The sequence below is a fragment of the Maridesulfovibrio pacificus (SeqCode) genome (assembly GCF_048612815.1).
In the GTDB taxonomy this organism is placed as follows: Bacteria; Desulfobacterota; Desulfovibrionia; order Desulfovibrionales; family Desulfovibrionaceae; genus Maridesulfovibrio; species Maridesulfovibrio pacificus.
On sequence record NZ_JBLZNE010000001.1, the window covers coordinates 3397501 to 3628186 of the forward strand.

At 48.4% G+C, this 230686-nt stretch carries 218 protein-coding genes, 2 rRNA genes and 1 pseudogene (2 of these 221 running past the window's edge); 113 read left to right on the plus strand and 108 right to left on the minus strand.

The features are described 5' to 3' along the window. Together ACNI23_RS15710 and rrf are read left to right on the plus strand one after the other, a co-directional pair. A 23S ribosomal RNA gene (locus ACNI23_RS15710) occupies positions 1-1981 on the plus strand; it begins 955 nt to the left of the window's first position. 101 nt (positions 1982-2082) lie between these two features. Continuing rightward, positions 2083-2197 (plus strand): 5S ribosomal RNA (gene rrf / locus ACNI23_RS15715). A gap of 431 nt (positions 2198-2628) precedes the next feature. Here rrf and ACNI23_RS15720 read toward each other — a convergent pair. Together ACNI23_RS15720 and ACNI23_RS15725 are read right to left on the minus strand one after the other, a co-directional pair. Next, positions 2629-3111, minus strand: coding sequence for a YchJ family protein (locus tag ACNI23_RS15720; RefSeq protein WP_420250097.1), 483 nt, complete (start codon positions 3109-3111; stop codon positions 2629-2631). Positions 3112-3166: 55 nt separating this feature from the next. Further along, a complete protein-coding gene (locus tag ACNI23_RS15725; RefSeq protein WP_420250098.1) occupies positions 3167-3526 on the minus strand; it encodes a NifB/NifX family molybdenum-iron cluster-binding protein in 360 nt (119 codons plus the stop codon). Between the two features lie 112 nt (positions 3527-3638). Here ACNI23_RS15725 and arfB point away from each other — a divergent pair, with 112 nt between their 5' ends. The 5 genes from arfB (at position 3639) to ACNI23_RS15750 (ending at position 9512) form a co-directional block, all read left to right on the plus strand. Next, entirely contained in the window at positions 3639-4055 is a 417-nt protein-coding gene (gene arfB, locus ACNI23_RS15730) for an alternative ribosome rescue aminoacyl-tRNA hydrolase ArfB (protein WP_420250100.1), read from the plus strand. Between the two features lie 84 nt (positions 4056-4139). Beyond that, positions 4140-4658 carry an OmpA family protein gene (locus tag ACNI23_RS15735; protein WP_420250102.1) on the plus strand — a complete coding sequence of 173 codons (519 nt, stop codon included), beginning with the start codon at positions 4140-4142 and terminating at the stop codon, positions 4656-4658. Between the two features lie 67 nt (positions 4659-4725). Next, the gene (locus ACNI23_RS15740) at positions 4726-5307 is read left to right on the plus strand and encodes a TetR family transcriptional regulator (RefSeq protein WP_420250104.1); all 582 of its coding nucleotides are present in this window, start codon (positions 4726-4728) and stop codon (positions 5305-5307) included. A gap of 69 nt (positions 5308-5376) precedes the next feature. Next, positions 5377-6483 (plus strand): efflux RND transporter periplasmic adaptor subunit, encoded by a 1107-nt coding sequence (locus ACNI23_RS15745; RefSeq protein WP_420250106.1) that lies wholly within the window; start codon positions 5377-5379, stop codon positions 6481-6483. Continuing rightward, the gene (locus tag ACNI23_RS15750; protein ID WP_420250109.1) at positions 6480-9512 is read left to right on the plus strand and encodes an efflux RND transporter permease subunit; all 3033 of its coding nucleotides are present in this window, start codon (positions 6480-6482) and stop codon (positions 9510-9512) included. The genes ACNI23_RS15745 and ACNI23_RS15750 overlap by 4 nt, the downstream gene beginning before the upstream one ends. 59 nt (positions 9513-9571) lie before the next feature. On the opposite strand, the gene ACNI23_RS15755 is transcribed toward ACNI23_RS15750, so the two are convergent. The 7 genes and pseudogenes from ACNI23_RS15755 to ACNI23_RS15785 form a co-directional block, all read right to left on the minus strand. After that, positions 9572-10180: an FmdE family protein gene (locus ACNI23_RS15755; protein ID WP_420250111.1), complete on the minus strand. Its 609-nt coding sequence runs from the start codon at positions 10178-10180 to the stop codon at positions 9572-9574. 3 nt (positions 10181-10183) lie between these two features. Further along, the gene (locus tag ACNI23_RS15760; RefSeq protein WP_420250112.1) at positions 10184-11002 is read right to left on the minus strand and encodes an ABC transporter ATP-binding protein; all 819 of its coding nucleotides are present in this window, start codon (positions 11000-11002) and stop codon (positions 10184-10186) included. Further along, positions 10999-12067 (minus strand): annotated as a pseudogene (locus ACNI23_RS15765) (FecCD family ABC transporter permease). The gene ACNI23_RS15760 and the pseudogene ACNI23_RS15765 overlap by 4 nt, the downstream one beginning before the upstream one ends. A gap of 3 nt (positions 12068-12070) precedes the next feature. Further along, positions 12071-13180, minus strand: a complete 1110-nt coding sequence (locus ACNI23_RS15770) for an iron ABC transporter substrate-binding protein (protein ID WP_420250114.1) — start codon at positions 13178-13180, stop codon at positions 12071-12073. 437 nt (positions 13181-13617) lie between these two features. Further along, positions 13618-15210, minus strand: a complete 1593-nt coding sequence (locus ACNI23_RS15775) for an anti-phage dCTP deaminase (protein ID WP_420250116.1) — start codon at positions 15208-15210, stop codon at positions 13618-13620. A gap of 194 nt (positions 15211-15404) precedes the next feature. Further along, entirely contained in the window at positions 15405-15671 is a 267-nt protein-coding gene (locus ACNI23_RS15780; protein ID WP_420250118.1) for a ribbon-helix-helix domain-containing protein, read from the minus strand. 37 nt (positions 15672-15708) lie between these two features. Next, entirely contained in the window at positions 15709-16266 is a 558-nt protein-coding gene (locus tag ACNI23_RS15785) for a DJ-1/PfpI family protein (RefSeq protein ID WP_420250119.1), read from the minus strand. A 250-nt stretch (positions 16267-16516) separates the two neighbouring features. Here ACNI23_RS15785 and ACNI23_RS15790 point away from each other — a divergent pair, with 250 nt between their 5' ends. Next, entirely contained in the window at positions 16517-17296 is a 780-nt protein-coding gene (locus tag ACNI23_RS15790; RefSeq protein ID WP_420250121.1) for an EF-hand domain-containing protein, read from the plus strand. A gap of 83 nt (positions 17297-17379) precedes the next feature. On the opposite strand, the gene ACNI23_RS15795 is transcribed toward ACNI23_RS15790, so the two are convergent. The 10 genes from ACNI23_RS15795 to ACNI23_RS15840 all read right to left on the minus strand — a co-directional run bounded on the left by ACNI23_RS15795 (position 17380) and on the right by ACNI23_RS15840 (position 24415). Beyond that, positions 17380-17886, minus strand: a complete 507-nt coding sequence (locus ACNI23_RS15795) for a ferritin (protein ID WP_420250123.1) — start codon at positions 17884-17886, stop codon at positions 17380-17382. A gap of 32 nt (positions 17887-17918) precedes the next feature. Beyond that, positions 17919-18932, minus strand: coding sequence for a cytochrome d ubiquinol oxidase subunit II (cydB, locus tag ACNI23_RS15800; RefSeq protein WP_420250125.1), 1014 nt, complete (start codon positions 18930-18932; stop codon positions 17919-17921). Positions 18933-18958: 26 nt separating this feature from the next. Continuing rightward, positions 18959-20272: a cytochrome ubiquinol oxidase subunit I gene (locus tag ACNI23_RS15805; RefSeq protein ID WP_420250127.1), complete on the minus strand. Its 1314-nt coding sequence runs from the start codon at positions 20270-20272 to the stop codon at positions 18959-18961. Between the two features lie 28 nt (positions 20273-20300). Further along, on the minus strand, positions 20301-20999 hold the full coding sequence (locus ACNI23_RS15810; RefSeq protein WP_420250129.1) for a DVU0298 family protein: 699 nt from the start codon (positions 20997-20999) through the stop codon (positions 20301-20303). A gap of 172 nt (positions 21000-21171) precedes the next feature. Continuing rightward, positions 21172-22377: an FprA family A-type flavoprotein gene (locus ACNI23_RS15815; protein ID WP_420250131.1), complete on the minus strand. Its 1206-nt coding sequence runs from the start codon at positions 22375-22377 to the stop codon at positions 21172-21174. Positions 22378-22496: 119 nt separating this feature from the next. Next, positions 22497-22655 (minus strand): rubredoxin, encoded by a 159-nt coding sequence (rd, locus tag ACNI23_RS15820; RefSeq protein WP_319777514.1) that lies wholly within the window; start codon positions 22653-22655, stop codon positions 22497-22499. Positions 22656-22679: 24 nt separating this feature from the next. Beyond that, a complete protein-coding gene (locus ACNI23_RS15825; RefSeq protein ID WP_420250132.1) occupies positions 22680-22859 on the minus strand; it encodes a rubredoxin in 180 nt (59 codons plus the stop codon). 14 nt (positions 22860-22873) lie between these two features. Then, a complete protein-coding gene (locus ACNI23_RS15830; protein ID WP_420250134.1) occupies positions 22874-23257 on the minus strand; it encodes a desulfoferrodoxin in 384 nt (127 codons plus the stop codon). Between the two features lie 31 nt (positions 23258-23288). Further along, entirely contained in the window at positions 23289-23864 is a 576-nt protein-coding gene (gene rbr / locus ACNI23_RS15835; protein WP_420250137.1) for a rubrerythrin, read from the minus strand. Between the two features lie 161 nt (positions 23865-24025). Further along, positions 24026-24415: a Fur family transcriptional regulator gene (locus tag ACNI23_RS15840; RefSeq protein WP_420250140.1), complete on the minus strand. Its 390-nt coding sequence runs from the start codon at positions 24413-24415 to the stop codon at positions 24026-24028. A gap of 192 nt (positions 24416-24607) precedes the next feature. Here ACNI23_RS15840 and ACNI23_RS15845 point away from each other — a divergent pair, with 192 nt between their 5' ends. Both ACNI23_RS15845 and acs read left to right on the plus strand, forming a co-directional pair. Next, complete coding sequence (locus ACNI23_RS15845) at positions 24608-25474, plus strand: LytR/AlgR family response regulator transcription factor (RefSeq protein WP_420250142.1); 867 nt, start codon at positions 24608-24610, stop codon at positions 25472-25474. A 156-nt stretch (positions 25475-25630) separates the two neighbouring features. After that, positions 25631-27499 carry an acetate--CoA ligase gene (gene acs, locus ACNI23_RS15850; protein ID WP_420250143.1) on the plus strand — a complete coding sequence of 623 codons (1869 nt, stop codon included), beginning with the start codon at positions 25631-25633 and terminating at the stop codon, positions 27497-27499. A 99-nt stretch (positions 27500-27598) separates the two neighbouring features. Here the strand turns inward: acs and ACNI23_RS15855 are convergent, their stop codons facing one another. Genes ACNI23_RS15855 through ACNI23_RS15865 form a run of 3 tightly spaced genes read right to left on the minus strand, consistent with a single transcriptional unit; the run spans position 27599 to position 31351 of the window. Beyond that, positions 27599-28276, minus strand: a complete 678-nt coding sequence (locus ACNI23_RS15855; protein ID WP_420250145.1) for a DUF47 domain-containing protein — start codon at positions 28274-28276, stop codon at positions 27599-27601. 19 nt (positions 28277-28295) lie between these two features. Then, positions 28296-29531 (minus strand): inorganic phosphate transporter, encoded by a 1236-nt coding sequence (locus tag ACNI23_RS15860; protein WP_420250147.1) that lies wholly within the window; start codon positions 29529-29531, stop codon positions 28296-28298. Continuing rightward, positions 29531-31351, minus strand: coding sequence for a HAMP domain-containing sensor histidine kinase (locus ACNI23_RS15865; protein WP_420250148.1), 1821 nt, complete (start codon positions 31349-31351; stop codon positions 29531-29533). Before ACNI23_RS15865 ends, ACNI23_RS15860 begins: the two co-directional genes overlap by 1 nt. 342 nt (positions 31352-31693) lie before the next feature. Between ACNI23_RS15865 and ACNI23_RS15870 the strand changes: the two genes are divergently transcribed. After that, complete coding sequence (locus ACNI23_RS15870; protein ID WP_420250150.1) at positions 31694-31936, plus strand: phage regulatory CII family protein; 243 nt, start codon at positions 31694-31696, stop codon at positions 31934-31936. 13 nt (positions 31937-31949) lie between these two features. Here the strand turns inward: ACNI23_RS15870 and ACNI23_RS15875 are convergent, their stop codons facing one another. Next, entirely contained in the window at positions 31950-34631 is a 2682-nt protein-coding gene (locus ACNI23_RS15875) for a tetratricopeptide repeat protein (RefSeq protein ID WP_420250151.1), read from the minus strand. Between the two features lie 169 nt (positions 34632-34800). Here ACNI23_RS15875 and ACNI23_RS15880 point away from each other — a divergent pair, with 169 nt between their 5' ends. Both ACNI23_RS15880 and rlmN read left to right on the plus strand, forming a co-directional pair. Continuing rightward, positions 34801-36732: an ArnT family glycosyltransferase gene (locus tag ACNI23_RS15880; protein ID WP_420250153.1), complete on the plus strand. Its 1932-nt coding sequence runs from the start codon at positions 34801-34803 to the stop codon at positions 36730-36732. Between the two features lie 17 nt (positions 36733-36749). Beyond that, positions 36750-37784, plus strand: a complete 1035-nt coding sequence (rlmN, locus tag ACNI23_RS15885) for a dual-specificity RNA methyltransferase RlmN (RefSeq protein ID WP_420250575.1) — start codon at positions 36750-36752, stop codon at positions 37782-37784. Positions 37785-37819: 35 nt separating this feature from the next. Here rlmN and ACNI23_RS15890 read toward each other — a convergent pair whose 3' ends face one another. The 8 genes from ACNI23_RS15890 to ACNI23_RS15925 form a co-directional block, all read right to left on the minus strand. Next, a complete protein-coding gene (locus ACNI23_RS15890) occupies positions 37820-38533 on the minus strand; it encodes a ferrous iron transport protein A (RefSeq protein ID WP_420250155.1) in 714 nt (237 codons plus the stop codon). Further along, positions 38533-40653, minus strand: coding sequence for a heavy metal translocating P-type ATPase (locus ACNI23_RS15895; protein WP_420250157.1), 2121 nt, complete (start codon positions 40651-40653; stop codon positions 38533-38535). Before ACNI23_RS15895 ends, ACNI23_RS15890 begins: the two co-directional genes overlap by 1 nt. Then, positions 40650-40916 carry a hypothetical protein gene (locus ACNI23_RS15900; protein WP_420250159.1) on the minus strand — a complete coding sequence of 89 codons (267 nt, stop codon included), beginning with the start codon at positions 40914-40916 and terminating at the stop codon, positions 40650-40652. The genes ACNI23_RS15895 and ACNI23_RS15900 overlap by 4 nt, the downstream gene beginning before the upstream one ends. 139 nt (positions 40917-41055) lie before the next feature. Continuing rightward, on the minus strand, positions 41056-41373 hold the full coding sequence (locus tag ACNI23_RS15905; RefSeq protein WP_420250161.1) for a YtxH domain-containing protein: 318 nt from the start codon (positions 41371-41373) through the stop codon (positions 41056-41058). Positions 41374-41376: 3 nt separating this feature from the next. Then, a complete protein-coding gene (locus ACNI23_RS15910; RefSeq protein ID WP_420250163.1) occupies positions 41377-42072 on the minus strand; it encodes a hypothetical protein in 696 nt (231 codons plus the stop codon). 29 nt (positions 42073-42101) lie between these two features. Then, positions 42102-42416 carry an HMA2 domain-containing protein gene (locus ACNI23_RS15915; RefSeq protein ID WP_420250164.1) on the minus strand — a complete coding sequence of 105 codons (315 nt, stop codon included), beginning with the start codon at positions 42414-42416 and terminating at the stop codon, positions 42102-42104. Beyond that, positions 42394-44601 (minus strand): heavy metal translocating P-type ATPase, encoded by a 2208-nt coding sequence (locus ACNI23_RS15920; RefSeq protein ID WP_420250166.1) that lies wholly within the window; start codon positions 44599-44601, stop codon positions 42394-42396. Before ACNI23_RS15920 ends, ACNI23_RS15915 begins: the two co-directional genes overlap by 23 nt. Positions 44602-44796: 195 nt before the next feature. Then, positions 44797-45141: a magnetosome protein MamC family protein gene (locus ACNI23_RS15925; protein WP_420250168.1), complete on the minus strand. Its 345-nt coding sequence runs from the start codon at positions 45139-45141 to the stop codon at positions 44797-44799. Between the two features lie 211 nt (positions 45142-45352). On the opposite strand from ACNI23_RS15925, the gene ACNI23_RS15930 reads away from it, so the two are divergent. Beyond that, positions 45353-45784: a Fur family transcriptional regulator gene (locus tag ACNI23_RS15930; protein ID WP_420250169.1), complete on the plus strand. Its 432-nt coding sequence runs from the start codon at positions 45353-45355 to the stop codon at positions 45782-45784. Positions 45785-45889: 105 nt separating this feature from the next. After that, positions 45890-46111: a hypothetical protein gene (locus ACNI23_RS15935; protein WP_420250170.1), complete on the plus strand. Its 222-nt coding sequence runs from the start codon at positions 45890-45892 to the stop codon at positions 46109-46111. A 34-nt stretch (positions 46112-46145) separates the two neighbouring features. On the opposite strand, the gene ACNI23_RS15940 is transcribed toward ACNI23_RS15935, so the two are convergent. Continuing rightward, positions 46146-47045 (minus strand): GGDEF domain-containing protein, encoded by a 900-nt coding sequence (locus ACNI23_RS15940; protein WP_420250172.1) that lies wholly within the window; start codon positions 47043-47045, stop codon positions 46146-46148. 367 nt (positions 47046-47412) lie between these two features. On the opposite strand from ACNI23_RS15940, the gene ACNI23_RS15945 reads away from it, so the two are divergent. The 4 genes from ACNI23_RS15945 (at position 47413) to ACNI23_RS15960 (ending at position 51556) form a co-directional block, all read left to right on the plus strand. Then, positions 47413-47745: a FeoA family protein gene (locus tag ACNI23_RS15945; protein ID WP_420250174.1), complete on the plus strand. Its 333-nt coding sequence runs from the start codon at positions 47413-47415 to the stop codon at positions 47743-47745. Then, entirely contained in the window at positions 47735-50269 is a 2535-nt protein-coding gene (gene feoB / locus ACNI23_RS15950) for a ferrous iron transport protein B (RefSeq protein ID WP_420250176.1), read from the plus strand. Before ACNI23_RS15945 ends, feoB begins: the two co-directional genes overlap by 11 nt. A 20-nt stretch (positions 50270-50289) precedes the next feature. Beyond that, positions 50290-50613, plus strand: a complete 324-nt coding sequence (locus tag ACNI23_RS15955; RefSeq protein WP_012765710.1) for a hypothetical protein — start codon at positions 50290-50292, stop codon at positions 50611-50613. A 118-nt stretch (positions 50614-50731) separates the two neighbouring features. After that, a complete protein-coding gene (locus ACNI23_RS15960) occupies positions 50732-51556 on the plus strand; it encodes a DUF4198 domain-containing protein (protein WP_420250576.1) in 825 nt (274 codons plus the stop codon). Between the two features lie 64 nt (positions 51557-51620). Here ACNI23_RS15960 and serB read toward each other — a convergent pair whose 3' ends face one another. Continuing rightward, entirely contained in the window at positions 51621-52832 is a 1212-nt protein-coding gene (serB, locus tag ACNI23_RS15965) for a phosphoserine phosphatase SerB (RefSeq protein ID WP_420250178.1), read from the minus strand. A gap of 189 nt (positions 52833-53021) precedes the next feature. On the opposite strand from serB, the gene ACNI23_RS15970 reads away from it, so the two are divergent. The 5 genes from ACNI23_RS15970 to ACNI23_RS15990 all read left to right on the plus strand — a co-directional run bounded on the left by ACNI23_RS15970 (position 53022) and on the right by ACNI23_RS15990 (position 57807). Beyond that, positions 53022-54413 carry a sensor histidine kinase gene (locus tag ACNI23_RS15970; protein WP_420250180.1) on the plus strand — a complete coding sequence of 464 codons (1392 nt, stop codon included), beginning with the start codon at positions 53022-53024 and terminating at the stop codon, positions 54411-54413. A 365-nt stretch (positions 54414-54778) separates the two neighbouring features. Further along, complete coding sequence (locus ACNI23_RS15975; protein WP_420250181.1) at positions 54779-55465, plus strand: LexA family transcriptional regulator; 687 nt, start codon at positions 54779-54781, stop codon at positions 55463-55465. A 169-nt stretch (positions 55466-55634) separates the two neighbouring features. Further along, entirely contained in the window at positions 55635-56483 is an 849-nt protein-coding gene (gene panB, locus ACNI23_RS15980; protein WP_420250182.1) for a 3-methyl-2-oxobutanoate hydroxymethyltransferase, read from the plus strand. An 88-nt stretch (positions 56484-56571) separates the two neighbouring features. After that, positions 56572-56841 (plus strand): hypothetical protein, encoded by a 270-nt coding sequence (locus tag ACNI23_RS15985; protein ID WP_420250184.1) that lies wholly within the window; start codon positions 56572-56574, stop codon positions 56839-56841. A 6-nt stretch (positions 56842-56847) separates the two neighbouring features. Beyond that, the gene (locus ACNI23_RS15990; RefSeq protein WP_420250186.1) at positions 56848-57807 is read left to right on the plus strand and encodes a hypothetical protein; all 960 of its coding nucleotides are present in this window, start codon (positions 56848-56850) and stop codon (positions 57805-57807) included. A gap of 76 nt (positions 57808-57883) precedes the next feature. Here the strand turns inward: ACNI23_RS15990 and ACNI23_RS15995 are convergent, their stop codons facing one another. The 3 genes from ACNI23_RS15995 to ACNI23_RS16005 all read right to left on the minus strand — a co-directional run bounded on the left by ACNI23_RS15995 (position 57884) and on the right by ACNI23_RS16005 (position 61601). Next, on the minus strand, positions 57884-59044 hold the full coding sequence (locus ACNI23_RS15995; protein ID WP_420250187.1) for a hypothetical protein: 1161 nt from the start codon (positions 59042-59044) through the stop codon (positions 57884-57886). A gap of 42 nt (positions 59045-59086) precedes the next feature. After that, on the minus strand, positions 59087-59683 hold the full coding sequence (locus tag ACNI23_RS16000) for a 3'-5' exonuclease (RefSeq protein WP_420250188.1): 597 nt from the start codon (positions 59681-59683) through the stop codon (positions 59087-59089). A gap of 316 nt (positions 59684-59999) precedes the next feature. Next, positions 60000-61601, minus strand: coding sequence for a peptide chain release factor 3 (locus ACNI23_RS16005; RefSeq protein WP_420250190.1), 1602 nt, complete (start codon positions 61599-61601; stop codon positions 60000-60002). Positions 61602-61822: 221 nt separating this feature from the next. Here ACNI23_RS16005 and ACNI23_RS16010 point away from each other — a divergent pair, with 221 nt between their 5' ends. Further along, on the plus strand, positions 61823-62797 hold the full coding sequence (locus ACNI23_RS16010) for an SAM-dependent methyltransferase (RefSeq protein WP_420250192.1): 975 nt from the start codon (positions 61823-61825) through the stop codon (positions 62795-62797). 6 nt (positions 62798-62803) lie between these two features. Here the strand turns inward: ACNI23_RS16010 and ACNI23_RS16015 are convergent, their stop codons facing one another. The 4 genes from ACNI23_RS16015 to ACNI23_RS16030 form a co-directional block, all read right to left on the minus strand. Beyond that, positions 62804-69214, minus strand: a complete 6411-nt coding sequence (locus ACNI23_RS16015) for an AAA family ATPase (protein WP_420250194.1) — start codon at positions 69212-69214, stop codon at positions 62804-62806. Positions 69215-69403: 189 nt separating this feature from the next. Then, the gene (locus ACNI23_RS16020; RefSeq protein ID WP_420250195.1) at positions 69404-70420 is read right to left on the minus strand and encodes a nickel/cobalt transporter; all 1017 of its coding nucleotides are present in this window, start codon (positions 70418-70420) and stop codon (positions 69404-69406) included. 7 nt (positions 70421-70427) lie between these two features. Further along, complete coding sequence (locus tag ACNI23_RS16025) at positions 70428-71030, minus strand: DUF1007 family protein (RefSeq protein ID WP_420250197.1); 603 nt, start codon at positions 71028-71030, stop codon at positions 70428-70430. A 101-nt stretch (positions 71031-71131) separates the two neighbouring features. Then, on the minus strand, positions 71132-71716 hold the full coding sequence (locus ACNI23_RS16030) for a TetR/AcrR family transcriptional regulator (protein WP_420250199.1): 585 nt from the start codon (positions 71714-71716) through the stop codon (positions 71132-71134). A gap of 278 nt (positions 71717-71994) precedes the next feature. Between ACNI23_RS16030 and ACNI23_RS16035 the strand changes: the two genes are divergently transcribed. Continuing rightward, entirely contained in the window at positions 71995-73449 is a 1455-nt protein-coding gene (locus ACNI23_RS16035) for an RHS repeat domain-containing protein (protein ID WP_420250201.1), read from the plus strand. 119 nt (positions 73450-73568) lie between these two features. Continuing rightward, complete coding sequence (locus ACNI23_RS16040) at positions 73569-73868, plus strand: hypothetical protein (RefSeq protein WP_420250203.1); 300 nt, start codon at positions 73569-73571, stop codon at positions 73866-73868. A gap of 24 nt (positions 73869-73892) precedes the next feature. Here ACNI23_RS16040 and ACNI23_RS16045 read toward each other — a convergent pair whose 3' ends face one another. Next, the gene (locus ACNI23_RS16045) at positions 73893-74531 is read right to left on the minus strand and encodes a TetR/AcrR family transcriptional regulator (protein WP_420250204.1); all 639 of its coding nucleotides are present in this window, start codon (positions 74529-74531) and stop codon (positions 73893-73895) included. 180 nt (positions 74532-74711) lie between these two features. Between ACNI23_RS16045 and buk the strand changes: the two genes are divergently transcribed. The 5 genes from buk to ACNI23_RS16070 all read left to right on the plus strand — a co-directional run bounded on the left by buk (position 74712) and on the right by ACNI23_RS16070 (position 80026). Beyond that, positions 74712-75803, plus strand: coding sequence for a butyrate kinase (gene buk, locus ACNI23_RS16050; RefSeq protein WP_420250206.1), 1092 nt, complete (start codon positions 74712-74714; stop codon positions 75801-75803). Between the two features lie 266 nt (positions 75804-76069). Then, complete coding sequence (gene nifU / locus ACNI23_RS16055; protein ID WP_420250207.1) at positions 76070-76909, plus strand: Fe-S cluster assembly protein NifU; 840 nt, start codon at positions 76070-76072, stop codon at positions 76907-76909. A 2-nt stretch (positions 76910-76911) separates the two neighbouring features. After that, positions 76912-78102: a cysteine desulfurase NifS gene (gene nifS / locus ACNI23_RS16060; protein WP_420250208.1), complete on the plus strand. Its 1191-nt coding sequence runs from the start codon at positions 76912-76914 to the stop codon at positions 78100-78102. A 105-nt stretch (positions 78103-78207) separates the two neighbouring features. Continuing rightward, complete coding sequence (gene cysK, locus ACNI23_RS16065; protein WP_420250210.1) at positions 78208-79131, plus strand: cysteine synthase A; 924 nt, start codon at positions 78208-78210, stop codon at positions 79129-79131. Positions 79132-79141: 10 nt separating this feature from the next. Continuing rightward, positions 79142-80026, plus strand: coding sequence for a serine O-acetyltransferase (locus tag ACNI23_RS16070; RefSeq protein ID WP_420250212.1), 885 nt, complete (start codon positions 79142-79144; stop codon positions 80024-80026). Positions 80027-80067: 41 nt separating this feature from the next. On the opposite strand, the gene ACNI23_RS16075 is transcribed toward ACNI23_RS16070, so the two are convergent. After that, a complete protein-coding gene (locus ACNI23_RS16075) occupies positions 80068-80973 on the minus strand; it encodes a caspase family protein (protein ID WP_420250214.1) in 906 nt (301 codons plus the stop codon). Between the two features lie 35 nt (positions 80974-81008). Then, complete coding sequence (locus tag ACNI23_RS16080; protein WP_420250216.1) at positions 81009-81479, minus strand: DUF2628 domain-containing protein; 471 nt, start codon at positions 81477-81479, stop codon at positions 81009-81011. A gap of 280 nt (positions 81480-81759) precedes the next feature. Between ACNI23_RS16080 and hisS the strand changes: the two genes are divergently transcribed. From hisS to ACNI23_RS16110, 6 genes are all read left to right on the plus strand, one after another. Continuing rightward, positions 81760-82998, plus strand: a complete 1239-nt coding sequence (gene hisS / locus ACNI23_RS16085) for a histidine--tRNA ligase (RefSeq protein ID WP_420250217.1) — start codon at positions 81760-81762, stop codon at positions 82996-82998. 32 nt (positions 82999-83030) lie between these two features. After that, the gene (gene aspS / locus ACNI23_RS16090) at positions 83031-84854 is read left to right on the plus strand and encodes an aspartate--tRNA ligase (protein ID WP_420250219.1); all 1824 of its coding nucleotides are present in this window, start codon (positions 83031-83033) and stop codon (positions 84852-84854) included. 160 nt (positions 84855-85014) lie between these two features. Continuing rightward, on the plus strand, positions 85015-85527 hold the full coding sequence (def, locus tag ACNI23_RS16095) for a peptide deformylase (RefSeq protein ID WP_420250221.1): 513 nt from the start codon (positions 85015-85017) through the stop codon (positions 85525-85527). Beyond that, entirely contained in the window at positions 85503-86453 is a 951-nt protein-coding gene (gene fmt / locus ACNI23_RS16100; protein ID WP_420250223.1) for a methionyl-tRNA formyltransferase, read from the plus strand. The genes def and fmt overlap by 25 nt, the downstream gene beginning before the upstream one ends. Positions 86454-86468: 15 nt before the next feature. After that, positions 86469-87287, plus strand: coding sequence for a DUF116 domain-containing protein (locus ACNI23_RS16105; RefSeq protein ID WP_420250225.1), 819 nt, complete (start codon positions 86469-86471; stop codon positions 87285-87287). 15 nt (positions 87288-87302) lie between these two features. Beyond that, complete coding sequence (locus ACNI23_RS16110; RefSeq protein WP_420250227.1) at positions 87303-88583, plus strand: transcription antitermination factor NusB; 1281 nt, start codon at positions 87303-87305, stop codon at positions 88581-88583. Between the two features lie 62 nt (positions 88584-88645). On the opposite strand, the gene ACNI23_RS16115 is transcribed toward ACNI23_RS16110, so the two are convergent. Continuing rightward, positions 88646-89407, minus strand: a complete 762-nt coding sequence (locus tag ACNI23_RS16115; RefSeq protein ID WP_420250229.1) for a tetratricopeptide repeat protein — start codon at positions 89405-89407, stop codon at positions 88646-88648. 325 nt (positions 89408-89732) lie between these two features. Between ACNI23_RS16115 and ACNI23_RS16120 the strand changes: the two genes are divergently transcribed. The 4 genes from ACNI23_RS16120 (at position 89733) to ACNI23_RS16135 (ending at position 94515) form a co-directional block, all read left to right on the plus strand. Further along, positions 89733-90299, plus strand: a complete 567-nt coding sequence (locus ACNI23_RS16120) for a helix-turn-helix domain-containing protein (RefSeq protein WP_420250231.1) — start codon at positions 89733-89735, stop codon at positions 90297-90299. A 12-nt stretch (positions 90300-90311) separates the two neighbouring features. Further along, positions 90312-91958: an AMP-binding protein gene (locus tag ACNI23_RS16125; protein WP_420250232.1), complete on the plus strand. Its 1647-nt coding sequence runs from the start codon at positions 90312-90314 to the stop codon at positions 91956-91958. Between the two features lie 145 nt (positions 91959-92103). Continuing rightward, on the plus strand, positions 92104-92661 hold the full coding sequence (locus ACNI23_RS16130) for a helix-turn-helix domain-containing protein (RefSeq protein ID WP_420250234.1): 558 nt from the start codon (positions 92104-92106) through the stop codon (positions 92659-92661). Positions 92662-92868: 207 nt separating this feature from the next. Then, positions 92869-94515: an AMP-binding protein gene (locus ACNI23_RS16135; RefSeq protein ID WP_420250235.1), complete on the plus strand. Its 1647-nt coding sequence runs from the start codon at positions 92869-92871 to the stop codon at positions 94513-94515. Between the two features lie 176 nt (positions 94516-94691). Here the strand turns inward: ACNI23_RS16135 and ACNI23_RS16140 are convergent, their stop codons facing one another. Next, positions 94692-95219, minus strand: coding sequence for a DUF2059 domain-containing protein (locus tag ACNI23_RS16140; protein ID WP_420250236.1), 528 nt, complete (start codon positions 95217-95219; stop codon positions 94692-94694). 187 nt (positions 95220-95406) lie between these two features. Between ACNI23_RS16140 and ACNI23_RS16145 the strand changes: the two genes are divergently transcribed. From ACNI23_RS16145 to ACNI23_RS16185, 9 genes are all read left to right on the plus strand, one after another. Further along, positions 95407-96720: a MerR family transcriptional regulator gene (locus ACNI23_RS16145; protein WP_420250237.1), complete on the plus strand. Its 1314-nt coding sequence runs from the start codon at positions 95407-95409 to the stop codon at positions 96718-96720. Positions 96721-96795: 75 nt separating this feature from the next. Beyond that, entirely contained in the window at positions 96796-96969 is a 174-nt protein-coding gene (locus ACNI23_RS16150) for a MerR family transcriptional regulator (protein WP_420250239.1), read from the plus strand. Between the two features lie 177 nt (positions 96970-97146). Continuing rightward, entirely contained in the window at positions 97147-97602 is a 456-nt protein-coding gene (locus ACNI23_RS16155; RefSeq protein WP_420250240.1) for a YccF domain-containing protein, read from the plus strand. A gap of 100 nt (positions 97603-97702) precedes the next feature. Next, positions 97703-97936 (plus strand): hypothetical protein, encoded by a 234-nt coding sequence (locus ACNI23_RS16160; RefSeq protein ID WP_420250242.1) that lies wholly within the window; start codon positions 97703-97705, stop codon positions 97934-97936. Beyond that, a complete protein-coding gene (locus tag ACNI23_RS16165) occupies positions 97914-98501 on the plus strand; it encodes a Fic/DOC family protein (RefSeq protein ID WP_420250243.1) in 588 nt (195 codons plus the stop codon). Before ACNI23_RS16160 ends, ACNI23_RS16165 begins: the two co-directional genes overlap by 23 nt. 125 nt (positions 98502-98626) lie before the next feature. Continuing rightward, positions 98627-99394, plus strand: coding sequence for a Fic family protein (locus ACNI23_RS16170; protein ID WP_420250244.1), 768 nt, complete (start codon positions 98627-98629; stop codon positions 99392-99394). A gap of 28 nt (positions 99395-99422) precedes the next feature. Then, positions 99423-99863, plus strand: coding sequence for a hypothetical protein (locus tag ACNI23_RS16175; protein WP_420250246.1), 441 nt, complete (start codon positions 99423-99425; stop codon positions 99861-99863). A 168-nt stretch (positions 99864-100031) separates the two neighbouring features. Then, positions 100032-100253, plus strand: a complete 222-nt coding sequence (locus ACNI23_RS16180) for an addiction module protein (RefSeq protein WP_420250248.1) — start codon at positions 100032-100034, stop codon at positions 100251-100253. Next, on the plus strand, positions 100253-100540 hold the full coding sequence (locus ACNI23_RS16185) for a type II toxin-antitoxin system RelE/ParE family toxin (RefSeq protein ID WP_420250250.1): 288 nt from the start codon (positions 100253-100255) through the stop codon (positions 100538-100540). Before ACNI23_RS16180 ends, ACNI23_RS16185 begins: the two co-directional genes overlap by 1 nt. A 74-nt stretch (positions 100541-100614) precedes the next feature. Here ACNI23_RS16185 and ACNI23_RS16190 read toward each other — a convergent pair whose 3' ends face one another. Further along, complete coding sequence (locus ACNI23_RS16190; protein ID WP_420250252.1) at positions 100615-101550, minus strand: tRNA (adenine-N1)-methyltransferase; 936 nt, start codon at positions 101548-101550, stop codon at positions 100615-100617. 372 nt (positions 101551-101922) lie between these two features. Here ACNI23_RS16190 and ACNI23_RS16195 point away from each other — a divergent pair, with 372 nt between their 5' ends. The 5 genes from ACNI23_RS16195 to hemW all read left to right on the plus strand — a co-directional run bounded on the left by ACNI23_RS16195 (position 101923) and on the right by hemW (position 107197). Next, positions 101923-102909, plus strand: coding sequence for a radical SAM protein (locus tag ACNI23_RS16195; RefSeq protein WP_420250254.1), 987 nt, complete (start codon positions 101923-101925; stop codon positions 102907-102909). 52 nt (positions 102910-102961) lie between these two features. Next, entirely contained in the window at positions 102962-104434 is a 1473-nt protein-coding gene (locus ACNI23_RS16200; RefSeq protein WP_420250256.1) for an Rne/Rng family ribonuclease, read from the plus strand. Between the two features lie 54 nt (positions 104435-104488). Then, on the plus strand, positions 104489-105043 hold the full coding sequence (locus ACNI23_RS16205; protein ID WP_420250258.1) for an epoxyqueuosine reductase QueH: 555 nt from the start codon (positions 104489-104491) through the stop codon (positions 105041-105043). Positions 105044-105147: 104 nt separating this feature from the next. Beyond that, positions 105148-105981 carry a universal stress protein gene (locus ACNI23_RS16210; protein WP_420250260.1) on the plus strand — a complete coding sequence of 278 codons (834 nt, stop codon included), beginning with the start codon at positions 105148-105150 and terminating at the stop codon, positions 105979-105981. Between the two features lie 19 nt (positions 105982-106000). Further along, positions 106001-107197, plus strand: a complete 1197-nt coding sequence (gene hemW, locus ACNI23_RS16215) for a radical SAM family heme chaperone HemW (RefSeq protein WP_420250262.1) — start codon at positions 106001-106003, stop codon at positions 107195-107197. Between the two features lie 37 nt (positions 107198-107234). Here the strand turns inward: hemW and ACNI23_RS16220 are convergent, their stop codons facing one another. The 6 genes from ACNI23_RS16220 to ACNI23_RS16245 form a co-directional block, all read right to left on the minus strand. After that, a complete protein-coding gene (locus tag ACNI23_RS16220; RefSeq protein ID WP_420250264.1) occupies positions 107235-107603 on the minus strand; it encodes a hypothetical protein in 369 nt (122 codons plus the stop codon). A gap of 79 nt (positions 107604-107682) precedes the next feature. Continuing rightward, a complete protein-coding gene (gene lnt, locus ACNI23_RS16225) occupies positions 107683-109332 on the minus strand; it encodes an apolipoprotein N-acyltransferase (protein ID WP_420250265.1) in 1650 nt (549 codons plus the stop codon). Between the two features lie 20 nt (positions 109333-109352). Then, positions 109353-110480, minus strand: coding sequence for a UDP-galactopyranose mutase (glf, locus tag ACNI23_RS16230; RefSeq protein WP_420250267.1), 1128 nt, complete (start codon positions 110478-110480; stop codon positions 109353-109355). 136 nt (positions 110481-110616) lie between these two features. After that, positions 110617-111474 carry a protease modulator HflC gene (hflC, locus tag ACNI23_RS16235; protein ID WP_420250269.1) on the minus strand — a complete coding sequence of 286 codons (858 nt, stop codon included), beginning with the start codon at positions 111472-111474 and terminating at the stop codon, positions 110617-110619. 10 nt (positions 111475-111484) lie between these two features. Beyond that, positions 111485-112588 carry an FtsH protease activity modulator HflK gene (gene hflK, locus ACNI23_RS16240; RefSeq protein ID WP_420250271.1) on the minus strand — a complete coding sequence of 368 codons (1104 nt, stop codon included), beginning with the start codon at positions 112586-112588 and terminating at the stop codon, positions 111485-111487. 195 nt (positions 112589-112783) lie between these two features. Beyond that, entirely contained in the window at positions 112784-113809 is a 1026-nt protein-coding gene (locus ACNI23_RS16245) for a radical SAM protein (protein ID WP_420250272.1), read from the minus strand. 138 nt (positions 113810-113947) lie between these two features. On the opposite strand from ACNI23_RS16245, the gene ACNI23_RS16250 reads away from it, so the two are divergent. The 3 genes from ACNI23_RS16250 (at position 113948) to rnhA (ending at position 116456) form a co-directional block, all read left to right on the plus strand. Further along, positions 113948-115315, plus strand: a complete 1368-nt coding sequence (locus tag ACNI23_RS16250) for a phosphomannomutase/phosphoglucomutase (protein WP_420250274.1) — start codon at positions 113948-113950, stop codon at positions 115313-115315. Positions 115316-115413: 98 nt separating this feature from the next. Further along, entirely contained in the window at positions 115414-115983 is a 570-nt protein-coding gene (locus tag ACNI23_RS16255) for a TPM domain-containing protein (protein ID WP_420250276.1), read from the plus strand. Between the two features lie 8 nt (positions 115984-115991). Beyond that, positions 115992-116456 (plus strand): ribonuclease HI, encoded by a 465-nt coding sequence (gene rnhA, locus ACNI23_RS16260; RefSeq protein ID WP_012765771.1) that lies wholly within the window; start codon positions 115992-115994, stop codon positions 116454-116456. A 128-nt stretch (positions 116457-116584) separates the two neighbouring features. Here the strand turns inward: rnhA and ACNI23_RS16265 are convergent, their stop codons facing one another. From ACNI23_RS16265 to hisC, 4 genes are all read right to left on the minus strand, one after another. Beyond that, the gene (locus ACNI23_RS16265) at positions 116585-117628 is read right to left on the minus strand and encodes an alpha/beta hydrolase (protein ID WP_420250278.1); all 1044 of its coding nucleotides are present in this window, start codon (positions 117626-117628) and stop codon (positions 116585-116587) included. A 97-nt stretch (positions 117629-117725) separates the two neighbouring features. Beyond that, the gene (locus ACNI23_RS16270; RefSeq protein ID WP_420250280.1) at positions 117726-119171 is read right to left on the minus strand and encodes an HAD-IIB family hydrolase; all 1446 of its coding nucleotides are present in this window, start codon (positions 119169-119171) and stop codon (positions 117726-117728) included. A 228-nt stretch (positions 119172-119399) separates the two neighbouring features. After that, the gene (cmk, locus tag ACNI23_RS16275) at positions 119400-120071 is read right to left on the minus strand and encodes a (d)CMP kinase (RefSeq protein WP_420250282.1); all 672 of its coding nucleotides are present in this window, start codon (positions 120069-120071) and stop codon (positions 119400-119402) included. Next, positions 120071-121165: a histidinol-phosphate transaminase gene (hisC, locus tag ACNI23_RS16280; protein WP_420250284.1), complete on the minus strand. Its 1095-nt coding sequence runs from the start codon at positions 121163-121165 to the stop codon at positions 120071-120073. The genes cmk and hisC overlap by 1 nt, the downstream gene beginning before the upstream one ends. A gap of 656 nt (positions 121166-121821) precedes the next feature. Between hisC and rsgA the strand changes: the two genes are divergently transcribed. Continuing rightward, positions 121822-122934, plus strand: coding sequence for a ribosome small subunit-dependent GTPase A (gene rsgA / locus ACNI23_RS16285; protein ID WP_420250286.1), 1113 nt, complete (start codon positions 121822-121824; stop codon positions 122932-122934). A 104-nt stretch (positions 122935-123038) separates the two neighbouring features. On the opposite strand, the gene ACNI23_RS16290 is transcribed toward rsgA, so the two are convergent. Further along, entirely contained in the window at positions 123039-123479 is a 441-nt protein-coding gene (locus ACNI23_RS16290) for a universal stress protein (protein ID WP_012765776.1), read from the minus strand. 288 nt (positions 123480-123767) lie between these two features. Between ACNI23_RS16290 and ACNI23_RS16295 the strand changes: the two genes are divergently transcribed. Then, the gene (locus ACNI23_RS16295; protein ID WP_420250288.1) at positions 123768-124256 is read left to right on the plus strand and encodes a hypothetical protein; all 489 of its coding nucleotides are present in this window, start codon (positions 123768-123770) and stop codon (positions 124254-124256) included. A 261-nt stretch (positions 124257-124517) separates the two neighbouring features. On the opposite strand, the gene dsrP is transcribed toward ACNI23_RS16295, so the two are convergent. The 6 genes from dsrP to ACNI23_RS16325 are packed head-to-tail and all read right to left on the minus strand — an operon-like array spanning position 124518 to position 130104. Next, a complete protein-coding gene (dsrP, locus tag ACNI23_RS16300) occupies positions 124518-125690 on the minus strand; it encodes a sulfate reduction electron transfer complex DsrMKJOP subunit DsrP (protein WP_420250290.1) in 1173 nt (390 codons plus the stop codon). Between the two features lie 14 nt (positions 125691-125704). Further along, positions 125705-126484, minus strand: coding sequence for a sulfate reduction electron transfer complex DsrMKJOP subunit DsrO (gene dsrO, locus ACNI23_RS16305; RefSeq protein ID WP_420250292.1), 780 nt, complete (start codon positions 126482-126484; stop codon positions 125705-125707). After that, complete coding sequence (gene dsrJ, locus ACNI23_RS16310) at positions 126484-126861, minus strand: sulfate reduction electron transfer complex DsrMKJOP subunit DsrJ (protein WP_012765780.1); 378 nt, start codon at positions 126859-126861, stop codon at positions 126484-126486. Before dsrJ ends, dsrO begins: the two co-directional genes overlap by 1 nt. Before the next feature lie 3 nt (positions 126862-126864). Further along, positions 126865-128472: a sulfate reduction electron transfer complex DsrMKJOP subunit DsrK gene (dsrK, locus tag ACNI23_RS16315; protein ID WP_420250294.1), complete on the minus strand. Its 1608-nt coding sequence runs from the start codon at positions 128470-128472 to the stop codon at positions 126865-126867. A 58-nt stretch (positions 128473-128530) separates the two neighbouring features. Continuing rightward, positions 128531-129526: a sulfate reduction electron transfer complex DsrMKJOP subunit DsrM gene (gene dsrM / locus ACNI23_RS16320; RefSeq protein WP_420250295.1), complete on the minus strand. Its 996-nt coding sequence runs from the start codon at positions 129524-129526 to the stop codon at positions 128531-128533. A 47-nt stretch (positions 129527-129573) separates the two neighbouring features. Beyond that, on the minus strand, positions 129574-130104 hold the full coding sequence (locus tag ACNI23_RS16325; protein ID WP_420250297.1) for an RsbRD N-terminal domain-containing protein: 531 nt from the start codon (positions 130102-130104) through the stop codon (positions 129574-129576). 376 nt (positions 130105-130480) lie between these two features. On the opposite strand from ACNI23_RS16325, the gene sfsA reads away from it, so the two are divergent. Continuing rightward, positions 130481-131200 carry a DNA/RNA nuclease SfsA gene (sfsA, locus tag ACNI23_RS16330; RefSeq protein ID WP_420250299.1) on the plus strand — a complete coding sequence of 240 codons (720 nt, stop codon included), beginning with the start codon at positions 130481-130483 and terminating at the stop codon, positions 131198-131200. Between the two features lie 294 nt (positions 131201-131494). Here the strand turns inward: sfsA and ACNI23_RS16335 are convergent, their stop codons facing one another. From ACNI23_RS16335 to ACNI23_RS16355, 5 genes are all read right to left on the minus strand, one after another. After that, on the minus strand, positions 131495-131998 hold the full coding sequence (locus tag ACNI23_RS16335) for an acyl-CoA thioesterase (protein WP_012765785.1): 504 nt from the start codon (positions 131996-131998) through the stop codon (positions 131495-131497). An 82-nt stretch (positions 131999-132080) separates the two neighbouring features. Continuing rightward, positions 132081-132317 carry a hypothetical protein gene (locus ACNI23_RS16340; protein ID WP_012765786.1) on the minus strand — a complete coding sequence of 79 codons (237 nt, stop codon included), beginning with the start codon at positions 132315-132317 and terminating at the stop codon, positions 132081-132083. A gap of 265 nt (positions 132318-132582) precedes the next feature. Beyond that, complete coding sequence (locus ACNI23_RS16345) at positions 132583-133746, minus strand: hypothetical protein (protein WP_420250300.1); 1164 nt, start codon at positions 133744-133746, stop codon at positions 132583-132585. A 65-nt stretch (positions 133747-133811) separates the two neighbouring features. Beyond that, a complete protein-coding gene (locus ACNI23_RS16350) occupies positions 133812-134900 on the minus strand; it encodes a (Fe-S)-binding protein (protein WP_420250302.1) in 1089 nt (362 codons plus the stop codon). Between the two features lie 24 nt (positions 134901-134924). Continuing rightward, a complete protein-coding gene (locus ACNI23_RS16355; RefSeq protein WP_420250304.1) occupies positions 134925-135494 on the minus strand; it encodes an OB-fold protein in 570 nt (189 codons plus the stop codon). Between the two features lie 278 nt (positions 135495-135772). Between ACNI23_RS16355 and ffh the strand changes: the two genes are divergently transcribed. The 13 genes from ffh (at position 135773) to smpB (ending at position 145689) form a co-directional block, all read left to right on the plus strand. Further along, positions 135773-137290 carry a signal recognition particle protein gene (ffh, locus tag ACNI23_RS16360; RefSeq protein ID WP_420250306.1) on the plus strand — a complete coding sequence of 506 codons (1518 nt, stop codon included), beginning with the start codon at positions 135773-135775 and terminating at the stop codon, positions 137288-137290. A 72-nt stretch (positions 137291-137362) separates the two neighbouring features. Beyond that, positions 137363-137599, plus strand: a complete 237-nt coding sequence (rpsP, locus tag ACNI23_RS16365; RefSeq protein ID WP_012765791.1) for a 30S ribosomal protein S16 — start codon at positions 137363-137365, stop codon at positions 137597-137599. 78 nt (positions 137600-137677) lie between these two features. Further along, complete coding sequence (locus tag ACNI23_RS16370) at positions 137678-137911, plus strand: KH domain-containing protein (RefSeq protein ID WP_012765792.1); 234 nt, start codon at positions 137678-137680, stop codon at positions 137909-137911. 34 nt (positions 137912-137945) lie between these two features. Continuing rightward, entirely contained in the window at positions 137946-138503 is a 558-nt protein-coding gene (rimM, locus tag ACNI23_RS16375; RefSeq protein WP_420250307.1) for a ribosome maturation factor RimM, read from the plus strand. A gap of 41 nt (positions 138504-138544) precedes the next feature. Continuing rightward, entirely contained in the window at positions 138545-139855 is a 1311-nt protein-coding gene (gene trmD, locus ACNI23_RS16380; protein ID WP_420250308.1) for a tRNA (guanosine(37)-N1)-methyltransferase TrmD, read from the plus strand. A gap of 46 nt (positions 139856-139901) precedes the next feature. Continuing rightward, positions 139902-140252, plus strand: a complete 351-nt coding sequence (gene rplS / locus ACNI23_RS16385; protein WP_420250309.1) for a 50S ribosomal protein L19 — start codon at positions 139902-139904, stop codon at positions 140250-140252. Positions 140253-140399: 147 nt separating this feature from the next. After that, positions 140400-141056, plus strand: coding sequence for a ribonuclease HII (gene rnhB / locus ACNI23_RS16390; RefSeq protein ID WP_420250311.1), 657 nt, complete (start codon positions 140400-140402; stop codon positions 141054-141056). Further along, positions 141038-141442, plus strand: a complete 405-nt coding sequence (locus ACNI23_RS16395) for a YraN family protein (RefSeq protein ID WP_420250313.1) — start codon at positions 141038-141040, stop codon at positions 141440-141442. The genes rnhB and ACNI23_RS16395 overlap by 19 nt, the downstream gene beginning before the upstream one ends. Further along, on the plus strand, positions 141384-142226 hold the full coding sequence (gene rsmI / locus ACNI23_RS16400) for a 16S rRNA (cytidine(1402)-2'-O)-methyltransferase (protein WP_420250314.1): 843 nt from the start codon (positions 141384-141386) through the stop codon (positions 142224-142226). The genes ACNI23_RS16395 and rsmI overlap by 59 nt, the downstream gene beginning before the upstream one ends. Positions 142227-142321: 95 nt before the next feature. Then, positions 142322-143068 carry a PTS system mannose/fructose/sorbose family transporter subunit IID gene (locus tag ACNI23_RS16405; RefSeq protein ID WP_420250316.1) on the plus strand — a complete coding sequence of 249 codons (747 nt, stop codon included), beginning with the start codon at positions 142322-142324 and terminating at the stop codon, positions 143066-143068. Between the two features lie 41 nt (positions 143069-143109). Further along, entirely contained in the window at positions 143110-143427 is a 318-nt protein-coding gene (locus tag ACNI23_RS16410; RefSeq protein WP_420250318.1) for an HPr family phosphocarrier protein, read from the plus strand. Continuing rightward, entirely contained in the window at positions 143428-145212 is a 1785-nt protein-coding gene (gene ptsP / locus ACNI23_RS16415) for a phosphoenolpyruvate--protein phosphotransferase (RefSeq protein ID WP_420250319.1), read from the plus strand. 9 nt (positions 145213-145221) lie between these two features. Then, complete coding sequence (smpB, locus tag ACNI23_RS16420) at positions 145222-145689, plus strand: SsrA-binding protein SmpB (protein WP_420250321.1); 468 nt, start codon at positions 145222-145224, stop codon at positions 145687-145689. A 232-nt stretch (positions 145690-145921) separates the two neighbouring features. Here smpB and ACNI23_RS16425 read toward each other — a convergent pair whose 3' ends face one another. Then, positions 145922-146077 (minus strand): hypothetical protein, encoded by a 156-nt coding sequence (locus ACNI23_RS16425; RefSeq protein WP_420250323.1) that lies wholly within the window; start codon positions 146075-146077, stop codon positions 145922-145924. 164 nt (positions 146078-146241) lie between these two features. Here ACNI23_RS16425 and ACNI23_RS16430 point away from each other — a divergent pair, with 164 nt between their 5' ends. The 4 genes from ACNI23_RS16430 to secA all read left to right on the plus strand — a co-directional run bounded on the left by ACNI23_RS16430 (position 146242) and on the right by secA (position 152359). Next, positions 146242-147123 carry a LysR family transcriptional regulator gene (locus tag ACNI23_RS16430; RefSeq protein WP_420250324.1) on the plus strand — a complete coding sequence of 294 codons (882 nt, stop codon included), beginning with the start codon at positions 146242-146244 and terminating at the stop codon, positions 147121-147123. Between the two features lie 110 nt (positions 147124-147233). Further along, on the plus strand, positions 147234-148619 hold the full coding sequence (locus ACNI23_RS16435) for an FAD-binding oxidoreductase (RefSeq protein WP_420250326.1): 1386 nt from the start codon (positions 147234-147236) through the stop codon (positions 148617-148619). Further along, the gene (locus ACNI23_RS16440) at positions 148619-149767 is read left to right on the plus strand and encodes a (Fe-S)-binding protein (protein WP_420250327.1); all 1149 of its coding nucleotides are present in this window, start codon (positions 148619-148621) and stop codon (positions 149765-149767) included. Before ACNI23_RS16435 ends, ACNI23_RS16440 begins: the two co-directional genes overlap by 1 nt. 78 nt (positions 149768-149845) lie before the next feature. Next, entirely contained in the window at positions 149846-152359 is a 2514-nt protein-coding gene (secA, locus tag ACNI23_RS16445) for a preprotein translocase subunit SecA (protein ID WP_420250328.1), read from the plus strand. Positions 152360-152436: 77 nt separating this feature from the next. Here the strand turns inward: secA and ACNI23_RS16450 are convergent, their stop codons facing one another. Beyond that, on the minus strand, positions 152437-154458 hold the full coding sequence (locus ACNI23_RS16450; protein ID WP_420250329.1) for a HAMP domain-containing methyl-accepting chemotaxis protein: 2022 nt from the start codon (positions 154456-154458) through the stop codon (positions 152437-152439). A 267-nt stretch (positions 154459-154725) separates the two neighbouring features. On the opposite strand from ACNI23_RS16450, the gene ACNI23_RS16455 reads away from it, so the two are divergent. Together ACNI23_RS16455 and ACNI23_RS16460 are read left to right on the plus strand one after the other, a co-directional pair. Continuing rightward, positions 154726-155325 carry a MarC family protein gene (locus ACNI23_RS16455; protein WP_420250330.1) on the plus strand — a complete coding sequence of 200 codons (600 nt, stop codon included), beginning with the start codon at positions 154726-154728 and terminating at the stop codon, positions 155323-155325. Positions 155326-155350: 25 nt separating this feature from the next. Then, positions 155351-155572: a hypothetical protein gene (locus ACNI23_RS16460; RefSeq protein WP_420250331.1), complete on the plus strand. Its 222-nt coding sequence runs from the start codon at positions 155351-155353 to the stop codon at positions 155570-155572. A 62-nt stretch (positions 155573-155634) separates the two neighbouring features. On the opposite strand, the gene ACNI23_RS16465 is transcribed toward ACNI23_RS16460, so the two are convergent. The 13 genes from ACNI23_RS16465 to sat all read right to left on the minus strand — a co-directional run bounded on the left by ACNI23_RS16465 (position 155635) and on the right by sat (position 169445). Continuing rightward, the gene (locus ACNI23_RS16465; RefSeq protein WP_012765810.1) at positions 155635-156126 is read right to left on the minus strand and encodes a metallophosphoesterase family protein; all 492 of its coding nucleotides are present in this window, start codon (positions 156124-156126) and stop codon (positions 155635-155637) included. Positions 156127-156131: 5 nt separating this feature from the next. Next, positions 156132-157037: an MlaA family lipoprotein gene (locus ACNI23_RS16470; RefSeq protein WP_420250332.1), complete on the minus strand. Its 906-nt coding sequence runs from the start codon at positions 157035-157037 to the stop codon at positions 156132-156134. 12 nt (positions 157038-157049) lie between these two features. Continuing rightward, on the minus strand, positions 157050-157715 hold the full coding sequence (locus ACNI23_RS16475; protein ID WP_420250333.1) for a Tgt2/MlaC family protein: 666 nt from the start codon (positions 157713-157715) through the stop codon (positions 157050-157052). A gap of 34 nt (positions 157716-157749) precedes the next feature. Beyond that, on the minus strand, positions 157750-158196 hold the full coding sequence (mlaD, locus tag ACNI23_RS16480; protein WP_420250334.1) for an outer membrane lipid asymmetry maintenance protein MlaD: 447 nt from the start codon (positions 158194-158196) through the stop codon (positions 157750-157752). A gap of 18 nt (positions 158197-158214) precedes the next feature. Beyond that, positions 158215-159057 carry an ABC transporter ATP-binding protein gene (locus ACNI23_RS16485; protein ID WP_420250335.1) on the minus strand — a complete coding sequence of 281 codons (843 nt, stop codon included), beginning with the start codon at positions 159055-159057 and terminating at the stop codon, positions 158215-158217. A 6-nt stretch (positions 159058-159063) separates the two neighbouring features. Further along, positions 159064-159876: an MlaE family ABC transporter permease gene (locus ACNI23_RS16490; protein ID WP_420250336.1), complete on the minus strand. Its 813-nt coding sequence runs from the start codon at positions 159874-159876 to the stop codon at positions 159064-159066. Positions 159877-160059: 183 nt separating this feature from the next. Further along, positions 160060-160677: an HD domain-containing protein gene (locus ACNI23_RS16495; protein ID WP_420250337.1), complete on the minus strand. Its 618-nt coding sequence runs from the start codon at positions 160675-160677 to the stop codon at positions 160060-160062. 36 nt (positions 160678-160713) lie between these two features. Continuing rightward, positions 160714-161898: a bifunctional glutamate N-acetyltransferase/amino-acid acetyltransferase ArgJ gene (gene argJ, locus ACNI23_RS16500; RefSeq protein WP_420250338.1), complete on the minus strand. Its 1185-nt coding sequence runs from the start codon at positions 161896-161898 to the stop codon at positions 160714-160716. A 186-nt stretch (positions 161899-162084) separates the two neighbouring features. Next, on the minus strand, positions 162085-163986 hold the full coding sequence (locus ACNI23_RS16505) for a SurA N-terminal domain-containing protein (RefSeq protein ID WP_420250340.1): 1902 nt from the start codon (positions 163984-163986) through the stop codon (positions 162085-162087). Positions 163987-164086: 100 nt separating this feature from the next. Further along, positions 164087-166003 (minus strand): aconitate hydratase, encoded by a 1917-nt coding sequence (locus ACNI23_RS16510; RefSeq protein ID WP_420250341.1) that lies wholly within the window; start codon positions 166001-166003, stop codon positions 164087-164089. 122 nt (positions 166004-166125) lie between these two features. Continuing rightward, on the minus strand, positions 166126-166380 hold the full coding sequence (locus ACNI23_RS16515) for a hypothetical protein (protein ID WP_420250343.1): 255 nt from the start codon (positions 166378-166380) through the stop codon (positions 166126-166128). After that, positions 166343-167983, minus strand: a complete 1641-nt coding sequence (locus tag ACNI23_RS16520) for a carboxyvinyltransferase (protein ID WP_420250344.1) — start codon at positions 167981-167983, stop codon at positions 166343-166345. The genes ACNI23_RS16515 and ACNI23_RS16520 overlap by 38 nt, the downstream gene beginning before the upstream one ends. A gap of 181 nt (positions 167984-168164) precedes the next feature. Further along, the gene (gene sat, locus ACNI23_RS16525; protein ID WP_420250345.1) at positions 168165-169445 is read right to left on the minus strand and encodes a sulfate adenylyltransferase; all 1281 of its coding nucleotides are present in this window, start codon (positions 169443-169445) and stop codon (positions 168165-168167) included. A gap of 893 nt (positions 169446-170338) precedes the next feature. Between sat and aprB the strand changes: the two genes are divergently transcribed. The 20 genes from aprB to ACNI23_RS16625 all read left to right on the plus strand — a co-directional run bounded on the left by aprB (position 170339) and on the right by ACNI23_RS16625 (position 192822). Beyond that, a complete protein-coding gene (aprB, locus tag ACNI23_RS16530) occupies positions 170339-170824 on the plus strand; it encodes an adenylyl-sulfate reductase subunit beta (protein WP_419781321.1) in 486 nt (161 codons plus the stop codon). Positions 170825-170892: 68 nt separating this feature from the next. After that, positions 170893-172884, plus strand: coding sequence for an adenylyl-sulfate reductase subunit alpha (aprA, locus tag ACNI23_RS16535; RefSeq protein ID WP_420250347.1), 1992 nt, complete (start codon positions 170893-170895; stop codon positions 172882-172884). 157 nt (positions 172885-173041) lie between these two features. After that, positions 173042-174280, plus strand: a complete 1239-nt coding sequence (locus ACNI23_RS16540) for a CoB--CoM heterodisulfide reductase iron-sulfur subunit A family protein (protein ID WP_420250349.1) — start codon at positions 173042-173044, stop codon at positions 174278-174280. Positions 174281-174286: 6 nt separating this feature from the next. Continuing rightward, the gene (locus ACNI23_RS16545) at positions 174287-176575 is read left to right on the plus strand and encodes a hydrogenase iron-sulfur subunit (RefSeq protein WP_420250352.1); all 2289 of its coding nucleotides are present in this window, start codon (positions 174287-174289) and stop codon (positions 176573-176575) included. Between the two features lie 14 nt (positions 176576-176589). Then, positions 176590-177810, plus strand: a complete 1221-nt coding sequence (gene qmoC / locus ACNI23_RS16550) for a quinone-interacting membrane-bound oxidoreductase complex subunit QmoC (protein ID WP_420250354.1) — start codon at positions 176590-176592, stop codon at positions 177808-177810. Positions 177811-177831: 21 nt separating this feature from the next. Next, entirely contained in the window at positions 177832-178518 is a 687-nt protein-coding gene (locus tag ACNI23_RS16555) for a hypothetical protein (protein WP_420250355.1), read from the plus strand. 622 nt (positions 178519-179140) lie between these two features. Next, positions 179141-179896, plus strand: coding sequence for an ABC transporter ATP-binding protein (locus tag ACNI23_RS16560; RefSeq protein WP_420250357.1), 756 nt, complete (start codon positions 179141-179143; stop codon positions 179894-179896). A gap of 28 nt (positions 179897-179924) precedes the next feature. After that, positions 179925-181058 (plus strand): branched-chain amino acid ABC transporter substrate-binding protein, encoded by a 1134-nt coding sequence (locus ACNI23_RS16565; RefSeq protein WP_420250359.1) that lies wholly within the window; start codon positions 179925-179927, stop codon positions 181056-181058. A 65-nt stretch (positions 181059-181123) separates the two neighbouring features. After that, on the plus strand, positions 181124-182026 hold the full coding sequence (locus ACNI23_RS16570) for a branched-chain amino acid ABC transporter permease (RefSeq protein ID WP_012765830.1): 903 nt from the start codon (positions 181124-181126) through the stop codon (positions 182024-182026). 28 nt (positions 182027-182054) lie between these two features. Beyond that, positions 182055-183224, plus strand: coding sequence for an ABC transporter permease subunit (locus ACNI23_RS16575; protein ID WP_420250360.1), 1170 nt, complete (start codon positions 182055-182057; stop codon positions 183222-183224). 3 nt (positions 183225-183227) lie between these two features. Next, the gene (locus tag ACNI23_RS16580; protein WP_420250361.1) at positions 183228-183941 is read left to right on the plus strand and encodes an ABC transporter ATP-binding protein; all 714 of its coding nucleotides are present in this window, start codon (positions 183228-183230) and stop codon (positions 183939-183941) included. Between the two features lie 173 nt (positions 183942-184114). Beyond that, a complete protein-coding gene (locus ACNI23_RS16585; protein WP_420250363.1) occupies positions 184115-184861 on the plus strand; it encodes a substrate-binding periplasmic protein in 747 nt (248 codons plus the stop codon). Positions 184862-184970: 109 nt separating this feature from the next. Then, positions 184971-185162 carry a ferredoxin gene (locus tag ACNI23_RS16590; RefSeq protein ID WP_420250364.1) on the plus strand — a complete coding sequence of 64 codons (192 nt, stop codon included), beginning with the start codon at positions 184971-184973 and terminating at the stop codon, positions 185160-185162. A gap of 161 nt (positions 185163-185323) precedes the next feature. Continuing rightward, complete coding sequence (locus ACNI23_RS16595) at positions 185324-187417, plus strand: methyl-accepting chemotaxis protein (RefSeq protein WP_420250366.1); 2094 nt, start codon at positions 185324-185326, stop codon at positions 187415-187417. A 342-nt stretch (positions 187418-187759) separates the two neighbouring features. Beyond that, a complete protein-coding gene (locus tag ACNI23_RS16600; RefSeq protein ID WP_420250368.1) occupies positions 187760-188956 on the plus strand; it encodes a hypothetical protein in 1197 nt (398 codons plus the stop codon). Positions 188957-188969: 13 nt separating this feature from the next. Beyond that, a complete protein-coding gene (locus ACNI23_RS16605; protein ID WP_012765836.1) occupies positions 188970-189134 on the plus strand; it encodes a hypothetical protein in 165 nt (54 codons plus the stop codon). A gap of 24 nt (positions 189135-189158) precedes the next feature. Next, a complete protein-coding gene (gene fliJ, locus ACNI23_RS16610) occupies positions 189159-189596 on the plus strand; it encodes a flagellar export protein FliJ (protein WP_420250369.1) in 438 nt (145 codons plus the stop codon). Beyond that, entirely contained in the window at positions 189520-190200 is a 681-nt protein-coding gene (locus ACNI23_RS16615) for a MotE family protein (RefSeq protein ID WP_420250371.1), read from the plus strand. Before fliJ ends, ACNI23_RS16615 begins: the two co-directional genes overlap by 77 nt. Before the next feature lie 11 nt (positions 190201-190211). Beyond that, positions 190212-191027, plus strand: a complete 816-nt coding sequence (truA, locus tag ACNI23_RS16620) for a tRNA pseudouridine(38-40) synthase TruA (RefSeq protein WP_420250372.1) — start codon at positions 190212-190214, stop codon at positions 191025-191027. Further along, positions 190948-192822, plus strand: coding sequence for a hypothetical protein (locus tag ACNI23_RS16625; protein ID WP_420250374.1), 1875 nt, complete (start codon positions 190948-190950; stop codon positions 192820-192822). The genes truA and ACNI23_RS16625 overlap by 80 nt, the downstream gene beginning before the upstream one ends. Here the strand turns inward: ACNI23_RS16625 and ACNI23_RS16630 are convergent, their stop codons facing one another. Together ACNI23_RS16630 and ACNI23_RS16635 are read right to left on the minus strand one after the other, a co-directional pair. Then, positions 192823-194784, minus strand: coding sequence for a FapA family protein (locus ACNI23_RS16630; RefSeq protein ID WP_420250375.1), 1962 nt, complete (start codon positions 194782-194784; stop codon positions 192823-192825). A gap of 131 nt (positions 194785-194915) precedes the next feature. Continuing rightward, a complete protein-coding gene (locus tag ACNI23_RS16635) occupies positions 194916-196160 on the minus strand; it encodes a BPL-N domain-containing protein (protein WP_420250377.1) in 1245 nt (414 codons plus the stop codon). Positions 196161-196391: 231 nt separating this feature from the next. Between ACNI23_RS16635 and ACNI23_RS16640 the strand changes: the two genes are divergently transcribed. The 4 genes from ACNI23_RS16640 (at position 196392) to ACNI23_RS16655 (ending at position 202206) form a co-directional block, all read left to right on the plus strand. Continuing rightward, on the plus strand, positions 196392-199046 hold the full coding sequence (locus tag ACNI23_RS16640; RefSeq protein WP_420250378.1) for a valine--tRNA ligase: 2655 nt from the start codon (positions 196392-196394) through the stop codon (positions 199044-199046). A 155-nt stretch (positions 199047-199201) separates the two neighbouring features. Next, complete coding sequence (gene cobA / locus ACNI23_RS16645; protein WP_420250380.1) at positions 199202-200716, plus strand: uroporphyrinogen-III C-methyltransferase; 1515 nt, start codon at positions 199202-199204, stop codon at positions 200714-200716. A gap of 148 nt (positions 200717-200864) precedes the next feature. Beyond that, positions 200865-201539 carry a phosphoribosylglycinamide formyltransferase gene (purN, locus tag ACNI23_RS16650; RefSeq protein ID WP_420250382.1) on the plus strand — a complete coding sequence of 225 codons (675 nt, stop codon included), beginning with the start codon at positions 200865-200867 and terminating at the stop codon, positions 201537-201539. A gap of 160 nt (positions 201540-201699) precedes the next feature. Further along, on the plus strand, positions 201700-202206 hold the full coding sequence (locus ACNI23_RS16655) for a rhodanese-like domain-containing protein (RefSeq protein WP_420250384.1): 507 nt from the start codon (positions 201700-201702) through the stop codon (positions 202204-202206). 55 nt (positions 202207-202261) lie between these two features. On the opposite strand, the gene ACNI23_RS16660 is transcribed toward ACNI23_RS16655, so the two are convergent. The 5 genes from ACNI23_RS16660 to ACNI23_RS16680 form a co-directional block, all read right to left on the minus strand. Beyond that, positions 202262-203170 carry a phosphotransferase gene (locus tag ACNI23_RS16660; RefSeq protein WP_420250386.1) on the minus strand — a complete coding sequence of 303 codons (909 nt, stop codon included), beginning with the start codon at positions 203168-203170 and terminating at the stop codon, positions 202262-202264. Positions 203171-203296: 126 nt separating this feature from the next. Continuing rightward, positions 203297-203851 (minus strand): AmmeMemoRadiSam system protein A, encoded by a 555-nt coding sequence (amrA, locus tag ACNI23_RS16665; RefSeq protein WP_420250388.1) that lies wholly within the window; start codon positions 203849-203851, stop codon positions 203297-203299. A 26-nt stretch (positions 203852-203877) separates the two neighbouring features. Further along, positions 203878-204123 carry a cysteine-rich small domain-containing protein gene (locus tag ACNI23_RS16670; protein ID WP_420250390.1) on the minus strand — a complete coding sequence of 82 codons (246 nt, stop codon included), beginning with the start codon at positions 204121-204123 and terminating at the stop codon, positions 203878-203880. 9 nt (positions 204124-204132) lie between these two features. Then, positions 204133-206271, minus strand: a complete 2139-nt coding sequence (locus tag ACNI23_RS16675) for a SpoIIE family protein phosphatase (protein WP_420250391.1) — start codon at positions 206269-206271, stop codon at positions 204133-204135. A 6-nt stretch (positions 206272-206277) separates the two neighbouring features. Next, positions 206278-206583: a DUF4389 domain-containing protein gene (locus tag ACNI23_RS16680; protein WP_420250392.1), complete on the minus strand. Its 306-nt coding sequence runs from the start codon at positions 206581-206583 to the stop codon at positions 206278-206280. A 253-nt stretch (positions 206584-206836) separates the two neighbouring features. Here ACNI23_RS16680 and ACNI23_RS16685 point away from each other — a divergent pair, with 253 nt between their 5' ends. From ACNI23_RS16685 to ACNI23_RS16695, 3 genes are all read left to right on the plus strand, one after another. Beyond that, positions 206837-207097 carry a hypothetical protein gene (locus ACNI23_RS16685; protein WP_420250393.1) on the plus strand — a complete coding sequence of 87 codons (261 nt, stop codon included), beginning with the start codon at positions 206837-206839 and terminating at the stop codon, positions 207095-207097. 109 nt (positions 207098-207206) lie between these two features. Next, the gene (locus ACNI23_RS16690) at positions 207207-208124 is read left to right on the plus strand and encodes a mechanosensitive ion channel family protein (RefSeq protein WP_420250395.1); all 918 of its coding nucleotides are present in this window, start codon (positions 207207-207209) and stop codon (positions 208122-208124) included. Continuing rightward, positions 208117-208818, plus strand: a complete 702-nt coding sequence (locus tag ACNI23_RS16695) for a hypothetical protein (RefSeq protein WP_420250397.1) — start codon at positions 208117-208119, stop codon at positions 208816-208818. Before ACNI23_RS16690 ends, ACNI23_RS16695 begins: the two co-directional genes overlap by 8 nt. Here ACNI23_RS16695 and ACNI23_RS16700 read toward each other — a convergent pair. The 5 genes from ACNI23_RS16700 to cbiE all read right to left on the minus strand — a co-directional run bounded on the left by ACNI23_RS16700 (position 208815) and on the right by cbiE (position 213846). After that, positions 208815-209603, minus strand: coding sequence for a GGDEF domain-containing protein (locus ACNI23_RS16700; RefSeq protein WP_420250398.1), 789 nt, complete (start codon positions 209601-209603; stop codon positions 208815-208817). The two genes, ACNI23_RS16695 and ACNI23_RS16700, sit on opposite strands and share 4 nt — an antisense overlap. A 117-nt stretch (positions 209604-209720) precedes the next feature. Further along, positions 209721-210116 (minus strand): secondary thiamine-phosphate synthase enzyme YjbQ, encoded by a 396-nt coding sequence (locus ACNI23_RS16705; protein WP_420250400.1) that lies wholly within the window; start codon positions 210114-210116, stop codon positions 209721-209723. Continuing rightward, positions 210116-211783 carry a sensor domain-containing diguanylate cyclase gene (locus ACNI23_RS16710; RefSeq protein ID WP_420250402.1) on the minus strand — a complete coding sequence of 556 codons (1668 nt, stop codon included), beginning with the start codon at positions 211781-211783 and terminating at the stop codon, positions 210116-210118. Before ACNI23_RS16710 ends, ACNI23_RS16705 begins: the two co-directional genes overlap by 1 nt. A gap of 77 nt (positions 211784-211860) precedes the next feature. Further along, the gene (gene cobM, locus ACNI23_RS16715; protein ID WP_420250404.1) at positions 211861-212622 is read right to left on the minus strand and encodes a precorrin-4 C(11)-methyltransferase; all 762 of its coding nucleotides are present in this window, start codon (positions 212620-212622) and stop codon (positions 211861-211863) included. Beyond that, positions 212623-213846, minus strand: coding sequence for a precorrin-6y C5,15-methyltransferase (decarboxylating) subunit CbiE (gene cbiE, locus ACNI23_RS16720; protein ID WP_420250406.1), 1224 nt, complete (start codon positions 213844-213846; stop codon positions 212623-212625). A gap of 143 nt (positions 213847-213989) precedes the next feature. Between cbiE and ACNI23_RS16725 the strand changes: the two genes are divergently transcribed. Further along, entirely contained in the window at positions 213990-214262 is a 273-nt protein-coding gene (locus tag ACNI23_RS16725) for a hypothetical protein (protein ID WP_420250408.1), read from the plus strand. Here the strand turns inward: ACNI23_RS16725 and cbiD are convergent. The 5 genes from cbiD to ACNI23_RS16750 all read right to left on the minus strand — a co-directional run bounded on the left by cbiD (position 214259) and on the right by ACNI23_RS16750 (position 219517). Next, complete coding sequence (gene cbiD, locus ACNI23_RS16730; protein ID WP_420250410.1) at positions 214259-215350, minus strand: cobalt-precorrin-5B (C(1))-methyltransferase CbiD; 1092 nt, start codon at positions 215348-215350, stop codon at positions 214259-214261. The genes ACNI23_RS16725 and cbiD overlap by 4 nt on opposite strands. Then, positions 215343-216512 carry a DNA polymerase IV gene (gene dinB / locus ACNI23_RS16735; RefSeq protein ID WP_420250411.1) on the minus strand — a complete coding sequence of 390 codons (1170 nt, stop codon included), beginning with the start codon at positions 216510-216512 and terminating at the stop codon, positions 215343-215345. Before dinB ends, cbiD begins: the two co-directional genes overlap by 8 nt. A gap of 33 nt (positions 216513-216545) precedes the next feature. Beyond that, positions 216546-217922 (minus strand): cobyrinic acid a,c-diamide synthase CobB, encoded by a 1377-nt coding sequence (locus ACNI23_RS16740; protein ID WP_420250412.1) that lies wholly within the window; start codon positions 217920-217922, stop codon positions 216546-216548. 27 nt (positions 217923-217949) lie between these two features. Next, positions 217950-218693: a tetratricopeptide repeat protein gene (locus ACNI23_RS16745; protein ID WP_420250414.1), complete on the minus strand. Its 744-nt coding sequence runs from the start codon at positions 218691-218693 to the stop codon at positions 217950-217952. Between the two features lie 83 nt (positions 218694-218776). Further along, positions 218777-219517, minus strand: a complete 741-nt coding sequence (locus ACNI23_RS16750; RefSeq protein WP_420250416.1) for an RNA methyltransferase — start codon at positions 219515-219517, stop codon at positions 218777-218779. Positions 219518-219678: 161 nt separating this feature from the next. Between ACNI23_RS16750 and ACNI23_RS16755 the strand changes: the two genes are divergently transcribed. Next, positions 219679-219849, plus strand: a complete 171-nt coding sequence (locus ACNI23_RS16755) for a hypothetical protein (protein ID WP_420250418.1) — start codon at positions 219679-219681, stop codon at positions 219847-219849. A 107-nt stretch (positions 219850-219956) separates the two neighbouring features. Here ACNI23_RS16755 and ACNI23_RS16760 read toward each other — a convergent pair whose 3' ends face one another. The 6 genes from ACNI23_RS16760 to ACNI23_RS16785 all read right to left on the minus strand — a co-directional run bounded on the left by ACNI23_RS16760 (position 219957) and on the right by ACNI23_RS16785 (position 226958). Then, positions 219957-220133, minus strand: a complete 177-nt coding sequence (locus tag ACNI23_RS16760) for a hypothetical protein (protein WP_012765866.1) — start codon at positions 220131-220133, stop codon at positions 219957-219959. Positions 220134-220514: 381 nt separating this feature from the next. Then, positions 220515-220913 carry a hypothetical protein gene (locus tag ACNI23_RS16765; RefSeq protein ID WP_420250420.1) on the minus strand — a complete coding sequence of 133 codons (399 nt, stop codon included), beginning with the start codon at positions 220911-220913 and terminating at the stop codon, positions 220515-220517. Positions 220914-221106: 193 nt separating this feature from the next. After that, positions 221107-223260, minus strand: a complete 2154-nt coding sequence (locus ACNI23_RS16770) for a methyl-accepting chemotaxis protein (RefSeq protein WP_420250421.1) — start codon at positions 223258-223260, stop codon at positions 221107-221109. Between the two features lie 218 nt (positions 223261-223478). Further along, positions 223479-224246, minus strand: coding sequence for an exodeoxyribonuclease III (locus tag ACNI23_RS16775; RefSeq protein ID WP_420250423.1), 768 nt, complete (start codon positions 224244-224246; stop codon positions 223479-223481). Between the two features lie 9 nt (positions 224247-224255). Next, positions 224256-225725 (minus strand): FkbM family methyltransferase, encoded by a 1470-nt coding sequence (locus tag ACNI23_RS16780; protein ID WP_420250425.1) that lies wholly within the window; start codon positions 225723-225725, stop codon positions 224256-224258. A 405-nt stretch (positions 225726-226130) separates the two neighbouring features. Next, positions 226131-226958, minus strand: coding sequence for a hypothetical protein (locus tag ACNI23_RS16785; protein ID WP_420250427.1), 828 nt, complete (start codon positions 226956-226958; stop codon positions 226131-226133). A gap of 90 nt (positions 226959-227048) precedes the next feature. On the opposite strand from ACNI23_RS16785, the gene ACNI23_RS16790 reads away from it, so the two are divergent. Next, positions 227049-227996, plus strand: a complete 948-nt coding sequence (locus ACNI23_RS16790; RefSeq protein ID WP_420250429.1) for a hypothetical protein — start codon at positions 227049-227051, stop codon at positions 227994-227996. Between the two features lie 98 nt (positions 227997-228094). Here ACNI23_RS16790 and ACNI23_RS16795 read toward each other — a convergent pair whose 3' ends face one another. Continuing rightward, positions 228095-228388, minus strand: a complete 294-nt coding sequence (locus tag ACNI23_RS16795) for a hypothetical protein (RefSeq protein WP_012765873.1) — start codon at positions 228386-228388, stop codon at positions 228095-228097. A gap of 186 nt (positions 228389-228574) precedes the next feature. On the opposite strand from ACNI23_RS16795, the gene ACNI23_RS16800 reads away from it, so the two are divergent. Then, positions 228575-229069 (plus strand): hypothetical protein, encoded by a 495-nt coding sequence (locus tag ACNI23_RS16800; protein ID WP_420250431.1) that lies wholly within the window; start codon positions 228575-228577, stop codon positions 229067-229069. Between the two features lie 72 nt (positions 229070-229141). Beyond that, positions 229142-229672: a hypothetical protein gene (locus ACNI23_RS16805; protein WP_420250432.1), complete on the plus strand. Its 531-nt coding sequence runs from the start codon at positions 229142-229144 to the stop codon at positions 229670-229672. Between the two features lie 45 nt (positions 229673-229717). Here the strand turns inward: ACNI23_RS16805 and ACNI23_RS16810 are convergent, their stop codons facing one another. Further along, on the minus strand, positions 229718-230686 hold the 3' portion of the coding sequence (locus ACNI23_RS16810) for an ATP-grasp domain-containing protein (protein ID WP_420250433.1). The gene runs 201 nt beyond the window's last position; the window shows 969 of its 1170 coding nt (coding positions 202-1170); its start codon lies off the right edge, out of view — the gene reads right to left on this strand; its stop codon occupies positions 229718-229720.

The window sequence follows — 230686 nt, forward strand, 5'->3', positions numbered from 1 at the left end:
AATGCCGTAAGATATATCCTGGGAGTCAGACTGCGGGTGCGAAGGTCCGTAGTCGAAAGGGAAACAGCCCAGACCGTCAGCTAAGGTCCCCAAATCCATACTCAGTGGAAAAGGTGGTGGAGTTGTATAGACAGCCAGGAGGTTGGCTTAGAAGCAGCCATCCTTTAAAGAAAGCGTAATAGCTCACTGGTCTAACGATTCTGCGCCGAAAATGTAACGGGGCTAAGTATGGTACCGAAGCTACGGGATGCGTCTTTGACGCATCGGTAGGAGAGCGTTCTCAGATGGGATGAAGGTGAATCGGAAGGTTCGCTGGACTAATGAGAAGTGATTATGCTGGCATGAGTAACGATAAAACAAGTGAGAAACTTGTTCGCCGTAAGACTAAGGTTTCCTGGGTAAAGCTAATCTTCCCAGGGTTAGTCGGTCCCTAAGGCGAGGCCGAAAGGCGTAGTCGATGGAAAACGGGTTAATATTCCCGTACCAGCAAATGTGTGCGATGGAGGGACGCAGTAGGATAGCTCAGCCGGCTGTTGGATATGCCGGTGTAAGTGCGTAGGCTTGAGAAATAGGCAAATCCGTTTCTCTTTAAGGCCGAGACACGATGCCGTAACTTTACGTTTGAAGTGAGTAATTCCAGACTGCCTAGAAAATCTTCTAAGTTTAGCATTTGTTGACCGTACCGCAAACCAACACAGGTAGTCGGGTCGAGTAGACCAAGGCGCTTGAGAGAACTCTGGTTAAGGAACTCGGCAAAATGATCCCGTAAGTTAGCGAGAAGGGATGCTCCAGATGGTGACTTGATTCACTTAATGAGCTGTTTGGAGCCGCAGAGAATCGGGGGGGGCGACTGTTTACTAAAAACATAGGTCTATGCTAAGTCGTAAGACGATGTATATGGACTGACGCCTGCCCGGTGCTGGAAGGTTAAAAGGAGGTGTTAGACTTCGGTCGAAGCTCCGAATTGAAGCCCCAGTAAACGGCGGCCGTAACTATAACGGTCCTAAGGTAGCGAAATTCCTTGTCGGGTAAGTTCCGACCTGCACGAATGGCGTAACGATCTCCCCACTGTCTCAACCAGAGACTCAGTGAAATTGAATTACCGGTGAAAATGCCGGTTACCCGCGGTAAGACGGAAAGACCCTGTGCACCTTTACTATAGCTTGACATTGGGTTTAGGGCTATCATGTGTAGGATAGGTGGGAGGCTTTGAAGCCGGCACGCCAGTGTCGGTGGAGCCAACCTTGAAATACCACCCTTGATAGTCTTGAATTCTAATCCAACGCCGTTATCCGGCTTGGAGACAGTGTCTGGTGGGTAGTTTGACTGGGGCGGTCGCCTCCCAAAAAGTAACGGAGGCTTGCAAAGGTTCCCTCAGGCTGATTGGAAACCAGCCGTCGAGTGCAAAGGCATAAGGGAGCTTGACTGTAAGACAGACATGTCGAGCAGGAACGAAAGTTGGTCTTAGTGATCCGGTGGTTCCGCATGGAAGGGCCATCGCTCATAGGATAAAAGGTACGCCGGGGATAACAGGCTGATCGCGCCCAAGAGTTCACATCGACGGCGCGGTTTGGCACCTCGATGTCGGCTCATCACATCCTGGGGCTGAAGCAGGTCCCAAGGGTTCGGCTGTTCGCCGATTAAAGTGGTACGCGAGCTGGGTTTAAAACGTCGTGAGACAGTTTGGTCCCTATCTACCGTGGGCGTAGGATAATTGAAGAGGGTCTGCCCCTAGTACGAGAGGACCGGGGTGGACGAACCTATGGTGTTCCTGTTGTCACGCCAGTGGCATTGCAGGGTAGCTAAGTTCGGAAGGGATAACCGCTGAAAGCATCTAAGCGGGAAGCCTGCCTCAAGATTAGTTATCCCTATGCTTTAGCATCTAAAGATTCCAGGTAGACCACCTGGTTGATAGGCTGGAGGTGTAAGTGCAGTGATGCATTCAGCTGACCAGTACTAATAAATCGTGCGACTTATTTTTCTTCTCTTCCCTTAACTTTAATCCTAAACGATTGAAGCTAATGGAACTCTAATTCTTCTCTATTAAACCATATATTTTTGCTCAAAAAGCAAGCTAAATTTGCTTGCGGCCATTGAGGAGAGGTCACACCCGACCCCATTCCGAACTCGGAAGTTAAGCTCTCCTTCGCCGATGATACTGCTAGGTAGCTAGTGGGAAAGTAGGTCGCCGCAAGCTTTTTTATTTTCAAAGCCCCCTTGTTAACTCAAGGGGGCTTTACTTGTTTGCAGCGGATTTGTTTTTGATGCTCAGGGACGTCATTCGTAAGGGGGGCTTGGGGAGTCGTTTTTGGGTCTTGAACTCTTGGTGAGTATAGGGTTCATTAGGGTGGTTATGTCCCAAGGGAATTTGCCTTGTAAAAGATTTTAAGTGGAATAATATGCAGCTATACAGTTTTTATAATAAATGAGCGTACAGGTAGAGTTCTGGCATCCTCAGAGCGTCATAAGGATAATCGTATAAGTCTAGTTTGTGGTTCTCTGTGTTTATCGACTATCAACTCCTTGAGTGTATTCCTCGAAACAGACTCAACATCCCAATACAAATAGAAAAACCCCCGCTCCAAGGAACGGGGGTTTTATCATTTTCAGACTTGTGGAAGGTTGCGGTTAGCCGCAGCACTTCTTGTATTTCTTGCCGCTGCCGCAGGGACAGGGCTCGTTGCGTCCTACTTTTTTATCTTTTTTGATTGGCATGGGAGGAACGATGTCACCATCAAGGTAAAGCCAGTTGCCTTCTCTTTTTTCAAAGTGGCTGGCTTCGTGATGGGTGTGGATCGCTCCTGACTGCCTGAATTTTGCGATGAATTCGACTTCGCCGGTTTCATCGTCAGAAAGGCCCTTGGAGGTAGAAACAATTTCAAGGCCGAGCCATGTGGATGTTTCCGCCCAGGTTTTAACCTGATTCTCATCGTAATCGTGCTTGCTTTCCGGGGCGAGGGTATCGCCGAGGTAGTCGACATTCTTTACAACGAATGCACTGTAGCGGGAACGCATCAGTGCTTCAGCAGTGGGTGCAGGCTCTTTTCCTGTGATGTAGGGTTCGCAGCAGCTTTCGTAAGCGTTACCGGAACCGCAGGGACATTCATTCATGTTCTATCTCCAATTATTTATTTGCGGGCTGCGGATTAATGTTTAATCCTAAATTCTAGTGGTTGCCGCAGGAACCGTGGTCGTCGCAGACGGTTGCGGAGTCAGTCAGACTTCCTGCTGCCCACTGAGCAACCGCTTCTTTGAGTTCGCCACCACATCCGCGGATAACCTGAATGCCGCTGTTCTGCAAGAGGTTGACCGCTCCCTGTCCCATGTTGCCCGCCAGCATTACGGTTACACCTTTTTCAGCGAGAGTGGGCACGATGTTGGATTTACATCCGCAACCGGGGGGAGGGGTGAGTTTTTCTTCTTCGATGATATTTTTGGACTCATCCAGAGTATAGATGGTGAAAGCTTCACAATGTCCGAAGTGACCGTCGACCATTCCATCTCTGGAGGGAAGTGCAATTTTCATAATAAATTCTCCTTGAAAAAAAGTAAGAACGATGCAAGACCCGAAGCACCGTACTTAATAGACTGCGTACGCCACATACGCATACAAAAGACAGAATATCCAGCCGATAGCTATGATAAGTATCACTCACACATTGTCCATACCTGAGAATGAAATTACTTTTTTAACCAGCCGCAGCTCCGGCCCCGGCGGACAGCATGTAAATAAAACCTCTTCCAAGGTTACGCTGGTTTTTAATGTACAGGATTCGCCCAGTCTTAGTGATTACCAGAAGACGGTACTCATGACTCGCCTTTCTGGACGTATCAACACTAAAGGGGAATTGCAGCTGTCCTGCGAGGAACACCGCAGCCAGTTTCGCAACAAGGAGGAGGCCGTTTCACGTTTTGCCAAGATGTTAGCAGATGCCTTAAAGCCGGTGCGCCAAAGACATAAAACAAAGGTTCCGCACTCTGCAAAACGCAAGCGGCTTGATAGCAAGAAGAAAAGGTCAGAAGTAAAAAAGGGCCGTTCAAAGCCGAGTTACTGATTCTCACCGAAATAGAAATCCTTGCCCCAGAGCTGTGGAGAGGGTATTTTATTGCTATCCCTTAAAGTTTGCCCGGAGGTACTTATGAAAAAAATTGCTTTCCTGATCATATTTATTTTTGCCTGTGTACCATTTGTTTCGGCCAGGCAAGATGGCTTTGCCGCAAATTCTGATGATATTCTGCGTATGATCACCGATCCGGGTGGGCGGGCATTTCTAAAAATCGAATTTAGAGTTAATTCAGCCAAAATCAGTGAGAAAGCTAATCCGGTTGTTGATTCTCTCGGCACAGCACTGACTTCCGGTCCTGGAAAGTCCATGCAGGTCAGGTTGGTAGGGCATACTGATTCTGCCGGAAAGAGCGAATACAATCGTTCTTTGAGCTTAAAACGTGCAGAATCGGTTAGAAATTATCTTGCAGTTCATTTTAATATAGATCCAGCTCGTATTGAAGTTCAAGGTATGGGCGAGGATCAGCCTATAGCATCCAATGAAAATGCGCAGGGCAGAGCTCAGAATCGCCGAGTGGAAGTTATCAATATCAGCAGAAAATCTGATGCACCCAAGGCTTTGGAAGAGTTAGATACTAAAAATCTTTGGTAGAAAACTATTTTTGAGAATAGTTAATCATACGATTGACAAAGATTAATCGAATGATTAATTGGGTCGCATGACTAAGCGCGAAAAAATATTCCATGCCGGGGCCAAGCTTTTTGCTGAACGCTCCTTTAACTCAGTTGGAATCAGGGATATAGCCCGTGAAGCTGACGTAAACAGTGCTATGATATCTTACTACTTTGGAGGTAAGACAGGTCTGTTGCGTGAAATCTTTACCTCTTTTAGTGATCGAATGGTTTCCGTGATCAAAAAATCAATGTCAGAGGCCAGAAATCACGGCGAGTTGGTTGAACTCAATGTGGCTGCCTTTCGTGATGATGCAAGGAACAACAGGAACGTCTACCTAGTTGGGTTGCGCGAGCTAAACCATGATAGTGAAGAATTACAGGATCTGCGATTAACTCTTTATAACATAGGTTGGGAGCACTTTACGCAATTCTTGGCCAAGACTGGTGCTAAGACAGATCATCGGGAAGAAGTTAAAGATATCTGTTTCACAGCTGTATTGGGTACTGTCTTCTCAGACTACTTACTTGGTGGTGGTCACTATATTGATGATGACCAGAAAGTTGACGAGTACCGCAAGACAGTCACTCTTCTGTTGAAGGCGGGAAGCCCTGCCCTTTGGGAATAATTTTTTTAACCGAGAGTTAATCAACTGATTGATTAGAAGATAAAAATATAAAGCAGTGGGGGGAGATCCATGCGCAATAAATTGTTATTTTTGATTATGGCAATGATGCTTTTACCTGGATGTAAGGAAGAAATTAAAGTAGAACAGCCAGTTAGACCGGTAAGGGTAATGAAAATCACTGACGACAGTGCACCGGAGCTTAGAAAATTCCCGGGTAAAGTCAAAGCGACCCGCGAAGCTACTTTAGCTTTCCGTGTTCCCGGCCAAATTGAAGAGTTCAGTGTTAAGGAAGGGGATTACGTGAAAAAAGGGCAGGTCATAGCCACTTTGGATCAGCGTGATTTTGAAGCTGCTGTTGCTGACCTTGAGGCTAAGCTCATCGGTGCTCGTTCGGTAATGAAAGAAGCAAAGCTGAACTACGAACGAAATGCAAAGCTACTGGAGTCTGACACCGTAGCTCAATCAGCTTTCGATTCAGCTCAGAGTTCATTTGAAAGCAGCCGAGCCACGGTAAATTCCCTGATTCAGGAATTGCGCAGGGCCAAGCTTAACTTTCAGTACACCCGCCTTGAAGCTCCGTTCAGCGGAACAATTGCTGTAAAGTCCGTGGAAAACCACGAATTTGTGCAGGCTAAGGAGTCCATTGTTCAATTAGAGGATACTTCGGCTCTTGATGTCGTTGTGGATGTTCCAGAAAATATATGGGTCCGTGGATTCATAAATAAAGAGAGCCCTAATTTTAAAGGCATAGCAAAATTTGAGTCATATCCAAATCATGATTTCAAACTTGAAATCAAGGAATTCCAGACCAAAGCCAATGCTGAGACTCAGACCTATGAAGTGACTCTTAAAATGGAAAATCCCAACGGTCTTTCCATCCATCCGGGTATGACTGCGGAAGTCGTTGCCAGTATGCCGGAAAATAAAGATGCTGGTTCTGTTTCCGTACCTATCTCAGCTGTAGTTGGTTATCCCGATCAGGATAAATTTGTCTGGGTATATGAAAAAGGGGCAGTGAAGAAGCGTACCGTTGAGGTCGGCCGGATAGTTAACGACAGTTTTGAGATTCACGAAGGAATCAACCCCGGTGAACAGGTGGTTGTGTCCGGTGCGCATTACCTGCGTGACGGACAGGAAGTAAAAATTCTCAAGGGTAGAATCGGGGGCCGCGGATGAGTTTTGCACGGCTGACCATTGAAAAGAAAACAGTTTCATTGGTCCTGACAATTGTGTTTTTCCTTGGCGGGATTAATGCTTTTCTGGATATGCCCCGCCTTGAGGATCCTGAATTTACTATTAAGGAAGCGTTGGTTGTCACTAACTACCCCGGTGCTGCGCCTGCGGAAGTGGCTGACGAAGTTACGGACGTTATTGAAGGGGCAGCCCAGCAGCTTAAACAGCTTGATAAGGTAACCTCCATTTCTAACCGTGGGCAATCCATTGTCACAGTTGAAGTGCAGGATAAATATGATAAGGACACCCTGCCCCAAGTCTGGGATGAACTCCGCCGTAAGGTAAGTGATGCCCAGTCCTTCCTCCCCCCCGGGGCAGGGCCTTCTCTTGTTATCGATGATTTCAGTGATGTTTACGGCATCCTTCTCTCGGTAACCGGGGACGGTTATTCGCAGTTGGATTTGCAGGATTACGTGACTTTTCTGCGCAAGCAATTGCTGCTGGTTGAAAACGTTGCCAAGATTACCGTCTGGGGTGAACAGCAGGAGACTGTCTTTGTGGAAATCTCGCGGGCAAGAATGTCCCAGCTGGGAGTATCACTCGATTCTGTCTACAAGACCCTCTCCAACCGCAACCTTGTAGTTGAGTCCGGCAATGTAAAAGTCGGGCGGGAATACATTGAGATAGCACCTTCCGGCGGTGTGGAGTCGGTTGAGGATCTTGGTGATCTTTTCATCCGTGACGGTTCCGGTAAACTTGTTCCGCTGCGGGATGTGGCGGAAATTCATCGCGGTTACCAGAGTCCGCCTTCACAGATAATGGGCTTTAACGGGCATAATGCCATAGCCATCGGCATATCTATGAATCCTTCAGCCAACGTGGTTGAGCTGGGGCAGGCCATCAATGCCAAGTTAGATCAGTTACAGGCCCAGACTCCGGTCGGCATTAACGTTGAGGAAGTATACTTCCAGCCCAGCAGGGTCGATAATGCGGTTAACTCTTTTGTTATCAACCTCGCCGAGGCTGTGGCAATTGTAATCATAGTGCTTCTGCTTTTCATGGGTATGCAGTCCGGCCTGCTTATCGGGGCTATACTGCTGATCACAATTTGCGGATCATTCATCTTTATCCAGATGGCCGGGGTCGCACTGGAACGTATCTCACTCGGGGCATTGATTATTGCCCTTGGCATGCTTGTGGATAACGCCATTGTGGTTATCGAAGGGGTGCTGATCCGTTACCAGAAGGGAATGGACCGTATTCAGGCTGCAGTAGATGTTGTGGAGCAGAGCAAATGGCCGCTTCTGGGTGGTACCATTATTGCCATCATGGCTTTTGCCGGGATCGGTTTAAGTCAGGACAGTGTTGGCGAATTCTGCCGTTCCCTGTTCATCGTTCTCTTTATCTCTTTGATGATGAGCTGGATTACTGCTGTGACTGTAACCCCGTTGCTATGTGAAATGTTTTTGCGTCCAAAAATCAGCGAAGATGGCGATCCATACGGAGGATTCATCTTTCGTGCTTACCGCAGCATTCTTGAATTCTGTCTGCGTAAAAGGGTTCTGACCATGGTAACTCTGGCTGTTATGCTGGCCGGATCGATCTATGGTTTCGGGTTTGTTAAGCAGAGCTTCTTTCCTGATTCAACCCAGCCCCGTTTCTATATCCATTACTGGTTGCCGCAGGGAACTGACATCCGGGCCACAGCTGAAGATGTACAGGGACTGGCCGAAGTGATCCTTAAGGATGAGCAGGTCAAGAATGTCTCTACATTTACCGGACAGGGTGCACCCCGTTTTATCCTTACCTATTCACCTGAAAAAACGGCTAAGTCTTATGGGCTTCTGCTGGTGGAGGTGAAGGATTATGAAACGACCGGCGAAGTCATGGCCCGCTATAAAAAATATCTGTATGAGAATTATCCGCAGGCTGAAGCCAAAGTTAAAAAATTCAAGCTCGGTCCCGGACGCGCGGCCTCTATTGAAGTCCGTTTCAGCGGTCCTGATACCAAGGTTCTGCGTGAACTGTCCCAAGAAGCGCAGGAGATAATGCTCGCTACCGGACGTGCTGAATCCGTTCGTGACGACTGGCGTCAGGATGTCAAAGTCTTGAGTCCGGTAATTATGGAGGCTCAGGCAAAGAGAGTTGGTATTACCCGTCCTGATCTTGCCAAGGCCATGCAGATGTTCTTCACCGGAACCAATATCGGTGTTTACCGCGAGGGGGATAAGCTCCTGCCCATCGTTGCCCGTCCCCCGGATAAAGAAAGGCTGGACGTAAACCAGATCGGTGACGTGCAGATTTTCAGTCCGGTCGCCGGACGCATGATTCCGGTGGAAGAGGTGGTCTCCGGTTTTAAAACCAACATCGAACCTGGCAAGTTGCTTACCCGTAACCGTATGTTGACCATCACCGCTTCCTGCGAACCTGTTGAAGGGCTTCCTTCCGTGCTCTTTAATGAGTTGCAGCCGCAGATTGAAGGCATGAAAATACCTGCAGGCTACACAATGGAGTGGGGTGGTGAATTTGAAGATGCTTCCGACGCGCAGGGCAGTCTTGCTGCCAGTTTAGGTGGACCGTTCCTTATTATGATCCTTGCGACTGTCATGCTCTTTAACAATCTGCGAATCCCGACCATCATCTGGTTGACCGTACCTTTGTCGATCATCGGGGTTACCTGCGGGTTGCTTCTGACCGGGGAGCCATTCGGTTTCATGGCCCTGCTGGGATTCCTCTCGCTTTCCGGTATGTTGATTAAGAATGCCATCGTCCTGCTGGATCAGATCAATCTGGAGCTTGCAGAAGGTAAGGAGCCGTATAGAGCAGTAATGGACTCGGCCCTTAGCCGTATCCGTCCGGTAGCCATGGCTGCCGGAACCACCATCCTCGGTATGCTGCCGCTGGTGACTGATGCCTTTTTCTCAGCCATGGCGGTAACCATCATGGCAGGGCTGGCTTTTGCCACCGTGCTTACCCTGTTGGTTGTCCCGGTCCTTTACGCCATGTTCTACAAGGTTAAGAATCCTGCTTAAGGTTTAGAATTGCACTTAAAGTAAAGGGGTCTCTGTCTGTGTGACAGAGGCCCCTTTTTTCACATCTTCTGCTCAACCTTATCAAAGCAGGTCAGGCATAACGTGCGTCCTGCGAATCGCCGCGAGCGTGATTCCATGTGCATTTCCCCGCAATCCTCACAGACAAGTGATTGCAGTATGGATGCCGGACGAGGCATTTTTATTTGCGGTTCCTGTTTAATGAACATGTCCGCAAGGTCAGCTGTATAATATTGTTTTTCGCATTCAGCGCGGACTTGTGTGCATCGTTCTTCCTCTTCGGGAGTTGGGGTGCCTTCGTACACAACTTCCATCAGACGGCCCATTTCAGAGCGTAATCCACCGATAAAGTCGGGATTGAGCATGGCCCGAAATCCTTTGCCGTCGTCCCGGCGAAAGAAAGTAAAGGCCATTTTGCCGTGATCTTTGAGGATCAGGTTGCCTTTGCCTACGGAGCATCCGGTCAGGAACTGGATTGCATCCACTCCGCACATGTCGGTTTCACATATGGCAACGATGGATGAGTCGTCATGGTGGCCCAGTTCGCGCAGGCAAAGTTCTGCCGCGCGGACGCCGATGGCGAGCCCGGGGCACTGGTGGCCGTGAAATTCGATTGTTTGTTTAATCCGGTCTTCTGAAAAGTATGTCATGTTTTATTGCCTCATTTCATGCAAATGTTTGTGAGAGTGCTCATGTTCATAATCAAGGGCTTTGAGGTCTTCCACGGGATGGATTACGGGGCACCCCTTGCGCATTTCAATCTCAACTTCCACCCCGTAAACCTGCTCGATTATATCTGCGCTGACAGAGTCCTTGCCTCCGCAGCCGCAGACCGTTCCGTTCTTGAGGAAAATGAATTTATCCGCATAACGCAGTGCCGTGTTCAGGTCATGCATGGTCATAATCGCCGAGACCTTGTGCCCTTTAACCACCGCACGCACGGTGCGCAGGATTTCAAGCTGGTTCTTGAGATCAAGGGAGCTGGTCGGTTCATCAAGCAGAAGCACTTCCGGTTCCTGTACAAGGGCACGGGCAATGCTGACCTTCTGGAGTTCGCCGCCACTGAGCAGGTCGATGTAACGCAGTGAAAGATGGTTGAGTGAAAGTCGCTTCAAAGCAGCATCTACAATACAGATATCGTGGTCCCGGACCCGCCATTTGATGTGCGGCTTGCGGCCCATGAGTACGGCATCAAATACGGTCAGGCGGGCAGGTTCTACTCGTTGCGGCACGTAGCCGATCAAGCGAGCGATGTCGTCTGAAGCGAGCTTGAATACATCCTTTTCCTTAACTAGAACCGATCCTTTTCCCGGCCTGTGGATGGCGTTCATGCATTTGAGCAGGGTGGTTTTACCCGCGCCATTGGGACCGAGAATAGCCAGCAGCTCACCTTGTTCAACGGTGAAATCTACATCCTTTAGAATCGGGGTTCCGCTGTAGCTGAAATTTATGTTGTTGACCTTGATGTTCATTTGTTCCCCCTGATGATCAGCCAGATAAAGACCGGAGCTCCGAGGAATGCAGTCAGCACTGAAACAGGCAGTACATTGGGAGCCAGCATGAGTCTTGCCGCAGTATCCGCAGCGAGTAGCAGCACCGCACCCACAATGCAGGATGCCGGAAGCAGGAAGCGGTAATCATCACCGATCAAGCGCCGGACCATGTGCGGACAGACCAGCCCCACAAAGCCGATTATACCCAGAAATGAAACAATGACCGCCGTAACCAGCGAGGACAGCAGCATCCCTGTTAAGCGCACCCTTTCAACTTTTACACCCAGCCCTTTGGCAGTCTCATCACCGGCTTCGATGGCATTGAAGTTCCAGCGGTTTGCCGTGAACCAGATATAGGCAATGACGGTTACCGTGCTGATTATTCCCAGTTCCGTCCATGTAGCCCTTGCTACATCTCCAAAGGTCCAGAAAACCATGGCTGCCAGCTGCACGTCATCCGCAAAATATTGCAGGAACATGGTTCCGGCAGTGAAGAGTGCTCCGAGGGCGACCCCGGTCAGGACCATTACTTCCGGAGTGGCTCTGCGGGTGCGTGAAATCGCTATGATGGCGAAGGTGGCGATGAGGCTGAACCCGAAAGCTACCATGGTGGTCAGGTAAGGTGAGTTGATATTCACTGCACCCACATTGGAGCTGGTCATGGTTCCGAGGTCCAGCAGCATGACCGAGACTGCAGCACCGAAGGCTGCTGCATGGGAGATACCCAAGGTGAAGGGTGATCCCAGTGGGTTGCGCAGTATGGCCTGCATAACCGCCCCGGCCACGGAGAGTCCTGCACCGGCAGCCAAGGCGGTCAGGGCCTGCGGAAGTCTGATATTCCAGATGATCAGGTCAAAACGTTTGGAAACAGTATCTCCAAGCAATGTCAGCAAGGCTTCCGGGGCTGAGATGGAGACCTGGTCCCATGCCTATGGAAGTGATCAGCATGGCTCCGGCCAGCAGCAGTCCCGCTGCTATGAAGAATGTTTTCTGCCTGATGTGCCGCGAGTACTCCGCGGGTATCTGTCCGTCATCAAAGTGCATAAGCTAATTCAGCTCCAGTTTTTCAAAACCTTTTACACTGAACGCTTTGGTCATGGTCTCAAGGACAGGCGCACCGACCATGAAGCTGTATATTTTGTCTGCTTCGGCAGATGGGTCGATGTCTTTAAATCTTTCAGGGTAGAGAACCTTACCTACGTAATAGGCATCGGCAATGATTGAGCCGTAGTTCATAGAATACCAGTTGTAGGGAAGAACTGTATAAACTTCACCGGAAGTAACCGCATCAAGTGACTGGTAAGCGGGATCGGTTTTGATTTCGTAGATTGCCCCGGCATTTTCACCCAGTTGGGAGGTTGAAATATCAACAAAAAGGATTTCCGGGTTCCATGCCACAATCTGTTCCTTGGAAACATTGGCATGCTGCAAGGGTTTGCCTTGTCCTTTGGGCGGGCAGGCTACGTTTAAAGCATTTACAAAGCGGAAAGGCGGATAGGCTGGTTCAGTGGACTGGAAACCGTGCGGACCTTTCTTGGCAATACCTCCAACGTAGCAGGATTTGCGTTTCTCTTTGGGGATATCTGCGGTTCTTTTGGTCAGGTCGGCAATATGAGCTTCCATGAAGTCACACACAGCCTTGGCTCGTTCCTGTTTGCCGATAACTTCACCCATGAGTTGCAGTGACTTGTAGATCACATCGCGTTTGGCGGCTAAGCTGGCGTAGGAAAGGCAGACTACAGGAATTCCGGTTTTGGTCTGAAGTTCATCCGGGTCGTAGCCCATGTCTTTGTATGTCTTAAAGATTACCTGCGGCTGCGGTTCAAGGCCGAGGATCAGTTCAGGGTTGTCATGCCCCCGGAATTCACCGATGAGAGGCATTTTCTTGAATTGCGGATTGGCAATGGCGTACGGGCGCGCATCGAATCTTGTTTTGCGGTGCTCAATGGAGTCCACACCTACGATCATATCCTGCCCTTGCAGATAAGTGAGATAGCGCAGGCAGCCGGGGCCGGAACAGATTACGCGTTCTATTTTTTCCGGTATTTCCACCGTACGTCCGGCCATATCGGTGATAGTTCTGGTTCCGCCGAAGGCCGGTAAGGCGACGCATAGGGTGATGAGCAGAGACAGGATAGCGGAGAAGGACTTATTCATGGTCACCTCAGATTTCTGATTTTGGAAGCAGTTGTTAGGATGTTATTAAAAATCAATATGCATTTGATGTATACGTATTGCAAAAACGTGTCAACGAGAGCTAAAGAAAAAGCCCGCCTTAAAAGGCGGGCTTTCAGAATGTCGCGACATCTGGATTACCAGTTAATTTTATTTACGGCTTCTATCGCTTTTTTTGTTACTTGCGTAATTTTATGGGTGTCTTGGCTTGCCTTCTGTTTACGATAATCTTGAGTTAAGTATATAACTTTGGACTCTTTTTTTGGTGAGTAGTTGCAAGATGTTGGTTCTGATTTGTTAGGTAATGGCATGTTTTTGATCTCCCATTTATAAAAGGGATTGCTAGTCTAATAGTTAGCAAATTTCAACTAAAATCTAACAGATTTTTATTATCAGTGGAAGTGTATATGCAATTAAAATTAACTGTTAGGATCGGGGATCAATTTCTTTGAAACCATGTCCTCAAGTACAACTTGTTCATAGAATTCAACATTGTCTTTTAGGTGTGTGATTGCAGGTAAGGCTTTTTCTTTTTTTTGATTTGTATGTTCTGGGTTGTCTTTTCTTCCATTAGCCTCAAATAGTTCAAGGTATCTATTTGGGGAAACGCCTTCAAAGGGTATTATTTTTAGTTTGTCGCCTTTATTTGAGTAATCTGAATCGAACTCAATTGAATCATCATGCAGTTTTAATGCGAGGCTTTTCTCGTATGGTTCAATGTAATGAACACTTTTAATGCCGCTCGCAACAATATGGCGTGCGCAGTTGTGGCAGGGATAAGTCGTGCAGAAAAGACGAGCGTTTTTCAGGCCTCTTTTTCCTTTTCGTGCCGCAGCGGTTATTGCATCCATTTCTGCATGTATAGAACGTGAAAATTCAGTCAGGTTTTTTATTTTATCAATTGATGAAATATTATCTATAATTGTTTTTGCTGTTTGCTCAATTTGTTTTTGTGTCAGTTCTGAAAGTCCACTATTTTTACATAATTTATTTGTTTCCGTCTTGACAGATAAAGAAATTTCATTTTTGATTTTTTCTTTGTATTCTGAATTTTTGCATTCAGAGCTGTAGCGATGAAGGCATCTGTTGTCATTCCCGTGGTCATCTTCTGAATATAGCCCACCACGGTACTTGGGGACATCATTTCTCCCTGTTGATATTATTTCACCTTCTTCATCTATTATTACTGCTCCAACTTGCCGCGATAGGCAGCCTGACCGGAGTGAAGATCCTTGAGCAAGAAACATGGCGTATTCATCTACAGTTGGAGTGTTTGTTTTGTTAGACATCACTAATTTAATGAATCTTTTAAGTTTTTTTCTCGTTGAAGTAAGGTTGTTTTTTTCATTGTAAATGAAAAAATCTGATTTATAGAGTGACTCGAGAGTTTTTTGTCCAAAGTCATCTATTTCGTTTTTATCTTTTTCTATTAAAGCAGTCGCTTCTTGTGGCGAAACTTCTGAATTGTTCATAAGCCTTTGCTTGCGGTCTCCTTCCGGACACAATACACCTATTTGGAAAAATGATTTTCCATAAACCAGCTTTAGTAGCTCATGTTCACTGGGATGCTTTATGCTGTCAATAATAATAACAAAACGGTCGTCTTCTTCATCTCTATTGGTGCCGATGCCTTCTCTATAGTAATGTGCTTTTACAACTGCAAATTCTGTCAAAATACTTTCGCTATGATCTTGGCGTAATTTATTTCCTGCTTCTTGGAGTTTGGAAATACGTTCAGCTTTATTTTTATAGTTTTCGTTTGTCGCAATATTTTCTTCTATAATCTTACTCAATTTAATTTGGTACGGTGTATAGCGGTAGTCTGTAAATATCCTTTCTACTTCTTTGGCTACAGTTGAGGTCCCACTGCCCAACTGTCCGCAAACAGAGATAACCAGATCCTTTCTTTTTCTTGATTCTATTTTATTGTTTATACTTGGGAATTGCTTGTTAGATGAAGTTGTGCCTTTGCCTAGTTGTTTTATCTTTTTAGCCGAACTGTCTTTATTCATTGCTGTCTCCTTGTAATTAAATTTAAACTCAATTATCATTTTGTTTCGAATAAGTATAGGTGTTTATATTATTTTAATTAAATGAATAATATTCAGACAGGATGTAAATACCATAGTCTATATAGGTTTAAGGCTGTGAAATAAAAAACCCGCCTCTTAAGGCGGGCTTTCAGAATGCTTTATATTATTATGGATCAGGTCGCTTTGTTCACCAGATAGGCGGTGCACACAACACGCAGCAAAGAGGCGAAGTTGGATATCTCACCGTTGAGGCTATATGCCTCGTTATGAAGGGTCGAGATAAACTTGCCTGTACTGGTTTGTTCTTCTTCGACCAGCTCATCAAGGATATTCCAGAATCTTCGTTCAATGCGGATGCTGGTCACAGCACCGTTTATCCTGATGGAGCGGGTAATTTGTTCATATTCCGCGGGCGGGGTGGAAGCATAAATTTCACACATGGGATTCCCTCGCGTGCTTTTCCCGCCTTTGGGCTGATTAACCGATGCGGTCAACCAGCAGGCGCAGCCATTTAGGATGGGCAGGCCATGCGGGAGCGGTTACGAGATTGCCATCACAAATGGCATCATCAAGGTCGATTTCAACGTATTCTCCGCCGGCAAGCTTTACTTCAGGGGCGCAGGCCGGATAGGCGGATACTTTTTTGCCTTCAAGTACACCGGCAGCTACAAGAAGCTGGGGGCCGTGGCAGATTGCTGCAACAGGGCGGTCGGAAAAATCGCGAACCATATCGAGTAATTTTTCATTCAAACGCAGATACTCGGGAGCCCTGCCGCCGGGAACTACAAGTGCAGCATAATCCGCGGTATTAACACTGTCAAAGTCTGCATTCAGAGTAAAGTTGTGACCGGGACGTTCGAGGTAGGTCTGCTGGGATTCAAAATCATGAACCGCAGTTGCCACCTGTTCTCCGGCTTTCTTGTCCGGGCATACTGCATCCACTTCAAAGCCCATTGCCTGCAAAGCCTGAAAGGGAACCATTACTTCATAGTCTTCCACAAAATCACCGACGATCATCAGAATCTTTTTAGCCATTGTCTGTCTCCTTTTGGATAGCTTAGTTAAAGGCAGATTAGCAAAATCTGAAGAGGTAATGGTAATAGCTCAGTACTACAGAATTCTAATTCATCGAGATGAATTTTCAGATGATCGAATATGATAAGCACTGTATTAATTTATCTTTATGTCACTGAGTGCTGGAATGATAATTGCTTTATAGTTCTTAATGCTTTTTATCGGGCAATTATTACCCTCCGTTCAGCGCGGATAACTCAGGAGTATTGAGATGAGTATTTCAGGAATTGACGGCCCTGAAAATTCGCAGGTGAGTGCGAATTCTGCTCCCGATGAATCAAGAATCATAGAGCAAACTCAGCAGGCTGATTTTATTGATTCATTAATGATATCGAAGGATAAGGATGGCGATGGTATCCTTGACCTTGATGAATCAGGGCTGCGTAAAAAAGAGTTTTCCAAGTATGATGTAGATGGCAACGGCAGAATTTCCGTTGCAGAAGTTCAGGCAAAACTTGAGCAGATGCAGCAGCAGAAAGGTGCTATTGGCAAGCTTGATGTGGAGATGCAACAGGCGGAAGATTCTGCCGGCAGGCGTCCGAATGCAGCTTCACAGAAGCTGGTCACTTTTGAAGATAGTGGACTGGATGAAAAAACATTCAACATGCTTGATTCAGACGGAGACGGCAAAGTCTCACAAGCTGAAATAGATTCGTTGAAAGATGCCGAGGAGCGGGTTCAAGAGGGAAGTTTATTCTATGAAGCACTGTCGGAGTTCCAGAAGAACTTTTTCCGTAAGGAAGAAGATGAAGAGGACAAAGATTTAAATAAAGACGGTGTCATCTCCGTAGAAGAAGAGGAGTTAGCCGAGCAGCAGGCAGCTAAGGTTACCGGCGTCAATGCTAAAGAAAGTGAAGAATCGACTACCGACATTGAACCTCAGGGTAAAAGATTTTCCGCAAGACAGATGGCCGGAGTTAGAGCCTATCAGGATCAGGCCGCAAATGTTTTTGTCTCAGCCGCGCAGTCTTCCGTTAAATTTGAGTATTAAGCTGAAATTTCATAAGACGTAAAGAACAAAGCCCCCTGAAGCATTGCTTCAGGGGGCTTATTTAGTCTGTTTTGCAGTCGGAACTATTCAGCGGGTGCGTTGAATACGCGGGTGGAAAGTTCCTTATCGAGAATGAACATGCCGTTGCCTTCACCGTTGAGGAGGCGGAGCTTGTTCAGTACTGCGTTCACGTTGTCTTCTTCTTCAACCTGCTCGGTTACGAACCACTGCAGGAAGATGTTGGTCGCGTGATCTCTTTCATCGATTGCGAGGTTTACGAGATCGTTGACAAGGGAAGTAACATGCTTCTCGTGCTCAAGAACAGCCTCAATGCAGGCCAGCGGGGATTCCCACTCGGTCTTCGGTGCTTCGATTGCAGTGAGGAGTACTCTTCCGCCGCGTTCGTTGATGTAATCATAGAACTTCATGGCGTGGAACTGCTCTTCTTTAGCCTGTACACGCATCCAGTTGGCAAAGCCGTCCAGTCCGAGGTCGCTGAAGTAAGCAGACATGGAAAGGTAAAGGTAAGCAGAGTACATTTCAGCGTTGAGCTGTTCGTTAAGAGCTTTTTCAAGAACCTTGTTAGACATTGTTGATGTTCTCCGTAATTGGAATCAGTTTGTTAATATCCCAGATCTTCATCAGTGATCTTGGTTGCAAATACTTTATGCATCCAGAACTGGTAACCGATGACGATGGGGACCATGATCAGTGCAACCGTCAACATGATCTTCAGGGTCAGCTGGCTTGATGCAGCATTGTGGATGGTGATGGAGTATGCCGGATTGATGCTGGAGGGCAGCAGGGCCGGGAACAGTCCGATCACGCCGAACATGGTGGTGGAAACGATGAGCACAGCAGAGCTGATCCATGCTTTCCACCATTTGCGTGCTGCAATGAGAGTGCGAACCTTGACGATTGCTAAGATCGGAACCAAAAGGATCAGTAACAATGCCGGGTAGGCAATGAAGTTACTGAGCAGCTTGGTGTATACCCCGGTAAGGGCCAGAAAGGCAATATAAACCGCAGCCAGAACCGGCCAGATTGTTGCAGCGAGGTTACCGGCGCGTTCGTTGAGTTCGCCGTCTGTGCGTGCTGCAAGCCAGAGGCAGCCGTGCTGGGCAAAAAGAAGAACAAAAAGGATACCGCCGCCGAGACCGTAGGGGTTGAGCAGGGTAAACAGGTTGCCCTGAAATACGCCGTTTTCGTCAATGGGAATACCCATGAAGATGTTGGCAAAGGCAACTCCGAGCAGCAGTCCGGGAAGGAAGCTGCCTAAAACCATTGCTTTATCCCAGAGTTTGCGGGCCCATTCGCTTTCCACCAATCCTCTGAATTCATAAGCAACACCGCGAATGATCAGAGCGATGAGCAGGAGCATGAGTGCGGTGTAAAGGCCACTGAACATTACAGCGTATGCCTTGGGGAATGCGGCAAATGTTACACCACCGGCGGTAATGAGCCATACTTCGTTACCATCCCAGAAGGGTCCGATGGATTTATAGATTTTTTTTCTGTCTTTTTCGTCTTTGGCCAAAAAGGGCATCATAGACCCCAGACCCAGATCATACCCGTCGAGCATGAAATAGATGGCCCAGAGTAAGCCCCATAACAAGAACCATATGGATTCCAACATAATTATCTCCTTGTTTTACAGCTTTCTTAAGCCTTCTCAGGTTCAGGGCCTTTGCGGGCGAATTTTGCCAGCAGGTATATTTCACACGCTCCCAGCAGAGTGTAGAGAGTGGTCAGAGCGATAAATGAGAATGCAACCTGACTTGTGGCAATAGGTGAAACCGCATCGCTGGTTTTCATAATACCGTATACGATCCACGGCTGACGTCCTACTTCTGCAACAGCCCAGCCCGCCCATGTGGCGATGTAAGGCAGGGGGATAGCGAAAAGCATGATGCGCAGATAGAGTTTGTTTTCAATAAGTGTCTTTCTGTTTTTCCAGCCCCAGATGCACAGCAGCGGGAAGAGGGTTCCCAGCCCGACCATGATGCGGAATGCAAGGAATGTGATTGTCACCGGAGGACGGTCTTCTTTCGGCCATTCCTTCAGACCTTTGACCGGAGCGTCAAAATCGTTGAAAGCAAGGAAACTGAGTGCGCCGGGAATACCGAGAAATTCAATGGCGTTCTTTTCATTCTTTTCGTCGGGCACTGCCAGCAGATACATAGGAGCACCGTCTTCAGCGGTATCCCAAAGAGCTTCCATTGCGGCCAGTTTTTCAGGCTGCATTTTAGCAACAGTCTGGGCATGGTGATGTCCTTGCGCTGCAACGAGAATGGAAAAGATGAAAGCAACGATCAAGCCCATTTTGAAAGACTTGCTGAAGAATTCAACTTCATTCTTGCGAAGCAGGTGATAAGCACTGATACCCATGACGAAGAAGCTGGCAACCATGAATGCCGCAAAACCGTTATGGAGGAACTGTCCCCATGCAAAGGGGTTGCTGATTACTTCACTGAAGCTTTCCAGTTCCGCACGGCCGTTGCGCATTACGTAGCCAACCGGGTTTTGCATCCAGCCGTTAGCTAGGATGATCCAGACTGCAGAAATATTGGATGCGATAGCTACAATCCAGATACAGGCTGCGTGCATTTTGGGGGAAAGTTTTTTCCAGCCGAAAATCCATGCGGCAAGAAAAGTTGATTCCATGAAAAAGGCAACTGTGGCTTCAATAGCCAGCAGAGAGCCGAAGATGTCACCAACGTATTCGGAATAACGGGACCAGTTGGTACCAAACTGGAATTCAAGAGTGATTCCGGTTACGATTCCGAGAACAAAGTTAATGACGAACAGCTTTCCCCAGAATTTGGTCATGCGCAGGTAAATATCTTTTTTAGTGCGCACGTACATGGTTTCCATGATGGCAACCATGATGGAAAGCCCCAGTGTGAGCGGTACGAAAATGAAGTGGAACATTGTTGCCATGGCAAATTGAAGCCTTGACAGCATCAGAACATCCATCATCCCTCTCCTTGTTCAAAGTTGTTAATTAAATTCCGGAAATTTTATCCAGAGCTTCCTGAGCCAGCCTTCCCACTGTTACAGACTGCAATGAAGAGTCTTTATAAATATCTATAACAGTATCATTATCCACCAAAGCTTCAAGCTTTTTAACGGATTCCGTTGATTTCAAACCTCCCAGAGCCCAGCATGCAGTCCCCTGAATAACCGGGTCGGGGTAGGATAGAAAACGGATAAGGTCGTCAGTCGCTTGAACCGCTATTTTTTGACGAGTCTGTGCCATACGGGCAACTCCCCATACCGCCCCGCGGAGCAGGGTGGGAAATTCAAGGTAGTTCTCCGGGCCTTCTTCGTCTTCGTGGCTGTAGCTCAAGAGGATTTTTCCGTATTCAGCGGCCATCTGATCGTTTACGGCAGCTATTTCTCCCATGGCTTCAGGAACTCCCCATGCACACCCTCCGGATTCTTCATTGAGCATCCACATGATTCTGCGCATGACAATGCGTGCCTTTGGAGCGTCCTCCTCCACCATGCGGGATATAACCTTGCCGAAGCAGGTAATCCCATGCCAGCGGACTATAACCGTGGTCGCACACAGGGAAGCGAAAAGCGGGGAGACAAGATTCTGCATGGAGTATTTCTCCATTAACTCTTCGAAATTGCTTTCCCATTTTTCGTTAGCCAGTGCGGCCATGACTTCTGTCTTTATCTTACGTCCGGTAGCCATATGCGATCCTCCTTAAAAGAGTGACGCTAAAAAAAACTATTATTGATAGAGGTGTAACAAGTTTCTATTTTTACATTTTCAATTTTTGAATAACATAAAAATTAAGGCTTTGTGAATTAGTTTTTAAAAAACATAATCCGGGCGGAGCTGGCTCCGCCCGGGAATATTATCGTTATTTAGCAGTCTTTTCTTTAATTGCTGCTGCAATGGTAACGCCGAGCTGGAAGCACTCTTTGAGAGTGTCGTGGTCAGGGCGGTTTTTGGCTTTAATCTGAGGCTCGATGATGTCGCAGCTCATTTTTTCAAGCCATTCGTTGAGGATATTTACGCACTCACCGGACCAACCGAAGGAGCCTACAGCTGCACCGATTTTGTTTTGGGGACGCAGGCCTTTTACGTAAGTCAGTGCGTCAGCCATACCGGGGAGGATGCCGTTGTTATGGGTCGGAGAACCGAGAACAATGGCAGCAGAGTCGAAAACTTCGCTCATGATGTCGCTGTGGTGATTGGCCTTAACGGACATAACTTTAACGGAAATGCCTTCGGAAGCGAGACCGGAAGCAACAGCCTTAATCATGCGCTCGGTGGAGCTCCACATGGTGTCGTAGAACAGGGTTGCTTTCTGCTTGGGTTCCTGTTTAGCAAATTCCATGTATTTTTCGAGTGCTAAGGCGCAGTCATCACCACGGAACATGAGTCCGTGGTCGGGGCAGATCATATCCACATCAAGGTTCAAGCCCGCGAAGGTTTCGAGGGTTTTGATAACCTTGGAGGAGTACGGGGTAATGATGTTTGCGTAGTACTGTTGCATATGGTCTATGACCATTTCTTTGCTCATTTCATCTATCCAGCGTTCGCTGGCGGCGATGTTCTGACCGAATGCGTCACTGGTGAAAAGCAGCTTGTCTTCGGGAACAAAGGTAAACATGTTGTCAGGCCAGTGCAGCATGCGGGTTTCATAGAAACGCAGAGTGCGCTTACCGATAGAAACTTCTTCGCCGGGCTTTACTACATGTACGGGCCAGTCTTTGCTGTCAAAGAAAGTAGCGATGTTTTTGCCGCCCATGACAGAAACAAAGATTTTTTCAGGCTTGCAGAGCTCGATCATTTTTTCGAGGCAGCCTGCGTGGTCGGGTTCAAGGTGGTTGACCACGATGTAATCAATTTCTTCAGGTTTGGTCAGGTGTGACAGGGAGCAGAGGAACTCGCCCTCGGATCCTTTGGAAACTGTATCCACCAGAACTTTCTTTTCATCTTCAATGTAGAAAGCGTTGTAGGTGGTTCCGTTAGCAGAGCGGGCATATCCATGAAAGTTGCGGCAATTCCAGTCCACAACTCCAATCCAATGTACGCCTTCTTTGATTTCAACAGGTCTCACTTGAATATTCCTACTATAATTTTATGGTTTTATTTATGCGCAGAAAGCCGGGAATATCCCGGCTTTCTGTTCGTTCTTATATAAGCATCCGCATTCAGTTAGATGCTGTATGCAGTGTCTTAATCTTCAGGCTCGAAATCATCTTTGCCTGCGCCGCATACGGGGCATTCCCAATCATCAGGGATATCTTCGAATTTGGTGCCGGGAGCGATGCCGCCATCCGGATCACCTTCTGCAGGATCGTAAACCCATCCACAAATTGTACATACGTATTTCATTTGCAACCTCCGTAATAATTGTAGTTAGCCCAGGGGCTTGAAAGCTTTTTTACTTGCGCCGCATACTGGGCATTTCCAGTCTTCAGGCAGATCTGCGAAGGCAGTTCCTTTGGCAATTTTACCTTTGCGATCGCCTTTGTCAGGGTTGTAGATACAGCCGCAATTGCTAACCTGACATTGATACATATCTTTAGGCTCAGCCATACTTTGTTCCTGCCTTATGCCTTCCAAAGACCGTGCAGGTTACAGTATGCACGGGCAACAACAGGCTCGTCGCCGAACTTGCAGCCGCAGAAATCAGCTTCAGGAGCTTCACCGGGCTTAAGCTGCTTGAAATAGCGGTTGTTGCCGGAAACCAGCTCGATCCATTCGATCCAGTGCTTTTCTTCCATAGGATGGGCAACTTCGCCGACTTTAACTTTGTAGCCGCCTTCGATCTTTTCAATAACCGGAACGTGCTTTTCTTTAGCAGCATCAACGGTGTTTTCAGTCATAAGAATCATATCTGATCCACAGCAGGCAAGGTTACCGGGGCCGGCATGAAGAACCATAGTGATGTTACCACAAGCTTCGCATTTATAAACTTCGTACAATTCAGCCATTTTTAATACTCCACAGGGTTAGGGTTATCGACTACCAGTTCTCACAGACTACTTGGAAATGTGCCTGAGGATGGTCACATGCAGGACATTTGTGTGGTGCGCAGTCACCTTCGTGGGTGTATCCACAGTTCTGACACTGCCAGATAATTGCGCTGTCTTTTTTGAAAACCTTGTCGTCTTCAATGTTCTTGGCCAGAGCAAGATATCTTTTCTCGTGAAATTCTTCAGCTACTGCGATCGCACGGAAAATTGCGGCAATTGAGTTGAAGCCTTCTTCTTCTGCAATCTTGGCGAATTCGGGATACATTTCTTCCCATTCATGTCTTTCGCCACCGGCTGCTTCTTTGAGGTTTTCAATGGTGGAACCGATTACTCCTGCAGGGAAGGCTGCAGTCACTTCCACTTCGCCGCCTTCAAGAAGTTTGAACAGTCGTTTTGCGTGTTCTTTTTCCTGATTGGCAGTCTCTTCGAAGACTTTGGAAATCTGCACATAACCTTCTTTTTTAGCCTTTGAGGCAAAGTAGGTGTAACGGTTACGGGCCTGAGATTCTCCTGCAAATGCGGTCAGGATATTCTTTTCTGTTTTCGAACCTTTTAATTGGGACATGAGCTTCTCCTTATCACGCTGCCTTGTGCAGCAGATTTTATCGTCGAAATAGCTAGTGCAATATTTAACAGTTAATAGCGCCGCTGTCAGGTTTTTAGACAAAAAAATAACATCTCCATTCATAAGCATGGGGAATAAATGAAGATGTTATTTAAAAAAGATTATTGTATTTTGGGCTGGCATTCCGGACAAAAGCCGAAATACTCGATTGAGCATCCCTTTACTTCATACCCTCTGGCCTCAACTTCATTGATTTCAGGGGCAATGACTTCGTTCATGACATCATCTACCTTACCGCACTGAAGACATCTGATATGCGGATGCGGCTCAGCATTTCCATCAAACCTATTTTTTCCACTTGTCTCAATCTTGAGGATGACACCGTTGTCCGCCATAAGTTCTAAGTTGCGATATACGGTTCCTAAGCTGATGTTGGGGAGTCTTTTACGTACTCGTTCATACAGTTCATCCGCAGTAGGATGACAGGTAAGCCCTTTGAGCTCCTCAAGTATGAGTTCTCGCTGTTTTGATCGTCTTTGTCCTATTTTCATGTGCACCTCTCGCACACAAAGTAGTAATAGTTCTCGTTTGTGTCAACCCTTTTTAGTTAGCTAATTAATTAGATATCACACTTGTATAGTATGATAAAGTTGGCTTTTCTTGAAAAGAATAGATACTTGCAGTCTATCTGAATTCAAGCTATCCCTTGAATAATTGGATTAATTGTAATCACGGGAGATTTCTTGCCCAGCCTCAAAGCCCTCATTCTCCACCCGGACGCAGAGGTCCGCACTGCAATTCGCGAAGCCCTTCGCGGGGTTAAGTTGGTGCGTGTACTGGGGGAAACTGTCAGCGCAGATGAGGCCTTGGAGCTTCATAAGGCAGTGGGGTATGGGATAATATTTCTTGGGTTTGATTATGAAGAGGGCATAAGCGGTGCTGAATTGGCACAGGCGTTAGGGGCCAGTAAACATAAACCCGGACTGATCTTCATTGCCGGTGACGAGACCAAGGCTTATGAGGCTTTTGAGCTTGGAGCTGTAGATTATCTCATCTGGCCTCCTGACGAAGAGCGTATGCAGAAGACATTGGAGCGTATTGCCCGTTTCAAGAGTCATTTCCGGGAAATCCCTGAGCCTTCGGACTGGAAAGAATCCGGTACCGGCGTAGAGACCGGGGAAGAGACTTTGCAGCTTTCACTTGGCGAGGATGAGCAGGACAAATTTCTTTCCGCACTCAAAAATGCCTGGGACTTTTCCCAGACCCGTCAGCCGGAGATAGAAAAACTTCCGGTAAACCAGGACGGGCGCATGATGCTCATCCCTTATACCCAGATAATCTTTGTGGAAGCTTACGAAGATTACTCCTACGTGCACACCGCCAATCAGAAATTTCTCACCTCTCACAGATTGAAGAATCTTGAGGAGCGTCTCGGCCCGCACCGTTTTTTCAGGGTGCATCGCAAGTATCTGGTAAATTTGGAAATGGTTACAGAAATAGCCTCTCTGCCGGGTAGTAACTTTATGCTCCGCACAGCCGGTCGTACAAGGATCGAGCTGCCTATCAGTCGCAGGCGGATCAGCAAACTCAAGCAGATTCTGGGGATGTGATCATGCCGCTTACCGATACACTTATGCCGTTTGCCGAATATGGACTGCATTGTCCTCACCGGGTATGTACAAATACAATTGGACAAACCGTTCTTGGGGTAAAGCAAGTTTTAAATTTTGAGGTGTCTTTGGCTGGATTAACGAATGGAGGGCGTAGTGGATCATAAAGAAACACTGGACAGCCTGTTGCACGAAGAGAGAGTCTTCCGTCCCCTGCCCCAGATGCTTATTGAGGCCGGGGTCAATCCGCAGGATCTGCGCGCGGCGCGGGAACTTGCAGAGGTGGATCTCTGTTCCTATTGGGAAGAAGCAGCCGAAGAACTGGACTGGTTTAAAAAATGGGAACAGGTTTGTGATATTTCCGATGCTCCCAATTACCGTTGGTTCAGTGGAGCGCGTTGCAACATTGTCTACAACGCCCTTGATCGTCATATCGAGACTGTGAACAAGAATCGTCTGGCCTTGATCTGGGAAGGTGAACCCGGAGATTCCCGCCAATACACATATTATGAACTTTATCGGGCCGTGAACCGTTTTGCCAACGGCCTGAAGGCACTTGGTGTTGGTAAAGGGGACCGTGTGGTTCTTTACATGCCTCAACTTCCAGAAACAGTGATTGCCATGCTGGCCTGTGCCCGTATCGGGGCCGTGCATTCCATGGTCTTTTCCGGATTCTCAGCACGACTGCTGCGTGAGCGTGTCCGTGAAGTTGATCCCCGTGTGGTTGTTACTGTGGACGGTTTTTACCGTAACGGTCAGGTCATCCGTCTTAAGGAAGAAGTTGACCGTGCACTGCTGGACGATCCTGCACAGAATCTGGAATCTGTGGTTGTGGTCCATCGGGCCAACGTGGACGTGAACATGGATTCCGCACGTGACTGCTGGTACGAAGATCTTGTCCGCCATGAACGTCCGCACGCTCCTGCCGAGATTATGGCAGCTGATGATCCCCTGTTTATCATGCATACTTCCGGAACCACAGGGAAACCCAAAGGTTTAATCCATTCTCACGGCGGATATATGGTCGGTGTACACCGCACCTTTAAATGGGTATTCGATCTTAAGCCTACAGATATCTTCTGGTGTTCTGCTGATCCGGGTTGGATCACCGGACACAGCTACCTTGTCTACGGCCCCCTGCTGGCCGGGACTACCACCGTTATGTATGAGGGGCACTCCCTTTATCCGCAGGCAGACCGACTCTGGAATATTGTTTCCAAGTACGGGGTCACAATTTTTTATACTTCTCCTACTCAGATCAGGACCCTCATGCGTTTCGGGCACCGCTATCCCGAGCAGCACGACCTTTCTTCCCTGCGCATTCTCGGTGCAGTTGGTGAGCCGTTCAATACTGAAGCATGGCTCTGGATGTACGAGAATATCGGTAAGGGCCAGTGCCCGGTACTGGATACATGGTGGCAGACCGAGACCGGAATGATTATGATCAGTCCGTTACCTGTGTCTGTGCTGAAACCCGGTTCTGTAACCAGACCTCTGCCCGGGATTGACGCTGATGTTGTGGATGCTGAAGGTAATTCCGTACCCGCCGGCAAGGGCGGTTTGCTGGTAATCAAGAAGCCTTGGCCGGCCATGTTCAGCGATGTAATCGGTGATCGTGAAGAGGTCATGGCTCATTATTGGAAGCGGCTTCCGGGTATGTTCTATGCCGGAGACGTTGCCCGCAAGGATGAAGACGGCTACTTCTGGATTCAGGGTCGTGCCGATGACGTGCTTAATATTTCCGGCCACCGCATTGGAACCGCTGAGGTGGAATGTGCGCTGACCAAGCATCCGCAGGTTGCGGAAGCTGCTGTGGTTGGTGTTGTGGATAAGATTAAGGGGCAGGTTGCCAAGGCTTATGTGACCCTGAACCACGGTTTTGTGGAGTCCGATGACCTGCACCGTGAGTTGAAAGAGCAGGTCCGCCGTGAGCTTGGACCCATCGTCATCGTGCGTTCTATTGAATTCAGGGATGAGCTGCCTAAGACTTCCAGCGGTAAGATCAAGCGCGTTGAGTTGGGTTAATTTACCTCTTCAATCCTATTTCAGACCTAACAGCAAAGCCCCTCATGCAAACATGGTTCGCAAGAGGGGCTTTGTCCATTTATCTATTAAAATTGATTCTTATCTGGCAATCATAGCCCGCAGCATGTCTGCGCAGGTTTCAGCCTGATGCGCCATTTCGTTAAGGCAATCTACGAAATGTGTGAGCTGATAGATGTCTTTAAAATCCATATCAGAATTATAGATTTTTTTGGTCAGTTCCTTGCGCATTTCCATTGAGCGGGCGTAGTGCTTGCGGACTTTGCGGAACTTGTTCTTGGTACCTTCGCGGTCAATAGACTTTCCGTCATTGAGGGCGATGGTAGCTTTCAGGGCGGGGCCCAGGCTGGTTGTAGTGTCGTTGACCTCGGAGAGCAGCAGGATCAGGTCTTTCTGGTAATCAGAGGGGATTGATACTTTGCGCATAGCCAGCCAGTGCAGTGCTTCCTGAGCGTTGTCCAGAATGTTGTCCTGACTGCGGGTATAGTTGAAGAACAGGACTTTATCCACAGACATGAACATGGAGTGAGGCAGATGGTTGCGGATGGAGCGTTTGATTTTATCTGCCTGACCTTCAACAGTATCGATCTGTTCGATCAGTTCGCTGAATTCGCGGCAGGTGTCGTTTCCGGCAACATAGCATTCAACGGAATCGTTGATAATGTGAATGCACTCAGCAATTTTATTGTAGTGCTTTACCAGCCCGTCCATGGGGTTCTTGTTAACGATAAGGCCTAAGAAAGGAAGACGAAAGTGCATAATGTTCTCCTTGTGTTATCTAAATGAAAGCCCATTTAAGCAGGCTGAAAATTGTTATACTTGTGATCGCGGCAATGGGTACGGTGAGCACCCAATAGAGCACGATCCTTCCGAGTATTTTAAAGTTTACGGCTGAGAATCCCCTTGCGAGACCTACACCGACAACTGCACCAACTGCTGCGTGGGTGGATGATACCGGCAACCCGAGGTTGGATGCTGTCAGTACGGTTGAAGCTGCACCGAAGTCAACAGCGAATCCGCGGGTATTGGTCAACACTGTGATTTTTTCACCCACAGTCCCCATAACTTTGTGACCCATGAGGGAGATACCGATGGCGATACCCAGTCCGCCCATAACCAGCAGGCTCATGGGGACATCGGCTTTAGCAGTCAGCACATGTTCCTTTGATATAAGGTAAATTGCTGCTACCGGTCCGATGGCGTTGGCAACATCGTTTGCACCCTGAGAAAGGGCAACGTAACAGGATGTTCCCACCTGCAGCTTACGAAATGTTGCTTCTACAGCTTCAGCACCGTCTTCAGGGTCGCCGACCAGTTTATTGATAGCCAGTCTTCCGGCAAACCAGACCAAGGCTGCAATACCGAAGCCAATAGCAAGTGATCCCATAAACGGAAGCTTCAGGTTTTTACCCATGGGGGTCTTATATAGGAATGAAAGGGAAATCAGCAGAACTGTCAAGCCCATCCAGATAGGAGCCCATTTTTTTGCCTGATGGATGAAGTCCTTCTTGAAGAGAATTGTCTTCCTGATATGTGTGAAAATGGCGAAGGCTATGGTTGCGGCAAAGAATGGCGAAATGATCCAAGACATTACAATTCCGACCATTTTCAGCCAGTTAACCACATCAGGACCGCCGGCAACAAGACCGAAACCGAGGATAGCACCAACAATTGAGTGTGTTGAGGATACCGGCAAGGCCGTGAATGTTGATATGAGTACCCAGAGTCCTGCTGCGAGCAGAGCCGAAAACATACCGATCATTATGATTTTCGGATCGGCTATTGCCGCCGGGTTAATGATCCCTTTACTGACCGTTGCGGTCACATGGGAGCCGAGGAAAACCGCTCCCGCAAAGTTAAGGGTCCCTGCGATCAGTACTGCCTGCCGGATAGTGATGGCTTTTGCACCAACAGCTGAAGCCATGGAGTTGGCTACGTCGTTGGCGCCTAGGTTAAAGGCCATCATGAACCCTGCAAACAGGGACATGTAAAAAAACAGATCGTAAATATCCATTAGAGATAATCCCCTTGTTGTGAGTCCTTCGTTGACTCAGAAGCTTGTTCAGCTGCTACCGGGAGTTTCACACAGAATGAAGACCCGGTACCTGTTGCTGCGTCAACCGGGCTTTCCACCCAGATGTCGCCGTTGAAGTTACGTGCAAGACTGCGGCACAATGCCAGTCCCAATCCGGAACTGCCGTGTCCCACAGCGTTTTCATCCAATTTGAAAAATCTTTCGAAAATACGTTCCTTGTCAGCGGGCGCAATTCCCGGACCTTCATCAACAACCCTGATTATTGCAAACTCGTGGTTTGCTTCAGCCCGAACTTTAACATTGGTGTTTTCAGGGGCATATTTGATGGCGTTTTCGATAAGGTTGTCGAAAATCTGAACCAACCCTTCGCTTGTCCCGGTGATTTTGATTTGCGGTATTTCGTTTTTGCTGAGACGGATATTTTTATTTTCCGCCAGAGATTGCAGGTTGGCCATGCTCAACGCAATACATTTTTGCAGATTGGTAGGTTTGGTGCGCAGTTTTTTGCCGGAATATTCGCTGCGGGTCAGGGCGAACATGCTGGTAATGACCTTGGACATATGGTTGGCGTTATCGAGGATGGTTCCAAGGAAGCTGGTCAGAATTTTCTGATCCTGCGGCGGGTTGTCGATCAGGGTTTCGGAATATCCCTTGATGCTGGTAAGCGGGGTGCGCAATTGGTGTGAGGCATTGGAAACAAAATCGCGGAGGATTTTTTCCATTCGCCTCATCTCGCTGATGTCATGGAAGACAAGAATCAGTTTGCGGCGGTTTTTGTAATCTTCATAGGAACAAATGGTTACATTCATGGATCTGCCGTCCGCAAGATCAACAATCAGGGAGTCGGAATTGTTTTCGCTGCCATGCTTGAGGATTTTATCCACTGCATCCTGAATTTCATGGCGGGTCAGCACTTCAAGAGGGACCCTGCCCACAAATTCCTGTGTGTCAGGGACAAGCTCAGTCATAGACTTGTTGACTGATTCAATTTTACCTTGAGGGTCGAGGACCATGATGCCTTCAGTCATGTTTTCGAACATGGCATCAAGCTGGTTGCGCTGATCCTCAATGATGCGGATGTGCCCTTGAATTTTCTTGGCCATGGTGTTGATGGATGCTGCCATCAACTGATATTCTCCGCCGGGGATTATTCTGATGCGTTTGCTGTAGTCACCTTCACCGATGGCCTGTGCCGTTGCGGAGACTTCCTTTACCGCCGATGTGGTGCGTTTGCCGATAAATATTAGCAGGATTGCGGAGCCGACAGCCAGCATGGCAAGGAGTATTGAAAAGTGGATCATAACCCGGTCCAGCCGTTCTCCGATTATGGAGTAGGGCAGTGCCAGTCTGATAAATTCACCGTTGTCGCCTATTAATTTGGCAACGTAGAGCATGCGCGTTTGCAGTGTTTTGCTGTAGCGTATGTTTTTTCCGGTTCCACTGGTTTCCGCGGCGATAACTTCAGGGCGGTTGGAATGGTCGTCCAGTTCAGGAAGCCTGCTTGCTTCAACACCGGAGTCGGCAAGGACCTTGCCTTTCTTTATATATGTAATGCGGACGTCGAGTTGGGAGCCAAGTTCGGTTATTTCATTCTGGAATGCGGGAGTGCCGGGGCTGACAGGGCTGTGACTGATTTTCCAGCGGACATAATTCAGGAGTCTGGAGGTGTTCTGTCTGCTGGAAGCTGTGAGTTCTTCTGACACCGTTCCATAATAGAACCAGAAGGTCAGCAACAGGGCGCATAGCAGCACTGCCCAGCCCCAAAGCAGAATCTTCATATGTAATGATGTCTTAGGCAAAATATTTCTCCCTGAGGATTATCCAAAAACAGAAATGTAACTTCGCTGATTGTCACAGGGGAGTAACAAGCATGATAACATGGTTAGGTCAAGTTTTGTTACAAAAGTGCATTGCTTATATATCTTGTTGGAATATTGGGGAAAGGTGCTAAGCCTTTGGTTCTGTTGGTCGAATATGATTGTTACAATACAGTTACAATTGCTTTTTGTCAGCAGAATGGGCATATGATGGGGCGAATCAATACGGCATATATGACATGCGTGATGCCAAGTTGAACGTAGTTGAGTTTTAGTTTATGAGAGCTTTTAAAGGTTGGCTAACTGATAATAAGGCAGAAAATAATGTCGGAAAAAGTTGAAAAAGCAATTCAAGATTTGGTTATGAATGGTCCGGTGCCTTTGGAGCAACTGGCTGAAAGGCTGGGGAAGACCCCTAGAACTCTGGCTCGCGAAGTTGATCCTGATGATAGGAAAGCTAAGCTGGGCGCTGAAACCCTTGTGGAAATCATGCGTATTACCGGCGGTGTTGAGCCCTTACGCCTTATGGCTGAAGAGCTGGATCTTACGATTGAGTCGGTTGATTAATACTGAATTGTAGTTATGGATGCAATGTCGGCAATAGCCATGCATTGCTGTTATACCTGAAATTTATGGATAAACCGGAATAGTTGTCATATCCGGTGGTAATATCCCTCTTTTCGTTAAGATAAATTCCTTCCATTCCCACGGAAGAAGTTTCTTCCGGTCCGGTTGTGCTGTTTGAGGTGCCGTTTAATTTACGGGCGGCATCCTTAAGACGTGATGGAATTTTAGCAGTGGCAAATTCTTGCAGCGCAAATTCTCTTTCTTTCCCGGCCATCGAAGTTATTATTTTCCCCAACTCGACAATTTTATCTACTTCAGGGCTGTTGTCTAAAGCTTCGTCATAAAGATCATCTGCTTCTTCGCGCAGGCCCAAGGCCAGATTTATTCGTGCCAGATTATTGAGCAGCCTTCCTTGATCTCCTTCATTCAAATCAACGGCAAGTGTATACAGGGATGCTGCCCGCTTCATAGTAGACGTAGAATTGGTATACAAGCCGACGATAGCAAGGGCGTCCGCTTTCAAAGCCACACCTTCTTCTCTGCTTGGGGTGTCGGAAAAGCTGGATCTTGCAGCTTGTTCGAGAGCTTTGGAAAGAGATTCAGAGGGGGCGAGTGTCATTTCCCGGATTAACAGATTAAGTTGCAAAAATCTCGGTTTCAATCCTGATTTGACGGACATGGGACGGGAAATGAGTTCTCTGGCTTCAGCTCTATTGGTTGCATCTCTAGAGAAGTAAAGACTTGCTGCAAGGATTTCGGGCTGTCCCTCCATCTCATCGTTAAGCTGCATGGTCTGCATAAACATATTTTCAAAGGCTTCCGCATCGCTCATGGCGGGGTAAGCCAGCCATTCTCCAAGCACGTTGACTCCAGCCTTGATCAGTTTTGCCTGTGGCATGTTGAATTGTTCATATCCGGCAGCATACTCGAGTGTTTTTGGCAAAATGAATCTTGTGGCTGAGGCTTCTTCAGAATTGCGCCCGTCAATCCGGATGGTCGGCAGGGCTTCTGCTGTTATGCGTTTCATCTTGTAGGCCAGAGCAAGTTCATAATAATAACGGTCTTTGTTTTTCATCTGTTCTGCACGTTCAAGGTACGGTCTGACAGAGAGCAGGTTGTCTGTCCGCTGGAAGGCAAGACGGGCAAGCCCGGTAAAAGGTCGGGCATCATCAGGGTTAATACCGTTAAGCCTGTGGAAGAGCGGTTCAGCAAGGTCTGGTCTGTCCAGCAGGATGAGCGCATTCCCTTTTTCCAATTGCAGGTCGAAATTGTCCTGATCGTTTATGGAGAGAGCTGTTTCACAAAGATTTGCCCTTTGGGGCAGGATGCTTATCTGACGGCGTAGCTCATCGTTGAGGTCCGGGTTGGCCAGCAGAGGTTTGAGTTGTGTGGCTGCTGCTCCTCCAGCTTCAATGTCAAGATTGCTGTATTGCGCTTTGGCTGTTGTCAGCAGCATTTCAGGGGCAACAGGGAGTGATGAAATTGCAATGGCACCGCTCAGCAGGGGAGCTGCGCGGGTAATGTCTTCTGCTTTCAGGGCCTGTTCACCGAGTGAATATAAAATCCACGGGACAACCGGGGAGTGAATGCGGTCATGGAAAATGCGGGAAGAAAGTATAAGTTGGGCTTCCTGAGTTGTTTCATATGCCTGAGTCAGAAATTCTATGCGCTCCAGATTTTTTTCCAATGAGTGCGGTCCGTTATCGTCCTGATCAACACTTTGCTGCAGATTTTCGGAGATAGTGCGGATTGTGTGTAAATCCAGCATGGAGCAGAGTTTCATCAGGATGATACACATATCAACGCATGAAGCATCATATGTAGATATGTTGTTTCTGATTGCTGAGGCCACAGCCACCAATTCCTCAACATCGTCCATATTGAATCTATATTCGCTGTGGCGTAATCGAGTCAGGACATTTTCAGCACGGTAAGCCAGATATCCACCGCAGGTTGCGTTGCATAGTGCGGGAAACTTGTCCTTTGAAATGACCGGAAATTCTGGAAGGTTTAAGTCGGCGGGGCCGAGGATATTGTCCAGTATAGATTTACCGGGACCGGGCATGTTTGCAGGAATGATGGAATCCCTTTCCTGAACAGAAATCTTTACCTTGCGCCCGTCCGGTCCGGGAGTCAGGTAGATGCGGACTTTTTCAAATAAGCCGCAGTTCTCAAGGATGATCCGGGCGGCGATAATTTTTTGCGGTGTAGCATCCTCTCCGGGTAGGATCTGGGCTAAAGCCATCACTGCGTTGGGAGTAAGTCGTGAATCTCCACTGACTTCGATTGAGGCAACAGATTGGTTTGATATTAACTGTACTGTCGAATCAGCCAGTTTGTTGGCTGCAGGCTCCGAACTGCTTCCGCCGATCTGTTTTCCTTTAATGAATACTTCCGGTTCAAGGTGAAAGTTATCGGTAAGCAAGGCGGAATAAGATGTGCCTTTGTCATCTTTGACCATGAGTCCGGAGAGTGTATATCGCGATTCGGGGGGCTCTGATGTGCAGTTTGCACAACTTAAGCCGGCAGCAGTTAACCGTTGCTTGATGATGGCTTTGAATTCCGGCGATGGTTGTCCTGAAGGAGTAAGGAAATCTCCTATGGATATGTGCGTGGAGGAGGCTACCGCTGCCGCGGGCAGCAGAAAAATAAGAAAAACTAAAAAAAGAAGTTTTACGGAAATTGGAAAACGCATCTCAGCCTCTTGGTAAATATAAGTAAGATATGGCTTAATAAGTAACCTATCACGGCCATTTAATCCAGCCCTGCATGTTTCGACTTGGAGGGAGAACTCTGGTACAGGTAGCCCACGTAGTGAATATGAACTTTTTTTTGAAAATATAGATTGGAATCGGGATCAGCAAATGGATAATACTGAGTCAGGTCTTAATGGATTTTGCAGGAAAAACTGGGCGTTGCTGCTTGGCATGCTGCTTCTTTTTTCTGCTGTGGTTTCCTTTTATGGAACATGGCTGAATTATTTCTACGATATTGATGAACCTAAATATGCCCGTGCTGTGTATGAAATGATCCACAGCGGCAACCTTTTGGCTCCCATGTTCGACGGCTTGCCGCGGATGGAGAAACCGCCCTTGGCCTACTGGGTTATGTATCCTTTTGCGTGGCTGGCTTCACTTGACGGTTTCAGTGGGAATGCTCTGACCTTCTTCCGTCTGCCCACGGTGATTTGTTCCGTTCTTATGGTCTTGGGAACAGCTTTAACCGGACGCAAGCTTTTCGGTCCGGCCACAGGGCTGCTTGCCGGGATGATCCTGCAAAGCTCCCTACTTTTCAAATTCATGGCCGTGATGATGAAGGTCGATGTGGTTTTCGCCTGCTGCGTTACTTGGGCCACGTACTTTTATTTACAACGTTACCTTGGAGACAAAAGTATCAAGGTTGCCGTTGGCGGTGCAGTACTGACCGCTTTGGGCGTGCTTGCTAAAGGTCCTTTCGCTTTTCTGCCGATGGCCGGATATGCTCTTGCAGTGGGGATTCGTCATAATGTGAATAAAAAGAATGAGTCCGGCGAACCTGCATCTTTCGTGTCCGCCATGAATCTCAAGGGGCTTGTCGCTGCCAAATGGGCTGACCGTAATATTCTGCTGCTCTGGTTTGTTGTCGGGTGTGCTCCGTTTTTCCTCTGGCTTTATGGGGCATGGCTTAGTTCCGGGTTCGATTACAGTCAGGGGCTGCTTGGGCAGTTTTTCCACAATACGGCTTCCACAAGTTCCAAGGTTACGGATAAACTAAGTCATCTTGATCCTTACTTCGATACCTTGACCGTAATATTCTTTCCGTGGGGCGGGTATGTGTTTGGGACCGTTTACGGAATCTGGCGCAGTATCAGGGAGAAGTTTAATGAAAAATATGTCTTCATGGCCTGCGTTTTTCTGGTCTACCTGATAATTTTTACCCTGCTTTTCAAGCTCAAGTCCAACCGCTACATGCTGCCGATACTGCCGCTGCTGTCCATTCTGGTTTGTGACTGGCTGGTTAATGCCAAGCGGGATAAAATCTACCGCACTCTTTTTGAGATGGGTTTTGTCTGGATTTTGTCCATGGCTGCCATGCTTGGCTACCGTTCATTCAAATCCATGAGTGTTTCGGTGAACCTTGCGGATCGGGTGCCTGTGGGCCCATATATGGATTTGATGCTCCCGTTCTTTGTCGCTCTGGGCGGTTTCTTTCTGGTGATGCTCATTGTGAGCATTAAGCAAGCCCAGCGACCGGCTTTGCATATTGTGGTCGGATCACTGGCAATCACGGTGGTCATGCCTTTTTATTACAAGGCACTGCCGTCTTATGCATCTTTAACTGAAAATCGGCCCATGCCTATTCTGGCGCAGGCGGTTACCGATAAAATAGCGGAGTTTTCCGATAGCGATACTCTGGTTCTTCACCGTCCGTTTTTTATCAAAACCTTTCCGGACGTAGTTTACTACCTTAAAAAGCTTGATAAGGATGGAAACTGCATGTACTCGCTCGGTTCCGGGGCGCGTCACGGTGATCTGATGCAGGTTCTGGCGACTCCGCAGATTGCGGCAGAGCTGTTCAAGAAAGAACACCCCGATGCAGAAAAGTACCCGGTCTACCAATATCTCAATAATAAGAAATTTAAGAATGCAGTTTTGCTGCTTTCCGCAAGTGACTTTTATCAGTTGAAACCTTTTATGGATTCCCTTCCAGATATGGTAAAACAATATATTGATGTTGCGGAAATGGAACTGCTGACCATAAAATGGATTAAAGAAAAGATTTTTATTGTCCGCTTTAATCCCGGTAAAATGAAATAATGTCTGATAAGAATAAAATGATAGATATACTTGATTTGGAATACAGCGAGCTTGAAAATTTTGTCTCGCAGGAGCTGAAGGCTCCCCGTTTCCGTACCGACCAGATCTGGCAATGGCTTTGGCAGAAAGGTGTCGAAGATTTCGACTCCATGACCAACCTTGCCAAGAATCTGCGCGATGAAATGAAGGCCAAAGCGGTTATCAACCATCCGCAGGTGGATGTGGTCCAGACCAGTAAGGACGGCACCATCAAGTTGCTCCTGCGCCTGAAAGACGGCGCACTGGTGGAGACTGTACTTATTCCCATGGAAGGGCGTTACACCCAGTGTCTGTCCACTCAGGTGGGCTGCGCAATGGCCTGCACTTTTTGTAATACCGGTTTGATGGGGTTTGAGCGTAACATGTCCATGTCCGAGATGCTCGGTCAGGTTCTTGCTGGCCGTAAATATCTGCGTGAAAACAATCTTAATCCACTCAAGAACCTTGTTTTCATGGGTATGGGCGAGCCGCTGCTCAACCTTGATAATTTGATTCCTACCCTGCGTAATCTTAATAATCAGGACGGGCTTTCCTTTGTGCCCCGGCGCATAACCGTTTCTTCCGTTGGTTTCGTGAAGCAGTTGGAAGAGCTGGGTAAGACCGGGCTGACCCTCCCTGCAATCTCCCTGCATGCTCCCACTCAGGAACTGCGTGAAAAGATTATGCCCAAGGCCGCCAAGACTCACATTGAAGACTTGTTGGCGGCAATGGACCGTTTCCCGCTTAAGCCTCGGGAGAAGGTTACTTATGAATATCTTCTGCTGGGCGGGGTCAACGATTCCATCGAGCACGCCAAGCAATTGGTTAAACTGCTCGGACATCGCCGTTGCAAGGTTAACCTTATTGCCTACAATCCCGGTGACGAGCCGCTTTACAAGGCCCCCACAAGAGAGAAGGTTCTGGCTTTTGAAAAATATCTCTGGGATAAAAAGATAACCGCAACTATCCGCAGGTCCATGGGGCAGGATATTAAAGCGGCATGCGGGCAGCTGAAAGCTGATCAGATGAAATAATAAAAGGGGGTAGTTTTTAACTACCCCCTTTTATTTTAAACTTCAGTAACCAGCATAGTTTCTGCTTGGTCCGGTCGCAGGTGAAGGCGTAAGCCTTCCTTGGTCATGATGATTATGCGGGCACCGGGAGTCATTCCGATGGCCCGGGCAGGCTCAACGGTTTCAAGAGTTACATTAGCACCGGGCTTGATGCCGATGGCTGAGATTGATTTTGCCGCTCTTTGTCCCCCCAGAATGTTTTTAACTGCGAAAGGGCGACCTTTGCCGCAGGTTGCCAACTGGCAGGCTATCCCATCGCATTCCCCCCAGACTTTGGCAGCCATCCCCTCGGTGAGTGAGGTTTGCTTACCATCTACTACCGCCCTGTAGGTCATGGGCGGCAGGCAGCGGACCAGCTTAATGTCATCTCCCTCGGATATTCCAAGAATCTTGAGGCTTTTTTCCAACTGTGATCCGGCGGTCAATCCTTCAATGTGCCCGTGTTCGCCGGGATTCATTTCAAAGACAGGAGTCTTATGCCCGTCATCGTGGTGGACAATAACCTTAGAGGCCATTCCCGCCGCTAGGAGCACTTCTCCATGCGGCCCCTTGATCCTTACCGGATGCTGGACCGAATCTTCGGACATAATCTCCAGTTCAGAGCCTATATGCAGTCCCATGCGCTCAAGGCGGTTCTTCAGACTGTCGCTGGTCACAGCCTTGAGCATCAGGTTTGTTTCAACTGGTGCATTATTTAATGTCAGGGACATTATTGGATCTCCTTTGCATACTCTTGCGGTTTCTTCGCAGATGACGTCTTCATGGCGGCGTATCCAAGTATGCCCACGGTACTTAGGTTGTGAGTCATGGCCGCGGCAAGAGTGGATATTTTTCCCATACCAGCCAGCAGCAGAGTGGCGGAGTTGATACCGACCGCAGACCAGAGGCAATTGCTCAGGGTTTCGCGGTTGGTCAGGGCAATGCGGTGGGCTTCCACAAGGGTAAGCATATCTTCATTGAGCATGACCACTTGTGCTGATTCACGGGCAAGGTCAGCCCCGGAAGGCATGCAGATGCCCACATCGGCGCAGACAAGGGCCGGGGTATCGTTGACCCCGTCTCCGGCAAATGCAACCTTGGCACCGCCTTCCTTGAGCTCCTTGACGATGTTGGCCTTGTCTTCAGGCTTGAGTTCCCAGTGGACAGCATCTACCGGAGGCAACTGGGCTGCGAGGGCCAGAGCTGTGGAGCGGTGATCCCCGGTGAGAATTTCAATGCGTTTGATTCCTGCATCCTTAAATGCTTCGAGTGCTTCAAGTGCTTCCGGACGCAGTTCATCGCGCATGGCAATGACACCTATAAGCTCTTCGTCCATTGCTACGAAGAGCAGGTTCTTACCTGCATTGCGTAGCTGACGGGCTTTCTTTTCCATATAAGAGCAGTCCACGTGCTCATCTTCTTCAACAAAATGCTGGCTGCCTACAAGGACGCGTTTACCGTCAACATAGGCGGAAACTCCGTGGGCCACGATAAAGTCGACCCCACTAACTTCAGGGAGTTGAATTCCCTGCTCTTTGGCCTCGTTCACCACCGCCCTTGCTACCGGATGGGCGTAGTGTTCCTCAGCTCCGGCGGCAATGGAAAGCAGTTCCTCCTCTTCATAAAGCGGCATGGGCACGATGTCGGTGACTTTCAGTTCCCCTTTGGTCAGGGTTCCGGTTTTATCAAAGACGATTGTGTCCACTGCGGCAAGATTGTCGAGGGCTTGCCCGCCCTTGAGCAGCACACCGGCTTTACTGGCGGTATACATGGAAGTACGGGTGGCAACAGGAGTGGAAAGTTTAATGGCGCAGGAGTAGTCAACGGTCAGCACTGATGCTGCGCGGGCGAGGTCTCCGGTGAGGGCATAAACACCCAGTCCGGCCCCGAAGGTCAGGGGAACCAGCTTGTCCGCCAGTTCTGCGGACTGAATCTGTGTTTTGGATTGCGAACGCAGGGAACTTTCCAGATAGCGGTTGATGCGGGCCATGCCTGTTTCAGCACCGACTTTGTCCGCCCTGATCTTGAGGGTGCCTTCTTCCACTACCGCGCCGGAAAGGGTTGCGTCTCCGGGCTGCAGGTGGACGGGGACGGATTCTCCGGTAATGGAACTCTGGTTTACAGAACCGTCGCCCTCAACGATTGTTCCTTCAATGGGGATAAGTTCACCGGGACCGCAGACGACAATGTCTCCAACCTGTAGGTCGTTGAAGTCTATTTCAAGCTCGCGTCCGTCTTTTTCGATCCATATTTTTTCGACCTGCGGTTTAAGCAGGGTCTTGAGCAGGTCAGTGGATTTCTGTTCAGACTGATCCTCTAAGTACTCACCAAGGCAGAGCAGGGCACCAACTGAGTTGGAGGTGAAGTAGTCTCCCCGCATCAGCGAGAGTGCTTTGACAGTGCCGTCCAGTACTTCAATTTTGACTCCGCGGGTGAAAAGTGTTTCCAGTCCTTTTATTATGCCGGGAATGCCCAGCATCCAGCTGGTTGCCGCCTGCACGGGCTGAGGAAGGAAAGGTGTTGCCGCTGCGGCTGCGGTCCGCGCGCCAACGTCGATCAGGTCCACGTTGTGTTCGCGGTCGTTGTCTTTAAGGAAAGCTTCCTGCGGAATATGATCCAGTGTTTCAATAATAGCTGAACGGACTTCTGAAGCACCGTTGTATTCCACTGCAATGGAGAAGGCAGGACCGTTGACCCTGACCGATTCAACTCCATTAAGTGATTCCACGCTGGCCTGCAGATAGTTGTGGTCCAGGTCAGGAGCAAGTAAAATCAATGATTTCAGCCTGATTCGCTTCGGAAGTTCGTGGACTATTTTAAAACGTCTTCTTGTATTCGGAATTCCGATCATCTGTTTATCCTCTGCGGTCTTTTGGAAACCGCCCAATGCAAAGCTGTAAAGCCGACAAAGGCAAAAGAAGCCCATAGATGCAACGGTTTTGCACCCTTGAATTTAAGTACGCCGGAAGCCGCCGAGGCCCCGAGTGTGGCAACCATCCCTATCTTGATAGCGGTTTTGGTTTTGCTCGGAGTAAGCGGACAGTCTTTGCACTGCCGGAATGGCTTTTTCTCTTTAGTTTTAATCAAGTCAATATCTTCTGGTAAAGCGTTCATTGAAGATCACTCCGAGGCGTATATGCGCTCTCGCAATCGTGCATAATTAGTGGCGAAGCCCTATTAAAAGTTTTGGGAGAGTCCAGAGAACCTTTTTACAAAAAGGTTCTCTGGTCCCCGAAGGGCCGGCGGAGGCTTCTTACTCAGACTGCGCTTCGGCTTTGATGTCGTGAATTTTTTCCTTGGCTTCTTCAATGCCGCCCTGAACAGCGGACCATGTTTTGACTGCACCGGAAACAACTGCTTTCTGGACTTTGGGGTTGGAGGCAATAAGTGCCACACCAGCCCCCACGAGGAAACCTTTCAAATAACGGGAATCAGTGAAATTTATCCAGCTTTTAACCGTGGAGGGTTCGTTCACAGGCTGAACCTGCTGCTGGGAATCAATACGCTGCTGTTCGGTGAGCTGCGGATCCTGATAATTGTATACGTAGTCGTTGTTGTAATCCTGACTCATTTTTTACTCCTTTTCTGCTGCTTCTTTGGCAGCCTGTGCGGCCATGTATTCCTGTTCGGCCTTGAGGTCTTCCATTCTTTCCATTTCTTCAGCGGACATTTCTTCCTTTCCGCCGCCGGAAGTGAAGATGGATCTTACGGTCTTGCTGGTGCAGACAAAGGTGATACCTGCGCCAACGAGAAGACCTTTCCAGAAACCGTCGTCAATGCCGTTGAAAAAACTGAGAAAACTTGTCGGATCTGCCTTGCCTTCAGCTGTGTCTTTGACCAGATCAACGAATTGTTTGACCTGATCTTCTGAGGGGTTGGGAGCGATGGTGGGAGCTTGCTGAACAGGCTGTTGATACACGGGTTGTTGCAAGGGCTGCTGTATAGGCTGCTGCATGGGCTGCTGCATGGGCTGCTGGTAAACCTGACCGTACACCGGCTGGCCGTATACCGGCTGACCATATACAGGCTGTCCGTAAACAGGCTGTGCAGGCTGCTGCATCGGTTGCTGATATACGGGCTGCTGCATGGGCTGCTGGGCAGTCATGTTCGGTTGCATATTCCCGGCAACAGGTGCTCCCTGATACGGATCGCCTGGTGTGGTGTAGGAAAAGTGCGGCTGGCCCTGATCCGGTCCCATAACGGGCTGAGAGGTGTTGGGCTGTTGTGGTGCGGTCTGCTGTGCTTCGGGGGTGGTATGTTCGGTGCTCATTTCGGTTAGCTCCTCTAAGTAATATCTATTTATCCGTTGTTCATCAGCCTGCCGTAGAGGTCACTGATGATTTGTGCTTTCTTGTCTTTGTCTGTTCCCTGAATAAGCTCTTCAACCAGTTCCGGCTGAATCTGTTCGGGATCGTATTCAATAACCACTGACCGTGCGGGCATATTGACCCGGGCATCCTTGATGGCTTTCGGCAGTTCGGAATGTTCTTTCATTGCCGCCAGCGCAACGGGCTTGGTTAAAATGAGCGGGCTGAATTTAATCCTGATCCTGCCCGGTATGTGATGGGCCACATCAAGATGCTTTTCCAGTTCAACTATTTTGCGGAAGTTCATAAATTTTGCCTTGTTTGGATTCGATTGCTTCAGGTGAATGCAGGAGCAGCCTTGAAGAGTTGGCGATTACTCCCATAGTATGCAGAATGTGCAGGAATCCGGCCATGACCGGAGAGAGAACCCCGGTGGCTCCCATGATGACTCCCGCTATATTCGAACCTGTTGCCAGCCAGAAGTTCTGGTAGGCTATTTTCACAGTGTCCTGACTTAATTGCTGGACGTACATGAGCCCCTTGAGGTCATCATCGACCAGCGCGATATCTGCTGCTTCAACAGCTACTTCAGCCCCGCCTGTTCCCATGGCAACGCCGACGTCAGCCTGCGCAAGTGCAAGGGCATCGTTGATGCCGTCACCGACCATCATGACTTTGCCCCCTTCACCTTGCAGGGTCAGTACAAGTTGTGCTTTTTCTTCGGGCATTGCTGAAGCATGGATTTCCGGGATGTTCAGAGTTCGGGCAAGATCATTTGCCGTTGCTGGTTCATCTCCGGTGACCAAAACAGTGCGGTCAACTCCACCTGCCCCGAGAGCGTTGAGGACCGTTGCGGACTCTTCGCGTATGGTGTTGGCAAAAGCCAGTAATCCGATGGGATCTTTGTCTTTTACTACGTAAAGCACGGTCAGTCCTTTACGCTTGAGAGTGGAAACCTGCCTGCTTAAGCTACCTATGCGCACATCAAATTGTTCTGTGAGTTTTTTGTTACCCACTAAAATCTCTGTAGAATGGTTTTCATTCTCAGGGAGTTCGGCGCGCATTCCCTTGCCTAAGAAATATTCACACACAGTGTGCGGCAGGGGCGAAATTTTTCTGAGTCCGGCTTCATGCTTGATTGCCTGAGCCAGCGGATGATGATTGTGTGTTTCCACTGAAAAAGCGTAGGTCAGCAGTTCGCTTTCGGTTACGCCTTCAGTTGTGTGGATATGTTCAAGGCTTGGTTCGCTTCCGGTCAGGGTTCCGGTTTTATCGAAGCAGGCGATATCGCATTTACCGACTTCTTCAAGGTATCTGCCGCCCTTGATAAGAATGTTGTTCTTGGCGGCTGTACTGATGGCTGCACTGATGGGCGTTGAAGCGGAAAGTACGGTTGCGCAGGGGCAAGCCATAACCAGCAGCACGGTGAAGGCACGCCACGGGTCAGTTGTGATCAGCAGGGTGCCCACAGTGCAGGCAAAGCCGATTTTGACCAGACGTACCGAAAGTTTGTCCGCTGTGGATTCAATGGCAGTCTTGTTCTCAAGGGAGTCTTCAACCTTATGGAGAATACGGGCCAGATAGGTCTTGTCACCGACCTCTTCGGCCCGGACATAGATGACTCCTTCGCGCACGAATGTTCCGGCAAAAACCTGATCATCCTGTTGTTTGTGAATGAAGTCGGCACGTCCGGTGATGGGTGCTTCATTAATCAATCCCTGACCGTCCACAATGGTTCCGTCTACGCAGATTTTTTCCCCGGTATGTAGGACTACAACATCGCCTTCTTTAAGGTTGTTGATCTCCACCTCAACTTCAACCCCGTCCCTAAGTACGAATGTATGGTGGGTGGTATTGTCCAGAATACCGGAAATTGCCCGGCGGGAACGTTCGGTAATCCATGCGGTGAGAAGTTCCGCCCCTGCATTGATCCAGAGGATTTCGAAGGCGGTCATGGCTTCCCCGGCAATTACCGCAGCGACAATCCCTCCGGCGAGAATACCTTCAAGTCCGAATTTTTTTTCGCGAAGCTTGGTTACAGCTTCCTTAACCAGCGGAACAGCCGCTAGTACAGTAAGGAAACCCAGCGGACTGAGTAGAGTTTGGGCTACTGTAATTCCCAACAGGGATTCACTGATCAGTACGGCACCACCAACAGCGGAAACAAATGAAAAGTAGCGCAGGGCACCTTTAACCTGTGGACATCCGCATTCCTTCTTGTCTTTAATGGGACAGATTTTGGTGGTATGAACAGCTACAATTTCCCGAAGAGCTTCGTAAACATGTTCGGGGCTTATGAAGTCAGGATTGTAGCGGATTACCAGTGCAGCACACTTGTCGTTTGTACGGGTGCGGATTATCCCGGCAACTTTTTCAAGGTTTCTTTCAACAGTGCCGCAAAGGATTTTGTCTTTCCTTAGATCCGGTACCTTAAACCTGATTCTGCCCGGAATTGAATGCTTTATGCTTGCGTATGTTTTATCTGCTCTCACGTGAAGATCCTGTGTTTACTGAATTTTCAGACGGACATTCTGTGAAATTGAAATTGAGTATCAACCCCACAAAAGAGGAAATACAAATGTGCAATCCCTTTGTCAACGAAAACTTATTATTTTGACGGATGGATCTAAAAGCGTAACAGCCCTGCATTCATGGCAGGGCTGTTAGCTGGAAATGTAAATGCAGATCTAACCTGCTTCTTCGATAGGGGTGGGCTGTTTTCTATCGAGGACATTTGGAACAGCCTTATCCCAGAGCATCTTGGCTCCGGTGGCAACTAGGGTGAATCCTACCAGTCCGGCCAAACCTCCTAAACCAAGCACTCCGGTGGCTGCTACTCCCGCAGCAGTAGCCAGTCCGGTTCCGGCTGATTCAGTTGCAACCGATTTTGCGGCTTCTCCTTTGCTTATTTTGCCTTCTTTAACGGCAATTGTGGAGCGAACAGCAGCAACTGTTCCGCCAACTAAAGCTCCTGTTGCAGCGGCAGAAGCAGTAATTACTGGAAGAATTCTTGTTGTTGTAGGTGTGGTCATTCATAACTCCTTTATTCTTTAGACGGCTGTCCGTCATAGTTGTTAATATTGGTAACGATAATTATCGCACTTAATATTTTTTTAAACCAGCACTAATGAGTTTCAATTGCAGAAATTCATTTGCGTGAGTGAGTGTTTACGCCTTGACAATGGTTATCACTTGAGAATAATCGTCAGTGTCATTTTCACAAAATCCACAATGGAGGAAAGGATGTCAAGTCCGCAAACTCAGTTCTTGGATTATCTCACCAAGAATAAAATGGCTGCTACTGAGCAGCGACGTATCGTATTGGAAGTATTTCTGGGTACTCAAGGCCATCATTCGTGCGAAGAACTTTATGAGCATGTCAGTAAGCGGGATTCGTCCATCAGCCCGGCAACGGTTTACCGGACGATTAAGCTTCTTGCTGAGAGTGGGATTGCTGAACCTTTGGATTTCGGGGATGGAATTACCCGCTTTGAATGCCGTCATGACAGGGAGCATCATGATCATCTGGTCTGTATCCGCTGTAACTGCAGGATAGAAGTGATGGAAGAGCGTATTGAAGAGCTGCAAGATAAGTTAGCCAGTAAACACGATTTTATCGTGAACAGGCATAAGATGATTCTATATGGAATTTGTCCTGATTGCAGAAAACAGTAGCAGACATCTGCAAGTAATTTTCATTTGCATGACTTTTTTCAATTTTGTGCTTAGTATAGTTATGATTCAAATCATTTTGACCCGGAGCGTTTGAAGGAGGAGGAAATGAGTTTTAATCTCGGTAGATTGTTACTGGTTTCAACAGCTGCTACTGCTGTTGGGGTTGCTGTTTACGCTGTATATAAGGCCGGTGGGGTAAAACCTGCAGCCTGTAAAGTCGTTAAGGGCGGAGTAAAGGCTGGAAACTGGGCTTCGCAGCAGTACAATTCTGCCAAAGACGAGGTCGCACGGCTGGTCGCTGAAGCAAAGGCTGATATGGCAGGGTAGAAAGTTCTCAGCAGAGGCTTACGTCTGCTGAGAACTAAAGGTTATGCTCTATCTCTTTGTATTGGGCGGGACTGATGACCTTGTCTCTTCCGGTATTTTTAGCAAAGTACAAGGCCTTATCGGCAGAAGCGATCAACTTTTCTGCTTCGGCTTCTGGATCAATGGCTTGATAGCAGAGTTTAGAAATACCTATGCTTAAGCTTGCCCGACCAACTTTGATTTGTGCAAAACGGTTTCGAATACGTTCGGCAATCTGTTCGCAGCGGGTTGAGTCCACGCCGACAAGGATCGCCCCGAACTCGTCGCCACCGAAACGGAAAGGAAAATCAGTGCCGTTTCTCACGGAGGAACTGATGATTTGGCCCAGTTCCGCAAGGAGTTTATCTCCTTCCTGATGCCCGTACACATCGTTGACTTCTTTAAAGTGGTCGCAGTCTATGAGCATGAGATGGAGTGGTGTTTTGCAGGAAATACATCTGGAGCAGGTCTCTACCAGCTTCAACTCAAAAAAGCGTTTATTGAACAATCCGGTAAGATGGTCGGTGTAGGAAAGCAGATTGAGCCTTTCCTTGTCCCGCTGGGTTTTGGCCAATGACTCTGTCAGTCTGGATTCACGTTTGGCAACGGAGTGGGCCAGCCAGTTCAGGTTGTGCTGCAACATGCAAAGCTCATCAGTGGCTGAACCTGTTTTGTTGGAATAGAGTTCCAAGCGCTGATCCAGTCTGCCTTGTTTGAGTTTGACGCAAAAGCTGTTCATCTTGCGGACTTCCCTGTTTACCATCCAGTCTTCGAGCCAGGTTGAAATAGGCATGCACAAGGCTATGCACAAGCTGAAGTGCAGGCAGATAAACATAGGCAGAGAGTTTTTATCAGCTAACTCGGTCAGAGCCAGCATGACCCCCGCAGGCAGGATAAGTATCAAGAGAATTGCCATGAGTGACTTTGCCCTTAACTTGTTTCTGCTGTTGGGTCTGCGATTCAATACGTAAGAGTTGTTGAATTTATTTTTTAAAATATTAAGCAATTGTTTTCCTCCCCGGCATGATGCTTCTGGCTTATCCTATGCATTTATTATAGGAAGAAAGAGCCTATTAAGCGATGAAGCATTGCCGTTTACCCCGTAGTCATCTGTTCGTTAATGAAAACGAATGTCAATATCAAGCAAAAAAGAAGGTAAATCAAATTAGTTTTGTTATCGGAGCAGCGGTTCTTTTTTCTTGTTGACAATTAAAATTTGCGTCTATACTAATTGATTTCGAAATTCATTCGCAAAATCGAGTGCAAACAAAGAGGCTATAGTTATGTTGAACAAGTTTGATTTCTTTAACCGTGAACCCGCTCCTGCCAGAAAGGGGTGTCATGGTGCTGGTGGAAGAAGACAGGGGAAGCCTTGCCACATGCGTGGCAAAAGCCTTCTGGACATCCCTATTGGAGGAAAAGCCATTATCCGTGGTCATTCTTCCGGTGGTGCGGTGAGGCAGAGGTTGCTTGATTTGGGTTTTGTCCCCGGCAGGGAGATCGAAGTAGTCCGTGTTGCAACATTGGGCTGCCCTCTTGAATTGCGTGTCGCAGGGTACTGCGTGACCTTGCGTCGCACCGAGGCTTACCAGATTGAGGTGGAAGATGAGCGCTGAAGGTAAACAGGCGATGAAAGACAATTTCCTCGTCGCTCTTGCCGGACAGCAGAACGCCGGTAAATCAACAACATATAATATGTTAACCGGGGCTAACCAACATGTAGCCAACTATCCCGGTGTAACTGTAGATAAAAAAGTGGGAAGCTACCGTGAAGGAAAGACCCGTTATGAAGTGGTCGATCTTCCCGGTACTTACAGCCTGACTTCGTTTTCTCTTGAGGAGCGGGTCTCCCGCGAATTCCTGCTGGAAGAAAAGCCTGATGTGGTAGTAAACGTTATGGATGCAACCTGTTTGCGTCGTAGCTTGTATTTTACCTTTCAGGTTCTGGAGATGAATTTTCCTGTAACCGTAGCCCTGAATATGATGGATGTTGCAGAAAGTCAGGGCCTTACAATTGATTTGAAAGAACTTACCAATCGTCTCGGTGTTGATGTTGTCGCCACTGTAGGGCGTAAGGGTAAAGGCAAGCAGGCCCTTAAAGCGGCAATTCGCAAGGCCGTTAATCAGGAAGCTTATTCGCGTCCGGTGGTTATCGACTACGGTGAGCTTGAGATTCATGCGAAAGCTCTTGAAGAACAGCTTGCCGCTGATACCAGTCTTGGCGTGCTTTATCCTTTGCGCTGGCTGGCGATCAAACTTTTGGAAAATGATTCCGAGGCCCGGAATATCGTTGAAACCAAGCATGCCAACGGCATCCCCATCATTGAAGACGCTCTTTCCCGCAGGATGGCTTTTGAAGATGAAACAGGGGTTGATACAAGTGATTACATTGTTGCCTGCCGTGACAGGGTCGCCGGGGAAATCGTAGATGCCTGCGTTACCAAGGAAGAAGATTCCGGTCAGCCTATTTCCGAAAGGATCGATCAATGGGTTCTGAACCGCGCTTTGGCTCCCTTTTTTCTGCTGGCTACTGTTTATCTTATTTACGAACTTTCCATTGTTCAGGGCTATGAGCTTACCAAGTATACCTGGCCCTTTTTAGCCAAGTTCAGGGATCTTGTTGCGTCGATTCTTCCGCCAGCCGGATTGATTGAGGATTCCCTGTTGCGTTCCATGATTCTCTGGATGGTGGACAGTGCGAATACATTGCTTAACTACGTCCCCATTTTTCTGATTCTGTTTGCGCTGATCGCAATTCTTGAGGACTCCGGTTACATGGCCCGGATAGCCTTTATTCTGGATCGTATTTTCCACAGTTTCGGCCTGCACGGGCAATCGACCCTGCCGTTTATTCTTGGCGGTGTCTTTGCCGGGGGCTGTGCTGTTCCGGGGATTATGTCCACAAAAGGTATTCCTGATGAACGCTCTAGGCTGGCAACGATCCTGACTGTGCCGTTCATGAACTGCCTTGCTAAAATTCCGCTCTACACATTGTTGGTGAACATTTATTTTGCGGACCATAAGTCATGGGCAATGTTCTTTATTTCGACGATTACGATCATCATGGCTCTGATTATTGCCAAGCTTCTGACCACAACAGTCCTTAAGGGGCGCGAGACCGCTCCCTTCATTATGGAGATGCCCAACTACCATGCTCCCACTTTCTTCGGAGTGGCCCGTAGGTCGCTGGAAAGGACTTGGGAATACATTAAAAAAGTAGGTTCTATTGTTGTTGCGGTTTCCTTGTGTGTTTTTTCTTTGCTGCAGTTTCCCGGGCTCACGGCGGAACGTATGGATCATTACGAAGCTGAGATGAGTAAGGCTGTAGCAATTTATGATTCCAAGGTTGCGAACAATGCCTATGCAGGGCTTGCTACCGGAGACAAAATGCTGCCGCTGCTCAATCTTTATGATGATTACAAGCGTGCCCGCATGAATGCTTCCGGCAGGGAAGGGGCAGCAAGGGTGGACAGCTCGTTTAAAAATGCCAATCCCGACACCTTTATCCTGATCAAGCCTCGTGGAGATAAGGCTGCCAAGGTCGTGAACCGTGCTCTGCGCAAGGTCTCAACTGCAAGGAAATCCCTGCGCCGCATGATTAAGGAAGAAAAAATCAAGACTTCCTTCTTCGGTATGATCGGACGTTCTCTTGAGCCCGTAACAAAGTATGCAGGTTTTGACTGGAAAATTAATATTGCCCTGATCAGTTCCTTTGCGGCTCGTGAATCCTCCGTGGCGACCATGGGTGTTCTTTACCAGCAGGGTGCTGATGACAACCAGACCCTTGAGCAGAGGATGGACAATGAAAGCCAGCACAGCGGTATGAATTCCCTGCATGCCCTTGCCGTTATTCTTTTCTTTGCTCTCTATCCTCCCTGCCTCGCGGCCACAATTATGGTCAAGGTGCAGACCGGGTCTTATAAATGGATGCTTTTTGCCATCTTCTTTCCCACAGCAGTCGGCTTTGGTGTGGCTTCTTCGGTCTTCACTCTGGGCACAGCCCTCGGGGCAAGCGGGATAACCATGATGAAGGGCTTCTATGTGCTGGCTTTGTCGGTGGCTCTGCTGATTGCGCTGGTGCATAAGATTGCATCGGATAAGGAGTCTGCATCCTATGAATATCAACCAAGTAACCAATAAAAATCTCTCAGGAGACAGCTATGAAAAACATAATTGCTAAACTCGTCGTGGCAGCCGGACTGATCGTTCTTTCCGCCACTGCCGCTCTGGCCCATTCCCCTCTTTGCAGTTGCTTTGACAACGGTGACGGTACCGTTCTCTGCGAAGGAGGCTTCTCTGACGGTTCTTCTGCTACCGGTGTTAAACTGTTTGTGCGTGATGATTCCGGCGCAGTTATCCTTAAGGGTGCGATGAATGAAAACAGCGAATTTGAATTCAAGAAGCCCGCAGGTCATTACACTGTTACTTTTGATGGCGGCGAAGGCCACTCCATTGAAATCGACAGTTCCGATATTGTTGAATAGTCAGCACTGCTGCACGCATTATGTGCGTTCCATCGTGCGTGCAGTTAATCCTTAAATTCTAAAAAATCTTCTTTATCCTTTGATAAAGAGGATCAAAGTCACAATCAGGAGAAATATGATGAAGATGAAGGTAGTTTTTCTCAACCTGTTGCTGGTGGTTGCCATGGCGGTTCCCGCTTCTGCACACTTTCAGATGATTTACACCCCGGAAATTGCAAAAAACAAGGGTGCTGAAACTGATGTAAAGCTCGTTTTCACCCACCCCTACGAAGCAGGTCACACCATGAAAATGGGTATGCCTGAAGAATTCTTTATGCTGCACCAGAAGGGTGAAGAGGGTAAAACCAAAAAATATGATCTCAAAAAGCTGCTCAAACCCATCACTTGGACCAGCCTGACCAACTCCGGTGAAGCTTACGAAGCAAAGCTGCCCAAAAAGATTGTTCGTTCTATGGGTGACTACACTCTGGTTCTGGTTCCCGCTCCTTACTACGAAGGTGAGGAAGATATCTACATCCAGCAGATCACCAAGACTTACATGAACGTTGGCGGCCTGCCCGGTAACTGGGCTGCTCCTGCGGGCCTGAAGACCGAGTGGATTCCGCTTGTTAAGCCTTATGCAATGTGGACCGGCATGACCTTCAAGGCTCAGCTCCTTTCCGGTGGCAAGCCCGTTCCCAATGCTGATGTTGAAGTTGAGTACTTGAACCATGAACCCGATATGAAAAATAATGCTTTCAAAAAAGAAGCAAAATCTGAAGCGCCTCACGATGCTTTCGTAACTATGGGTGTTAAGACCGATGCTCAGGGTTACGTAACCTTCACTGTTCCCAAAGCCGGATGGTGGGGATTCTGCGCACTGGGTTCCGGTCCTGACACTGAGTTCAAAGGCAAAGAACTCTCTCAGGATGCTGTAATTTGGATCAAAGCAGTAGACATGTAATCTGGATTATTGAATTGAGTATGGAAAAGCCCCGCAGGAGAAATCCTGCGGGGCTTATTTGTTTTTAATCCGTATCCCTGTCGCGTAATCCGATCAGGTACAGAATGGAATCCAGTCCGAAGTGGGAAATGGACTGGCGGGCATCCTGCTTGACCTTGGGCTTGGCGTGGAAGGCGATACCCAGTCCGGCAATGGAGAGCATGGGCAGGTCGTTTGCTCCGTCACCAACGGCAATGGATTGCTGCAGGCTGATCTTTTCCTTTTCTGCGATCTTGCGCAGCAGTTCAGCTTTTTTGGCTCCGTCTACGATGTCGCCGATAACTCCGCCGGTCAGCTTGCCGTCCTTGATTTCAAGGCGGTTGGCGTAGACGTAATCCACACCCAGCTTTTCCTGAAGTTTTTCTCCGAAATAAGTGAATCCACCGGAGATGATAGCGGTCTTGTAGCCGAACTTTTTCAGGTTGGAGATAAGACGCTCGGCCCCTTCGGTAATGGGCAGCTTGCGGGCGATATCTTCCATGACGCTCTCATCAAGTCCTTTTAGAGTCGCCAGACGCTGGCGCAGGCTTTCTTTGAAATCAATTTCGCCGCGCATGGCTGATTCGGTAATCCGGCTGACAATGTCGCCGGACCCGGCGGCTTTTGCCAATTCATCAATTACTTCAGCCTGAATAAGGGTGGAGTCCATGTCAAAGGCTACAAGGCGTCTGTTTCTGCGGAAAACATTGTCTTCCTGCAAGGCGATGTCTACCTGATCTTCGGCAGCCATTTCCAGAAAATTGGAGCGCATGCGGTCAAGATCCTGTGGAACTCCACGGATGGAGAATTCAACACAGGCATGGCGCGGTGCAGGTTCACCGTTCATGGGAATGCGGCCGGACAGACGGTGGATCATATCGATGTTCAATCCGTTGTCGGCTATAATTTCAGAAATTCTGGAAATGTGGGCCCCGGTCAGTTTGTGACCCACGAGTGTGGCTATGTGTCTGGGTTTGCCTTGGGCATCGACCCAGTCCATGTACTTATCTGATTCAATAGGTTTGAACTTGACGTTTACACCAAGTTCGTAGCCTTTGAACATGATGTCTTTAAGCACCGGGGCGGATTCCGCCTCAAGGGGGATGTGGATCAATATGCCGAGTACAAGCTGGCTGTGGATTACACTCTGGCCGATATCCAGAATATCAATACCGTAGCCCGCCAGAACCCCTGTAAGAGCAGAAGTCAGGCCGGGTTTGTCCTCGCCGGAGATTTGAATGAGAATTATTTCGGGCATGGTTGTTTTCCTGAATAGGTTAGATGGCGGACTTTCTCATAAAATGAAGTGACAGTAAACATTCAGACTTTGATGTGGTTGCCGGATTAATGGTAAGCACAAAAAAATATCTTCTAGCTTGCTCCTTTCTCTTTGGGACCGTATGATAGAGAGAAGCCCCTTTCTATATTGAACCCCGGATAGATAGTTATGAGCAATGAAAAGAAAAGTGCAGATGTGTCTTCTTATGAACCAGAAGGTCCGCTTGGAGAAGGATTTCACCTTTCTACAGGCCCGGGACCTGAGAAGATGTTGCAGATACAGCGGCGTATACATGAGAAAATGGATGACTATAAAGATTACAGCTTTTCCGCAACCGAAAAACGGGCTTTGATGATTTTTTTTGATCTTGCACAGGAGTTTGATTCCTTAGAAGATTTCTTTGCCGTTTGCACTGCCGTTCCGAGGTCGCTTTTCAATATAGATTGCAGGCTTTATATTGCAATGGGACCGGATGACTTTGTGCCTGTTGGGCGCACTGAGAACCGGGCGCCGGTTTGTAGCTCCGTTCCCCTTGAAAAGGAATTTAGGGGCGGTCATCTATTTATCCCCATTCGAGGTAATCTGGAGTTGGTTGACCAGCTGCCGTTCAAACCTGCCGGAGATGTTATCGGTTGCTTTGAGTTCTATAAGATGGAGTCTCTTTCAGACCACCAGTCATTGTTTTTTGAAAAGTATGTCAATCGGGTCGGTTTTCAGCTGCATAGCAAGATTTTACGGCGCAAGGGGCAAGAACATCTTGAATTCGTGCGCAATTTGGTCAAGGATGTCGGCCATAATGTAATTGTCCCTAATATGTATTTCAAACTGTTTTACAATAGATTGCGTGACCGTATTGAAAATATTCGCAAACTTGAATCCAATATTGAAGGGAAAAGCGTAACTGAAATACGCAGTGATCTTGAGTTGTTATATAATGGTTTGGTCAGCCAGTTCAACGAGATTCACAGCCATTACGAGCAGACCAGTCTTTTTCTGGAAACCCTGTTGCGCCGACAGCATTTTGAAGAAGGGCGCTATATTGTTGAAAAACGGCCTTGCAATCTGCTCAAGCAGATAATTGAACCGCAACTTGAACGTTACCGGTCCCGGTTTGAGGATCGCGGCATCAGATTGGATATCAGTATGGGCGGTGTGCCGGACCGTGAGGTACGCATTGTTGCCGATGTCGGGCTTATTTCACAAGTGTATGCCAACCTTTTTTCTAATGCAGTAAAATATACCCGTGATGAGACTATGTGTGACGGTCGCAGGGATAAGTTCGCCGCGTACGGTTGGGATATGGTCAAAGATTATTTTCGCAACGGCTGGGACGGATTGAAGCTAAATGTCTATACTACCGGTCCCCATATTCAGGAACAGGATCGGGAGATGCTTTTTCAGCCCGGTTTTCGTAGCGATAATGTTGGCAATGAGTATGGGTCCGGGCATGGCTTGTTCTTTGTACGTCAGGTAGTGGAATTGCACGGCGGAGAGGTTGGATACGAGCCTCAGGATGGCGGTAATAATTTTTATTTTGTCCTGCCCCTCAGAGAAAATTAATATTTGTTTATCTTCTTTTAATAGGTGGGGCTATTTTATTTCGGTGTTGCTATCGAAGAATAGACTGTTTGTTTTTCGTTTGAAGTGTTTTTGCTATGTTTCGAATATGTAAATCAATAAGAAGTGTAATTGTACGCATTTGTAGTGTGTGTTTAATTAATTTATCATAAGCGTTTTACATTCTTGTTATACTGTATTGAGATATGCAATTTTAATGTTTTGCCAGTTTATAAATTTCATGGTAGCCACGTAATATATTGTTCGTGTGAGGTGGATTGTGTGCTTGGTAACAATCTTCTTTATAGGGTTATATAATTCGAAGATGATTAATAGTATTTTTGACTTTGCTTTCACAGGAGGTAAGCGTGTCAAAGTGGTTTGATGAAAGCTTGGAAAGAATCAAGAAGGCTACCGGAACAAGAACCCAGGTTCAGCTTGCCGAAATTTTGAATATTCGACAGTCCAGCATCTCCGATGCCAAAAGAAGAAGCTCTATTCCTGCTGAATGGTTCATCAAGCTGTACAGGACCCACGGACTGAACCCTGAATGGCTCTCCGACGGGATTGAACCTGTCTACCTGAAGCCCGGTAAGGGTAAAATTGCCGCTGACCAGATTCTGAGCGAAACAACCGCACAGTATGGACAGGTACAGTCCAGAGGAAGGATTGTTCCGGTATCATCGATGGCCGGTGAAGATGCTGGAGCCGAAGTATGGAAACCGCAACAAGTTTCAGAGCTCAGTATTCCTGAAACTTACTACCGTTCCTCTCTGGTAGTCCTTAAGGCAGAAGGTTCCTCTATGGAACCCTCGGTGCGCAGGGATGCATTCGTAGGAATTGATGATTCCCAGAAGCGACTCATGGCTGGTGATATATACGCCATCCATGTGCCGTATCAGGGAGTGGTCATTCGCCGGGTCTTTTTTGATCCGGAAAATTCCCGCTTTATCCTTCGCCCTGATGATCCTCAGCACCCTGAACAGTACATCCCGGTTGAAAACCACGAAAAGCATGTGGTTGGACGGGTCGTCTGGGTCATGCAGGAATTATAGTTTTTTGTTTTTTTAAATTGTTAAAGAGGTTCGGCAACTGCCGGACCTCTTTTTTTATGCACAATGATACATTTTTCACTAGACTTGATTTAGTGTTATCCTATCCGTATCAAGGTTCTGCACTAAAATCCTTTCTTAGTCAGTCGGCTTTTAATATGTGAGGAAAAGAATGAAAAAAGTAACAGCTCCCGACATTACCGCCCTTAAGGGACAACGTAAGATTTCCATGGTAACTGCCTATGACTATCCTTCCGGGCAGATTGTAGATGCTGCAGAAGTGGATATGATCCTTGTTGGTGATTCATTGGGGATGGTTGTGCTTGGTTATGAAGACACTCTCTCTGTAACTATGGAAGATATGTTGCATCATGCGGCGGCAGTTTCCCGTGGCGCAAAAAGGGCACTAATTGTCGGCGACCTTCCATTTATGTCCTACCAGCCGTCAGTGCAGATGGCGGTGGAGAATGCCGGAAAATTTCTAAGCCGGACAGGAGCCCGTGCTGTGAAGCTGGAAGGGGGATTCCCTTTTCTGGAGCATGTGCGGGCAATCGTTGATTCAGGCATTCCTGTTCAGGGACATATCGGACTGACCCCGCAACACGTTGCCCGTTTCGGTGGATTTAAGGCGCAGGGCAAGAACGCCCGTTCAGCAGCAGCTCTCGTTGATGAAGCTTTGGCTCTTGAGGCCGCAGGCTGCTTTTCTATCGTTCTTGAGGCAGTTCCGCACGAGGTTGCCCAGGAGATAACCGCAAGGCTTTCCATTCCCACCATCGGTATCGGTGCCGGGCCGGATACGGACGGACAGGTGCTGGTCTACCATGATATCCTTGGCTTGTTTGATCGCTTTGTGCCTATGTTTGTTAAGAAATTCGCTCATCTGCGCGGGGAAAGTATTGATGCTGTGAAGCGTTACATCGCGGAAGTCGGTGAAGGTTCTTTTCCCGCAGAAGGCAACTTTAGCCGCATGGACCCAGAAGAACTTAAAAGGTTTAAAAGTTTATTACAGGATAAAGTTTAACCTTCCGTTCCGGAGTGCTTTTTTCACTGGCACTTGAAGCTGTTCAAGTATACTTTGATTGCATAACTAACCCATAATGGAGGAAGCGATGGCTGTATCTATTTTCGACCTCGGACTTTCCGTTGAAGCGAACTCTCTTTTTCTACTGATCGAAGGCATGTTGGGAAGTAAGATTGATCCTGACAGGAACTGTAAAGCTGTTGCCGGTAGCGTGACTATTGAAGGATGTCTTGCGAAATGGAATGGCGAGGAAAATGATTTTCTGGTTGCTATGAAAGAGTTGGTCGATGCCGGAATCCTCACCGAGAATGATTCTGAACTCAGGGTCAGTGCGCCTGAAAATTGGAAGAAAAAGTAGGTCTAATTGTCTCTCGAGCTTCTCTGGAACGGGTTGGGATGGCCCCTGATCCGGCTATTGTTATTTATCAGCCTCGGCCTTTTGGTTGGTAATATTGTTGAGGGCCTGCGTTGGACCCGGGCCATGGGTCGATTGGCAAATCCGCTTATCCGCGCCGGAAGACTTAAAGATATCAGCGGGGCCAGTTTTGCTCTGGCTTTTTTTTCCGGCGTAGCCGCAAACTCGATGCTCTCCGAGGCATATGAAAAGGGTGAGATAAATGATCGAGAGCTGGTCATTTCCAACCTTTTTAATAGCCTGCCCACCTATTTCCTGCACATGCCGACGGTATTCTTTATCGCCGCTCCGTTTATCGGTAATGTGGCTTTTACGTATGTGGGCTTGACCCTGCTTGCTGCCTTTGTGCGTACAGGAGCCATTGTGCTTTGGGGGCGATATTCGCTGCCTGCGGACGGTGAATGCGGAGATGTGACCGAGCGGCTTAAAGGTCAGGAGGCAAAGTCCTGCCGCGAAGTTTTGAATAAGGCACTTAAGCGGCTCAAGCGTAGATTGCCCAAGGTTGTTTACTTAACAATACCCATCTACACAGCCTTCTTTTTCCTGCGCCATTACGGGGTGTTCACAGCTTTTCAAACCTATCTTGGTGAGCATCTTTCCTTTCTTTCGTGGCTTGACCCACAGGTTTTCGGGATCATTGCTTTCAGTCTTGCTGCCGAGTTCACTGCCGGACTTGCTGCCGCAGGTTCATTGCTCGGAAGCGGGGCTATTGAGCCTCGGGGAATAGTGCTGGCTCTTATTGTAGGTAATCTGCTTTCCACTCCGGTGCGTGCCCTGCGTCATCAACTGCCGTACTATGCAGGAATTTTCCGTGGGAAAATGGCATTAAAGCTCATTGTCTATAATCAGGGTTTGCGTGCAGCAAGCCTTGTGCTGGTAGGTAGCGTTTATTTTGTGCTGACGATGTAAGTACTGTTTTATAGGTAATAAAAAAGGTGAGATTGCTTTTGCAACCTCACCTTTCTTTTTTGGATTGAATTAAAAACTACTGCTTGAAAGTGCAGCGGGAATTTGCGCAGGAGATGGTCCCCAAGGTTTTTCCCGCGGAGTCTTTGAGTACGCATTTCTTATATGCGTAACCGCTGGCGGCATAGTAATCCGTAATAAGCTTGAAAAGCTTGAGGTTGGCCGAAGCGGATTTACCGTCCAGTGCGTTACTGTTAATCGTTGCGTAGAGAGTTGCGCCACGGTTGCTGCTCTTGCTGATCAGCTTTTCACCTGAGCTGATGTACAGGTTCATGAACCTTTCCAGTCCTTGCTGCTTGGACTCATATGCAACCAGTTTTTTGGTATACAGTGTAGAGTGGGGAGCGAGTTCCTTCAATGCTTTGTAGCCGTTGATGTTCTGTTGGACTTTAAATCCGGGCAGGGACTGAACATGGCGCATGAGCAACTCTTCTTCATTTGTTTTCAGGATATCCTGATAGTCCGAAGGGCAGCTTGCCTGTCTGCGGCTGAGATCTTCGCTATAGGCGATGACGCACATTTTCTTCTCCGGTTTCGGAGTTTTCTGCGCGATTGCGCTCATGAAAGCTTTTGCTGTCTGGAGCGGTGTGTCACCGGCAACTACAAAGAGGTAGAAGTCTCTCTTGATCTTGAGGTCAACGATGTCTTCATTCTTAGGAAATTCTTTAAGACAGCGAGCAATATATTCAGCTCGTGTTTTTACCAGCTCAGCTCTTTTAGAGTAATGCTGTTTTCGCGTTTTATAGTAATTATTCTGCGGAGCAAGTTCGGATAGTTTTTCGTAGCCCTTCAGGTTTTCATCCACCTGAACAGGACTGAGCTTGTATACGTAGTCATAAAGCAGCTTGGTCAGCTCATTTTTCGACATGGAGGCCGAGGATGCTTTTTTGATTTGGTCAAAGTTGCTGTCCATTACGGCAACGGAAACTCCAGAAAAATCACATGCGCCGACATTTTTTTTGCGTAGTTTATTGATCTTGGAAGCAACGCTGACAGCTTGTTTCTTGCTGCCTTCCTTAAGGATGGCCAGAAAACCGCCATCATTTCGGACTACGGCATTCACACCGGAAATATTTTCAAGTTCGGCTTTAAAAATATCAGCACAGTCCTTCTGTGCAAAAGCCGGAAGAACAGTAACTATCAAAATGAAGATGGTGAATAGAATAGATCTGGCTTTCATAGTAATATCCTTTCCGGTAGCAAAAATTTTATTCGCGGAAAATTAAAGGACCCCGAGATCCTGAAATTTCAGGTAAATCTCACGGCTTACCCAAGCATCTGTAGCTGCATAGGTGATCTGTTGCGGGGTCAATTCTTTGCGGCCCCAGTTGGAGCATTGCACGCCCTTGGATATACGAAATCCCAGCAGGTTGGCGGCGAGATTGCGCAGACCGTTAGTCTGCATTTCCAGTGATCTGGCCAAGTCGCCGAGGTCTACGAAGCCTTTGCCCTCAAAGGGAGAAACATCGCGTAATTCTTTGACATCATTGATCACAGCCACCCCGGTTTTGATTATATCGGCAGAGGAGAGAAGTTCCTTAATATGATCTGAAAGGGGAATATGATTAAGGTGCAGCAGGTAAACGCAGTCTTCAGTTGCCAGCTGAATCAGGGAAGGAGGGTAGGAAACCCCTTTGCGGAAGACCGGACGGGTCTCGGTATCAAAACCGAGCAGTTCGCAGCGGCTTAGTTCTTCGATTGCAGCCGGAACATCCTCTTCACGGTCAATCAGTTTGATCGGCCCTTCGTACTGTCGAAGGGGCATTTCGTTAATTTCGTCTTTGGTAAATTTTCTTTTATATTGTTCAGGTACTTGCATATAAAAATAGCCCGGTAGTAATTACATTTCCTTACATGGAAACAAAGAATTCCTACCGGCCCGTGATGCTTCAGGAATGATCGTTCCTGAAAAACCACGGGCGAGCAGGATAAAAGTATCTCTTCTGAATATTAGCCAAACAAGGCTTCGTCAACCCCCAGACAGCGGATTAACTGTATAGAGGCAAGTTGCGGCAGGTTGGCAGGTCTTTCCTTCAAATCAGGCGAAAGCCTGAGAAGGGATTCCAAAGGGCCGCGGGCCCTTTGGCCGCCAGAAGCGAAATCCCATAAAAAAGCGCGAAGCGCATCAACTGTTTTTATTGATGTTCGCGGGTCTTGTTAAAATTGATTTTGGGCCATTCTTCTTCAGCCTGCTGCAGACGCCACTGGCTGGGAGCGAGGAAGGTCAGGTTATCGTCACCGTCAAGAGCTACAAAACGAGGGTAACGTTTCTTGATCCCGTCGATTTCTTTTTGGTCGTCACTGCCGATCCAGCGGGCGGTGTGGTATTCAACGGGTTCGTAGAGTGCGGATACTCCGTATTCGTCCTTAAGGCGGGACATGATTACATCGAACTGGAGCAGACCTACCGCACCGAGAATCTTGTCGTTGTTACCCAGAGGTTTGAAGAGCTGCACGGCACCTTCTTCGGCCAGCTGATGCAATCCCTTGTCAAGCTGCTTGCTCTTGAGCGGGTCTCTAAGGATAACGCGGCGGAAATGTTCAGGCGCAAAGTTGGGAATTCCGGTGAATTTAAGCTCTTCCTTGGTCCCGGTGAAAGTATCCCCGATCTTGATGGTTCCGTGGTTGTGAACCCCGATGATATCTCCGGGATAGGCTTCCTCTACACCTGTTCTGTCCTGAGCCATGAAGATGGTGGCGTTGGCGATCTGTATATCTTTGCCGATACGGTGGTGGCGGACCTTCATGCCGCGAGTGAATTTCCCGGAACAGATGCGCATGAAGGCGATGCGGTCACGGTGCGCGGGGTCCATATTGGCCTGAATTTTAAAGGCCACAGCAGAAAAGTCGGATTCAAAGGGCGAAACTTCACGGGTTGTGGTGGCTCGCGGTTTGGGGTGCGGGGCAAGTTCTACAAAGGAATCCAGCATTTCCTGAACCCCGAAGTTGTTGATGGCACTGCCGAAAAATACCGGAGTCTGTTTACCTGCCAGATAGCGTTCCTTGTCAAAGGGGTAGCCTGCGCCTTCAAGCAGTTCCAGCTCTTCACGGAGAGAGTCAGCCTGATCGCCGAGCAGTTCGTCAAGGCGGGGATCGGACAGGTCTTTGATTACCTCACCCTTCTGAATTCCGCCGCCGTGAATGGCGGAGAAAAGGTGCAGTTCACCTTTGTGGATGTTGTAGGTGCCTTTGAAGTCAGACCCCATACCGATGGGCCAGCTAAGGGGCGCGCATTCGATGTTCAGGGTATCTTCAATGTCTTGCAGAAGGTCGAAGGGGTCGATACCCTCGCGGTCCATCTTGTTGATGAAAGTGATGATGGGTGTGTCGCGCATGCGGCAGACGTCCATCAACTTCTTGGTCTGAACCTCAACACCCTTGGCGCAGTCGATGACCATGAGTGCGGAGTCCACGGCGGTGAGCACGCGGTAGGTATCTTCGGAAAAGTCCTGGTGACCGGGGGTGTCCAGCAGGTTTACCTCGTAGTCATTGTAGTTGAATTTCATGACCGAGGTGGTAACGGAAATACCACGCTCCTGCTCCATTGCCATCCAGTCGGATGTGGCATGGCGGGCGGCTTTACGGGATTTAACTGTCCCGGCCATCTGAATCGCTCCACCGTAGAGGAGCAGTTTTTCGGTCAGGGTGGTTTTACCGGCATCAGGGTGACTGATGATACCGAATGTACGGCGGCGTTCTACTTCTTTCTTGATATTGGGATCTATATTCTGGGACATGACAGTTCCTGTGTATTAATTATATTTTGATCGTGGCGGGGAACTCTGGTAAAGGCGTTTTGCCATTAGTTATAGATACGTTCACCGCAAGTGCTGGATTGTCCGTATCAGGATTAGCGCAAAGGTCAAGTCTTAGATTGCCCCAATTCAGTGGTAATAGATTGTAAAAAACGTTAGAATTGACTTTCACCAGCAGTATAAAATCAAGGCAGGTACAGATAATGATCAGAAAAGCCAGTTTACGTTTATTGCAGCGTCCGGCAATGGAAGAGACTGTTTTGCCGGGAGAAATTTACCGCCGTACTTCACTCAACGATGATCTTGCCGAGGCCGGTAATCCAGCGGTTGAACTGGATGGGCCGCTGTTGATGAATATCATGGTGAAATTTTTTCATGCCTACGTTTATCCCGGCTCTCACGAGCAGGTGCTGGAGCTTGAGGATATTTCGCTGCTTTTTGACCGTTTCGTACACCGCAGGCTGGGCAGTGATGTTCTGGAGAACTGTCTTGAATTACGCAAACAGCTTTTGTCCTACGGATTTGCCCTGTGCATGCTGGCTGATCTGCCCAAGAGCGTGCACATCTTCAAGGCCATAGCAGAAGCCAAAACGCGACTGGATGGCGAGCCGTTTACCGGGCTGGATATCGGCTCCGGCACAGGTATCCTCATGCTGGCTATGGATGTGCAGGCCAAGCGCAACGGCTTTGAAGGTAGCTCGCTGGTAGGGATAGAGCGTAATCAGATTGTTGCTGAGCGGACCAATGAAGTGCTCGGAAATATGGGGCTGGGCAATGTTCTTGTAGCCGATGCTAAAAAAAAGGACAGCTATGGTTTTCTGGAAGGCAGAAAACTCCACTATATTTGTAACGAGACCCTTCCCGGTGCCGGGCGTAGTTTGTGGAAGGAAGATTTTATCTTCATCAGCAAAACCCTTTTTGATGGCTTGGAAGAACATACTTCAGATGCAGGCTGTTTCCCGGAAGCTGTGCTGGTAGGGAGGTCTCCCGAAGAGATGCTGACCGTATTGGACAGTTCCACCGGATTTCAGCTCATAGATGAAAATTATCCCCTCAGGCTTATGAAGCCTTATGGCATCAGTTTGTCCGGTGAGATGACCGGCCTTGAGGACGTCGGGAAGGTTTATGAATCATTTATCCCGGCCAGTTGGAAGGCTGTTTTGACCCGTCGTTGGTAGGAGTCCTTACTCTTCTGAATTCAGATACTCCTCCAGAACCCGGAGCAGCTTTTTCTTTTTTACCGGCTTGGCCATGTGGGCTGTACAGCCTGAAGCAAGAGCTCGTTGCTCATCATCCTGAAAAGCGTTGGCTGTCAGGGCCATGATAGGTGTCGGGGGTAGGTCGTTTTCCTCTTCGTATTTCCTTATCTCCTTTGTTGCTTCGTAGCCGTCCATAACCGGCATCTGGATGTCCATTAAAACTATTCCGAATTCTCCCTGTTTGAATTGCTCCAGACCTTCCTGTCCATTTTCTGCATAAGTTATTATGTATGGAGTATCCTTGAGAAAAAGGTCAACTACCATACGGTTGTCTTCCGAATCCTCGACAAGTAGAATAGATAATTCTGAGCTTGTTCTTTCCTGTGGAGAATCTATTCCCTCGATCATTTTTACTTGCCTGAAGTCCAATTCATGTCCGTTTTCTTCATTATCTTCAGGAATAATGTTGCAGGTATGGGCGTATCGTAAGTCTTCCACTATGGCTTGTGGATGAACAGGGCGGTGAACATAACTTGCGCAGAGTTGTTTGGCTCTTGCGGTTGCTCTTGGCTGGGGTTTTGCCTCCATGATCATCATCAGTTTCCAGCCTTGGCAGGGACCATGCTTTAGTTTTTTCAGTATTTCAAAGCGGTCGTCCTGTCCTCCCGGATTGCCAACCAGCAGAACTTTGTTTTCGTAAGCCGAATATGAGATTTCCGTTGCAAATGACGATGATTCTCCCAGGCTTTCCGCTGAATAAACTTTCGCACCGAGATCACTCAGACTGAGGCTGAGGTAATCGCGGCATATACATTCCCGGTCCACAAGGAGAATTGCGCAGTTTTCAAGCGGAGGAGAGACTTCCGGTTGCATGGGGAATTTAGCATTGATAGTGAAGGAAAAAGCTGCTCCTTCACCCTCTGTGCTGGAAACGAAAATACCTCCTCCCATGCTGTCCACCATGCGGCTGCATATGGATAGCCCCAATCCGGTTCCCCCATAATTGCGGGTTGTAGATGAGTCTGCCTGCGAAAATGTGTCGAAAATAGAATTCATTTTTTCTACAGGAATACCTACCCCCGTATCCTTTACAAGAAAACGCAGATAACCGTATTCTGTAATACCTGCTTCAAATATGATAGTGCCTTTTTCCGTGAACTTAAGAGAGTTTCCGACCAGATTTACTATTATTTGGCGCAGGCGGGTCGGGTCCCCTGTGATTATTCGCGGTACTTCCGGGTCGATATACCAGCAGAAATCAACGCCTTTGATCTGACCCCTGAGAGCAAATATGGAACCTATTTCTTCAAATAATTCTTCGAGGTTGAAATCGATTTCTTCAAGGTCGATTTGTCCAGCTTCAATTTTTGAGAGGTCGAGAATATCGTTGATTAACAGAAGCAGGTTTTCACCTGCGTTCCTGAAAATTTTTACATAGTTTCGTTGAATCTTACTTAGCCTTGACTCCCAGAGCAGGTCAGCCATCCCCAAAATTGCATTCATGGGAGTCCTGATTTCATGTGACATGCTGGCAAGAAAATCGCTTTTGGCTTTGTTGGCTGCATTAGCGGCGACTTTTTCCTTTTCGAATTCCTGAGCTTTTCTTTTTTCCGTGATGTCTTCAAGAACGCCTTCAAGACAGTTTTCTTTGTTTCCATTTCTTTCCATTGATGCGGTCATATTTACCCAGATAGGAGTTCCGTCCTGTTTGCGCATGTTAATTTCACGGTCACGCACTATGCCGCCCTCAAGGAGTTCATCCAGAATCTTTTGATGCATTTCTGGTTCTATATACAGTGTTCTGACTTGGGTTTTGCGGAATTCGTTCCAATCGCGGTAGCCGAACATTTCGGCAAGAGCTCTGTTGGCTTTAAGTAGGACTCCTTCTGCGTCTGCTTCAGCCCTGAAAACACCTACGTTGATACTTTCAAGAAGGGTACGGTGCTGGGTTTCCGAATCACGGAGGTCGGAATAAAGGCGTGCATTCTGGATAGAAATAGCTGCCTGAGAACATAGCAGGTTCAGTACTTCCAATCGGTCATCAGTAAAGACCCCCGGACTGAGGTTGTTCTCAAGGTAAAGAACACCGCGCATAAGTTGCTGGTTGATGACCGGCATGGCCAGAATGGATTTCGGCTTGTTTCTGATAATGTAGCTGTCAATTGAGAACGGTCCTTGTGTCCCTGCATCGCGTAATACAATGTTGTCTTTAGAGCGCAACACATAGTTTACAATGCTCTTACAATATAATTCCTGATTCGGGTCCGGGTTGGACTTGGTAGTAATTCCGTGCTCTGAAACAAATGCATGGGAGGTAAGTTCAAGTCTGTTTTTATTGTTGAGGAGCAGGGTGGCTTTTTGCGCTCCGGCGTTTTCAATTACAATGCGCATTAATTTGTCCAGAAGACGGTTAAGGACAATTTCCCCTGAAATAGCTTGAGAGGCTTTAAGCACAGCCGAAATATCCAGGGAATGCGGAGCATTGTCACCTGTCGTGTTGCTGTGGGAAAATCCTGCTTCTGTAGCTTTGTGCAGTTGTGGATATTCGTTGAGCAATCGTTGGACCTTTGCTGATGCACCCCATTCTTCGTAATAGTGGCAGGCCTCGGCTAGTATCGCTATGGCAGACCTGCTTCCACCGATGCTAAAGTGAAATCTGCCGGTCAGTTCGCAGGCAAGTGCTGCAAAATTATTATAGCCGGCTTTGGCGCTGAAGCTTATCGCCTCTTCGTATAAAGCCAGCGCCTTGCTGTTGTATCCTTTAATTCTGGCTAATTCGGCGCTACCGAGCAGATATAGGTGCCGAAAATTATCCGGACAACTTTTTTCCCATTTCTCTAATCTGGATAAAGAATGATTAATACGTTTCAGGTATGTCCTGCATGTCTTTGAAGATTCTTCGTCGAAAAGAGCTGCCATATTTATGATGGCCAGCAGGTGGAAAATAGCAACTGAATACATACCGAAAAGAGCTTTTTCCACATTGTCGTATAGGTTGTTGACGTATTCAATTGCTTTTGTGTGGTAACCGAAAAAGGAGAGGGTTATCAGTTTGGATGTTGCAGTCCAGCTCTCAACCACTTCGGATCCGCTGCTCTTGGCTATGCTGTGGAGGCTTCCTTCACGAAAGTTATCATCATCGAGATATCCGGGAGTGTAGGTTTTACCTTCCATGCTTTTGCACATTTGAAGGGGAAGGTTTATCACTCCTGAACTCAATGAATTTTTGTTTTTTTGAATGAAGTTCAGATAGCGTTCTGCAAGATTGTAAACTTCCTCAATGGAATGTCCTTGCATGAATTTAAGTTGAACTGCGAAGTATCCGGCATATCGGGCATAAGTATTGTCGCCGTTCATGAGGCCGTTGCGAAAGGCTTTGTCCAGAGTGTTGATGTTCTCCTGCAGAGGGACATGCCAGTGGTCATGTGTTCCACCGCGGAGAGTATTTATTTTAGTTTCCAGCTCTGTGTTGCGGAATTTCTTGTTTAACTCCACGGCAAGTCTGGTGAATTCTTTTGATTTTTTAAATGAAAAATTTTTGGAAGCCAGAAACATGGCGTAAAACATGTAGCCGAATGAAGAGTATGGTCCGTTACCGTATTTAACGGAAAAACGGATCATCCGCAGGACAATAAAAAAAACGAGTTTTTTGTTGAACATGTATGCCGGGGCAATTGTATGCATCAGCAGCCGCATTATTTCGAGATTTTCAGGGGAATCCATTTCCGGAAGGTTATATAATTGCAGGGTCTTTCTCTTGCCCAGTACGGCCTTTGTTTTCAGCAGTTCTGCTGTGAAGGCGGTTTTTCCCGGAAGCTGGGGAATAATGACATCATAATGCTGAAGTGTATCCAGTCCTATTTTTACTGCATCATGATATCTTCCCTGATCTGAAAAAAGCTGCATTCTGGACAGTTGTGCTTTTGTGGTATCTTTGCGGTTCTGTGAGTGTCCGATCATGTTTTTGAATACATTTTCAGCCTGCTTTCCAGATCCATTAAGGAATTCGCACTCATACCAGTCCAGATGAAGATCAAAGTTTGTCCTGTAACTTGTTTCCCAGCCATCGCCTCCAGTAAGGAGTGCTGCCGTAGAAAGGTAACGGGCGGCAGTCTCAAATGCGGAACTCCGCTTTGCTTTGCGTCCTGCCTTTGTGAATACCATTGAAATTTCTTTTCTTTCTTGAGGATCCGTTATCGCACTGATGCAAAGGCTGTATTGGGCGGCAATTTCAAAACTGGCTTCATCTATTTCATCAGCGGAATAGATGGTAAGCATTGCCCTGCCGATATTATGGTGCAGTTTTGTTTTTTCTGAAGCATCAAGCATGGAATAAGCTGCCTGTTGAACACGATCATGCATGAAAGAAAGACAGTATGGGGCGGATTGCGCCTTTAAATCAGCCAGGGAAGTAAAACCGTCATCAGAAACGATCAGCCCTTCGTGCAAGGCCATGTTCAAGTAGTCCAGAGTTATCTGCTCCGGTAAATCTACGAGGCTCGTAAGAATACGCAGATCGAATTTGCAACCGATCCCTGAGGCGGCCTTTAGAATCTCTTGTCCTTCGGGCGGCTGGGTCATTATTTTTTCCGCCATTAATTCCACAAGGTTTCCATCCATGGAAATATTTCGAATGGCCTTGAGGTCCCATTCCCAGCGGGTTTTGTCGTTATCGAAAGTTATGAGCTCTGCACGGTGCATATTAAGCATATACTCGCGGACGAAGAGTGGGTTCCCGCCTGTTCTGCTGTATACCATGCGGGCAAGTTCTTCAGTTCTTTTTCGGTCAGTCTTTAAGGTCCTGCTGATAAAGCCGTGAACATGATGCAGTTTTAGCCTGTTAAGTTTTAAGCTGCTAACATTAGGACTGAGTTCTTCAATTTCTTCAATGCGGGATTTAATCCCTTCATTCATAGGCAGGCTTGTCCTATATGCGCATATAAGCATGAGATGTGATGTCTCTTGATCTTCAAGCAACCTCTTTATTAGTTGCAGGGTAGAAATATCCGCCCATTGCAGATCATCAAGAAAGAGAACCAGAGGCTTGTCTATGCTTGGGAAAACTTTGATAAAGTTTTTAAATGCAAGGTTGAATCTGTCCCTTGATTCCGTGGGACTCAATTCGGCTGGAGCAGGTTGTTTACCGATCAGGAGCTCAAGTTCGGGAAGGACTTCGTTTATGAGGCTGGCATTTTGCTCAAGGACGCTTATGATTCTGTGTTTCCAGGCATTGATCACCGGTGTCGGGCTGGAGAGCCTTTTGCGCAGCAGTTCCTTAAAAGCCTGAATCAGGGCGCTATATGGTCTGTTGCGCCGGAACTGGTCAAATTTTCCGGAGATGAATTCTCCGTTTTCTTTATAAACCTGCTTGCTGAAAGAATTGATCAGCGAACTTTTACCTGTTCCGGCTTCTCCACTGATAAAAATGGTTTCGCAGCTGCCGAGCATTACTTTGCTGAAGGATGCTTTCAGTTCAGTGAGTTCTTCTTTTCTGCCGAACAGTTTTCGCGAGAGGATGAAAGTTTCGGATATATCCTGATTTCCCGGAGTGAATTGTTCAATTTTTCCACCGCTTCCGATGAGATTCATGCATGCTTTCAGGTCTTGCTTAATGCCATGTGCAGACTGATAGCGGTCTCCGGGGTTCTTGGAGAGAAGTTTCATTATTATTGCTGACAGCGGGGAGGGGATTTCCGGGTTTATACTGTGTGGAGTTGGTGGTTCTTTGGCCAGATGGCAATGAATCAGTTCGAGATCATCCCTGCTTTCGAAGGGTTTCTGGCCGGTGAAAAGCTCGAACAGGGTGATGCCGAGTGAATAGAAGTCTGATCTCCTGTCCAACTCTGTGCTGACCCTGCCGCTTTGTTCTGGGGATATGTAGGCAATGTTATCCGGGGATATTCTTTCCGCTGAAGCTTGTGGAAATGAATCCGCAATACGGGTGCTGTTTTGCAGGTTGGTCAGCAAAGCTTCGCGGTAATCCGGTGCTATGGCTATACTGTCCGGCCTGATGCTGCGATGCAGGAAACCTTTTGTATGCACCAGGCTGATAGAGCTGGCAATGCGCAGCGCAATCTGCAGTTTCTGGGCGAGGTCTGCAGTAGACTGCGTGATCAGGGAGCTGAGCAGGTTGTATCCCTTATCTTCCAGAATAAGGGCCAGAGAGTTGTCGGTCCGGTGAAGGGTGACTGCCGGGACTATGCCTGTGTTTCCGATTTCCTGAGAAGTGGCATATTCATTTTTCAGTCCTGTTAAAAGCCGGGGGGAGGGTAGTTCTGAGTTAGGGTATTTGATGAGAACCGGAAGGTCGTCATATCCCCTGACAGCCCTGCAAAGAATCATGTCATTTCCTTCATACAAGGAGGTAACATTGTCATATCCGGCAAGATTGATCATCGTCAGAATTCTCCCATGACGTCAGTTGGATATCCCGGCAAGGGCTGAGAATATAAATATATTAGATTATAGCTGGTTTCTTTTTGATTTCCTGTCGGCAGCACCGTGATAGGGGGCTGGTTATATTGATAACATTATTGACGGAATATGTCATGGCTGGATTTTAAAAAGAGTACAGGTCCTGCTTTTTTAGCAACAATGGGCGCTGAGCATGAGCAGGCCGAAGCTTGCAATGACTATCGCGCCGAGCAGGGAAAGAATTGAATAGGCAATGCGCATCTTCCGCGCAAAAGGATTGCTGTCCATGGCGTTACGTGCTTTCGCTGCAACGAGGGCAAAGACAGAAGTGGTCACGGCCATGCCTGTGGCCAGAAAGACCATAGCGGCAAGCCCTGCTGCAAGAATTCCGGTGGAAAGGGTATAGACCAGAATAATGGCAGCTCCCGGACAAGGAACAATGCCGGTTACAAATGCAACGGTTGCAATTTCCTTAAGAGATCCACGGCTTTTCACTTCGCATTCTTCGCGATCATTTTTCTTGAAAGACCGCAGGGCTTCAATGATCAGCCAGAAACCTATCAGGGCCACCAGTCCGTAGCTGGCAGTCTGCAATTGGCGGTTGAAGTTTTCAAAACCGGACATGCCCTTATCAAGAAAAAGGTAGGCAAGACAGACCGCTGCTGTTGCTGACCCCACATGCACAAGGGTTATCACCCAGGACATGAAAGATGCTGCGAACATGGACCCACCACGCGAAATGAAATACGCACAGACCACGGATTTACCATGTCCCGGTCCAACAGCGTGAACTATTCCATATAAAAATGCAAAGGCGAGGAACATCCAGAGCGATTTGCCGAAGGGATCTTTTTTTATGTCCCGCGCAAAACCGGTCAATTGGGCTCTGATTTCTTTTTGCAGCATGGTTATTTTAAACATTACCTTGCTGTAAATCCCCCCGGTCCAGTCCTTTTGGACAGTCTGTGGAGCGGGAGTCGGGGATGCTTTACCGAACGGTGACGGGGCGGGAGTTGCTTTACCGAATGGGGATGATGCCGGCTGACGTGCGTTTTCCAGTTGTCCGGTATCCTGCTTTTTGGGCGCGAGAAAGGGATTGGTTGCCTGTGCTTCTGATTCAGTTGCTGAGAATGCGAAAGCGAGAGTAAAAGTCAATATCAGGGTAAGCAGGATGTTTGCGTTCTTCATAATTTCACTATTTGGGCTGCATGGTAAGTACTGCTGCTTCAGGAACAATCTGGTCGTAGAAATATGACATTTCGGAGACCGGCTTCAGATCGAGACCGGTATCAAATCTTCCGTCAGAACCGAGTACTTTGTTCTTGGGGTCCATCTGGACCGCAGTGTAAAAGCTTTCATCATAGATGGCGACCATAACCACATGCTTGGAGCCGTCAGTTATATTGAGGGGAACAAAGAATTCATAAACAAGAGTCCCTTCTTCAATGGATGGCTTGAACTGAACAGCTTCCACTGGCTTACTTTCATTGCCGTCCACAAGGATGCGGGTGAAGTAATTGAAGTTCTGGAGGTTAACAAAAGCTCCTTGCTCAATTGCCGTTGCTTCTTCCGGGGAAAGCTTATTGTCATGGTTCTTATCAAAGTCACCAAGGATCATGGCTGCGAACATTTCGTCGAACCACCATTTCTGGCGTACTCCGGTGAGGCCGGTGTCATTGAATTCAAAGGTCAGTGAACAATCCACAAATACGTGCGGATGGGCAGATGCTTTTGTGGGACTAAGCAGATGGATAGCTATAGCGCACAGCAGGATAAATATAACTGAAGCTTGTTTCATGCACGCAAGATGGAGGAACATAGCGGATGTGTCAAGCCGGGAACAGAAAAGCCGCGCACCACTAGTGGTGCGCGGCTTTTCTGTATGCAGAAATATGAAAACTAATCCCGGGCTCTGATGCTGCGGACCACGAAGTCTGTGGTTTCTTCGTAGAGGTTGGGCAGGTCGTAGGGAGAGAGGAATCTGGTCCTGACCGTACCGACAATATTGGAATAAACAATGGTGGTGGTGTCATCCACGGAAAGATTGCGGATGGAGCCGTCTTCAATGCCGCGTTCCACGGATTCGCGGATAACATTCAAGAGCTGCTGGAATTTTACGGCAATGCGGGTTCTGTCCAGTTCAATCTGGACATCGGAAAACGGAGAGCAGCGCAGCAGTACCGGAAAGGTGTTGCGGTGTTGCAGGGTATAGCCCAGATAGCTGCGCATAAAGGTTTGGATACCTTCCAGTCCGTTTTCAGCTTTGCGTGTTTCCGTGCTCAGATGCTCTGTAAGGTCTTCAACAATGGCCACCCCGGCGGTGATGAAGAGCTCCTCTTTTGATCCGAAATAGTGGGAGACAAGTCCGAATGCCACGCCCGCCCGTTCGGAGATCATCTTCACTGTGGTACCGGCATAGCCGTAGCGTCCGAAAATCTCCTGCGCTGCATATAGAATTGCGTCTTTTTTATTTTTACCTTTCATGGCCCCTCGCTGGCACGTTAAAGGTTCACGGTCAGGCTTTATCTTGGAATGGACCGGATGAAGTCTGCCGCTATATGTTTGCTCGCTAGCGGTTTTATAGGCCGGATTGATTGTCCGGTCAAATGGGGGAGGTACTTTCTTAACAGTCTGATATGGTGGACGCGAGTTACCTAACTCAGGTCCGCTCTGTTTTATATCCGTTGTTTTTGAAGCTGAGATGATGCCTGTGAATTATGGGTTTCAAGGCATTCTTGGGTAACTTAAACAATGGAGAATTTATGAGCTTTAGAAATGATTTCAGGTTGCGGCCCAAAAGCCGGAAAGAATTAGGCCTTGCCCTGCGCATGTATGGCGAGAACGAAGAACCGCATTTACAGATTGAAAATATGTGGGAAGTCTACTCACCGTCTACAGGTATGGCCTTACTGGAACCGAAACCTGATTTCTCGGAATTTTCGCGCGGTGACCGCATGTATCCGTCCATGATGAAGCCGGAGACCAAGATCCGTTGGGAACAGAAGAATAAGGAATGGGAGATCGAAAAGGAACGTTATGTATGGCGCAAGCGTCTGGCCCACCTGCGTTTCATGCGTGAAAATCAGGACCTGCCGCTGGTTCAGGCTTTGGCACAGACCGATTACGGAAAATCTCTCGTTGAAGAATTCAGCGCCAGGCAACCGCAACAACCGCAAACAGGTACAGGCGAAAACCTGCATGATGAATTTGAGCGCGATGGTGTGGAATTCGATCCCGAATCCTCGATCCGTGTAACTCCTTTTACAGTTCCCGGAATGGAAGAACCGTTTTCCGTGCTGGCAACTGCAAGGGATGAAGACGGGCGCATTGTGGAAAAGCTGTGTTCCCTTGAGCCAAAGGATCATCATGTTCATTACGATTATGATGCCGGAGGCAGGCTTTGTGCTGTCTGGAAAGATGAGCGGCTCATTGAGGAATATAAGTACGGCAAGCAGGGCGAACGCTATTTTGGTTCCACCCCGCAGACCGGACAGTGCCGTTTCACATACGGTCCGGGCCTGCGCCTGGAACGGGCCGGGGAAGTAAAATACTCTTACGATGGCGATGGCCGTCTGGTCATGAAACAGGACGGCTTGGATGTAACAAACTACGAATACCACCATTCCGGTCAGTTGCAGCAGGTTAATCTGCCGGATGGGCGCCGTATTTCATATGTTATCGATCCTCAGGGCAGGCGCATGGCCAAGTCGGTGAACGGCAAGGTTATGGAGAATTACAGCTGGCATGATTTCACAACCCTTGCCGTTGCCGCTTTTGAAGACGGTTCACGGATGGAATTTGCTTACGATGAAGAAGGCGATCCCGTTGTAATGCGCTATAACGAAAAAGTGTATTTTCTCGCTTCAGATCAGGTCGGCACCATTTACATGGTTGCGAATAAAGATGGTCATGAGGTAAAGCGGATTATTCGCGATTCGTTCGGAAATCTAATTGTCGATACCAATGAGCGCATGAATATCCCTGTTGGTTTTGCTGGCGGTCTCTATGACCGGGATACCGGACTGGTCCATTTCGGGCATCGTGAATACGACCCGTCCTGCGGTAGGTTCATCACTCCCGACCGCATCGGGATTGAAGGCGGCGATGTGGATGTTTACGGGTACTGCCATGATGATCCGGTTAACTTTGTGGATCGGGGTAGAAGTAAGAAGGATAGTGAGAAAAAAGAAGTAAATTTTATGGACGACTTGAAGTAAATATTGTAGCCCCGGTGCGTTTGCGCCGGGGTTGTTTTTTTATGTAAAGTTCTCCACTTGCCTGTAAAATCCCTACCTGCTAGCCTCCTCAACAATACCACTAAAAAGGAGCTACCCATATGGACGCATCCACTCTCAATATAATCCTCACCGCAATCATCATCCTCGGCGCGACAGTGCTTCCTTTCATACTAGGTACAAGGCTGCGCCGCTCCAAACCGAATGTGCTTTGGATCGGCTTGCTGCTCTGTTTTATCTTTGGGCCTGCCGGACAGGTTTATGTAGAAGGTTGGATCCCGTGGTTTTTGGTTGTTCTTGGAATCTGTGTCGGTACGCAGCAGTTTCTGTCTCCGGAGATAGCCTTGATTACGATGGTGGTTTCTTCGCCGCTGGTTATGTATTTCAGAATGCGCCGTTAAGAATAATGAGGCTTTAATGGATAGTTAATCCATAGTTTCCGGCTTCAGGCAAAGCAGTCCTTTGAGCATGCCCTGCATGGCCGCTTCCATGCGATCCCAACCGACCTCATCCTGCAGGCTGACCCCGCCGTAATGCTTGGTGTTTAGGGAGCGGATTGACAGGTAGGAAATGGCTCCGCCCAATATTGCTACTGCGGCGGCAAGATCTACATCATCAGGTACGTCCGGGGTCATGTGTTCGAAAAATTCCAGCGCGGTCCTCACACGTACATCTTCCAGTAATTCCGAGAGCGTGGTGCGCTCCAGCATCTCCCAAGCCAGCAGACGCAGGGTGTCCGGCCTTGTTTCCAAAGTCCGTCGCAGGGCGGTGAAAAAAGCAGCCACCTGCTTTTCCGGTTCGATTTCCGGGAATTCGGATGGGGCATTGGACAGCAACTCTTCAGTGGTCGGCCAGTAAATCCCGGATACCGCCAGTTCACTCAATAAATTTTCAAGTCCATTGAAGTAGCTGTAGAGGGTCTTACGGGTCACTCCTGCCTTGAGCGCAATTTCATCCACATCAAGATTATTGAATCCGGTTTTCGCGGCACACCTGTAGGCTGCATGCAGAATTTTTCTGCGTGTAGCGGTCAGGGTGTTGATGGGTACTACTTTTAAAGTCATAACGGCAGCCTTTTGAGTGAAAGGTGTTGTTTGTATTTGTAATTATACCATATTTTAAAAGGTAACTCCGACTTGATTTTAGTCAAGGACTCCGGGAATGTAGCGTATTACTTTTGTTTTTCTCCATTTTAGCACATAATGCATAAATTCAAACTTGCAGTAAACTTACGGAGAATATGAATGGGTTCGAGAATTCTTGTAATCAATCCCGGATCAACATCAACCAAAGTGGCGATCTTCAACGAAGGTAAAATATCTTTTGATGCTGAAGTGAGTCATCCCCGTGAAAGAATAGATAAATTTTCCACTGTAATGGAACAGAAAGAGTTTCGCAGTGTTGCTGTTATGGATCTTATTAAAAACGAGCTTTCAAAAGGAACACCGGATATGGTTGTCGGGCGCGGCGGCTTGCTTAAGCCTATCCCCGGTGGACCGTATTCAATCAATGATGCAATGATTTCCGATCTGGAAAGCGGTCGTTACGGTGTCCATCCTTGCAATCTCGGTGCAATACTTGCCCGTGAATTTGCCGAATTCTGGGAAGTGCCTTCCATGATAATGGACCCGGTGGTTACTGATGAAATGGACCCTGTTGCAAAGGTTACCGGGTTGCCGGAAATTAAGCGGCGCAGCGTATTCCATGCCTTGAGCCAGCGCGGAGTCGCCCGCAGCGTGGCCGCTGAAATGGGATTGGAATATGAGCAGGCAAAATTCATAGTCGGCCACATGGGCGGCGGTGTATCCATCGGAGCCCACAGGTACGGCAAGGTGGTTGATGTTATTAACGCCCTCGACGGAGAAGGTCCGTTCAGCCCTGAGCGTTCAGGAACGCTGCCAATTCTTCCCGTACTCAATCTGGTGGAGTCAGGTCAGTATACTTTCGATGAAATGCGTAAGGTTGTGACCTCCAGATCAGGAATTTTAGGATTGTTGGGAACAAATGATATGCGCGAAGTTCAGGCTCGCATGGAAGAAGGTGACGCGGAAGCCCGTTTAGTATTGGAAGCACTGGTTTACAATGCATCCAAGCATATCTGTTCCTTTATTCCGGCATTGATGAAGGACGACCCGCAAAAGCGTCCCATCGATGCAATTATCCTAACCGGCGGTGTTGCCCGCAGTGAGTTGCTGGTCAAGGCTGTGGAAGATATTGTCGGATTCATTGCTCCGGTGAAAGCTGTCACCGGTTTGGAAGAAATGGAAGTAATGGGTCGTGGTGGTTTGGCCGTGTTGCGTGGGGAAATGCAACCGCAGGAGTATCACTCTGATTGATTTAACTCATATTTTTTGATGAATTTTGGGGGGTGATCCAGTTCACCCCCTTGCTTTTTAGCTATCACAACCTAATATCTACTATGAAAGTATAAAAAACTTGCTAAGCAAAGGGCTTGAGCGTAAAATAAATCATACCAAAATGGTATGAAATTTTGTTGAATAATAGAAAGCAGACCGTTTTTCTTTCGAAAATATTCGGAAAAGGGTATGCTTAAGATATTTCTTATAAACCAGATTCACGCAACAGAGATGCGGAGGATAATATGTGGGAATATACTAGTAAGGTTCAAGAGCATTTTCTCAACCCCAAGAATGTCGGGGTAATTGAAGACGCGGATGCTATCGGCGAGGTCGGTTCTCTTTCCTGTGGTGATGCACTGAGGCTGTTTCTCAAAATTGATGAAGATGAGCGCATTGTTGACGCCAAGTTTCAGACTTTCGGCTGCGCAAGTGCTATTGCCTCCAGCTCCGTGCTTACCGAGCTGATTAAGGGTATGACCCTCGATGAAGCTGCAAAGGTCAGCAACAAGGATATCGCCGAGGCCCTTGGCGGACTGCCCAAGGAAAAGATGCACTGTTCCGTAATGGGACAGGAAGCACTTGAAGATGCTATCCGCAAGTATCGCGGCCTTGGAGCTGCTCCGGCACCCGAAGGTGAAATTGTCTGTAAGTGCTTCGGTGTGACCGATCTTCAGATCATCCGCGCGGTCAAGGAAAACAAGCTGACTACCCTTGAAGAAGTTACCAACTTCACCAAGGCCGGTGGCGGCTGTGAGGAATGTCACGGACGTATCGAAGAGATCATCACTGAAGTCCTGACTGGTGAAGCAGCCAAGCCTGCACCGGAACCGGAAAAGCCTGCCAAGCTGACCAACATTAAGCGTTTTCAACTGGTGACCAAGGTTATCGACGAAGAAATCCGTCCGGCCCTGAACAAGGATGGCGGTGATATTGAGCTCATCGATATTGACGGTCATGAAGTTATCGTTTCCCTGCGCGGTGCCTGTGTAGGATGCCCTTCCAGCGGCCGTACCCTTAAGGATTTTGTTGAGCGTCGCCTGAAGGAAACCGTGGAACCTGAAATCAGTGTGCAGGAGGCCTAGTCATGCCAGCATATCTTGATAACAACGCCACTACAATGGTCGCACCGGAAGTGCGTGAAGCAATCCTGCCCCTGCTTGACGATGAATACGGTAACCCTTCCTCCATGCATCGCCTCGGCGGTCAGTCCGGAATGCTTATGGAGCAGGCCCGTCAGAAAGTAGCTGCCGGTTTGAACTGCGACCCCGATGAGATCATCTTTACTTCCTGTGGAACCGAGGGAGATAATACTGCTATCTTTTCCGCCCTCGAAGCGCAGCCCGAAAAGCGTCACATCATTACCACCCGTGTGGAGCACCCGGCGGTACTCAACGTTGCCAAGCATTATGAGCGCAAGGGTTATGATGTGACTTACCTGTCTGTGGACTCCAAGGGTAAGTTCGATATGGATCAGTACCGCACTGCTTTCCGTCCCGACACCGCCCTTGTTTCAGTCATGTACGCCAACAACGAATCCGGCGTAATTTCTCCTATTCATGAAATGGCTGAAATCGCCAAGAAACACGGTGTGCTTTTTCATACTGACGCTGTACAGGCTGTGGGTAAAATCGCTATTGACCTCCAGACCCTGCCCGTGGATTACCTTGTTCTGTCCGGGCATAAAATTCACGCCCCCAAGGGGATCGGAGCTCTGTTTGTGCGTAAGAATGCTCCCTTCCGTCCTTTCATGCTCGGCGGGCATCAGGAGCACGGCAGACGCGGCGGAACCGAGAACCTTCCCGGTATTGTCGGTCTCGGCGTAGCCATGGATCTTGCCGTTAAGCATATCGATGACGAGAACACCCGTGTGCGGGCGATGCGTGATCGCCTTGAAAAGGGGCTCATGGCTGCTATCCCCGATTCCATCATCAATGGTGATCAGGAAATGAGGCTGCCTAATACCCTGTCCATTGCTTTCAAGTTCATTGAAGGCGAGGCCATGCTGCTCATGCTCGACCAGTTCGGTATTGCTGCCAGCTCCGGTTCGGCCTGTACTTCCGGTTCTCTCGAGCCGTCACACGTACTCCGTGCCATGGGTGTCCCATTTACTTTTGCCCACGGTTCACTCCGTTTCTCCCTGTCCACCTACAACACTGACGAGGATATTGATCTCGTGCTCAAGGAGCTGCCGCCCATTATCAGCAGGCTGCGCGAAATGTCTCCCTTCCGTCGCGGTGATGAAGGACTCGACTGGGTGGACGATCACGATCATTAAGAATTAAAGGGCGAAATTTTATTTATTGTAAGATTTCGCCCATATTTTGCTTTTTGCATTGAATTGAGGCAGGAGTTTAGAAAAACAATATCAAGTGGGTTTAATATGAACATACATGATTCCATGATTTCACTGGTTGGGAATACTCCGCTGGTGAAATTGAATAAAGTCACTGAAGGTTGTGCAGGCCAGGTTGTAGCCAAACTGGAATTTTTCAATCCCTGCTCATCGGTTAAAGACCGCATCGGCGTTTCCATGATTGAGGAGGCTGAAAAGCGGGGTGCACTCAAGCCGGGCGCAACTGTTGTTGAGCCGACAAGTGGTAATACCGGAATCGGGCTGGCTTTTGTCTGCGCCGTGAAAGGCTACAAGCTAATTTTGACCATGCCGGAATCCATGAGTCAGGAACGTAAGGACCTGCTCAAAGGGTTCGGTGCTGAGCTGGTTTTGACTCCGGCGGAAAAAGGCATGACCGGAGCAGTGAATAAGGCCAAGGAGATTGCAGCCGCAGACCCGAATGCTTTCCTGCCTTTGCAGTTCGATAATCCTGACAATCCGCTTGCCCACCGAAATAAAACCGTCAATGAAATATGGGATGATACCGACGGCAAGATTGATATTTTTGTGGTTGGGGTCGGTACCGGAGGTACTCTTACCGGAGTCGGTTCTGAGCTGAAAAAACGCAATCCGGCGATTAAAGTTGTTGCGGTTGAGCCGGAAAAATCTCCGGTCCTGTCCGGCGGTGGACCTTCCCCGCACGGTATTCAGGGCATAGGAGCCGGGTTTGTTCCTGAGGTCTTGCATACTGAACTTATTGACGAGATCGTCAAGGTTGCGGACGAGGATGCCATTGCCATGTCCCGCAGGCTCATTCAGGAAGAAGGAATTTTGTGCGGTATTTCAGCCGGGGCTGCGGCTCATGCGGCTGTGAAGATTGCAAAACGTGAAGAAAACAAGGACAAGCTGGTTGTCTTTATAGTTCCCGATACAGGGGAGCGTTACTTAAGCACCGCTTTGTTCAAGGACTGAGGTTTAGAAAATGGTTAGTAAGATCGGTGGCTCCGTGCTGACGAAGGTTGTGGACGCCTTGTGCGAGGAAGAGTCATATCAGACAGTTTATCACATGCCTGAACATGACCGTCCCATGCCTTCTATCATTGCACTGGGAGAGTTTGTGGAAAGGCTGCGGGCGGTACTGTTTCCCGGTTATTTCGGTGATTCCGAAATCCGTCCCGAAACTATGCGCTACCACATCGGGGGCAACCTCGATGCGGCTTACCGGATTCTGGAAGAACAGATCCTGCGCGGACATTGTTTTTTCTGCAAGACCGATGAATTTAACTGTACCAACTGTGAGGCTGATGCCCAGCGCATCGCTTCAGAGTTTATGATGAAACTGCCGGAAATACGCCGTCTGCTGGCGACTGATGTGCAGGCAGCTTATGTGGGGGACCCCGCGTCCAAGAGTCCGGGCGAGACCATCTTCTGCTACCCCAGCATCATCGCCATGACCCACCACCGTATTGCCCATGAGCTTTACAAACTGAATGTGGACCTCATCCCGCGCATCATCGGCGAGATGGCTCATTCCAAGACCGGGATTGATATTCACCCCGGTGCGCAGGTGGGCGAGCATTTCTTTATCGACCACGGAACAGGAACCGTTATCGGCGAAACCTGCATCATCGGTCGCAATGTCCGTCTCTATCAGGGCGTTACCCTCGGGGCGAAGAGCTTCCCGCAGGATGATTCAGGCAACCTGATCAAGGGAATTCCCCGTCACCCCATTGTGGAAGACGATGTTATCGTCTACTCCGGGGCCACCATCCTCGGCCGCGTGACCATCGGCAAAGGCTCGGTCATCGGCGGTAACGTCTGGGTGACCAGATCGGTGGATGCCGGTGAGAGGTTGCTGCAAAGATAATAAAGAAAAGGCCCGGTTAACCGGGCCTTTTTGCTTTTTAGCTAATTCAACAACATATCCATGACTTGCTCATCCTTGTTCTTCTTGGGCTTAGGTCTCGGCTTGGGAGCCGGAGGCGGAGTCTGTTGTTGCTGAGTTGTTGTAGCTTGGCTTGATGCTTGCGATGAAGACGAACCGGAAGAACCTTTGCCGGAGAAGTAAAAATCGCCGACCAGCGAGGAAGATTCCCACGGAACCTGCTTGCGGCTGGTGTCCTTGATCACTCCCTGGCGGACCTTCTTGAAGAACTGCTCAATGGTCAGACCCTTGCTGTTCATGTTGCTGAGCATGTGGGTTACGTAGGGACTGTTGTTGCCGCGACCGTCAAGGGCTGTCTTGCCCGGAGCGGTGGCAAAGGCAATGAATGATCCTGTCGGGGCATCCATCTGGGCCAGACCGTTACGCATAGAACGAAAGCTTCGCTTGAAAGGGTTGTTGCGGCAGGCATCAAGGATGACAATGTTCATGCTGTTTCCGGCATCTTCCATTTTCGCCAGCACCTTTCCGGCATCAATGGCTTCATACTGCACATCGGATTGCCCTTGAACAGACATTCCCAGCGGGCAGAGATAGTTGATTCCGTTGACCTGCAGCCCGTGTCCTGAAAAATAAAACAATCCCACATCATAGCTTTTGAGCTTGCGTCCGAAGTCATCAATGGCACGGCCCATGGTATTGCGGTCGGCATTTTTGACCACCATGACATCAAATCCGGCTTTCTTTAGCGAACGGTTCATGGCTACCACATCATTTACCGGGTTTTTGAGTGCCCCGATTTTAGAGTAGGCCGAGTTTCCGATAAGCAGTGCCAGCCGTTTCTGGGCAAGGCAGTCGCTGGCGGAAAGCAGCATGACCGATATTGCCCCCACAAATAAAGAGCTCAGCAGCCTGAATGAGAAAGTTTTCATTAAGGACCCCCTTCAAATATTAGTGTCTACCCTCCTTATACCATAACTTGATGGAAAGAAAAGAAGAAGGCACTTCCAAAGAAAAGGGACATGAAAAAAATCCAGAGCGGTTGCAGGAAAAAGCAAAGCAGGCCGACGATTTTCACCCAGCCGTGCACCCCTCCGGTATCACGCATGATGATTGAGGCTCCTCCGACCGGAGCTGTTGATTTAATAGCGCCGATCTTGGCAGTGGAGTCGCGGTAGTAGAAAAAATATGCGCTCATACCGTAACCGATCTGGGCAATGAAATTGCCGAAGGGCAGAAAACCGATCAGAAAGGTGATTGCTGCCCAGAAGTACATTTTACGATATAGAAACCACCAGAACCCGAATAAAAATGCAGGCCAGTGCCAAGTTACAGTGAAGCCGTCATGCAGCTGCTGGAATTTGGCGAAATTGAAAAGGTACTTACCCGCATTGGGGCCGATGTATTCTTGGTAATCCTGTGATGTTATCATTTCCATAATGTTTAATCTCCTGTGCCTTTAATGCCGCAGCTTAGACTAATTAGCAACCAGACAGCTGCTAAAGTGCATGTGGTTATACGTATTCTTACGATCTTTTTACTTGCGCATTGCCTCTGGTTCTTTCATAGCTTTTTGGTGATTTGAGCGAATGGCCGTGTTGCCGCAATGGTTTTTGACATTCATATGATAATAGACTAACGAAATTTGGTTCCACGCTCCGTGCCGGGGGCGGACTACAAATATCAGCATTCCCCGGAAATTCGCAAAGAGAAGAGAGATGGCAAAAATACAGAAAATCAAAGGTGTTGCAGACCTCTTTCCAGAGGATAGTGCAAGATATGCGTTCATGGAGAAGACTGCAAGGGATGTTTTCTCTTCATATGGTTATGGGGAACTGAGAGTACCTATTCTGGAAAAAACAGAACTTTTCTGTCGTTCCATCGGTGAGGAAACCGATGTGGTCCAGAAGGAAATGTATACTTTCCCTGACCGCAAGGGTCGCTCCCTGACCATGCGTCCCGAGGCTACTGCCGGTATTGTGCGGGCTTACGTGGAAAATAAAATCTACCAGCCGGGCAAGGTTAGCAAATTTTTTACTTTCGGCCCGATGTTCAGGTACGAAAGACCGCAGGCTGGACGCATGCGTCAGTTTCATCAGATTGATGCGGAAATTTTCGGGGCAGCTGAACCTCAGGCCGATGCTGAAGTTTTGCTTATGCTCTCTTCCTTTTTAAGCAATATCGGTCTGGAAAAACTTTCTTTCGAATTGAATTCCCTTGGTTGCCCTGAATGTCGTCCCAAGTACAATCAGGCTTTGAAGGATTTCTTGGCCTCTCTTGACCGGGAACAGCTTTGTGATGACTGTCAGCGTCGCATGGATACAAATCCTCTGCGAGTGCTCGATTGTAAAAGCAAAAATTGTAAAGCCCTTACCGAAAATGCACCGACTCTTCCGGATCACCTTTGCGGAGAGTGTCGTGAACATTTTGATACCGTCATCGCTCTGATTGACGAGGCTGGCCTCCAGTATACCCTCAATCCCCGTCTTGTACGTGGATTGGACTACTATCAGCGTACAGCCTTTGAAGTAACATCCGGTGATATCGGAGCCCAGACAGCAGTTGCCGGCGGCGGCCGCTATGATGGGCTGGTAGAATCTCTTGGCGGTCCCAAAAAGGTTCCGGCAATCGGTTTTGCCTGTGGCATGGAACGTCTTGCCATGTTGCTGGAAGGTGAGTTTGAGCCTGAAGCAGATTTTTACGTGGCTCTTGTAGATGAAAGAGCAGCCAGGGATTCCCTCATTTTCGGTGAGAAGCTGCGTCGCTCCGGCCTTAAGGGCGAAGTTGGTTTCACTGCAAAAAGCATGAAAGCCCAACTGCGCCATGCTAATAAAATTAACGCGCAGAAGTGTTTTATCTTCGGTGCGGATGAATTCGAAAACGGAACGGTCACCATTAAGGATATGGCCGAAGGCGGCGAGCAGGAAACTGTCAGTCGCGACGAATATTTTAAGTAGAAAATTTCAAATAATATCGGGAGAGACTAAAAATGTCTGAACAAATTGAAGAACGCGATTACGACGAATACCGAGTGATTGAACCTCTTGGAGATTGGACACGTACCCATAGCTGCAACGAGATCACCGCAGCAAACATGGGCGAAAAAGTCCTGATCATGGGCTGGGTCCAGTTTCGCCGCGACCACGGCGGCCTGATCTTCATCGACCTGCGCGACCGTGAAGGTCTTACTCAGGTTGTTTTCAGCCCCGAGCACAACGCTGATGCTCACGAGCGCGCACACGCTATCCGTTCCGAATACGTGGTCGCTATTAAAGGTGAAGTTCGCGAACGCCCCGACGGTATGCGCAACACCAACCTGACCACCGGTGAAATCGAGATCGTTGTTGATGAGTGGAAACTTCTCAACACTTCCGAAACTCCCCCGTTCGCCATTGAAGACCGTTCCGACGCTTCTGAAATGCTGCGTCTGAAATACCGTTTTCTGGATCTGCGCCGCCCTGTGCTTGCCAAGAACTTCATCCTGCGCAACAAGGCAGCACAGTCCGTTCGCCGTTACCTCGACAACCTCGGCTTTCTCGAAATCGAGACCCCGGTACTGACCAAGTCCACTCCTGAAGGAGCGCGTGACTTCCTCGTACCCAGCCGTATGAACAACGGTGATTTCTACGCTCTGCCGCAGTCTCCGCAGCTCTTCAAACAGATGCTCATGGTTTCCGGCATGGACCGTTACTTCCAGATCGTAAAATGTTTCCGTGACGAAGACCTTCGCGCCGACCGCCAGCCCGAGTTCACCCAGATCGATATCGAAATGAGCTTTGTGAACGAAGAGCAGGTTATGGGTATGGCTGAAGAAATGGTTCGCACCGTCTTCAAAGAGACCATCGAAACCGAACTCCCCGCATCCTTCCCCCGCATGACCTACGCTGATGCCATGCGCGATTACGGTTGTGACAAGCCTGACGTACGTTTCGACCTCAAGCTTCAGGAAGCTACCGATATCTTCAAGGGTTCCGACTTCAAGGTTTTCGCCAGCTCCGAGCTGATCAAAATCCTGCGTGTACCGGGCGGTGCCGAGCTTTCCCGTAAGGAGATCGACGAATACACCAAGTTCGTAGAAATTTACGGTTCCAAAGGCCTCGCATGGATCAAGGTTAAGGAAGACGGCGAATGGCAGTCTCCCATTGTAAAATTCTTCTCCGAAGAAGAGTGCGCAAAGCTGCGTGAACTCACCAACTGCCAGCCCGGCGACATCCTCTTCTTCCAGGCCGGAGCAGCCGACATTGTCAACGCCGCTCTTGCCGCTTTGCGTATCAAGCTCGGTGAGCGTTTTGAACTCATCGACGAGTCCAAATACGCCCCTCTCTGGGTTACCGACTTTCCGCTGCTTGAGTACAACGCCGACGAAAAACGCTACGTTGCCCGTCACCATCCCTTCACCTCTCCGCAGGAAGGGCAGATTGACGAACTGGGTGACAAGCCTGCCGAAGCGCTTGCCCGTGCATACGACCTCGTTATGAACGGTTATGAAGTAGGTGGTGGTTCCATCCGTATCCACACCCCCGAAATGCAGCAGAAAATGTTCGCTGCTCTGGGTATCGACGAAGAAGAAGCTCGCGCTAAGTTCGGCTTCCTCATGGATGCGCTTCAGTTCGGTGCGCCGCCGCACGGTGGTATTGCTTTTGGTCTGGACAGACTTATTATGATTCTGTGTGGCGCAAAATCCATCAGGGACGTTATCGCCTTCCCCAAAACACAGAAGGCTACCTGTCTGATGACCGAAGCACCCGCAGGCGTTTCCGCTACCCAGCTCCGTGAGCTCGGTATTCGTCTTAGAGAAAAGAAAGAAGCATAAGAATGCCTCCGGCGGTTTAAACCACTTTTAGTGGGACTTCGCCGTTGTGGATGCATAATCACGCTGATTTAAATAAATTCAACCCTCAGGGATTCCAAAGGGGATTATCCCCTTTGGTCCCGCTGAAGGCGTCTTCGAAGAGCCGCCGGAGGCCATAAATATGAAATTAGAAATTTTAGCTTATCCTGAAGAGTCTTTGAAAGAAGTCTGTTCCAGAGTTGAGGAAGTCACTCCTGAGCTGAAGGAAACCATCGATAACATGATCGAGACCATGTACGAAGACGACGGTGTGGGCCTTGCCGCCCCGCAGGTCGGAATTCAGAAACGTCTGATTGTTATTGACCCTTCCGGCCCCAAAGAGCGCACTGACCTACAGGTTATCATCAACCCTGAAATCGTTGAAAAAAGCAGCCAGAAGGTGGACTCCGAGGAAGCCTGCCTTTCCTGCCCCGGTTTCAAATGCGTGATCAAACGCCATGAGACAGTTACCGTAACCGGTACTGACCTTGAAGGTAATGACGTCCGCATTGAAGCAGACGATTTTCTGGCCATTGTGCTGCAGCATGAAATTGATCATCTGGATGGAACTCTCATTGTCGACCGTGTAGGCCGCCTGAAACGTGCAATGTACGATAAGAAGGTAAAAAAATGGCTGAAAAGCGCTGGAAAATAGTTTTCATGGGAACACCGGACTTCGCGTCCACCATTCTCGAGTATCTCGTGGAATGGGACGGATGTGAGGTCATTGCAGCCTACACCCAGCCGGACCGCAAATGCGGCCGTGGGCAGAAGGTGCGTTGTTCCGCTGTAAAGGATGTTGCTCTTAAGAATGACATCCCGGTTTACCAGCCCTTGAATTTCAAGGACGAAAAAGACGTTGAAGAGCTGCGTGCGCTGGAACCTGATTTTCTGGTTGTTGCAGCCTACGGGTTGATCCTGCCGCAGTCTGTGCTGAATGTTCCCGCAGTTATGCCCATTAACGTGCATGCTTCCCTGCTGCCCAAGTATCGCGGTGCCGCACCCATCCACAGGGCGGTTGCCAATGGTGACCATGCCACCGGGATTACCATCATGAAGATGGAAGCGGGACTGGATACCGGTCCTATTCTGGTTCAGCAGGCGCTTGGCATTGCCTGGGACGACTTTACAGGTAAGGTTCATGATGAACTTGCCGACATGGGCGGTCCATTGGTCATGGAAACCCTGCTGCGCTATCGGGATGGTCGTTTGACCGTTATGCCTCAGGATGACTCCATTGCTACCTATGCTGAAAAGCTGAGCAAGGAAGAAGGGCTGATCGATTGGGACCTTCCGGTTAAGGAAGTGCACAATAAGATCAGGGGCATGTATCCGTGGCCCGGTGCCTATTACTTCTGGACTCCGGAAGGTAAAGAACCCCTCCGCCTTGTGCTTTCTCCCGGTAAGCCCGGAGATGAAGAGGTTGAAGATCTCGCCCCCGGAACCATCGTTGGCGAGTATGACGGCATGCTCGGCATCGCCTGCCAAGATAAAATTTACCTCGCATCCAAGGTCAAGCCTGCCGGAAAGAAAGAGATGGACGGCAAAGCCTTTATGTGCGGTTACATGAATAAGTGTTAACTTCGGATTTAATAGATGAGTGTAGAAAAAGATAACAAAAAGCGCCTTTTCATTGGTCTGATCACAGGAACCTGCGTACTGCTTTGTGCGTTTCTGGCCTTGCTTTGGTATGTGCCTTATGCCGGACTGGATTCATTTGGCGCGTGGGCTTCATGGACTTGGGGCCTGTTCGTTTTTGCACTCATCGTGCTGGTCGGCTGGGGCTATGTCGGTCTGCTTACCAACGTTGTGTTCCAGCGAACCTTTCCTTTTTCGCAGAAGGCGCGTGGGCTTAGCGTTAAGCTTTTCCTGCCCCTGATGACCATTCTGGGACGTGTGTTCGGTCTTTCCAAACGCAAGATCCGTGGTTCTTTCATCAAGGTTAATAACGAGCTGGTTCTTTCCGAAGTCGGCCGTTTTGATCCCGAAAAGATCATGATCCTGACTCCGCATTGTCTGCAGGCCAGCCGTTGCGATATGCGTCTGACCTACGATATCAACAACTGCAAGCGTTGCGGCCTGTGTACAATTAAGGGACTGCTGGAGCTCCGCGATAAATACGGGGTTCATTTCCATGTAGCCACCGGTGGTACAATTGCCCGCCGTCTGGTTGTGCAGAACCGCCCGCGCATGATCATTGCCATTGCTTGTGAGCGTGACCTTGCCAGCGGTATTCAGGATACCTATCCGCTTCCGGTTTACGGAGTGCTCAATGATCGCCCCAACGGTCCTTGTCTTGATACTCAGGTTTCCCTTATCGATGTAGAGAATGCACTGCGCCGTTTTATCAAGGAAGAGAAGCTTCCCGCAGATGCGGAAAAAAATGTTGCGCTGACCCCTCTTACCGGGCTTTAAGCCGGGAACCAGTTTATGAAGAAAAATATTTTGCCCGGCCCCAGAGGGATTGCTTTTGATTGTGTAACTCGCGCTCTTGATGGTGGAGCTGATGCACAGGCTGTTCTGGATGACGCCCTCACTTCGTCAAAGCTGGATGCGCGTGATCGAGGGTTTGTTACGGAAATTCTTTACGGTTATCTGCGCATGCGCTTGCGGCTGCAGTCCGTACTTAATTGTTTTCTTTCCCGTCCTGACGGGTTACCCGCTCCGATATTGCGGGTGCTGGGCATGGCTGCATATGAAATCCTGCATATGGATGTTCCGGCTTATGCTTCCGTGGACTGGGGCGTTGATTCCGCAAAACGTCTTTCTCGAGGTAAACTCGGCGGTCTGGCAAATGCTGTATTGCGCAAGGTTGCCCGTTTAGCTGAAGATGGTGCAGATGAAGATTTTTTTCGCCGCAACTGTGATTCCGAAATAGAATTTCTTTCCGCATACTACTCCTGTCCGGAGTGGATTGTAGAGCTTTGGGTTAACAGCTATGGCCGCGATAAGGCCGAGCAGTATCTTGAAGCGCAGATTTGTCCCCCTGCCGCAGGCTTTGTTCTTGATATCAATAACAGCGAGGCCAAGGCTGCAGCCGAGCAGTTGCTGGATGAAAAAGATTACATTGCCTCTGACGGACAGGCTTTCGCCTTTTATTCCGGTTACTGGCCGCAGGCATTTAAGGGACTGAAAGAGTCGGTTATCCGCCAGAGCTACGCAGCCCGCGAGGCTCTTTCCGTGCTGGACCCTTCTGAATGGCCCACTCCGGTCTGGGACGGTTGTTCCGGTCGTGGCGGCAAATCAAGGTTTCTTCATTCCAAGAAAATTTCACCCATCATTGCCAGTGATCCTCATGCCAGAAGGCTGGCGGCATTGAGGCGGGAGGTCCCGTCGGTGGCTGCTTTCCGTGCTTCAGCCATTAATCCGCCGCTGGCAAAAGATTCTATCGGCACTGCTTTGCTTGATGTCCCCTGTTCCGGGCTGGGCGTGCTTTCACGCAGGCCGGATACCAAATTCAAGCGCACCCCGGAAGATGTGGAGTCTCTGGTTCTCCTGCAGTCCCGCATTCTGGATAATGCATGGGAAACCATACGCAGTGGCGGGCGGCTGGCTTATATCACCTGCACCCTTAATCCTGCTGAGAACGAAGGCCAGATCGGGGCCTTCCTCAAACGGCACAAGGATGCGGTCCCGCTCAAAGAGTGGACCACACCGCCGGATTCGGAACTGCATGAATTTTTCTACTCAGCTTTGCTTGAGAAAAAATAACTAAAAAATCCCCTTTCATCATTTGATGGAAGGGGATTTAAAATTTGTTGAGATCGGAGTGCTTAAGAGACCTGTTCAGGATGGTGCTTTTTGAGAAACTCCAGAAATTTGGATGCCTCGTCGTGGCTGGCATTCAGCTCAAGGGCTTTTTTCAGGTGCGCAGAGCATTTATCAAGTACCCCTTTTTCAAAATAGGCCCGGGCAATGTTGTAATGCAGGTTTTCATCGTTGCTGGTCATTTCTAGTGCACGTTCGTAGTAGTCAATAGCCTGATCCTGCATGCCCGTCTTGCGCAGGTTGATGCCGAATTCATTGAACAGATGTTTGTGTTCAGCCTGAAAAGCTGCATCAAGTTTAACCAGTCTGTTGAAAATATCGTTAGCCTTGTTGGATTCACCGCGTTCCATGTAGGTCAATCCGAGACCAAAGTTTGCTTTAACGTTATCTTCATCAACACCCAGTGCATTCTGAAATTCGAATTCTGCACTGTAAGTAGCTCCGGCCTGCCTTGCTTTTTCCCCACGGGTAATGGTGGAGTTCAGCTCCTGCATTTTAGGGTAGACAGTGGAGACGTAAAATTCAGGTTCCGGCGAGTATTTGGAAAGAAACTCTTCCATGGGGACAACTGATTTCGGTCCGGCAGGAATGTAACTTGTGTTCAGAGCCTGCACTTCTACATTTTCAGGATTAAGCTCTTCTGCCATCCAGTACATCTTGCTGATGGTCCGGCGCACAGTGGTACCTGTACCAATCTTTTGCACATTCTGACTGGAAAAGACGCCCTTGATTGTTTGTCTTCCTGAGTTTTGTTCTGCCGCGGCCATTTATTGTCCCTTTTGAATTCCTGTTATTTATGCGCACTATAGATAATATTTACATAAAATTCCACTAACAAAATTTAGTATTGACGCACAATTATAATTGATGAAAGCGATCGCAGGTAAAAATCTGTTAATGCCTAATTTTGTTCTTCATTTTTCTTGGTGGAAGATTTAGAGTGATTGCCGCTTTGATGATTGTTAAAAATCGGTGTTGCATTATGAGGTTGATGACAAGTGATCGACATTAATGTAAGTACTCATTTTTTAGCTTTTTTATGTAGTTTTATCAAAATGCCGTAAAAACGGGCTTAGACCAGTAGAGGGAGTTATGAGCAAAGCAAAAGTAGGACATCGTATTAAGACATTCAGGGAAAAGCAGGGCATCAGCCTTGAAGAGTTTTCCTCACGCACCGGCCTCGGAGTTGATTTCCTTGAAGCCGTAGAAGAAAAAGATAAATATCCCTCCCTAGGTCCCCTACTTAAGATTGCAAGAGCCCTTGGCGTTAGACTCGGCACTTTCCTTGATGATCAGGTCAGCAAAGATCCTCTTATCGTCAAGCTTGGCGAGCGCAAGGAAGAGTTTACCATGCATTCAGATCAGGAAAAGACTGCATCCATGAAGTATTTCTCCCTTGCCAAAGGTAAGAGCGATCGTCACATGGAGCCTTTTTTTATTGAAATTCAGCCTGAGGACGGCGAACCCAAGCTGACCTCTCATGAAGGCGAGGAGTTCATCATAGTTGTCTCCGGTAAACTCAAAGTAGTTTACGGCAAGGAAGAAAGTGTGCTGGAAGCAGGCGACAGCGTTTATTTCAATTCTGTAGTTCCGCATTATGTTGCTGCTGAAGGCAATGAAAAGTGTGATATCTACGCGGTCCTTTATTTCCCGGAATAAGAGAGGAGTTTCATGGAACAATCACATCTTAGGGAAATTACTCTCGGGGCATTGCTGGACGAAACTGTTGAAAAATATCCCGATCAGGAAGCCGTAGTTTACGTGGACCGCGATTTCCGCCTGACTTACCGTGAATTCGGTGAGCTGGTGGATGATCTGGCCATGGGCCTTATGGCTCTCGGAGTCAAGAAAGGCGAGAAAGTCGCTGTTTGGGCCACCAACGTGCCTTACTGGGTAGCATTGCAGTTCGCTACTGCGAAAATCGGGGCCATCCTGCTGACCGTTAATACTTTTTACCGCACCACCGAGCTGGAGTACCTGCTCAAGCAGTCAGAGTGCGAAAACCTCGTCATCATCGACGGTTTTAGGGAGATTGATTATCTCCAGACTGCATATGACCTGATTCCCGAACTTAAGACTCAGGAACGCGGTTACCTCAAAAGCGAAAAATTCCCCGATCTCAAAAGGGTTTTCTTTCTCGGTCAGGAAAAGCACCGCGGCATGTACTCCATGGCTGAGGTTATCAACCTTTCCGCAGTGACCACAGAAGAAGATTACGAAGCACGTCAGGCAACACTCGATCCGCATGACGTAGTCAACATGCAGTACACTTCCGGAACCACAGGGTTCCCTAAAGGTGTTCAGCTGACCCACTACAATATCGGTAACAACGGGTTCTGGATCGGTGAGAACCAGGGCTTCAAACCCGGTGACCGTCTTTGTCTGCCCGTACCTCTGTTTCACTGCTTCGGTTGTGTTCTCGGTGTTCTGGCTGCGGTGAACCACGGAACCACAATGGTCATCCTTGAAGGATTTGACCCGCTGCTGGTCATGGCTTCCGTTGATCAGGAAAAGTGTACCGCCCTTTACGGTGTACCGACCATGTTCATCGCCATCCTTGAGCACAAGCTGTTCACCAAGTTCGATTATTCTTCCCTGCGTACCGGTATCATGGCCGGATCGCCATGTCCTATTGAGGTCATGAAGAAGGTTATGGATAAGATGAACATGACTGATATTACTATCTGTTACGGTCTGACCGAGGCTTCCCCGGTTATGACCCAGACCCGCATGACCGACAGCATTCAGCGCCGTACCGAAACAGTCGGGCGGGCTATGCCTGAAATCGAAGTCGCCATCATCAACCCGGAAACAGGTGAGATGTGCGAACATGGTGAAACAGGTGAAATCTGCTGTCGCGGCTACAACGTTATGAAGGGTTACTACAACAACCCCGAAGCCACCAATTCCACTATTGATATGAATGGCTGGCTCCATTCCGGCGACCTCGGAACCATGGATGACGAAGGGTATGTTGATGTTACCGGACGTCTCAAAGATATGATCATCCGTGGCGGTGAGAATATCTATCCGCGTGAAATTGAAGAATTCCTCTACACCATGGACGGTATTCTTGATGTTCAGGTGGCTGGTGTTCCCAGCGAAAAGTACGGGGAGCAGGTCGGAGCGTTCATCATCCTCAAGGATGGTGTGGAAATGACCAAGCAGGATGTCATTGACTACTGCCGTGGTCAGATTTCCCGCTACAAGATTCCCAAGTTCATTACTTTCCTTGACGCTTATCCCATGACCGCAAGCGGCAAGATTCAGAAATACAAACTCCGGGATATGGCTGCAGAGCTTTACCCTGACGCATAAAAAGCAAAGGGGCTTTGCTCCGGCAAGGCCCTTTTTTTAATAAGGAAATTTATCGCCAAAAGCGGCGAAGCCGAAATAAAAGGTTTTGGGATTCTTAAACCCTTTTGCAAAAGGGTTTAAGCCGCCGGAGGCAAATGGAGGAACTATGAGTAACGAACAGGCTTATAAAGAAATTGCACCGAGGCTTGCGGGCCTGCGTGATGCAATGGACATGAGCGTTGAAGAGCTGGCCGAGAAGGTCGGGGTTACCCCTGAGCGTACTGCGCAGTACGAATCCGGTACTGTGGAGATTCCGGTCAGTTATCTGATGGATGTGGCCCACCTTTGCGGAGTCAGCCTGACAGTGTTGATTTCCGGCAGTGAGGCACATCTGACCAACTACGCACTGGTGCGCAACGGCAAAGGTCTTAATGTCGACCGTCGTAAAGACTACGACTACAAGAACCTTGCTTCTACTTTCGTAGGCCGCCGCATGGAACCTTTCATGGTCGAAGTTCCGTCCAAAGAGGTTACCGAGATGAATTTCACCACCCATCGCGGGCAGGAGTTCATTTACGTGCTTGAAGGACGTCTTGAGTTAAGGCTCGACGATTCCGTGCTTGAGCTTGAAGAAGGCGATTCCCTCTACTTTGATTCCAATACTCCCCACGCTCTGCGAGGTCTTGACGGCAAATCCGCTCGCATGCTGGACGTCATTCTCTAGCGTGGCACCCATAAAATTCATCTGGATGAATTTTAAAAAAAATAAATAAAAATTTATTTTTGGATGTCACGCTACAGGTCGCCAGTTGCTTTTCATCAGTACACACGCGGCCTGCGGTAAAAAACACGGTTTTTACATTTGAGGATTTAACGTCAACCAACAGCAAATATCAGGATAAAAAACTATCCTCCGTGGAGATATAATATAATGGAAAAGCAGAAATACGGCTCTTACGAAGAGTTCTGTGCCGAATATAAGACCGAAGTTCCCGAAAATTACAACTTTGCCTTTGACTGCGTGGACAAGATTGCCGCTGATGATCCCAGCCGCTTGGCAATGATCCATATCGGACCGGACGGCACCCGCACTGAAAAAGATTTCGACTTTTTTTCCAAAAAGTCCGCACGCCTCGCCAATGCGCTGAGCAAGGCCGGGGTTGAAAAGGGTGACCGCATCATGATCATCCTTTACCGCCGCATTGACTGGTGGGTATCCATGCTGGCCTGTCACAAGATAGGTGCTGTGCCCGTACCTTCACCGAACCTGCTCACTGTGAAGGATATTCAATTTCGGGTGAATTTCGCCAAGATCAAAGGCATCATCGCTGAAGATTCCGTGGCTGACCGTGCTGATGAAGCTCACAAAAGCTGCCCGTCGCTCAAGGTAATGGTTCAGGCTGGAGAAGGTGATCTGCATGACGGTTGGCTCGATTTCGAAACCATCTGTGATGAAGCTTCCGATTCTTTCCCCCGTCCGGCTGATTGCGCCGGCGGTGATGATTCCTTGCTCATCTTCTTCTCTTCCGGCACCACCGGACAGCCGAAGATGGTTGAGCATACCCACAACTACCCGCTTGGCCACTATGTGACCGGTGCCTACTGGCATGATCTTGAGCCCGGTGCCGTTCACCTGACCCTTGCTGATACCGGTTGGGGCAAGGCTGTCTGGGGTAAATATTACGGTCAGTGGATGTCTGGTGCTGTGGTCTTTGTATGGGATTTCCGTGGTAAGTTCGAGCCTGCGGAACTGTTGCGTGTTCTGGCTGACAACAAGGTCACCAGTTTCTGCGCTCCCCCCACAGTTTACCGTTTTATGATCCGCGAAGATCTTTCAAAGTACGACCTTTCCGCGCTCACGCACTGCACCACCGCAGGTGAACTGCTCAACGCATCAGTCTTCGAAGCTTGGAAAGAAGCTACCGGACTGCCTCTTTACGAAGGTTATGGCCAGACCGAGTCCGTGCTTCAGATCGCAACTTTCCCCAACATGACCCCCAAGCCGGGTTCCATCGGTAAGCCCTGCCCGGGCTGGGATCTTGCGCTTATCGATACCGAAGGCAACCTTTGTGCTCCGGGTGAAGAAGGGCAGATCTGCGTCAAGCTTGATCCCCGTCCCGTTGGTCTGTTCACCGGATATCTTGATGAGCCGCAGAAGACCGAAAATGTCATGGTCGACGGTTACTACCAGACCGGTGACAAGGCTTGGATGGACGAGGACGGCTATTACTGGTTCCTCGGCCGTACCGATGATCTGATCAAGAGTTCCGGTTACCGTATCGGACCCTTCGAAGTTGAGTCTGCGCTGATCACTCACGACGCTATCGTCGAAGCCGCTGTAACCGGCGTTCCTTGCGATGTACGCGGTCAGGCTGTAAAAGCTACCGTTGTTCTCGCTCCCGGCTACGAAGGCGGTGAGGAGTTGACCAAGGAATTGCAGAATCACGTTAAGAAGGTTACCGCGCCTTACAAATACCCGCGTATCATCGATTACGTGACAGAATTGCCCAAGACCATCAGCGGCAAGATCAAACGCGCTGAGATCCGCGCTAAGGACGAGGCTGACGCAAAGGCATAATGCCTCCGGCGGCTCTCCGAGGGCCAAAGAAACTTTTGGGAAAAGTTTCTCTGGACTCTTCAAAACTTTTTAGTTGAGCTTCGCTGTGTAGCTTGGCTAATCAGCAAAAATAAAGACCGCAATATCTTTCGAGATATTGCGGTCTTTTTTGATAAAGTGGAACTGATCGTTAATAATTACTTATAAACTGATGTACTTTTTATTAATTCGGCCATTCTTTCTTCAAGCATCTGTTCATATTTTAACGACATGATACTGCTGGCGATCTGGTTTGCCCGTTGCTCCCATTTGCTCAATATTACAGGCATTTTCTTAATCAGTCTTTTACCTGCTTTGGTTTTATAAAATGCTGATATTTCATGTAGTTCGGTTATGCTAAATTCTTGCGTATAAATTTCAGCGTATGTTTGTTTAAAGAGATCCTGATTTCTCTTCTCATAAAAAGCTTTTGTGATTACATCCTGAAATATTTCTATGAGTTGCTCTTTGTATTTAGCAAGTTCTGGATTTTTGTTGATTTGACCTCCAAATGCGATTGTAGCTGTGTAGAGAAATCCCTTGCAAAACATATCAGGATCATAGGTAAGTTCTGTTAACTCCATAGCCGCCTGATAATGAGCGTTGTCTTGAGCATATGATACGGTTGGTAATGAAAGCAGAATAAATGTGATTAAGATAACTGAATTATTTTTAAGTAACTTCATTGAGAATCCTCTTAATCTGGGCATGTTGTTAGTGATTTCCATATATATTGTTAAATAATAACAATTGAGTTGGTAAGTGACAATCCTTTTGAAAATTTTGACTTCAAAGCATCAAAAAAGTCTTTGACCTGTCTACAACTTCATAGTTCATGTTAGGTTCATCGCATAGCTATGCATGGAGTTAAATATGGTTAAAACATCGTCAGGTTTGACTGTGGGGCGGTTGGCTAAAAAGTACGGCCTCTCGCGCAGTACACTGCTTTACTATGATTCTATCGGGCTGCTTTCCCCTTCTGCTCATATGAAAGGTGAGTATCGCTCATATGGTGCGAAGGAGGAAAAGAGACTGGCTCATATCTGCCATTACCGCAAAGCTGGGATACCGCTTAAGGAGATCAAGGTGATCCTTGATTCGCCTGTCAGTGGTATAACCGGGGTACTGGAGTCGCGGCTCAAGGAATTGAATGAGGATATTTCCTCCCTGCATGAACAGCGGGAGTTTATTTCCGGTATTCTGAAAAGTGGGTCGGCGGGGAAGTCCGCAAAGCTCGACAAGGCAGCTTGGACCGAAGTGCTGCGTTCTTCCGGTTTCAGTGAAAAGGATATGGAAGACTGGCACATGGCTTTTGAGCGTACCCATCCTGATAAGCATCAGCAGTTTCTTGAATACCTGCAGATACCGGACGATGAAATCCGTCTGATCCGCAAGTGGTCTTCAGGACCGCAAAGGATCATCAAAGTACAACAAATCAGCGAGAAATATATGAAATTGTTTTTGAACTTTTTCGACACACTGGCAAAGCTTGGGCCCGGAAGTGTAGAGAGTACTAGGAAAGCCTTGAGCATGGTTCGCGGCCTGCCTGAAAATGCCAGAGTCCTCAACATCGGTTGTGGAACAGGAATTGAGACCATCGCTCTCTGCGAAAGCACGGATATGGAGTTTACAGCCCTCGACAATCGTCAGGCCGTCTTGGATGTGCTGGATAAGGAAGCTGCCAAGGCAGGCTTTACAGAACGCATTACAACCGTTCTCGGCGACATGAACGAGATGGATTATGACGCTGAGTCATATGACATGATCTGGTGCGAAGGTGCCATCTTCATTACAGGTTTTGAGAACGGTGTTTCCAAGTGGAAGAAGTTCATCAAGCCGGGCGGTTACATCTGCCTTAGTGAACTGGCATGGCTCGGCGACGAGCGTCCCGATGAAGCAGTGGAGTTCTTCCAGAATATCTATCCGGAAATGAAGTCCGTGCGTGGCAATATCGAAATCATGGAAAGGCATGGTTACGAGGTGACCGGTTATTTCATCGAGCCTGAATCTGACTGGTGGGATATCTATTACGCCGAAATGGAGCGTAATCTGCCGGGATATGCCGAAGACAACAAAGATAATTCCGAGATGGGAGTGCTGGAAGAAAACCTGCGCCGCGAAATGGAAATCATGCGTAAGTATGGGCATGCCGTGGGTTATGCCTTCTACATCGCGCGTAAGAAATAATAAGCAGCAATCTGCAGATTAATATAACCGCAGCCATGCGGCCACATGGTTGCAGACCAAGATCAGGAGAGCACAATGGATAAGGAAAAATGGACTGAAATCTTCCGCGAGGCCGGATTCAGTGACGAGAACATGCACAACTGGCATAAGGCTTTTGAAAAGCTTTACCCGGAAAAGCATCAGGCCTTCTTGGAACACATTCAGGTGGATCAGGAAGAAATCAAGAAGATCAGGGAATGGTCGAAATAATTTCGGCTGTTATTTGAATGTAAGTAAACCCCGGTGCGTCCTAGTATGGTCGTGCCGGGGTGTTTTTGTATGCGGGAAAGACTTGATGTTTTTTCGGGATAAGGGGAAAAGAGAATATACAGGCTTCTGCAATGCTGGTTATTGTGGACGGTTGTACTTTAAAATTTGGAGATTAAAATGAGAACACTCGGAAACATCTTATGGTATTTCCCCTTCTTCGGATTCATAAACGCGATCATGTTCTTCCTGCTCGGCTCACTGCTGGTGTTGACCGTAGTAGCCTCGCCGCTCGGTCTGGGTTTGATCCAGTACAGTAAGTTCCTGTTCGCCCCCTTCAGCTGGTCCATGGTTTCCAAAGAGGATCTCAATGTGGAAAGCAATCCCGCTTGGGAAGCATATTCCACAATCATCATGATCCTATGGATTCCCTTCGGGATCATCTTCGCGGTGATAACCATCTGTCAGATAGTAGGTCTGGCAATCTCAATTGTGGGTATCCCGGTGGCCTTGGTGTTAGCAAAATCCCTGCGGACCATCTTCAGTCCCGTAGATATGGTTTGCGTGCCTGCCGTGGTAGCGAACGAGGTGCAACGCCGTAAGGATGAGGATGCTATTAATAAGCATATCCGCTAGTTGTTGAAGTTTTGTTGGAGATTTGAAAAGCCCCGCGCTCGTTTGAGTGCGGGGCTTTATTGCAGTTGCCTTTTTAATTTGCAGGTATTATTATTTTTGCATGACTAAGACATCAAAATATACTTTCGCTACCGCTAAACGTCCCAAAGATAAAACGGATGTTTTGCGTCGTCGCTTTAAGCATGCAAAAGCTTCTTTAGCCATTGAAGGGCTTCATTTAACCACTGAAGAAATTAGTGTCTTTGAAGAGTGTATCCAAAAGGGATGTTCCTTTGAAGAACGTACTACACTTTTGAAAGAGCGGTTTCCGAATGCCCACGCGATACGCCCATAGAGACGCATACACATATGAAGAATCTTCCGTCCTGAAAAACAAGGGCGGACATGAAACCCAAGAGGCGCTTGATCAGTTTGAGCGCCTTTCTGTTGCCAGTCGCATGATGGAGGATCTGCCGCAAGGTCGTTTAGATTATCAGCACCTGAAAGATATTCATTCCCATTTATTTCAAGATGTCTACGATTGGGCCGGCCAGGAACGAAATGTCTCCATAAGTAAAGGGGCAACTCTTTTCGCCAATCCTCGACATATAGAAAGTGCAGTAATCGATCTTTTAGATGAGTTGAAAGGTGAGAATTATCTCACTGGGTACGATCCTGATGATTTTGTGGAGCGAGCAGCGTATTACATGATTGAGCTTAATCTTGCTCATCCATTTCGTGAGGGCAATGGCAGAGCCCTGCGTGAATTTTTATCGCTGCTGGCTGATAATGTTGGGTATGGAATAGATACAGAGAGGTTGCAGTCCGGATGGCTGGAAGCCTGTATTGAAGGTGTCAGCGGAAGTGAACTGCCCATGTGTGATGTTATTGCTGGAGCTCTGGTTCTTTATGAGGATTAGAGGGTGTTAGTCATTTTATTGAATGTGTTGCAAAGCCCCGTACTCGTTTGAGTGCGGGGGGTCATTCTCTGATAGCCGATTGACCTTCATAGGCTAAGCAAATACTTTGTGTTAAAGGAGTTTCTATGCCTACTGATTACCTTAAATCCGAATCCCTGACTGCGTTATTGAGGGAAATTGATGAGCGCAAAGCAGAGCTTGATGCATGCCGCGATTCCGTCAGTCCTCAGATCGTGGAAGCGCTGAATATTGAATATACCTATGATAGTAACCGCATTGAAGGTAACACCCTGACCCTGCGCGAGACCGACCTTGTTATCAACAAGGGTCTGACCATCGGTGGAAAGTCCATGCAGGAGCACCTCGAAGCGGTCAACCATTACGAAGCTATCCAGTACGTTCGCGAGTTGACCGCAGAATCCACAAATTTTTCAGAGAAGGTCATCAAAGATATTCACGGCATCATCCTGCAAGGCATAGACCGCGAAAACGCAGGACGCTATCGCAGTGTTCCCGTAGCTATTTCCGGTAGCCGACACATCCCTCCGCAGCCGTGGCAGGTTCCTATCCTTATGGAGCAGATGGTTTCGTGGTATGCTGAAAATGAGCCTGTACTGCATCCCGTTGTACTCGCTGCGGAAGTGCATGAGCGTATCGCTACCATTCATCGATTCATAGACGGCAACGGACGAACCGCACGTTTAGTAATGAATTTAATCTTGATGCAGCGTGGTTACTTGGTAGTTAATATCGCCGGGGATACCGAGAGTCGTCTGGCTTATTACAATGCTTTGGAGAAGCGTAATCTTGAGGATGACAAGATTGAATTTATTGAGTTGATTGCTGGGTATGTTTTGAAGAGTTTGAGTGGGGTTTTGGAGCGGGTGAGTTGAGTTTTTTAGCTTGAAATGGAGATTAAAAATGGACCCCATTACAGCGATTCAGTCGACAATAGGCGTTATTAAAGGTGCTATTGATATTACAAAGAATATCAAAGACGTTAGTGATGCGAATATGCAAGCAGATTTAAAATTGCAATTAGCTAATTTAACAGAAGCTTTGGCTAACGCAACCATTCAGCTTTCACAGGTTAAAATAGCGATAAATGAGAAAGATGAAGAAATTGAGAAATTGAAACTAGCTTTAGAGATGAAAGATAAATTAAAATTTAATAGTAAATATGGACTGTGGGAAGCTGAAGAAGACGGCAAGGTGATAAGATATTGTACTAAATGCCATGCTGAAGATAAATTTATTCGTGTACAAGAAATGGCGAACAAGTTTGAATGCAAGAGATGTAATCAGACCTATTTGCGACCTGAGTATCGTCCTTCATCAAGACAAAAGAAAACTCTTTACTAAATTTGTTTTTTTTACGAAAAAGCCGGGCCTCCTCACGGAGACCATCTATATGATACATATAGGCTGCTGGTTTGTAGCGATTCTCAGGCTTATGGGCAGCTCTCCTCTAATGAGATTGAAACTCCTCACGCTTTTAGCTATATTTAGCATCTAAGAAGGAGCCGTATAATGATTGATCTTACCACCATCACTGATCAAGCCCTGCAACTGGCACCGGTACAGAGAGCCGAACTGATTGAGTCTTTGCTGGCAAGCTTTGATTCAAGGCGGAAATCCATTGACAGCAAATGGGCCAATGAAGCCGAAAGCCGGATAGACGCTTATGAGCAAGGGAAAATAGATTCCGTTTCTGCTGATGAAGTTTTTGACCGTATAGGGCAGCAGGAATAATGATCAGATTTCTTTCCTGTGCGCAGCAGGAACTAAACGAAGCAGTCTCTTGGTATAATGAGCAGAGTGCCGGGTTGGGGTTTGATTTTGCGGCTGAAGTCAAGCGTGCACTTTCTCGCATGGAAGAACACCCTGAAGCTTGGTCTTTGATCTCCAGAAGAACACGGCGGATACGTATTTCACGATTTCCTTACGCTGTAATTTATCAAGTCCGTCAGGATTGTTTGCTGGTTGTAGCAATTATGCACATGAGTAGAAATCCTATGCACTGGAAAAATCGTATTTAACAAACTAAAAAAGCCGGGCCTCCTCACGAAGACCCGGCTTTCATCTTTAAAACCTTAACTATCCACAACCGAACTTACTCAGCCTTCTCCTCACTGGATTCAGCTTTCTTCTCTTCAGCAGCTTCGGTAGTTTCTGGCACGTCTTTCTTGGCGTGAATCATATCTTTTCTATCTACATGATACTTATCAGCAGCGGGCTTGCCGCGATTCTCACGCTTTTTCTTGGGCGGTTCTACGCTCATTTCGCAGCCTGCCATATTGCGGGCGAAGACGAGGTATCCGGTGTGGGCTACCATGCGGTCTTCGGGGCGCAGGCGTTCTGCGACGGGCTTGTAGTTACGCACTAAAATTTCGCAGACTTCCTGCTCTTCGAAAGGCATGTCTTCCATGGCCTTCAGGAGATCGCTGACTTGATTGGTGGTCGGCAGCAGGAAACCGCACATTGCGCCGGGGATTACTGCTTTTGGAATGTGGTGCAGGTAATCCCAGGGGTTGGGTACGTCGAGGAAGAGGGCGTCGCAATCGCTGGCGAGGAAGCCGTCTTCGATGTTCAGGTTGAACTGCTCAACTCGGTGCTCAAGTCCGGCCCATTCAAGGTTCTTGCGGACCAGCTTGTAAAATTCGGGGCGTTTTTCGTGGGTGTATACCTTACCTGTATCACCAACGTAGAAGGCCAGTGCGGTGGTCAGGCCGCCGGAACCGGAGCCGGATTCGACTACACGGGTGCCGGGACCGATGCCCAGTTTGAGCAGCAGGTAGCTGATCTCTTTGGGGTACATGATCTGGGTCTGGCGTTTGAGGCCCTTGATGATATCGTAAATGGTGGGTTTGAGGATCTGGTATTTGTGGCCCAGGTGGGTTTCCACAACCTTTCCGTACCCGGCGGCGAGGATGTTATCGGTGTACATCATGCCGTCATGTGTATGTATTTCTTCCCCTGCATTAAGAGTGCGCAGGTAGCGCTTGCCTTTGGGGTTAACGAGCAAAATTAGTTGTCCAGCTTCAAGCATTAGACTTCCTCCTGAATTGTTCTATGGCCCGATTACGGATGAAACCGCTCAAAGTCAATATTTAATGCATTCAGAGGGCGGATAAAGCACCATCTGTGTCACATATATATCTCTTGAGTTTTTTGACATTTAAGAATAAATGCTTAACTACCGCATTGAATGAAATTTATCTTCGCGCAGCTATTTTTACACATCTCCCGCAAAAATCACAGTTGGAATTACGGCAGGACGTTTGAATCGTTTATTGCCAATTAAAACTATTAGGGAGCGCAGAGGGGATTATCCCTTTGCCCGCCGGAGACGAAATAGATTCGTCAAAAGCGCGAAGCGCATCAAAATTAAAAGTATTTTTTGCTTCTTGATGAGGCCGTTATGGGTTATAGATATGTCTTCGGGCCGGTTTTTTCCGGCAGGATAGGTCGTTCACTGGGGCTGGACCTGCTTGGACGCAGGGTCTGCTCTATGGATTGTGTGTATTGCGAAGTGGGCAAAACTGATCTGCTCACTGGTGAACGTGATGTTTATGTGCCCGCGGCTGAGATTCTTAGTGAATTAGAAAATTGGAAGCAGGAGGGGCATCAGCCGCCTGAGTTTATTACCCTTGGAGGACTCGGGGAACCGACTCTCAACTCTGAAATGCCCGAAGTAATTCGCGGCATAAAAAAACTTTTCCCGTCAATGCCTGTGGCCGTGCTGACAAACGCGACCGCCATGACGGACCCCGAAGTGCGCAGGGAATTATTGGAAGCCGATGTGGTGCTTCCGTCCATGGATTCCCTTGTTGCTTCGGAATTCAGGGCCATAAACAGGCCGTGCAAAGGGACCGACCCTACGGCAATTGCCAAAGCCCTGATCGAATTCCGCAAGGAGTTCAATGGTAAGATTTTTCTGGAAGTGCTCCTTTCACGGGGATACAATGATTCGGACGAAAATCTCTCTTTGATGAAAGATTTCTGTTCTGAACTTGCCCCGGACCGCATTGATGTGGTCACACTTTCGCGTCCAGGTACTCTGGAGAAGGCTGGTCCGGTTGATTCCGAGACCCTAGGCCGCTGGAAAAAGGTTCTTGATGCCGCGCCCTGTAAAGACAGGGATTGCGGGCCGGATACCGACGCAAAGAAAAGGAGCGGTGATGAGACCATTGCCCATGTGCAGGGCGAAGGCTCCCACGCATTTGACCGGATTCAGGCTTCTATCATGCGCAGGCCGCAGACAGCGCAACAGCTCGCCGGAGCACTTGATATCCCCTTGGAAAGGGTGGAACAGGTTCTGGCAGAACTGGAAAAAAGCGGTAAACTGCACGTCAGGCAGACTGGAAATGATATTTATTACGATTGCAGGCTTGACGGAGAATCATGAATTTAGCTGCTGAGTCCGGGGAAAATTTAAAAAACTTTTCTTTGGATTAAAAATGACAGGTAAAAAGCAGAAGAAAAAAGAAAAAATGTTTATCAGCGTTCTCCCCGGCGAACAGGTGGAAGTTGCGCTGACTCAGGAAGGTCAGGTTATTGAGTATTACGTAGAAATGCTCCATCAGGCCAAGACCAAAGGTAACATCTACAAAGGTTACATTCATAACATCGATGCCGCGTTGCAGGCGGCTTTCATCAACTACGGGGCCGAGCGTAATGGCTTCCTGCAGGTTGATGAGGTGCATCCTGAATATTATCAGGGTGCTTACAAGCTTAAGAAAGGGCATCGTTACCCACTGCTCCAGAAGGTTCTCAAGCCCGGGCAGGAAATTTTCGTACAGGTAGTGAAAGAGCCTACCGGCAAGAAGGGTGCATTCCTTTCTTCTTATCTTTCCATTCCGGGCCGTTACTTTGTACTTACTCCCGGACGTGAGCAGATCGGTATTTCCCGCAAGATTGAAGACGAGAAAGAGCGCGAAAGGCTTAAGGAACTTATTGACGAGGTCAACCCCGGAGACGGGGTGGGCGTTATCGTTCGTACCGCCAGCAAGGGACAGAGTAAATCCGCCCTGCGCCGCGATTTCAAGTTTCTGACCCGTCTTTGGAATGATATCCGTGAAAAAGGACAGGATGCCAAGCCGCCGTCCCTCGTATATGAGGAGATGGGACTGGCCGCCCGTGCCGTTCGCGACTATTTGTCTTCCGATGTTGTGGAAATCTGGGTTGATGATCAGGAAACCCTTGAGCAGGTTAAGAAACTGGCAACTCTTTCTTTCCCGCGTCGCGCCAATCTGGTTAAACTCCATTCCGATACTGATAAATCTCTCTGGGAACGGTTCAATCTGATTAAGCAGATTGAGCAGATTTACGGCCGCGAGGTTAACCTGCCTTCCGGTGGGCGCCTTGTCTTCGACCAGACCGAGGCTTTGACCGCTATCGACATCAACTCCGGCAAGATCGGCGGAGAGCGCAATTTCAAGGAAATGGCCCTCAAGACCAACAAGGAAAGTGCCGAGATGATCGCCCGCCAGCTCAAGCTGCGTGACCTCGGCGGTCAGGTTGTGATCGACTTCATTGAGATGAAGGATCCCAAACATTGCCGCGAGGTGGAAAAGACCATGCGCGCTGCTCTTAAAGGCGACCGTGCGCGGACCGATGTTGGCCGTATTTCCCGTTTCGGGCTTATGGAACTGGTTCGCCAGCGTTTGGGATCGTCTGCCATTGCGGTTTCTACCGAGGCTTGTCCCTGCTGTGACGGCACCGGTATTCGCCGAAACATGGAATGGCAGTCTATGCAGGCCATCAAAGATATTTATCGCATGCTTCGCAAACCCAATTGTGAATCCCCGCTGGTTTACGATGCCGAGGAAGAGCTGGCTCTCTACCTGCTCAACCACAAGCGGGATGCAATTCACCAATACGAAAAGATGTTCGATACCAAGATCAACATCGAAATTCAGTGGAATGAATAACTAATAAATTAGAGGGGGAGTGTTAAAACACTCCCCCTCTAATAATTTAATAATATGTCTTCTAAAAGAATACTTCTTCATGCCTGTTGCGGTCCGTGTTCCATCACAACAATTGATGCTTTGCGCGATCAGGGCTTTGAAGTCTCCGCATTTTTCTACAATCCCAATATTCACCCCCTGCAGGAGTTCCTGCGCCGCCGGGAAGGTTTTCTTGAAGTCTGTGAAAAGATGAATGTGAAGGTCATCGGCAGGCTGGATGAGTACGATTCCAAGAAATGGTTCCGCAATGCTGCCTTTCGTGAGGCCAATCGTTGCTTCCATTGCTATGCTGATCGTTTGGAGCGGACTCTTTCCCTTGCCAAGCGCGGCGGGTTTGATTTCTACACCACCACCTTGCTCTACAGCAAATTTCAGCAGCATGAACGTATTGCCGAACTCGGGAAAGATATGGCCGGGAATGGTAAATGTGAATTTTACTATTACGATTTCCGGGAAGGCTGGAGAGAGGGTATTGAGCGTTCTAAGGAAATGGGAATCTATCGCCAGCAGTATTGCGGGTGTTTGTTCAGTGAAAACGAGCGTTATGAGAATGATTTGAAAAAAAACTAGCTTGTTTTAATGCTTCTCTATGGTTATTCTAAAACTAGCTTCTGTATATAAAAGCAGTTTAACTGCTTTTCCCTATAGTTCGACAGCAACAGAATGAGGTAAACATGGAAAAGCATCTTCTGGTTTGTGTCCGTGGGGACTCAGCATCTTCATATGCGGTCAGATTTATAAAGAATTTTTTTCACTCTCCCTGCGATGTGCGCATTACTCTGTTTCATGTTGCTCCTCCTATGAATTCGTGGAGCAAGGGGGCGCTGGCAAAGGGACGCAATCTGTTGGATGAAATCAGGCAGTGGTTCATTGACAACAGTTTTTGTGACGAGAGCAAGATTGATGTGAAGAGTATCCATTCCCGTGGAAATACTGCACGCGAGATCGTTCAGGAAGGGCACAAGGGGATGTACGATGCGGTTATACTAAGTCGTCAGGCTCAGTCCGTGCTCGAAGAATTTTTCGATTACAGTGTCGGTTCCAAGGTAATATGGGAAGAGGTTGACTTTCCACTCTGGTTTTGCAAATGCCCGGAAGAGCTCGCACGAAAGGATGTGCTGCTTTGCGTGGATGAAGATGCTCCTTCGCAGAGAATTGCAGATCATGTAGGGTTCGTGCTTGGAGATAATCCCAATCATGACATCACCATGTTTCATGTCCATGACTCCCGGGAAAAGGGTGCGACAACATCAGAAGATATTTTTAATATTACCCGCGAACACCTTGAAGGCAACGGCGTAGCTCCGGAACGCATCAGGGAGCTTGTTGTTGACAATGACGATGTTACCAAGGCTATCCTTGCGGAAGTTGCCAGAAAACCGTACGCCGCTGTGGCTGCCGGACGTGGCAAGCATGATAAGACAGCCATTGAAAAGCTGTTTCCCCGTTCGTTAAGTGTAAAGCTCCTGCATCAAATGGAAGGGGCGACTTTGTGGATCAGCAGGTAAGGATAAGGAATTTCTATTAATGGGACTGACTCCCGCATTTTTTAATGCCCCGTTGTTGCGTGGAGACGGCAGTGAGGCCAGAAATCTTCTGGTCTACATCCACGTGCCTTTCTGCAAACGCAAATGTAACTATTGCGCATTCCATTCCCAGCCTTTTGAACAGGTCGGTTTTGCATGGTATATGAAAACCCTGCTTTCCGAGATAGAGCTCTGGGGTAAAAGACTTAAGAATCCATGTATCGGTACGGTCTATTTCGGTGGAGGCACTCCCAGCCTGATCCCGCCTTTCCAGCTAGAACTGATCATGGATGCCCTGCGCAAGCACTTCAGATTTACCAAAGGCATGGAAATTACCCTTGAGGCCAATCCCGATTCCGCCAATGACCTTTCATATTTCAAGGCCCTTTACGATATGGGCATCAATCGGCTCAGCCTAGGCTTTCAGTCCCTTGATGACCGCAACCTTGAGATGCTCGGCCGTCCGCATTCCGCAAGGCAGGCAGCTGATGCATACTACACGGCACGCAAGGCCGGGTTCGGCAATATCAGCATCGACCTGATCTGGGGGCTGCCGCGCCAGAAGGTCAAAGACTGGAATAACGAACTCAAGGCTGTGGTGCAGCTTAAGCCGGAGCATATGTCCTGTTACGGGCTGTCTATTGAACCGGGAACCGTTTTCGGGCAACGTGCTGAGGATTTGGATATGGAACTGCCTCCCGACGGGGAGCAGGCCCGTATGTTCATTTACGGTGCCGAATATCTGGAAGCCATGGGCTACATTCAGTACGAGATTTCAAATTTCGCGCGCATGGGTTTTATTTCCCGCCATAACCAAGGGTATTGGGATCGTCTTGATTACCTTGGTCTTGGGCCGTCCGCAGTCTCTACAATCGGTAACCGCAGATTCACCAACCCTCGCTATCTGGATGAGTATGACGCCGCAGTGCGCGGTGAATTTTTGGGAGAAGATTTCGAGGAACTGACTGACGAAATCAAGGCTCAGGAATTGATCATGCTTTGTCTGCGTACATCAAAAGGTCTTAAGCTTTCTGACTATACGGAACTTACCGGACGTGACTTGACCAAGGAAAAAGCTTCCATCATCAGCGCACTGCATAAGAACGGTCTGGTGCGTATTAGCGCAGGCTACCTGCGGCTGACCAAGAACGGCATGCTGGTTTCCAATTCTATCTTGGAGTCACTTGTATTTGATTAGAGAAAGATTATGATACGCTCTCGTGTTTTATTTGCGATCAGTGTTTACAGCTCTTGGGATACCATCCCTTGTATATTGTTCCCCCCATATAGTGGGACCATTTAACGCCTGTCTTGCTATATTCAAGATTGTAGACCCTCGCACATTCCCGGCATGCTTCCCTATACCTTTTGCCGCAGTCTTTATATTCCGGATCGTATTCGGCTTTCACAGAGTACATGCCCTTGTGTTCGCCCGTAGCGCATATTATGCAAGTAACATCGAGCAGGCCCATTTCCTCACAAGTCTCCACAGATGGCTTCTTTCCAGCCAAAACCGGCCCGGCGAACAGGATAATGCTGACGAACAGGACAACGGTCCCTTTGAAACAGTACAATGGTAACTTTTTGAAAAGCATTTGTTTCATGTCTCTATCCTTTAGGGAGTTCTGTGTATAAAAACAATAATGCGGAGTATAGTGTAGATAATACCAAGACGCAACACAATTAATCGGTGGAACGGGGGGCGAGCAACGCGCTCAGCAACGGACAGGCCGCAGCGACGGCTAACAGCCACAACCACGCGTCGCCCATATGCGCATAGAACGTCTTTGCCTGCGGGCAGAACAGCCGTGCCTGCCGGAATGTGCGCACATCCATGGGGGTCAAAGTTTCCGGGACAATTTCGCCGCTTGCGCGGACGTGCGCTCCGGCTCCGTTGTTGGAACACCGGACAAGAGGACGGCGTAGTTCTACTGAACGAAAGATGTCAACTGAGAGATGCTGGTGCGCTGCTGTCTCTGAAGCGAACCATGCGTCATCGGAAACACTGACAAAGGCATCCGCCCCCAGCTTTACACCATCCCGTGTGAAGAGGGGGAATCCACTCTCAAAACAGATCAGCGGCTGCACCTGCTTGCCGTTTTCCAGATTTATTGCCACGGGTCCGGCCCCCGGAGAATAATCGAGGCTCTCCTCTGTCGGGAGCCCCACCAAAGTCTTTACCTTACGTAAGGGATCCCGCTCGCTGAACGGCACCAGCTTCACTTTGCGGTAGACTGGACCGCAGTTGTCTTCCCCGATAAGCCAGAGGGCGTTGTACTTGGCCTTGAGACGTTGCGTACTTATACATCTTTCTGTCTCACCCGGGGCTTTTGAAACATTAAGCACGAGTTTGTTGTCGCCGTATTCGTGCTCTACAAATGCGGCAAGTATCGGCCCTCCGGACTCCTGTGCAGCATGATTAACACCCGAATAGAGCAAGGATTCGCAATCCCCGCTCTCATCGCCGGGCAGCTCAGGCCAAAGGACCAGATCGGCGGGGCCGAATCTGTCAGCCGCCCGCTCGGTTTCCCGGACCATGGTTTCGGTATTGCCTAAGAACGGTCCGGAATCGTCAAGCCCTTCCCGGCCTTTAAGGGGAATATTCGGTTGAATAGAGGTGATAGTGAGGAATTCGTTCGCTTGGGCATTTCCGGCAAGGTGTTTGATTTGTTCAAGCCGGAATGTTCCGTATCCGAACATTGCGCCCAGCAGGACTATGAGTAAGGCCGCGTTCGCAACGGCCTTGCGTGGAGTACGCAGAGAGGCCAGAATATCGGCCACCAGCCAGTTGGACAGGAAAACAAGGAAGCCGACAAAATACATCCCGCCCAGATCTGCTGTTTGAATAGCGACAGGAAAGCGATGTAAATTTACCACCGCAGGTGTACCGGGGCAGATGACCGGGCGCAAAGCCACAAGTAAACCCAGTAGGGCAGCGCAATACAACGGTCCGGGCCTGTGGCCGCGTCGCTCCATCCAACCGCAGGCAAGTCCAAGTAGAGCATAGGGCAGTCCCTGATATAAACAAAGGACGGCAGTCGAGGCCAAAGCTCCGGGTGCAGACATGCCGATCATGTTGACGGAGCCGTTAAACACCCACCAAATGGAAACACTCCAGATAAGCGTCCCGCCACCCCATCCCCAAATCAGTCCGCTCCATGGACTGCACCCGCGAAGCGCGAAGGCGAACGGAACAAGCGCGACAAACGGCAGTGCCAACAAAGGAGCCGATGGTAGACTAAGCCATATCAACCCGGCTGAAGCCGAGATAAGAAAGAGCCTTGACCATTGAGGCGGCCTCCACCCGGATTGTTTAGCAAAAACGTTTCCCATTTCGCTTGATTAACCAGCCGTTATTTAAGTTTATCGTCACAGAACTCCAGCGCCGCCAGCACAGCCTTGTCCATGTCGTAATATTTGTACTGCCCCAGTCTGCCGAGGAAGTGCACATTTTCCAGCTTGGCGGCTTCTCCTAAATACAACCCCAGACGTTTGCGGTCTTCATCAGTATTGACCGGGTAGTATGGCTCATCCCCCTGTTTCCATTTCACGGAGAATTCGCGTGCGGTGATGGTTTTCCCGCTTCCATTCTCTCTTTCCGGGTGCAGGTGCTGGTATTCGTGGATGCGGGTATAGGGAATGTCAATATCGGCGTAGTTCATGACCGAGGTTCCCTGATAATCCTGAACGTTTTCAACTCGGTATTCAAAGCGCAGGGATCTCCAGGTCAGTTCCCCGTGGCAGTAGTCAAAATATCTGTCCACCGGACCGGTGTAGTAGATAGTGCAGTCTTTGGGTATTATGCGTTTCAAATCGAAGAAGTCCGCATTCAGCTGAGTTTCAATAAGTTCATGGTCCAGCATGCGTTCGAACAGTTTTGTATAGCCGTCCCAAGGAATGCCCTGATAGCGGTCTGTGAAGTAGTCGCATTCATAGGTATGGCGGAAGGGCAGTCGGGTGATAATTGAGGCGTCCAGTTCTTTAGGGTCGCATTCCCATTGTTTTAGGGTGTATCCTTTTACGAAAGCCTCATACAGTTCGCGCCCAATCAGGCTGATCGCCTTCTCTTCAAGATTCTGCGGATCGGTGATGTTTTCTTCTGCGCTTTTGCTTTGGATAAAATCTTCCACTTCGTGCGGTTTCAAATTGATTCCGAAGAAAGAATTAATGGTTTGTAGATTGACCGGCATATGGAAAGTACGGCCTTGATAGGTGGTTACCACCTTATGTCTGTATCCGTTGAATTCAGTAAAACGGTTCAGGAAATTCCAGACGCGCCGTTCTTTGGTATGGAAAATATGAGTGCCGTAGCTGTGGAATTCAATGCCTGTTTCCTCGTTGATCCGGCTGTGGCAGTTGCCGCCGATGTGGTCGCGTTTGTCAATAACCAGCACCTGTTCGCCTAATTTATCGGCGATGTGTCTTGCTACAGTACAGCCGGTTATCCCGGCACCAACGATAAGATGTTTGCAATTTTCCATTATATGCCTCCGGCGGCTTAAACCTTTTATTATGCTTCGCGACAGTGTTTGAAAGATCGTCTTGAAAATAAGAAAGCCCGTAATATCTTTTAAGATACTACGGGCTTATTCTTCATGTGTCGAGCTTGCTAAGCAACTACTTCATATACTTCAAGAACGGGCTGTCCTGTGAGAGGATCAGTCTTGTATTCGTTTTGAGTCCTGTTTCATAAGCTTCGAGGGACTTTTTGAATTCGTAGAATCTCGGGTCCTTGCCGAAACTGTCAGCATAGATTTTGGTTGCTATACCTTCACCTTCACCTCGCAGAATTTCCGCTTTGAGGTTGGCATCAGCCAAGGTGATTGCTCTTTCTTTGTCTGCCTGTGCAGTAATGCGGGCTGCTGCTTCGCTACCCTGTGAGCGGTACTGCTTGGCCATACGCTCACGTTCTGCGCGCATACGTCCGTAAATAGCACGGGCGTTTTCAGGCGGCAGGTCGGTTCGTTTGATACGCACATCGAGAACTTCAATACCGTACGATTTGAGCAGGGTATTTGAAGTCTTGGTGACCTCTTCCATGATGGAAGTACGGTCACTGGAGATGATCTCGATCAGTGTGTAACGACCAAGGGCAACGCGGAGTTCCGCGTAGATAATATCATCCAGCCGTGCCTGAGCGCGGGGGATGGAACGCACGGTGCGGTAAAACAGCAAGGGGTCGGCAATGCGCCACTTGGAGTAGTTGTCCACAACCATGTTTTTCTTATCTTTGGTCAGAATTTCAGCCGGACGGGCATCATATTCCAGAAGACGCGAATCAAAGTAGATCACGTTCTGGACAAAGGGCAGCTTGAAATGCAGCCCCGGTCCTATTGGTCCGGATTTAGGTTTACCGAGCTGGAGCACAATGGCCTTCTCAGTTTGCTTTACTATGTATGCACTCTGCGCAATCCCCAGTACGGCAACAATAATCATAATTGCCAGGGGAGCGGAACTTTTCTTGAGTAAACTCATGTCTTATCCCCTATTTTTTACCGGTTTGGATGGGAAGGGTGCTGCCGTCCAGAGAAAGGAACGGAAGAGCCTTCTTAGCCGCGTCATCGGAAAGGATGACTTTCTTGACTTCAGGATTAGACAGGATGTTCTGCATTGTCTCCAGATACAGACGTTTAACCGTGATGTCCTTGGCCTTAAGGTATTCTTTGTAGACTGCCATGAAACGTTTAGCCTGACCTTCCGCTTCGCGTATCTTGGTTTCCTTGTACGCTTCTGCTTTGTTCAGGATAACCGCAGCCTGACCTCTTGCCTTGGGTAGGATGTCGTTGCGGTACGCTTCCGCTTCGTTAATGTAACGGCTCTTGTCCTCACGGGCGGATGCTACGTCCTTAAAGGCGTCTACAACCTCGTTCGGCGGATGCACGTTCTGCAACTGTACTGCCAATACATTCACTCCGAGTTTATAGCGGTCTACAATCTCCTGTAACAGATCGCGTGTCTCGGTCTGAATCTGGAGCTTACCGGTAGTAAGGGCCAGTTCGATCTTGGTTTTACCGATGATCTCACGCATGGCCGCTTCGGCAGCGTCCTGAATGGTTTTAGGTTGGTTGCTGACTTCAAAGAGGTAGTTTACCGGATCTTTGATCTGGTATTGTACGATGAATTGAACATCAACGATGTTTTCATCACCGGTCAGCATGAGGGATTCCTCAGGTACGTTGCGCGACTGGCCTTGGGTAAAGGAGCGCGAAGAGCCATAGGAACGGAAGCCCACTTCCACACGTCTGATCTGTGTGACCTTGGGTTTCATGACCGATTCAATGGGAATCGGAAGGTGGTAATGCGGACCCGGTGTAGTGGTTGTCACATACTTACCGAATCTGGTTACCACACCGACTTCATCCGGTTCTACGATGTATACTCCGGAAAGAAACCAGAGCAGGATGATGCCGATGATTATAAATTTGCCGCCCGGCAAGCCGGTTCCGCGGATTTTTCGGATTGTGGAGTTGATATCATCCACATTCGGCGGTTTAGGAGCACCTCCGCCGCCTTTGTTCCTCTGCCGTTGTTCGGATAATTTGTCCCAGTCCCAGTTCATGTAAATTTGATAGGTGAGATAGACCGACATATCAAGGAAAATCGGATATGCAGGTCAATGTGTTACTGAAATAATAACTCCAACGCGAACATTCAGTGTCAGAAAGTGAGCAGAGTTATCGGGTCTTCCTGTGACGCATTAATAAATATGCTTAGATTAAATCATTTTTTTCGAAAGATAAAACTTTTTCTGGTTCTTTGAGATGGATTGGTACAATTTGTTCCACTAACTTATCAGGTCGAGAAAATATTTGGCATCAGGATTCTTCGAATCCTTTTGCAGGGCAGAAGAAAAAGCTTTCAGGCTGCCAGCCATATCTCCGTGTTGCGAGGCAATGAGTCCGGTGATGACGTCTACCTGCGGTAGTTCCCCGTAGTTGCAGCGGATGAATTCAGCTCTGCTTTGGGCATCTTCAAGGTTCTCCTGAATGACCATGCTTTTGGCCAGATTATAGTGATAGGCCAGTTCATAATCCATATTGAAGGGCTTGTGTCCTTTTTCAACTTTCCAGCCAACCGAGGGGGTCCGGTCGGAAAAATTACAATAGGAGCATGCTTCGAGGGGGAAGCGGGAGCGCCAGAGCACGAAGTCGTGGTAATCAAAATTCTTTAGGTCATAGGACATGTGCGGACAGTTTCGGAACCCTTCGCTGAGTATACCTTCAGGGGCAAAGCGTTGGTAACCACCTGCACCGCAGCGGTGCACAGTCATATCGCGCAGCAGGGCCATGCAGTGGGAATTGCCGCAGAATCGTTTTACTTCCCGCGGCTGTTCGAAAGTTTCCAGTTTGTTGAAAATTGATTTTTGCGGGAATTGAATGCACACATGGGGGTTGTATTCTTTGATCAGCATAGCTATGCGGTATGCTTCCTCATAGCCGCCGAGTCGCTTCTCGATGGTCGGGTAACGGGAAATCTTGACCAGCGACATCAGTTGCCAAAGATCTTTATAGGCTCGTACAGCATCTTCGGAAAGCCAAAAGCCGTTGCTGGTAATGACCATCGGTCTTTTGTACCTTTCCCAGATATGGAAAGCGAAGCGGGTGATGTCCGAATGCAGAAAAGGCTCCCCTCCCATAAGAGAAATTGCCCCAAGGTTGAAGTTATCTCCATTTAGGATATCAAGGCCGGGAAAATAGTCTCCGGCTTCATATTCCTTTTCAGGGCAGAACGGGGAATAATTGTGGCACCAGCGGCAATTGTTGTTGCAGTGGTCGACTGTATGGATTTCAACGTATGGTATATCAAACATGGCTTGCTGTACGGTTGCCTTTTTTATAAATTATAGAGTGATACTTGCTTTAGATGCATACTCCCAATCCGGTTCTACCGCAAGAACGGGTTGATTTTTATGAAGCTGAAACGGATTTATGGTTAACGGAGATATACGATGAAGGAAATCAGGAAAGAAATTTTCAGAGCCTACGATATTCGAGGAGTTGTAGATCAGGATTTTGATGAGGAATGGGTTGAACGTCTCGGCCGTGCGTGCGGCACATGGTTCCGCTCCAAGGGCTGGGACCGTGCTGTACTGGGGCATGACTGCCGCCACAGTTCCCCTGTCTACCAGCAGGCCGTTGGTCGGGGGCTGAATGCTTCCGGTGTGGATGTGCTTTTCCTTAACCTTATTCCTACTCCGGCACTGTATTTTGCAGCAAAGAAACTGAATTACAAAGCCGGGGTGATGATCACCGCCAGTCATAATCCTCCTGAGTATAACGGCTTCAAGGTCTGGGGCGGAGAGACCACCATTCATACTGACGATATTCAGGAAATCTACAACATAATGGAGTCCGGCAATTTTGCTGAGGGCAGCGGCGTGGCTTCCTATCACGATATCGTGCCCTATTACATTGAAGATCTGCTTTCTGACATTAAACTGGAGCGTCCGGTTAAGGTTGTGCTTGATGGCGGAAACGGAGCCGGGGGGCATATTGCTCTGGAACTGCTTCGTCAGGCAGGAGCAGAAGTCATTCCGCAATACTGTGAGCCGGACGGAGATTTCCCCAACCATCACCCAGATCCGGTTGTTGCCGAGTATATGGGTGATCTGTTCAAGGCCGTTGTGGATCACGGTGCTGAAGTTGGTATCGGACTTGACGGCGATGCTGACCGCATCGGGGCTGTTGATGAACATGGCAACCTTATTCCCGGAGACAGGCTTGTGGCTCTTTATGCCCGGGAAATGCTTGAACGCAAGCCCGGTGAAATCGTAGTGGCTGACGTGAAATGCAGTCATCTGTTGTTTGATGATATTGCCGAGCATGGCGGCGAACCGCTCATGGCCCGCACCGGTCATTCGGTTATGAAGGCCAAGATGATTGAAACCGGAGCCGGATTGGGCGGAGAGATGAGCGGGCATATTTTCTTTTCCGACCGCTTTTACGGCTTTGATGACGGCTTGTACTCAGCTCTGCGTTTGCTGGAGATTCTTTCCCGTTCCAAGGAGCCTGTTTCTGGAATGTGGGACGGCTGGCCGCAGACATTCTTTACCCCGGAACTGCGCGTTGAATATCCTGAAGAAATCAAGTTCAGGCTGGTTGAAAGAGCGGCAGAGGAACTTTCCAGAGACTATGAGGTCATTGATATCGACGGTGTTCGAATTGTTTTCGATGGCGGCTGGGGCCTTGTGCGTGCTTCCAACACTCAGGCGGCTTTGACCCTGCGTTTCGAAGCTTCCTCACAGAAGCAGTTAAGGGAGATAAGGGATAAGGTTGAAAGTCTGCTTGATCGTCTGGCGGCAGAGCTTTGCGCTTAGTTCCTATTTTTACAGAAAAGCAAATACTTGCTACCATAAGGACTTGAAGGTAAGCCTTTTAATCTGATTTAAACACCAAGCAGAACAAGGTATAATCCATGGCATTGTTTATTAAGCCCCAAGGAAAAACCGGTACGGAAAAATTTCTCAGAATGATCGGGATGCTCATTATTCTCGGTCTTGTGGTTTACGCTTTTTGGATAAACAACCAGTCCACGCTGGAAAAGATACAGGCCCGTAATGCCCTCTGGGATCAGACCAAGATTTTAGATAAATCGGAACGGGATTTCATTCAGGGATTTATCAGGAGCATGCGTTCTGAGTTCGGAGTAAAAGCCCGTATCCAAATCATACTCGATCCGATTACCGCGCAAGAAGTTGATCCCAAGGAACTGTTGATCGTAATATCTCCGCCCACTCAGGATGTGGGTATGCATTTTCCCGGTCTCGTTCGTCATGCCTTGGGCAACGGATTTATTTCCGAGCTGGAAAATAAGCATTTTGAAAACCATTATTCTGATGATGAATGGCCCACATCGCTCATGACCTGCCTTTCCATGATCTGGGAGCGGCTGGCCAAGGTAGAGTCCAACCAGTCTGTTCCTAAGGTTTATACTGATGGAAACAACAGTATGCCTGATCCTGAATCATCAGCCCACAAGGAATAAAAGAATTAATGTCTAAGAAGAAACTTACCATTTATACAGACGGCTCCTGCCTCGGTAATCCCGGTAAAGGCGGCTACGGTGCCGTTCTCCTGTTCAATGAGCACCGCAAGGAGCTTTCACAGGGATACAAAAAGACCACCAATAATCGTATGGAGATGCGGGCGGTTATTGCAGCTCTGACTGAACTTAAGGAACCCTGCGAAGTCACTCTCTATACAGACTCCCAGTACGTTAAGAACGCTTTTACCAAGAAGTGGATAGACAACTGGCAGAAGAATGGCTGGAAAACCGCAGCAAAGAAACCGGTTAAAAACAAGGATCTCTGGTTGCAGTTTATTCCTCTGCTGGAGAAGCACGATGTGACTTTTCGTTGGGTTAAAGGGCATGCCGGTGATCCCGAAAACGAACGCTGCGATGATCTGGCCCGTACTGCCGCATCATCCGGTGATCTGATCGTAGACGAAGGTGCCTAGAATTTTGATGCGCTTCGCGTTTTTGATAATATGATTTCACCTCCGGTGGCCAAAGGGAATAATCCCCTTTGGAATCCCTAATAAATTAAAACGGGCTGGAAGATTAATCTTCCAACCCGTTTTTTGCGTTATTTTATAATATTAGCAAAATCGTTGTAGATTGAAGTCTGCTTAACAAAGCGGGGCTTGCCGTTCAGGCTGGTATCTATGGCTGAAGCATCCACGAAATCAATACCCGGCAGGTCTGCATTATTCACAACATCGCCAAGTCTGACTCCTGCCCGTTCCCTATGCGCTAAAGCCAGCTTGTCATCTCTGTTCGAGGTGTAGACCGTTATATGGGCACTGGTATTATGCAGTCTAGGAAGTATTGTATTGGCAAATTTATTGCGGTTGATGTCCGGCGCGATGAGGATGAGTTCTCGGATGCGGGCCATGTTTTCGGGGCTTAATTTCAGCTTGGCAAGGGCTTCGCAGAGCGGTTCACAACCCATGTTGTTGCCGATTAAGTATATGTTCTCCGCTGTGGATTCTTCCGCCACAACCTCCAGAAATTCAGTCAACTGCGCAACAGTATAGTCCGCGTTTTGTTCATCCTGCATATAGTCGAGCTTTTCGCCCTGAGCGGGCCAGCTGAAAAAGAGCGGTGCACCCTGATACTGCAGCTGATAACTCATGCGTGCGGTGCGTTTTGCGGCTTCTGCAAATGAGACATTGAAGCCGTGTACGAAGATGAGAGCGGAGTTAGCCGGATTAGTTTCCAAGCGTTTAGCGATAGTTGTTTCAAAGGAACGTTGGGGAAGCTGGCGGACGTCTGTGACTTCGTAGCTGCTTGCCGCACTCAGCCCGTAGGAAGTCATGGTAAAACGGGATTTCTTTAGCCCTTTGATTTCCTTGTCATAGGGGACGGCTATTGTGCATCCACCCCAACTGAGGCTACCTTTCGTATCACCGAAAGTTTTTGCGGGAACAGTACTTCCGCTGGGTTTGCGGTCAGTTCCGTAGAACAGTTCGATTTCTTGAAAAGGAAGTTCAGTGGTGAGGGCCCTTGTCAGGTCGGCACTCCACTTGTTGAAAGTGTCGGTGCTGCTTTTGGAGCAGCCGGAGATTAGAAGCAGTGAGTAAAGAGTCAGGGCAATAATTATTGCTCTGGAAAGGAATATTTTTTTCATGCCGGAGCGACCTCCTTTAAAGTGCGCAAAGGATCAGATTTTGATGTCTAACCCTTATAACACAACAAAGGAATGCCGCAACCGGACTGAAAAGGTGCTAATTGTAGTTTGCTATCCAGTTATGGGGAATAGACCAGCAACCATCTTTAGATGAATCAACAAGGGCATCCAGCAGACGGGCAACGCCGTATTCGTCGCAAGCGGGAATGTGCAGATCTGCTGCGGGCAGTGCTTCGGGGGCCGCGTTGGCAACCACAGCACTTAAGCCTACATGGCCGAACATGGTCAGGTCATTCTCGCTGTCACCGATAGCAATGGAGTTGAGGTCGGACCAGTCTGCTTCTTTCATGATCTGCATCATTGCGGAGTGTTTACCGTGTCCTGCGGGGCCGATTTCAAGGAAATCCTCAGCAGTGCGAACGCAGCTCATGCCGTATTTCTCCGCAAGGTTGCGGACCATCTCGCATTGTTCGGTCTGGTCGCGGTGAGAAAAGGTAAGAATCTTGATGGCGCTCTTGTCACCCGGAGTAGGGCCGGCTTGAGGCAGGGTTTCACCTACCATTACGAAGTCATTAAGCTCTTTGGGAGTAAGTTCCGCACGGGTCCAGATGCCGTCACTTACATAAGTGGCGTAGTTAACGTTTGCTTCAAGCAATGCGTCTTCAATGGCCTTGAACGGAGTGACAGTCTCTCCGAAAACCTCAAGCTTACCGTTGCGCACGATGACTGAACCGTTAACACCGGCATGGGGAGTCTGTTCACCGACGCTGCTGATCAGGTGCGGCACGCTGATCATATGCTTCCCGGTAATGAGCGAAAAACGTCCGCCCGCCGTGGTGTAGCGGTTGATTGCATTGAGTGTTCTGCGGTCAATAGTTTCACCCGGTTTGATTAGGGTGTTGTCGATGTCGCAGAAGATCCATGGAAGAGTCTTGCCCTGTGTGCAGGCAATAGTTCTGGTAAAGTCCTGCTGGTTCTGGCGGGAGTAGGGCAGGGTCTTGCGTGCGATGGACGGCGGTATGGAATCAAAGCCGAATCTGTTTTCAAGTTCAACAATCCGCTGTCCAAAAGAATATGATTCTCCCAAAGGTGAGGTTCTGAAATCACAGTAGGCCACAGCCTTGTAAATGGGGCAATCATAGTTCGGACCTGGAAACTGAGAGTATATTTCCTTCATTTCAGGCATGCTCTCAATTTCAATAGGGGTGCTGGAGTGCCACAGCACAGCCATAATCAGGTCTTCCGGCGCATTGCAATGGGCAAGGTAGGCCGCACCGTCAAGAGGATGAAAGCCGGTCTTTTTAAGCTTTTCGGAATAGCCCACATCATGGAAAAGGGCAGCGGTTACGACTTGCTCCGCAGTCTCGGCATCGTAATCCATCTGGGCAGCCAGCCTGCGGGCAGTTTTGCAGGCCTGACGCATGTGTGCCAGTCTGGTTGAATCTGGCGGGAAAAAGGAAGCAGCAAGTTCGTCAGTGAGGTTTTCAGATACTGGACCAAGCGGTTCAGGGAAAATATTTTTAAGAATAGAAGATATGTTCATAGATAGCTCCATTTGCCGTAGATAGCGGCGAAGCCTAATAAAAGGTTTTGGGATTCTTAAACCCTTTTGCAAAAGGGTTTAAGGCCCCCGGCAGGGTCGCCGAAGGCCTTTAGTTATTTCGTAATTATTGCGACTGTAAAGTCAAGCGACATTTGGGGCGCTAAAAGATGAAGGCCGCTGGGAAAAACTTCCAAGCGGCCTAAAATATTCGTATTTGCGTTTTCGCTTTTAATTAACTTTTTTTTCGGTTTCGAAAACAAGCTTGTCGAAAACACCGTTGATATCAAGATGCGTGGTGTCCACGATGATGGAATCTTCGGCAGGTTTAAGCGGAGCTACCTTGCGGTTGCGGTCCTGATCGTCGCGGGCGGCGATTTGTTCGATCAGTTCAGCCATTTCTGCGGGCTTTCCCATATCCTTGAGCTGTTCGAATCTCCTGCGGGCGCGTTCCTCAAGATCGGCATCAAGGAAGAACTTGCAGGGAGCCTGCGGGAAAATGACTGTTCCCATGTCTCTTCCTTCGGCAATGAGGGAGGTTGTTTCGCCGATGGCACGCTGGGCGATTTTCTGATAATCGCGCACAGCCGGGATCTTAGCCATATTGGATGCCCACATGCCTACGGTTTCGGTGCGGATTTCATCGGTCAGAGGAGTCCCGTTCAGGCTCAGAGTGGAATTGGAACCGCTGCCGGAGAGGGTGAATTCAAGCCCCTTAAGAGCTTCGTCAAGCTTGTCTGCATCCCAGTCCCAAGCTCCTTCCCCCAGTTTCCAGGCGGTTCCGCGGAACATGGCTCCGGTATCGAGATAGGCGATCTCAAAGCGGTCAGCCAGACGCTTGGCGAGGGTGGATTTCCCCACACCGGCGGGGCCGTCCAAAGTTATGATAAAAGGTGTGTCCATTAAAGGACCTCCTTAAGTGTTTCTAAGAATACTTTGTTTTCGTGGTCAGTTCCCATATTGACCCGGATGTACTCGCCAAGGCCGAAGCTCTTCAGCGGACGGACAATGATGCCCCGTTTGAGGAGTTCCTCAAACACTTCCATGGCATCGCGTGTGGGCTTGAACATAATGAAGTTGGCTTGGGAATCAAGCACTTCACAGCCCATTTTGCGGATTTCTGTAGTGAAAAGTTCACGACCGCGCAGGACCACATCCATGGTGGTGTTGAAAAAAGCTTCGTCTTCCAGCACGGCAATGGCTGCTTCTTCGGCCAACAGGTTAACGGTAAAGGGCGCACGGGCGCTATTGATGTATTCTGCAAGCTGCTTGCTCATGATGCCGTATCCGATGCGAAGACCTGCCAGACCGTATGCTTTGGAGAAAGTACGGGTCAACACGATGTTGGGGTATTCTTCCAGCAGGGGGCGCATGTCGTATTTATCCGCCGGACGGGCGAATTCGATGTATGCTTCATCAATAACCAGCAGTGTCTGTTCGGGGATGGACGCCGCCATTTCGCGTACTTCATCAACAGTAACAGCCAGTCCGGTAGGGTTGTCCGGTGAAGTCAGGAATACTAGAGCTGTTTTCTCAGAAACGGCTTCAGTCAGTGCCTTGAGAGGCTGCTTGTGACCTTCCTCGCGGGGAATCTGGCGGAAGTTTACAGCACATAGGTGTGACATGAGTCGATACATGCTGAAGCATGATTCGTAGGTAATTACTTCATCCTGTCCGGGATTGGCCTTGATGCGTACCAGCAGGTCGAGGACCTCATCGGAACCGTTGCCGCTGATAATTTGTTCTTCGGAAACACCTGTGCGTTTGGCAATGGCAGCATTCAGGCGCGGGTTGCCGTTATGAGGGTAGCGGAAAACAGAGGGTGCATGACGATTAATGGCTTTCTGGGCCATGGGAGAAGCACCCAAAGGGTTTTCGTTGCTTGCGAGTTTGATAACGGTGTCGAGACCGTATTTCTCTTTGATTTCCTCGATGGTCAGGCCCGGTGCGTAGGGCTTTGAATCCATCATATCAGAACGGACTTTGATGGCGGACATGCTGGAATCCTCGATAGATGTGATTGATTATGATGCGCTGTGCGCTTTTGAATAAAAGATGCCTTCGGCGTCCCTGCCGGGGGCTCTCTGAAAGCCAAAGGAACAAGACTCTTTGGAGTCACGATCAGACTTCGCTCTCAGCCCGATTAAAACAGGGGACAATTTAAAAGGAAAGTCCGGTTTTATTAGTTTGGAACGGAGAATTTGTCAAAAAATACTATTATTGACAGACTATCATCATGCAAGTACTGATTTTGCTAGTTCATGCATATTTTTCAAGGAGATTTTATGTTTATGAGATCATTAGAGAATGCACTGCAAGTTACCGACAAAAGGTAGCAAGCTGGTAGCAGAATGATCTGGTTCTGCCTTTGCAGAACATTCTTATTCTATTCAAGGGACATTTCTGTTTCCTTTCCGGCTTACGCCGCACCGGAACTCTAACCCGAGTTCCGCCTCTATTTCTGTTCCCAATTTTTGTCGGTGACATACCATAATCTGTGATTCATGACCCATATGTATCATTCGGGTTGTAGGACAAGTGCGTTTTGATTTGTCCGCCCAATAGATACATTCAAGTGAACATTTCTGAGTTATGGCGGTTTAGCAAATACATAACCGTTATGTCTCAGCTTATTAATAAATGGTAACACCAAATGATGAATATTTTAGAATTGGCAGAAAGCTTATCAAATCAAACAAAACTCAAAACAATGGGCTGGTCCGACTTCTTTCAGGAAAAAGTCTGTAACACGGATACCCCGGCAAGGGTCGTAAGTGTGAACAAAGATATATTTCTGGTGAGTCAGGGAGCTGAAGATTCACAGGTCACACTTTCAGGAAAAGTACGCCACAAGTCAGGCGCGGATTCTGAAAATATGTTTCCTGTTATCGGCGATTGGGTGCTCTTACGGGATGCTGTAATCGATAAGGTTCTGCCCAGACGCAACGCTCTTTCGCGTGGTGCAGCCGGAGGACGCGGTAAAAGTCATGGCGCTGCCATGAAAGAGCAGGTTATGGCTGCCAATCTGGATACGGTGTTGATTGTTTGCGGTTTGGACCGCGATTATAATGTTCGACGCATCGAGCGTTATCTGACTTTGGTCTATAATTGCAATTTGTCTCCAGTAGTAGTCCTGACAAAGGCGGATTTACATGATGCCCCCCTAGAGTGCGTGGACGAGGTCGAATCTGTTGCTTTCGGCGTTCCTGTCCATCTCGTGTCTGCTGATGACGAAAGCGGGGTTTTGGAGCTGGAACAATACTTGTCTACGGGCAGGACCGCTACCATGATAGGTTCCTCCGGAGCTGGTAAATCTACGCTTTTGAACAGGTTGTACGGTAACTCCGTGCAGCAGACAGGAGCCGTCAGCCAGAGTGTGGGGAAAGGCAGGCATACCACGACAGGACGTGATTTGATTGCCATGCCGCAAGGTGGTTCGTTGATCGACAATCCGGGGATTCGTGAAATTGCGTTCTATGCCGAAGATGGAGGTGTAGAAAGCTCTTTTGCCGACATAGAGGACTATGCCCGCTATTGCCGGTTTCCGGATTGCGATCACCTGAATGATCCCGGCTGTAACGTGTTGAAGGCCGTAGAGAATGGTGATCTTTCTACTGAAAGATTGGAAAGCTATCGCAAAATGAAACGTGAGCTCGATTATGTCTCACAGCGACAGCACAAAACTGCCGACCGAGTCGAAAAAGAGCGCTGGCGCGATGTAGCTATGAAAATCAAAGCGGTTAATAAAAGTTGGAAAAGGAGATAGAGAAACCAAGCCCCCCGCTCATGGCTAAACGGGGGGCTTTTTAAGGTTAGTGAGGTCGACCTTTAGATCGGGTGATGACCTTAAGGTCCGTTATAAGGTTATTCCTAGGAGGGTCTGACAGTCAAAACAGGGCTCTTGGCGGACTTAACCACCTTTTCAGCTACGGAACCGAACAGGATGCGGTCGATTCCGGCACGTCCATGGGTTCCCATGACGATCATGTCTGCATTTTCGCTTTCAGCAATAGCGAGAATTTCTTCAGCTGCATAACCGGTAACAACCTTACCGTTTGCAGTTACATCCTTGAAGTTCTCGGTGATGAAAGTTTCCATTGTCGAGTCAGCGCCTGTTACAATTTCACCTACGAAATTTTCAATGGAGCTGGGTGGTACATGGAAACCCACATATTGATCCAGTGACGGAGCCACGTAAAGGCAGATGATATCTGCTCCCAGGGTCTTTGCCAGGGTGCTAGCGTATTCTGCTACAACGGGGCTGTGATCCGAAAAGTCCACTGCACAGAGTATCTTCTTGATTTCAGCCATATGCTACCTCCATAATTCAAGGTTTGTGCATGGAAAGAAAGTGCATTTCTAAAATTTCTTACTTCTAATAATATCTGATTATTACCGACATGGACAAGCTTTTTCTTATACTTTATCCTGCAAGAGGAAAAAAAGTCTTACTGCGATTAAAAATGAGTAGAAAGGGGCAGTTTTTTCCGAGTCTATAAGAAATGTAAAGCCAGTAAAATCAGTCTTTTGAGTGTAAGTCTAGACTTTGGCAAGGTCATTGCATGTCAAAGGGTGAAACCAAAGGCTGAGGAGTATAATATGAAGATAAGTCCTGAACAGATTGAAGCCTTAAAGCTGCAACAGCAGCAGGAAAACAAGGCAAAGAAGGTTGACGGGGCAGCGTTCGGCGAATTCCTTAATAAGGAAGTTCAGCAGGGTGCAGCGCAGCAAAACAGCGCAGCATCAGCACCGCCGGTGCCGGGTCTTCAGGTCAATCCCCTGTTGCAGGTGCAGCAGGCCGCTCAAGTTCAGCAGACCGCTCAGGTAAGCGAAAGTGAGTTTGTCGGCAAGGTGGAAGACCTTTTCGGAAAGCTTGAAAGCTACGCCCAGCAGCTCGGTTCCTCTGGTGAAGCCGGGTTGAAGCAGGCCTATTCGACTCTTGAAGGTATTCAAGGTGGAGTTGAGTCCCTCAAGAAGGATTGGCCCGGTGTGCAGAGCGAGAATCCGGAACTGGGTTCCATAGTATCCGAACTGGAAACCGTAGCCGTGACCGAACAGATCAAATTTAACCGGGGAGATTACGTATAGTCGCTCATACGTAATCCCCCTTCGCAAGGTTTTTCTTACGCGAGAAAGCCGCTCATTCTTTTTAGGATGAGCGGCTTTTTAATGCTACTTAATCGATAACTGTCCAGTGCCTTGTGCGATAGCTGACGGTAGTATTTGAGTCGTCTTTACAGATTGATAGTATTTATTGGTAGAAATTTATCGGGATTTCCGAAGTTAATAAAAGAAGCCCCCTGCCTCGTCAGAAGCAGGGGGCTTTCAAGTTCGGTAATCCGTCAGTGACTAGTCTTCAGTAGTCAGCTGTCCGATTTCGCGCTTAACGTCTGTGGCAATCTTGTAAAGGAAAGTCAGAGTCAGTGCGCCGAGTGCGTAAACCATGAATGAAATCATGAGTTCTTTACCGGTGGGCCAGTAAACGGTGACTTCATTGAAGGGGTTCGGTGTGAAACCACCGATCAGCAGGCCGAGACCCTTATCAATCCAGGTTGCGATAACGAGGATAGCGAGGGACCAGGGCAGCAGCTTCTGGTTGTAACGCAGTTTGGGCGGAATGAGCAGCGCAAGGCTAAGAATAGCAAAGGTTGCTGCAGTCCACATCCAGGGCACGAGCTCAGTATGGCCGTGTTCACCTGCGAACAGGTAGACCAGAGAGTGCATGTGTCCGGGCATATTGGAGTAGAATGCGGTGAATACTTCAAGCAGGAAGAAGAAGACGTTCACGCACATTGCGTAAGTGATAATAGTTGTGAGAGTTCCGATTGCGCCTTTGCCGGGCTCGTACTTGGTGATCTTGCGCACGAGGAAAACCACGAGCAGCAGGATTGCAGGACCGGAGCAGAACGCAGATGCCAGGAAGCGGGCAGCCAGAATGGCGGTGAGCCAGTAGTGGCGGCCGGGCAGACCGGCATACAGGAACGCGGTAACGGTGTGGATGGAGAATGCCCATACGATGGAGGTGTATACCAGAGGCTTAACCCATTTAGGATGGGATACGCGCTGGCGGTCACACTCAAGGCAGGTCCAGCCGATTACAACGTTCAGGATCAGATATCCGTTCAGAACGATCATATCCCAGAAGAGGATAGAGTTCGGAGTCGGATGGAAGATGATGTTCAGCATACGCTGGGGCTGTCCAATGTCGACGATGATGAAACCGAGACACATGACAACGGCAGCGATAGCCATGAATTCACCCATAATTACCATGCCTTTGAACTTCTTGTAATGATGGAAGTAGTAAGGCAGTACGATCATAACACCGGATGCAGCGAGACCGACAAGGTAGGTGAACTGTGCAATATAGAAACCCCAGGAAACATCACGGTTAAGACCGGTGATGGTCATCCCTTCCTGAAGCTGAGTCAGATATGTGCAGAAACCGGCACCGATAATGAGCAGCAGGAAACCAATCCAAGCCCAGTATTTCGGTCCGCCTCTAAAAGCTTTTTCGAGCATATCAGGCTTCCCCCCTAAATGATGTAGTAAACGCCGGGCTCAGTGCCTGCGGTCGGTTTTCTACGGATGGTGAAGTTCTCACGCAGGGCCTTTCTCACATTGGAGTTGGGATCCTGCAGATCGCCGAAGATGATCGCGCCAGCGGATTTTTCCACACATGCAGGCATTTCTCCTACAGCGAGACGCTCAACACAGAAGTTGCATTTTTCAACTACGCCGCGCATGCGAGTGGGGAACTTCTTATTGATCTTGTCCATATCCATGTGGAGTCTGGGATCACTGAAGTTAAAGCTACGTGCGCCGTAGGGGCAGCCAGTCATACAATAACGGCAGCCGATGCAGCGGTGGTAGTCCATGGCAACGATGCCGTCAGGGCGCTTGAAAGTCGCCTTGGTGGGGCAAACGCGTACACATGAAGGAGACTCGCAATGGTTGCAGAGTAAGGGGAATCTGTGTGTTTCTTGAGCTTCAGAAGGAAAGTTATTCACCTGTTCAGGGAATACTTCACCGTAAGTACCGGACCACAACCATTTGATTTCCTCATCGGAGTCGATTTTGGGAACGTTGTGGAAGTGGTGGCATACTTCAGCCAGAGATTCAATTGCTTCTTCAGTATTAATTTTGCGGGAGTCAATGACCATTGCCCAGCGCTTTGCGTGGATAGCATTGTCGTTAACTGCTGCATGAGCTCCACCGCTGGGTCCACCGGATGCCATAACAGCGGTGGGTGCGATGCAGAGTCCGGCAGCGGAAAGGCCTGCAAACTTAAGGAAGTTTCTTCTACTCTGTTTCATTATTTAGCCTCCTTGGGAGGTACGTGGCAATCCCAGCAGTAGGGAGTTACACTCGCATCAACGTGGCACTTGTCGCAGAACTGTTCCTTGCTGGTGTGGCACTGCATACAGGTGTTCTGAAGGCTGATGGTGTATTTATCGCCTTTAGCACTGATGTAAGTTCTTTTGCCTTCGCGAAGAGCCATATCTCTCCACTCGTCAAGAAGCTTCATGTGGTTCTCACGCATGTTCTGGGTGGGAGCAACACAGATTTTAGCATTCTTGGGCAGTTCTACCTTCGGCTCTTCATAGCTTCCGCCGATGTTGAACCAGAAAGGCATGGACACCAGGCCGAGGAAGATAACCAGTCCGGTTATAATTTTTCCACCGTAGTGCATGATTTAACCCTCCTTCCCGGGCAGAGGATTGAAACGAAGGTCTGTTTCCCTTTCTTTTTCGCCGTCAAGGATGAGAGCGTTACCAACCAGTTCGTGAACACCGCAGACGTCTACGCCGGGTGCCCAGTAGTTGGCCAGGGGAAGCAGGGTTGCACGGTCGATAGCGCAGATGCAGGAAAGCATGTTTACATCGTGCTCTTCCTGAACGGCTTTCAGTGCGTTACCGCGAGGCAGACCGCCGCGCATACGGATTTCCATGATTTCGTCAGTGTTCAGGCCGGAACCGCCAGCGCAGCAGAATGTTTGCTCACGGATGGTCTGTTCGGGCATTTCAAAGAAGTTTTTAACAACGTTCTTAATGACGTAACGAGGCTCATCCATGAGGCCCATGGCGCGAGCGGGGTTACAGGAATCGTGGAAGGTTGCACGGATATGGTCGTTTCTGCTGGGATCAAGCTTCAGTTTGTTGTGCTTGAGCAGGTCAGCAGTAAACTCAGTGATGTGAACCATCTTGGTCTGGCGTGCGTTTTCGAACACGGTACCGGTGATGGGGTTCACGGGAACTTCAAGGTTGTTCGCCGGACCGTTCATGGTATCCATGTACTGGTTGATAACACGCCACATGTGGCCGCACTCACCGCCGAGAATCCATTTTGCTCCGAGGCGATCAGCTTCGGCGTACATCTTGGCGTTCAGTTTCTTCATCATATCAGCAGAGGTGAAGAGACCGAAGTTACCGCCTTCAGATGCGTAGGTGGACAGGGTGTAGTCAAGACCGATGTGATCGAACAGCATCAGGTAACCCATGAAGGTATAGATGCCGGGATCAGCGAAAACGTCACCGGAAGGAGTGATGAATATAACTTCATGACCCTTTTCGTTGATGGGTACGTTCAGGCGTTTACCGGTGATTTCTTCGATATCGTCAACCATGAAGTCAACGATGTCTTTGAATGCGTGGGGCTGGATACCGAGGTGGTTACCTGTACGGTTACAGTTGGAAACCGGCTCAAGAATCCAGTTGATGTTCACACCGCAGAGGTGCAGCAGTTCACGCGCCATCATGGTGATTTCCGCTGTGTCGATGCCGTAAGGGCAGAACAGGGAACAACGACGGCACTCCGTGCACTGGTAGAAGTAAATGAACCATTCTTTGAGAACATCTTCGGTCATAACCCTGGACCCGGTGAGGGTGCTGAGGATTTTACCGGCCATGGTGAAGTCCTTGCGGTAGATGGAACGCATAAGTTCCGCACGCAGGACGGGCATGTTCTTAGGATCACCGGAACCGATGAAGAAGTGGCATTTGTCTGCACAAGCACCACAGCGAACACAGATGTCCATGAATACTTTCAGTGAACGATACTTATCGAGTCTTTCCTTGAAACCTTCGTGGACGATGTCCTGCCAGTTCTCAGGAAGCTTCCAATCCACGTCAGCGGGGTTCCACTCACGAGGGTTGGGGAAGCCGAGGTACTCGAGTTTTTCCGCTTTTGCGGGATAACACCAGTTGCCCGGAGAGGTATCTACCGGGGTGTCCATCCACCCAGTGGACGGCGGTGTATAATTAATGCTTTTAAAAAGCTCATCAGCTTTTGGGAGGTCAGCCATGTCAACTCCTCATCAAAAGATATTTAAGGTCTGTCCGGCATAGGTCTTATAAGACGCTCTATGCCTTTTTTTCCACCGGGAGACCCGCTTCAATCATTGCTTCCCTGAACTCATCTTCATAAGCCTCATAGCTGTGGGGCTTGATGTTAGGATCGTTCCAGGGGTTCTCGTGATGGTTGATACGGGTATCGTTGGGCATGTTCCTTGTGGGAGACAGGAATACGCCGCCCGCGTGCATCAACTTACTGAAGGGGAAGTAAACCAGCAGCACACACACGAGGAAGAGGTGGATGTAGAACACCACGCTCACACCTGCGGGAATAACGGGGCTGAAGGTAACAAGACCCATGGTAAGCTTCTTGATGGCCATAATATCTACGTGCTCAAAGTAGCGCATGTAGATGCCGGAAAGGGCGATGCCGATGATGAGAAGCAGCGGGAAGTAGTCGGTTACCAGAGAGATGTAACGCAGTTTGGGATCCTGAAGTCTGCGGCTAAGCAGGAAGCCGAGGCCGGCAAGAATCAGGAGGTCTGACATGTACAGTCTGGGTACACCGAGCTGCATGATACCGTCAATCATTTCCACGAAGCCGATGCAAGCAGGCACGGGTTCGAAGAAGAGTCTCATGTGCCTGATCACGATGAGCAGGAATGAGTAGTGGAAGAGCAGGGAAAACAGCCACAAATATTTAGATGAGGCGTAAGTTACTCTTCCGTCCCTGAGTTCTACTTTGGTGTTCCTGAAGAGGGAACGAAAGCAACAGATCTCAAGGACCATACGGATAAAAGTTTGACCCGGGGTCACGGGGTTGTCAAAGCGGTCATGCTGGATAAAATCCAGAGACTTCTGCTGTCCGCCCGTGGTCGGGATACGAAAAGGAACCGGGCTTTTTGCCCAGCCGATAATCCGGTTGGCAAAGCCTACCAGAAATACGGCAACTGCTACATACGGTAACAGAGTGCCGAACAGTCCTGCCATATGTGCGGAACCCACTCCGAAGAGTGCGATGAGCACCAAGGCAAAAACTAAAACGAGTGAGTACAAAGCGTTCATCTACCTTCACCTCGCTTATACGTTTGGCTTCCTTGGGAAGCCGGCCACTACACCTGTCCGGCCCCTTTGGCCGAAACGTCCTCGATTTTGTTGACCCGCCGAAGGAGCATGTGATGTGATCTTTTGATTTCATCAATTCTCATTTGCGCAATCAAATCCCTATTCTTGGTATAGATGTCGAACGCGATAAGTCCCAGATTGTCTATCCGGGCCTCAAACGCGAGCAACTCATCAAGTTTGCCTTCTTTTTTCAGTTCCTCCATGAACTCGTCTCTCAGGAGTTTCTTGAAAAGGAAGACAAAGCTTAAAGCTTTGGATGGTGCAAAATCCTGTACGGTCCTGATTCTGATCAGTTCGTCAAGGGAGTTTGCTAGATCGTCGGCACTTTTCCATTCAAGGATAAGGTCAAAAAGTTCGCCGGTGACCTTCTTGATGGTGACCCCGACAGGGTTGGTAAACTGGTCGCTGTTTGATCTCCAAACTTCCTGTGTTTCCTTAGGATAGGAAGACAGAACCAAATCATACCACTTAGCTGTAAGGTCTTCTTTTCTTTCCGACAATTTTTGTACAAGACTCATGTTTATTACCTGTATTGTAAACAATAATAAATTTCAGGCCGCTGCACTGTTTTTTATGCAGGGTCCGGAAATAGAGTTTGGCTTGGGAAAAAGCCAAAAATGTGAATTCTGTCACACTGTGACTAACAGGACGATATTCCAGATACCCAGTGATTCGTCAAGGGGTTTTAGGCCTTAGTCCGGCTATCAGATGGTATGAAAATCATTGTCAAACTAGGCTTTTCAGCTTCATATTAGGGGCTTCTCCGTGGATTGTGAATGCTCAACCTTCCTCTATACGGGAAGCAAACCTCTTTGATATTTAGCTTTGTTGATGTTCGTAAAAAAGCCCCACCGTTTCGGTGTAGATATCATCACGTCCTCAAAGGAATGTAAAATGTCAGAACCGTTAATTTTTTATCCGCAAAATTGTCGTCGGGCAGTTTTTGTCCGGCGGTACAAACGTTTCACCGTAGAGGCGATGCTCGATGGTGAGGTTGTCGGTGTTCATACTAATAATACCGGATCTATGCTTGGGCTGTTGCGTGAGGGGCAGGAAATCTATATTTCTCCGGCCCAGAATCCTCTGCGCAAACTCAAGTGGACCCTTGAGGCAGTCATGCCGTTCGGGGAAATGATAGGTGTTAATACTGCTGTCCCTAACAAAATGCTGCAGCTGGCTTTTGAAGCCGGACAGCTTCCTGAGACCGGCGGCTATACAACTATCAAGCGTGAAGCGAAGGTCGGCAACAGTCGTCTTGATGGCCTGTTTACCGATGATTCCGGCAAGCTGCCCAAACTTTGGGTGGAGTGTAAGAACGTAACCCTCGTAGAGGATGACGTTGCCTGCTTCCCGGATGCCCAGACTGAGCGCGGTCGCAAGCATCTGGTCGAGCTTATGGATCTTGCTGCAAAAGGAGATCGTGTCGCCTTATTCTTTTTTGTGCAACGCACTGACGGTAGTTGTTTCGGTCCCGCAGATTTTATTGATCCTGAGTACGCGGAGTTGTTTTACAAAGCTCTAGATGAAGGTGTTGAATGCTGGGCTTACGAAGCTGTCTTAAGCGAGCGGGGGATAGGGATCGGGCGGAAATTGCCGTTGGTTGCTTGTCGATAAGTTCTGCTTTTTTTGTGAAGTCAAAAACGTGGAAAGCCCCTGCATACGAATGTTCGCATGCAGGGGCTTTCCGGCCTTGATGGTGTTGAAAAAGGGCGAGGCGTCCGCCCGGGACCGGGTTAATCCCGACCGGACGCCCTAGGAGCAGGATGCCGAAATTTTTAGCCGGGAGGGTGGAGCTCCCGGCCAGAAACCAGACTCGGAGTAGCTTGCGATCTGATGGTAGATGCAATCAGCACGGATTCGGCTGACTTCGGACGTAATCCGCGCTATTCGAGCTGTGAATGATGAGATTTATTCCTTGCTCCCGTTCTGTGCTGCTGATGCGGTTTCCCGTATCCTTTCTTCCTTGCGCACAGCCCGTCTTTCCATGGCCTCTCTGTTGCGCCTGTGGTCCACTCCGGTCTCTAGGAGCAGTGGTGGTACCGGGGATGGTTTACCGTTTTCCCCCATGGCGACAAATGTAAGATAGGCAGAGTTGGTATGCCTTATCTCACCGGTTAAAAGATTCTCAGCTTCGACCCGGACCCCGATTTCCATAGAGGTCCTACCCACCATATTAACATTTGCATGAAGGTTGATAAGTTCCCCTACGTAAGCAGGGCGAAGGAAATTCATGCGGTCGATGGATGCGGTGACCACCGGCTTGCGTGCGTGACGCATGGCGCAGGTGGCGGCTACCAGGTCCAGTTGTTTAAGCAGAACTCCGCCATGCAGGTTTCCCGCCGGGTTAGTGTCCTGCGGCAGGACCCTGTAGGTCATTAAGGTTCTGCTTTCGCTGATTCTTTTAGGTTTCATAATGGCAACCCTGATCTAATTTGTTTTGCTGACGTCATTCTGTAATACAAATGTATTTTATTTCGTATTACAAAGGTAAGATCTATTTGATTTTACCATACTCGACTCTGGCTTCCCATATCATTTTGGCAATTCTCTTCCCTAAATCCAATTGCCTTGTCTTGATCAGGGCTTCCGCTGCTTCGCGGTTGCCTTCTTGCTTAAGCAAAGTGGCAGACTCCAGATCTCTGAGATAGTTCTCAAATTCCCGGATAAGCTTGGAAAGATTAAGAGTTTCCAGCTCTAAGGGAACTCGTACCGATTTAACTTTTCTGCTCATTTTGCCTGTTTTTACCTGTTGTGTTTGAGTTGGATCTTACTGGTAAAATGACAAATGTCAATACATATGTAATACCAAATGAAATTAATTAGAACTGATGATTGACAGTGATTACATGTTAAAATGACTCTGAAATATAAACATAACAAATTACTTTTGAATTACATTTGTATTACGAAAGTAATCAAAAAACTACCTTAGAAGTAATAGTGCTGAAAAACAGGTGGTTGAAAGTTGTTTGAAGGCTGTTTTGAGGTAGTTGAAACTATTCAAACTTGAATGACTGGACTTCCGGGGTGGTGGCAGTGATGAAAGCAGGGAAAAGGATCAGGGCACATGCAGGGTGATAGAATAAAGGGGAGAAGAAACCGCAGACAATTACGGTCGTGATAAGGCTACCCAGCATTGTGGATGGAAAGCGTTTGTATAATACGGTTCCAGATGCTGCGATAAGGCAAAAGCCTCCCAGTCCCCATGAACTGAGTAAGTGCAGCCAGAAAGGCGGAATATGAAATAGGTAGATTCCGGAACCGGTCCATGTCTGTTGCTGGCCATGCCAGATTGTCCACAGCGAAGCCGGGATATTTAGGGGCAGAGGGACAGTCAGGGGAAATCCGGTCAGTAGAAGCTCCGGGTTGTTGGCAACAAGTTCTAAGATGGAGAACCACAGCCAATAAGAAGGGAGATCCTGTCTGTTCATGAAAGTCATTTCTTGTACTTGCAGGGAAAGGTAGTTGAATAGGAACATACAAAGTACAAGCATAAATTTTTTCAACCCCCCAGTAGGGCTGAAAATGAGCATGATCAGGATTGCTGCAAAAATTATGTCACGTCCTAGAGTGCAGAAGATCCCGGCAAGGATGAGCAGTCGGGGGAATGCGTTTTCTTCTGCGTTATGCAGGCTCGCGCAAAGTCCTACAAGAAGGATTGGGCCGCAGATGCTCGACATTCCGAAGAAAGAAGGGATGGCTGGATCGTGTAATATAAAAAAACGGAGAATGAATTCTGCGCATATGAGTAAAGCCAGCCAGCTTGACCAGAAAGAAATCTGTTTGGTTGTCGGAGGAGGGAATAGGCTTAGCCAAAGAATGGAGACAATTAAAAATAAAAGGGGCTTGGCTGCCATTAACAGGGGTAAATGATCAAGCAACGGCTGAGTTAATCCTGAAAAATATCTAAAAGAAATCCAGGTAATGAGCAGAGCAGGGATTCCGGCTTTAAACCAGAGTGGAGCGACAGTTTCTTTGTCTCCCCGGAGCATCTCCAGGGTGAGTCCTAATACAGCCAGTCCGGTAGCGAGTATCTCTGCCAGATTGGAGGGTGCAGCATATCCGCTCAGGCTGAAGGCTGCCATGGTTAAAGGCAGTCCCAAACTGAAAAGGGCTAAGGGAATCTCTGATACTGTAAGGGCTTTATTGTCTGAACTCATTGGTAATTGTGTTACATTGATCTGTTCAGGATTAGAAGGCCCAATAATGAAAAATGTACAAATTATTAATGTCTGCTGAATCTGAAGATCAGCCGGTTAAGATAGTTAAAGGGGAACGCAACGGGTTTGGGTATTCTTTTGCGTTTTACCAGCAGGATATCAAGTACGTGTGCAGTGGGGTATTTGCAGCCAAGGAAATTAACGCAGCCTGCGCAGTACGTGATCATGGGGACTCCGGTCCTTTGCGCTTCTGTAATGCGCTTGCGTGACCAGTATTCAGCATAGTCTTTTTGATGAAAATTAGTTGCCCCGCCTTCACCGCAGCAGAGTGTATTTGTGCGGCTGTGACGCATTTCCACCACCCTGATCCCCATTGCTTTGAGCAGTGCCCGCACGTTCTTGTGCATCTCTGTCTCATTGCGGATTACACAGGGGTCGTGGATGGTAACTTCTTGAATCGTGGGTCGGACAGGGATAAATTTAGAGACCTTGAGTCTTTTATATATAGAGACAATTTTCAGTTTAGAGTTAAATTCCTGAAAAGTTTTGTGGCAGTTCGGGCAGGCGGTAATGATCTTTTTGACCCCCTTGCGCTCAAGTCTGTGAATCAATCCGGAAAGCGCTTCTTCATGTCTGCTTTTAAGTCCCAGCATCTTGGAAGGCTTGGAGCAGCAGTTAAGGACCAACCCCATGGTCGGTTCTTCCCGTTTGATTATCTTGTATGCTATTTTCGTGGCATCGAGATGCATTGCCGGGAGAGTGCATCCCGGAAAGAATACGGTTCTGCAATTTTCAGGGATGAATTCACCTTTAAAAGGAAAGCGTTGCCCCAGTCGTTCGTAATTGAGGAGCGGATCGTATTTATCTAGACGGAAAATCGCATTGGCCTGCGCATGGTTGCGCAATTCCCTGAACATGCGTTCCGGCTCAGCCGCTACGGGGCAGACCGCGGAGCAGAGTCCGCATATTGAGCAGGCATAGGAACGTATTGAAACCTTGTCTGCGTCTTCCTCGGAAGAAAGAGCCCGCAAGGCGATTGATACAGGGGAGCCGCTTTCAGCCAGAAAGCGGCACTTGGTCATACATTTGCCGCAATCAATGCATTCGTCAGCAATGTGTTGCAATTCTTTTTTTAATTGATCTGATACAGGCATAGGCGCACTTATGAAGACTCCGGCCTACAGCAACTGGCACCCCCATATTTTCACCCTCTTGTTGACGTACTCAGTGCATTTCCCTTTGATACGCACTTTTAAGCCCGGCTTGAGGTTGCTGACTACCGGAATCTGGTCTTCGGTAAAATGACAGATAACTTCGGCGGTAAAATTTGAAATTCCTTTGAGTCCTACATGCAGATCGCCGAATCCTTTTGTTGAAACATCTACTATTTCGCCGGAAACTTCAATGACTTCATTCTGATATTTACCGCTGGCCATAGTGTTGTTTTCAACAAAATCTATATAAAGCTTGTATGATCCCACATGCAGCTTTGATTGACTCAGTTTAACCTCGTTAGCGATGCGTGCGTGCCATGCTCCGAGTGTTTCCTTTTTGTGCGGGGCCACATTCTGGTGTGCGGTAGGTCCTGATTTAATGTTTTTTTGCAAGTCGACCCGGTTGTTCAGTTGGCCTGTAGAATCATAGACATCAGCAACCACTTTACCTTCATTTGAAATGTATATTTTTGATCTTAATCTTCCCATGGGGTCAACAAGATGAAATTCTTCCGCCTTGACGATGTTGGGCATCGTTTGTCTCCTTGAGTTGCATGGATACGGTTATGTAATATTATGCAATTAAACGGTTCATTGTTTAAAAAAGCAAGAAATATTGTAAGCAAATTTTCAAGGTTGTACGATAAGTGTTTGTCATTTTCGAAAAAGTTGATATGAGTCTTCACTTGACTTGGGTAGATAAAAGCTTTAACAGACAACCCCTTTCTTTACGCAATCAGCATCAATCGAGAAAAGGTGGAGCTTTTGAGGTTTTTGCGCGTAAAAATGCTTAGCCGGCGGAGATAAGAGAATTGTTTGACAGCCTATCAGATAGACTTTCCGAAGCCTTTAAAAATTTCAAAGGGCAGGGACGCTTGGATGAAAAAAACATCCAGGCCGGATTGCGCGAAGTGCGCCTTGCCCTTCTCGAAGCGGACGTAAACTACAAGGTCGTTAAAGATTTTGTGGAAAAGGTAAAGGAGCGCGCTCTCGGGCAGGAGGTCCAAAAATCCCTTTCTCCCGGACAGCAGGTAATTAAAGTCGTTAACGACGAACTTACCGAGCTGCTCGGTGGCGAGCAGGAAGGACTGCAGCTCACAAAGGGCAAGCTTTCCAAAATCATGATGGTCGGCCTTCAGGGTTCCGGTAAGACCACTTCTTCTGCCAAGATTGCTTTGTATCTGCGGCGTAAGAAGTTCAAACCCTATCTTGTTCCTGCCGACGTCTACCGTCCCGCTGCGATTGACCAGCTTCATGTGCTGGCCAAACAGCTGGATATGCCGGCCTACCCGTCCACAACGGAAATGAACCCCGTGGACATCTGCCGTGACGCTATGGTCAAGGCTGAAGAGGCTGGTTGTGATGTTCTGCTTTTTGATACAGCCGGACGACTGCATATTGATGAACCCCTGATGGAAGAGCTTTGTTCCATCAAGGAAGAATGTTCTCCGGATGAAATCCTTTTCGTGGCGGACGCAATGACAGGGCAGGACGCTGTCAATGTTGCCTCCACATTTGATGACAAACTTGATGTTACCGGTGTCGTCCTTACCAAAATGGATGGTGATGCCCGAGGCGGTGCGGCGCTCTCCATCAAATCCGTTACCGGTAAGTCCGTTAAGTTTGTCGGTATGGGTGAAAAGCTTTCCGAGCTTGAACTCTTCTACCCGGACAGGGCCGCTTCAAGAATTCTCGGCATGGGGGATGTACTTTCCCTGATCGAGAAAGCCCAGTCTGTGATGGATGAGGGAGAGGCTGAAAAGCTTACCGAGAAATTCCGCAAGGCCGAATTCGACCTTGAGGACTTCCGCACCCAGATGCGCAGAATGAAGAAGATCGGTTCCATGGGTTCGATCATGAAAATGATCCCCGGCCTCGGCGGGCTGACTAAACAGCTCGGCGATATGGAGATTCCGGATAAGGAACTGAACAGGATAGAAGCCATCATCTCGTCCATGACCATGCAGGAGCGCAGGCAACCTAAACTTATCAATCCCAGCCGTAGGCAGAGAATTGCTAATGGTTCCGGTGTTAAGCTTGAAGAGGTCAATCAGATGCTCAAGAACTTTGAGCAGATGAGCAAGATGATGAAGAAAATGATGGGCGGCAAAGGCGGAAAGGGTAAAATGCCCAAGATGCCGAATCTGCCCGGAATGCCCGGACTTGGCGGCGGCGCAGGAATGCCGGGAATGCCCGGTATGGAAGGGTTGGAAGGTATGGAAGGAATGGGCGGAATGCCTCAGCCATCCAAGGCCAAGAGTAAGAAGACCCTTCAGGCCCGCAAAAAGAAAAAGCTTAAGAAGCAAACCCGCAAGAAAAAGAAGAAGTAGTTTTTTGTGGGCATTTGCTTGCAATTTATTAACGAACCACTTAATTTAAGATTATATGGGGGAAAGTAGACAATGGCTATTAAACTTAGACTGACCCGTATGGGCTCCAAAAAACGCCCTTTTTACAGAATCGTAGCAATCAACAGCGAAACCAGACGTGACGGTCGTCCTTTGGACTTCTGCGGTTACTACAACCCTATGGTTGAGCCTGTTGAAGTGAAAATTGACAAGGAAAAAGTAGAGAAGTGGCTTGAGAGAGGCGCTGAGCCTAGCGATACCGTTAAATCTCTCCTCAAAGCAAATTCTTAGGGTTCGTATCTCACCAGGTTCGAATTCTTCTTCACTACTCACGGTACACACTCGAAATCAGAAGCGGAGGTTGTTGGCATGTTGAAGGATTTAGTAGAATACATCGCGAAATCGCTTGTTGACAATCCGGATGAAGTAGTTGTCACCGAGATCGAAGGGGAGCAGACTTCCGTAATCGAACTCAAGGTCGCTAAAGAAGACCTGGGCAAGGTTATTGGTAAGCAGGGCCGCACCGCGCGTGCCATGAGAACCCTGCTCGGTGCTGCATCAACCAAGGTGAGAAAACGCTCTGTTCTGGAAATTCTGGAATAAGAGTCCTCGAACCTGACCATAACGGCAGGCTGCTATGGAAATGCTTGTAGTTGCCGAGGTGGTCAAACCACATGGTCTCAGGGGGGAAGTTTGCATCGAATCTCATGCGGACTCCCCTTTTCTCTTCGACGAGGTCCCCTGTCTGTATCTGGCTAAGAAAGGACAGAAGCCCCGTCGTTTTGTCGTGCGCTCTTCACGTAAACATAAAGGGCGCGTGCTTCTAACCTTCAAGGGTGTTGAAGACCGTGATCAGGCGGAAAACCTGCGCGGTATGGAAATCTTTGTGCGTGAGGCTGATCTTCCCGAATCCGGGGATGACGAAGTTTACATGTACGAGCTTGAAGGTATGAGCGTCGAACTTGAAGACGGGACTGTGGTTGGAACCATTTCGAACTTCATTCTTGCCCCCGGGCAGGAAACATGGGTGATCTCTTCAACAGAGGGCAAGGAAATCCTTTTCCCAGCTGTTGAAGAATTTGTCTTGTCTGTTGATCTGGACGCGGAAAAGGTTGTTGTTGAACCACCCGAAGGGCTGCTCGACATCTACCTGACCGAGGCCGATAAGAAAGATAACGGGAAGAAAAAGAAATAGGTCAGAGTGCCGCTTTTTTAAATTCCAAGGCTGGAACATTAGTGAAATTTAATCTGGTTACACTCTTTCCGGAATTTTTTGATTCCCCGCTGTCTCACGGACTCATGGGTAAAGGCGTTGAAAAGGGTATAGTCTCTTTTAATAAGGTCGACCCCCGTGAGTTTACTACAGACCGTCATAAATCTGTTGACGACCGCCCCTACGGAGGCGGGCCTGGCATGGTCATGTTTATTGATCCAATTGCCAAGGCCCTCGATTCCGTAGGTATAAAGCCTTCTGTGGAAGGAGGCTGCCCCAAGGGTAAAAGGCTGATTATGCTTTCGCCCAAAGGCAAGCCGCTGACCCAGAAGATGGCGGTGGAGCTTTCCAAGGAAGAGGAGCTGACCCTCGTCTGCGGAAGATATGAGGGCATTGATGCCCGCTTTGAAGATATTTTTCCCGTTGAAACAATCTCCGTAGGGGATTTCGTGCTCAACGGGGGCGAAGCCGGGGCCATGTGCCTCATTGAGGCTGTCGCCCGCCTACTGCCGGACTTTATGGGGCATTCCGAGTCCGGTACGGAGGAGAGTTTCTCTTCCGGTCTTCTGGAGTATCCGCACTATACCCGTCCCCCGGAATTTGACGGGCATTCTGTGCCGGATGTTCTCTCTTCAGGCAACCACGCCCTGATCGAAGAATGGAGGAGAAAAAAGTCTCTGGATGAGACCTTGGATGCCCGGCCGGAGCTTTTGGCCGAAGCAGAAGGGTTAAAAAAAGATGATGTGCGTTATTTGCGCACAATACCCCGAAAACGTTTGGGAAAAAATCTTTATATGGCTCTTGTGCACTATCCGGTGCTAAATAAATTTGGAGAAAAGGCCGCTGTTTCTTTGACAAACCTCGATATTCACGATATGTCCCGCGTTTCCCGCTCTTACTCAATTAGTGGATTTTTTGCGGTGACTCCAATCGAGGATCAGAAGAAATTGGCCGAGAGGATTATTTCTCACTGGACCTCGGGACCGGGAAGTAAGTTCAATCCGGACCGCGCTGCAGCTTTTTCCAAAGTAGGAGTTAAAGATTCCCTGCAAGATGTGGTGGAGCATATTGAGTCGGGAACGGGTAAGAAACCGATACTGGTGACCACCAGCGCACGGGGCGCAGGCAGCACGACCATGAATAAGGTTCGTGAAATGTTGCAGGATAATCCCGTTCTGTTGGTTTTCGGTACCGGACACGGGTTGGCCCCCGAAATTCTGGACATGGCAGAAGGCAGCTTACGGCCTATCAGGTTCATGGACGGATACAACCATCTATCAGTAAGAAGTGCGGTGGCGATCACGGTCGACAGGCTGCTTAAAGACGCCTGGTAGATCCGCCTTCGGGTGCCGCAAAAGAATTTATATAAGGAGTAGCGACATGAGCAACGTAATTGCAAAAATCGAACGCGAACAGATGCGTATTGATATGCCCGCTTTCAAAGCTGGCGACACTGTAAAGGTACACCTGCGTATTATCGAAGGTGAAAAGGAACGTATCCAGGTTTTCCAGGGTGCTGTCCTGCGTTTCCGTAACGGTACCACCAACTCCACCTTCACCGTCCGCAAAATTTCTGACGGTATCGGCGTTGAGCGTGTTTTCCCCGTACACTCCCCCTACATCGAGCGTGTAGAGGTAGTTGCTGAAGGTAAAGTACGCCGCAGCCGCATCTACTACCTGCGTGGCCTTAAAGGTAAGGCTGCACGTATCAAGTCCAAACAGGCTTGGTAGGCCACGAAGCATTATGCTTCGCGGTTATACCCGTAAGGACTTACAGTCCGCTACGGGTGCGCAAAATTGTGTTGAAAACCGTCATTCCCGGGCTGGATCAGTTCGGGTATGGCGGTTTTTTACTTTTTAAAGGGTCGGAGTCTGTTCGTGTCTGAAAATTTATTGCCGGGTTTTGAAACTGAAAAACTCATCACTGCTGGAATTGATGAAGCAGGGCGAGGCTGTCTCGCCGGTCCTGTTGTTGCCGGGGCAGTGATATTGCCTGAAGAGTACGATCTGCCGGGACTTACAGACTCCAAGAAGCTCGATGAAGCTGCGCGGGATCGTTTGGCTGTTGAGATCAAGAAGCAGGCTGTCTGCTGGGCGCTGGGTGTTAGCCGCGCGCAGGTTGTGGACCAGATTAATATCTTGCAGGCTACATTTCGGGCTATGGGGCGTTCTGTGCTTCATCTGAAGGTCAAGCCTCAGATGCTAATGGTAGACGGCAATAAGGCCATTCCTGTGCCGTATTTGAATAGTGTGGCAGGATTCAGGCAGGAAGCTGTGGTTAAGGGCGACTTGAAGATTCCGGCAATTTCAGCGGCATCTATTTTAGCTAAGGCTTTCCGGGATAAGCTGATGGTGCAACTGGCGAAGCGTTATGGCGCTTATGGATTTGAAATCCATAAGGGCTATGGAACGAAGGTGCATCTTGACGCACTTAAGGAGCATGGTCCTTGTGCTGTGCACCGATTGACCTTCAAGGGCGTGCTGCCTGAGAAGAAGAAAGCCAAGCAGGAGCGCATGTGTCTCCCCGGCATTTAGATTTCGGTAAGGCGGGCGAGGATTACGCGGCCCGTTTTCTGGAAAATCGCGGATATTATTTGCGCCAGCGTAATTGGCGCTGGAAGCAGTGGGAACTTGATATTATCTGCGAGAAAGACGATGAATTAATTTTTGTGGAAGTGAAGACCAGAGCCGGACGCAGTACGCAATCCGGCATTGAGGCAGTGACTCCGGCCAAGCGCAAGAAGCTGGTCAAGGCCGCGACCCGCTACCTTTCGGCATTTGATCTCTGGGAGAGGCCCTGCCGATTCGATCTGGTTATTGTGAATGATGACGGAACCGGCTTTAGAGCGGAACATATAGAAAATGCATTCGACCTCACCGACTTTATGGGTAGTGGCAACACCGCTTGGCAACCTTGGTGATATTACCGAGCGGGCTAGGAAGGTATTAGCCTCTGCCGATCTGATTTTTGCGGAAGATACCCGCCGCACTGGCAAACTGCTCCAGTCGCTGGACATTACCGGCAAGAGTTTTGTCAGCCTGCATGAGCACAACGAAGAGAAGCGAATCAAAAAAGTGCTGGCCCACTTTGATGAGGGTAATGATGCTGCACTTGTTTCTGATGCCGGAACCCCACTCATGAGCGATCCCGGTTATCGGGTGGTCCGGGCCTGCCGCGAACACGGCGTACGTGTTGTTCCGGTTCCCGGTCCCAGTGCCCCGGTGACAGCTCTTTCGGGCTGTGGCCTGCCACCGTACCCTTTTTCTTTTCTGGGATTTCTGCCGCGTAAGGAAGGGCAGATGCGTAAGCTTTTTGAAGTTTACGGTCAGACCGGGGCTACAATTGTATTTTTCGAGCGTAAATCCCGTTTGCGCGAAACCATGCATCTGGCTTATGAGAGTCTAGGTAACCGTGAATTTGCTATTTGCCGTGAACTTACCAAGGATTACGAAGAGTTCATCAATGGCAATCTGAAAGATTGGTCTGATGTCTCCGAAGAGTTGCGTGGGGAGATCACCGTGGTTATCGGCCCTCCGGTGAATGAAGGTCCGGCATCCGAAGAAGATATTTTCAGAATGATTGATACTGAGATGGAGTCAGGCGACAAGCCTAAAGCTATCGCAAGACGCATCGCCGAAAAGGTCGAAGGCTGGACAGCTAAAGCGGTCTATGAAAAGGTAACTGAAAGGAAAAAAGGCGTTTAGCAGTATTGCTATGAAAGGTGGCGAAGCCTGATTAAAAGGTATTGAGCCGCCGGAAGCGAAATCTTTAATTAAAAGCGCGTAGCGCATCAAAATATATGGATAAAGGGAAAAAGAAATTAGGTCCGGCTTTTGCCAGATGCTTTCTGCGCTCTTATTTTGCGGGAGCGGGATTCAATACCCGCGGCTTGCAGAATATAGGCTTTTCCTATGCCATGCAGCCCGGCCTTGAGGCTATCTATGATGATCATGCGGACCTTGTTAAGGCCCGCAAGCGTTACGTTAAGCATTACAATTCGCATCCGTTCTGGGCTCCGCTTTTGGTCGCGATTTTTCTGTCTGTTGAGGTACAGATCAGAGACGGACGGTTTCCGGTCCAATTGCTGGATAAATTAAAGAACACCACCAGCTATACTCTTTCAGCTATTGGTGATTCGGTTTTTTCCGGTAGCGGACTCATTTTCTGGGCCTTGGCAACCGTGAATATGTTACTGGCTGGTCTTCATTTGCAGGCTATGCTACTCGGTGTATTGATGTTTGCCGGTCTGCAAACGTTCAAGGTCTTCACTTTCTGGTCCGGGAGAAATAAGGGACTGGGATTTTTGGATGAATTGAAAAGATGGGACTTGATCAACTGGGGAGAGCGGCTTAAATACGCCAACGGTTTCCTTGTTTTGTTGATCTGGTTTCAACTATGGCCGCGACCGTTGTTTGCATACGACTGGTTCGGCGGCACCGCAGTGCTCGGAGTACTGGGCTGGCTGGTGGCAACCGGTAAAATTGCCCGGGAAGTAGTGGCAGTGCTGGTGGTTGTTATCGGACTTATGACATTACATATGCTGTGATTTTTTCTTTTGAAGAAATAAGATATAAGGATTAATAACAAATGACTGAAGAGAGTGTGCTTCGCGAAGAGACCCCGGCTGGAGGGGAGGCGATTGTCCGGACTGTGGTTGTTAGCAACCAGTTGGGACTGCATGCCCGTCCGGCAGCAAAACTTGCGCAGGAAGCCCAGAAATATGAAGCGGGCATAGTGGTTGTCTGCGAATCTCAGGAAGTCGATGCCAAGAGTATTCTTGATGTGCTTACTTTGGCAGCCGTTCAGGGCAGTGTCCTTGAATTGCGGGCTGACGGCACTGATGCCGAAGCCGCTCTTGATTGTCTTGAGAGCCTTTTTAAAAACAGATTCGGCGAGGAAAAGTAAGTGGCCAGAGCGGTCGTCAACGGAATATCCGTATCAACAGGTATAGCCATCGGTAAGGCTTTCTTTCTTAACCGCAGTATTTCCTCCAGACTGCCTAGGCAAACTGTGCCTATGCATATGGTTGAGGGTGAGACTGCGCGTATGAAGAAAGGGTTTAGCGATGCAGTGGAAGAGCTCGCAGCTGTGCGGGAAAAGGTCCCCGAAGAGCTGAAAGAACACCAGTTGATCATCGATTCCCACCTGATGATGCTCAAGGACCCCAAACTTCAATCCTCCGCCCTTAAATATATTGACGAACTCAAGATTAATGCCGAATGGGCTTTGGACAAGGCTATAAATGACCTTGAAAAAGCCTTTGGTGCGCTTGAGGATGTCTATATCCGTGAACGTATGCAGGATGTGCGTCAGGTGGCTTTGCGGGTACAGGCGAAACTTATCGGCGGTGAGGCCAATCTGCGTCCTGTTGAAGGGCGCGTGGTGCTCATGGCTCATGATCTGACCCCGGCGGATACCATCGAGCTTGAAGTCAACAAGCTCATGGCCTTTGTGACCACCCTTGGCGGTAAAACTTCCCATACCGGTATTTTAGCCCGGACCCTGAATATCCCGGCCCTTGTCGGTGCGGCGGAGTTGGAAAATTCCGTTGTTGATGGCGACCTGGTCATCATTGACGGGCTGGCCGGAAAGGTGCTGGTTGATCCTTCGGACGAGGAACTTGAGCATTACTATACTCTGGAAACCCAGTTTGATGATTACCAGCGGACGATCATTCGCGGTTGTCAGCTTCCGGCTGAAACAGAGGACGGCTACAGGGTCCACGTCAATGCGAACATAGAACTTTTCGAAGAAGTCGCGGCTGTAATAGATAACGGGGGTGAGGGGATCGGCCTTTTCAGGACCGAGTATGCCTACCTCAACCGAACTGATCTGCCCACTGAGGACGAACTCGCAGAGAAGTATTCCGAGCTTGCGGCTATCATGTCTCCGCGTCCGGTAACCCTGCGAACTCTTGATCTCGGTTCAGACAAATTCATGTCCCATTTCGGGTCGCTGGACGAGGCTAACCCGGCTCTCGGACTGCGGGCTATGCGCTTCTGCCTCAAGCATCAGGAGCTTTTCAGGATTCAGCTGCGGGCTATGCTCCGGGCCAGTGTGCACGGAAATGTTTCGATGATGTTTCCCATGATTTGCGGGCTGAAGGAAGTTTTGCAGGCAAAGTCTGCCCTTGCACGCGCACAGCAGGAATTGCTTGAAGAAGGCATTCCCTTTAATAAAGATATGCCCATCGGGGTTATGATCGAGCTTCCGGCAGCAGTTATGATTGCCGAGATTCTGGCTCAGGAAGTGGACTTTTTCAGTATCGGTACCAACGACCTGATCCAGTACAGTCTGGGTATTGACCGCACTAACCCACATGTTTCCTATCTTTATCAGCCGTTGCATCCGGCTGTTGTGCGTTCAATTAAATACGTGGTCGATGCCGGACACCGGGCTGGTATCGGGGTCAGCCTCTGCGGTGAGGTTGCTTCCGATCCTTACTGCGTCCCGATTCTCATGGGCATGCAGATCGACAGCCTGAGCCTTACCCCGCAGGCCATACCCGGCATCAAACGCATTCTTCGCCAGCTGAATATGCAGGAATGCAAGCAGCTGCTTAAAGATGTGCTTGGTTGCCGTACTGTTAGCAGAATCAACCGTCTTGTTACGGAAAATATTTATAAAAAGTATCCGGAAGAACTGACCTTTTTTGCGTCTCTTCTGGATAATGAAGAGATCACAGGTTAATCAGAAATCATGGCTAAGAAGAAAAAGAAGAGCCCATCTTCAATTGCGCTCAATAAACAGGCCCGCCGTAATTACGAATTCGTGGAAACCCTTGAGGCCGGATTGGTTCTCAAGGGAACCGAAGTGAAGTCTCTGCGTCAGGGCTTGGTCAGCTTCATGGATGGCTATATTAATTTCAAGGAAGGCGAAGCATGGCTGGTGGGCATTCATATCGCGCCTTACGACCATGCCGGATACACCCAGCATGAGCCGGACCGTCCGCGTAAGCTGCTGATGCATGCGCGTGAAATAGAGAGGCTGCAGAGCAAGGTTGAGCAGAAAGGCTTGACCGTTGTTCCGGTCAGACTGTACTTCTCAAGAGGTAAGATCAAGCTTGAGATTGCCCTTGCCAAGGGCCGCAATGTTCATAACCGTAAGGAAGAACTCAAGCGCAGGGATATAGCAAGAGATACGGCCCGTCAGCTGGCTAATTACTAGCCGGCCAACGAGCCGTAAAAAGTTCTCATCCACCCCTTGCCGGTGGGTGGAGAAAGCATGATAAGGGTATAGTAACCTGAGTCCGTCAAGGAGCGGACTCTGACAGTTTATAAAGCAGCATTTGCTTCGTTGCTGCGAAAAAATCAGAAACTCACGTATGATTTGATACGCATCGTTCCTGTTTTTTTTCTTGCGCCTTGCAGCTACTACTTTCTAATCAGTCAAATTCTTACTAGAGACCGGAAACGAGAATGGTGAAAGCCATTGCTGCGCCGACCCAGAAAATTGTTTTAACCATTCCGGTTACGGGGTCGAGTTTCTTTTCGCGGCCATATTCGCTGTCTTCTGGGGTGAAAACTTCAGTAACAAATGCGCTGATGGTGCTCATGGTCGTTCTCCTGTAAGCGTGATCAAGATTATAAAATCACGTAGTCATTGAATCCTTATTGCCTGTTTTCATGTTTTCAATCCAATGGAAATACTCGAACCCTGCCTTTAATATTTCTGATACCATTTTCGACTTTTTAAATGGCGCAGCTAAGTGGTTAAAATATGGAACTATACCAGATAAAGACATTTGTAGTGGTGGCCGAGGAAGGTAATATGACCCGTGCTGCCAAGCGGTTGCATGCCAGCCAGTCCACCATCAGCCTGCATATCAAGTCACTTGAAGAAGAATTCGACGTGCGCCTGTTTCTGCGCACTCCCAAAGGTATGCAGCCTACTCCGGAAGGAAAACAGCTTCTGGCAAAAGCCCGTGATATCCTTGATTCCGTGGAAAAGTTCGAATCGGAAGCCCAGACCTTTAAAGGTGAACTTTCCGGGGTTGCACGTTTAGGTTTGCAGACCTCGCCCGTATATCTAAGGACTCCGCAGCTGATTAAATTGATTAAGCAAGAGTTCCCGGGGCTATCCGTGCGTCTGGTGCAGATGCCCACTTGGACAATCCGCAGTGACATTGCCGCCCGTAAGCTTGATGGCGGCTTTTTTTATTCTAATTGCCCGCCTGATGAAGTGGATGGTATCCTGCTTGAGAATACTCTGTTGCATGTGGTCGGACCTGCTTCTTGGAAGGATCAGATGAAAGATGCCAGTTGGGAAGATCTTTCGAAGCTGGATTGGATCTGGACTCCGGAGGAATGTTCTTTCAACGTAAAGCTCGAAGAAACTTTCTCTTCCCGCGATCTTGAAGTATCCAAATCCATGATTGCCGATAGCGAGGATACCCACAACGCCTTAGTTAAATCCGGCAACGGTATTACCGTTATGCGTGCTGACGAAGCGGCTGAAGGAGTAGAAAAGGGAGAATTCTATATCTGGCCCGGAGGACATATCGAGGTCGGTCTCTATTTCGGATTCCCGTGTAAAAGGGAAAACGATCCCGTGGTTAGGGCACTTTTGGACTGTGTTGAAAAGGTCTGGGAAAAGGCGTAGTTTTTTGCCTCCGACGGCTCTCCGAGGGCCAAAGAAACTTTTTGAAAAAAGTTTCTCTGGACTCTTCAAAAACTTTTATTCGGGCTTCGCCTCTTCAACGCTAAAATTGTATGAAACAATATCCTGATCAATTATCACGAGCTCATAAGAATTTTTTGCGGAACCTTTTCCCCGACAGGGAATCGAGTTTTGACGACGGTACTTTGCTGGCCTGCGGCGTTGATGCCAGCCAGCGACACGCAAAGCCGTTGGCTTTGGTGCGTCCGCAGGAAACCGCGCAGGTTGCGGAGTTGTTAAAGTGGGCTCAGGCAGAGCGGGTGCCTATCTACCCCCGCGCTCGGGCGACTAATAAAGTAGGGAACTGTGTTCCGGTTCGCCACGGAGTTGTGGTCTCCCTGCTTGATATGAATGATATTCTGGATATTGACGGGCGCGATTTTGTGGCAGTCACCCAGCCGGGAGTTATTACAGCTGATTTGCAAAAGGCCGTGGAAGCGCAAGGGCTTTTCTATCCGCCCGATCCGGCCAGCATGAAAATTTCTACTATCGGCGGCAATATTTCCACCTGTGCGGGGGGCATGCGGGCCGTAAAATACGGAGTCACCCGCGATTATGTGCTGGGTCTAGAAGTTGTCCTGCCCGGTGGTGAAGTCATCCGCACCGGGGGACGAACCCAGAAAAATGTAGTCGGATTGGACCTGACACGGCTCATGGTCGGCTCTGCCGGAACATTGGGCTTGGTCACTGAAGCGACTGTAAAGTTGTTGCCCTTGCCGGAAACATCAGCATCTGTATTGGTGGGCTTCAAAGATTTAGACGGATGCCTGAATGGAGCTGAGGCTGTATTCGGTTGCGGAATCCTGCCTACGGCTATGGAACTCATGGATCACAATACAATCAAGGCCTTGGAGATGCATTCCGCTGTGCCTTGGCCCCAAGGGACAGACGGCTTACTCCTGCTTAAAATTGATGGCTCTGCGGAGTCGGTTAAGACTGACCTTGCGCGTATTGAGGATGCTTTGCGGACCGTTGCGGTTACATTTGCGGAGCAGGGCAGCGGTGCTGATCAGGAAAGCCTTTGGGAACTTCGCCGGGTGATAAGTCCTGCGGCATTCAATCTTGCACCGGATAAGCAGGGTGAGGACGTAGCTGTGCCGCGAGGCAAAGTTGCCGAGGCCATTAAGGGCTACCATGCCATTGGTGAACAGCTTGGAGTTACTGTGCTCTGCTTCGGGCATCTGGGTGACGGCAATATCCATGTCAGCACCATGTACGATAAGTCTGCCGGAGAGCAGGAAAAAGCACTGAAAGCCAAGCAACGGATTTTCAGCCTGACCCTTGATCTGGGCGGGACCCTTTCCGGGGAACACGGCATCGGATTGACCAAGGCCAAATATATCAACATGCAATTGGATAAAACCCAGCAGCGTTTGATGGCAGGCATCAAGAATACTTTTGATCCTCTGAATATCATGAATCCCGGGAAGGTGGTCTGATGGCTGCTCCAAAAAGTTGTGTGCAATGCGGCAAATGTCTTGAAGTTTGCCCGCTGTTCAAGGCTACCGGAAGGGAAGAACTGACCCCGCGGGCCAAGTTTTTTCTTGAATCCATCTGCTCGGGTAAGGATGCGGGTGAGGGGCTGAGTGAAAAGGATTTTAAATCATTGGCTTCACTCTGTCTTGCTTGTGGACGTTGCGAAAAGAATTGTCCGCAGCATATGTCAGGCCCGGCTTTGGTTTCCGATCTGCGCGCAAAATCAAAGGGATTTAAGCAGTCTTGTTGGGATTTGTGGTTACGAAATCCCGGTTTGCTCTGGCCTATGGCTGCGGCTCTATCCAAATTTTCCCCTGAAGTATTGCCGGAACCTTTCGGTTCGGCACGTAAACGGATGCAGGCTCTTTTTGCTAAAAGCCCTGAGCCTTGGGCAGAACTTGTGCCGCAGGCTAAATTTGAAGAGCGCAAGGTTGTGCTTTTCAGAGGCTGCGTGGGGCATTATGCCCGCAGGGATTGGGCGGCAAAGGCTGAGCGGTTGATGGATGGTATGGGCTTGATCAGGGCCGAATCCGGGGAATTCAGTTGTTGTGGTTCTTCTTATGGGAGTGCCGGATTGCTGGATCGGCAATCAGGGGCAAGGGCGAAGAATATCAAAGTATGGAAAGATGCGGGCTGTCCGTTACTGATTACTTTTTGCGCTACCTGCCTGAAAGGGTTGAAAGAGTATACTCTTGATGATTTTGCAGGTGATGATGAGTTGTACGCCAGCTGGCAGGAATGCTTGACCCCGTTATCTTCTTTGTTGTTGGATGCGGAAGTCAAGGCACTCGGCAACGCACCGGAGCAGGTTGCTTATCATAAGCCCTGCCATGCCCCGGAAGATGATACAGACCGGACATTGGTTGAACTTATCGCCGGGAAGCGTCTACGTCCGGTTCAGGACGGTCTTTGCTGCGGTTTCGGTGGAATTATGCAATTGGGAGCACCGGAACTTTCCAAAGAAGTGGGCGAATACTCTTTAGGCCGGTTAACAACGGGCATGAAACCGGGCGGGCATATTTTGAGCGGATGTTCCGCTTGTGTGATTCAGCTTGTCACTCTTGCAAAAGATGATTATTTTGCCTCCCATTGGCTTGATATTTTGAAATAAGTACTTATTAAATAACATCCGTTTATTTTTATTGACGATAATTAGCGGGCCATTCCGCGCTAGGAAAAAGGAATTTAGATGTTTAATTTGATTGTTTCCAAGTTATTCGGTTCACGAAATGAAAGATTCATTAAAAAGCTGAAGCCGCAGATTGATCAGATCGCAGCCCTTGAGCCGGAAATGGAAAAGCTCACAGATGAGCAGTTCCCGCAGAAAATTGCTGAATATAAAGAACAGGTCGCCGCAGGCGCCTCCCTTGACGATATCTTGGTTGAAGTGTTCGCCCTTGTCCGCGAAGCCGGTAAACGCTCCCTTGAAATGCGTCACTATGACGTACAGATGGTTGGTGGTATGGTCCTGCATAGCGGCCGTATCGCTGAGATGAAGACAGGTGAAGGTAAAACCCTTGTGGCGACCCTTCCTGCTGTTCTCAATGCCCTTTCCGGTAAAGGTGTGCACCTGATCACCGTCAACGACTATCTCGCCAAGCGTGATGCCGAATGGATGGGCAAACTCTACAATTTTCTCGGACTTACCGTTGGTGTTGTTGTGCACGGCTTGACTGATGAAGAACGTCAGGAAGCTTACGGCTGTGATATTACCTACGGTACCAACAACGAGTTCGGTTTTGACTACCTGCGCGACAACATGAAGTTCTACAAGGAACAGCTGGTTCAGCGCGAACTGAACTACTGCATTGTCGATGAAGTTGACTCCATCCTTATTGATGAAGCCCGTACCCCGCTCATTATTTCCGGTGCTTCCGAAGACGCTACTTCTATGTATGGTCGGGTCAATTCTATGATCCCCCTGCTCAAGAGGGATGAGGATTTCGAGGTTGATGAAAAAGGCCGTTCCATCACCATGACCGATGACGGTGTCATGAAATGCGAGCAGATTCTGGGTATCGACAACCTCTATGATTCCCAGCATATTTCTTTCCAGCACCATATCATGCAGGGCATCAAGGCCCACCACCTTTTCTCCCGCGATGTAGATTATATCGTAAAAGACGCTCAGGTGGTAATTGTTGATGAATTTACCGGACGTCTCATGCCCGGCCGCCGTTTTTCGGACGGTCTGCATCAGGCTCTTGAAGCAAAAGAGGGCGTAAAGGTCGAGTCAGAGAACCAGACCCTCGCTTCCATTACCTTCCAGAACTACTTCCGCATGTACAACAAGCTGGCAGGTATGACCGGTACTGCGGATACCGAGTCTGTTGAATTTGCTCAGATTTACGATCTGGAAGTAATCGTAATTCCCACTAACACCGCAATGATCCGTAAAGATTTCCCTGACTCCATCTACAAGACTCAGCGAGAAAAATACAACGCCATTGCCGATGATATTGCTACCAAGTACAAGAAAGGTCAGCCCGTGCTGGTGGGTACTGTTTCAATTGAGAAATCAGAACTCATTTCCAGCCTGCTCAAGCAACGCAAAATTCCCCATAATGTGCTCAACGCGAAGCACCATGAACAGGAAGCTGAAATTGTTGCCGAGGCCGGACACAAGGGCCATGTAACCATTGCTACCAACATGGCTGGTCGTGGTACTGATATTAAGCTCGGCGAAGGTGTTTTGGAAAGCGGCGGTCTGCACATTATCGGTACTGAGCGTCATGAATCACGCCGTATCGATAACCAGTTGCGTGGTCGTTCCGGTCGTCAGGGCGACCCCGGTTCCACCCGTTTCTACCTTGCTCTTGATGATGACCTGATGCGTCTGTTCGGTTCCGAACGCATAGCCGGGATCATGGACAAACTGGGTATGGAAGAAGGCGAGCCTATTGAGAACGGTATGGTTACTAAAGCCATTGAGAACTCTCAGAAGAAGGTTGAAGGTCACAACTTTGAAATTCGTAAACAGCTTCTGGATTATGACAACGTCATGAACCAGCAGCGTGAGGTTATCTATACTCTGCGCCGTGATGTTATGAATTCTGAAGACATGAGCGAAATGACCGCAGAGTTTGTGGAAGAACTTTTTGACGATGCTTTCTATGCAGTCGAAGAAGCCAAAGGCAAGCCTCTTGATGCAGAGACCGAGGAAATGGTTCGCGTTCGCCTTGATGAACTTTTCGGTGTAAACCGTAACGAGGAATTCAAGGAAGCACTGCCCACCCGTGAGCAGGCAGAAGAGTGGGTCAACGATATTCTGGACACCCTCAAAGAGAGTGCCGGTGAACATTACCATGAAATTCAGCGTTACTTCCTGCTTGAATCTCTTGACCGCAACTGGAAGGAACACCTGCTGAACATGGACCACCTGCGTGAAGGTATCGGCCTGCGCGGTTACGGCCAGAAAGATCCTAAACACGAGTACAAGCGTGAAGGCTTTGAACTCTTCCGCGATATGCTCGGCCGTATCAAGGAAAACACAATTCGTGCACTTTGCCACCTGCGCATCGAAACTGAGGTCCGCGAGGATGAGTTCCAGCACAAGGAAAGCAAGTCCGATCTCGAGTATTCCGATTCCGAAAATACTGAGACCAAGAAAAAGCCCAAACGCCGCAGCGAGCCCAAAGTGGGCCGCAATGATCCCTGCCCCTGCGGTAGTGGTAAGAAATACAAGAAGTGCTGCGGTAAATAGCAGCTGTTCTTAATCCGAATATGAAAGCCCCCCCGACACATAGTGACGGGGGGCTTATTTTTTAGAGTTGGTGCTGTTTAGAATTTCTCAAATTCATCTTCAGAATAATCGCTGACCATATCCAGTGCCAGCCCGGAAGAGGGCTCGCTCTCCGGTTGCGGGGCCTGTCTTTTTTCAGAAGCTGCAGGCAGGGCATGGGGAGTATTGTGTTTATGGTTGTTAACCCTGAAGAATCCCATAGTCTGTTGCAGTTCTTCAGCCTGACTGGACAGCTCTTCGGAAGTGGAGGCCATTTCTTCTGATGCCGAGGCATTCTGCTGGGTAACCTGATCAAGCTGCTGGACAGCCTTGTTGATTTGTTCTGCTCCACTAAGCTGCTCGCTGCTTCCGGCTGTGATTTCCTGCACCAGATCAGCGGTACGCTTGATATCCGGAACCAGTTGAGTCAACATTTCCCCTGCCTTTTCGGCCACGTCGACCGTGCTGGATGAAAGGTCACCGATTTCACGGGCTGCTTCACCGCTTCGTTCTGCAAGTTTCCTTACTTCTGCGGCAACTACAGCAAATCCTTTGCCGTGTTCTCCTGCCCGTGCAGCCTCAATCGCTGCGTTAAGGGCCAGCAGGTTGGTCTGGCGGGCAATCTCTTCAATAATGGATATTTTCTCCGCGATATTTTTCATGGCATCAACGGCTTGAGTAACTGCTTTACCGCTTTTCTCTGCCTGCTGTGCTGATTGCACGGCAATGCTTTCAGTCTGCTGAGCATTTTCAGCATTTTGCCTGATGTTGGCAGTCATCTCTTCCATGGACGAGGATACTTCTTCGACGTTGGCAGCCTGTTCTGTGGAGGCTTGAGACAGGGATTCCGCAGTGGCGGAGAGTTCTTCACTGCCTGAAGCTACATTCTCACTGGCACTGCCCACTTCTCCAACAACTATGGAAAGACGGTTGACCATGTTGTTCAAGGCGGATGCGAGGACACCTACTTCATCTTTCTGATTGATGTCTAAAGTGCGGGTGAAATCTCCTTGGGCCATGCGTTGTGCAAAACGGACACCCATCTGGATAGGTCCGGTAATGGCTTTGGTGAGGACAAAAGCTATCAGCATACCAATGAAAAGGGCGATCAGTGCGCCGCTGATAAGGATGGTGGTAGAGGTCTCTATCTGAGTCAGCATCTTGGATTTCTGGTCTGCCCTTGCAGCACGGCACTGTGCGTCAGCCGCTCTTGCAGCTTCAACCATAGCTTTTTCAGCATCAACCTGCTGTTCCATCAGTTGGGTGTAGCTTTGAAAGTTGCTATAGTAACTTGAAATGGATTTATGAACTGTAGCTATCTGAGCGATGTTGGCAGGATTCTTAAATCTTTGTTTCAGGTTATCGGTCAGATTTTCAATATTTATGATATCTGTTTTGACTAATTCCAGATATTTTGGGTCGGATGAAATTATATATTCTTTTTCATTCTTCCGGGCATTAATGAACCATTTGATAGCTCGGTTAGCATCGTCTGCTTTGGAAAGTTTATCAGTGATATTCTGTTGTCCGGAATTGTAGACAGAGCCAATACTCTGGAATTGAGATCTGAGTATGCCACTTTCAATTTTGCGCTTCGTTTCAATGAGTATGGATTCCAGCTGTTCTTTTTGTTCAGAGCGGACTTTTTCAAGTTCAGAGAGGGCCGTGCGTGCATATGCGCGCATCATTTTCATTGTTTCAACCCTGTTTTTTACCAATCCAACATAACGCGTAAAGGCGGCCTCATACTTATCAATGGCCTGTCCTAATTCACTCATTTGATCATGGTTTACTTTTTGAGAAAATTTTTGATTTGTGGCTTTTATTTGTTCTCGAAGAGTGCTTAAAAATTTCTTGTGTTTTTGCAGGTAGGTATCGTCTGAACGCAGTATGTAGTTTTTTTCACTCATGCGGGTTTCAAGGATGGTGCGGACCATACGGTTGACATCGTCAGCCTTGTCGACCCTGTCTTCAATTCCCTGCATGCCGTTATGGCCGACATAGACCATAGCAATAGTAAGTATGATCATGAGTCCAAAACTCAGGCCTAATTTCATGGCCAGTTTCATGTTTTTCAACATAAGAACCTCCCCTATGTGGAAATAGCGCTATTATGTGTAATATATGTATCTTGATTCTAGCTTATAACACACCTCAAAACTGGAAAGAAAGGAAAATGTTAAGAAACGATTATATAGCGGAGGCCTTACGGATCAAGAGTTCGGTTAATTTTGAGTAGAAAAGTATTGATTGTCTAATCAATGAGGTGTAGAGAGCTGCATCAATTTCGAACATATGGGTGTATATCCAATCCAAAAACAATAAAAATTTACAGTGAGTGCAAAAACATGCTCGCATTATTCTTTCAAACCTATTTAAAACTGTTTTTTGTTCTGACCCCGTTTTTCGCTATTTCTGCATTTTTATCTCTGACTCAGGAGATGTCTCCGGCAGAACGTAAAAAAACGGCTGTAAAAGTCACTGTGGCAGTTATTGTCAGCTCGGTGATTCTTTACCTGTATGGCAGATATATTTTCGATCTGTTCGGTATCACTCTTGATGCTTTCCGCATCGGTGCAGGGGCTGTCCTCTTCCTTTCTGCCTTGAATATGGTCAATGGAGGAGGCAAAAAATTCGATGCCGGTAATGAGGATGATGACATTGCGGTCGTGCCTCTGGCCATTCCCATCGTGGTCGGCCCAGGAACAATCGGGGCTTTGTTGGTCATGGGATCTGGCGTGCAGGGATATAAAGATATGTTCCTGGCCTGCTGTGCGCTTGTTGCGGCTGTATTAACGGTAGGAATTCTGTTATTTATCTCCTCAAGCCTCAAACGTCTCCTTGGAAGGAGAGGGCTGAACATCATGAGTCGTTTGACCGGGCTGGTTGTCGCATCCATCGCTGCCCAGATATTTTTTACAGGGCTACGCAATTTCATGTTGAATTAATTGTTACGGAAAAGGAGGATTCGCAATGGCAGGAGTAAAAAAACTAACTGACAGGTTTTTGATCGCACTTTTCAGACGAGGCAAGGCTGATTATTTGCCGCCGTCTTATTTAGAAACGGAAGGTGGAAAGGTGCTTGCTCCGGGCGAAACCGACAAGCTTCAGGGGGTGCTTGCCGAGATGACCGGTAAAGGAATCCTTGAGGAGAAGGGAGGCGAGTATAAGCTTCTTTCCGATCCGTATGCTTAGTTGATTAATATATTCTTTTAAAGAATAAGGCCGCAATATCTGGTTGGATGTTGCGGCCTTTTTTAATCTACCGGTACGAATGAGCATTCCATGTTCTGCTCTTCGTCTACTTCCACAATAGCCACACAGGGCGGGCGTTCATCTCGGGGTGAGGTCAGGCTGCCGGGATTAAGCATCTGTACTCCACTAACAATGGACCAGTCCTGTATATGGGTGTGTCCATAGCAGACCAAATCAAAATCAGGTCCGAAGGATTGGGCCACATTGAGTGAAACCTGCGAACGCGACCCCCAGCCGTGGGCGATGCCTATGCGCAGTCCGTGGAAGTTTACAGACTCAAGCGGCTGAAGGTAGTCGGAGAGAGTCCATTCATCACAATTTCCCAGCGCCGCGTGGAAATTTGGGTGCTGACAGAAGAACTGCCACATGGAAAAAGTCGTCAGATCACCGCAATGCAGGAGTAGATCCGCATTTGCAAGGTACTTATTAAAAACCTCCGTGAGCCTTTTATCGGGTTCACGAAGGTGAGTGTCAGATATAACAGCGATTTTCACGGTGCTTACTTTTCTGGTACCGCATCCGGGTTGGTGGTCATCTGCGGTTTAGGCTTGTTGGGGTCTATCTTAGCGTCATTGACCTGCTTGCCTCTGTAGCTCAGGTAAGCATCCCTAAGAGCGAGGTAGGGGTCAATAGAGCCTTCCTTGAGGGATTCGTATTCCCCGATGTGGAATGAAAGTTTGTTGATCTGGTCGTAAGCTCCGGCAGATGCAGAGTAGTACCAGGGAATGCCGAACCACCAGAAGGGGTTGAGCACAAACGTGTCAATTCCAAGTCCAACTGAATCACGAATTGTGGAAGGGCCGAAGAAAGGCAGTACAAAGTATGGTCCGTTGGGAATACCCCAGACACCGAAGGTCTGTCCCATATCTTCGTTACCAAGGTAGAGAGGCATGGTTGATTGTGCATCACCTACAACATTACCAAGTCCGCCAAGCCCGAAGATTGAGTTGGCTACAAATTTGGAGGTTTCAGCTCCGGCAGTATAAAATTTACCCTGTAACAGACAGCTTGTCAGGCGTACGGGGTAAAGCATGTTCTGGAAAAAGTTGTTGGTCCATGTTCTGGGCTTAAGCGGGACCAGCCAAATGTAGCCTTGAGTAACGGGTTTCATGATGTTGAAGTACAGGTAATCGTTGAACTTGAACATCGCACGGTTGTAACCCTGCCACGGGTCGGAAGCATATGCATCTTCGTGCTGCTCAGAATCCCCCCACATATCCTCGCTGAATTCATCTTCAGCGTATTCCTCAGGATTATTTTTCACGGCACCGATCACACCGGAGCCTACTTGAGCCACCACTATGGACTCTTGAGTGTCTTCAGACCTTACCTGTGAAGGAAAGGTTAAAAGAATCATAGTAAGAACCACAAAGGCGAGGATGGTTGTGGAATAGTTCCTGGTCATGGTTATTTCCCGTTATTTGATGCCGTTTTCAGCTGAGGCTTTAGGGTTCGCTTTAAGTTCAGCGCACTTATCTTCAAGTCGCTTGAAAAGTTCTTTCTTGCTGGCCTCGAAGGTTTTATCATTTGTTGTGTCAAGAATTCCGGTAAACTGTGTGCGGTAGTTCTTGACCAGGCTTACGCCTTCTATTTTTACATCATAAACATCCCACTCACCATTGGTGAGCTTCATGCGATAAAAAACAGGGATATCCTGTTTGCCGGTAAGCAAACGGGTGTCTACTTGTGCGTATTTTCCCTTAATAATAGTCTCTTTGTCAAATGCGACCTTTTCACCGGAATATTCTCCTACACGACCAAGGTAGGTCTGCTCTAGCACGTCAGTGAAAAGATCAACAAACCGTTCTCTTTCTTCGGGGCTGAACTTAAGCCAAGGGCGTCCTATTGAGCGCTTGGAGAGTTCTTCAAAATTAAAAAAATCCTTTATGGTTTCGCGGATTTTGAGAGTCATCTCTTCCTGTTTTGCAGGATTTCCCTTGAGTTCCGGGTCATTAAGAATAGCTATGACTCCCTGAATGCCGGAACGCAACCGGACCATGGGTGAGTTTTCTGCTGCAAAGGCCGCTCCCGCAGAAAGGCTGAGGAGTAAGACGATAATGAATATGGATAATGTTCTTTTCATTTTAGAGAACCGATTATTTATTAAATTGTTTTTTTTAGACTTTGCCAAAAACATAATTGCTGATCAAGTCTTCAATATCAATTGCAGACTCGGTTTCAATTATAACTCCGCCCGGTTCAATGGGGTCTCCAACGCCGCCGGGAGTTATTTTAATGTACTTATCCCCGATTAAACCGCTGGTTTTAACTGAGGCAATAGCATCGTCAGTCAGTTCGATGCGCTTTTCGAGGCTTAAAGTCAGCACAGCCTTCTGCTTTTCAATGTCGAGATTAATACTGCTTACGTAGCCGATAGGAACGCCCATCATTTCAACGGGGGAGTTAACCCGAAGCCCGGTCACATCGTTAAAGCTGGCGGTAACATGGTAATGGTCGTCTGAGAACATATGTACATCACCGAGCTTAATACTCATGTAAACAATGCAGAGTAGACCGATAAAAACAAATATGCCGACTGTTGTTTCTTTGGGATATTTTTTCATGCCGGAGTCCGTTCCAAATTAATTGCTGTTCAAATCGCCAATATATTTGGCGCAATCCATTTTCATAACAGAAGGATCAAGAGGAGCCATAGTCAGGCGCGGAGCTTCACGTTCCTCACTTTCACGATCCAGAAATTGACGCAGATAAGGTTCTTCCGTTGCCAGAAGTTCATCCTTCTGGCCTTTGAAAAGAGTTTTACCTTCACCGAGAACTACAACGTAATCGGCAATTGTCTGCATGCTGGCCAGATCATGGCTGACCACCACAATAGTCATATCAAACCTTTCTTTGAGTTCAATGAGCAAATCGTCAAGCTCGGCCGAGTTGATGGGGTCGAGTCCTGAAGTGGGTTCGTCACAGAACAGGATATCCGGGTCCATGACCATGGCGCGGGCAAGACCGGCCCTTTTGCGCATCCCCCCTGACAGTTCATTGGGGTAATATTCCATGAAATTTTCAAGGCCCACGAGACTTAGTTTGGCTTTGACCACGTCATGGATTTCGTCTTGTTTGAGTCTGGTATGCTCGCGTAGCGGTAAGGCTACGTTATCAAAAAGATTCAGTGCACCCAGAAGCGCTCCGTCCTGAAAGAGAACGCCGATACGTTGTTTCAGGCAACGGAAGGCCTTGCGTTTGAGTTTGTAAATATTATGCCTGCCGAGATATACGGCACCACTCATGGGAGTGTTAAGTTTGAGAATGTTCTTAAGCAGGGTTGATTTACCACAGCCTGAACGTCCGAGAATAACGGATATCCCGCCGCCGGGCAGGGTCGCATTGATATCGGAAACTACGGGATTACCGCCGTAGCCGATAGTCAGGTCCTCGATTCTGATATCCGGTGCTTTGGTGTTCATCATGTTCCTCTAGAGAAGCAAGGAAGTTATGATGTAGTCGGCCACAAGGACCAGTACACAGGACATAACTACTGCGGTTGTTGTTGCTTGGCTTACGCCCTCGGGACCTTTGCCGTCTTTGCGGTGGTGGGTGAAATAACCCTGAAAGCAGCAAACCGTGCAGACCAGAACTGCGAATACGAGCGATTTGTTGAATCCGGTGGAAATATCATCCCAGCCCAAAGCGGTATGAACACGGTGCCAGTATACGCCTGCGTTGCCACCCATCAGTATTACTCCGCTGATATAGCCGCCAATAATACCGATAAGGTCGAAGAAAGCTGTCAGGATCGGGAATGAAATCAAGGAAGCGACCAGCTTAGGGCTGACCAGATAGTTTATGGGGTTGATGTCCATGAGTTCTAGGGCATCAATCTGTTCTGAGATGCGCATGACCCCGATTTCAGCCGTCATGGACGATCCAGCCCTTCCGGTAAGCATTATGGCTGTGAGTACAGGTCCGAGTTCACGAACCAGTGAAAGAGCCACTGCCGCTCCGAGAAAACCTTCAGAACCGAACTTGGATAGGGCGTATTGGGTTTGGAGACCGACAACCATACCGGTGAAAAGCCCGATCAACGAAATAACAGTAATGGACTTGACTCCGATGAAGTAGAGTTCCTTTACTGATTTATTGAAAATTCCAAGTGAACTGAAAATATGCAGCAGGCCGTGCATGAGGAAAATGAACATTGCTCCCGCTTCATTAAGGAGATTAATGCTCCATTTGCCAACCATATTTATAGGCAGGAGTATTTTGTTTTCAGTTTCGACTTGAGACATGGTCAGTTAATTACCATAAAGAGTTTTAAAGTGTTAAATAAGTTTTCTAAATATAATTGGTATCGGTCGATTTTGGATAAAGCTAAACCGACCCCTTAGCATAATGATCTTGAAAATAAAAGGACGAAAAAGGTATAGGGGCAGTATTAACTCATGCCCGGTCCAAACTTGCTGTTCTTCAGATTACTCTTCGTCATCAAGTCCGTTTTTATTTTCCCACCAGCTTGGGGGCGGACCGAGATACCACCAGTCTTTATGGTCAGTCTCAGCTATCTTATCGGCTAATTGCTGACCTTCTTCAGTGCGCAATCTTTTCAGTGCCGATTCCATCCATTTTCCGGCGTATGGGTTGCCCATATCCATTTCTTCTTTGAGGTTGAGGATGAAATCAAGTTGGTCAGCATCCTGAGCCAGCTTTGATTCAAGAGTCTCACATTCCTCAAGTTCTTCCCAATGAGGGAAAATTTTATCTTCGAGCCCGGTCCCGGCAAGTGTGTGTCGTAAAGCCTTATCCCGGTAGCTGCGGTTATAGATACGGTTTACGTAGTTAAAATCCCCGGTGCGGGCTTCATGCAAATCATGGAAAAGGCACATGAAGACTGTGCGGGCCATGTCTGCACCAGCCATGTCTGCCAGAACGTATCCAAGAACCGCCACCCGGTAGGAGTGGTCGGCAACTGACTCCGATCCTGTGCCCAGAAACTGGTATCCTGTTCGCGGGGTTTTGCGCAGCATGCCGACTTCAAATAAAAAGTCGGCAAGCCTGGTCATCTTGTCGCGGTTTTCAAGGTTTTTCATCATAGGAAAGTCTGATTATATTTATCTAATGTGAAATTTTTAGGATCTGTAATCAGCATTAATGCTGATATATTCCTTTGTCAGATCAGAAGCCTGCAGTATGGAGGTCCCTTCGCCATCACCAAGAGTGATGTTTACTTCAACGTCCTGCTTACGCATGATCGGTTCAAGCAGAGCATCCATGTCGCCTTCAACCGGCTTGCCTTTCTCAAAGACCACGATTTTACCAAAGCTTAGGGTCAGTTGCTCAGGATCGAATTCTGCTCCGCTTCTGCCGGCAGCCGCTACGATGCGGCCCCAGTTGGGGTCTTCACCGAAAAGGGCGGTTTTAACCAGCGGAGAATTACCGACTGCACGAACCATAAGTTCAGCGTCTTCATCTGAAGCAGCACCGCTTACTTTAATATGCATGACTTTGGTTCCGCCCTCAGCGTCTTGTACTATCATATAAGATAGCTGCTGGCATATATCGAGAAGCAGGGATTCAATTGCATCCTGTGTCTCTGCGTTCTCAGCTTTGACTCCGGATGCTCCGTTGGCAAAGGCCATAACGGTGTCATTTGTGCTGGTGTCGCCGTCAACGGTGATGCAGTTGAAGCTTTTATCAATGCATCTGCGCAGAGCTTCCTGCCACCATTTGGGATCAACTTCCGCGTCACAGGTTACGTAACCGAGCATGGTCGCCATGTTCGGGGAGATCATGCCTGCGCCTTTGCACATGCCGAGCATGCGTACAGGCTTGCCGTTACATTCAATCTCGCCCCATGCAATTTTGGGGAATTTGTCAGTAGTCATGATGGCTTTAGCAGCCTTCACCGGGTCGCTGTCGGAAAGTGCGGGCTTGAGTTTAGGTGCAACCTCCCGCCATTTTTCCATATTGAAGCGCGGTCCGATAACCCCGGTTGAGGAAGGAAGCAGATCGCGTGAATTCAACCCAAGGTATTTTGCAGCCAGTATAAGGCTTTCCCGGCAATCTTCAATCCCTTCAGCTCCGGTACAGGCGTTGGCGAGTCCGGCATTGACGATGGCTCCGCGGACAATCTGTGATTCAGCCAGAATTTCCTTGCCCACGGTAACCGGTGCAGCCTGAAATTTGTTTTTAGTGAACACAGCAGCTGCAACAGCAGGAACATCACTGAGAATCAGGGCCAGATCGTTGCGGCCGCTGTATTTGAATCCAGCCTCGAGGGCTGCAAATTTGTATCCTTCGGGAATCTGAAGCATGGTCTTTTATCCTCTGAAATATCCTGCCAGCAATGGTGTTGACAGTAGTTTTTTGTTGTTACTCTCTCAGAAAAAACTGTGCAAGACAAAATAGCTGATTAAAACAAAAGTTGTCGCGATTCATACAAAAAAACGGGTCTGTCCAAGCAAGAACAGACCCGTTGATATAAGCTGATTGAATTCAGGCTAATTCAGGAGATCCTTGCGGACATACTCAACTTTAGCCTTGGATCGTAACTCGGTAAGAAATGCGCCAAATACTTCATTGGAGCGCTGCTGGAATATTGCATCCATGACCATATCTTTCTGGGCAGCCCATGCATCCTCTTTGGGAGGAATACGTTCATCGACACGGGCAACAATGAAACCGCCGGGAAGTTCAAAAACTTCGGATATCCACTGGTCTTTCTTAGCTGCCAAAGCTGCCTGAGCCAGCTTGGGGTTCATGCCCAGACCGGGGACAAAGCCGTCACGACCGAAGGGCTCGGAGGTCTTAAGCTCCTTTTTAATGACCTTGAAAGCTTCTGCTTCAGTGTTTTTGTTCGCCAGCTGGCTCATGATAGCAATAGCTTTAGCTTTAGCCAGATTCATTGCTTGCTGCTGGGAAAGGAAGCTTTCAATGTCCTTTTCCTGATCCTTAAGCGGGCTCAGGGACGGAGGAACATCAGTTTCCTTCTCTACGAGGATGTAACCGCCATCGATAGCAACAGGCATATCAGTCGCGTTGCCTTTAGGCAGGGCGATGATGGTCTGTGCTGCACTCTCGGTCATGCCGAAGGCGCGGGAAAGGTTTTCAACAGTTGCCTGTTCACTTTTCTTGAAAGCAATACCCAGTTCTTCGGAAACTTTGTCCAGCTTCATGCCGGAAGCAAGCAGATCAATTGCGTGGTCCAGTTTGTCGGTAATGGAGTCTGCTGCTTTTTCCTGAGCGATCAGGGAGTTGATTTCGTCTTTGACCTGATCCAGATCTTTCTGACCGGCTTCGCGGACGTCATCAATTTTGATCAGGTGCCAACCGAAACGGGTGCGCACAGGCTCACTGACCTCGCCTTTTTTGAGAGCGAATGCTGCTTCTTCAAAGGGCTTAACCATGGCGCCGCGGCCAAACCAGCCGAGTTCTCCACCTTTGGAGCTGCTGGGACCTTCAGAGTATTTTTCAGCCAGTTTGCCGAAATCCTGACCGGATTTGGCTTTGGCGAGTACTTTTTTAATTTTCTTTTCTGCCGCAGCAACTTCTTTGTCAGAAGCGTTCTCATCAACAGTGATCAGGATATGGCGTGCATTCAACTGAGCTTCCTGCTGGAAAGCTTCTTTGTTGGCTTCATAGTATGCCTTGATTTCTTCAGGGGTAACTGACTCGTTGATAGACAGTTCTTCCGGAGTGAAGGCAATGTACTTAACAACAGAGCGTGCCGGGATAGTGAATTTATCAGGGTTGGCTTTGTAGAAATCTTCAATCTGTTTGTCACCGATCTTGATATTTTTAACAAAGTCAGCACCGGAGACATAGTAGTAATCGATCTGAACTTTTTCAGCAGCAGAGTCGAAAAGTGCGCGGGCATCAGCTTCAGTGGGCTTGACCGGCATGGTTACGTATTCCTGCAGCTTGCGGATCAAAGCGCTGTTACGCATGTCATTTTCAAAGGTGGCTGCGGACATGGCTCTGCTTTGCAGGAAAGCCTGATAGAGGTTCATGTCGAATTTGCCGTCTTTGTCAGCAAAAGCAGGAATCTGACTGATGCTGTATGAAAGCTCGCTGTTAGATACAGAGATTCCGAGTTTTTCTGCTTCTGCTTCTAGAAGTTTCTGGCTGACCAGCTGTTCAAGAACAGCTTTCTTGAATTCAGGGGACTGCAGTTGATCGGAGTCTAAGTTAGGATTCTGGGCCCTTAATGCTTCAGCAGTTTCACGGTAGACCTGCATGAATTCCTGAGTAGGAACAGGCTGGTCGTTAACGTAAGCGATTACCGGATCGGTGTTGCCGTTGAATCCGCCGGCGCCGAAGGCAAAAATAAAAACTGCGATAATGATACCGAATGCGATTTTGATACCCCAGCTCTGGGCATTTTGGCGCAGAATGTCCATCATGGCTTCTTCAGTCTCCGTTTGCAGCAGGTGCTGCTTTCAAGTGTTTATTCTATTATAATCGGCAGGGTATCCACCATTGCGGATACCCTGCCTTACTCATTTACAGTTGTTTACCGACGTAGTTCAGCAGGCCGCCGGCTTTAATAATTTCAAGTTCTTTTGCGGAAAGGTCGTTTTTGACTTTAACTTCAACTCCATCAGCTTTGACAGAAGTCTCTCCGCCAGGAGTGATGGTTGTGGTATCAATGGTCAATTTACTACCTTCTGACAGTTTGTCGTAATCGCTCTTTTCAGAGAGTACAAGGGGTAGAATGCCAAAATTGATAAGATTTGCACGATGAATGCGTGCAAGAGACTTGGTAATTACAGCAACAACGCCCAAATGACGGGGGCCGAGAGCTGCATGTTCGCGGCTGGAACCCTGTCCGTAGTTTTCTCCGCCGAGAATGATTCCGCTTTCAGCAGCTTTCATGCGGCCAACGAATCCTTCATCAACACGACTGAAGATATATTCACTGATCGCGGGAATGTTGGAACGCAGTGCAGTAATCTGCGCGCCCGCGGGCAGAATGTGGTCAGTAGTAATGTCATCTTCGACCTTGAGGCGGATTTCAGAGGAAATCTGATCCGGCAGGGCGGAGAATGTCTCAAGAGGAACAATATTGGGACCGCGCACGATTTCAACTTCAGCTCTATTTTCGGGAGGGAAGATGAAAAGATGGCGGATTGAAGGAACTTCTTCAGGGAAGTCGATCTTGGCCGGAGGAGTACCCCAGGTTGCGGGATCGGTGAATTCACCTGCAAGGGCCAGCTTCGCGGCAGTCTGCGGGCTGGCCAGATAGACCTGCGCATCCTGAGTTCCGCTGCGTCCTTCAAAGTTACGGTTGAAGGTACGTACGCTCACCCCGGCAGAAGTGGGGGAGCCGCCCATACCGATACAGGGGCCGCAGGTACATTCGAGCAGTCTTGCACCGGAATCGATGAAGTTGGCGATAAGTCCATCGGAAGCAAGCATTTTGAGAACCTGCTTGGAACCGGGGGAGATCATCAGGTCCACACCTTCCGGCAACTGCTGGTCCTGCAGAATCAGGGCGGTTGTCTTCAGGTCGGAGTAAGAAGAGTTGGTACATGAACCGATGGCTGACTGGTTGACTTTGAGTCCGGCGAGGGACTTAACAGTTACAACTCGGTCCGGCATATGCGGCTGGGCTACCAGCGGCTCGAGTTCGGAAAGGTTGATTTCAACTACTTCAGCGTAAGTTGCATCCGCATCGGCGATAAGCTCGGACCAGTCGTCTTCGCGGCCCATGGCCTTGAGGAATGCTTTGGTGTTCTCATCGCTGGGGAAGATGGAAGTGGTCGCACCCAATTCCGCGCCCATGTTGGTGATGACTGCACGTTCGGGAACGGAAAGAGTCTTTACGCCTTCGCCTGCAAATTCGAATACCTTGCCCACACCGCCTTTAACGGTTTTGAGTTCAAGCAGCTTGAGGATAATATCTTTGGCAGAAGCCCATCCGGTCAGTTTGCCGGAAAGCTCAACCTTAACCACCTTGGGCATGGGAATGGAATAGGGCTGTCCGGCCATAGCCAGAGCAACGGAAAGTCCGCCCGCACCCATAGCCAGCATACCCAGTCCACCTGCAGTGGGGGTATGGCTGTCTGAGCCGATCAGGGTTTTGCCCGGTTTGGCAAAGTTCTCCAGATGCAGCTGGTGACAGATTCCTGTCCCGGCAGGGGAGAAAACAACGCCGTGTTTGGCAGCAACAGTGCGCAGGTACTGATGATCGTCAGGGTTGCGAAAACCCATTTGCAGGGTGTTGTGGTCAACGTAACTTACGGAAAGTTCAGTCTGGACCTTATCAATCCCCATCGCTTCAAATTGCAGATAAGCCATGGTGCCGGTGGCATCCTGAGTAAGAGTCTGATCAATTCGTAGTCCGACCTCTGTTCCCGGCTCCATTTCGCCATTCAAAAGATGTTCAGATATGATCTTTTCAGTAATATTTAAACCCATGATACCTCCGGTGAGATTATGCTTTTCTTAAGCAGATTTGAAACTAAGTGTCCTGTTGTACGTCGCATACCCGCGTACTTCATAAAGTGCCCGCTAAAGCTGTTATGAGAAGGCGGGATCTATTATCCTTCCATTCCGAGGCGCATTCGGTTTATCTTTCGTTGACGGATGTCAATCTCAGCTTCCAGACGCAGTTTATCTTGCTGCGATTCGAAGATTTCTTTGGCAAAAAAGATCCCTTCAGAAGGATTTTCACTTGCCAGCAGTGTTTTAGTTCGCTGCTGGCAGAGTGTAAGTTCCTTCTTGAAATTCTCGATTTCTACTTCGATCTCAGGGATGCTAATCGATTTTAATTCTTCTTCGGGTTGTTGATTCATCTTTTTTCTTAACCTCAGGGTCTTTGAGACCGTTGACTTCCGGCAGGCTGTTGTAAAGGGTCCAGTAACGAGGCCAGAGATCAGAGATGTCGCCGGGGTTTTCAAGAGAGATTCCGGGGCGCATCCAGGCCATGAGACCAAGAGCAATACCGAAGAAAGGAGTAGGAGCGGACCATGCTTCATCCCATTTGAGTCTGCCGGGAAGAACGGTAAGTTCTTCTTCGCCGCGTTCATATTTGATTCCGAGGCGTTCAAGCAGTTCAATTCCCTGTTCAAACATCACTGCGTCAGCAATATTGCTGACTTTGCATTCTGAACGGGAGTTTACTGCAAGGGCGAGGCCGACGGGGAAGAGGTCGGTTGCATTTCCGAAGTTAAAGGAGGCTTCTGCTGCGGCTTCACCCTTGGTTGCAGAGATGCTTCCTTTAGAAATTTCAATATTAAGACCACCGGCCTTCAGGATCCGGATAGCGTCTTCAGCGGTTTCGTTTTTCGGCCAGTAACCGTTAAGGGTTACCTGTCCGTTGCTGAAAGCAGGCATTGCCAGCAGTGCGGCACAAAGTTCAGGCTCCAGAGCAATGGAAGGCTGTTCAGGAACAGATATTTCCTTTGTCGCGGGAATGGAGCATTCGGTTTCATTAAGCTCGGCTTTGACACCGCATTTTTTGAGGACAGCAACAACTTCTTTGAGCAGTCCGGCTCCATGCCAGCCTTCTGCAAATTTCATGGTCAATCCCTGCGGATAGGTCCATGCTGCCAGAGCAAGCGCGGCAATAAATTCAGCAGGAATGTCTTCAGAAATTTCAATGGATGAAGCCATGCGGCCACCGCATTCGAGACGGGCGGGTAAGCCGTGGCTCTGGAGGTCAAGAGTGTTAAGTCTTGCACCCAGCGGAGAAAGAATTGAAGCCAGCGGTCTGGAATCGAACTGCTTAAGGATGGGGCCGCCGGCGATTTTGAACTTGCCAACGGTTTTGAGGCCGAAGGCAATTGTCAGGAACATGTTCATGGCATTGTCCCCGGCAAAGATCAGCTTCTCTTCAAATTCGATTCCTTCACCTGCACGGGATTCGATGGTTTCACCATCCCATGAAAGGTGTGCTCCAGCCTGATTAAGCGATTTGATCAGTTCGGTGATCTCATCGTTAACACAAAGGGGACCCATCTTGGCCTCAGCTCCTGCTGCTGCGCAGAGTGCAATCCAGAGCTTGGACTGTAAAAGAGAACCGGGACCGTCAAAAGTCACGTTCACAGGTCTTTGAGGCGGAGACAATACATATGTAGAAAGCTTACGGTTCTCTGGCTTGGCAACACATGCATAAGCAAGGTTGTTAAGCTGTTCGAAAACACGGCGAGCTGTTTTGAGGTCGAATTTTTTATGACCGGCTTCTGCAGACCATGTTTCAAAGATACGTCTTTCCATATCCGGATCGCCGAGGGGCAGCCCCTTCAGTTTGCGTTTGCTTGCAGCTTTACCCATAAGGTAGTTTCTGCGGGAGACAAGGGAAAGAAGTCTTGCGTCCAGCTCTTTGATTTCGTCGAGCAGGGACTGTCTACGCGGTGCAGCACCGCCGGAACGTTCAAATTTTTTATATTCGGGCATTATTTTTGTTTCCTGAAATGTGATATAGAGAAGTCCACCTTAATAGCGCGATTTCTCCCGATGGGCAACCCCTCTGATTTGCGGTGTAAAAAAGAAGCCCTTTCGCCCGTAATGACAAAGAAAAAGGGGAGAGGCGAAAACCGCCTCCCCCCTGAATAAGCAAGTAGTAATACTACTTAAATTACATTGCGTCGCCGGAAGCTGCGCCCTGCATTTTGACTTCAACCTTTTCGGTGAGGCCTTCGTAGTATTCGCGGAGCTGTACGAGAACTTCGTCACGACCGAAGTGATCTACGATTTCAGCGCCTTCAGAGAGAGCTTTACGCAGTTTGGTACCGGAAAGGATTACGCGCTCTTCTTTGTTGTGAGGGCAGGTTCTCAGGGAAGCCATGCCGTCGCACTTGTAGCAGTAGAAAGTCCAGTCAATCTTCATGGGCTCACAAAGGAGAGCTTTACCGGGCTCGGGACAAGCTTCAGTTGCGTAAGGAATCTTGTCGAAGATTTCCTGAGCTTCGAACAGACCGTAGAAATCACCAACACCAGCGTGGTCACGACCGATCAGCATGCGGTTAACACCGTAGTTCTGACGGAAGGTAGCGTGGAGGAGGCCTTCACGGGGACCTGCGTAACGCATATCGAGGGGGTAACCAGCCTGGATAACGTTTTCTTTAACAAAGTAGTGCTCAACGAGAGTGTCGATTGCTTTAACACGAACTTCAGCAGGAATGTCACCGGGCTTGAGGTTACCGATCAGGGAGTGGATCAGACAACCGTCACAAACTTCGATGGAGATTTTTGCCAGGAACTCGTGAGAACGGTGCATGGGGTTACGGAGCTGGAGAGCAGAAACTGTGGACCAGCCTTTTTCGTCGAACATTGCACGGGTTTCTGCGGGACGCAGGTAAACACCTTTGTACTGTTCGGGGTACTCACCTTCGGAGAGAACTTTAACGGGACCAGCGAGGTTGTACTTCTTCTGAGCCATAACCATCTGAACACCGGGGTGATCTTCGAGAGCGGTTTTCCAGAAGATATCGTCTGCGGATTCTTCGCCTTCACCTTTGAAGACCTGGTAGCATTCCCATTTCTTGTCTTCTTCGGACATTTCGTATTTTTCGGTGATCTGCATGGTTGCATATACTTCACCGTTGTTTACGAGAGCGATTTCGTCACCGACTTTAACGTCTTCGTCGTCGGAATCGAGGGTAACCGGTACGGGCCAGAAGGTGCCGTCGGTCATCAGAAATTTTTCACAAACGCCTTTCCAGTCTTCTTTACCCATGAAGCCGTTCAGGGGAGAGAAACCACCACATCCCATCATGATGAGGTCACCCTTTGCGCGGGCGGAAATTTCGATCTGTTTCAGACCTTCTGCTTTTTTCTGTTCAGCAGCGAGTTCTGCTCCTTCGAGCAGGCAGCATACAAGACCTTTACCACCGTGAGGGGCTACGAGCTTAGACATGTTTACGTCTCCTTGTAGTAATTATTTTTTCAACACCTTGGCCCTTCCGCAAGACCTCCTGATAAGAAATCTTCGGCCTCCGAGTATTTCATGGAGGCAGCGCTTCTATAGTGAAGCGGGTCTGCGGAACGAAAATTCGTAAAAACCATTATCATGGAGTCCACTTTCAGGATAGTCCTAAAAGGCGTTTTCTCCATAAAGCTTAAGAGGGGTTATGAATGGTTTGTGAAAGAAATGTCAAGGGCAAAATTCAAATAGAGTGAAATTTTTCACTTAGTATAAGGTTCGGTTAGATGGGAATGTTGGAATATTTTAAAGTATGTGCAAATATTATAGCTAGTTACTGTTTTAGTTGGTTGCAGTCTAGTGGCAATGCTTACAGAATTGACTAAAAAGAGTAAGAGGATTTTGGATAGTGCTGTGTGTGGGTGCTTCTAGTGTCGATTTAACGTTAAGATGGAAAGATTAGTCATCATATTATATGTAGCTGTTATTTGGACTCTGTCTAGAGAAAATCAGGTAAAAGTCTATGCCGTTGGCATGTAAAATCGGTTTGTTATGACAGTTGTGAAGAAAATCCCACAATCTGAAAAAAAGGCTTGCAATTAAAGGCTAGATTGAACTAAATACCAATCCATGATGGAACACATTATTGTTTTGTCGCAAAAGACCAGAGCCGTTTTTTTATAGTTTTGGAACTATGGCGACAGTGTTTCTAAGCCGTTTATATAGCGGATTTGAAATTAGCTTGTTCTAAATTTCACTTTCGCCTTGACACCGAGTGAGGGGCTTGATAGTTACTAATTTCACGAGCCTTGAACTTTAGGCAAGATTATAAATGGTTATAGGATGTCGGTGATTGATAACATTAAACCCTTTTAGGAGGACTAGGTATGCCGACCTTTGTCAATCCGGAAAAGTGTGATGGCTGTAAAGGTGGAGAAAAGACCGCCTGCATGTACATCTGCCCTAACGATCTTATGATCCTGGATCCCGAAGAAATGCGGGCTTACAACCAGGAACCCGAAGGATGCTGGGAGTGTTACTCCTGCGTCAAAATTTGTCCCCAGGGCGCTATTGAAGCACGTCCCTACGGTGACTTCGCACCCATGGGTGGTACTTCCATTCCCATGCGTTCCGCTGAAGACATCATGTGGACCGTTAAATTCCGTAACGGTAACGTAAAGCGCTTCAAGTTCCCCATCCGCACTACCCCTGAAGGTTCTATCAAACCTTATGAAGGTAAACCCGAGCCGACTGACCTCGACAACGAACTGCTCTTCACCGAAACTGAACTGGTTACCCCCAAAGAAGTTCTCGGACAGAAGTTTGACGTTGCTGATGCAGACAAGACTACTGCTTGGAAGGATCTGGATTAATCACTGCTAAGAGTTTGTCTTGGGTGTATTAATTCACGCAATCTTAAAAACCTAATTAAGGAGGAAACATGCCTCTTCTCCCTAGTAAAGAAGCTTCTAAAGGTGTTGCTCTCGCAGAACCTGAGCTTATAGAAAAAGACGTGGACCTGCTCCTCGTCGGTGGTGGTATGGGTAACTGCGGTGTTGCTTATGAAGCAATGCGCTGGATCGAAAAAGTTGGTGGCGACATCTCCATCATGCTCCTCGATAAAGCTGCTATGGAACGTTCCGGTGCTGTTGCACAGGGTCTTTCCGCTATCAACACCTACCTTGGCGAAAATGACGCTGATGACTACGTACGCATGGTTCGTACTGACCTCATGGGCCTCGTTCGCGAAGACCTTATTTTTGACCTCGGCCGTCACGTTGATGACTCCGTTCACCTTTTTGAAGAGTGGGGCCTTCCCTGCTGGATCAAAAAAGACGGTAAGAACCTCGACGGTGCAGCTGCTAAAGCAGCTGGTCTCTCCCTGCGTAACGGCGACGCTTGCGTTCGTTCCGGTCGCTGGCAGATGATGATTAACGGTGAATCCTACAAGTGCATCGTTGCTGAAGCAGCTAAAATGGCTCTCGGCGAAGAAAACTACATGGAACGTATCTTCATCGTTAAAATGCTCCTCGACGCTAATGAGCCTAACCGCATCGCTGGTGCAGTTGGTTTCTCCACACGCGAAAACAAAGTATACGTTTTCAAATGTAACGCAGCTGTTGTAGCTTGCGGTGGTGCTGTTAACGTTTACCGTCCTCGCTCCACTGGTGAAGGTATGGGTCGTGCATGGTACCCCGTATGGAACGCTGGTTCCACCTACACCATGTGTGCTCAGGTTGGCGCTGAAATGACCATGATGGAAAACCGCTTCGTACCCGCTCGTTTCAAAGACGGTTACGGTCCGGTTGGTGCATGGTTCCTGCTCTTCAAAGCTAAAGCAACCAACTACAAAGGCGAAGACTACTGCGAAACTAACCGCGCAATGCTCAAGCCTTACGAAGATCGCGGCTACGCTAAAGGTCACGTTATCCCGACCTGTCTGCGTAACCACATGATGCTCCGTGAAATGCGTGAAGGCCGCGGCCCCATCTACATGGATACCGCTACCGCACTGCAGAACACCTTCAAAGAACTGACACCTGCTGAGCAGAAGCACCTCGAGTCCGAAGCTTGGGAAGACTTCCTTGACATGTGTGTTGGTCAGGCTAACCTCTGGGCTTGTCAGAACATCGAACCTGAAAACTCCGGTTCCGAAATCATGCCCACCGAGCCTTACCTCCTCGGTTCTCACTCCGGTTGCTGCGGTATCTGGACTTCCGGTCCGGACGAAGACTGGGTTCCCGAAGATTACAAAGTTAAAGCTGACAACGGTAAAGTCTACAACCGTATGACCACCGTTAACGGCCTCTGGACCTGTGCTGACGGTGTTGGTGCATCCGGTCACAAGTTCTCTTCCGGTTCTCACGCTGAAGGTCGTATCGTTGGTAAGCAGATGGTACGCTGGGTTGTTGACCACAAGGACTTCAAACCCTCTCTGAAAGAAAATGCTGCTGACCTCGCTAAAGAGATCTACCAGCCTTGGTACACCTACGAAGAAGGTAAAGGCATCTCTACCGACCCCGTAGTTAACCCCAACTACATCACTCCCAAAAACTTCATGATGCGCCTCGTTAAGGCAACTGATGAATACGGTGGTGGTGTTGGTACCATGTACGTGACTTCTAAGTCTCTCCTGCACACCGGTTTCCACCTTCTCGAAATGCTCGAAGAAGACTCTAGAAAACTGGCTGCTCGCGACCTCCACGAACTCATGCGCTGCTGGGAGCAGTTCCACAGACTGTGGACTGTACGCCTGCACATGCAGCACATTGAATTCCGTGAAGAGTCCCGTTACCCCGGTTTCTACTACCGCGGTGACTTCATGGGTCTCGATGATTCCAAGTGGAAATGCTTCGTCAACTCCAAGTATGACGTAGAAAAAGGCGAAACTACCGTCTTCAAGAAAGCATACCACCAGATCATCCCCACCTAAGCCGGGAATGATATATGCGGCTGCGGGCTTAGGCCCGCAGCCGTTCTTTTACGGCTTGCACTGAAATGGTCTGAATCCGTATTGCGACCCTTCGGTCGGTGTCCGGGTTTGGGCCATTTTAAGGCTCAGGGCTTCTAAGAGTTCAGGAGGATAGAGAATGTCAAATAGCATACTTGTCGTAGGCGGCGGGTTCAGTGGTATCACTGCTGCACTCGAAGCCGCTGAAGTAGGCCATGAAGTCTTCATCGTGGAGAAGGCGCCGTATCTGGGTGGCCGGGTGATGCAGCTGAATAAATATTTTCCGAAGCTGTGTCCTCCTTCCTGCGGACTGGAGATTCAGTTTCAGAGAATCAAAAACAATAAGAACGTAAAGTTCTTTACCTTGGCTGAAGTGGAATCCATCAGCGGTTCCAAAGGCGACTACGAAGTCAAGGTTCGCATCAAGCCCAGATATGTGGGTCCCGGCAGTGTTGAACTCACTGACGTCATCGCGAAACTGTCCAATGACATTACCGATGAATTTGAGTTTAAACTCTGCGACCGCAAAGCTCTTTACATGGATGTACCTTTTGCTTTCCCCGCAAGGTATGTTCTTGAAAAAGAAAATTGCACCGATGAAGACCTCAAACTTCTCGAAGGTGTCGAAGTTATCGACCTGAAAGAAGAGGAAAAGGTCATCACACTTAATGTAGGTTCCATCGTCTACGCTACCGGCTGGAAGCCTTACGATGTTACCAAACTTTCCAACCTCGGCGCAGGTACCGTACAGAACTGTATTTCCAACATGGCGATGGAAAGACTTGCAGCTCCCAGCGGACCTACCGACGGTAAGATTGTGCGCCCCTCTGACGGTGCACAGCCTAAAAACATCGCATTCGTACAGTGTGCGGGTTCTCGCGATGAAAACCACCTCAACTTTTGTTCCTACATCTGTTGCATGGCTTCCTTGAAGCAGGCTGCATATGTTCGTGAGCAGTACCCTGACGCAAAGGTCACCATTTACTACATCGACCTGCGTACTCCGGGACGTTACGACAAGTTCGCCAAGCGCATTCTTTCCGATGACAAGATCAATGCCGTTAAAGGTAAGGTCGCTGAAGTTATCGAAGAATCCGGTTCCGGCAATGTTCTCGTCACAGTTGAGGATGCTGAATCCGGTATCAAGTCCCAGAACGAACATGATCTCTTAGTTCTGGCAACCGGTATGCAGCCCAGTCTTGCTGGTACCCCGGTTCCTTCCGGTGTACAGGTTGACGATCAGGGCTTTATTGTCGGCGGTGAGGAACAAGGCATTTTCGCTGCCGGGTGTGCAAAGCAGCCTCTGGATGTCATGAAGACAGCCCAGTCCGGTACTGCTGCCGCTCTCAAAGCGATCCAAACGGTGATAGGGAGGTAAGTCGACATGCCCGAAAAAATCGGTGTTTATTTCGACCAAGCGAGCGTATCCCCTTACCTGAACGCTGAAGAAATGGCTGAACTGGTCGGTCGCGTTTACGCGAACGAGTGTCCGGTCGTAAAGGTGCACCCGCGTCTTAACAGCGAGGAAGGAAGAAAGCTCATTCAGGAAGATATCGACGCTGGCAACGTTGACGCAGTATGTATCTGCGGCACTAGCCCTCGCGTTGACTGGGACATTTTCGACTTTGACAATGTCGTTGTCGAACGAGTCAACCTGCGTGAACAGTGCATCAAGGTTTTCAGGAATCCCGACGGCACCATGCCTGATCCTAACGGAGAAGTTCCTGAGCTCCTCAAAATTATGGCAAACGAATACGTCAAAATGGGTGTTACCAAGCTGCTCAAGACTAATGAGCAGGAATCCCAGGCTTTTGATACCAACAAGGTTGTCATGGTCATGGGTGGTGGTTTCACCGGTCTTACTGCGGCTCTTTACGCTGCCAAGACCAACCACGACGTAATTTTGATAGAAAAGGAAGCCAATCTTGGTGGTAAGGCTGCCGGAATGTACAAGACATTCCCCCTTTCCTATCCCTATACTGAAGCACACGAAACCGGCATTGAAGCTCTGATCTCTGAAGTTCAGTCCAATTCCAGAATCAAAGTGCTGACCTCTGCACAGCTTACAGCTCTCGAAGGCGCTCCCGGCAAATACACTGCTAAAGTGAAAGTCGGCGGCAACGTTGAAGAAATGGCTGTAGGCGCATGTGTTCTGGCTACCGGTTGGGTTGCCCAGGACACTAAATACGTAGAGCCTATGGGTTACGGTTCTTCTAAGGTTGTGACTGCTGCGGAATTTGAAGCTATGGTCAAGGAAGGCAAGATGACTGCCAAGTCTGTTGCCTTTGTTCTTGATACCCGCCTCAGTGAAAAGCAGTTTGCCGCTGAAGAAGAAGCTTACGCGAATCGCTCTGAAGAGCAGATTGCAGCTGACGATGCTGCAGCAGCAGAAGCAGCAGAAGGTGAAGAAGAGGAAACCTTTGTCTATGAAGACATGGAATCTTATAAGCACCTGCCTTACACTTCTGAGCTGAGCAGCCTCGTTGCCCTCAAGCAGGCCAACTACGTACGCGAAAAAAATGACGACGCTGTAGCCTACATCATCTACGATCACATGATGGTGCCCGGCGTAAACGAGCGTTACTACCGTGCTGCACAGGATAACCCCGGTGTTATGCTGACTAAAGGTACCGTAACTTCCATCAAGGAAGAGGGTGCCGGAATGGTTGTTTGCGCAAGCAACACCCTGCTCGGTGAAAATATTGAAATCGAAGCTGAACTGGTCGTAGTTCCCACCGGTATGGTTCCCACCACCGCGCACGATCCGACCATCAACCTCGTATACAGACAGGGTCCTGCATTCCCCGATCTCCAGCAGTTCGACGGTTACGCAGACTCCAACTACATCTGCTTCCCCTACGAAACACGCCGTACCGGTATTTATGCCGCAGGTTGTGTCCGTCAGCCCATGTCCATGGGACTTGCCCGTGAGGATGCAGCAGGTGCTGTACTGAAAGCGATCCAGTGTATCAACTCCTCCAACCACGGCGTAGCTGTACACCCCCGCTCCGGTGACACCACCTATCCTGTTTTCAACTTCATGCGCTGCACCCAGTGTAAGCGTTGTACCGAGGAATGTCCCTTCGGCGCACTGGATGATGATGAAAAAGGAACACCAATGCCGAATCCGTCCCGTTGCCGCCGTTGCGGTACCTGTATGGGTGCCTGCCCTGAGCGCGTAATCGGATTCGACAACTACAACATTGACATGATCGGTTCCATGATCAAGCAGGTTAACGTACCTGATGATATGGAAGCTGACGGTCCCCGTTTTATCGTTCTGGCTTGCGAAAACGATGCCTACCCGGCACTCGATATGGCAGCTATGCGCGGTAAAGGCTGGTCTCCTTACGTTCGTGTTGTTCCCGTCCGCTGCCTCGGCTCTGTAAACACCATCTGGATTGCTGATGCAATGTCCAAGGGTATTGATGGAGTTCTTCTGCTCGGTTGTAAATACGGTGAAGATTACCAGTGCCACTTTATGAAAGGTTCTGAGCTTTGTAACCGCCGTATGGAAAACGTCGCTGATTCTCTGAACAGACTTGGCGTTGAACCCGAACGTGTTGTACAGGCTGAACTTGCCATCGACGAATATGACAAAGTGCCCGATATGATCGATAACTTTGTTAAAGAGATGATCAAGATCGGTCCTAACCCGTTCAAGGGCTACTAGGAGGTAGACGCGACATGGAAAAAGATATTCGCATTAAACCGGATCTGCAGTTCATCAAAGAACTGCAGGAAGTCGGTGGCGAAAGCCTCAAGAAGTGCTATCAGTGCGCAACTTGCTCTGTAGCCTGTCCCCTCTCGCCTGCCGACAACCCTTACCCGCGTAAGGAAATGGTCTGGGCTCAGTGGGGCCTTAAAGATAAACTCGTAAATGACATTGATATATGGCTGTGCCACAACTGCGGTACCTGTTCCGACCTGTGCCCCCGCGGCGCTCGTCCGGCAGACCTTCTCGCAGGACTGCGTAACATGGCCTATCAGAAGATGGTAACCCCTTCCATTATCGGTAAATGGATGGCTTCCCCCAAGCATCTGCCCAAGCTTATTGCTATTCCGGCAGCTATCTACCTGGTGATTTGGTTCATCATGGCGGGAGTTCGCGGTTCCTTCTTCCCTCTTAAAGATGGTGAAATCGTCTACGGACATCTGTTCCCCGGCGACTTTACTATTGACCCGATCTTCATGATTGCCTTCGGTTTCATGGTTTGGACTTTCTACAAGGGAGTAAAGAACCTGATCGAATCATTCAAAGATCAACCTAAGGTCTTTGCTGTAGGTGACAAATCTGAAAAGCCCAGCATGCTGGAGTGCTTCATCGACGTTTGCAAAAACGAACTGGTGACTCACTCCAAGTGGAAAGAATGCGGCGAAACCGACGAAGCTGACGAACAGAAGTTCAACGGCCACCGTTTCATAATGGTCGCATTTATCTGCCTGATGGTAGTAACCGGTGTGGTTGCAGTAACCCACTGGGGTGGAAAGATTATTCCTTTCCTCGGCCCCATCGGCCATACCCCCATGCCGCTGTGGCATCCGATCAAGATTCTGGCCAACGTCGGCGCAGTACTGCTGGTTTACTCCCTCGTGCTGCTCACCAAGCGTCGCCTGAATCAGGACCAGGGCGTACACGGTTCCAGCTACTATGACTGGTACCTGCTCGGCCTGATCTGGACTATCGCCGTAACCGGCATCATGTGCGAAATCCTGCGTCTCCTCGGCGTCGCAATTCTCGCATACCCCATGTACTACGTGCACTTGATCGCCGTATTCATGATGTTTGTCTATCTGCCGTGGTCTAAGCTTGGACACCTCGTCTACAGGACTGCAGCTTTAACTTATGCAAGATACATTGGCCGTCTGCCCATGCCGGTCCGTGAAGAAAAGACTTTTACTCTGTAATAGAGCAAGGAGGAACTAACCATGTCTGAAGCACGCAAAACTTTCCCCATGAGCACTTTTGTGTCCTACATCAAGGGTGGCGAAAGCAATAACTCTGTACAGGAACTTCTGGGCTACATGACTCAGAAAGACATTGATGCTGAATTCGAACCTTTTGCAGCAGCTCTTGCAAAAGCATGGATCTACGAACAGCATCCTGAACTGGCTAAAATGAAAACCGGTCAGGTTACCGGCCTTGGCGACAACGTTTCCGTTGGCGCACTTCCCGGCGACGTTATGATCCAGGTTGACGCTATCTTCGGAAAGCTCGCTGAATACCGTACCACCATCACTGAACAGGCTGCTAAAGTTCAGGATCTGGAAACCAAACTTGCTGCTGCTGAAGGCAAACTCGGTGAAACCGAAAAAGCCATGGCTGAGTACAAAGGCAAGTGTGAAGCTTTCGAAGCTGCTGGTAAAGACGAAGGCGACAAAGTCATCGTTACTTCCCAGGAAAAAGTTGAAGAGTACATCGGCAAGGTTGATGAACTCCTCAAGATGATCGAAGACGTTAAAAAGCACGGTGTTGTAACCGTAGCTGCTGGTGCTGTTGCTGAAGGCGCTGCTCCTGCTGCTGGTGGCGACTCCGCTGGCGCTCCCGAAACCGGTGGCGCACCTGCTGAAGACTTCGGCTTCGGTTCCGATCCCTTCGGTGATGACAGCTGGTAGGCCGATAAAAGCCTCTTAGCTTCATTCAATTGAAGTACGTAAGGCCCTGTCCGCAATGCGGACAGGGCCTTTTTTTTATTTGTTAAGGCTCAACAGAATAAAATTTTTTTTGAAAAATTTTACATAAGTGAGAACTCAATCGCAGAAGTCAAAATGCTATTGCAATGCAAAATAATTAAATACTCGAACTAAATTCATGAAAAAAGTGTTTTTAGAGACTAAATGTCAGCTAAAGCCAAGGCAGTAATGATTTAGAAGGAAATTAGCCAAATATGGAAAATAGTGCTAAATATATGGACAATTTTGTAAGCAAAAAAAGACTTTTATTACGCATTATAATCTGTATGATTAAATGTGAATCAGTAGATGTAGATACTAATATTAGATAAAACGACTAGAATGCAGAATATAGTTATATTTGCATTCTGCTGTTTCTTGATCAAGTAGTCAACTGTGTTGTTGTGTAATTCGTATTGTTGCTGATTCTGCAATCAGTATATTGTAATATTCTTGGTAAAGCATTGTTGTTGCGAATAATAATTCTTTAGATCGAGTTAGTAAGGAATAAAAAACGTCTTCTGCCTTGATCTTAAGAAGAATAATGTGTATAGGTATGTCCAATATGGCAGAACTTCATTTACACGACGTGAGCGTCCGCTTCGGTGGGCTGCAGGCTTTGGCAGAGGTTAACTTCTCTCTCATGCCGGGGGAGATTGTGGGGCTGATAGGTCCCAACGGCGCTGGCAAAACTACAGTCTTTAACGTGATCACCGGAGTTTATTCGGCTTCCGGGGGGCACGTGGAGTACAATGGTGAAAACCTGACCGGGCTGAAGCCATATCAGGTGCTTCATAAAGGCATTGCCAGAACCTTCCAGAATATCCGTCTTTTTCAGAACATGACCGCTCTTGAAAACGTAATGGTTGCTCAGCACTCCCGCTCTTCGTGTGGAGTCTTCGGAGCCATTTTCCGCACTCCGGCCCAGAAAATGGAGGAGGCGCGTATCAAGGAGAAGGCCATGGAGGAACTCCGTTTTGCGGAGTTGGACGAGTATGCTGACGAAGTGGCGTCCAGTCTTCCATACGGTCATCAGCGCAGACTTGAGATTGCGAGGGCGCTGGCTTCTGAGCCTAGTTCCATTTTGCTTGATGAGCCTGCGGCGGGGCTGAACCCGGCGGAGAGTGCGGAGTTAATGGAAACGATCCGTAAAATCTCTGAAAGAGGTATTAACGTGCTGATGGTGGAACATGACATGAAAGTTGTCATGGGAATTTGTCAGCGTCTTGTAGTTCTTGATCACGGAGTAATGATTGCAAAGGGGAACCCTGAAGAAATTCAGAAGAATCCTGCTGTAATTGAGGCATATCTGGGTAACTAATCTTATTTACTTTAGGGAGGCTCATTTTATGAAACGTTCTATGATGACAGCATTGCTCGTGGCAGCAATTCTGATGCTGAGCGCAGGTATGGTGTTCGCTAAGACACTTAAAGTCGGAACCATGGGACCGCTGACCGGACCATATGCTGCTGACGGTAATGACATTAAGAATGGTGTACTTACTGCAGTTGAAGTTGTGAAAGCAAATGGTGGTATTCCCGGTTTTGATGACATCGTGATTTTGCCGCAGGATACTGCTTGCGAACCCCGTCAGGCTGTTGCAACTGCCAACAAGCTGATCAACGAAGAAGTAAACGGTGTTGTCGGCGCATATTGTTCAAGTGCAACTCTGCCTGCTTCTGAAGTTCTTGATGAAGAATCAATCGTCATGATCACCCCGGCCTCCACTAATGAAAAAGTTACCTCCCGCGGTCTGCCTTACATGTTCCGCATGTGCGGTCGTGATGATGACCAGGGTGCTATTGCTCTCAAATTCATGCAGGAAAAAATCGGTGCTAAGACAGTTTACATCGTAGACGATAAGACAGCTTATTCTCAGGGACTTGCTGACGGCGTAGAGAAGATGTGTAACGCCGCTGGAATTAAAGTTCTTGGTCACGAGCACGTAAACCAGGGCGATAAAGATTTTTCCGCTATCCTTACTAAAGTTAAAAATACCAATCCTGATGTGTTCTACATGTCCATGCAGAACTCAGCGACCGGTGCTTTGATGCTCATTCAGGCTAAACGCATGGGTATCAAGGCTGTCCGTCTGGCTCAGGATGCTGTTTATCATCCGCAGCTTATTGAGATCGCAAAAGATGCTGCAGAAGGTGTTTACCTGACATTCGGTTATATCGATAGCGAAGCTCCTGCTTACAAAGAATTCTATGCCAAGTACCAGCCCAAGCACGGTGAGCCCGGTGCATACTCCGGTTATGCTTATGACTCCGCCATGGCTTATTTCAAGGCTGTAAATGCTGCCGGTTCTACCGATCCTGATAAGGTTAAAGCCGAACTCATGAAGCTTGATTACGATGGTGCAACCAAGCACATAAAGTTCAAGCCTAACGGAGACTCCGGCTCCAACTACATTATCCGTAAGGTTGATGGCGGAAAGTTCATTAACTACTGGAACCCTGCAACCGGTAAGCTCTACTAGAAGTACTGAAATCACGGTCCCCGTCTTGAATGACGGGGACCTTTACGCACAGCCCCCGGAACTCCATGGAATATTTTTTTCAGCAACTCATCAACGGTATTACCCTCGGTAGTGTCTACGCACTGATCGCGCTGGGTTATACCATGGTGTACGGCATTATCCAGCTCATTAACTTCGCCCATGGTGAATTTTTTGCGGCTGGCGGTTATGTCGGTGTTATCTTTATGAGCTACCTGCTCGCGCAGGGTGCTCCGGCATGGGTCTGCCTGTCCGGATCGCTTATTCTGGCTATGGCTTATTGCGCTATGCTGGCCATGGCTGTTGAGAAAGTGGCCTATAAACCGCTGCGAAGCTCTTCAAGGCTTTCGGTGCTCCTTTCTGCTCTCGGTATGTCCATTTTTCTGCAGAATGGCCTGATGCTTACTCAGGGTGTATATGACAGACCTTATCCCACTGAATTGACACAGGGAGGATTTGAGTTTGGGACAGTCATGCTGTCTTACATGCAGCTTTTCATTGTCAGCCTGACCGCATTTTTGCTGGTTGCGCTTAACTTTCTGGTCTTTAAGACCCGTATCGGTAAGGCCATGCGCTCCACAGCACAGGATAAAATTATGTCTGCGCTGGTGGGAATCAACTCGAACCGTATCATCAGCCTGACTTTTGCCATCGGTGCCGGACTGGCTGCTGCCGCCGGGATTATGGTCGGTCTTTATTATGGATCGGTACGTTATGACATGGGTTTTGTCCCGGGTATCAAAGCTTTTGCCGCTGCTGTTCTGGGCGGAATCGGTAACATTACCGGTGCAATGATCGGTGGCTTTATTATTGGTATGGTCGAAATTTTCGCTGCCGGCTATATCTCCGGCGAGTACAAGGATGTCTTTGCATTTCTGATCCTCATCGGAGTGCTTTATTTCAGACCTTCAGGAATCATGGGAGAGAACGTTGACGATACCAGAGTTTAAAAAGCACTGGACTTCTTTAGGCGTTGGGATGATCTGGCTTTTCGTCCTGCTCTGGCCCTTACTCGGAGTTAAGCCTGAAGGATTGGAAGTGGCAACCACCTTTTCAGTTTGGTGGAAGATTGCCGCCGGGTGCTCGTTTCTTCTTGTCTTACGGCAGCTGAAAAGTATCGGAGCCTTTAATTTTATTACCAAGCCTGCCGGGGCTGCAGTTGGGGGAGTGAAGAAGGCTACCTCGACACTGCCATTTGCAGTCTGGGCTTTTGCCATACTTGCTTTTGCTGTGGCTTATCCGCATCTTTTCGGGCGTTATGCGCAGGATGTAGCAATTAACTGCATGATTTATATCTGCCTCGGTCTCGGCTTGAACATTGTAGTTGGCCTCGCAGGTATGCTTGATCTTGGCTATATCGCTTTTTACGGCCTTGGTGCTTACACCTATGCCTTGCTCTCTATACATTTCAAGCTTGCATTTTGGCTTTGCCTGCCCATCAGTGCAGGTGTGGCCGGATTGGGGGCCTGCATCATCGGTTACTGTTCCATGCGTATGCGAGGTGACTATCTGGCTATTGTTACCCTCGGTTTTGCAGAAATCGTGCGCATGGTACTCAATAACTGGATGAGCCTGACCAACGGCCCCAACGGGATTACCGGGATTAAGGCTCCCGGCGTATATTGGCCTGATTTTGCCAATGGATTTACCCTTGAACATCTTTGGCTCAAAAAGCTGTCGCTTATCTATTATGTAATATTAGCCTTGGTTGTGTTCACCATCATCGCGGTCTACCGTTTGAACCATTCACGTATCGGACGTGCATGGGAAGCCATCCGCGAGGATGAGACTGCTGCCGAGGTCATGGGAATTCCCACTTTTTATATGAAATTGCTGGCGTATTGCTCTGGAGCATGCTTTGGCGGTATGGCCGGTGCTTTTTATGCCGCACGTATGCGTTTTGTCAGCCCGGAATCATTTACTTTCCTCGAATCTGCAATGGTTCTTTCCATGGTGGTTCTAGGTGGTATGGGCTCCATTCCCGGGGTTATCCTCGGCGCACTGGCCTTGATTGCCCTGCCGGAGATTTTCAGGGATTTCGAACTTTACCGCATGCTTGTTTTTGGTGGCGTCATGACATTAATGATGCTCTTCAGGCCGCAGGGACTGCTGCCTCCCAAACGTAGAATGAAGGCGGAAAAGGATTAAGCCATGTCAGAACCTATCTTAGAACTTCGTGATGTCCATGCGGGATATGGCAGTATCAAGGCCCTGAAAGGAATCAGTATCAAGGCTATGGAAGGGGAGATTGTTTCCATTATCGGTGCAAACGGTGCCGGGAAATCCACAACCCTGATGACTATCTGCAATATAGTCGAAGCCTCTGCCGGTGAGATTTACTACAAGGGCGAATGCATCAACAAGGTCGCATCAGATAACTTGCCTTCAATGGGGCTTTGTCAGGTTCCGGAGGGACGGCGTATCTTCCCTAGGCTGACTATTGAGGAAAACCTTGATATGGGTGCGTTCTTCCGCAACGATAATGAAATCGCCGACGATATGGAGCGTGTCTTTGCTATGTTCCCCATCCTGCGTGAAAGACGCAGGCAGGCAGGTGGAACTCTGTCCGGTGGTGAGCAGCAAATGCTGGCTATCGGACGCGCTCTGATGAGCCGTCCAAAAGTTCTGCTCTTGGATGAACCTTCACTTGGGCTGGCACCGCTTATCGTTAAGCAGATTTTTAATATCATCAATGAAATTAATAGACTTGGAACGACTATAATTCTTGTAGAGCAGAACGCAAAGGTTGCTCTCAGCATGGCTCATCGTGGCTATGTACTCGAAACCGGGAACGTGGTCATGGAAGATGAAGCTTCGAAGCTCCTTAATAATCCGGATATTCAGAAGGCATATCTCGGCGAATAGGGAATTCTTTTAAAGACTGTCTCAGGGCCCCCTGAATCAATGATTCCGGGGGCTTTTTGTTTTATGGGGCCGTAAATTAAAGACTTTAGACACGTTGTGATTGCTATGATATTATCCAATGCCGTCGTGTCTTAGCAACTGGTGAAGTCTTAGTCTTGTCAAGGTGGTGTAAATTGAACCAGATTCGAATGGTCAGTGTTGTTTTGATGGCGTTGATAATGTTCACTAATGGACGCGCTGTCGCGGCAGGGGAGGTTGTAACTGTCGCCACCGGAGAGTGGGCTCCGTATGTCTATGAAGAGGGTGGGGGTCGCGGGATCTGTGCCGATATTGTGAGGGCTTCTTTTGCAGCAGAAGGAATTAAAGCTGAATTTCGATTTTATCCCTGGAAAAGGGCTTTGCGGAGTCTAAAACAAGCAGGGGTGGATGGCTCTTTTCCATGGGTTAAACGTGATGAAAGAGAAGAATTATTTCTATACTCCGATCCTATTTACGAAATGAAAGCGTCTTTGTTTTACCTGAAAAAAAGATTTAAAGATCATTCCGACCTTTCTGGCGACGTTATAAAAAAATATTTGGTTGGAGTTCCTTTGGGTTACGAGTTGGGGCATGATTTAAAGCAAATGGGATATAGGTGTGAGCCGGTACCATGCCTCAGTAATGGGTTTGAAATGTTGCTTAAAGGGCGCATTGATTTCCTGCTGGAAAGTGATGATGTAGGTCGATATTTGATTAAAGAATCGTACTCCGGGCATATTTCGGATTTTGGTGAGATTGCAGCCCCATTACAACCAGAAAGTCTTCATCTGTTGCTTTGCAAGAAAAGTATGAATTCAAGATATCTACTGAATATGTTTAACGAGGGGCTGAAAAAGATAAAAGCGAGTGGAGAGTTCGCGAAGCTGATCGGAAAATATTAACTTGTTTTTACTATGAATCCGTAAGTAAAGCTTGCATTAAAGACAGTATTTGTGTTTAAATTGTTTTCAAAATAAAAGTATTTCTTATCCAAAGTCTTGGAGGCATGTCATGGCTAAAAAGGTAGTGATTGATCAGGATGAGTGCATTGGTTGCGAAACCTGTGTGGAGCTTTGCCCTGAAGTTTTTGCTCTGGATTCAGATGGAGAAAAGGCTGAAGTGATCAAAGAGGATGCTGTTGATCTTGAATGCGTACTTGAATCAATTGATACGTGTCCGGTCGAATGTATTTCTATTGAATAGGTTGAGTTCCAAAAAAAGTATTTCTGTTAAGGCGCCCTTGTGGGCGCCTTTTTTTTTGCAGTTGGGTGACTCTTTTTTGGATTAAATGGACAAGAAAGATATATTGTGGTTATTTTATAGTCTAATTGGGTTGTGCGGAATCTTTAAAGAAGGGTGCGTAAATGAAAATTAGAACTAGAATGATATTGGCCATTGTTTTGCCGATGATAATTTCGGTCGGAGTAGTGATGTTTACTGTTTCCATGCAGTTCGACAGTACCGCTGAAGATTCTTACAGGAAAACAGCCGGTCAGGAGTTGAAACTAATTAACAACTATATTGCCGAAATTTTAAAGAAGGCCGAAAACGTCAGCCGGTTTGTTGCCGGACTGGATGAGACGAAAAGCGCCATGGGCAGATGGACCAAATATTTTGAGCTTGATGGACCCAGCAAGCCTGCGCAGTATGCTACAGATCAAACCGAGATTATGGTTAATCGCCTTGCCAATGATCTGATGAAAGCTAACCCTGCTTTTGCATATGTGTACCTCGGTTTTGAAGATGGCGGTTATACTCAGGACGGCTCAGAGACACTGAAGAATAGTTATGACCCTCGTAAGCGTCCTTGGTACGAACAGGGCAAGAACTCTCCCAAAGAATCGACTCTTCTTTCTGCATATATGACTACCGAGGGCTTTCCGAATATCGGTATGGTTACCAAGATTAAAGATAAAAGCGGGAGCTTCATAGGTGTTTCCGCGGTAGATATTTCACTGGGCGACCTGACCAAGATTATCAATAATCTTAAAATCGGGGAAACGGGCTTTGTTGTGCTGGTTCAGGGTGATGGGACCATTTTGGCTGATCCCAAAACCCCGGATAATAATTTTAAAAAGATTGTTGAAGTTGATAATGCGGCTTTAAAGACAGCTTACCACTCTAAAACTAATTGGTTGGAATCTTTGGAATTCAATGGGGAAAAGTTCTCTGCCGAAGTTTTTCGTTCAAAAGAGACTGGCTGGAGCATGATCGCTTTTATTCCTCACGCAGAAATTTATGCTGCCTCCAAAGAGGCTAACCTGACCATGCTTACAATTGCTGCTGTGGCGGCGATTCTTTTCGGCTTGTTGGGAGCGTTTCTCGTCAATCATCAACTTGTCCGGCCTATCCACTCCATGGGTGAGTTTGCCAAGCAAATTGCCGGTGGTCACTATGAAGCCAAACCCGAGGACGTATCCTATAAGGCAGAACTTCGAGACCTGCTCAATAACCTGCAAGCTATGACCAGGGAATTGGTTAAAACAATTTCTCTTGCCGATGAAAAGACCCGGGAGGCTGAAGAGAAAACTCTGCAGGCCGAAGAGGCTTTAGCTGAAGCTGAAGAGGCTACCCACAGAGCTGAAACTGCAAAGCGTGATGGTATGTTGCAGGCTGCCGGGCAACTTGAGGAAATTGTAGAACGTATTTCGTCTTCTTCTACCCAGCTTTCAGCAAATATCGAAGAGTCGAGGGGTGGTTCGGCAATGCAGCGTGAACGTGCTGCGGAAAATGCCACGGCAATGGAGGAGATGAATGCCACTGTATTGGAAGTTGCAGCAAACGCCTCCAAAAGTTCCGAAGAAGCTGAGCGCGCTAGAAACGAAGCTGTCCATGGTTCCGAAATAGTAGATAAGGTTGTGAGTGCAGTCGGCAATCTCAAGACGGAATCAGAAAAGCTTGCTGCTGAAATGGGGCAACTGGGTGAGAAAGCAGAGTCCATCAGCAGTGTTATGAGTGTGATTACTGACATTGCGGACCAAACCAACCTGTTGGCCTTGAACGCAGCTATCGAGGCGGCGCGGGCAGGTGAAGCCGGGCGTGGTTTTGCCGTTGTTGCCGATGAAGTCCGTAAGCTGGCTGAAAAAACCGTGAGCGCCACTTCGGAAGTTGGTGGAGCTATCGGCTCCATTCAGCAGTCTTCAAGAAATTCGATCAATACCATGAACGAGACCAGTGAAATGGTCGATTCCACAACTACTCTGGTCAACGAAGCCGGGGATGCTTTGAAGTCTATTCTGGACATTATTGAATTGGTTGCGGAACAGGTAAGATCCATTGCTACTGCAGCGGAGCAGCAGAGTGCTGCATCTGAAGAGATTAATATGTCCACATCTGAAATCAACCGTATCGCGGATGAAAACTTTAATGCCATGGAGCAATCCGCAGATGCCATGAGTAATCTGGCCGAGCTCTCCAACATGCTCAATAATTTGATTGAGGAGCTGAAAAAGTCATAGCAATAGTAGATTCTTAATCAGAAACAAGGCCGGTGTGGTTTATTCTCCACACCGGCTTTTTTGTTGTTGACGAATTTTGGACAGTTGACCTTTTAAGGATGGGCTGGCAAATCCAGCTGAAACATGTATTCATCGTAAATTATATATAAACTTACAAAGGGTATTTATTTTGCTTATCGCAAATAAGGACCGTGACGGCTCTTAAAGGCGTAACGGTGCTGGCTCCCGTAAAAACGCTGAGCTTGCCAAGATGTGGATTAGTGCATAAATAGAGAGTACTGAAATCAGCTAAAAACCCATCGAATATAGATGGGAAGGTGAACAAAATATATGAAATTTATTATGAGTTCGAATTCTTTTCGGACATTATTCCGTGCGGTTGCCGTGGTTATGGTCGTCATGGTTCCTTTTCTTTTCATGGCAGCGGAAGGAGAGTGCTCTCTAGGTGACAAAGATAAAGACAAGAAAGTAACCCTTCCTAAGCAGGTTGATGCTGGCCTTGATTATCTTTTCGATTTTATGTCCGGCAGCGGAGCAGATCTCGATGCTTCCAAGATTGCTGGCCTGATCAAATATGTGGATGATACTCCCCCGACCGATAAAATAATCAAGTTGCCCAAACGTGACTCCGCAAATGGTGCGGCCATGCGTATGCAGGTTAACGCCGGGTTGAAGAGGATTCTCGAGTATACCTATAACCCCGAAATTCCTAACTACGCGATTTATCCTTCCGTTATTCGGGTTAGCGGATGGTCTCCTGACAGTCAGTTCTACACTGAAAAGGTTCAGCCTTGGAAATTTCTTGATGACTGCGCTACTCCTAAAGTCTGGCGCGGTAAGGAATTTGAAGTTAACACCCCGGATTCTTTTGGCGGTGCTTATTACCGCTATGATCTGAATCGGTTGTTAGTGCTTATGAAATATGAAGGCCGTGATGTATTTCTTTCCGTCTCCAAGCAGCTGGATAAGTCCAGCGTGGGTATGAAAGGGTTGGTTGTTGATGACAATCAGTGGAACTATTTCTACAGCGGTATTCCCGGCCTGACTTCAGGCGGCATGGGCTGGATGGATACTTTCATGTATGACTCCATGTCTGTGAATCTTTATATTCAGGACAAAAATAATCCTGAACAGACCGTAAGTTATCTGTTCAAGTGGCTGCGTGCCGGATGGGCAGGGCTGAATGTGGTTCGTCCCAAGCATATTTTTGAAGGCAGCCAGCGTTTCGGTCGTGCTTTTACCGCTTTGATGGAATCCGAGACTCTTCCCGAGCCGCAGGTATTCGCTGAAAAGGTCAGAGAAATCGAAGCCATGCCTGAGCAGGAAATGAATCATTATATTTCCGAGTATTCAAAGCAGGTTGAGGATTTTGCAGCCAAGCATCCGGTTTTGTCCGATAAATTCCCGGAAGTGTACGAGAACGGCAAGTACGCCGACAAGTTCACCCGCGAAGAGCGCATCGGCGTTCTTGTAAAGGAATACGTCAAGCAGGCCATGGGCAAGCAGTGTTTGATCTACGAAAAGGTCGTATCCAACTAGCAGAGAGGTGTTCATGCTCTATTCTGAAAATGAAGCTAAATTCAAATACTGTCCTTATCTTATGACCAGTGATGACAAAATGAAATTCTGTCAGGGAACCATGTGCATGATGTGGCGGTTTGCTGACGGAGATAAAGGGTATTGCGGACTGGCCGGGAAACCGGAAGAAAAGAAATAATCATCACAATGATCAATTCATAATATGCCCAAGCCTTTTGCATTCAAACTTGAAAAGGTTCTGGAGTTCAGGGAACAGGCGGAAGAGCAGGCTCGGCTTGCTCTTGCGGAAGCCCTGCGCCTGCATCAGGAGCAAAAGAAAAAACTTTGGGCTGTTGAAGAAACGATCGTTGCCCACCAGAAAAAGAAATACGACAGTCTTTCAGCCAATGACATGTGGCTCTGGCAGCAGTATGATTCGGCGCTCAAAGCGGATCTTCATGCCGCCCAGCTTCGCTTGAAACAGTTGGCCCTTAACTTGCAAAAATGTCGTGCAGAAGCTGTTAAAAAGTCAAAAGATCGTAAACTGCTCGAAAAGCTAAAAGAAAATCAGGCGAAGAAATATCATGAAGAAGAAAGTCTCAAAGAACAAAAAGAGTTCGACGAAATGGCAACAATTCGCTTCAAACCTGAAAATTTCTAAGATACTTGTCTGCCTGATTTTACTGGCATTTTTCAAACTTTCCTTGATCGGATCGTTGGGTTTTGATCTTACTGATCACCATAAGGATGTTAAGGAAGTTGTGGAAGCTGTGGTGGAAAGCAGCAATGTTGTACGTAGTGTTGTTACCCCCCCGCAGGCCATCGCCGCCGAAGCTAAGGAAAGTTCCAAGGCTGCACCGAAAGAAGCTGCCAAACCAGCCACTATGCCCGAGGCAGACTGGAAAGCTCTTAAGGCCAAGGAAGATGAATTAGCCCGCAAAGAACGCTCCCTGCGTACCCTCGAGCAGAATCTGGATAAAAAACTGGCCGAGCTGAACGACCTTGAAAAGCGGCTCAAGAAGATGATCGCTGATGCCGATGTTCTTAAGGATAAGAAGATCAAGCATCTGGTGGGCGTTTATACTGCCATGAAGGCTAAGCAGGCCGCACAGGTTATCGAATCGCTCGATACTGATCTCGCCGTCAAGATTTTGTCAGGCATGCGTGGCCGCAGTGCCGGGGCTATCCTTGGTTACGTGAGCCCCAAGAAAGCAGCCAAGCTTTCCGAAGAACTGACCAAGCTACAGACACCTCTGGAAGAATAAGTTTTTTAAAATTGCAAAGAATCAAACTCATCATAGCTTACGATGGCACCAATTTTTGCGGCTGGCAGTTGCAGCCCAGACTGCGCACTGTGCAGGGTGAGCTGGAAAAGTCTATAGCCCGTATTACCGATATCCCGGTACGGGTGCACGGTTCCGGGCGTACTGACAGCGGCGTGCATGCTTTGGGACAGGTTGCTCATTTTGATGTGGATAGCTGCTTTGCTTCAGTTAAGTGGCAACGGGCACTCAATTCCCTTCTTCCTGATGATGTGACCATTCTGGATGCACAGCCCGTCTCTTCCGAATTTCATTCCCGCTACAGCGCAATCCGTAAAACTTATACCTATACATTGTGGCTGGAAAATTCTTTTTTTCTACCGTGGCGCAGACATTATGTATGGAAATGCGGGCCTCTTGATTTTTCCGCCCTTGATCAGGGTATGGAATACTTTTTGGGCGAACATGATTTTTCCTCTTTCCAGAATACCGGGACTGAGATCAAGTCCACCATACGCACAATCCATGAATTTAAACGCTACCCCGGACAGACCGAACAGGAGATGATTCTGGAGGTCTGCGGTTCCGGCTTCCTGAAACAGATGGTTCGCAATATGGTTGGCTGCCTTGTTCGTATAGGGCGGGGTAAAGCCGAACCCGAAACTGTCCGATCATTATTACAGATAAAGGATAGAACTGCGGCCCCGGCTACAGCTCCTGCTCAGGGGTTATGTATGGCCGGTGTCTACTATGGAGAAACGGGTAGTGGCGGAACAGCTGACACTGGACGGAACCAAGCTCAGGATAGCGGAATCAACGGAGAAGTCTGATTCCCTGCAACAGGTATTCCCTGAATCGTACTGGGAAGACCGGTTCAACCGTGCCGCACTGAAAAATAAATATGAGCTCACAGCTCCTTCCGTGGCCATGGAGGTCCAATCCAAGGTCAAGTCCTTAAGTGAGACTCTTGCCGCCTTCCGTTGGCCGAATCAGGATTTTGCCTTTAGCAGTGCCCGTCTTGTGGTCAATGACCCATTTCTTGATAATAAAATTTCATCTTCCCTCACCCCTAAGAGCGATCTCCAACGCTACAACCGTTACTATTCCCGTGGTTTTACCGGGGAGGACCTGACAACTCTTGATCCCGGATATTACAAGTTTGACATGTCTCTGGGATACAACAAGAGCAGCATTAACCTGGATCTTTCCAGCAGTGTTTCTGAAGGGCAGGATTTACCTTGGGGACACATAAAGAATCAGCTTGTAGTCGAGATAACAAGTGACATGACTAATGATGAGGTCTTGGAAGCGGTTCGGGATGCGGTTAATGACAGTTCTCTTCCTGTTCAGGCCCGTATCATCAAGCAGAATGCTGTCGGTTCCAACCCGGATGATTTGTTGGGTACCGGGTCAGCATTGGCTTTCTCAGTGAATACGGCCTACGTGCTTACTGAAGGGAGTGAAGGTGTCGGTCCTGAAAACTTTGAAGCATTGAATAAGCTTTCTTTTGATGACACCAGCGGTCACCTGATCTCCCATTTAAAACTATATGCCACCGAGAAGCCTATCGGTCCGGCGCAAGAGGGGCTTTACAATCTTTCCAATGCCGTAGCCGGGGGGCCATCCCAGTTTTTAAGCAAGGCTTTTGATGTAAATGCCGGGACAACCCTGACAGCCGGGGACCATTCCATCGATTATACAATCGGCAGTGAGTCCGGGACGATCAATTTTCGTGTTGATTCAGGGGATGATTGGGATACTGTATTGACCCGCATTGCCAATGCAGCATCCTCGACTTCAGATAAGATCAATGCCGAAGTAGTGGACGCCAAGCTGGTTTCGCCTGTTTATACCGGGGACGATTATTATTTGATTGACGGTAAGGCCGTAAACATAACTGCAGTTAATCCCAAGATCGGTGAAAGGCTTGAGCTGGAACCCGGTTCCGGTCTTGGTGCGCTGGGTTTGAATGTTACTGCCCGGCCCGGGTCAGATGCTCAGATGACCATCAATGGTTTTACTGAAATCCGTGCCCCCGGTGAGTTTGCTTTGGATCGGGGCAGGGTAAAGGTGAACCTTGAGGGAGGCTTTGGTGGCAGCCTGCCGCTGCGGGTGATGGACGCAGTAACTGAGATGGAAAAGAATGTAGGGCTGATCACCGATGGCTATAATGATCTGCGTAAAGCCATTCTGCCTGCCGAGGACCTTTTTCGTGAGGGATTTGCCGATCTCTGGCGTAATCCGGTTACTGACAATAAGGTTGATCTGGAATGGATCGGACTAAAGGAGGCAGAAGAGGATAAACTGCTCTGGTTTGATTCCGATGCCTTTTACGATGCACTGCTGTCCGATCCTGATAAGGTCCGTGAGATGCTGGAAGACGAGGAGGACGGCCTGTTTACCCGCTGGCAGGATGTCAATGATGAGGTCATTGAAAACAAGGTCAGTTCATACTTAATCCCCGAAACATCCTTGCCCGGGCCGTGGTTGCCGGAACCTTCTCCGCGTACTGAACTGGAGCTGGAAGTTAAGCGTGAACTGGTAGATACTTTTGAAGACAGTTTTGATTTTGACCTTGATGATCCTGCTGATGACAGCGGAAGGCTAGTCTCCACCAAGGGCTGATTAAAATTTTGCAGCAATAATTGTCCGCTCGTCTGCATCAAAGCGGAATTTCATTCTTGGAGTTGGTTTCTTGATCTGCACGGTCTTACCGCCGATCTTGATCTCTACACCGGGATGAACTTTCCGGTGGACCCTGATGGAAAGCTTCTCAAGCGATTTGTAGTAGTTGTTAAGCTCTTGCGAGAGTTGTTTGCGAATGTCTTTAAGCTTGATCTTTATGCGTCCGCGCATCAACAGGATTTGTTTCATCTGTTCCCGCTTGGCAGCAGGGGTTGACCTGAGGATGGATTCATTATCCCCCTCACCGATAGCGGTATTAATCTTAAGCAACCGCTCTCGCAAATCATCTCGTTCCTTGACCAGCTTAGCGTTTACTTTTTGCTTGGCTGTTATATTAACAACAGTTTTGACCCCCATTTCAGAGCCTATCTCGTTGGCTTCAATGCCGATATGTGAAGCAATCACCCCTCCTTGGATGATCCCCTTTCCGCCCAGAGCGTTGATAGGTCCTTTGCAGCGGATGAGACAGTTGCTCATTTCATGCTTAATGATAATTTCATCGCCGCATTCGATGCGTGCATTGGAGGCAAACTGAGCTGTTATGACGCCTTCGGCTTTGATCAGTCCTTTACCGGACATAACCAGTCCGCCCTTGACTTCAATATCCCCGCCGGCTGTGACGTTGGCTCCTTCGATGGAGTCTGAGACAACCACATGGTCCGGGACTTCCACCGTGAAGCCTTCACGTATGGAGCCGTTTACATGGACCGATCCTTTTTCCAGCTTGATGTTTCCGGTTGAGTAATCAACATCTCCTTTGGTCTCCAGAACATCCTTTACAGCCAGTATGTTGTCCTGAAAATGGACGATTCCGGTGGAGGTGGCTTTATAGGTGATACCGTCGGGCAGGGGAGCTACATGTTCTCCGGTCTTTATTTCAAGGGTATTGCCGCCGGGAGGTGGAGTCAGTCGTCCAAAAACGTCTTCTCCCGCCTTGCCTTCAACGGGGGGATGGATTTTTCCGATAATGTCTCCGGGTGAGACCATGGGGTGGACTCCACGATCCTTGAAGTCTATACGGTCATCCTCTCCGGCTGTGCCGATGGAACTCGCAGAAATATCATCGCGGTCATATTCGAAATATCCGTCCCGGCCGGGAACCGGTTCAGTTCCGGTTACGATTACGGCTTTTTTAACAACTCCTGTCTCGCGGGCCTTCTTTATCGCCGTCTGGCCTGTGACATGTTGCAGCGGGCGGGAAACTCCCATTGACTGCAGAGTAGGTTCAAGTGCGCTTAGCTCGTACCTGAAACCGAAACAGTCGTGCGGATAGAGCTTGGTGGAAACCTTCATCAGGTCTTCTGAGACCTTGATAAGAGGTTCAACCCTTACCTGCTGCTCTTCGATTTTAACCAGCCCGTATGTCTCAGCAATGAGTCTTCCGTTTTCCGGGTTAAGAGTGCAGTTGCAAATCTCTGCGTCAGCGAGAGTAATCGGTGTGGGGGTATGGGTGTCGTCCGCCGGGATTGCTTCTCCGTCAAGGTTCTTACCGGGAGAAGCAGGGGTCGCTTTACTTAACTTTCCGAATTCCATCCCCGGTAGAACCGGGAAATCAAGGTCGGCGTCAGTTATGATCTGACCGTCTTCAGCATTTTGAGGATATTGGGCGCGCACAAGGGCAACGTTGAGGATGCTTTTGCCTTCTCCTGCACGTTTGAGGGCGAACATGGCTCCATCGTGGTCAAGCTCTCCGCCGATTCCTGAACGTTCCAGTTCGGCCTGCATCAATTCCAGAGAGAGCTGTTTCCCGTTGCCTTCTGCGGGAGTATAGGCAGAAATGAAAGCTGCCATTTTATCCGGGGTAACTTTGAATTCCAGCGCAGCATTACGGCTTTCAGCAATAGTCTCATCCCGTTTGTTGCGAAGGTCTGCTCCCCGTGCAGAAGTCGCTTGGTCAGTCATGAATCATATTACCCGTGTTTTTAGCGTATGCCGTTAAACCGGAATTGGAAAAATACTTATTTTCAAATTAACCTTATTATAGATTTAGTTAATGTTCAAATACTACTGATAGATACTTAATCGGCGTTTTTTTATATTGCTTTATGCATGGTCCAGACAAGTTCTTCCAGAATGGAAAGCAGCTTTGCGTAGATTCCACCAGCTCCGGGAGGAGGTCCGAACAGCCCGTTGCGTTGCTCTCGCAAAGCTTTTGGAAATATTGAATGAGGTTCTAAGGTGCGCATGGTCATGGCAAAACGTTCCGCAAGAAGATAGCCGGTAACGCCTTCTTCAAAGATGGACATGTACTTCATGAATTCATCTTTACATGATTTCCACATTTCAATGGAAGCATCATTTGGTTCCATTGAAGTTACTTTGCAGATAAGTGCATAAAGGCTGTTTAATGCTGCTCCGGGAATGCCTCTTCTCCAGCCGAGCAGCCAGGGATTGCGCCAGAAGAGCAGGAAGTGTCCCTGGCCGGTGGCGATGATTTGCTCCAGAGATTTACGCACGGAAACAAGGTCCGGGTCCTCCCAGTGGGTTGGCGTGTCAGCCAGTTCCCATGCCGGAAGGGTGGGGCGGTCTTGTGTCTCTTGCCCTAACATGCAGTCAAGGATGTGCGACAGCCAGATATTCGCCTGCGCGGAAGCAGGAGTCTCAAGGTGCGGGTAGCTTAATATGAATTTGCCTTTTCCAGTCTGTCCGCAAACAACGGCCGGACGGTCATGTAAAAATTCAGGAAGCAGGGAGATGCCGTACATATTATGCCAGTCGTTGAGAGTTCCTTCCGGCAGAGAGCTGATGCACAGGTCTGCCACCCAGAAATCATTTCCCGGTTCGCGATAGCGGCCAAGGGCGGTTGTGGAATCGCACTTGTTCGGGGAAAACTGTCCCGGCCACCAGACCGGAATCAGTGCGCTTTCACCGAGGCTGTCCGGAACCAGCGGGTTGGACTGGTCAAGCTTTACATTGATATGGCCACTTAAAAAATGATGCAGCCTGTTTTCAAAACCCTTGCGTTGCCAGCAGCTTAAGCACAGGCCTCCGGCCCCGGAAAGGCCCAGTCCGGCTCCGCCGCAAAAGCCGAGGTAGTTGCCGCCTTCACCGACATATTTCTGGATTTCAACTATGCCCGGCCCGCCGAGGTGCTTTGCCTTGCCCTTGGCCCAGCCGCCGGGGACGATAAGTGCTGCTGGAGGCTTGCCTGAAAGCAGTCCTTGCGCTATTTGATGCCCACGCACAAGTTCGTGGTCGATGTTCCATGCTTCAAGGGCTCTTTTGACCAGCAGCCCCCAGATGTGGGAGTCGTCCCATAATATATAGATACTTGACATGTTCGTGTCTCTTTATAAGTGTGTGTAGCGCAAGTTGACGAGGCGAGTGCTTTTGCTTTTAACCCCTGTCCCGTAAATACACGGAAATTCTGGGCAGGCAAAGTACATCTTTTTTAAAAAATATTATTATGAAACCAACTTAGCAAGCTGAAACGCAACGGGAAGCCGGGATACGGTGACCCGCTACGTATTTTTTTGCTTAAGAATTTATATTTGAACAGGAGTCCATACATGGCGGAATCAAACCTCCCCAAAGGTTACGAACCTTGGGATGTAGAAAAAAAGTGGCTTGACCACTGGGAAGAAAACAAGACCTTCACCCCCGATCCCGAAGCTGACGGCGATCCTTACTCCATCGTTATTCCGCCGCCAAACGTCACCGGTGTCCTGCACATGGGCCACGCTCTGAACATCACCCTTCAGGATATCCTCTGCCGTTACCAGCGTCAGCAGGGTAAGAACGTTCTCTGGGTTCCGGGCACTGACCACGCCGGTATCGCCACCCAGAACGTTGTTGAGCGTCAGCTCAAGACTGAAGGCAAGACCCGTGACGATCTCGGTCGTGAGAAATTCATCGAGCGCGTCTGGGAATGGAAGGAAGAAAAAGGCGGTCACATCCTTAAGCAGATTCGCCGTATGGGTGCATCCGTTGACTGGGACCGCGAATGCTTCACCTTTGACGAACAGCGTGCCAAGGCTGTTCGCAAGGTTTTCGTACAGCTTTACGAAGAAGGCCTCATTTACAAAGGCAATTACATCATCAACTGGTGTAACCGCTGCCACACCGCACTTGCGGACGACGAAGTAGAACATTCACCCAAACCGGGCCATTTCTACAACATCAAGTACAAGCTTTCCGACGGCTCCGGCGAACTGATCATTGCCACCACCCGTCCCGAAACCATGCTCGGCGATACCGCCATCTGCGTTAACCCCGAAGATGACCGCTTCAAGCACCTTATCGGCAAGACCGCTATCCTGCCCCTCGTAGGCCGCGAACTGCCCATCATCGGTGATTCCTACGTAGACATGGAATTCGGTACCGGTGCCCTGAAAGTTACTCCTGCTCATGACATGAATGACTGGGAACTCGGTCGCAAGCACAACCTCGAAGTTCTTGCTGTTTTCGACGAAGACGGCAACATCAATGAAAACGCTCCTGAAAAATATCAGGGCATGTTCAAGGACGACCTTCGTAAGGTAATCGTTGAGGACCTCAAAGCCGAAGGTTACCTCATCTCCATCGATGATCACGAACACTCTGTCGGTGAATGTTACCGCTGTAAGTCCGTCATCGAACCTCATGTTTCCGAACAGTGGTTTGTTGCTATGAAGCCTCTGGCTGAAAAAGCACGTGCCGCTGTTCCTTCCGAGACCAAGATTTTCCCCTCCAACTGGGAAAAGGTCTATTACGAATGGCTGGACAACATCCGCGACTGGTGCATCTCCCGTCAGATCTGGTGGGGACACCGTATCCCGGCATGGACCTGTGAAGAGTGCGGCGAACTCATTGTTGCCAATGAAGATCCCACCAAGTGCACCAAGTGCGGTTCTTCCAAGCTCATTCAGGAAGAAGACGTACTCGATACCTGGTTTTCTTCCGCTCTCTGGCCTTTCTCCACTCTGGGCTGGCCTGACGAGACACCGGAACTGGCCAAATACTACCCCACATCCGTGCTGATTACCGGATTTGACATCCTGTTCTTCTGGGTCGCACGTATGATGATGATGGGTATCCACTTTCAGGATCAGATTCCGTTCCACCATGTTTACATCCACGCTCTTGTTCGCGATGAACATGGTAAGAAGATGTCCAAGTCCACCGGTAACGTTATCGATCCGCTGGAAATGTCCGACAAGTACGGTACTGACGCCCTGCGTTTTACCCTGACTTCTTTTGCAGCCATGGGCCGCGATATCAAGCTTTCCGAGCAGCGCATTGAAGGCTACCGCCACTTTGTGAACAAGATCTGGAACTCCGCTCGTTTCGCGCTCATGAATCTCGACGGCAAGAAGCCCGAAGCAGCTCTCGAAGATGCATCCGGTCTCGCCAATGAGTGGATTCTGCACCGCCTCGAAGAAGTGAAGGATACCATGCGTGAAGCAGTGGAAGCCTATCGTTTCAACGAAGTTGCCCAGACCATGTACAAGTTCATCTGGAACGAGTTCTGCGACTGGTACCTTGAAATGATCAAGCCGGACCTTTACAGTGACGATGAATCCCGCAAGGGCGCAACCCTGAAGGTTCTCTGGACAGTTCTCTCCGAGACCATGGTCCTGCTGCATCCGGTAATGCCTTTCGTAACTCAGGAAGTCTGGTCCGTTCTGCCCGGTATTGAAAACGGCGACATTGCCACCGAAGCGTTCCCCGAAAAGCGTGACAACTGCCGCAACGCAGCAGCTGTTGAGCAGATGGAGCTTTTCCAAGGCATCGTTTCCGCAGTACGTAACATCCGTACCGAGCTGCTCATTGCTCCTTCCAAGAAGCTTGAGCTCATCGTGCGTACCGCAAATGACGAAACGACCGCACTGATCAACGACAACGCCGAGCTGATTAAGGCTCTTGCCCGTCTGGAATCCGTAACCGCAGGTCCTGACGCAGAAGGCCCCAGCGCTTCCGGTACCGCAGTTGTACAGGGTAACGAACTCTTCGTACCGCTGGCAGGCGCAGTTGACTTCGAGTCCGAGCTTGCCCGTCTTGATAAAGAGTTTGCCAAGCTGGACAAAGATCTCGTTGTGATAGAAAAGAAACTCTCCAACAAAGGTTTTGTCAGCAACGCTCCCGCAGAAGTTGTTGAAAAGGAAAAAGCCAAGCTGGAAGAGATCAACGATAAGAAAGCAAAGCTGACCGAGCTGAAAGACAGATTAGTCAGTGTAATGGAATAGATTATTAAAATGGGAGAGGCTTAAAAAAAGTCTCCCCCATTTAATAAAATTAAGTGGCGAAGCCCTATTAAAAAAGTTTGGGATTCTTAAACCCTTTTCAAAGGGTTTAAGGCCCCCGGCAGGGTCGCCGAAGGCATAAAAGAGAGGGTGGATATATGGGTTTGGTTTATCTTATTGGAGCTGGTCCCGGTGATCCCGGTCTGCTGACTGTTAAAGCTAAAGAAGTGCTGGAAACTGCAGATGTGCTTATCTACGATTATCTGGCAAACATCGAATTTCTGAACTACTGCAAAGCTGATTGCGAAATCCTTTACGTAGGTAAAAAAGGCGGCGACCACACCCTGCCGCAGGATAAGATCAACGAACTCATCGTTGAAAAAGCGCAGGAAGGCAAAGTTATCGCCCGTCTTAAAGGTGGCGACCCTTATGTTTTCGGTCGCGGCGGCGAAGAAGCTGAAGAGCTTGTTGAAGCCGGAATCGACTTTGAAGTCATCCCCGGTATCACCGCAGGAGTTGCCGCTCCCGCTTACGCAGGTATCCCGGTAACCCACCGTGATTTTACCACTTCCGTATGTTTCATCACCGGACACGAAGATCCTACCAAGGAAAAGACCGGTCATAACTGGGAAGTGTACGCCAAATCCACCAGTACCCTCGTTTTCTACATGGGCGTGAAAAATCTCCCCATGATCGCGGAGAACCTGATCAAGAACGGTCGTGATCCTGAGACCCCTGTTGCTCTCGTTCGCTGGGGAACCCGCTGTAACCAGCAGTCTTTCGTCTCCACCCTTGAAAACGTTGCCGAGGAAGCAAAAGAGCGCAAGTTCAAGGCTCCCTCCATCATCGTTGTCGGCGGTGTCTGCTCCCTGCATGACAAACTGGCATGGTTCGAGAAGAAGCCCCTGCTCGGCAAAGGCGTTGTGGTTACCCGTGCCCGTGAACAGGCCAGCGGCCTTGTTTCCACTCTCGGCAAGCTCGGTGCCTGTGTGTTCGAATTCCCGACCATCAACATTGAGCCTGTAGCTGATTACGCTGACGTTCAGGCTGAGATCAAAGCTCTTTCCAGCTGGGATTGGCTGATCTTCACTTCCGTGAACGGCGTTAAACATTTCTTCAACCAGATGGACGAAGCCGGTCTCGATGCCCGCGCATTTGCCGGACTCGAAATCGCTGCCATCGGCCCCGCAACTGCTGATGCACTGGTAGAAAGAGGCATCCGTCCTGATTTCATACCTGAGAAGTACGTTGCTGAAGGCGTTGTTGCCGGACTGCTCGAAAAGGGCATCAAAGGCAAGAAGGTTCTCATTCCCCGCGCCAAGATCGCTCGCGAAGTGCTGCCCGAAGAGCTGCGCAAGGCCGGAGCAGAAGTTAAAATCCTGCCCGTCTACGAGACCGGACTTTCCGAGAATGATCCCGGCCCCATCGCCGAGGCCCTCGAAGCAGGGAAGATCGATTACCTGACTTTCACCAGCTCCAGCACTGTTGAGAACTTCTTCAACCTCATTGAGCCGGAAGTTTTCCACAAGTACAAAGACAGCGTGAAAATCGCCTGTATCGGGCCCATTACCGCCAAGACCCTCGAAGGGTTCGGTTATGAGCCGGATATTCAGCCCGAAGATTACACCATACCCGCACTGGTAGATGTTCTGGTGCAGGAAGTTTCCGAGTAATTACCAAAAGGAGGACCTACGCGGTCCTCCTTTTTTTTAATGCCTCCGGCGGCTTAAACCCTTTTGGGAAAAGGGTTTAAGAATCCCAAAACTTATTAGTTGGCTTCGCCCCTTCGGGGTTACAACTTGCTAGCGCAGGAGTAATGCCTTGAGCCTACCAATTGCCGTACTTATTTCTGGTGGCGGATCAAATTTACAATCCATTATTGAAAAGATGGAAGACAACATCCTTGATGTGGACATCAGGATGGTTCTTTCCAATAAAGCGGATGCCTACGGCCTGAAACGTGCCGAAGCTTACGGTATCCCGACTGCTGCCTTGAGTCATAAGGATTTCGGTTCCCGCGAGGAATTCGATACTGAGATGGTGCGAATTCTCAAGGAAGCCGGAGTCGAAGCCGTGATCATGGCGGGCTTTATGCGCATTATTACTCTGGTATTTTTGAATGCATTCCCCGGTAAGATAATCAATATCCATCCGGCAATTCTGCCCAGCTTCCCCGGTGTGGACGGGCAGGGCGATGCCGCTAAATACGGCGTACGACTGGCGGGTTGCACCGTTCATTTTGTGGATGAAAAGATGGACCACGGTGCTGTTATCATTCAGGCTGCGGTCCCTGCTTATCCCGGCGAAGATGAAGACGATTTGCGCAAGCGTATTCTGAAGCAGGAACACCGTATCCTTCCGCAGGCCACTCAGTGGTTGGCACAAGGACGTCTTTCTATGGAGGACCGTTTTGTAAAGCTGGCAGAGGCTGATGTGGAGCTGGCGGAGCGGGATACAATGAGTCTTGTTAACCCGCCGTTGGAGAAAGGTTTTTAGTTTCTATTAGCATTTGCTTTGATATAACTTTCAAGCGGCCCATGGAAATTCTCATTTCCATGGGCCGTTTTGTTGTCTTCAGACTCTATTCTAGGGTATTTTGTTTGTGCAGTGTCTTTCTTGATCAGTAATCTGTCTGTAACCACGTAAGGAGAGGTTTATGAAAAAGTATACGCTGGCTTCATTGTTTTTCATCGCGTTTGTTTTGATTCTTGGCGGCAGTGCCTCGGCGAAAGAGGCGATTGATGCGATCAAGGCTAATGTAAAAAAACGCACAGAACAGGTGCAGAAAGAAGTCCCGTCAATTTCGGTTCAGGATTTCAAAAAAATGCTGGATGAAGGGCAGGTCTTTGCGGAAATTATCGATGTGCGCGGTGCGGATGAATATGCTGCCGGACATCTTGCTGATGCCATCAACATCCCGCGCGGAAAAGCTGAATGGGTTGTACCCAAGAAGATAACCGATCCCGGACAGAAAATTTATGTATACTGCAAGACAGGTGCTCGCGGGGCTCATGTTGTCAAGATGCTTAAGGAGATAGGCTATAAGGATGTGACCAATGTGAAAGGTGGGTTCAAGGCTTGGGCCAGTGCAGGCTATCCATTCTACAACATGCATGGAGAGAATGTGATTGTTAAGGATGGATTTGGTAAAACGCCAGAGTAGAGATATTTTCAGAAAAAGAAGAGGGGAGCGCAATGATTGCGTTCCCCTTTAATTTTTAACCCATAACCGCCAGTATAAGTTCCATAAATTCAAGTTCCATCTCAATCATCTCACTATCCTTCTTGCGCAGCCATTCGGAAAGCCATGCAAAGCGTAAGGAAGGGATGTAGGCGGGCAGTGATTCGTAACTGTCGTCGCTGATGTCGGTATTGTCGTAGAGTCCGTCCATGAAGGCAGGGATCAGACCTTCACCCAGTGCGCCTGGATTTTCAAAGGCCACGCAGCCGATCATGTTTGCAACGTCATAAATTTCAGGGCGCATACCGGAGAATTCCCAGTCAATCACCGCACCGATTGTTTTGCCTTTCCAAAGCACATTCAGGGGGTGGAAATCACCGTGACAGAATGCCTTGGGCAGTTTCGTGAACTTTTCCATCTTTGGGAACAATCGGGCGCAGATCGGCTCCAGCCGTTTGTAAATGGTCGGTTCCCGGTCTTTTACTGTTTCGGCAAGTTCCCGGGCATAATTGATCAGAGCAAAAGATTGGTCCTGACCTTTCATTTCTTTACCCTTGGTATGTTCACGCAGTTGGGTAATGAATTTCGCCAGCTCTGTGCCTCTCTCGGCATCGAAAACATATTCCGGGCGTGGCAGTTCGTCCGATTCATAAAATGGCGAGAGCTGCCAAGGGAAGCCCATTACTTCGGCAATGACCTGTCCGTCTTTGGTCTCCTGATAGGGAAGCAGCCAGTCCATACCTGATTTCTGCAAGGTCAGCAGGTTCTCGGCAATCGCGGTCCGTTTTTCAACCTGTGTTCCGGCAATACGCTCCATGAGCCAGAGTCGGTTATTACTATCTTCAATCACCGAGCGCGAAACAGCACGTTCAGGGCTGCCGGGAATATTCTTGTCGTTATGTCTTTCAAGGGTTTCAAGACCCCAAGGGGATAAAGCATCGATCACAGCACATCCTCATCTGCAAGGCGGCGAAGCCCTAATAAAAGTTTTGGAAGAGTCCAGAGAAACTTTTTCCAAAAAGTTTCTTTGGCCGCCGGAGGCAAAATCTTTTAACCAAAAGCGCGAAGCGCCTCAGAATACTTCAGCCTCGAACCAGAAAATATTGGTCTCCGGGTCTTTCCATGCATCCGCTTCCATGCCTGCTTTGTGGCAGGTCTGAGCTAGGAATTCTTCACGGTTCCATTTCCAGTCAACTGCGACTTGCGGGAGCAGCAGCCCGGACTGCATGCCGCGCTGCATGATCAGGCCATGCCTGCCGATAACGATCTGTTCGGGATCTTTGCAGACATCAATGGGGCTGAGGATTGAAATCTCGATTTCGATTTCTTTGAATTCAGATGCATTCAGAGGCGGAAAACGGGGATCTTCAAAGGCGGCAGCGCGGGCCATTTTCCAAATAGTTTTGTAGAGTGGTCCGGTTCCCTGTACGTTACCGATACAGCCGCGCAAATGGCCGTTCTTGTTCAGGGTCACGAAAGCACCGTAATTTTCACTCAGATGCTGGGTTACAGGCTCAGGTATCGGCTCTTCCTGCTTGCTTAGTCGGCAGAGAATGGATTTGCGGACCAGAGCTTTGAGGTACTTTTTTTCTTCCTGAGTAAGGGTGAAGCTGAAATTATCTGACATAATATCTCCCATATGCTTTTGGGGGCTTAGCGCTCATTCGCTTCTTTTAATTTTTTGATGATGTAATCGTAACCTTCGGGGCGATGCGGAATCTTGCAATCCGTACAATCCTTGATGCCTTTTGAGGTCATTTTAAAGCGTCCTCCGCAATCTTCTACCAGATATAGCGGACAGAAACAGAATAGACAGTTGAAAGATGTCTCATCGCTGACCTGATGGCAGGGGAAGTAGCGGCAATCTATATTTCTAAAAAAACGGTGGCTGTTTTCCATGATTATCCTTTAATTCGGCTTAATAAATTCATTAACTTTGATGATCACCAGCGTGATGTCGTCTTCCTGCTCCATGCCGTTTTGGAATTTATAGACCTCGGCAATGATCTCCTGCTGGATTTCTGCGGCACTGCGCTTGGCATTTTCGAAGATGATCCGGTCGAGGCGATCACGCCCGAACATTTCATCCTTTGTATTGCGCGCTTCCCAGATACCGTCGGTTCCGATGAAGATGATTTCCCCTTCGTTTAAATCTACATCAAATTCATTGTATTCGGCTTCGTCAAAGATGCCGAGAGCCAGCATCGGTGAACCCATCAGGTCACGCTTTTCGCCATTGGCAGGATTGTAGATGGTAGCAGGATCATGTCCGGCGCGAACGTATGTTGCTGCTGAATTGTCCGGGGAGATTTCGAGGCAGAACAAGGTCATGAAACGTCCGGTATCGCCGATGTCGGAGCAAAGCAGTTTGTTGACTTCCTCGATACGATTTTCCAGCGATTCCATGTGACTGGATGCGTGTTTCAGGTGTGCTCGTCCTGTGGTCATGAGCAGGGCCGCTGATACGCCGTGCCCTGTAACATCGCCGAGCAGGATTCCGGTCCCCCCGTTTGCGGGAGGGGTGTAGAAATCGAAATAATCCCCGCCGGTTTCATCGCATGAAATACTGGTCCCGGATATATCAAGACCACTGGCCTGCGGTGGCTCCTGCGGAAGCAGGCTGGTGTGTACTTCCTGCGCCAGTTCCATTGATTTGCTGATCCGCAGGTGGTCCTGCAACTTGGGGATCATGTGGTTGAATGCATTGGCGAGGGTTTCCCTTTCATCACCGGTTTTGACATCAACATGTACTGAGAAGTCACCTTCGGAGATTTTCTCAGCTGCATCGGTCATTACCAGCAGAGGCTTAATGACCTTGCGGCTACCTATAAAAGCAACCAGTCCTACGGTGACCAGAGTGAGGAATGCTGCAGCTCCAACAGCTACATACAGGTTTTTGCTTAAATTCAGGGCCTGATTTGCGGCTCTGTCCGGCACTCTGGTGATGATCCGTTCCGGCGTGATCAGTACGTAACTGCCCTCGCCGCGGAAGGGTGCGAAAGCCCATACCGATTCAATTCCGTTATAGGGCATGCGCATAACGCCTGATTCGCCTTTGGCAATGGAGTTGATCAGTCCGTTCAATGAGTCTTTTGCAGATGACTGCAGGTAGCGAACTTCATTCGGCAGTCCTGCCATCCATGCCATGTTGGTCTCTTTGTGTCCGGCTTCGGCCCAGATGCGCAGCCCAAATCCATCCTCAGTTTTAACCGGACCGACCACAAAAGCCTGAATGGCACTGGACCATTGGGATTTCAGGTCTTCCTTACGCAGAAGCTCCACCAGCTGGATGTCGATGGCTACAACTCCGATGGTTTTCCCTCTTCGGTTGCGGATAGGCTTGGATAACGTGTAGACCTGCTGTCCGGTGCTGGCATCAATAAATTTATCCCAGACAATTACTCCATGTTCCACAGCTTTGGTGAACCATGGCCTTTCACGCGGATCAAAGTTGGGGGGATAGTTGCCGTGCCCGGGATAGGCCATGTACAGGCCGGAGTTTAAAGTGATGTATACTCGGTGCAGAGCTGTTCCGGCCTGATTGAAAAATGTTTTTAAATCGGGCTTGAGCAGACACAGGCGGGCAAGGTCTTTTTTGCTTTTTAGCTTTTCCTTGCCTCCCGGATAGAAGAAGACAGGTTCTTCCAGACTGATTGAGGAGGGAGTCTTCTGGCCGACTTCACTAACTACAAAATATTGGGGCGATGGCCCGAAGTCGGCAGGTTGTTGTCCTTCGGTGTTGAAATCTTCGGAAAAATAAACTTTAGGAGGGTTTCCGACTGGGTCATTGAGCACATCTTCGGCTTCCGCACCAATGGCTTTCAGTGCGAATTCGAGAGATACGGCCTGTTGCTGAACCAGCTTGGCTGAGTCCTTTGCGGATTGGTGCATTTCATCTGTCAGGATTTTGATCATATCCGCACGCAGGTTGTCGGACTGGATCTGTCCGAGTTCCTGAATCCCCTGCCGGCTGATAGCGGAAAGCACCAACAGGGGGATAAGGCTGAAGGTAAGCAGCAGCGCAAATAGTTTAATTCGTATGCTCATATTGATTTATGAAAAGTCTATGTCTGAAGAAGACGGTGTTTTCTTGGATTCAGCAGGGAAATCAGAAAAAGGAAATGGCCTTACATTGCTGTTCAACGTGGCATATTTCAGTAGAGAAAATGCGTAGTTGCTCAGCCTGTCGGCGAATTCGCGTAGTGGAGTAAGATGGCTGCCTGTGATGAGCAGGAAGGCGTATTGTACGAAAATTATTGCATAAGCCAATATCCGGACCAGCTCAAAAGCGACGATGCAGACAATGGTTCTTAAAAATCTTTTTCCTATTGCTATGCGATCTTGCGCAGCGTTGTTCATGTAATTCTCCGTCATGAGTGTAGCGGCTATATAATTAAAAGTGAAAATATGTCGCTTCGGTTATTTTGTTCTGCTATAATAAAAGAGACTTCCGCAATTATTACCGCTTGTTTTGCTTTTCATTGTATATGCTTTATTGCCGGACGGCAACGAAGGATTGGAAATTGCATCAGAACTTGTAGCAGGAGTGGATGTGCCGGAAATCCGGCATTAACAGGAATGAATAGTTTTGATAAGACTTCGGAGGTGGCCCATGAACACCGCATTGCTGGAAGAACTGCTTAGGAAGAAGGCTCAGCGTCTGCAACGGCAGGGTTTAACTGTTTCTGAAGCTATTGACCGTGCCGGAGATGAAATTTTTGATTGCATGGCCGGAAGCGGCGGACATGGTTCCCGTTTCTGTTTGCGCATGGTTCTAAACGGAGCCAAAAGGCGGGTCAGTCCGGAAATATGCGCCTGCTCTGCTTCGGAGGGGGACAAAAGAGGGTCACTGATAAGATGTGCAGGGATGTAAATTTAATATATTCCGGTTCGCACATGCAATGAAGGCTGAATAAGAATTTAAAAGATAAACCGGGATATGAATGTTTACGCTACCTGATTTAGCGGCTAAGGAATGGGTCATGTTTAACGACATTGACCCATATATTTATATTGTCAGTATTACCGCAATTGCCACTATTATTTATATCTGGATCAGTTACCGGGTTACAAGTTTTAGAAAAAGCCGTGTAGAACGTATTGAAAATCTGATCAGGAAAGACCCTGAAACCACTGCGGCTATCCCCACTGATGTTTTAAGTGCCAAGGAAGAACGTCAGGAACGCAGGGATATGGTTAAGGGGGTTAAGACCCGCTTCACCGTCATCCGCCGTACACTTATCATCTTTCTCGGAGTGGTCTGGTCGCTGGCAATGATGCTGCCTTTTGTCGGCCAACTTCCCAGTACCATGATTTCAATCATTGTTGCTGTTTCCACAGCTGTGGTCGGTATTGCCGCCCGTCCTTTGGTAGAGAACATGATCTCCGGGATTGTTATCTCCTTTTCCAAGCAGTTACGGGTCGGTGATACTCTGATAATCGACGGTCAGTACGGGAATGTTGAGGATATTTCCATCACCCACACCAAGATTAAAATATGGGATTGGAAGCGTTACGTCATTCCCAACAGCAGGATGTTGAATAAAGAGTTCAGCAACCTGACCTTGAACGACAGTTTGCTCTGGGCTTACGTGGAATTTTCAGTATCGTACGACACAGACATTGATCTGGTCAGGGAAATTGCCGTTGATGTAGCCTCACGAAGTGAGCATCACAACGATCAGGAAGACCCGCAATTCTGGATACGGAGCATGGATAAGGAAAATGTTGTCTGCTGGATTGCTGCATGGGCGGATTCTCCGGCAGAGGCTTGGAACCTGAAAAGTGATATTTGTATGAGACTTATCCGGGCTTTTAAAGAGAGAGGAATTGCAACCCATATGTCGCAGATTAATCTTGCTAAGAAGAATGTTTGGGGCGATAACTCCAGCCATGAATAAAATTTCCCTGAAAAAATCAGACCTTGCAGTCTTAACCGTTGTCGCGGGAATTATTGTCTGGGTTGCATGTCAGTCGCACCCCATCGAGACTTTCAAGCTCTACACCAAAGAGCACGGCTATATTTTGAGCTTTTTTAAATTCGCAATCCTTGCCACTTTCGGGGAATGCGTGGCCCTGCGTATTGTGGATGGACGTTATTGGCGGCCCGGATTCGGTCTCATAGCCAAAGCGGTTATGTGGGGCTTTATAGGTTTGTTCTTAAAAGCAAGCTTTACGGTCTTCGCTGTCGGTTCCCCGGCAGTGGTGACTTCATTGGGTTTGAACATCAGCGTAGAAGACGGCTTCTTTGCCCGCTTGCTGATAGCTTTCACCACCAGTGTAATGCTCAACACCGTATTCGCTCCGGTGCTTATGATTCTGCACAAGATTTACGATGACCATATTCAGGTCCATCAGGGTAAAATACGCTCTTTGATTACACCTGTGGATGTTGCGGAGCGTTTTGCCGGTATCGACTGGAACAACATGTGGGGCTTTGTTCTCAAAAAGACCGTACCCATATTCTGGATTCCGGCCCACACCTTTACTTTTATGCTCCCGCCTGATGCGCGCATTATTTTTGCAGCCTTACTCGGCGGAGTACTGGGTGTGATTCTGGCTTTTGCGAGTCTTAAAAGCAGGACGGCTTATTAAGCCTGACATTCGTTTCGTTGCTGTTGATCATGAGTAGAGCTGCCGTATACGACCCGGTTGCGTCCTGCATCTTTTGCCATGTCCAAGGCGCGGTCTGCCCGTTCGGTCATGCTTTCTTTGCTGTCTTCATCATGGAAAGAGCTGATTCCTATGGAACAGGTGACTGTTCCCACTGATTCATAGTAGTTTCCGGCAATAATCTTCCTTATTTTGTCTGCCAGCAACATAGCATTTTGATGCCCGATTTCAGGGGCTATGATCAGGAATTCCTCCCCGCTCCAGCGACCGATAGTGTCTGTTTTACGCAGGTTGTTTTTCAGCAGTTTTGCTGTTTCCTGAAGAACCTTGTCTCCAACGTCATTTCCGAAGTTGTCATTGATATTCTTGAATCTATCCAGATCGAGCAGCAGAATGGAAAAGGAATTGCCATGACGCTGGGCTTTACCTATCTCGTAGTTAAAAATTTCATTAAGTCTCAGCCTGTTCGCCAGTCCGGTTAGTTTATCCACGCTGGATAGGTTTTCCAGTTCGTTTATGCGGGTTTCGTAGCCAGAGATAAGTTTTGAAATTTTTATTTCCAAAAAGACAACCAGCAGTGCGGACAGAAATACACCCAGCAGGGCAATGGAAGCAGTTGTCCAGACCTGAGACACGTCCGTATACAGACCTATAAGAACAACTGTCAGTATGCTGATTATTGACAGTGCAGTGAAACAGAAAAGTCTGCGGATGAAATGCTTTTGGGGTTGTATGCTGCTTTTAGGGGCCTTTTTCTCAGAGCTCATCGGGAATCCTGCGCACGACTAGAGGGTTTGTTATTTTGAGTATACGTCTTCTAAGGGAATGTGGCGCAAGAAGAGAAAAAGAGCAACAAAATTATTAGCTTTTCGATCTAAATCTGATTAACTGCCCATAAATTGAGCCCAAAGCTTTCTGCTTCTGGGGCCGTCAAATTCACAGAAAAATATGCGCTGCCATGTACCGAGCATGACTTCTCCGTCTTCGATGATCAGCATCTGATCCGGGCCGAACATGCTGGTTTTGATGTGGGCATCTGAATTGCCTTCCATATGCTGGTAATCTCCGCGGTAGGGAACCAGTTTGCGCATGTTTACGGTTATGTCGCGGACCACGTCCGGGTCGGCTCCTTCGTTAACCGTAATCGCTCCGGTGGTGTGAGGGCAGTAGAGCAGCAGAGCGCCGGATTGCCAGCCTTTGTCTTTGACCATTTTGCGCACAGACTCGGTGATGTCGATCATCTCTTCACGGCTGTTTGTCCTGATTTGCAAAGTTTCCACTAATTATCTCCTTTTGCTGAATCTGTAAGGTTATTATGCGGCTCTGCTATGCATACCCTGTTGCGCCCGGTATCCTTGGCCTTGTAGAGGGCGTTGTCGGCGCGGGCGAGCATGTCTTCGTATGCATCGACCCCGAATTTGATATCAGTTGCGTAATGGGCCACTCCGATGGAAATTGTACAGGTCAGAGGTTGCGCGTCGTTATTGAATGTGCGGGCTTCTATGCCATATCGTAATCTTTCGGCGAGTATCCTGCCTGAATTAATGTCGGAGCCAGGTGCCACAACAACAAATTCTTCTCCGCCATAGCGGGCAATAATGTCTGACGAGCGTATGACTTCCTGAAAAGCCGAGCTCATTTGTTGGAGTACTACGTCTCCAACTGTATGTCCGTAAGTGTCGTTGATAACTTTAAAATGGTCAATATCCATAATCATAAGCGAGCAGGGCTGTCCGGCACGAATGGCAATATCCACCTGTCTTGCCCCTTCTTTCATCAGGTATCGCCGATTGTGCAGTCGGGTCAGCTGGTCGGTTACCGCTGATTTTTGCAGTTCCTGTACCGTGCTCTCAACTTTTCCCTGCATGGCACAGAAGCCATCTATAAGCTGAGTTATTTCTTCAGGCGGGTGAGAAACCCCGGTTCCTGTACATTTACAATCAAATTTTCCTTTGGTCATTTGTCGGGCGACCGCGCTTAAACGTTTGAGAGGAATGCTTATGGACTGAATCAGCTTAATGGAAAATGGTGTTATGATCAGCAGTGTCAGGAATGCCCCGCTAACGGCTGCCCACAGGAAGGAATATATGGATTCCATGACTTCCCTGTAGTCAATTTCTGAAACTATGAGCCAACGTCCGGCCTTGACCCATTGGCTTGCGCCAAGGACCTCCGTGCCTCTGTAGTCGAGATAAGCTCCTTCCGGTTGAGTTCCTACCAGTACCGATTCAAGGCTTTGGATATTGGATTTGATTACCATGATGGCAGTGTCTTTGACCCGTCCGGCAGACTTGAGTTGATCAAGGAAGCGTGACTCGGTGAGCATGTATCCTTCACGGTTGACAATATATGTTTCCCCTGTGTTTCCAAACCAGAGTTTTTTCATCAGCTTGTTAATAGCTGTCAGCCTTGCGGCAAGGAATACTACCCCGCCGAAAGAACCGTTCTGCAACGTAACAGGATGTGAAAAAAGGATTATCGGGTTATCGAAAGACTTGCCGATAATAACTTTTGGGACAAGTGTTGGGTCGGCCTGACATCTGGTGAAATATTCGTGGTCACGGATGCCGATGGTGATTGGGGAATGAATGGATTCGTGGCTTCTGGTCGTACCGTCAGGTCCTACCCAGATAACTTCGCTGATGTCATCATGTGTATCATCGTAAAGGTTAAGTAATGGGGTTATCTGATTTAGATCGCCGCTGCGCAGACTTTTGCTTTCAGCTAGAAATTTTACATCAGAGCTTCGTTCCTTGAACCATTCATCAATAACTATTTTATGCGAAGTGACCTGTTCTTCCAGCTCTTGTCTGGCAGCTTTAAATACGGCTGACTTAATGAAAAATATGAGCATGATGGTCATGAAGAGTAAAGGCACTCCCACCATGATAATTGAATACCATTTGATTCTGCTGCTGATAGTTGCGGGGAAGAAGCGTAAAGGCATTAATAGCACTCCTGCATTGGTTATTTTAGAAAGAAATATATTACCATCAACAATGCAGGAGTGCTATTTTTTTATTGTTATGAATTGCTTTCTTTGCGGAACATGTGACAGAAACCGGAATCGTAGAGCAGGGATTCGCTGTCACTGTCTTTTCCGGGCAGGATCAGAAAAATGGTCTGCCGGGTGAAATTGTTCTGTTCTGCTGTTTCGGCCAGCTTTTCAAGTGTGGTCGGCACTGATTTTTCTTCAGGCCAGCCGATACGGTAGCCGAGGATTACCGGAGTGGAAGGCTCCATGCCTCCGGCAAGAAGCTGTTCTTGAATACCCATGGGGTTTCCTGCTGAAAGATAGATAGCCATAGCGGAATTATGTTCAGCCAGTTTTTGCAGGGATTCAGATTCCGGAACAGGGGTTCGTCCGGCCATGCGGGTCAGGATCAGGGTCTGGGTTCCACCGGGAACTGTGAACGATGCGCTGGAGGCTGCTGCGGCTGCGCAGGCTGAAGTTACACCGGGAATGACTTCATATTCAATGCCTGCTTCCCGCAGTAAACGGGCCTGCTCCTGCACAGCTCCGTAAAGAGCGGGGTCTCCGGTATGGACACGGGCTACTATTTCACCTTTGGAGGCATGCTCCTGCATGATGCGGTCGGTTTCTTCCAAAGACATGGAAGCGGAATTTTCAATGCGTGCATCTTCTCGTGCTTCGGCTATTACAGCCTCGGGGACCAGTGATCCGGCATAGAGGACCAGTCCGGCCTCGCGGATAATGCGCTGTCCCTTTACGGTGATCAGTTCAGGGTCTCCCGGTCCGGCACCGATGAAATATACTTTACCCATTTATTGTCCTTCGGGCTTGTCGGCCCAGAGTATGGTTACCGGATTGTGCGCTTTGTAGCGGATATCCCCGGCGAGTTTGTCTGATGTTGAGGCTTGAATCTGCATGGAATGCCAGTCCCAGCCCAGTTTTTCAAAAAGGTCACGGGTGCGCTGGATGCTGCCCATGAGTATGGCGTGGACCACCAGCCTGCCGCCCGGTTTAAGGCGTTCGGCCGCTTCGCGGATAACCGAATCTCCGCGTCCGATGCCCCCGCCCATGAAAATCCGGTCCGGATCGGCAAGATCTGCTAGGGCCTGCGGCATTTCGCCGCAGACAGGTTCAACAGTCCAGGCCCGGAAATTTTTGATGTTCTCCTTGATCATTGCAATCCGCTCGGCCTTTTTTTCTACGGCGAAAAAACGGGAGTCAGCACCGATAAAGGAAGCTTCAATGGCAACAGAGCCACAGCCTGCGCCGAGGTCCCATACGGTCTGTCCCTCTCTGAGACCCAGCAGGGCTATACCTGTGGAACGGACGGGAAGTTTGGTGATTAAGCCTTTTTCCCGTGTGAATGAATCGTCATCACGCCCGAAGAGCGGGGTTCTGCGTTCTTTGTTTTTCGCAGTGAGGATGACAATATTCAGGTCCGGGCATGTGAAATTTAAAAAAGACTCCGGCTCGCCCTGAACCACCTGTTCGTCAGGTGTTTCCAACTGGGCCAGTACGGTCATGGAATAATTATCCACACCTTTTTCGACAAGTCGTTGGGCAATGGCTTGCGGAGTGTTTGTTGTGTCTGTGTAAACAGCGCAATCCCTGTTGCGTTGCATAGCTCCGAATAGCGGCGAGTAATCATCACGGCCGTGCAGGGAAATAATTTCAAAGTCTTTCCAGCTATGAGCCAGCCGCGCTGAACCGATTTGAATAGCTGAAACCGCAGGGCTGACGGCAACATTCTCCTTGCCCAGCAAGGGGATAAGGGAAGCGGCAATGCCGAAAAGCAAAGGGTCACCATCTGCCAGCAGAACCACCTTCTTACCTTCTTGCAGCAGTTGCTTAAGAGTTTCGGCATATTCTTTTACAGGAGAAGCAAAGGGAACTTTGGGGCCGTTGAATTCTGGAAAAGATTCCAGCAAGCGTTTTCCGCCACTGAGCACATCAGCTTCGGAAATGGTTGCCGCAGCATCTTTTGTCGGCTTCAGGCTGCCCGGATGCAGGCCGATTATCTGCAAGGGATGTTTCATGTCATGTTTCATACAATGTATTGGCTGGATATTAAAGGAAGATTTAAGAATTTAATTTTATTTCAATATTAGTTACCAAAAAAAAGAGAATCTGTTATTGTGGAATTGACCCCTTCCACTCTTTTTTGCGGAGGTGATGAGGTATGAAAAAGTTAATTGCCATAGCTCTTCTGGTCGGTTCAATTATTACTGCTTTCTACGGATTTTCCCTGACTGCTCCCATGCTGGCCGGGAAAACCATGTCCGATGTAAATGACATTATGGGCAACATGCACATCGAGTACGAGGTAAATAATTACACAGCCGGTACGGAGAATCGTTGCATTCCTTTTTATGTAGTGGCCCTATTGGCCGGTGCTGCCGGTGTTTACGTACTTTACTCTCTGGAAGATCACGATGAAGAAGATTTTTTCTAATGGCCGGGGTAGTAGACCATTTGGCCATCAAAATCAAAGAGGAAGTACTCCACTGCTACCTCCGAGTTCCCGCTGAAAGCGCGGGCATTCCCGTGTGCTTTACGGACCAGCATGCGGATGAAAGCCGTGCGTGAATCTTCGGGGACCATTTCATATACATGCCGGGCCGTTATCGCGGCCCGGATTCTTTTTGTCAGATATTCAGCCATACCCAGTTCAGCGCACCAGTCCGCCAGCAGGTTAAAGTCAATGGCCCAGTCCTTGGCGTGGGTGTAGGGAAAGCCCATGGCGTGTTTGACCAGCTTGCCGATGAAAATGGACCAGCGCACAGTTCGCATGCCTTTTAGTTTGGCCTGCTGCATTGAAAATTTAAAGAAATCCGCAGCCTGCACCATACTTATCTGCGGGGTTTCAGGAAATTGGGCCAGAAATAGTTGTTCACTGCGCCGTCCGGTGGTGAATACAATTTCATCCAGCCCCGCAGCTCGGGCCACATTCAGGGACTGGGCGATTGAGGCTTTCCATGAGGCGTGGCTGTATGGGCGGACAATTCCCTGGGTTCCCAGTATGGATATTCCGCCTAGAATTCCCAGCCGTGAGTTCATGGTTTCCTTGGCAATTTCCTCGCCCTGCGGAACTTCAATAATAATGGTGAGCCGTCCGTTGAAATCCGGTGCAATCTGACTGAGCTCTTGCAGTGCTCCGGCAATAATCTGCTTACGGGGCACTGGATTGATGGCTGCTTCTCCCACGGATAAGGGCAGTCCCGGTAGGGTCACCCTCCCAACGCCTTTTCCGCCATTCACTTCAACCCGCAGTGATTCAGCTTCGTCTATCTTTACCAGTGCATGGATTTCGTGCCCGTGGGTGGCATCTGGATCGTCCCCGCCATCCTTGATGACAACTCCGCGTACATGATTCCCTTCTTTTAGTGCCCGCTCCACCGGAACGTTTAAAGTGCCTTTAACCGGAAGGGGGATTTCTATTTTTGTTGGGATACTTCCATTAAATAAGACTCGAATGGCAGCCATTGCCGCTGCTGTGGCGGATGATCCGGTGGTGTATCCTTCTCGGAGCTGCTTACTCATCTTCAAGTAACCTTCCCCGGGTCAGGATATCCTTGCCGAATTTGAGGCGGACCTGATCTACAGCCTTGTCCAGCTGTTCGAGTTTTTTGTTCTCTTTCGGTTTTTCCGGATCATCAAGCAGGGAAAGCTGCCTGTTGCGTTCTTCGAAGTTTGAAATGCCGACGCCGATTAAACGGATCGGGCCGATGGGGAGTTCCGCATCGAGCAACGAACAAGCTGTTTTGTATATTATTCCGGCATGGGAGGTCCGGGAATCTAATGTACGGCTGCGGGTGATCTGGCGGAAGTCGGGAAATTTGATCTTAAGGGTTACGGTTCTTCCTTTGACTCCGTGTTTCCTGATGTCTGCGGCTATGCGTTCGGATTGCCTGAGCAGCAGGGTTTTCAAAGTGTGAATATCGGAAACATCTTCACCGAATGTGTTTTCCGCGCTGGAGGATTTCATCGCCCCCCCCTCGGTCACCGGAGTGGGATCGATGCCCGCACCTTTATCATAGAGGACTGGGCCCCGTTCCCCGAACCTTTCTTTCCAGAACTCAGGGGGATAGCGGCGCAGGTCTGCTGCGTAGGTGATGCCGTAGGAGCGTAGGCGGGGCAGGGCTTTTTTGCCCACTCCGGGGATTTTTTCCACCGGAAGGGTTTTTAGAAAATCCTGTACCTGTTCTGCTGTAATAATGGAAATCCCGTCCGGCTTATTGAGATCGGAAGCAATCTTAGCCAGAAATTTTACCGGGGCAATACCAACTGATGCGGTCAGTCCGGTGGCTTTGCGAATGTCCGCTTTGATGGACTGGGCAATTTGGAGCGGGGTGCCGAAGAGTTTTTCGGTTCCGGTTATGTCGATGTATGCTTCATCAATGGAGGCCTGCTCCACAACCGGGGAGTAGTTGGAGAGTACCTCCATAACCTTGTGTGAAATTTCTTTGTAGCGGTGTCTGCTGCCTGAGACTACCTGCAACTGCGGGCAGAGTTTTAAAGCCTGACGCACAGGCATTGCCGAGCGCACTCCGAATTTGCGGGCTTCGTAGGAAGCCGCACTGAGGACAGAGCGTTCATGCAGGGAGCCGACCCCAACGGGTTTTCCACGCAATTCAGGATTATCCAGCTGTTCAACGGACGCGAAAAAGGCGTCCATGTCTATGTGCATGATGTATTTCTGCATAGGTATACCCGTTCCAGAGTAAATGCAGGTTGCTTAAATATCTTCCGCGCTGGAATATGCAGCGCAGGATTCAACAAAGTTTACTGCTACCTGCGGATTGCTGGCAAAATGAAGGTGGATATAACTGCCAAGTGTATTGTCGTTGGCAATGAATCCTTCGCTGGTGGCAATGTTTTTCTTGCAGGTTACCTGATAGGCTTTTGGAGGATTTTCAGGCATTTCTTCCAAAGCGGAGTAGTGAAATTCGTGTCCCCTGACTTTTGTCCCGGCTGGGCCGAGGATTGTGTCTTGAGAGAGTTCTACTTCCCGGTATCCAAGGGATTGGATACGGGATTGCATTGCACTGCGGAAGGGGAATATGCCGCACATGGGGAATACCCGGTCATCGTGGCATATGGATTCCATGAGGTACATGAATCCACCACACTCAGCATAGACAGGGTGTCCTGCTGTTGAAAATTCAGCGATGCTCCTGCGTAATTTAGTGTTCTGGGCCAGATCAAAAGCCGCGAGTTCAGGATAGCCGCCACCGAAATAGATTCCCGAAATGCCTTCGGGCAGGGCTTTGTCTTCTATGGGAGAAAAGGGAACCAGTTCCGCCCCGGCCTCACGCATCAAGCGCAGGTTTTCCTCATAGTAAAATGAAAAGGCACTATCCTGTGCAATACCGATTCTTGTGCGCGGGATCATAGGCACTTCATCAAAGCGGGGTTGTACGGGAATATCAGGCAGGGCTTCTATAATCTGCTCAAGATCAAGATTCTCCTCCACCCAGTCGGCAAGCGCGTTGTACTTGAATTCCAGATCTTCAAGGTGTTCCGGGGTCACAAGTCCCAAATGGCGTGAAGGGGTGGATATTTCTGCCCGGCGGGGCAGGCAGCCTATAAGCGGAACATCAGTGAGGGAAATGGCTTCGCTCAGAATCTGGGCATGATTACTGCTGCCCACACGGTTGCAGATCACTCCGGCCACAGGGGTCTCCGGGTCGAAATTGCAGAATCCCTGCACCAGTGCAGCGGCGGAACGGGCCATGGAACCTGCATCCACAACGAGGATGACCGGCAGGTTCAGTTCTTTGGAAAGATGTGCGGTGGAGCCGGTTTCGTCCAGCGCGGAATAGCCGTCGTAAAGGCCCATGACTCCCTCAACGATGCAGGCATCGGCATCCTGTGAGTAGCGGGAGAATATGTCACGCAGGGTCTTGCCGGAAAGCATCCATCCGTCAAGGTTGTGGCAGGTTCTGCCTGCGGCACGGGTATGGTGTCCGGGATCAATAAAGTCCGGTCCGGTTTTGAAGGGCTGGACTTTGATGCCACGACGCGCGAAAGCAGCCATAAGCCCCAGTGTTACCGAGGTCTTACCGCAACCGCTGTGTGTTCCTGCTACAATGAAGCCTTTGATGGAGTTCATTGGAACTGTATAATGTTTTTTTTCTGATCAGCCCAGCTTATTTTTATCCAGATAAGCGACAAACTTTTTACCTTCAGCAAAATCAGGATTAAGCTCCAGACATTTGCTCAGTTCTTCACGTACTTTGTCGTATTGCTCATCTTCAAAGTAGGCCCGGGCAAGGTTGTAACGCAGGTGTTCGTCTTCCGGGCTGAGGGCGATAGCTTTTGAGTAGTACTCAATAGCCTGGGGGATCATTTTTGATTTGCGGAGGTTGATTCCGAAATCATTGAACATATGCTTGTGCTCGGGGGCAAAGGGCGCATCCATGGAAACAAGTCTGGCAAAAACATCGTTAGCCCGTTCGGTTTCCCCTCTCTGCATAAGACATAGTCCGACCCCGAAGTTACCGCGCACGTTCATTTCATCCACTTTAATGGCGTTGGTGTATTCCATTTCAGCGCTGAAGGAGTTGCCCTGCTGGCGGTATCTATCCGCACGGGCGAGGGTTTTCTGCAATTCCTTCATATTGGGCAGAACCTGCTTGTGATACATTTCAGGTTCAGGAGTATAGTCTTTCAGGAGAGCATCCCGGTCAATCCCTTCCGGGTCTCCGGTTGGGACAAAATTACTGTTCAAAGGGCGGACCTGAAACAGGTCTTCAGCCATCTGCTCAACAAAATAGTAACCGATCTGCGCTACGCGGCGAGTGGTGGTTCCGGTTCCGACCTTTGCGATTCTCTGGCGTGAGAAAACTCCGCTTAGATCTTGAATTTTATTATTTTCAGACATTTACAAGCTCCGCAAATCTTAATTCTTTTCTTTACTGTAACGTTCTTTACTAAAATTGAGAAGAGGCTTGGTTTATTTCCGTATTATTTTTTGCCTGCCTGTCCGGCTATCCATTTGATCTGGCGGCATATTCCCATGAGCAGGTTGAATTCGTTGCGTTTGATGTCGATTTTGGACATGAAGCGTCTTACCGGCATCATCCAGTAATCCGGGTTGTCCGCTTTCAGGAAGTCGATAGCAAGCAGGGTTTCCTGCAGATTGGAAGCCAGAATTTCCTGTTCCTCAAATGAGGTAGGACGTTCTTCCGGAGGCCCTGCCGGGGTGAAGGGCTTGTCCAGAGCATTTTTAAAGCATTCGTATAATATAATGAGTACAGCCTGCGAGAGGTTCAGAGAGCTGTTTTCATGGCTGGTGGGAATGTTAATCAGTCTTGAGCAGAGCTGGGTTTCATCATTGGTCAGCCCTCTGTCTTCCGGTCCAAAAACTACGGCGACTTTTTCTCCGGCTCTGAGCTGTTCCACGATTAACGGAGCTGCGGAGGATGGTGTCATAACGCCTTTGCGCCAGCCTCCGGTGCGGGCAGTTGTACCATAAACCCGGGTCTGGTCTTTCAGGGCTTCGGAAAGTTCATCAGCAATAAGTGCTTTTTCAACAATATCACGGCCTTTGACTGTTGCCAGAGGCATTGCTTTCTCCATATTCCACGATGCAGGGCGCACCAGGGTCAGGTTTTCACAGCCCATATTGGTCATTGCTCTGGCAGATGACCCGACGTTCTCAGGAAATTTAGTACCGAAAAGTACAATGCTTAAGTTGTCCAGCATGTTAGCTCCGGGAAAAGTTATTTAGCCTGCAAGAGCGGGTAATCCCTTTCATGAGGCAGGCAAACAGCTTTCATAGAGCCATCTTCTTATGATGTCCAGTTTCGGTTTTGAAGCAAAATCACTTTTTGCAAACTGCCCGCGGGGAGTGTAAAATAATATGTATGAGTAATACTGAACTATCGGAAAAAATACAGGCTATTGCTGATTCTGTGGGGCTTTCCCCTGATGAAGTACAGGAGCTTCTCAGCGGGGGGAAAGCTATTCCGGATGATTTGAGGGAAGTTTTTGAAAGGATAGGTGATACTCTTTCTGAAGAGTGTGCAGAAGATTAAGCTTAAAGATAGTCCCGGCTTCGTCGACGGGGAGAAGTACGAAGCCGGGAGGGTGAAGTAAGCTTAGAGCAAGGGTGTCACAACCTTGGGAGAGTACGCATGGTTGTCTATGCCTTGGAGGAGGGGATAATCGCTCCGTCGGCTCCTACTTCACCAAGCAATTCGAAATCTGGGAAAAGGCTGGGGTCAAAGGTGTAAGAATAGTAATCTTTGAATTTTATAAGGTATGTTTTCCAACCGTATTGCCGTCTCATACGAGCTGCTTCTTTTATAACGTCTGCCATTTCATACTCCGCTATTTAATTCGCTTTCAGGAAATTTGTTGAATACCCGAGCTCTGCATGGCCTTTGTCGGGTCGGATTAATCTCTGTCTTTGTCTGGTACCGGAAAGGGAGGATTCTCTGTCTCTTTCACCCTTTTTTCGTTGGGACCGCAAAAACCTTTAAATGCTTTTTTAAGAAACTTTTTTTTGTCCAATGAAGAAATGCTGGCTGTTTGGGTCATGGTATATCTCCTGTTTGCAGTGTCTGTCTGAAAACAGTCTTAATGAACTTGAAAATCAATATCAAGAAAAAAGTGAGTTTTGAATCAAAAAAAACTGGCGGAGAATCATTTCCACCAGTTTTTTGATTTGAAATAAAGACAATAATATTTTTTATTATAGTTAGTTACACGCCATTCTTCCGTCTTTAATCTGTTTAATCATGTCAGTAACAGGAAGATCTGATTTGCAAAATCTATTGGCAATAGCCGGACATGCGCCACAAGCTTTAGCACAAGCACGTTTTGCTGCTTCCACGCAGGGACCGCCTCCGATAGGCAAAAATTCACAAGCATGGGCTGTAACACGCAGCTCAAGTCCTGCTCCGCATTTTAATCTTTGCCCGGCCGAAAAGTTAGCTCCATCAAAGATGTGGCTGCTCATAGCGTCTGCGTAAATCTTCAAGCATGCAGCTTCATTTTGTGTTGCTTTAGTGCATTCATCAACAAAATCTTCCATCGGTCCTGCAAAACAAACAGCAGGAGCGAGAACAAGAAGCAGTGTAAAAATAATTTTTTTCATCATTCCTCCTCTATTAGATGGTTTGAGAAATATAAAATCATCTAGGCGAGAATATTTTTATCATCATTTCGCCTTTAGTGTAACTTTTTTTAGTGTAAAATATTATTCTGTATTGAGCGTGAAAAGTAAAAAAGCCTCTTCAATTGAAGAGGCTTTTTTAAAATTATTTTGATTTAGTTTTATAAATTAGATTTTAGACATCTTTTAAATCGTCAATGAGTTTTTGCAGGTCTCCAGAAAGTCTTGCAAGGTCAGATACTGCGGTCATGGATTGGTGCATAGCTTCTGCTGTATCCATGGCAATACGATTAACTTCATCAGTGCCGCGGTTGATCTGTTCACTTGCTGCAGACTGTTCTTCACTGGCAGTCGCAATGGCGCGAACCTGATCAGCTGTTGAATCTACATTCTCAACAATGGTTTCGAGGCTTTCGCCGGCTTGTCCTGCGTACTCTGTGCTCTTGGCAACCATGTTGGCTGCATTATTCATTTCCTCGATATTTCTGCGTGTTTCAGCCTGAATGGCATGAACAGCATGTTCAACTTCTTGCGTTGCCTGCATGGTTTTTTCTGCCAGCTTGCGGACTTCATCAGCAACAACTGCGAATCCGCGTCCGGCTTCACCTGCGCGGGCTGCCTCAATAGCAGCGTTCAGCGCCAGCAGGTTGGTCTGGTCGGCAATATCTGTGATCACAGTAATTACCTGCGAGATTCCCTCTGCCTGTGTGCCGAGCTCATTCAGGCCACTGACCATTTTTGAAGATGCCTTGCTGACTGAATCAATGGAGGAAACCACATCGGCTACAATCCTGCCGCCGTCTTCTGCGTTTTTCTTGGCATCAAGGGCGCTTTCGGCTGCCTGTGATGCATTCTGGGCCACTTCGAGTACCGAAGCATTCATTTGCTCCATTGCTGTGGCTGATTCAGAGGTTCGTTCGCGCTGAGTTTCAGAACCGCGTGCTGATTCTTCAATCTGGGAGGAAAGTTCCTCAGATGCGGAAATGATTTGTTCTACAATGCCTTCCAGTTCCCTTGCGGCCTGAAGCATACCTTCAGCCTTGGCTCGTTCTGCGGCTTCTTTAGCCAGTCTTGCTTCTTCAAGGGCTTCGTTGGCTGCTTCCGTCTGCTGCTCGGCTTCTTTTGATTTTTCTTCCGCAGTGGAAATGAATTTAACCAGATTCTCCACCATGGAGCGCAGAGCGTCATGCAGGGTCAGCAGTTCGCCGCCGAAAAGACTGCGGTCCATCTTAGTTTCGAAGTCGCCTTCTGCAATCCTTTGTGCATCTTCAACCATAACTCCGATAGGCTTGGATATTGAGCGGGCAATAAACAGGACCACGCCGATTACCAAGATGATAGCCAGAACGGAAATGCTAACGATCAGTTTGAAAAAGTTGTTGGCTTCTGCGTAAATTTTATCTGTGGGGATAGCCAGCCCGATGGACCACGGAGTGGTTGTGCCGCTGATTACAACGGGTTCGAAAACATAGTAGTATTCTTTACCGTCTTTAGGAGATACCAACGTATTGTGATAAGTCTTTCCGTTTTTGATATCATTCAGTATCTCGTTGCGGACTGCTTCCGGGAAAGCTTCAGCGATGTTCTTGGTAACAACATCTTTGTCCGGGTGGGCAACGCAGTAGCCTTCATTGGAGGTGATGAAAGCGTATCCGGTTTCCATAGGATGGATGTCCTTGACCATTTTTTCAAATGAACCGAGAACGAAGTCAATACCGACTACACCTATGAATTTTCCGTTTTTGAGAATGGGTACACTTACAGTAGACATGATCTCCGGTACAATTGTGGTCGTATATGGTTCGGTCAGAACGGCTTTTTTGGTGTCGCGGGGAATCATATACCATGCACGAGTGTTGTTGGGATCGTTTTTGTGCATTTCAGCAAGTTTCCAAGTGCCGCCGTCGTACCAGCCGTACTGTCCGTATTCACCGTTAGGACCGTATTTTTCATTACCGACAAATTCTGCATCACGTCCATCAAGTTCATTGGGCTGCAGGACTATCTGAGTCCCGAAAAACATGGGGTCAACTTCGGTAAGGCTTTTGATGAAATCATCCACCATATCACGGTGAATATTCTCCTTATATTCGGTCATGCTAAGAATGGCCGCAGCACCGGCCCATGAAGCATCAAGAGCTTTTTCAATGATACCTTTAACTTCATTGCCATATCTGCCGGCCATTTCGCCGGCAAGATTTTGGGCTTGTTGGATGGAGGATTCTCTGGCTTTACTGACAATAAGGCTTGTGAATGCCACAAAGATTACGATCATCAATGCGCTGATGCTGAGCGCAATCTTGGTACCTATCCGCATGTTTTTAAACATATAAACCTCCATCCTTTCAAAGCAATGAATAGTTGAGCATTTAGCAGCTTTTCACGTTGTAAGCGTGCATGACCACACACAGTGTCCATCCCCAATTGTCTCAACAATACAATATTTTAAAAAAGGAAGCTATGTTTAATACAAAGAACGGCTCAAAAAGATCTATTCTTAATAATAGATAATTGGGGCCATATGAGGCCCCAAATTAACTGCTTTACTTAAGGAAAGACCAGTTCTATGCCGATGGGGCAGTGATCGGAGCCCATGACATCTGATTCGATCCAAGCATTTTTTACGTTGTCTTTCAGTTCTTCAGATACAAAGAAATAATCAATGCGCCACCCGGCGTTGTTCTTGCGGGCGTTGAAGCGGTAGCTCCACCATGAATACTTGCCGGGGCTGTCATCAAACATGCGGAAGGTGTCCACATATCCATGCTCGATGAACTTATCCAGCCATGCGCGCTCAATAGGCAGAAAACCCGATCTCTCCGAGTTTGCCTTTGGGTTTTTCAGGTCAATTTCCTTGTGTGCTGTATTAAAATCTCCACCGACTACAATGGGCTTTTTCTTGCGCAGTTCTTCAGCATATTTGAGAAAGCTGTCATAAAAGCCCATTTTATACTCAAGACGTTCATCGCTCATCTGCCCATTGGGGTAGTAGATGTTGAAAAGATAAAACTGTTCGTATTCCATAAGTACGACCCGACCTTCGCCTTGGTATTTTTCATCAGTAAGGCCGAATGAGTGGGAAAGCACCGGCTGGCGAGTGAAGCAGGCTGTACCGGAATATCCTTTTTTTACTTTGGACCAGTTCCAGAATGACTCATACCCTTCAATCTCACGGTTTTTGTCCGGTATTTGATCCGGGTGGGCTTTGGTTTCCTGAACCATGACTACATCTGCGTTGCTCTGCTCAAACCATTCGTTAAAATTCTTTTTGATTACAGCTCGATATCCGTTAACGTTCCATGAATAAATTTTCATTTTCTATCCTTATTTTAAACATTCAAAGCAAACCTGCCCGAAGGTTATGTCGCTGATATGGACTTCCTTCCAGCCTGCTTTTTCAACCATTAGTTTTAATTCGTTTATATTGAAATCATTAAAGAAGCCGGCCAACCTGCGCTTACCGACTTCCCGGCCCGGAATAAGCGGGTGGTAAATTAAGATAAGTTTATCTGCGTGTTTGAAGGTCCAATCCAGAAACAGTTGCGGTTCGTGGATGAACTCAAGCAGGTACAGGGCGCAGATGATATTAAAGCTCAGTTCAGGGAATTGCTGCTGATTGAGGTCGGCAACAATAGTATTACGGTTGCGGGCCACAATATCCAGCGGGGTGTAGGTACAATTTTCCGGTATGTAATCCCGCAGGAGCATAATTCCGGCCCCGGCATCAAGTACGGAACTGTTTTCGGGGACCAGTTGGCCTGCCATACCTGCCCGCAAGTCAGCTTCAGTACCGAGCATATCCCAGCGTGACCAGCGGCCGCAGTCGGTTTTCTTGTCCTTGATAAGCTGTTCGGTGAAGCCGATCATAAAATTTTCAGAAACCGGAGGGCGCATGCTCGCAGACATTATCGCATGTGCAGTCCAGGGTTGATCGTAGACAGGTTGTGGAGTCAGTGAACTGTCGATGCTGATTACATTGCAGAGCTCATGGCTGGGGGAGTATGGGACCAGCGGTCCGCCCATGTCTTCGTGGGGGAAGCGGTATGATTCATAACCCATGTCGCGCAGCAAGCCCATGATGGCTGTGAATTCCTTGATGCCTTTTTCCGAGTTATGGAAGTGACCCTTTTCCCAGATTATAGCCGCTACCCGACCTGTCTTCAAAAGTTCCAGACCACCCATAAGGGTTGCCAGTTCATGTCCTTCGGTGTCTATTTTCAGGAAAATACGTTCTTTGGAATCCATGAATCCGGCCTGGCGTACAATATTATCAATTGTTTCCAGCCGGACGCTAATCGGCTTGCCCTGATTGCGATTGCCGGGCTGCGGAACAAGGCTGTGTCCCATGGAAGAATTCTGGATCAGTTCACTTTGTCCGCTTTTGGAAGAAGCCGCGCATTGGGCAATCTTCACATTCTGCACGCATTCATTAAATTCACACCACATAGCCAGACGTTTCAGGTTTTCCGGGTGCGGTTCAATGGCCAGAACGTTTATTCTGCCCGGGTATTTTTTTGCTGCAGTCAGGGTGTAGAGGCCGAAATGGGCTCCAACATCAATGAATAAATCTCCCGGCTTAAGGTGAGCGTGTAAAAAGGCCCGTGAAGCGTATTCAAATCCTCCGCAGCGGGTTTCCCTGAAATTGAGGGAAGCAGTGCCGGGGTCCTGCATTTCAGCATTTGCCAGCAGCATATCAAATTCAGGCTCACCTTGATCATTTTTAATGACACTTGGAATTATCCGCCATGCTGAGCTGTTTTTCTTCAGTTGTTCGAGGATTTTCTGTCTGCTCACGATTCGTCCGATGATATTTAGTGTTTTTACTATATGAATATTTACCTGAAAGCAGGACATAAAAAAAGCCCGCATAAAGCGGGCTTTAAAAAATGGTAACGGGCTTACCCGTTAGTCGCAGTGACTAGTCCTCCTTGCTGCCAGCCTTGATAAAGGCAATAGCGGCAATAGTCATTGCGAGACCGAAGAAAAACCAGAAAAAGCTCATATCCTTACTCCTCCGTTACGTGCTTATTAAACTGGATATCCCTTCGATAACAAAAAAAAGAACTCTTGAATAGTAAATAAGACCGATTGAATCCGGTTTTTCAATGGGATAAGGGGGAAGTTCGTTTGTCGGGCTTAGACGGAAATGTTCAGCAGATACTAAAATAAATCCAAGTTTATTTTTTAAAATTGTATCCCTTAAACAGAAAGGTTCAGTACGGAACCGGGAGCAGGTGCGGCAAAAGAACTGCCGGACTGCATCTTGTCCATGATTTCCCCGGCGGCGAGGGGGGCGGTAAGTTCAGTAATGCCGGGATTGTTTTTTTCTGCTTCGGATAAACCTTTGTCGAGTCCTTTCTTGATGGAATCAAGGCTCTTGCCTTCATCTTCAAGGACCTCTTCGATCAGGCTTTTGATACTTTCAGCGGTATCTTCACCGAATTGCTGGCTGACCTGTGCGAAAGTGTTCTGCAGGGTAAGCTGTGCTCCCGTGCCGGGGCTGGCGGCAAAGAAGTGTTCCTGCAGACCGTTTTCGAAGTAGTCATTCATGGCATTGTTTAGATTGGAGTTGAAATGGCCCATGACCTGATCCCCGGCGGCAAAACCGAAGTTGCGGTCAATAAATTGTATGGATTTCAACAAGCCGTTACTCAGGGAGTCCTCGGTAATCTGGTCTCCGGAGTTGGCAATGACTATACCTTTGAATGCGGTGGCGGCTTCGTGGCCGAATTTACCTTCGATGAAGTCGGCTGCATTTGCGAGCGCGCCGGCCAGGTCAGAAGGGTCCTTGGGATTTTGTGCATCTCCCTCGGAACCCTTCTGGATTTCGCCTGTTTTGTCTGGATTAACGGTCTTTTGAGCGATCAATTCTGCAAACTGGTCAGCAGTATTTACGGGCGAGGCCGGAGTATTCAGGCGCGTCGCTCTAACGCCGGAAGTCCGGCTCCCGCCCAAAAGCGGAGAACCGTTTTCCAGTAAAGCCGGAGCTCCGTAATTATTATTTAGTGCTGATCCATTTATTATCATGACCATTATCCTTCTATATGGTCATATCGGCCCACCTTAAGAATTGTTTAGAGAGAAATATAAAAAAACGGTCTTTTGGCGGATGTTTTGTTGACGGCTAAAAGCGCTGTCCGTATCTTTGCTGTCATGAATATTGAAACCATTAAAGAATTTATCAAGTCGCAGAAGGTTTTGCTGGGCTGTATTGCCGGGGGAGTACTCCTTATTGTTGCCGCATATGCTATTTTTACCGTGCAGCAGTCCATTGCCGAGGAAAAAGCGCGTATAGCCGAACAGAACAGGGTCGAGCAGGAACGCATCCTGAAAGAAAAACAGGATGGGCAGCGGGCAAAGGTCATTGATACTATGAAAAAGCTTATTGAGACCGGAAATTCAGAAACAGCACTGACCGTTGCCGAGCAGAATAAAGCGTTAATGAATGATGAATTGCGGGCTATGATTCATCTTGCCACTGAGAAGGATCTGCTGGAGCGTATTGAACGGACTTCCAAATGGAATTATGCAGATCTGGCTAAGTATTACGGCGAGCTTGCCGATCTTGACCCGGAAAACAGTAAGTACCGCAAGGAGCTGAAAGGTTATGACAAGAAATTGCGTAAAAAACTGGAGCGAAAGCTGTATGCTCAGGCGCAGGCTCTTCCGGTGCGAGATTTCAAAGCCAATATGGATATTTATGAAGAACTGATGCAGCTCAATCCCGGGGAGAAGCTTTATAAAAGTAAATATGAGCGCTATCGGCAACAGTACGAATCTTTTATGAAAGAGCTGTCCAAATTCGGACCTAAGCCGCAGCTTTCGGCAGATCGCAAATTTTATCCTGAAGTAAAAGAATACCTGAGTAAGAATTCCATGTATCCTGAGACATTAGAGATGGAGTCTGCTACCGATTGTTATTACACTGACGCTGGCTGGCTTGTGGGTTGTACGTACAGCGAAAAAAATGAGGTAGGCACAAAGTTCAGTGAATTTCTTTGGTTCACCATTTCCAATTCAACTGTCCAGAAAGTTGAATCAGGTGGGGCATATACCGTGAATTAGTCTGTTTTATCTCTTTTGTGATTTTTGGATAATAAAAAACTCCGTCCGGTGTCCGGGCGGAGCTTTTTATTACCTTGAGGGAATGCTTTTGATATATTTTAATCTTCCAGATCTTTGATCCAGCCTTCAAGGGCATCGATGATCTTGCGAGCCTGATCAGGGCTGGAGATATTGAATTTGGACTGCGGGCGGTATTCACCTTTCATCTTGCGGAAACGGCGGATGGTGTACATGTCCTTGCCGTATTCACCGCTTTTACGATCCAGCTGCTTGTAACGGAACATGATGGTAGTCCATGCGCCTTTGGTCAGTACTTCTTTATCCAGTTCCTTGACGATTACCTGACCGTCTTCTTCATAATGTATAGTCAAATCTTCGATTGTTTCGCTCATGGTATCTCCTTGAGGGGTTGATATCTAATATCCGAAACCTGCCGTAAATGTCTTTGGTTGTCAAAGGCGAATGTCTGCTTTGTTTCTGCGTACTTAAATATGTCAAAAAAAGCATAAAGTCTTACGCTGATTGTCCGATCAAACGTTAAGTTTTGTTTTTAGTTTAATTATCAAAGGAGAAGACAAATGGTGAAATTAATTCGTGCGGGCCTCATGTCCGCAGTAATGGTTGTTATGATGTGCGGTGGTGTATTTGCGCAAGAAACTTTTGTTCCGCAGGGAAGTACGCTGGTTCCATACATGACCTTCTGGCAAAGCTCAAAATATTATTATTGGACAATGGTCTCATTAAGTAATGTAACTGGAAGTGATGTTAAATGCAGAGTTACCCCTTATAATGATAATGGTGCGGAAGTTCCACAGTACATAGAAGTAGAAACCAGTACTGCCGTTATAGGTAATGGTATTAGCGAATTTGATATTCCGGCTCATAGCACACGATATGTCAGGGTTCGGGTTAAGAATACCAAGAAAAACGTTGGCGGTTATGCGTTAATCGAGTGGTCTTCAACCGATACTGTTGCAAGAAGGGCATTGCTCGGAGGAGTTAGAACAAATGGTTATTCTTGGGAAGGTCCTCTGGGAGGAGAATACCTTCTTAATAATGGTCAATTGTTCTAAATTAAACAGTTAAGCAACTATCCGCACAAGTCTGTTCTTGTGCGGATTTTTTAATAATCAAAGGAGAAACAGATGATAAAAATGATTCGTACGGGTCTCATTTCTACAGTAATGGTTGTTTTAATGTGCGGCGGTGTGTTTGCGCAGGGGACTTTTGTTCCGCAGGGGAGCGCGGTGGTTTCGGCTCTGCACATAAGATATAAGGATGCGTGTAGTCAGGCCCGCCCATCTATTACTTTAACTAATATAACAAATGAGACAATTCGGGTAAAAGTCACAATGTTTGATCACACAGGTGATGATATTTCGCATTTTGGGACTGTATATACAGGGTCAAGAACATCCGCGTCAGCACAAATGGTCACAACAGGTGAGAATGTTTTTGAGATTCCGCCACATTCAGCGAGGCGCTACTCAGGGTACAATAGGCATACCGCCCCAATATATGTGTTTGGGTACGCCAAGATTGAATGGTCTTCTAATGATCCGCAGTTAATGAAAGCTCTTGTCGCAACGTGCATTCACTATGAATCTTCGAATGTTAGCAGCTCTCATAGTTGGTCTGCAGAAAGATATCTTATCAACAACGGCCAGCCCTTCTAAATTAAATAAACCGGCCCGCACAAGCGGGCCGGTTTTCTTTTTTCTCTATTCCATATTCAAATACTGCGTAAAATCAGCATGCAGCATCTTCTGCAATTCATCCATATTATCCGCATCAACTTCTGCGAAGATAAAGGCGAAGACCGGATATTCGCGGTAATCAATCTCTCTTAATTCAAGCGGCTTGGAAAAGTTGGATTTGAATCTATCGTAATCAACAGATTTGATTTTCGAACGGTCTACAGCGGAATCAATCTCACCGATAACCATGGCGTAGACTTTGCCATCGCAGCAGCCGGATATTTTCTCCCAATCCGGTTTAAGTCCGCCCATGAAATATTCATAGGGATTGATGCCGTATGCAAAGTGGGCCAGATCGGTAACGCACCAGCCTGCGAAACGCATGGGGTTGACCTCAATGACACCTAGATTGCCGCGTCCATCGGTGCGTAATTCAATATGTATGGGGAAATTCTTCAGCTCTGCCCGTTTGCCGATCTCCTGAAGCAGGTTCAGGAATTCATCATGATGCTTGTTGATGATCTCGGTGGAGGTGATGTAGCAGCGGTCGCTGACATCATCACTGGAGGCAAAAAGGTGGCCGAGAATATTAATGATTACCGGATTGCCTTCTGCATCAAAGTAGGCATCAACAGCAAATTCTTCGCCTTCAATGCATTGCTCAATGATGAAGTTGTCCAGCTCCAGCACCTTCGCCGGATACATGGTTTTTATCTGCTCAACTTCGTTTTTAATTGCGTCTACTGCCTGATGCCATCCCTCAATTGATTCCACCATGTGCACGCCAAGGCTGAAAAAGCCAACAGATGGCTTTATTACACAAGGAATGGGCAGCTCTTCCGGCTTAACAGAATCCAATTCTTCAAACTTTACTGTACGGTAAAAGAAATCAGGATACATATCGCGGACCATATCGCGGAATGCACTTTTGTCCTTGAATGAGCGTATCTTTTGGGACAGGTCGCCGCTGGTCAGGTTGTTGTCGATCCAGTC

Bases quoted from the DNA above. Each gene is read 5' to 3' on its own strand.
- secA (WP_420250328.1), top strand. From the start codon at position 149,846: ATGTTTAATTTGATTGTTTCCAAGTTATTCGGTTCACGAAATGAAAGA.
- ACNI23_RS15915 (WP_420250164.1), bottom strand. From the start codon at position 42,416: ATGAACTTCCGCAAAATAGTTGAACTGGAAAAGCATCTTGATGTGGCC.
- ACNI23_RS16630 (WP_420250375.1), bottom strand. From the start codon at position 194,784: ATGACTGACCAAGCGACTTCTGCACGGGGAGCAGACCTTCGCAACAAA.
- ACNI23_RS16140 (WP_420250236.1), bottom strand. From the start codon at position 95,219: ATGAAGTTACTTAAAAATAATTCAGTTATCTTAATCACATTTATTCTG.
- hemW (WP_420250262.1), top strand. From the start codon at position 106,001: ATGGGACTGACTCCCGCATTTTTTAATGCCCCGTTGTTGCGTGGAGAC.
- ACNI23_RS16220 (WP_420250264.1), bottom strand. From the start codon at position 107,603: ATGAAACAAATGCTTTTCAAAAAGTTACCATTGTACTGTTTCAAAGGG.
- rd (WP_319777514.1), bottom strand. From the start codon at position 22,655: ATGAAATACGTATGTACAATTTGTGGATGGGTTTACGATCCTGCAGAA.
- panB (WP_420250182.1), top strand. From the start codon at position 55,635: ATGAAAAAAGTAACAGCTCCCGACATTACCGCCCTTAAGGGACAACGT.
- ACNI23_RS16725 (WP_420250408.1), top strand. From the start codon at position 213,990: ATGAAAAAGTTAATTGCCATAGCTCTTCTGGTCGGTTCAATTATTACT.
- aprB (WP_419781321.1), top strand. From the start codon at position 170,339: ATGCCGACCTTTGTCAATCCGGAAAAGTGTGATGGCTGTAAAGGTGGA.
- ACNI23_RS16450 (WP_420250329.1), bottom strand. From the start codon at position 154,458: ATGTTGAAAAACATGAAACTGGCCATGAAATTAGGCCTGAGTTTTGGA.
- ACNI23_RS16555 (WP_420250355.1), top strand. From the start codon at position 177,832: ATGTCTGAAGCACGCAAAACTTTCCCCATGAGCACTTTTGTGTCCTAC.
- rbr (WP_420250137.1), bottom strand. From the start codon at position 23,864: ATGTCCCAATTAAAAGGTTCGAAAACAGAAAAGAATATCCTGACCGCA.
- lnt (WP_420250265.1), bottom strand. From the start codon at position 109,332: ATGGGAAACGTTTTTGCTAAACAATCCGGGTGGAGGCCGCCTCAATGG.
- cbiD (WP_420250410.1), bottom strand. From the start codon at position 215,350: ATGAGTAAGCAGCTCCGAGAAGGATACACCACCGGATCATCCGCCACA.
- ACNI23_RS15830 (WP_420250134.1), bottom strand. From the start codon at position 23,257: ATGGCTGAATTGTACGAAGTTTATAAATGCGAAGCTTGTGGTAACATC.
- ACNI23_RS15860 (WP_420250147.1), bottom strand. From the start codon at position 29,531: ATGGATATTTACGATCTGTTTTTTTACATGTCCCTGTTTGCAGGGTTC.
- ACNI23_RS16340 (WP_012765786.1), bottom strand. From the start codon at position 132,317: ATGAGCAGAAAAGTTAAATCGGTACGAGTTCCCTTAGAGCTGGAAACT.
- ACNI23_RS15780 (WP_420250118.1), bottom strand. From the start codon at position 15,671: ATGTGTGAAATTTATGCTTCCACCCCGCCCGCGGAATATGAACAAATT.
- rsmI (WP_420250314.1), top strand. From the start codon at position 141,384: ATGCATTCGACCTCACCGACTTTATGGGTAGTGGCAACACCGCTTGGC.
- ACNI23_RS16785 (WP_420250427.1), bottom strand. From the start codon at position 226,958: ATGATAATAAATGGATCAGCACTAAATAATAATTACGGAGCTCCGGCT.
- ACNI23_RS16540 (WP_420250349.1), top strand. From the start codon at position 173,042: ATGTCAAATAGCATACTTGTCGTAGGCGGCGGGTTCAGTGGTATCACT.
- ACNI23_RS15925 (WP_420250168.1), bottom strand. From the start codon at position 45,141: ATGACCACACCTACAACAACAAGAATTCTTCCAGTAATTACTGCTTCT.
- cbiE (WP_420250406.1), bottom strand. From the start codon at position 213,846: ATGAAACATCCCTTGCAGATAATCGGCCTGCATCCGGGCAGCCTGAAG.
- ACNI23_RS15890 (WP_420250155.1), bottom strand. From the start codon at position 38,533: ATGTCCCTGACATTAAATAATGCACCAGTTGAAACAAACCTGATGCTC.
- ACNI23_RS15900 (WP_420250159.1), bottom strand. From the start codon at position 40,916: ATGAACGCTTTACCAGAAGATATTGACTTGATTAAAACTAAAGAGAAA.
- rlmN (WP_420250575.1), top strand. From the start codon at position 36,750: ATGATAGATATACTTGATTTGGAATACAGCGAGCTTGAAAATTTTGTC.
- ACNI23_RS15725 (WP_420250098.1), bottom strand. From the start codon at position 3,526: ATGAAAATTGCACTTCCCTCCAGAGATGGAATGGTCGACGGTCACTTC.
- ACNI23_RS15770 (WP_420250114.1), bottom strand. From the start codon at position 13,180: ATGAATAAGTCCTTCTCCGCTATCCTGTCTCTGCTCATCACCCTATGC.
- ACNI23_RS16680 (WP_420250392.1), bottom strand. From the start codon at position 206,583: ATGAACAACGCTGCGCAAGATCGCATAGCAATAGGAAAAAGATTTTTA.
- ACNI23_RS15880 (WP_420250153.1), top strand. From the start codon at position 34,801: ATGGATAATACTGAGTCAGGTCTTAATGGATTTTGCAGGAAAAACTGG.
- ACNI23_RS16575 (WP_420250360.1), top strand. From the start codon at position 182,055: ATGATCTGGCTTTTCGTCCTGCTCTGGCCCTTACTCGGAGTTAAGCCT.
- ACNI23_RS16290 (WP_012765776.1), bottom strand. From the start codon at position 123,479: ATGGCTGAAATCAAGAAGATACTCTGTGCAGTGGACTTTTCGGATCAC.
- serB (WP_420250178.1), bottom strand. From the start codon at position 52,832: ATGCCCGAAATAATTCTCATTCAAATCTCCGGCGAGGACAAACCCGGC.
- ACNI23_RS16070 (WP_420250212.1), top strand. From the start codon at position 79,142: ATGGTTAGTAAGATCGGTGGCTCCGTGCTGACGAAGGTTGTGGACGCC.
- ACNI23_RS15960 (WP_420250576.1), top strand. From the start codon at position 50,732: ATGAAGATGAAGGTAGTTTTTCTCAACCTGTTGCTGGTGGTTGCCATG.
- ACNI23_RS16350 (WP_420250302.1), bottom strand. From the start codon at position 134,900: ATGCCTGTATCAGATCAATTAAAAAAAGAATTGCAACACATTGCTGAC.
- rplS (WP_420250309.1), top strand. From the start codon at position 139,902: ATGAGCAACGTAATTGCAAAAATCGAACGCGAACAGATGCGTATTGAT.
- ACNI23_RS16595 (WP_420250366.1), top strand. From the start codon at position 185,324: ATGAAAATTAGAACTAGAATGATATTGGCCATTGTTTTGCCGATGATA.
- fliJ (WP_420250369.1), top strand. From the start codon at position 189,159: ATGCCCAAGCCTTTTGCATTCAAACTTGAAAAGGTTCTGGAGTTCAGG.
- ACNI23_RS16695 (WP_420250397.1), top strand. From the start codon at position 208,117: ATGAATAAAATTTCCCTGAAAAAATCAGACCTTGCAGTCTTAACCGTT.
- rsgA (WP_420250286.1), top strand. From the start codon at position 121,822: ATGATGAATATTTTAGAATTGGCAGAAAGCTTATCAAATCAAACAAAA.
- ACNI23_RS16795 (WP_012765873.1), bottom strand. From the start codon at position 228,388: ATGAGCGAAACAATCGAAGATTTGACTATACATTATGAAGAAGACGGT.
- ACNI23_RS16040 (WP_420250203.1), top strand. From the start codon at position 73,569: ATGGACGCATCCACTCTCAATATAATCCTCACCGCAATCATCATCCTC.
- ACNI23_RS16490 (WP_420250336.1), bottom strand. From the start codon at position 159,876: ATGTCTCAAGTCGAAACTGAAAACAAAATACTCCTGCCTATAAATATG.
- ACNI23_RS16005 (WP_420250190.1), bottom strand. From the start codon at position 61,601: ATGTCCCAGAATATAGATCCCAATATCAAGAAAGAAGTAGAACGCCGC.
- ACNI23_RS16010 (WP_420250192.1), top strand. From the start codon at position 61,823: ATGATCAGAAAAGCCAGTTTACGTTTATTGCAGCGTCCGGCAATGGAA.
- ACNI23_RS16335 (WP_012765785.1), bottom strand. From the start codon at position 131,998: ATGAAACCTAAAAGAATCAGCGAAAGCAGAACCTTAATGACCTACAGG.
- ACNI23_RS16770 (WP_420250421.1), bottom strand. From the start codon at position 223,260: ATGTTTAAAAACATGCGGATAGGTACCAAGATTGCGCTCAGCATCAGC.
- ACNI23_RS15940 (WP_420250172.1), bottom strand. From the start codon at position 47,045: ATGGCAATTCTCTTGATACTTATCCTGCCTGCGGGGGTCATGCTGGCT.
- ACNI23_RS16565 (WP_420250359.1), top strand. From the start codon at position 179,925: ATGAAACGTTCTATGATGACAGCATTGCTCGTGGCAGCAATTCTGATG.
- ACNI23_RS16495 (WP_420250337.1), bottom strand. From the start codon at position 160,677: ATGATGAAAAACCTTGAAAACCGCGACAAGATGACCAGGCTTGCCGAC.
- ACNI23_RS16560 (WP_420250357.1), top strand. From the start codon at position 179,141: ATGGCAGAACTTCATTTACACGACGTGAGCGTCCGCTTCGGTGGGCTG.
- ACNI23_RS15840 (WP_420250140.1), bottom strand. From the start codon at position 24,415: ATGAAAATAGGACAAAGACGATCAAAACAGCGAGAACTCATACTTGAG.
- rpsP (WP_012765791.1), top strand. From the start codon at position 137,363: ATGGCTATTAAACTTAGACTGACCCGTATGGGCTCCAAAAAACGCCCT.
- ACNI23_RS16175 (WP_420250246.1), top strand. From the start codon at position 99,423: ATGGACCCCATTACAGCGATTCAGTCGACAATAGGCGTTATTAAAGGT.
- buk (WP_420250206.1), top strand. From the start codon at position 74,712: ATGGGTTCGAGAATTCTTGTAATCAATCCCGGATCAACATCAACCAAA.
- ACNI23_RS16210 (WP_420250260.1), top strand. From the start codon at position 105,148: ATGGAAAAGCATCTTCTGGTTTGTGTCCGTGGGGACTCAGCATCTTCA.
- ACNI23_RS15810 (WP_420250129.1), bottom strand. From the start codon at position 20,999: ATGGCTACCGGACGTAAGATAAAGACAGAAGTCATGGCCGCACTGGCT.
- rnhA (WP_012765771.1), top strand. From the start codon at position 115,992: ATGTCTAAGAAGAAACTTACCATTTATACAGACGGCTCCTGCCTCGGT.
- ACNI23_RS16635 (WP_420250377.1), bottom strand. From the start codon at position 196,160: ATGTCAAGTATCTATATATTATGGGACGACTCCCACATCTGGGGGCTG.
- ACNI23_RS15795 (WP_420250123.1), bottom strand. From the start codon at position 17,886: ATGTCTAACAAGGTTCTTGAAAAAGCTCTTAACGAACAGCTCAACGCT.
- ACNI23_RS15745 (WP_420250106.1), top strand. From the start codon at position 5,377: ATGCGCAATAAATTGTTATTTTTGATTATGGCAATGATGCTTTTACCT.
- ACNI23_RS16750 (WP_420250416.1), bottom strand. From the start codon at position 219,517: ATGCTGGACAACTTAAGCATTGTACTTTTCGGTACTAAATTTCCTGAG.
- ACNI23_RS15910 (WP_420250163.1), bottom strand. From the start codon at position 42,072: ATGAGCACCGAACATACCACCCCCGAAGCACAGCAGACCGCACCACAA.
- ACNI23_RS16245 (WP_420250272.1), bottom strand. From the start codon at position 113,809: ATGTTTGATATACCATACGTTGAAATCCATACAGTCGACCACTGCAAC.
- hisS (WP_420250217.1), top strand. From the start codon at position 81,760: ATGGCAAAAATACAGAAAATCAAAGGTGTTGCAGACCTCTTTCCAGAG.
- amrA (WP_420250388.1), bottom strand. From the start codon at position 203,851: ATGTCAGATAATTTCAGCTTCACCCTTACTCAGGAAGAAAAAAAGTAC.
- ACNI23_RS16755 (WP_420250418.1), top strand. From the start codon at position 219,679: ATGAGTAATACTGAACTATCGGAAAAAATACAGGCTATTGCTGATTCT.
- ACNI23_RS16295 (WP_420250288.1), top strand. From the start codon at position 123,768: ATGAAGATAAGTCCTGAACAGATTGAAGCCTTAAAGCTGCAACAGCAG.
- ACNI23_RS16760 (WP_012765866.1), bottom strand. From the start codon at position 220,133: ATGGCAGACGTTATAAAAGAAGCAGCTCGTATGAGACGGCAATACGGT.
- nifS (WP_420250208.1), top strand. From the start codon at position 76,912: ATGCCAGCATATCTTGATAACAACGCCACTACAATGGTCGCACCGGAA.
- ACNI23_RS16600 (WP_420250368.1), top strand. From the start codon at position 187,760: ATGAGTTCGAATTCTTTTCGGACATTATTCCGTGCGGTTGCCGTGGTT.
- ACNI23_RS15875 (WP_420250151.1), bottom strand. From the start codon at position 34,631: ATGCGTTTTCCAATTTCCGTAAAACTTCTTTTTTTAGTTTTTCTTATT.
- ACNI23_RS16345 (WP_420250300.1), bottom strand. From the start codon at position 133,746: ATGAGTTCAGACAATAAAGCCCTTACAGTATCAGAGATTCCCTTAGCC.
- ACNI23_RS16460 (WP_420250331.1), top strand. From the start codon at position 155,351: ATGGCAGGAGTAAAAAAACTAACTGACAGGTTTTTGATCGCACTTTTC.
- cmk (WP_420250282.1), bottom strand. From the start codon at position 120,071: ATGGACACACCTTTTATCATAACTTTGGACGGCCCCGCCGGTGTGGGG.
- ACNI23_RS16515 (WP_420250343.1), bottom strand. From the start codon at position 166,380: ATGAATCAACAACCCGAAGAAGAATTAAAATCGATTAGCATCCCTGAG.
- ACNI23_RS15855 (WP_420250145.1), bottom strand. From the start codon at position 28,276: ATGCACTTTCGTCTTCCTTTCTTAGGCCTTATCGTTAACAAGAACCCC.
- ACNI23_RS16640 (WP_420250378.1), top strand. From the start codon at position 196,392: ATGGCGGAATCAAACCTCCCCAAAGGTTACGAACCTTGGGATGTAGAA.
- ACNI23_RS16270 (WP_420250280.1), bottom strand. From the start codon at position 119,171: ATGAACATATCTTCTATTCTTAAAAATATTTTCCCTGAACCGCTTGGT.
- ACNI23_RS16185 (WP_420250250.1), top strand. From the start codon at position 100,253: ATGATCAGATTTCTTTCCTGTGCGCAGCAGGAACTAAACGAAGCAGTC.
- ACNI23_RS16625 (WP_420250374.1), top strand. From the start codon at position 190,948: ATGGAGAAACGGGTAGTGGCGGAACAGCTGACACTGGACGGAACCAAG.
- ACNI23_RS16655 (WP_420250384.1), top strand. From the start codon at position 201,700: ATGAAAAAGTATACGCTGGCTTCATTGTTTTTCATCGCGTTTGTTTTG.
- ACNI23_RS15945 (WP_420250174.1), top strand. From the start codon at position 47,413: ATGTTGAACAAGTTTGATTTCTTTAACCGTGAACCCGCTCCTGCCAGA.
- ACNI23_RS16105 (WP_420250225.1), top strand. From the start codon at position 86,469: ATGAGTGTAGAAAAAGATAACAAAAAGCGCCTTTTCATTGGTCTGATC.
- ACNI23_RS15970 (WP_420250180.1), top strand. From the start codon at position 53,022: ATGAGCAATGAAAAGAAAAGTGCAGATGTGTCTTCTTATGAACCAGAA.
- def (WP_420250221.1), top strand. From the start codon at position 85,015: ATGAAATTAGAAATTTTAGCTTATCCTGAAGAGTCTTTGAAAGAAGTC.
- smpB (WP_420250321.1), top strand. From the start codon at position 145,222: ATGGCTAAGAAGAAAAAGAAGAGCCCATCTTCAATTGCGCTCAATAAA.
- ACNI23_RS16475 (WP_420250333.1), bottom strand. From the start codon at position 157,715: ATGAAAAGAACATTATCCATATTCATTATCGTCTTACTCCTCAGCCTT.
- dsrJ (WP_012765780.1), bottom strand. From the start codon at position 126,861: ATGCACTACGGTGGAAAAATTATAACCGGACTGGTTATCTTCCTCGGC.
- ACNI23_RS16200 (WP_420250256.1), top strand. From the start codon at position 102,962: ATGACAGGTAAAAAGCAGAAGAAAAAAGAAAAAATGTTTATCAGCGTT.
- ACNI23_RS15825 (WP_420250132.1), bottom strand. From the start codon at position 22,859: ATGGCTGAGCCTAAAGATATGTATCAATGTCAGGTTAGCAATTGCGGC.
- ACNI23_RS15775 (WP_420250116.1), bottom strand. From the start codon at position 15,210: ATGAATAAAGACAGTTCGGCTAAAAAGATAAAACAACTAGGCAAAGGC.
- ACNI23_RS16615 (WP_420250371.1), top strand. From the start codon at position 189,520: ATGAAGAAGAAAGTCTCAAAGAACAAAAAGAGTTCGACGAAATGGCAA.
- ACNI23_RS15985 (WP_420250184.1), top strand. From the start codon at position 56,572: ATGGCTGTATCTATTTTCGACCTCGGACTTTCCGTTGAAGCGAACTCT.
- cobA (WP_420250380.1), top strand. From the start codon at position 199,202: ATGGGTTTGGTTTATCTTATTGGAGCTGGTCCCGGTGATCCCGGTCTG.
- ACNI23_RS16045 (WP_420250204.1), bottom strand. From the start codon at position 74,531: ATGACTTTAAAAGTAGTACCCATCAACACCCTGACCGCTACACGCAGA.
- ACNI23_RS16015 (WP_420250194.1), bottom strand. From the start codon at position 69,214: ATGATCAATCTTGCCGGATATGACAATGTTACCTCCTTGTATGAAGGA.
- ACNI23_RS16580 (WP_420250361.1), top strand. From the start codon at position 183,228: ATGTCAGAACCTATCTTAGAACTTCGTGATGTCCATGCGGGATATGGC.
- sfsA (WP_420250299.1), top strand. From the start codon at position 130,481: ATGTCAGAACCGTTAATTTTTTATCCGCAAAATTGTCGTCGGGCAGTT.
- ACNI23_RS16255 (WP_420250276.1), top strand. From the start codon at position 115,414: ATGGCATTGTTTATTAAGCCCCAAGGAAAAACCGGTACGGAAAAATTT.
- cobM (WP_420250404.1), bottom strand. From the start codon at position 212,622: ATGGGTAAAGTATATTTCATCGGTGCCGGACCGGGAGACCCTGAACTG.
- ACNI23_RS16710 (WP_420250402.1), bottom strand. From the start codon at position 211,783: ATGCCTTTACGCTTCTTCCCCGCAACTATCAGCAGCAGAATCAAATGG.
- ACNI23_RS16325 (WP_420250297.1), bottom strand. From the start codon at position 130,104: ATGAGTCTTGTACAAAAATTGTCGGAAAGAAAAGAAGACCTTACAGCT.
- aspS (WP_420250219.1), top strand. From the start codon at position 83,031: ATGTCTGAACAAATTGAAGAACGCGATTACGACGAATACCGAGTGATT.
- ACNI23_RS15930 (WP_420250169.1), top strand. From the start codon at position 45,353: ATGTCAAGTCCGCAAACTCAGTTCTTGGATTATCTCACCAAGAATAAA.
- ACNI23_RS16160 (WP_420250242.1), top strand. From the start codon at position 97,703: ATGACTAAGACATCAAAATATACTTTCGCTACCGCTAAACGTCCCAAA.
- ACNI23_RS16130 (WP_420250234.1), top strand. From the start codon at position 92,104: ATGAGTAACGAACAGGCTTATAAAGAAATTGCACCGAGGCTTGCGGGC.
- ACNI23_RS16135 (WP_420250235.1), top strand. From the start codon at position 92,869: ATGGAAAAGCAGAAATACGGCTCTTACGAAGAGTTCTGTGCCGAATAT.
- ACNI23_RS16470 (WP_420250332.1), bottom strand. From the start codon at position 157,037: ATGACCAGGAACTATTCCACAACCATCCTCGCCTTTGTGGTTCTTACT.
- arfB (WP_420250100.1), top strand. From the start codon at position 3,639: ATGATAAGTATCACTCACACATTGTCCATACCTGAGAATGAAATTACT.
- ACNI23_RS16250 (WP_420250274.1), top strand. From the start codon at position 113,948: ATGAAGGAAATCAGGAAAGAAATTTTCAGAGCCTACGATATTCGAGGA.
- ACNI23_RS16125 (WP_420250232.1), top strand. From the start codon at position 90,312: ATGGAACAATCACATCTTAGGGAAATTACTCTCGGGGCATTGCTGGAC.
- ACNI23_RS16170 (WP_420250244.1), top strand. From the start codon at position 98,627: ATGCCTACTGATTACCTTAAATCCGAATCCCTGACTGCGTTATTGAGG.
- ACNI23_RS16425 (WP_420250323.1), bottom strand. From the start codon at position 146,077: ATGAGCACCATCAGCGCATTTGTTACTGAAGTTTTCACCCCAGAAGAC.
- ACNI23_RS15870 (WP_420250150.1), top strand. From the start codon at position 31,694: ATGTCGGAAAAAGTTGAAAAAGCAATTCAAGATTTGGTTATGAATGGT.
- ACNI23_RS16155 (WP_420250240.1), top strand. From the start codon at position 97,147: ATGAGAACACTCGGAAACATCTTATGGTATTTCCCCTTCTTCGGATTC.
- ACNI23_RS16110 (WP_420250227.1), top strand. From the start codon at position 87,303: ATGAAGAAAAATATTTTGCCCGGCCCCAGAGGGATTGCTTTTGATTGT.
- ACNI23_RS15805 (WP_420250127.1), bottom strand. From the start codon at position 20,272: ATGGATGTTCTGATGCTGTCAAGGCTTCAATTTGCCATGGCAACAATG.
- ACNI23_RS15790 (WP_420250121.1), top strand. From the start codon at position 16,517: ATGAGTATTTCAGGAATTGACGGCCCTGAAAATTCGCAGGTGAGTGCG.
- ACNI23_RS16115 (WP_420250229.1), bottom strand. From the start codon at position 89,407: ATGGCCGCGGCAGAACAAAACTCAGGAAGACAAACAATCAAGGGCGTC.
- ACNI23_RS15750 (WP_420250109.1), top strand. From the start codon at position 6,480: ATGAGTTTTGCACGGCTGACCATTGAAAAGAAAACAGTTTCATTGGTC.
- ACNI23_RS16080 (WP_420250216.1), bottom strand. From the start codon at position 81,479: ATGGAAATGATAACATCACAGGATTACCAAGAATACATCGGCCCCAAT.
- ACNI23_RS16150 (WP_420250239.1), top strand. From the start codon at position 96,796: ATGGATAAGGAAAAATGGACTGAAATCTTCCGCGAGGCCGGATTCAGT.
- ACNI23_RS15755 (WP_420250111.1), bottom strand. From the start codon at position 10,180: ATGACATACTTTTCAGAAGACCGGATTAAACAAACAATCGAATTTCAC.
- ACNI23_RS16485 (WP_420250335.1), bottom strand. From the start codon at position 159,057: ATGATGAACACCAAAGCACCGGATATCAGAATCGAGGACCTGACTATC.
- ACNI23_RS16205 (WP_420250258.1), top strand. From the start codon at position 104,489: ATGTCTTCTAAAAGAATACTTCTTCATGCCTGTTGCGGTCCGTGTTCC.
- ACNI23_RS16740 (WP_420250412.1), bottom strand. From the start codon at position 217,922: ATGAACTCCATCAAAGGCTTCATTGTAGCAGGAACACACAGCGGTTGC.
- ACNI23_RS16120 (WP_420250231.1), top strand. From the start codon at position 89,733: ATGAGCAAAGCAAAAGTAGGACATCGTATTAAGACATTCAGGGAAAAG.
- cydB (WP_420250125.1), bottom strand. From the start codon at position 18,932: ATGTTGGAATCCATATGGTTCTTGTTATGGGGCTTACTCTGGGCCATC.
- dsrK (WP_420250294.1), bottom strand. From the start codon at position 128,472: ATGGCTGACCTCCCAAAAGCTGATGAGCTTTTTAAAAGCATTAATTAT.
- ACNI23_RS16775 (WP_420250423.1), bottom strand. From the start codon at position 224,246: ATGAAAATTTATTCATGGAACGTTAACGGATATCGAGCTGTAATCAAA.
- ACNI23_RS16455 (WP_420250330.1), top strand. From the start codon at position 154,726: ATGCTCGCATTATTCTTTCAAACCTATTTAAAACTGTTTTTTGTTCTG.
- mlaD (WP_420250334.1), bottom strand. From the start codon at position 158,196: ATGAAAAAATATCCCAAAGAAACAACAGTCGGCATATTTGTTTTTATC.
- argJ (WP_420250338.1), bottom strand. From the start codon at position 161,898: ATGCTTCAGATTCCCGAAGGATACAAATTTGCAGCCCTCGAGGCTGGA.
- sat (WP_420250345.1), bottom strand. From the start codon at position 169,445: ATGTCTAAGCTCGTAGCCCCTCACGGTGGTAAAGGTCTTGTATGCTGC.
- dsrO (WP_420250292.1), bottom strand. From the start codon at position 126,484: ATGAAACAGAGTAGAAGAAACTTCCTTAAGTTTGCAGGCCTTTCCGCT.
- ACNI23_RS16165 (WP_420250243.1), top strand. From the start codon at position 97,914: ATGCCCACGCGATACGCCCATAGAGACGCATACACATATGAAGAATCT.
- ACNI23_RS16410 (WP_420250318.1), top strand. From the start codon at position 143,110: ATGACTGAAGAGAGTGTGCTTCGCGAAGAGACCCCGGCTGGAGGGGAG.
- feoB (WP_420250176.1), top strand. From the start codon at position 47,735: ATGAGCGCTGAAGGTAAACAGGCGATGAAAGACAATTTCCTCGTCGCT.
- ACNI23_RS16520 (WP_420250344.1), bottom strand. From the start codon at position 167,983: ATGCCCGAATATAAAAAATTTGAACGTTCCGGCGGTGCTGCACCGCGT.
- ACNI23_RS16745 (WP_420250414.1), bottom strand. From the start codon at position 218,693: ATGTCTGAAAATAATAAAATTCAAGATCTAAGCGGAGTTTTCTCACGC.
- dsrP (WP_420250290.1), bottom strand. From the start codon at position 125,690: ATGCTCGAAAAAGCTTTTAGAGGCGGACCGAAATACTGGGCTTGGATT.
- ACNI23_RS16355 (WP_420250304.1), bottom strand. From the start codon at position 135,494: ATGCCCAACATCGTCAAGGCGGAAGAATTTCATCTTGTTGACCCCATG.
- ACNI23_RS16405 (WP_420250316.1), top strand. From the start codon at position 142,322: ATGGATAAAGGGAAAAAGAAATTAGGTCCGGCTTTTGCCAGATGCTTT.
- ACNI23_RS16435 (WP_420250326.1), top strand. From the start codon at position 147,234: ATGAAACAATATCCTGATCAATTATCACGAGCTCATAAGAATTTTTTG.
- ACNI23_RS15995 (WP_420250187.1), bottom strand. From the start codon at position 59,044: ATGAAAGCCAGATCTATTCTATTCACCATCTTCATTTTGATAGTTACT.
- ACNI23_RS15785 (WP_420250119.1), bottom strand. From the start codon at position 16,266: ATGGCTAAAAAGATTCTGATGATCGTCGGTGATTTTGTGGAAGACTAT.
- hflC (WP_420250269.1), bottom strand. From the start codon at position 111,474: ATGAGTTTACTCAAGAAAAGTTCCGCTCCCCTGGCAATTATGATTATT.
- ACNI23_RS16700 (WP_420250398.1), bottom strand. From the start codon at position 209,603: ATGAGCTCTGAGAAAAAGGCCCCTAAAAGCAGCATACAACCCCAAAAG.
- ACNI23_RS16195 (WP_420250254.1), top strand. From the start codon at position 101,923: ATGGGTTATAGATATGTCTTCGGGCCGGTTTTTTCCGGCAGGATAGGT.
- ACNI23_RS15955 (WP_012765710.1), top strand. From the start codon at position 50,290: ATGAAAAACATAATTGCTAAACTCGTCGTGGCAGCCGGACTGATCGTT.
- dsrM (WP_420250295.1), bottom strand. From the start codon at position 129,526: ATGAACGCTTTGTACTCACTCGTTTTAGTTTTTGCCTTGGTGCTCATC.
- ACNI23_RS15735 (WP_420250102.1), top strand. From the start codon at position 4,140: ATGAAAAAAATTGCTTTCCTGATCATATTTATTTTTGCCTGTGTACCA.
- ACNI23_RS16075 (WP_420250214.1), bottom strand. From the start codon at position 80,973: ATGAAAACTTTCTCATTCAGGCTGCTGAGCTCTTTATTTGTGGGGGCA.
- ACNI23_RS16685 (WP_420250393.1), top strand. From the start codon at position 206,837: ATGAACACCGCATTGCTGGAAGAACTGCTTAGGAAGAAGGCTCAGCGT.
- ACNI23_RS16570 (WP_012765830.1), top strand. From the start codon at position 181,124: ATGGAATATTTTTTTCAGCAACTCATCAACGGTATTACCCTCGGTAGT.
- rimM (WP_420250307.1), top strand. From the start codon at position 137,946: ATGGAAATGCTTGTAGTTGCCGAGGTGGTCAAACCACATGGTCTCAGG.
- ACNI23_RS16440 (WP_420250327.1), top strand. From the start codon at position 148,619: ATGGCTGCTCCAAAAAGTTGTGTGCAATGCGGCAAATGTCTTGAAGTT.
- ACNI23_RS15720 (WP_420250097.1), bottom strand. From the start codon at position 3,111: ATGAATGAATGTCCCTGCGGTTCCGGTAACGCTTACGAAAGCTGCTGC.
- glf (WP_420250267.1), bottom strand. From the start codon at position 110,480: ATGGAAAATTGCAAACATCTTATCGTTGGTGCCGGGATAACCGGCTGT.
- ACNI23_RS16030 (WP_420250199.1), bottom strand. From the start codon at position 71,716: ATGAAAGGTAAAAATAAAAAAGACGCAATTCTATATGCAGCGCAGGAG.
- fmt (WP_420250223.1), top strand. From the start codon at position 85,503: ATGGCTGAAAAGCGCTGGAAAATAGTTTTCATGGGAACACCGGACTTC.
- ACNI23_RS16190 (WP_420250252.1), bottom strand. From the start codon at position 101,550: ATGCTTGAAGCTGGACAACTAATTTTGCTCGTTAACCCCAAAGGCAAG.
- ACNI23_RS16145 (WP_420250237.1), top strand. From the start codon at position 95,407: ATGGTTAAAACATCGTCAGGTTTGACTGTGGGGCGGTTGGCTAAAAAG.
- dinB (WP_420250411.1), bottom strand. From the start codon at position 216,512: ATGCAGAAATACATCATGCACATAGACATGGACGCCTTTTTCGCGTCC.
- ACNI23_RS16690 (WP_420250395.1), top strand. From the start codon at position 207,207: ATGTTTAACGACATTGACCCATATATTTATATTGTCAGTATTACCGCA.
- qmoC (WP_420250354.1), top strand. From the start codon at position 176,590: ATGGAAAAAGATATTCGCATTAAACCGGATCTGCAGTTCATCAAAGAA.
- ACNI23_RS16510 (WP_420250341.1), bottom strand. From the start codon at position 166,003: ATGGGTTTAAATATTACTGAAAAGATCATATCTGAACATCTTTTGAAT.
- ACNI23_RS16180 (WP_420250248.1), top strand. From the start codon at position 100,032: ATGATTGATCTTACCACCATCACTGATCAAGCCCTGCAACTGGCACCG.
- ACNI23_RS15760 (WP_420250112.1), bottom strand. From the start codon at position 11,002: ATGAACATCAAGGTCAACAACATAAATTTCAGCTACAGCGGAACCCCG.
- ACNI23_RS16675 (WP_420250391.1), bottom strand. From the start codon at position 206,271: ATGAGCATACGAATTAAACTATTTGCGCTGCTGCTTACCTTCAGCCTT.
- ACNI23_RS15905 (WP_420250161.1), bottom strand. From the start codon at position 41,373: ATGAGTCAGGATTACAACAACGACTACGTATACAATTATCAGGATCCG.
- ACNI23_RS16605 (WP_012765836.1), top strand. From the start codon at position 188,970: ATGCTCTATTCTGAAAATGAAGCTAAATTCAAATACTGTCCTTATCTT.
- ACNI23_RS15935 (WP_420250170.1), top strand. From the start codon at position 45,890: ATGAGTTTTAATCTCGGTAGATTGTTACTGGTTTCAACAGCTGCTACT.
- ACNI23_RS16370 (WP_012765792.1), top strand. From the start codon at position 137,678: ATGTTGAAGGATTTAGTAGAATACATCGCGAAATCGCTTGTTGACAAT.
- ACNI23_RS16765 (WP_420250420.1), bottom strand. From the start codon at position 220,913: ATGAAAAAAATTATTTTTACACTGCTTCTTGTTCTCGCTCCTGCTGTT.
- ACNI23_RS16025 (WP_420250197.1), bottom strand. From the start codon at position 71,030: ATGAAACAAGCTTCAGTTATATTTATCCTGCTGTGCGCTATAGCTATC.
- ACNI23_RS16805 (WP_420250432.1), top strand. From the start codon at position 229,142: ATGATAAAAATGATTCGTACGGGTCTCATTTCTACAGTAATGGTTGTT.
- ACNI23_RS16000 (WP_420250188.1), bottom strand. From the start codon at position 59,683: ATGCAAGTACCTGAACAATATAAAAGAAAATTTACCAAAGACGAAATT.
- hflK (WP_420250271.1), bottom strand. From the start codon at position 112,588: ATGTCGGTCTATCTCACCTATCAAATTTACATGAACTGGGACTGGGAC.
- ACNI23_RS16035 (WP_420250201.1), top strand. From the start codon at position 71,995: ATGAGCTTTAGAAATGATTTCAGGTTGCGGCCCAAAAGCCGGAAAGAA.
- ACNI23_RS16590 (WP_420250364.1), top strand. From the start codon at position 184,971: ATGGCTAAAAAGGTAGTGATTGATCAGGATGAGTGCATTGGTTGCGAA.
- ACNI23_RS16670 (WP_420250390.1), bottom strand. From the start codon at position 204,123: ATGGAAAACAGCCACCGTTTTTTTAGAAATATAGATTGCCGCTACTTC.
- ACNI23_RS15895 (WP_420250157.1), bottom strand. From the start codon at position 40,653: ATGATCGGAATTCCGAATACAAGAAGACGTTTTAAAATAGTCCACGAA.
- ACNI23_RS16430 (WP_420250324.1), top strand. From the start codon at position 146,242: ATGGAACTATACCAGATAAAGACATTTGTAGTGGTGGCCGAGGAAGGT.
- hisC (WP_420250284.1), bottom strand. From the start codon at position 121,165: ATGTCCGCCATCAAAGTCCGTTCTGATATGATGGATTCAAAGCCCTAC.
- ACNI23_RS16020 (WP_420250195.1), bottom strand. From the start codon at position 70,420: ATGAAGAACGCAAACATCCTGCTTACCCTGATATTGACTTTTACTCTC.
- cysK (WP_420250210.1), top strand. From the start codon at position 78,208: ATGAACATACATGATTCCATGATTTCACTGGTTGGGAATACTCCGCTG.
- ACNI23_RS16800 (WP_420250431.1), top strand. From the start codon at position 228,575: ATGGTGAAATTAATTCGTGCGGGCCTCATGTCCGCAGTAATGGTTGTT.
- nifU (WP_420250207.1), top strand. From the start codon at position 76,070: ATGTGGGAATATACTAGTAAGGTTCAAGAGCATTTTCTCAACCCCAAG.
- aprA (WP_420250347.1), top strand. From the start codon at position 170,893: ATGCCTCTTCTCCCTAGTAAAGAAGCTTCTAAAGGTGTTGCTCTCGCA.
- ACNI23_RS16545 (WP_420250352.1), top strand. From the start codon at position 174,287: ATGCCCGAAAAAATCGGTGTTTATTTCGACCAAGCGAGCGTATCCCCT.
- ACNI23_RS15740 (WP_420250104.1), top strand. From the start codon at position 4,726: ATGACTAAGCGCGAAAAAATATTCCATGCCGGGGCCAAGCTTTTTGCT.
- ACNI23_RS16265 (WP_420250278.1), bottom strand. From the start codon at position 117,628: ATGAAAAAAATATTCCTTTCCAGAGCAATAATTATTGCCCTGACTCTT.
- ACNI23_RS16505 (WP_420250340.1), bottom strand. From the start codon at position 163,986: ATGATGGACATTCTGCGCCAAAATGCCCAGAGCTGGGGTATCAAAATC.